194 protein-coding genes and 4 tRNA genes (2 of these 198 cut by a window edge) are annotated in these 230,686 nt (G+C 44.9%); 114 read left to right on the top strand and 84 right to left on the bottom strand.

From position 1 onward, the window contains the following. The 5 genes from OCU74_RS18050 to OCU74_RS18070 all read left to right on the top strand — a co-directional run. Positions 1 to 3,234 carry the 3' portion of a hypothetical protein gene (locus OCU74_RS18050; RefSeq protein WP_087480975.1) on the top strand. The gene continues 1,098 nt to the left of window position 1, outside the view, so the window shows 3,234 of its 4,332 coding nt (coding positions 1,099–4,332); the start codon falls outside the window, past its left edge; it ends in the stop codon at positions 3,232 to 3,234. Between the two features lie 235 nt (positions 3,235 to 3,469). Beyond that, positions 3,470 to 4,825: a hypothetical protein gene (locus tag OCU74_RS18055; protein WP_087480974.1), complete on the top strand. Its 1,356-nt coding sequence runs from the start codon at positions 3,470 to 3,472 to the stop codon at positions 4,823 to 4,825. Further along, positions 4,825 to 5,205 carry a type III secretion system chaperone family protein gene (locus OCU74_RS18060; RefSeq protein WP_087480973.1) on the top strand — a complete coding sequence of 127 codons (381 nt, stop codon included), beginning with the start codon at positions 4,825 to 4,827 and terminating at the stop codon, positions 5,203 to 5,205. The genes OCU74_RS18055 and OCU74_RS18060 overlap by 1 nt, the downstream gene beginning before the upstream one ends. Before the next feature lie 154 nt (positions 5,206 to 5,359). Then, the gene (locus OCU74_RS18065) at positions 5,360 to 7,627 is read left to right on the top strand and encodes an NEL-type E3 ubiquitin ligase domain-containing protein (RefSeq protein ID WP_087480972.1); all 2,268 of its coding nucleotides are present in this window, start codon (positions 5,360 to 5,362) and stop codon (positions 7,625 to 7,627) included. A gap of 3 nt (positions 7,628 to 7,630) precedes the next feature. Beyond that, positions 7,631 to 8,113: a CesT family type III secretion system chaperone gene (locus tag OCU74_RS18070; RefSeq protein ID WP_087480971.1), complete on the top strand. Its 483-nt coding sequence runs from the start codon at positions 7,631 to 7,633 to the stop codon at positions 8,111 to 8,113. A gap of 4 nt (positions 8,114 to 8,117) precedes the next feature. On the opposite strand, the gene OCU74_RS18075 is transcribed toward OCU74_RS18070, so the two are convergent. After that, entirely contained in the window at positions 8,118 to 9,047 is a 930-nt protein-coding gene (locus OCU74_RS18075; protein WP_087480970.1) for a LysR family transcriptional regulator, read from the bottom strand. Positions 9,048 to 9,240: 193 nt separating this feature from the next. Between OCU74_RS18075 and OCU74_RS18080 the strand changes: the two genes are divergently transcribed. Next, entirely contained in the window at positions 9,241 to 10,074 is an 834-nt protein-coding gene (locus OCU74_RS18080) for a prephenate dehydratase (RefSeq protein WP_087480969.1), read from the top strand. A 108-nt stretch (positions 10,075 to 10,182) separates the two neighbouring features. On the opposite strand, the gene OCU74_RS18085 is transcribed toward OCU74_RS18080, so the two are convergent. Beyond that, positions 10,183 to 10,662, bottom strand: a complete 480-nt coding sequence (locus OCU74_RS18085) for an aminoacyl-tRNA deacylase (RefSeq protein ID WP_087480968.1) — start codon at positions 10,660 to 10,662, stop codon at positions 10,183 to 10,185. A 127-nt stretch (positions 10,663 to 10,789) separates the two neighbouring features. Then, positions 10,790 to 12,583 carry a sigma-54-dependent Fis family transcriptional regulator gene (locus tag OCU74_RS18090; RefSeq protein WP_087480967.1) on the bottom strand — a complete coding sequence of 598 codons (1,794 nt, stop codon included), beginning with the start codon at positions 12,581 to 12,583 and terminating at the stop codon, positions 10,790 to 10,792. Positions 12,584 to 12,857: 274 nt separating this feature from the next. Here OCU74_RS18090 and exaC point away from each other — a divergent pair, with 274 nt between their 5' ends. Then, positions 12,858 to 14,378: an acetaldehyde dehydrogenase ExaC gene (gene exaC, locus OCU74_RS18095; protein ID WP_087480966.1), complete on the top strand. Its 1,521-nt coding sequence runs from the start codon at positions 12,858 to 12,860 to the stop codon at positions 14,376 to 14,378. Between the two features lie 162 nt (positions 14,379 to 14,540). On the opposite strand, the gene OCU74_RS18100 is transcribed toward exaC, so the two are convergent. From OCU74_RS18100 to OCU74_RS18110, 3 genes are all read right to left on the bottom strand, one after another. Further along, positions 14,541 to 14,975 (bottom strand): hypothetical protein, encoded by a 435-nt coding sequence (locus OCU74_RS18100; RefSeq protein ID WP_087480965.1) that lies wholly within the window; start codon positions 14,973 to 14,975, stop codon positions 14,541 to 14,543. A 222-nt stretch (positions 14,976 to 15,197) separates the two neighbouring features. After that, positions 15,198 to 15,617: a nuclear transport factor 2 family protein gene (locus tag OCU74_RS18105; protein WP_087480964.1), complete on the bottom strand. Its 420-nt coding sequence runs from the start codon at positions 15,615 to 15,617 to the stop codon at positions 15,198 to 15,200. 171 nt (positions 15,618 to 15,788) lie between these two features. Next, the gene (locus tag OCU74_RS18110) at positions 15,789 to 16,781 is read right to left on the bottom strand and encodes an arabinan endo-1,5-alpha-L-arabinosidase (protein WP_087480963.1); all 993 of its coding nucleotides are present in this window, start codon (positions 16,779 to 16,781) and stop codon (positions 15,789 to 15,791) included. 565 nt (positions 16,782 to 17,346) lie between these two features. Between OCU74_RS18110 and OCU74_RS18115 the strand changes: the two genes are divergently transcribed. Together OCU74_RS18115 and OCU74_RS18120 are read left to right on the top strand one after the other, a co-directional pair. Beyond that, positions 17,347 to 18,519, top strand: coding sequence for a carbohydrate-binding protein (locus tag OCU74_RS18115; RefSeq protein WP_087480962.1), 1,173 nt, complete (start codon positions 17,347 to 17,349; stop codon positions 18,517 to 18,519). A gap of 87 nt (positions 18,520 to 18,606) precedes the next feature. Then, on the top strand, positions 18,607 to 20,796 hold the full coding sequence (locus tag OCU74_RS18120) for a family 43 glycosylhydrolase (RefSeq protein ID WP_159457413.1): 2,190 nt from the start codon (positions 18,607 to 18,609) through the stop codon (positions 20,794 to 20,796). A 59-nt stretch (positions 20,797 to 20,855) separates the two neighbouring features. On the opposite strand, the gene OCU74_RS18125 is transcribed toward OCU74_RS18120, so the two are convergent. Continuing rightward, positions 20,856 to 22,211 carry a class-II fumarase/aspartase family protein gene (locus OCU74_RS18125; protein ID WP_087480960.1) on the bottom strand — a complete coding sequence of 452 codons (1,356 nt, stop codon included), beginning with the start codon at positions 22,209 to 22,211 and terminating at the stop codon, positions 20,856 to 20,858. 185 nt (positions 22,212 to 22,396) lie between these two features. Here OCU74_RS18125 and dcuC point away from each other — a divergent pair, with 185 nt between their 5' ends. The 3 genes from dcuC to OCU74_RS18140 all read left to right on the top strand — a co-directional run bounded on the left by dcuC (position 22,397) and on the right by OCU74_RS18140 (position 26,178). Beyond that, positions 22,397 to 23,884 carry a C4-dicarboxylate transporter DcuC gene (gene dcuC / locus OCU74_RS18130; protein WP_087480959.1) on the top strand — a complete coding sequence of 496 codons (1,488 nt, stop codon included), beginning with the start codon at positions 22,397 to 22,399 and terminating at the stop codon, positions 23,882 to 23,884. Between the two features lie 204 nt (positions 23,885 to 24,088). After that, entirely contained in the window at positions 24,089 to 25,027 is a 939-nt protein-coding gene (locus OCU74_RS18135; protein ID WP_087480958.1) for a LysR family transcriptional regulator, read from the top strand. A gap of 155 nt (positions 25,028 to 25,182) precedes the next feature. After that, positions 25,183 to 26,178 (top strand): tetratricopeptide repeat protein, encoded by a 996-nt coding sequence (locus tag OCU74_RS18140; protein WP_087480957.1) that lies wholly within the window; start codon positions 25,183 to 25,185, stop codon positions 26,176 to 26,178. Between the two features lie 54 nt (positions 26,179 to 26,232). Here the strand turns inward: OCU74_RS18140 and OCU74_RS18145 are convergent, their stop codons facing one another. Continuing rightward, on the bottom strand, positions 26,233 to 26,985 hold the full coding sequence (locus OCU74_RS18145) for an SDR family oxidoreductase (protein ID WP_087480956.1): 753 nt from the start codon (positions 26,983 to 26,985) through the stop codon (positions 26,233 to 26,235). A 77-nt stretch (positions 26,986 to 27,062) separates the two neighbouring features. Between OCU74_RS18145 and OCU74_RS18150 the strand changes: the two genes are divergently transcribed. The 3 genes from OCU74_RS18150 (at position 27,063) to OCU74_RS18160 (ending at position 29,769) form a co-directional block, all read left to right on the top strand. Further along, positions 27,063 to 27,455, top strand: coding sequence for a winged helix-turn-helix transcriptional regulator (locus OCU74_RS18150; protein WP_087480955.1), 393 nt, complete (start codon positions 27,063 to 27,065; stop codon positions 27,453 to 27,455). Positions 27,456 to 27,881: 426 nt separating this feature from the next. Then, positions 27,882 to 28,853: an alpha/beta hydrolase gene (locus tag OCU74_RS18155; protein ID WP_087480954.1), complete on the top strand. Its 972-nt coding sequence runs from the start codon at positions 27,882 to 27,884 to the stop codon at positions 28,851 to 28,853. 298 nt (positions 28,854 to 29,151) lie between these two features. Next, positions 29,152 to 29,769, top strand: a complete 618-nt coding sequence (locus tag OCU74_RS18160; protein ID WP_087480953.1) for a YagU family protein — start codon at positions 29,152 to 29,154, stop codon at positions 29,767 to 29,769. A 99-nt stretch (positions 29,770 to 29,868) separates the two neighbouring features. Here the strand turns inward: OCU74_RS18160 and gcvP are convergent, their stop codons facing one another. Next, complete coding sequence (gcvP, locus tag OCU74_RS18165) at positions 29,869 to 32,733, bottom strand: aminomethyl-transferring glycine dehydrogenase (protein WP_087480952.1); 2,865 nt, start codon at positions 32,731 to 32,733, stop codon at positions 29,869 to 29,871. Positions 32,734 to 32,828: 95 nt separating this feature from the next. Next, complete coding sequence (gcvH, locus tag OCU74_RS18170) at positions 32,829 to 33,206, bottom strand: glycine cleavage system protein GcvH (protein ID WP_087480951.1); 378 nt, start codon at positions 33,204 to 33,206, stop codon at positions 32,829 to 32,831. Positions 33,207 to 33,667: 461 nt separating this feature from the next. Between gcvH and OCU74_RS18175 the strand changes: the two genes are divergently transcribed. The 3 genes from OCU74_RS18175 to OCU74_RS18185 all read left to right on the top strand — a co-directional run bounded on the left by OCU74_RS18175 (position 33,668) and on the right by OCU74_RS18185 (position 36,656). Beyond that, positions 33,668 to 34,291, top strand: a complete 624-nt coding sequence (locus OCU74_RS18175; RefSeq protein ID WP_087480950.1) for a helix-turn-helix domain-containing protein — start codon at positions 33,668 to 33,670, stop codon at positions 34,289 to 34,291. Between the two features lie 104 nt (positions 34,292 to 34,395). Continuing rightward, a complete protein-coding gene (gcvT, locus tag OCU74_RS18180; protein ID WP_087480949.1) occupies positions 34,396 to 35,529 on the top strand; it encodes a glycine cleavage system aminomethyltransferase GcvT in 1,134 nt (377 codons plus the stop codon). Positions 35,530 to 35,630: 101 nt separating this feature from the next. Further along, positions 35,631 to 36,656 (top strand): S1 family peptidase, encoded by a 1,026-nt coding sequence (locus tag OCU74_RS18185; RefSeq protein WP_087480948.1) that lies wholly within the window; start codon positions 35,631 to 35,633, stop codon positions 36,654 to 36,656. Positions 36,657 to 36,660: 4 nt separating this feature from the next. On the opposite strand, the gene OCU74_RS18190 is transcribed toward OCU74_RS18185, so the two are convergent. Both OCU74_RS18190 and OCU74_RS18195 read right to left on the bottom strand, forming a co-directional pair. Next, positions 36,661 to 38,394: a sensor domain-containing protein gene (locus OCU74_RS18190; protein ID WP_087480947.1), complete on the bottom strand. Its 1,734-nt coding sequence runs from the start codon at positions 38,392 to 38,394 to the stop codon at positions 36,661 to 36,663. A gap of 204 nt (positions 38,395 to 38,598) precedes the next feature. Beyond that, on the bottom strand, positions 38,599 to 39,072 hold the full coding sequence (locus OCU74_RS18195) for a CreA family protein (RefSeq protein ID WP_087481185.1): 474 nt from the start codon (positions 39,070 to 39,072) through the stop codon (positions 38,599 to 38,601). 235 nt (positions 39,073 to 39,307) lie between these two features. On the opposite strand from OCU74_RS18195, the gene OCU74_RS18200 reads away from it, so the two are divergent. Together OCU74_RS18200 and OCU74_RS18205 are read left to right on the top strand one after the other, a co-directional pair. Next, a complete protein-coding gene (locus tag OCU74_RS18200) occupies positions 39,308 to 39,814 on the top strand; it encodes a hypothetical protein (RefSeq protein ID WP_087480946.1) in 507 nt (168 codons plus the stop codon). A gap of 314 nt (positions 39,815 to 40,128) precedes the next feature. Then, the gene (locus OCU74_RS18205) at positions 40,129 to 41,334 is read left to right on the top strand and encodes an acetate/propionate family kinase (protein ID WP_087480945.1); all 1,206 of its coding nucleotides are present in this window, start codon (positions 40,129 to 40,131) and stop codon (positions 41,332 to 41,334) included. Between the two features lie 157 nt (positions 41,335 to 41,491). Here the strand turns inward: OCU74_RS18205 and OCU74_RS18210 are convergent, their stop codons facing one another. Then, positions 41,492 to 42,208 (bottom strand): hypothetical protein, encoded by a 717-nt coding sequence (locus OCU74_RS18210; protein ID WP_087480944.1) that lies wholly within the window; start codon positions 42,206 to 42,208, stop codon positions 41,492 to 41,494. Between the two features lie 477 nt (positions 42,209 to 42,685). Between OCU74_RS18210 and OCU74_RS18215 the strand changes: the two genes are divergently transcribed. The 3 genes from OCU74_RS18215 (at position 42,686) to OCU74_RS18225 (ending at position 44,495) form a co-directional block, all read left to right on the top strand. Next, positions 42,686 to 43,264, top strand: a complete 579-nt coding sequence (locus OCU74_RS18215) for a hypothetical protein (protein ID WP_087480943.1) — start codon at positions 42,686 to 42,688, stop codon at positions 43,262 to 43,264. 54 nt (positions 43,265 to 43,318) lie between these two features. After that, the gene (cutA, locus tag OCU74_RS18220; protein WP_087480942.1) at positions 43,319 to 43,657 is read left to right on the top strand and encodes a divalent-cation tolerance protein CutA; all 339 of its coding nucleotides are present in this window, start codon (positions 43,319 to 43,321) and stop codon (positions 43,655 to 43,657) included. 205 nt (positions 43,658 to 43,862) lie between these two features. Beyond that, the gene (locus tag OCU74_RS18225; protein WP_087480941.1) at positions 43,863 to 44,495 is read left to right on the top strand and encodes a DNA-J related domain-containing protein; all 633 of its coding nucleotides are present in this window, start codon (positions 43,863 to 43,865) and stop codon (positions 44,493 to 44,495) included. 155 nt (positions 44,496 to 44,650) lie between these two features. On the opposite strand, the gene OCU74_RS18230 is transcribed toward OCU74_RS18225, so the two are convergent. From OCU74_RS18230 to tesA, 3 genes are all read right to left on the bottom strand, one after another. Then, entirely contained in the window at positions 44,651 to 46,546 is a 1,896-nt protein-coding gene (locus tag OCU74_RS18230) for a sensor domain-containing phosphodiesterase (protein ID WP_087480940.1), read from the bottom strand. A 122-nt stretch (positions 46,547 to 46,668) separates the two neighbouring features. Further along, positions 46,669 to 47,877: an enoyl-ACP reductase FabV gene (gene fabV, locus OCU74_RS18235; protein ID WP_087480939.1), complete on the bottom strand. Its 1,209-nt coding sequence runs from the start codon at positions 47,875 to 47,877 to the stop codon at positions 46,669 to 46,671. A 144-nt stretch (positions 47,878 to 48,021) separates the two neighbouring features. After that, the gene (tesA, locus tag OCU74_RS18240; RefSeq protein WP_087480938.1) at positions 48,022 to 48,633 is read right to left on the bottom strand and encodes a multifunctional acyl-CoA thioesterase I/protease I/lysophospholipase L1; all 612 of its coding nucleotides are present in this window, start codon (positions 48,631 to 48,633) and stop codon (positions 48,022 to 48,024) included. On the opposite strand from tesA, the gene OCU74_RS18245 reads away from it, so the two are divergent. The 4 genes from OCU74_RS18245 to galE all read left to right on the top strand — a co-directional run bounded on the left by OCU74_RS18245 (position 48,632) and on the right by galE (position 54,663). Then, positions 48,632 to 49,315: an ABC transporter ATP-binding protein gene (locus OCU74_RS18245; protein WP_087480937.1), complete on the top strand. Its 684-nt coding sequence runs from the start codon at positions 48,632 to 48,634 to the stop codon at positions 49,313 to 49,315. The genes tesA and OCU74_RS18245 overlap by 2 nt on opposite strands. After that, entirely contained in the window at positions 49,312 to 51,765 is a 2,454-nt protein-coding gene (locus OCU74_RS18250) for an ABC transporter permease (RefSeq protein ID WP_087480936.1), read from the top strand. Before OCU74_RS18245 ends, OCU74_RS18250 begins: the two co-directional genes overlap by 4 nt. 284 nt (positions 51,766 to 52,049) lie before the next feature. After that, entirely contained in the window at positions 52,050 to 53,513 is a 1,464-nt protein-coding gene (locus tag OCU74_RS18255) for an FAD-dependent oxidoreductase (protein ID WP_087480935.1), read from the top strand. 133 nt (positions 53,514 to 53,646) lie between these two features. Beyond that, positions 53,647 to 54,663: a UDP-glucose 4-epimerase GalE gene (galE, locus tag OCU74_RS18260; protein ID WP_087480934.1), complete on the top strand. Its 1,017-nt coding sequence runs from the start codon at positions 53,647 to 53,649 to the stop codon at positions 54,661 to 54,663. A 17-nt stretch (positions 54,664 to 54,680) separates the two neighbouring features. Here galE and OCU74_RS18265 read toward each other — a convergent pair whose 3' ends face one another. The 3 genes from OCU74_RS18265 to OCU74_RS18275 form a co-directional block, all read right to left on the bottom strand. Continuing rightward, the gene (locus OCU74_RS18265; protein ID WP_087480933.1) at positions 54,681 to 55,448 is read right to left on the bottom strand and encodes a TetR/AcrR family transcriptional regulator; all 768 of its coding nucleotides are present in this window, start codon (positions 55,446 to 55,448) and stop codon (positions 54,681 to 54,683) included. Positions 55,449 to 55,566: 118 nt separating this feature from the next. Continuing rightward, positions 55,567 to 55,923, bottom strand: coding sequence for a c-type cytochrome (locus tag OCU74_RS18270; RefSeq protein WP_143693188.1), 357 nt, complete (start codon positions 55,921 to 55,923; stop codon positions 55,567 to 55,569). Positions 55,924 to 55,975: 52 nt separating this feature from the next. Beyond that, a complete protein-coding gene (locus OCU74_RS18275) occupies positions 55,976 to 56,494 on the bottom strand; it encodes an NUDIX hydrolase (RefSeq protein ID WP_087480932.1) in 519 nt (172 codons plus the stop codon). Between the two features lie 402 nt (positions 56,495 to 56,896). Between OCU74_RS18275 and OCU74_RS18280 the strand changes: the two genes are divergently transcribed. Together OCU74_RS18280 and viaA are read left to right on the top strand one after the other, a co-directional pair. Beyond that, a complete protein-coding gene (locus tag OCU74_RS18280) occupies positions 56,897 to 58,564 on the top strand; it encodes an ATPase RavA domain-containing protein (protein ID WP_087480931.1) in 1,668 nt (555 codons plus the stop codon). A gap of 11 nt (positions 58,565 to 58,575) precedes the next feature. After that, entirely contained in the window at positions 58,576 to 60,021 is a 1,446-nt protein-coding gene (gene viaA / locus OCU74_RS18285) for an ATPase RavA stimulator ViaA (protein ID WP_087480930.1), read from the top strand. A 117-nt stretch (positions 60,022 to 60,138) separates the two neighbouring features. Here the strand turns inward: viaA and OCU74_RS18290 are convergent, their stop codons facing one another. Further along, positions 60,139 to 60,903 carry a MipA/OmpV family protein gene (locus OCU74_RS18290; protein WP_087480929.1) on the bottom strand — a complete coding sequence of 255 codons (765 nt, stop codon included), beginning with the start codon at positions 60,901 to 60,903 and terminating at the stop codon, positions 60,139 to 60,141. Between the two features lie 420 nt (positions 60,904 to 61,323). Between OCU74_RS18290 and OCU74_RS18295 the strand changes: the two genes are divergently transcribed. Then, a complete protein-coding gene (locus tag OCU74_RS18295; RefSeq protein WP_159457412.1) occupies positions 61,324 to 62,160 on the top strand; it encodes an AraC family transcriptional regulator in 837 nt (278 codons plus the stop codon). Positions 62,161 to 62,248: 88 nt separating this feature from the next. Here the strand turns inward: OCU74_RS18295 and OCU74_RS18300 are convergent, their stop codons facing one another. Beyond that, entirely contained in the window at positions 62,249 to 62,836 is a 588-nt protein-coding gene (locus OCU74_RS18300; RefSeq protein ID WP_087480927.1) for an acetate uptake transporter, read from the bottom strand. A gap of 296 nt (positions 62,837 to 63,132) precedes the next feature. After that, positions 63,133 to 63,972, bottom strand: coding sequence for a glutathione-dependent disulfide-bond oxidoreductase (yghU, locus tag OCU74_RS18305; RefSeq protein ID WP_087481183.1), 840 nt, complete (start codon positions 63,970 to 63,972; stop codon positions 63,133 to 63,135). Between the two features lie 387 nt (positions 63,973 to 64,359). Between yghU and OCU74_RS18310 the strand changes: the two genes are divergently transcribed. Continuing rightward, positions 64,360 to 64,446: transfer RNA gene (locus OCU74_RS18310), tRNA-Leu, on the top strand. 18 nt (positions 64,447 to 64,464) lie between these two features. Beyond that, positions 64,465 to 64,538: transfer RNA gene (locus OCU74_RS18315), tRNA-Cys, on the top strand. A 138-nt stretch (positions 64,539 to 64,676) separates the two neighbouring features. Here the strand turns inward: OCU74_RS18315 and OCU74_RS18320 are convergent. Beyond that, entirely contained in the window at positions 64,677 to 65,303 is a 627-nt protein-coding gene (locus OCU74_RS18320; RefSeq protein WP_087480926.1) for a DsbA family protein, read from the bottom strand. 182 nt (positions 65,304 to 65,485) lie between these two features. After that, a complete protein-coding gene (locus tag OCU74_RS18325; protein ID WP_087480925.1) occupies positions 65,486 to 66,274 on the bottom strand; it encodes a lipase family protein in 789 nt (262 codons plus the stop codon). A 130-nt stretch (positions 66,275 to 66,404) separates the two neighbouring features. Between OCU74_RS18325 and OCU74_RS18330 the strand changes: the two genes are divergently transcribed. From OCU74_RS18330 to OCU74_RS18345, 4 genes are all read left to right on the top strand, one after another. Next, positions 66,405 to 66,914 carry a hypothetical protein gene (locus tag OCU74_RS18330; protein ID WP_087480924.1) on the top strand — a complete coding sequence of 170 codons (510 nt, stop codon included), beginning with the start codon at positions 66,405 to 66,407 and terminating at the stop codon, positions 66,912 to 66,914. A 157-nt stretch (positions 66,915 to 67,071) separates the two neighbouring features. Further along, positions 67,072 to 68,442 carry a cobyrinate a,c-diamide synthase gene (locus OCU74_RS18335; RefSeq protein ID WP_087480923.1) on the top strand — a complete coding sequence of 457 codons (1,371 nt, stop codon included), beginning with the start codon at positions 67,072 to 67,074 and terminating at the stop codon, positions 68,440 to 68,442. Next, positions 68,439 to 69,395, top strand: a complete 957-nt coding sequence (cbiB, locus tag OCU74_RS18340; RefSeq protein ID WP_087480922.1) for an adenosylcobinamide-phosphate synthase CbiB — start codon at positions 68,439 to 68,441, stop codon at positions 69,393 to 69,395. The genes OCU74_RS18335 and cbiB overlap by 4 nt, the downstream gene beginning before the upstream one ends. 53 nt (positions 69,396 to 69,448) lie before the next feature. After that, positions 69,449 to 69,853 (top strand): NUDIX hydrolase, encoded by a 405-nt coding sequence (locus OCU74_RS18345; protein WP_200807726.1) that lies wholly within the window; start codon positions 69,449 to 69,451, stop codon positions 69,851 to 69,853. Positions 69,854 to 69,943: 90 nt separating this feature from the next. Here OCU74_RS18345 and OCU74_RS18350 read toward each other — a convergent pair whose 3' ends face one another. After that, positions 69,944 to 70,417, bottom strand: coding sequence for a peroxiredoxin (locus tag OCU74_RS18350; RefSeq protein WP_087480921.1), 474 nt, complete (start codon positions 70,415 to 70,417; stop codon positions 69,944 to 69,946). A 205-nt stretch (positions 70,418 to 70,622) separates the two neighbouring features. Continuing rightward, on the bottom strand, positions 70,623 to 70,940 hold the full coding sequence (locus OCU74_RS18355) for a DUF496 family protein (RefSeq protein ID WP_087480920.1): 318 nt from the start codon (positions 70,938 to 70,940) through the stop codon (positions 70,623 to 70,625). 463 nt (positions 70,941 to 71,403) lie between these two features. Between OCU74_RS18355 and OCU74_RS18360 the strand changes: the two genes are divergently transcribed. From OCU74_RS18360 to OCU74_RS18380, 5 genes are all read left to right on the top strand, one after another. Further along, a complete protein-coding gene (locus OCU74_RS18360) occupies positions 71,404 to 72,051 on the top strand; it encodes a YceH family protein (protein WP_087480918.1) in 648 nt (215 codons plus the stop codon). A 9-nt stretch (positions 72,052 to 72,060) separates the two neighbouring features. After that, the gene (locus OCU74_RS18365) at positions 72,061 to 72,351 is read left to right on the top strand and encodes a GIY-YIG nuclease family protein (RefSeq protein WP_087480917.1); all 291 of its coding nucleotides are present in this window, start codon (positions 72,061 to 72,063) and stop codon (positions 72,349 to 72,351) included. 64 nt (positions 72,352 to 72,415) lie between these two features. Then, complete coding sequence (gene traF, locus OCU74_RS18370; RefSeq protein WP_390623666.1) at positions 72,416 to 73,582, top strand: conjugal transfer protein TraF; 1,167 nt, start codon at positions 72,416 to 72,418, stop codon at positions 73,580 to 73,582. A 75-nt stretch (positions 73,583 to 73,657) separates the two neighbouring features. Beyond that, positions 73,658 to 74,740, top strand: coding sequence for an autoinducer 2-binding periplasmic protein LuxP (locus tag OCU74_RS18375; protein ID WP_087480916.1), 1,083 nt, complete (start codon positions 73,658 to 73,660; stop codon positions 74,738 to 74,740). Between the two features lie 23 nt (positions 74,741 to 74,763). Then, entirely contained in the window at positions 74,764 to 77,352 is a 2,589-nt protein-coding gene (locus tag OCU74_RS18380) for a LuxQ periplasmic sensor domain-containing protein (protein ID WP_087480915.1), read from the top strand. A 45-nt stretch (positions 77,353 to 77,397) separates the two neighbouring features. On the opposite strand, the gene OCU74_RS18385 is transcribed toward OCU74_RS18380, so the two are convergent. Next, positions 77,398 to 77,922: a hypothetical protein gene (locus OCU74_RS18385; RefSeq protein WP_087480914.1), complete on the bottom strand. Its 525-nt coding sequence runs from the start codon at positions 77,920 to 77,922 to the stop codon at positions 77,398 to 77,400. A gap of 179 nt (positions 77,923 to 78,101) precedes the next feature. Between OCU74_RS18385 and OCU74_RS18390 the strand changes: the two genes are divergently transcribed. After that, positions 78,102 to 79,586 carry a cobyric acid synthase gene (locus OCU74_RS18390; RefSeq protein ID WP_087480913.1) on the top strand — a complete coding sequence of 495 codons (1,485 nt, stop codon included), beginning with the start codon at positions 78,102 to 78,104 and terminating at the stop codon, positions 79,584 to 79,586. A 16-nt stretch (positions 79,587 to 79,602) separates the two neighbouring features. Here OCU74_RS18390 and OCU74_RS18395 read toward each other — a convergent pair whose 3' ends face one another. From OCU74_RS18395 to yccS, 3 genes are all read right to left on the bottom strand, one after another. Beyond that, positions 79,603 to 79,938, bottom strand: a complete 336-nt coding sequence (locus OCU74_RS18395) for a hypothetical protein (RefSeq protein ID WP_087480912.1) — start codon at positions 79,936 to 79,938, stop codon at positions 79,603 to 79,605. Between the two features lie 66 nt (positions 79,939 to 80,004). Beyond that, complete coding sequence (locus OCU74_RS18400; RefSeq protein ID WP_143693186.1) at positions 80,005 to 80,217, bottom strand: hypothetical protein; 213 nt, start codon at positions 80,215 to 80,217, stop codon at positions 80,005 to 80,007. Between the two features lie 232 nt (positions 80,218 to 80,449). Then, positions 80,450 to 82,624, bottom strand: a complete 2,175-nt coding sequence (gene yccS, locus OCU74_RS18405) for a YccS family putative transporter (RefSeq protein WP_087480911.1) — start codon at positions 82,622 to 82,624, stop codon at positions 80,450 to 80,452. Positions 82,625 to 83,015: 391 nt separating this feature from the next. Here yccS and helD point away from each other — a divergent pair, with 391 nt between their 5' ends. Next, a complete protein-coding gene (gene helD, locus OCU74_RS18410) occupies positions 83,016 to 85,088 on the top strand; it encodes a DNA helicase IV (protein WP_087480910.1) in 2,073 nt (690 codons plus the stop codon). A gap of 31 nt (positions 85,089 to 85,119) precedes the next feature. Here helD and OCU74_RS18415 read toward each other — a convergent pair whose 3' ends face one another. Both OCU74_RS18415 and glgC read right to left on the bottom strand, forming a co-directional pair. Beyond that, positions 85,120 to 85,578 carry a methylglyoxal synthase gene (locus OCU74_RS18415; protein WP_087480909.1) on the bottom strand — a complete coding sequence of 153 codons (459 nt, stop codon included), beginning with the start codon at positions 85,576 to 85,578 and terminating at the stop codon, positions 85,120 to 85,122. 400 nt (positions 85,579 to 85,978) lie between these two features. Then, a complete protein-coding gene (gene glgC / locus OCU74_RS18420) occupies positions 85,979 to 87,199 on the bottom strand; it encodes a glucose-1-phosphate adenylyltransferase (RefSeq protein WP_087480908.1) in 1,221 nt (406 codons plus the stop codon). Between the two features lie 377 nt (positions 87,200 to 87,576). Between glgC and OCU74_RS18425 the strand changes: the two genes are divergently transcribed. The 6 genes from OCU74_RS18425 to ylqF all read left to right on the top strand — a co-directional run bounded on the left by OCU74_RS18425 (position 87,577) and on the right by ylqF (position 94,229). Further along, positions 87,577 to 88,245: an SH3 domain-containing protein gene (locus OCU74_RS18425; RefSeq protein ID WP_234993576.1), complete on the top strand. Its 669-nt coding sequence runs from the start codon at positions 87,577 to 87,579 to the stop codon at positions 88,243 to 88,245. A gap of 510 nt (positions 88,246 to 88,755) precedes the next feature. Further along, on the top strand, positions 88,756 to 89,496 hold the full coding sequence (locus tag OCU74_RS18430) for an SDR family oxidoreductase (RefSeq protein ID WP_087480907.1): 741 nt from the start codon (positions 88,756 to 88,758) through the stop codon (positions 89,494 to 89,496). A 14-nt stretch (positions 89,497 to 89,510) separates the two neighbouring features. Continuing rightward, the gene (locus OCU74_RS18435; protein ID WP_087481178.1) at positions 89,511 to 90,719 is read left to right on the top strand and encodes an acetyl-CoA C-acetyltransferase; all 1,209 of its coding nucleotides are present in this window, start codon (positions 89,511 to 89,513) and stop codon (positions 90,717 to 90,719) included. A 41-nt stretch (positions 90,720 to 90,760) separates the two neighbouring features. Then, positions 90,761 to 91,108, top strand: a complete 348-nt coding sequence (locus OCU74_RS18440) for a phasin family protein (protein WP_087480906.1) — start codon at positions 90,761 to 90,763, stop codon at positions 91,106 to 91,108. A 57-nt stretch (positions 91,109 to 91,165) separates the two neighbouring features. Continuing rightward, a complete protein-coding gene (gene phaC, locus OCU74_RS18445; RefSeq protein WP_087480905.1) occupies positions 91,166 to 93,010 on the top strand; it encodes a class I poly(R)-hydroxyalkanoic acid synthase in 1,845 nt (614 codons plus the stop codon). 274 nt (positions 93,011 to 93,284) lie between these two features. Beyond that, positions 93,285 to 94,229, top strand: a complete 945-nt coding sequence (gene ylqF, locus OCU74_RS18450; protein WP_087481177.1) for a ribosome biogenesis GTPase YlqF — start codon at positions 93,285 to 93,287, stop codon at positions 94,227 to 94,229. A gap of 80 nt (positions 94,230 to 94,309) precedes the next feature. On the opposite strand, the gene OCU74_RS18455 is transcribed toward ylqF, so the two are convergent. Continuing rightward, positions 94,310 to 95,290: a CobW family GTP-binding protein gene (locus tag OCU74_RS18455; protein ID WP_087480904.1), complete on the bottom strand. Its 981-nt coding sequence runs from the start codon at positions 95,288 to 95,290 to the stop codon at positions 94,310 to 94,312. Between the two features lie 545 nt (positions 95,291 to 95,835). On the opposite strand from OCU74_RS18455, the gene clcA reads away from it, so the two are divergent. Next, positions 95,836 to 97,245 (top strand): H(+)/Cl(-) exchange transporter ClcA, encoded by a 1,410-nt coding sequence (gene clcA / locus OCU74_RS18460; RefSeq protein WP_087480903.1) that lies wholly within the window; start codon positions 95,836 to 95,838, stop codon positions 97,243 to 97,245. 66 nt (positions 97,246 to 97,311) lie between these two features. Here clcA and OCU74_RS18465 read toward each other — a convergent pair whose 3' ends face one another. Continuing rightward, entirely contained in the window at positions 97,312 to 98,130 is an 819-nt protein-coding gene (locus OCU74_RS18465) for a phosphate ABC transporter substrate-binding protein (RefSeq protein WP_087480902.1), read from the bottom strand. 244 nt (positions 98,131 to 98,374) lie between these two features. Here OCU74_RS18465 and OCU74_RS18470 point away from each other — a divergent pair, with 244 nt between their 5' ends. After that, entirely contained in the window at positions 98,375 to 98,719 is a 345-nt protein-coding gene (locus OCU74_RS18470) for a DUF3024 domain-containing protein (RefSeq protein WP_087480901.1), read from the top strand. Between the two features lie 159 nt (positions 98,720 to 98,878). Here the strand turns inward: OCU74_RS18470 and rnb are convergent, their stop codons facing one another. Then, complete coding sequence (rnb, locus tag OCU74_RS18475) at positions 98,879 to 100,876, bottom strand: exoribonuclease II (protein WP_087480900.1); 1,998 nt, start codon at positions 100,874 to 100,876, stop codon at positions 98,879 to 98,881. A gap of 622 nt (positions 100,877 to 101,498) precedes the next feature. On the opposite strand from rnb, the gene OCU74_RS18480 reads away from it, so the two are divergent. Further along, positions 101,499 to 103,349, top strand: a complete 1,851-nt coding sequence (locus tag OCU74_RS18480) for a DEAD/DEAH box helicase (protein WP_087480899.1) — start codon at positions 101,499 to 101,501, stop codon at positions 103,347 to 103,349. Between the two features lie 53 nt (positions 103,350 to 103,402). Here the strand turns inward: OCU74_RS18480 and OCU74_RS18485 are convergent, their stop codons facing one another. Then, complete coding sequence (locus OCU74_RS18485; protein WP_143693184.1) at positions 103,403 to 103,918, bottom strand: hypothetical protein; 516 nt, start codon at positions 103,916 to 103,918, stop codon at positions 103,403 to 103,405. Positions 103,919 to 104,283: 365 nt separating this feature from the next. Here OCU74_RS18485 and OCU74_RS18490 point away from each other — a divergent pair, with 365 nt between their 5' ends. After that, positions 104,284 to 104,997 carry a helix-turn-helix domain-containing protein gene (locus OCU74_RS18490; RefSeq protein WP_087480897.1) on the top strand — a complete coding sequence of 238 codons (714 nt, stop codon included), beginning with the start codon at positions 104,284 to 104,286 and terminating at the stop codon, positions 104,995 to 104,997. 100 nt (positions 104,998 to 105,097) lie between these two features. After that, the gene (locus tag OCU74_RS18495; protein WP_087480896.1) at positions 105,098 to 106,024 is read left to right on the top strand and encodes a DMT family transporter; all 927 of its coding nucleotides are present in this window, start codon (positions 105,098 to 105,100) and stop codon (positions 106,022 to 106,024) included. Between the two features lie 34 nt (positions 106,025 to 106,058). Here OCU74_RS18495 and dbpA read toward each other — a convergent pair whose 3' ends face one another. From dbpA to OCU74_RS18525, 5 genes are all read right to left on the bottom strand, one after another. Continuing rightward, positions 106,059 to 107,444: an ATP-dependent RNA helicase DbpA gene (gene dbpA / locus OCU74_RS18500; RefSeq protein ID WP_087480895.1), complete on the bottom strand. Its 1,386-nt coding sequence runs from the start codon at positions 107,442 to 107,444 to the stop codon at positions 106,059 to 106,061. 71 nt (positions 107,445 to 107,515) lie between these two features. Next, the gene (locus OCU74_RS18505) at positions 107,516 to 108,706 is read right to left on the bottom strand and encodes a DEAD/DEAH box helicase (protein WP_087480894.1); all 1,191 of its coding nucleotides are present in this window, start codon (positions 108,704 to 108,706) and stop codon (positions 107,516 to 107,518) included. A gap of 464 nt (positions 108,707 to 109,170) precedes the next feature. Next, a complete protein-coding gene (locus OCU74_RS18515; protein ID WP_143693182.1) occupies positions 109,171 to 109,713 on the bottom strand; it encodes a hypothetical protein in 543 nt (180 codons plus the stop codon). Further along, complete coding sequence (locus OCU74_RS18520) at positions 109,710 to 110,657, bottom strand: hypothetical protein (RefSeq protein ID WP_087480892.1); 948 nt, start codon at positions 110,655 to 110,657, stop codon at positions 109,710 to 109,712. Before OCU74_RS18520 ends, OCU74_RS18515 begins: the two co-directional genes overlap by 4 nt. A gap of 5 nt (positions 110,658 to 110,662) precedes the next feature. Beyond that, positions 110,663 to 111,169, bottom strand: coding sequence for a type VI secretion system PAAR protein (locus tag OCU74_RS18525; RefSeq protein WP_087480891.1), 507 nt, complete (start codon positions 111,167 to 111,169; stop codon positions 110,663 to 110,665). A 372-nt stretch (positions 111,170 to 111,541) separates the two neighbouring features. On the opposite strand from OCU74_RS18525, the gene OCU74_RS18530 reads away from it, so the two are divergent. Genes OCU74_RS18530 through OCU74_RS18540 form a run of 3 tightly spaced genes read left to right on the top strand, consistent with a single transcriptional unit; the run spans position 111,542 to position 113,645 of the window. After that, a complete protein-coding gene (locus OCU74_RS18530) occupies positions 111,542 to 112,174 on the top strand; it encodes an NAD(P)H-dependent oxidoreductase (protein WP_087480890.1) in 633 nt (210 codons plus the stop codon). Between the two features lie 5 nt (positions 112,175 to 112,179). Beyond that, positions 112,180 to 113,022: an arylamine N-acetyltransferase family protein gene (locus OCU74_RS18535; RefSeq protein WP_087480889.1), complete on the top strand. Its 843-nt coding sequence runs from the start codon at positions 112,180 to 112,182 to the stop codon at positions 113,020 to 113,022. Positions 113,023 to 113,054: 32 nt separating this feature from the next. Beyond that, the gene (locus tag OCU74_RS18540) at positions 113,055 to 113,645 is read left to right on the top strand and encodes a Crp/Fnr family transcriptional regulator (protein ID WP_087480888.1); all 591 of its coding nucleotides are present in this window, start codon (positions 113,055 to 113,057) and stop codon (positions 113,643 to 113,645) included. A 120-nt stretch (positions 113,646 to 113,765) separates the two neighbouring features. On the opposite strand, the gene OCU74_RS18545 is transcribed toward OCU74_RS18540, so the two are convergent. Beyond that, complete coding sequence (locus tag OCU74_RS18545) at positions 113,766 to 114,545, bottom strand: DNA/RNA non-specific endonuclease (RefSeq protein ID WP_087480887.1); 780 nt, start codon at positions 114,543 to 114,545, stop codon at positions 113,766 to 113,768. A gap of 208 nt (positions 114,546 to 114,753) precedes the next feature. Further along, entirely contained in the window at positions 114,754 to 115,881 is a 1,128-nt protein-coding gene (gene amrS / locus OCU74_RS18550; RefSeq protein ID WP_234993575.1) for an AmmeMemoRadiSam system radical SAM enzyme, read from the bottom strand. Between the two features lie 32 nt (positions 115,882 to 115,913). Between amrS and amrB the strand changes: the two genes are divergently transcribed. After that, a complete protein-coding gene (gene amrB, locus OCU74_RS18555; RefSeq protein ID WP_087480885.1) occupies positions 115,914 to 116,699 on the top strand; it encodes an AmmeMemoRadiSam system protein B in 786 nt (261 codons plus the stop codon). Continuing rightward, on the top strand, positions 116,671 to 117,255 hold the full coding sequence (gene amrA, locus OCU74_RS18560) for an AmmeMemoRadiSam system protein A (RefSeq protein WP_087480884.1): 585 nt from the start codon (positions 116,671 to 116,673) through the stop codon (positions 117,253 to 117,255). Before amrB ends, amrA begins: the two co-directional genes overlap by 29 nt. 17 nt (positions 117,256 to 117,272) lie before the next feature. Here amrA and OCU74_RS18565 read toward each other — a convergent pair whose 3' ends face one another. Both OCU74_RS18565 and OCU74_RS18570 read right to left on the bottom strand, forming a co-directional pair. Continuing rightward, complete coding sequence (locus OCU74_RS18565; RefSeq protein WP_087480883.1) at positions 117,273 to 117,464, bottom strand: hypothetical protein; 192 nt, start codon at positions 117,462 to 117,464, stop codon at positions 117,273 to 117,275. A gap of 33 nt (positions 117,465 to 117,497) precedes the next feature. Beyond that, entirely contained in the window at positions 117,498 to 120,986 is a 3,489-nt protein-coding gene (locus OCU74_RS18570; protein WP_087480882.1) for an acyl-[ACP]--phospholipid O-acyltransferase, read from the bottom strand. Between the two features lie 786 nt (positions 120,987 to 121,772). On the opposite strand from OCU74_RS18570, the gene OCU74_RS18575 reads away from it, so the two are divergent. Further along, a complete protein-coding gene (locus tag OCU74_RS18575; RefSeq protein ID WP_087481176.1) occupies positions 121,773 to 124,088 on the top strand; it encodes an FdhF/YdeP family oxidoreductase in 2,316 nt (771 codons plus the stop codon). A gap of 58 nt (positions 124,089 to 124,146) precedes the next feature. Here OCU74_RS18575 and OCU74_RS18580 read toward each other — a convergent pair whose 3' ends face one another. From OCU74_RS18580 to OCU74_RS18590, 3 genes are all read right to left on the bottom strand, one after another. After that, positions 124,147 to 126,027 (bottom strand): FAD-dependent oxidoreductase, encoded by a 1,881-nt coding sequence (locus OCU74_RS18580; RefSeq protein WP_087481175.1) that lies wholly within the window; start codon positions 126,025 to 126,027, stop codon positions 124,147 to 124,149. Between the two features lie 411 nt (positions 126,028 to 126,438). Beyond that, on the bottom strand, positions 126,439 to 127,578 hold the full coding sequence (locus OCU74_RS18585) for an ABC transporter substrate-binding protein (RefSeq protein ID WP_087480881.1): 1,140 nt from the start codon (positions 127,576 to 127,578) through the stop codon (positions 126,439 to 126,441). 563 nt (positions 127,579 to 128,141) lie between these two features. Beyond that, a complete protein-coding gene (locus tag OCU74_RS18590; protein ID WP_087480880.1) occupies positions 128,142 to 129,044 on the bottom strand; it encodes a LysR family transcriptional regulator in 903 nt (300 codons plus the stop codon). A gap of 382 nt (positions 129,045 to 129,426) precedes the next feature. On the opposite strand from OCU74_RS18590, the gene OCU74_RS18595 reads away from it, so the two are divergent. Further along, positions 129,427 to 131,319, top strand: coding sequence for an L-tyrosine/L-tryptophan isonitrile synthase family protein (locus OCU74_RS18595; RefSeq protein ID WP_087480879.1), 1,893 nt, complete (start codon positions 129,427 to 129,429; stop codon positions 131,317 to 131,319). Positions 131,320 to 131,445: 126 nt separating this feature from the next. Here the strand turns inward: OCU74_RS18595 and OCU74_RS18600 are convergent, their stop codons facing one another. Next, a complete protein-coding gene (locus OCU74_RS18600) occupies positions 131,446 to 131,976 on the bottom strand; it encodes a DUF3750 domain-containing protein (protein ID WP_087480878.1) in 531 nt (176 codons plus the stop codon). Positions 131,977 to 132,497: 521 nt separating this feature from the next. On the opposite strand from OCU74_RS18600, the gene OCU74_RS18605 reads away from it, so the two are divergent. Next, complete coding sequence (locus tag OCU74_RS18605; RefSeq protein WP_087480877.1) at positions 132,498 to 134,234, top strand: tannase/feruloyl esterase family alpha/beta hydrolase; 1,737 nt, start codon at positions 132,498 to 132,500, stop codon at positions 134,232 to 134,234. A gap of 144 nt (positions 134,235 to 134,378) precedes the next feature. Here the strand turns inward: OCU74_RS18605 and ahpF are convergent, their stop codons facing one another. Next, on the bottom strand, positions 134,379 to 135,947 hold the full coding sequence (gene ahpF / locus OCU74_RS18610) for an alkyl hydroperoxide reductase subunit F (RefSeq protein ID WP_087480876.1): 1,569 nt from the start codon (positions 135,945 to 135,947) through the stop codon (positions 134,379 to 134,381). Between the two features lie 122 nt (positions 135,948 to 136,069). Next, entirely contained in the window at positions 136,070 to 136,627 is a 558-nt protein-coding gene (gene ahpC / locus OCU74_RS18615; protein ID WP_087480875.1) for an alkyl hydroperoxide reductase subunit C, read from the bottom strand. A 370-nt stretch (positions 136,628 to 136,997) separates the two neighbouring features. Here ahpC and OCU74_RS18620 point away from each other — a divergent pair, with 370 nt between their 5' ends. Together OCU74_RS18620 and fdhA are read left to right on the top strand one after the other, a co-directional pair. Continuing rightward, positions 136,998 to 137,681 (top strand): SDR family oxidoreductase, encoded by a 684-nt coding sequence (locus tag OCU74_RS18620; protein WP_087480874.1) that lies wholly within the window; start codon positions 136,998 to 137,000, stop codon positions 137,679 to 137,681. Positions 137,682 to 137,991: 310 nt separating this feature from the next. Then, positions 137,992 to 139,191 carry a formaldehyde dehydrogenase, glutathione-independent gene (gene fdhA / locus OCU74_RS18625; RefSeq protein WP_087480873.1) on the top strand — a complete coding sequence of 400 codons (1,200 nt, stop codon included), beginning with the start codon at positions 137,992 to 137,994 and terminating at the stop codon, positions 139,189 to 139,191. A gap of 265 nt (positions 139,192 to 139,456) precedes the next feature. Here fdhA and OCU74_RS18630 read toward each other — a convergent pair whose 3' ends face one another. The 3 genes from OCU74_RS18630 to OCU74_RS18640 form a co-directional block, all read right to left on the bottom strand. Further along, positions 139,457 to 141,295 carry a hypothetical protein gene (locus OCU74_RS18630; RefSeq protein WP_087480872.1) on the bottom strand — a complete coding sequence of 613 codons (1,839 nt, stop codon included), beginning with the start codon at positions 141,293 to 141,295 and terminating at the stop codon, positions 139,457 to 139,459. A 337-nt stretch (positions 141,296 to 141,632) separates the two neighbouring features. Continuing rightward, a complete protein-coding gene (locus OCU74_RS18635; RefSeq protein WP_087480871.1) occupies positions 141,633 to 143,333 on the bottom strand; it encodes an FAD-dependent oxidoreductase in 1,701 nt (566 codons plus the stop codon). Between the two features lie 34 nt (positions 143,334 to 143,367). Beyond that, the gene (locus tag OCU74_RS18640; protein ID WP_087480870.1) at positions 143,368 to 143,553 is read right to left on the bottom strand and encodes a YgaP family membrane protein; all 186 of its coding nucleotides are present in this window, start codon (positions 143,551 to 143,553) and stop codon (positions 143,368 to 143,370) included. Between the two features lie 146 nt (positions 143,554 to 143,699). Between OCU74_RS18640 and OCU74_RS18645 the strand changes: the two genes are divergently transcribed. From OCU74_RS18645 to OCU74_RS18680, 8 genes are all read left to right on the top strand, one after another. After that, positions 143,700 to 144,026 (top strand): ArsR/SmtB family transcription factor, encoded by a 327-nt coding sequence (locus OCU74_RS18645; protein WP_087480869.1) that lies wholly within the window; start codon positions 143,700 to 143,702, stop codon positions 144,024 to 144,026. A gap of 35 nt (positions 144,027 to 144,061) precedes the next feature. Next, a complete protein-coding gene (locus OCU74_RS18650) occupies positions 144,062 to 144,478 on the top strand; it encodes a YeeE/YedE family protein (RefSeq protein ID WP_087480868.1) in 417 nt (138 codons plus the stop codon). Positions 144,479 to 144,494: 16 nt separating this feature from the next. Next, complete coding sequence (locus tag OCU74_RS18655; protein WP_087480867.1) at positions 144,495 to 144,953, top strand: YeeE/YedE family protein; 459 nt, start codon at positions 144,495 to 144,497, stop codon at positions 144,951 to 144,953. A gap of 89 nt (positions 144,954 to 145,042) precedes the next feature. Further along, positions 145,043 to 146,050 carry an efflux RND transporter periplasmic adaptor subunit gene (locus OCU74_RS18660; protein WP_087480866.1) on the top strand — a complete coding sequence of 336 codons (1,008 nt, stop codon included), beginning with the start codon at positions 145,043 to 145,045 and terminating at the stop codon, positions 146,048 to 146,050. 13 nt (positions 146,051 to 146,063) lie between these two features. Continuing rightward, a complete protein-coding gene (locus tag OCU74_RS18665; RefSeq protein WP_087480865.1) occupies positions 146,064 to 149,213 on the top strand; it encodes an efflux RND transporter permease subunit in 3,150 nt (1,049 codons plus the stop codon). Between the two features lie 447 nt (positions 149,214 to 149,660). Then, the gene (nrdD, locus tag OCU74_RS18670; protein WP_087480864.1) at positions 149,661 to 151,781 is read left to right on the top strand and encodes an anaerobic ribonucleoside-triphosphate reductase; all 2,121 of its coding nucleotides are present in this window, start codon (positions 149,661 to 149,663) and stop codon (positions 151,779 to 151,781) included. 28 nt (positions 151,782 to 151,809) lie between these two features. Continuing rightward, positions 151,810 to 152,283, top strand: coding sequence for an anaerobic ribonucleoside-triphosphate reductase-activating protein (gene nrdG, locus OCU74_RS18675; protein ID WP_087480863.1), 474 nt, complete (start codon positions 151,810 to 151,812; stop codon positions 152,281 to 152,283). 107 nt (positions 152,284 to 152,390) lie between these two features. Then, positions 152,391 to 152,759 carry an SH3 domain-containing protein gene (locus tag OCU74_RS18680; protein WP_143693180.1) on the top strand — a complete coding sequence of 123 codons (369 nt, stop codon included), beginning with the start codon at positions 152,391 to 152,393 and terminating at the stop codon, positions 152,757 to 152,759. 97 nt (positions 152,760 to 152,856) lie between these two features. On the opposite strand, the gene OCU74_RS18685 is transcribed toward OCU74_RS18680, so the two are convergent. From OCU74_RS18685 to OCU74_RS18700, 4 genes are all read right to left on the bottom strand, one after another. Next, complete coding sequence (locus OCU74_RS18685; RefSeq protein ID WP_087480861.1) at positions 152,857 to 154,254, bottom strand: efflux transporter outer membrane subunit; 1,398 nt, start codon at positions 154,252 to 154,254, stop codon at positions 152,857 to 152,859. 3 nt (positions 154,255 to 154,257) lie between these two features. Beyond that, entirely contained in the window at positions 154,258 to 156,198 is a 1,941-nt protein-coding gene (locus OCU74_RS18690; RefSeq protein WP_087480860.1) for a MacB family efflux pump subunit, read from the bottom strand. Between the two features lie 3 nt (positions 156,199 to 156,201). Next, the gene (locus OCU74_RS18695; protein ID WP_087481174.1) at positions 156,202 to 157,383 is read right to left on the bottom strand and encodes an efflux RND transporter periplasmic adaptor subunit; all 1,182 of its coding nucleotides are present in this window, start codon (positions 157,381 to 157,383) and stop codon (positions 156,202 to 156,204) included. Positions 157,384 to 157,716: 333 nt separating this feature from the next. After that, positions 157,717 to 158,673, bottom strand: coding sequence for a transposase (locus OCU74_RS18700; protein WP_087480859.1), 957 nt, complete (start codon positions 158,671 to 158,673; stop codon positions 157,717 to 157,719). Positions 158,674 to 158,875: 202 nt separating this feature from the next. On the opposite strand from OCU74_RS18700, the gene OCU74_RS18705 reads away from it, so the two are divergent. Beyond that, positions 158,876 to 159,397, top strand: a complete 522-nt coding sequence (locus tag OCU74_RS18705; RefSeq protein WP_234993574.1) for a GNAT family N-acetyltransferase — start codon at positions 158,876 to 158,878, stop codon at positions 159,395 to 159,397. A gap of 58 nt (positions 159,398 to 159,455) precedes the next feature. On the opposite strand, the gene OCU74_RS18710 is transcribed toward OCU74_RS18705, so the two are convergent. Both OCU74_RS18710 and OCU74_RS18715 read right to left on the bottom strand, forming a co-directional pair. Then, positions 159,456 to 160,769, bottom strand: coding sequence for a hypothetical protein (locus OCU74_RS18710; RefSeq protein WP_087480857.1), 1,314 nt, complete (start codon positions 160,767 to 160,769; stop codon positions 159,456 to 159,458). Positions 160,770 to 161,041: 272 nt separating this feature from the next. Further along, complete coding sequence (locus OCU74_RS18715) at positions 161,042 to 161,647, bottom strand: DUF2057 family protein (protein WP_234993573.1); 606 nt, start codon at positions 161,645 to 161,647, stop codon at positions 161,042 to 161,044. Positions 161,648 to 161,970: 323 nt separating this feature from the next. Between OCU74_RS18715 and OCU74_RS18720 the strand changes: the two genes are divergently transcribed. Beyond that, positions 161,971 to 162,435 carry a hypothetical protein gene (locus OCU74_RS18720; RefSeq protein WP_087480855.1) on the top strand — a complete coding sequence of 155 codons (465 nt, stop codon included), beginning with the start codon at positions 161,971 to 161,973 and terminating at the stop codon, positions 162,433 to 162,435. A gap of 66 nt (positions 162,436 to 162,501) precedes the next feature. Here OCU74_RS18720 and guaD read toward each other — a convergent pair whose 3' ends face one another. The 10 genes from guaD to OCU74_RS18770 all read right to left on the bottom strand — a co-directional run bounded on the left by guaD (position 162,502) and on the right by OCU74_RS18770 (position 174,623). Next, complete coding sequence (gene guaD / locus OCU74_RS18725) at positions 162,502 to 163,803, bottom strand: guanine deaminase (protein WP_200807724.1); 1,302 nt, start codon at positions 163,801 to 163,803, stop codon at positions 162,502 to 162,504. Beyond that, positions 163,803 to 164,126: a hydroxyisourate hydrolase gene (gene uraH, locus OCU74_RS18730; RefSeq protein ID WP_087480853.1), complete on the bottom strand. Its 324-nt coding sequence runs from the start codon at positions 164,124 to 164,126 to the stop codon at positions 163,803 to 163,805. The genes guaD and uraH overlap by 1 nt, the downstream gene beginning before the upstream one ends. Further along, on the bottom strand, positions 164,123 to 164,614 hold the full coding sequence (locus OCU74_RS18735) for a 2-oxo-4-hydroxy-4-carboxy-5-ureidoimidazoline decarboxylase (RefSeq protein ID WP_087480852.1): 492 nt from the start codon (positions 164,612 to 164,614) through the stop codon (positions 164,123 to 164,125). The genes uraH and OCU74_RS18735 overlap by 4 nt, the downstream gene beginning before the upstream one ends. A 10-nt stretch (positions 164,615 to 164,624) precedes the next feature. Beyond that, on the bottom strand, positions 164,625 to 165,563 hold the full coding sequence (gene xdhC, locus OCU74_RS18740) for a xanthine dehydrogenase accessory protein XdhC (protein ID WP_087480851.1): 939 nt from the start codon (positions 165,561 to 165,563) through the stop codon (positions 164,625 to 164,627). Further along, the gene (gene xdhB, locus OCU74_RS18745) at positions 165,563 to 168,061 is read right to left on the bottom strand and encodes a xanthine dehydrogenase molybdopterin binding subunit (RefSeq protein ID WP_087480850.1); all 2,499 of its coding nucleotides are present in this window, start codon (positions 168,059 to 168,061) and stop codon (positions 165,563 to 165,565) included. Before xdhB ends, xdhC begins: the two co-directional genes overlap by 1 nt. After that, positions 168,054 to 169,496 (bottom strand): xanthine dehydrogenase small subunit, encoded by a 1,443-nt coding sequence (gene xdhA / locus OCU74_RS18750; protein ID WP_087480849.1) that lies wholly within the window; start codon positions 169,494 to 169,496, stop codon positions 168,054 to 168,056. Before xdhA ends, xdhB begins: the two co-directional genes overlap by 8 nt. Before the next feature lie 99 nt (positions 169,497 to 169,595). Then, a complete protein-coding gene (locus OCU74_RS18755; protein WP_087480848.1) occupies positions 169,596 to 170,672 on the bottom strand; it encodes a BMP family ABC transporter substrate-binding protein in 1,077 nt (358 codons plus the stop codon). Between the two features lie 324 nt (positions 170,673 to 170,996). Next, positions 170,997 to 171,929 (bottom strand): ABC transporter permease, encoded by a 933-nt coding sequence (locus tag OCU74_RS18760; RefSeq protein ID WP_087480847.1) that lies wholly within the window; start codon positions 171,927 to 171,929, stop codon positions 170,997 to 170,999. Beyond that, positions 171,929 to 173,098 carry an ABC transporter permease gene (locus tag OCU74_RS18765; RefSeq protein WP_087480846.1) on the bottom strand — a complete coding sequence of 390 codons (1,170 nt, stop codon included), beginning with the start codon at positions 173,096 to 173,098 and terminating at the stop codon, positions 171,929 to 171,931. Before OCU74_RS18765 ends, OCU74_RS18760 begins: the two co-directional genes overlap by 1 nt. Further along, positions 173,091 to 174,623, bottom strand: coding sequence for an ABC transporter ATP-binding protein (locus tag OCU74_RS18770; protein WP_087480845.1), 1,533 nt, complete (start codon positions 174,621 to 174,623; stop codon positions 173,091 to 173,093). Before OCU74_RS18770 ends, OCU74_RS18765 begins: the two co-directional genes overlap by 8 nt. 501 nt (positions 174,624 to 175,124) lie before the next feature. On the opposite strand from OCU74_RS18770, the gene OCU74_RS18775 reads away from it, so the two are divergent. Beyond that, positions 175,125 to 175,772, top strand: coding sequence for a TetR/AcrR family transcriptional regulator (locus OCU74_RS18775; RefSeq protein ID WP_087481173.1), 648 nt, complete (start codon positions 175,125 to 175,127; stop codon positions 175,770 to 175,772). Positions 175,773 to 175,824: 52 nt separating this feature from the next. Here OCU74_RS18775 and OCU74_RS18780 read toward each other — a convergent pair whose 3' ends face one another. Continuing rightward, on the bottom strand, positions 175,825 to 176,433 hold the full coding sequence (locus OCU74_RS18780) for a TetR/AcrR family transcriptional regulator (protein WP_087480844.1): 609 nt from the start codon (positions 176,431 to 176,433) through the stop codon (positions 175,825 to 175,827). 127 nt (positions 176,434 to 176,560) lie between these two features. Between OCU74_RS18780 and OCU74_RS18785 the strand changes: the two genes are divergently transcribed. The 7 genes from OCU74_RS18785 (at position 176,561) to modC (ending at position 185,859) form a co-directional block, all read left to right on the top strand. Further along, positions 176,561 to 177,997, top strand: a complete 1,437-nt coding sequence (locus tag OCU74_RS18785) for an efflux transporter outer membrane subunit (RefSeq protein WP_087480843.1) — start codon at positions 176,561 to 176,563, stop codon at positions 177,995 to 177,997. A gap of 31 nt (positions 177,998 to 178,028) precedes the next feature. Next, positions 178,029 to 179,216 (top strand): HlyD family secretion protein, encoded by a 1,188-nt coding sequence (locus OCU74_RS18790; RefSeq protein WP_087480842.1) that lies wholly within the window; start codon positions 178,029 to 178,031, stop codon positions 179,214 to 179,216. 12 nt (positions 179,217 to 179,228) lie between these two features. Further along, positions 179,229 to 180,767 (top strand): DHA2 family efflux MFS transporter permease subunit, encoded by a 1,539-nt coding sequence (locus OCU74_RS18795; RefSeq protein WP_087480841.1) that lies wholly within the window; start codon positions 179,229 to 179,231, stop codon positions 180,765 to 180,767. A 288-nt stretch (positions 180,768 to 181,055) separates the two neighbouring features. Next, on the top strand, positions 181,056 to 182,750 hold the full coding sequence (locus OCU74_RS18800) for a methyl-accepting chemotaxis protein (protein WP_087480840.1): 1,695 nt from the start codon (positions 181,056 to 181,058) through the stop codon (positions 182,748 to 182,750). Between the two features lie 604 nt (positions 182,751 to 183,354). Beyond that, positions 183,355 to 184,086, top strand: coding sequence for a molybdate ABC transporter substrate-binding protein (modA, locus tag OCU74_RS18805; RefSeq protein ID WP_087480839.1), 732 nt, complete (start codon positions 183,355 to 183,357; stop codon positions 184,084 to 184,086). A gap of 14 nt (positions 184,087 to 184,100) precedes the next feature. Beyond that, a complete protein-coding gene (gene modB, locus OCU74_RS18810) occupies positions 184,101 to 184,775 on the top strand; it encodes a molybdate ABC transporter permease subunit (RefSeq protein ID WP_087480838.1) in 675 nt (224 codons plus the stop codon). A 4-nt stretch (positions 184,776 to 184,779) separates the two neighbouring features. Then, entirely contained in the window at positions 184,780 to 185,859 is a 1,080-nt protein-coding gene (gene modC, locus OCU74_RS18815) for a molybdenum ABC transporter ATP-binding protein (RefSeq protein ID WP_087480837.1), read from the top strand. Positions 185,860 to 185,943: 84 nt separating this feature from the next. Here modC and OCU74_RS18820 read toward each other — a convergent pair whose 3' ends face one another. Then, complete coding sequence (locus OCU74_RS18820) at positions 185,944 to 186,135, bottom strand: hypothetical protein (protein ID WP_087480836.1); 192 nt, start codon at positions 186,133 to 186,135, stop codon at positions 185,944 to 185,946. Positions 186,136 to 186,395: 260 nt separating this feature from the next. On the opposite strand from OCU74_RS18820, the gene OCU74_RS18825 reads away from it, so the two are divergent. After that, positions 186,396 to 186,470, top strand: a tRNA-Gly gene (locus tag OCU74_RS18825). Positions 186,471 to 186,703: 233 nt separating this feature from the next. On the opposite strand, the gene OCU74_RS18830 is transcribed toward OCU74_RS18825, so the two are convergent. The 6 genes from OCU74_RS18830 to melR all read right to left on the bottom strand — a co-directional run bounded on the left by OCU74_RS18830 (position 186,704) and on the right by melR (position 192,201). Beyond that, complete coding sequence (locus tag OCU74_RS18830) at positions 186,704 to 187,690, bottom strand: LacI family DNA-binding transcriptional regulator (RefSeq protein ID WP_087480835.1); 987 nt, start codon at positions 187,688 to 187,690, stop codon at positions 186,704 to 186,706. Between the two features lie 65 nt (positions 187,691 to 187,755). After that, on the bottom strand, positions 187,756 to 188,055 hold the full coding sequence (locus tag OCU74_RS18835; RefSeq protein WP_087480834.1) for a PTS lactose/cellobiose transporter subunit IIA: 300 nt from the start codon (positions 188,053 to 188,055) through the stop codon (positions 187,756 to 187,758). Positions 188,056 to 188,160: 105 nt separating this feature from the next. Continuing rightward, on the bottom strand, positions 188,161 to 189,507 hold the full coding sequence (locus tag OCU74_RS18840) for a PTS sugar transporter subunit IIC (RefSeq protein WP_087480833.1): 1,347 nt from the start codon (positions 189,505 to 189,507) through the stop codon (positions 188,161 to 188,163). A gap of 8 nt (positions 189,508 to 189,515) precedes the next feature. Continuing rightward, positions 189,516 to 189,821: a PTS sugar transporter subunit IIB gene (locus tag OCU74_RS18845; protein WP_087480832.1), complete on the bottom strand. Its 306-nt coding sequence runs from the start codon at positions 189,819 to 189,821 to the stop codon at positions 189,516 to 189,518. A 21-nt stretch (positions 189,822 to 189,842) separates the two neighbouring features. Then, on the bottom strand, positions 189,843 to 191,006 hold the full coding sequence (locus OCU74_RS18850) for a mandelate racemase/muconate lactonizing enzyme family protein (protein ID WP_087480831.1): 1,164 nt from the start codon (positions 191,004 to 191,006) through the stop codon (positions 189,843 to 189,845). A 280-nt stretch (positions 191,007 to 191,286) separates the two neighbouring features. Next, complete coding sequence (gene melR / locus OCU74_RS18855; RefSeq protein WP_087480830.1) at positions 191,287 to 192,201, bottom strand: transcriptional regulator MelR; 915 nt, start codon at positions 192,199 to 192,201, stop codon at positions 191,287 to 191,289. Between the two features lie 290 nt (positions 192,202 to 192,491). Between melR and OCU74_RS18860 the strand changes: the two genes are divergently transcribed. The 10 genes from OCU74_RS18860 (at position 192,492) to OCU74_RS18905 (ending at position 206,151) form a co-directional block, all read left to right on the top strand. Then, on the top strand, positions 192,492 to 194,540 hold the full coding sequence (locus OCU74_RS18860; RefSeq protein WP_087480829.1) for an ABC transporter substrate-binding protein: 2,049 nt from the start codon (positions 192,492 to 192,494) through the stop codon (positions 194,538 to 194,540). Positions 194,541 to 194,588: 48 nt separating this feature from the next. After that, complete coding sequence (locus OCU74_RS18865; protein ID WP_087480828.1) at positions 194,589 to 195,587, top strand: ABC transporter permease; 999 nt, start codon at positions 194,589 to 194,591, stop codon at positions 195,585 to 195,587. 8 nt (positions 195,588 to 195,595) lie between these two features. Next, complete coding sequence (locus OCU74_RS18870) at positions 195,596 to 196,678, top strand: ABC transporter permease (RefSeq protein WP_087480827.1); 1,083 nt, start codon at positions 195,596 to 195,598, stop codon at positions 196,676 to 196,678. Between the two features lie 15 nt (positions 196,679 to 196,693). Next, on the top strand, positions 196,694 to 198,349 hold the full coding sequence (locus tag OCU74_RS18875; protein WP_087480826.1) for an ABC transporter ATP-binding protein: 1,656 nt from the start codon (positions 196,694 to 196,696) through the stop codon (positions 198,347 to 198,349). 287 nt (positions 198,350 to 198,636) lie between these two features. Beyond that, positions 198,637 to 200,754, top strand: a complete 2,118-nt coding sequence (locus OCU74_RS18880; protein WP_087480825.1) for an alpha-galactosidase — start codon at positions 198,637 to 198,639, stop codon at positions 200,752 to 200,754. A gap of 608 nt (positions 200,755 to 201,362) precedes the next feature. Next, positions 201,363 to 202,508, top strand: coding sequence for an acyl-CoA dehydrogenase family protein (locus OCU74_RS18885; protein ID WP_087480824.1), 1,146 nt, complete (start codon positions 201,363 to 201,365; stop codon positions 202,506 to 202,508). Positions 202,509 to 202,548: 40 nt separating this feature from the next. Continuing rightward, positions 202,549 to 203,298, top strand: a complete 750-nt coding sequence (locus OCU74_RS18890) for an electron transfer flavoprotein subunit beta/FixA family protein (RefSeq protein ID WP_087480823.1) — start codon at positions 202,549 to 202,551, stop codon at positions 203,296 to 203,298. Next, a complete protein-coding gene (locus tag OCU74_RS18895) occupies positions 203,298 to 204,227 on the top strand; it encodes an electron transfer flavoprotein subunit alpha/FixB family protein (RefSeq protein ID WP_087480822.1) in 930 nt (309 codons plus the stop codon). Before OCU74_RS18890 ends, OCU74_RS18895 begins: the two co-directional genes overlap by 1 nt. 50 nt (positions 204,228 to 204,277) lie before the next feature. After that, a complete protein-coding gene (locus OCU74_RS18900) occupies positions 204,278 to 205,921 on the top strand; it encodes an electron transfer flavoprotein-ubiquinone oxidoreductase (protein WP_087480821.1) in 1,644 nt (547 codons plus the stop codon). A 155-nt stretch (positions 205,922 to 206,076) separates the two neighbouring features. Next, positions 206,077 to 206,151, top strand: a tRNA-Gly gene (locus OCU74_RS18905). Between the two features lie 115 nt (positions 206,152 to 206,266). Here OCU74_RS18905 and OCU74_RS18910 read toward each other — a convergent pair. Beyond that, positions 206,267 to 207,517: a GGDEF domain-containing protein gene (locus tag OCU74_RS18910; protein ID WP_087480820.1), complete on the bottom strand. Its 1,251-nt coding sequence runs from the start codon at positions 207,515 to 207,517 to the stop codon at positions 206,267 to 206,269. Between the two features lie 326 nt (positions 207,518 to 207,843). On the opposite strand from OCU74_RS18910, the gene OCU74_RS18915 reads away from it, so the two are divergent. The 10 genes from OCU74_RS18915 (at position 207,844) to OCU74_RS18960 (ending at position 217,838) form a co-directional block, all read left to right on the top strand. Then, complete coding sequence (locus OCU74_RS18915; RefSeq protein WP_087480819.1) at positions 207,844 to 208,230, top strand: late competence development ComFB family protein; 387 nt, start codon at positions 207,844 to 207,846, stop codon at positions 208,228 to 208,230. After that, positions 208,231 to 208,515, top strand: a complete 285-nt coding sequence (locus tag OCU74_RS18920) for an HlyU family transcriptional regulator (RefSeq protein ID WP_087480818.1) — start codon at positions 208,231 to 208,233, stop codon at positions 208,513 to 208,515. A 276-nt stretch (positions 208,516 to 208,791) separates the two neighbouring features. Next, on the top strand, positions 208,792 to 210,327 hold the full coding sequence (locus OCU74_RS18925) for a Re/Si-specific NAD(P)(+) transhydrogenase subunit alpha (protein WP_087480817.1): 1,536 nt from the start codon (positions 208,792 to 208,794) through the stop codon (positions 210,325 to 210,327). Between the two features lie 13 nt (positions 210,328 to 210,340). Further along, entirely contained in the window at positions 210,341 to 211,720 is a 1,380-nt protein-coding gene (pntB, locus tag OCU74_RS18930; RefSeq protein ID WP_087480816.1) for a Re/Si-specific NAD(P)(+) transhydrogenase subunit beta, read from the top strand. A 160-nt stretch (positions 211,721 to 211,880) separates the two neighbouring features. Beyond that, the gene (vxrA, locus tag OCU74_RS18935) at positions 211,881 to 213,329 is read left to right on the top strand and encodes a sensor histidine kinase VxrA (RefSeq protein WP_087480815.1); all 1,449 of its coding nucleotides are present in this window, start codon (positions 211,881 to 211,883) and stop codon (positions 213,327 to 213,329) included. Continuing rightward, positions 213,304 to 213,960, top strand: a complete 657-nt coding sequence (vxrB, locus tag OCU74_RS18940) for a response regulator transcription factor VxrB (RefSeq protein ID WP_087480814.1) — start codon at positions 213,304 to 213,306, stop codon at positions 213,958 to 213,960. The genes vxrA and vxrB overlap by 26 nt, the downstream gene beginning before the upstream one ends. Next, positions 213,960 to 214,841, top strand: a complete 882-nt coding sequence (locus OCU74_RS18945) for a DUF2861 family protein (protein WP_087480813.1) — start codon at positions 213,960 to 213,962, stop codon at positions 214,839 to 214,841. Before vxrB ends, OCU74_RS18945 begins: the two co-directional genes overlap by 1 nt. A 60-nt stretch (positions 214,842 to 214,901) precedes the next feature. Continuing rightward, on the top strand, positions 214,902 to 216,059 hold the full coding sequence (locus tag OCU74_RS18950; protein ID WP_087480812.1) for a conjugal transfer protein TraF: 1,158 nt from the start codon (positions 214,902 to 214,904) through the stop codon (positions 216,057 to 216,059). Between the two features lie 547 nt (positions 216,060 to 216,606). Further along, a complete protein-coding gene (locus tag OCU74_RS18955) occupies positions 216,607 to 216,927 on the top strand; it encodes a hypothetical protein (protein ID WP_087480811.1) in 321 nt (106 codons plus the stop codon). Positions 216,928 to 217,274: 347 nt separating this feature from the next. After that, positions 217,275 to 217,838 carry a hypothetical protein gene (locus OCU74_RS18960; protein WP_087480810.1) on the top strand — a complete coding sequence of 188 codons (564 nt, stop codon included), beginning with the start codon at positions 217,275 to 217,277 and terminating at the stop codon, positions 217,836 to 217,838. Positions 217,839 to 218,995: 1,157 nt separating this feature from the next. Here OCU74_RS18960 and OCU74_RS18965 read toward each other — a convergent pair. The 3 genes from OCU74_RS18965 to OCU74_RS18975 are packed head-to-tail and all read right to left on the bottom strand — an operon-like array spanning position 218,996 to position 220,592. Beyond that, the gene (locus tag OCU74_RS18965; protein WP_087480808.1) at positions 218,996 to 219,658 is read right to left on the bottom strand and encodes a hypothetical protein; all 663 of its coding nucleotides are present in this window, start codon (positions 219,656 to 219,658) and stop codon (positions 218,996 to 218,998) included. Positions 219,659 to 219,716: 58 nt separating this feature from the next. Next, positions 219,717 to 220,034, bottom strand: coding sequence for a hypothetical protein (locus tag OCU74_RS18970; protein ID WP_234993571.1), 318 nt, complete (start codon positions 220,032 to 220,034; stop codon positions 219,717 to 219,719). A gap of 12 nt (positions 220,035 to 220,046) precedes the next feature. After that, positions 220,047 to 220,592, bottom strand: a complete 546-nt coding sequence (locus OCU74_RS18975) for a helix-turn-helix transcriptional regulator (protein WP_087480807.1) — start codon at positions 220,590 to 220,592, stop codon at positions 220,047 to 220,049. A 123-nt stretch (positions 220,593 to 220,715) separates the two neighbouring features. Here OCU74_RS18975 and OCU74_RS18980 point away from each other — a divergent pair, with 123 nt between their 5' ends. From OCU74_RS18980 to OCU74_RS19025, 10 genes are all read left to right on the top strand, one after another. Continuing rightward, entirely contained in the window at positions 220,716 to 222,293 is a 1,578-nt protein-coding gene (locus tag OCU74_RS18980) for a phage/plasmid replication protein, II/X family (protein ID WP_087480806.1), read from the top strand. A gap of 10 nt (positions 222,294 to 222,303) precedes the next feature. Further along, positions 222,304 to 222,609, top strand: coding sequence for a hypothetical protein (locus OCU74_RS18985; RefSeq protein ID WP_087480805.1), 306 nt, complete (start codon positions 222,304 to 222,306; stop codon positions 222,607 to 222,609). Between the two features lie 6 nt (positions 222,610 to 222,615). Continuing rightward, on the top strand, positions 222,616 to 222,849 hold the full coding sequence (locus OCU74_RS18990) for a hypothetical protein (protein WP_087480804.1): 234 nt from the start codon (positions 222,616 to 222,618) through the stop codon (positions 222,847 to 222,849). An 8-nt stretch (positions 222,850 to 222,857) separates the two neighbouring features. Then, on the top strand, positions 222,858 to 223,088 hold the full coding sequence (locus OCU74_RS18995) for a hypothetical protein (RefSeq protein ID WP_087480803.1): 231 nt from the start codon (positions 222,858 to 222,860) through the stop codon (positions 223,086 to 223,088). A 134-nt stretch (positions 223,089 to 223,222) separates the two neighbouring features. Further along, positions 223,223 to 224,701 carry a hypothetical protein gene (locus OCU74_RS19000; RefSeq protein WP_087480802.1) on the top strand — a complete coding sequence of 493 codons (1,479 nt, stop codon included), beginning with the start codon at positions 223,223 to 223,225 and terminating at the stop codon, positions 224,699 to 224,701. 4 nt (positions 224,702 to 224,705) lie between these two features. Further along, positions 224,706 to 225,023 (top strand): DUF2523 family protein, encoded by a 318-nt coding sequence (locus tag OCU74_RS19005; RefSeq protein ID WP_087480801.1) that lies wholly within the window; start codon positions 224,706 to 224,708, stop codon positions 225,021 to 225,023. An 8-nt stretch (positions 225,024 to 225,031) separates the two neighbouring features. Further along, on the top strand, positions 225,032 to 226,156 hold the full coding sequence (locus OCU74_RS19010; protein ID WP_087480800.1) for a zonular occludens toxin domain-containing protein: 1,125 nt from the start codon (positions 225,032 to 225,034) through the stop codon (positions 226,154 to 226,156). 318 nt (positions 226,157 to 226,474) lie between these two features. Continuing rightward, positions 226,475 to 226,828 (top strand): hypothetical protein, encoded by a 354-nt coding sequence (locus tag OCU74_RS19015; protein WP_087480799.1) that lies wholly within the window; start codon positions 226,475 to 226,477, stop codon positions 226,826 to 226,828. Between the two features lie 49 nt (positions 226,829 to 226,877). Further along, positions 226,878 to 228,173, top strand: a complete 1,296-nt coding sequence (locus OCU74_RS19020) for an S-type pyocin domain-containing protein (protein WP_087480798.1) — start codon at positions 226,878 to 226,880, stop codon at positions 228,171 to 228,173. Beyond that, positions 228,170 to 228,427 (top strand): bacteriocin immunity protein, encoded by a 258-nt coding sequence (locus OCU74_RS19025; RefSeq protein WP_200807712.1) that lies wholly within the window; start codon positions 228,170 to 228,172, stop codon positions 228,425 to 228,427. Before OCU74_RS19020 ends, OCU74_RS19025 begins: the two co-directional genes overlap by 4 nt. A gap of 29 nt (positions 228,428 to 228,456) precedes the next feature. On the opposite strand, the gene OCU74_RS19030 is transcribed toward OCU74_RS19025, so the two are convergent. Together OCU74_RS19030 and OCU74_RS19035 are read right to left on the bottom strand one after the other, a co-directional pair. Continuing rightward, positions 228,457 to 228,774, bottom strand: coding sequence for a hypothetical protein (locus tag OCU74_RS19030; RefSeq protein WP_234993571.1), 318 nt, complete (start codon positions 228,772 to 228,774; stop codon positions 228,457 to 228,459). Positions 228,775 to 228,786: 12 nt separating this feature from the next. Beyond that, positions 228,787 to 229,332: a helix-turn-helix transcriptional regulator gene (locus OCU74_RS19035; RefSeq protein ID WP_087480807.1), complete on the bottom strand. Its 546-nt coding sequence runs from the start codon at positions 229,330 to 229,332 to the stop codon at positions 228,787 to 228,789. 123 nt (positions 229,333 to 229,455) lie between these two features. Here OCU74_RS19035 and OCU74_RS19040 point away from each other — a divergent pair, with 123 nt between their 5' ends. Then, positions 229,456 to 230,686, top strand: the 5' portion of a protein-coding gene (locus OCU74_RS19040; RefSeq protein WP_087480806.1) for a phage/plasmid replication protein, II/X family. 347 nt of this gene lie beyond the right edge of the window; 1,231 of the gene's 1,578 nt are visible here — the first part of the coding sequence; its start codon is at positions 229,456 to 229,458; its stop codon lies beyond the right edge, outside the window.

Raw genomic sequence — 230,686 nt, forward strand, 5'->3', positions numbered from 1 at the left:
GGTGGTTCGGTCTGGCATGGCACTCCTGAAGAGACGCATGAGCATACGGAAAATAGTCAGACTGGCGGTGAACTGAAATGGCAGAAATTACCGGCAGCTTCACAACGTCTGACCCGGCTCGATACATTACCGGACGGTTCGGTCGCCGGGAAAGATCTGGATGGTGGGCTGCACCGTTTTGAGGGAACTGCCGGCTGGCAGAAAGTATCGATGGCTGAGGTTAATCAGCCGACGTTCGAGCGTTTACACGGCGCACTGCCAAAACAGGGGAAAGGAGAACTGATTACTTTCCTTGGCGGGGTTGCAACAATTCGTGAAGCATCCTCCAATCCGCTGAAACATCCGATAGATGCGCTGGGCAGAGTTGCGAAAGGGATTGCGACAACCTACCGGGATCTGAAGCATTTTGACTACAGCAAGCAGCAACAGAATCCGGTGGTCAGATATGATGCTCAGGTTGAATCGTTCTGGAAACTGCTCTCTCCGGAGAATATGCCGACTTTTGATCTTCAGGCTCTGGGCTCACAGGACAATGTTCAGGACTTTCTGCACAAAGTGGACAATGAGCTCGGGCATGAGATTCAGCAGCATACCAAAGCGGTGCTGGATCACCTTGAATCTGAACTGGAAGACCCGAAACAGAAGCAAGCATTCAGCCGTCCGAAAGGCGCATCTCAGGAAGATAATGTGCTTAGCCGCCTGAAAAATGCCCGGGAGATGGTCTATGGTGAACAGGATGAGCTGGTACAGAAACTGGATCAGATGATCTCAAAGGGTACTTTCGTTCCGATGGATTCGGCCCGCTACCGGGGAGTGATGGCGAGTCTGGTTACGGATCATGCGATTCTGGTCGATCTGCCGCATAAGACACTCAACAAAGGTGAATCTCTGGAAACTGCCCTGATCGATGCGAAAGAGCTTCGTCAGCAGGCATTACCGAATCTGGTGGCGAAATCAGGGATTGAGAATACTGATCCGATGGGCCATGCCGCGAAAGGGTTTGATGCGATGCAGGCCATTCTTCGCCAGGAAAACGATATGCTGCCGAGGATGATGAAGAAATATGCACCGGCAATGGGCTGGAAGCAGGATCGTAATCCAACCATGGCTGAAGCTTCGGAACTTTTCGGGCGTCTGGCGCATACCATGAAGCCCGGAGACAGTATTAGTCTGGGAAAATCCACTGATAATGGTTTTAACACCGAAAACTTCCGGGTGGTTGTGTCCGGTGCTTTTGCCAAGCTGACTGCCGGGATTCTCGCCGCCTGGGTTGTGCCGATTCTTGATGTCGGTAAAACCAAAGGGGTCGGCCTGAATATCACTAAGACTGAAGATGGTCTGAAGTTTGAGATGAATCGTTCTGATGGTGCCTATGGACAGGTTGGTGCACGAACTGGTGTCGGGTTTGTCCATACACCTGAAATTATCCCGAAAGAACACGGCGGAACCTGGCTGTTCAACGGCTGGGAGATTGCGGCTAAAGGGAAGAAAACCGACACGGTTAATGACAGCATTGCTTTTACCATTAAGGATGACGGAAAAGGTAATCTGAACCGGGTTCTGGGAGATGTAATCTCCGGGCAGGCGGATCTCTTTGATCTGATGCGTCAGTCGGAAGAGGTGAACTCTGCTCATGGTCAGGGTAGAAACTGGAATCTGGGCATCGGTAATGTTCTGGTTGGAGCCGGCGGAACAGAACAACCGGGTTGGGGCGCACTGAATGCGCCTAAAATTCCGGGGACAGTCGGTAAAGTTCTTGGTGCGGTTGTACCTGAGCTGGCACTGGATTTTGGCAGTAAGTCATCGGAAACCACATCGACCAGCAGCTCCGGGCAGAAAACAGTGAATACGACGCATCAGGGATTCGGGTTGCAGGGTGTCCGTGGAAACCTGATTGGTGTCGGGGTGCTGGAAAGTGATTATCTGAAAGTGCCGCTCCCCGGCGACATGATGCTTGGTAGTGACGAAGGAAGTCCGGGACTGACCGGAAGAATGGGGATTCCCAGCTTTTTACCGGGAGCGATTCTGGGGAAAAGTTTCGACCGACTGGCACCGACCAGTAAATCAGTAACTGTGACGACGACCAGTGCGGGAGAACCGGAAAATATCGAGGTCAGTCTGTCAATTAACCGTACCAGTAAGTTGCTGAAAAAACTGGATAAGGACGGAACATTACAACAGCAGATTCCGGGTCTGAAACCCGCCATGGATCAATTGATGGCCCAGCAGGGCAAATCGGGTCTGAATTTCAACCGGCCGGTCTCGGTAAGTATGGAACTGAAACCGGAAGTCCGTGCCAGAATTGAGGCTGAAACACCTCAGGGGGGAAAAGAGCGTCTTGAGGCGTTGAAAAGTGCTGCCAAAGACCTGCATAACTTCCGTCTTAAAGGCATGGATGTTTCTCATGGCAACGAAGCGAAGAAAGCCAGTTCTCTGGTCATTCCGGCCAGAACCCGGGCAGTGAGTGCTTCTATGAGTGCGACTACACCATTTGCCAATGTGCAGATGATCTATGATCGGGACAGTATTGTCGCACATGGTGAATCACTGATTCAGTCGATCGGTTCTTACGATGACGGTGCATGGGGAACGTCAGCCCGTAAGTCTCGCCTGACGCGGCTGGTCAGCCAGCTCGACAACATGGTCGATGCACTCGGGAAAGAACCGCAAGTCTGGGAACGTGGGGACAGTCTGAAACAGGACTATCAGAGTGAGCGCAATCAGTTGAAAGACACATTTACCCAGAAAGTCCGGACGTTGATGACAGATACAACAACACCGGAGCAGGTTAAATCGGTCATTGATGACTTCCGGGAGCTTTCGGTGCAACTGGATGGTTTAAAAGCACGTTATGGTATTGAATCTCATCAGAGTCCGGGAGTGAAAACCAGCGGCCCGCTATTTGATAAACCCGATGTCGGTAAACTCAATCATCTGGATCAGGGATTACAGCCGAAAGATGACATGCTCTGGACCAAAGCGATCACGGTGATTGATGAACTGGCAGCGATGGACCTGTCTTCAGTCAAAGCGAAGAAACTGGGCAAGAAAACTTCAGTAGCTCAGGACAAAGTGGATCAGGTGAAACGCTATGTGAATGCTGTTGCTGACGCTAAGCCTGACTTCAAACAGGATCTGTTTGCCCGGCTAGATCTGCTGGCGGCAAGACCAACCAGCCGGGCTTTACTGGCTGACGTCAAACGAATGCTGGTGAAGATGAATACGCCAGAGTAAGTCCTGAATCAGACGGGCAATTTCGCCCGTCTGACCTTACGATTGTTTGTGTCCGGTTATCTTATTGAAATATTTTTGTTATATCGGAACCAAGCGCTTTGATAACTCACTCAAAAAGAGATATCTAAGTTACATGACTTTTGACGTGATTTGGGTATCGGGATTATCTCCTTGCTCTGTGAGATATAAATCGTCAGACAAGGATGAAAATGAAAGCATCAGTCCGGAGATAAAAATGGATACGGTGAATCACGCCCACGCCTTTAGCTTTAAAAATTTTACCGAGTTTCAGCATGAAGCATCGCATCTGAATACCAATGCATTATTACGTCAGGGGCACATGAATATCGGTGGTACACGATATAATGTCTCTCTCGTTGATGACAAAATATCCGTTGCGAAGGATCCTCAGGTACAGTCCAAAATGAAGCGTTTCTTCAATGGTGCTTCAGGCTTTTTCAAACAACACCTTGGTGACAGCTCATCATCGAACCGTAGTGGCCGGATTGCCGATTCGCTGAACTACCGGCGTTCGGTAGAAATGAAAAGCGCGCAGTTTTCACCGTCCTCTTCACAGCACTCATCTTCACAGTACTCATCCCGTCCGGGCTCCGGAGCGTCGAGTCCGTCTTCGTCCGGGTATTTTTCCGCCGGGGCTTCTTCATTCGGTTCGGCCTCATCGGGGCGGGTGACACCAGAAAGTAGTCCGTCCCGGCCTGCTCATTCACAGGCACAATCCAGACCTCAGGTGAACAGTGGGTATCAGACAAGCAGTGGCTCCCAGACAAATAGCGGGCAGAAGCTGAATTTTGATGACTTCATGCGGATGGAAGAAGATCGGGCCGAACAGGCAAATGAATATCCCAGTGAAGCTTTGGCCCGGGCTGACTACGAACGTTATCGTCGTCAGAATCAGCCGGCTTCAGCTCAACAGACAAAGCCCGGGCCGACACAGGGATTTTCCCGCCCGGACAGCCCGACACATGATCTCAATCATTTCATGAAAGCAGAAGAAGCGCGTGCGGACTATTACGGAGAAGTTCCTAACCGGGCCGATGCAGAAGCCGTTTATCAACAGCAGGCTTCGCACCGACCTTCATCCGGCTCCGGCCATGGAATACTTCGCCCCGGCATGGGAGACCGTCCGATGAAAACCCGGCCGGAAACTACCGGTGGCAGAGAAGAACTGCAACGTGCCGATTATTACGGGCATTCGGCCAGTCTGAGTAAGTGGGATCGAATCATGATGGAAGCTGAGTCTTCTTCCGGTACTAGCGGGCTTTCGCGTCATCAGTCAGCACCGTCCGTTTTGCAGACAGAAACGGCAGCACCACATAAGCCGGGACGCCGGGAACAGATCTATAACTCGATTCAGGGAAACATTGAACGTTTACCGCGGCATGAGCAGAAGATCCCTAAAGAAACGCTGAATGTGTTTGCGCAAATGCAGCCGAATCTGACTCATAAAAGTCAGCGTGAAGTCCTGACTCATATCAGCGATGCAATGAAATTACCGACCGCTCAGCGTAACGAGCAACTGAAAAATCTACAGCAAGTGTTACAGGATTCTCTTACAGGAGGACGTCGATAATGGATCCTTTTATTCAGACTCTGTTTTTGGATGTATTCAAAAAAATGGAAATAGATGTGCCGGCAGGAATGACGGAGTTTCGTCTGGTCGTTGATGAAGAGCATCCGATTTTTCTGCGTTATGACGCACGAACTGAGCGAATTATGATTCTTGGTATGCTGGATATTGATGAGCGTACAGATAAAACGACGCTTTACCGACGGCTGCTGAATGCCGGACTGAATCCACTTTTAGGTCAGGAGCCGGGAGTTGGTATTGATGAAAAATCGGGATGCTGTTTTTCCTATCTGACCTTATCGCGGCAGGCAGTCAATGCGGAACTGGTCTGTCATGAGATTGGCCGACTGGTCGAATGGGGGAAACGAATCCTCGTCGCGTAAACTATGCATACAATCGTGGTCTTTGCTCAGATATCAGCTTTACTTCCTGAGTAAAGATCTATGAATTTATCATCCTCATTCCCGTGTATGCAGTCATCATCTATCTCTGTGGAATGGGGGATCACTGATTTATCCGGACCATAAAATTACGCTTATGCCTATCTCTCATTCCACAACTCATGCTTCCGGGCATATTCCTGATTCTCCCCGAAGTATTGCCAGTGACGACTCCTTTTACTCTGCTGATGAGCATCTGTCTGCTGAAGGTGAATGGAATCGGCCTGATCCCGAATTAGCCCGGTTAGCCGAAACAACAGGACAGAATCATGTCTCCCGGACACAACTGACCCATTATGCTGCTCAGGTTGATATTCCACAGTCACATGAACCGACAGAAATCCCCCGCTTGCAGGGACAGACATTTCCTTTACAGCGACAGACATTTCCTTTACAGAGACAGACAGTACAAAACGGAGACGGAACGACAAACCATCCGGCTGCTTTAGAAACCTCATTGCAGGAATGGATGCATTCATCCGATCATGGGGATTGGGCGGGAAGAGAAGCGATCAGTCATCATATCCGGCGTTATCACCACCAGCCGACGGAAAACAGAGAACTGTCTCTGGCACATATTGACAGTGGTGGTTCATTACCGGAAGTGTTTCATCTGCTGCCTCCGATTGCCGGAATACGTATGTCAAACTGTGAATTACAGACGGTTCCCGAAACACTGATGGCTCAGGAAGATATGGAACGTCTGTCGGTTGCTGCTAATGATCTGACGGAACTACCGTCTTCCATCGATCGGCTGCGCTCTCTGAATGTGTTGATTGCCGAGGAAAACAGGCTCAACCGGTTGCCGGATGAACTTGGTTCTCTGAATCAGTTACAGCGGTTATATCTGGCAAATAATTTCCTGACAACTGTTCCTGATTCGATGAGCATGATGGAGAGTCTGGAAACACTGGAACTGAACGGGAACCGGCTCGAATCTCTTCCTGAGGGAATGTTCGGACGGATGCACCAACTGACAATGCTTGATCTTTCGGACAATAGCTTATCGGAAATCCCGGAAAGTATCTGGCGGTTGCCGCCCGGATGTCATGTCGACCTGAGCGGTAATCCATTATCGCAACATGCATTGCAGGAACTGGAAAACCGGGGATTACAACCGTTATTTGTGATGCCGGAGCATTCTGCATCACAGGAAACACTGGCTCAGGCATTGCAGCGGCAGATGCCGGCGCTGGATACCGACGCGCTACAACGCTGGAATACGCTGGCAGAGAGTGATCCGCAGACTCAGGGTTTTCAGCAATGGCTGGATCGGCTACCGGAGACGGCTGAGTTCCGTAGTGATGGTGCCCGGGATGTGTTGATGCAGCGTATTTTCCGTTTACTGGATGCGATGACGGAAGATCCGAATCTGCGTGAAATCTGTTGTCAGTGTGCCGATGATGCGATTGCGACTTGTGAAGACCGGGTCATTCTCGGTTTAAATGATATGGAACTGGCTCATCTCAACCATCGTGCCAAAACGGAAAACTGGGATAGTGCCCGACTGCTGCACTATGGCAAAGGCATGATGAAGATGGAAATGCTCAATGATATTGCCCGGGAAACCAATGCGATGCATACGGCTATTCCATATCTCACACAGCTTGAACGTCTGGCTGGTGATTTCAGTGAAGCCAGTGATCGTACATACCGGCCGCCACCCATGGATATTTATTATCCGGTAATGATCGAAGCCAGAGCCGAACGAGCCCTGAGAACGATCGAGCAGATCGTGAAATCGGTCGATGAAGATTATGATGCCGGTCCGTTACCCGGATTATCGGATCCGATTCCCGGACCAGTCGAGCTGGTCGCCGGAATCCGGCTCCGTACTGCACGGGCAGAGCAGGCGATTGAACACTTTTTCCAGTTGGGCCGTTCCGATTCTGATTCGGATACAGAAGAGATGGAATATACCGCTGTTGATGAGCGTGACCCGGTAACTGATGAGGCTGTGGAAGTAAATCTGGCTTATCAGCTGGTATTAAAAGATCGGCTGGATTTACCGGTTGAAACGCAACAGATGCGTTATGCTGCGTGTGCCGACCTTTCTCCGCAAGATATTGATCTGGCAGAAGAGCAGATTAATGAACAGATGGAAGATACTTCCCGGCAGCAACTGTATCTGAGTCAGTGGGAACCGATGCAGGCTTATCTGCAACGGGAACATCATGACGAGTGGCAACAGCTCAATGATGATTTTTCCGGGCAAATGGAGGCGCTGTTTAATGACGGTCCGGCTCCGGGAGAAAAAGAAGGTGAATGGAAAGTGCGTCTGGAGCAGGTCAGTTCCGGACGGGAAAGTGCAATTGCGGCATTTTATCAGCGTCATACGGCAACATTACTGGGGATGAGTGAATAGATCATGTTACATCATCAGCAGATACGCAGCATGATTGAACGTCAGCTGTCTCATCCCGGCCTGTTTGATTCAAGCGGTAAAGCCTGTTATCAGAACCCGGATGGTCACGGCTGTTTTTTGTGGATTCCTGAAGGAGAGCCGGTTATTTATATTTATGGCTGTCTGCTTGATATCGAACCCAGAGTTGACGGACAGTTGCTGGCTCATGCATTAGCACTCAATCTTGAACGGGAAATGAGTGGTTCAGGGGCGATTGCGCTGAATACGCAGACTCACCAACTGGTTTTCCGGATGACTTATCCGGTGCAGAGGGATACGAATATCACACCGCTGATCACGCAGTTTCTGAACCGGCTGGTACAACTACGTCAGGAATTGCAACAAGGCAGAGGCGGGCGTGGAAAACCTTCTTCCGGCAGAGAGCGACAGACTGTTCCGGTATTTTTACAATCCGGCTCTTTGGCATGGTTGCACCAGACTGACTGATGGTTCATGAGCCGAATCGCAGCGTATCAGTCAGTTGCCGGGTAATTTCATCAATAAATACCCGGAGGCGGGCAGGCATATAGTTGGTCTGGGCATACTGCATCACAATCGCGCCGTGATAACTGCTTTTGATCGTCCAGTCCGGTAATAAGCGGACAATCTCACCGTTTGCCAGTGCTTCCCGTACTACAAAATCATGAAAAATACCGATTCCCAGCCCATGTTTGACACCATTAAGCCGCATTTGGGAATGGTTGACGGCATAGCGTCCGGTGACGCTTATCGTATGTGTTTCCCGTTCATGCATAAACGTCCAGATATTGTCTTTATTGTGCTCGGCAAGGTAGAGGCAGTCGTGGTGTTTCAGCTCAACCGGGTGGCAGGGTTTGCCACGTTCAGCCAGATAAGCCGGGCTGGCACACAAAACCAGATTGGTTTTACCAATCTCTTTCATCACCAGATTTTCATCCGGTTTATCGGTTAAACGAATTGCAATATCGATATTGTTTTTAAACAGATCGATGTGTCCGTCCACAGAGCGCAGACGGAGCTGAATATCCGGATACTGTTTGAGAAAAGGAACCACCAGTGGTTGCAGCACTGAATTCAGAAATGCTTCCGGAGCGGCGACAGTTAGCGTACCGGAAGGGTGGATATGTTCTGAGGTTGAGAGATCGACGGCTTGCTGGGCTGCTTTCATCATCACCAGACACTGGTCATAAATCTGCTGACCAGACGGCGTAATCACCAGTTTTCGTGTCGTTCTTTCCAGCAGTTTGACATGCAGGGACTGCTCCAGTCTGGTGACCAGTTTACTCAGTGCTGACGGCGTTACGCCCAGTTTACCGGCCGCAGCAGTAAAGCTGCCTTCGTTCACAATCAGAATAAAGGTGGCCAGATCCGGCAGTAAGCTGATTAGTTGTGTCTGAAGCATCGAAATTGGTTATCTCATCAAAAAGTTTCTGCGCCTATCATACCGGAGATAAAACAATATACCTAAATGACTTCAGGATGCGGCTTCTTACGATTGATCTGGCAGCAGCGCGACGTGATCGGTTATAAGTCGGTGAGCCTTTTATGCTAGACTGCCGTTTGCTTATTAACATGTAGATAAATTCGGGATGGTCATGAAAAAAATCGCGACACTGGGGCCGGCGGGAACATTTTCAGAAACGGCGACTCTTCAATATATCGCCGTACAGCAGGAGCAATACGCTCTGGAATATTTCCCGTCGATCGAACGGGCGCTTGATGCTGTCGGTACACTTTGTGATATTGGTGTGTTGCCGATTGAAAACTTTTCGGAAGGTTTTATTCCTTCGGTACTCGATCAACTGATTCATGCGGAGTTAAAAGTCATCGGTGAGGTGATTTTACCGATTCGTTTCTCTTGCATCAGTACTGCTGAACTTTCTACAGTTGAACAACTGTTTGTTCAGTTTGTCGCCAAAGGGCAGTGCAGCCGTTTTATCGAATCTCTGGGTGATATCCGGATTGTTTTAACCGAGAGTAATACTGAATCGCTGGTGCGAGCCGGTGAAGCTTCACAGGCCAGTGCCGCCATTGTTCCGGCTGATGTCAGTCATGGTGACTTTGCAGCGGTGGTTGAAAATGTCAATGATTACGAAAACAATCAGACTCGTTTTCTGGTCTTTGCGGCACAGGACTATCCGGAGTCTTATCATCCGGAAGGTGCATATAAAACCAGCCTGATTGTTGTCGATGAGCACGATCATCCCGGTTTTCTCGGCGAGATTCTGACTTCCTTTTCCCGGCGGAAAATTAATCTGACGTCGATTATCTCAAGGCCAACCTGTACTCACTTCGGCAAGTATCATTTCTTCATCGATCTGGACGGACATATCCGTGATGATGAAGTTGCTGCTGCGCTGGCAGAAATTGGTGAGATCAGCAGAGTGAAATACCTGGGATCTTATCTGAAAGCCGGTGCCGAAGAATAATATCAGTCAAAGTAATGAAACGATCAGATAATGGCTGCGATAGGTATAATTATAAAATCAGGGCCTTACTGTCACGTAAAGCCCTGTGTGTCGTCCGCCTTGTCAGATTTAATGGAATATCCGACGGCTGAAATTACATGACTTACTGTTGCTCATCAGTTGTTCGAATGCGGTTTTATCCAGTTTCAGCAACGTTTCGTGGTCACCGGCTTCCAGATAAACATCATCCAGATCAGCAAGAGAAGTATCACAAACGACCGACATGTGGTAAGCACTTCCGACAGGAGGTATAGCGCCGTTTTCGCAGTCGCGGAATAGCTGATAGACTTCCTGTTCTTTCACCAAATGATAGCTTGCCTGTAACTCTTCATTGAGGGCTGCCAGACTGATCTTTTTGTTGGAAGGAAGTACAGCCATTAAATGCCGTCCTTCGTGATCTTCCAGAATGATCCCTTTGGCCAGGCTCATTGGAGGTACATTCGCCGTCACTGCACTGTGCAGTGAACTCTGGCTGTGGCTATGATTGAGTGTCTGATAAGGAATATGGTGCTCAGTCAGATAATGCTCTAATCGAGTTGCAATGGTCATACGAACCTCCGCATGCTACATACTCTTCTTGAGTATAGCGGAAGAGTCACCAATATACCTGAATGTTACCTGAAGGAGTCCTGCTCCGCGATCAAACCCGTTCAGACTGAACGCAGCTCGACCGTGACTAACGATTCAGAATCCCCAGCATTTTTAATTTACGGTAAATCGTATTACGGCTGATACCCAGCAGCCGGGAAGTCTGGCTAATGTTTCCCTGAGTGGCCTGATAAGTCTGTAGCAACCGGCTTTCTACCGTGGTTTTTAAATCCGGAACATGCTGTTCTTCCCGCCCGGAATTTTCTACCGGTTGCCGGTGATCGTTCTCAAGTGGCGGAGATTGTGCCATCAAAGATTTCACGACATGGCCGGGAATGTGCGCCAGCTTCAGCCGGGGCTCGTCACTGGCGAGCAGTGAAGCAACTTTGAGCATATTGTCTAGCTCACGGATATTGCCCGGCCAGGTGTAAGATTGCAGGACACTGAGGAGTTGTGGGCAGATTTGCTGCTGACTCAGGCGATATTTGTGATGGATATGTTCGATCAGCCGGGCTTTATCCAACCGTTCCCGTAGCGCCGGGAGTTCGATTAGCAGTCCGTTCAGACGGTAGTAGAGATCCTGACGGAACCGGCCGGATTCCACCTCTGCGGTTAAGTTTTTATGGGTCGCAGCAATGACCTGAATATCAACCCGCTCAGTCTGGTTTGAACCGACCGGGATGACTTCTTTTTCCTGTAAGACATGCAGTAAACGGCACTGGGCATCGAGCGGCATATCAGCGATTTCATCCAGAAACAGAATCCCCTGATTCGCCTGACGGATTTTACCCTGATAGCCTTTAGGGCTGGCTCCGGTGAACGCGCCGGCAACATAGCCGAATAGTTCTGATTCAAGCAGCTCTTTGGGAATCGCGCCACAATTGACGATGACTAACGGACGATGTTTGCGTGAGCTGTGTTGATGCAGAGCTTTGACAAACTCATTCTTACCGACGCCGGTTTCTCCCAGAATCAACAACGGAATATCTTTATCAATGAGTTTATTGGCCTGTTGCCATGCCTGTTCAATCCGGTGATCACCGAAATGGAGCTCACAGGACGCAGAAAAAGCACTGGATTTTTTTCTTGCTGGCAGAAGTGTGTGTTTTTCAAAAACCAGCTCACGGTTTTGTTCCTGAAGCAGATGATCGACTGACAGGCCAATAATACTAGGGCGTTCGAGTAACTGAAATGCGATATGGTTATGCGCCAGTATCTTGCCTGATTCGTCGGCAACCAATACGCCCTGCCAGCCACTATTGAGCAGGTCTTTTTCACAGGCAAGGTTGATTTTCACAGCACTATCGGGAATGTCGCACAGCAGATGATTTTCGACCAGCTGGACCATGTTCTGAACCAGTATCTGGGTTGAGAGATCGTGTTGCTGCTGCTCACTGGTAATATCCAGAATACCGATGAGTTCACCATGATGGCTAAAAACCGGACTGGCAGAGCAACTGATGAACTGGTGCTGATGAATATAGTGTTGTTTGCCGATAATGGTCAGCGGTCTGGATTCGATAATCGCCGTCCCAATCGCGTTGGTTCCTTTGAGCGTTTCCTGCCAGCAGGCTCCGTTGTCCAGTGCAATCTGTGTCAGACGCTCTTTAAAGCGCGGCTGTCCCCAACTTGCCAGAATTACCCCATCTTTATCGGTCAGGATCAGGCGACTGTCGCTATGGGCAAACATTTGATTGAACAGGGGAACTGCGTAGGTTTCTACCGCCTGAATCAGAGGATTGACAGACCATTTTCGTTCTTTCAGCTCAGCCCGGGACATCATGAAATGTTCGGGAAGCCGACGTTGTTTTAAACCAGCCTGACTACATCTGTCCCAGGATGATGTCAGCCAGTCTCCGGCAGGAAATTGGACATGTTGCATGGTTGTTCCACTCTTTCACATGAACAGTGTGCCATTCTGGAACACTTGAACAATCTGGAGAGAATCATCGGGTTATCCCGACCCCATTGATTAGAATTGTTATTGTTTGTTAATCATAATGTTACACCATGGTAACAACAAGGTTTTCTACTCTGGCCTGTGATTTGCGTTACACAGAAAAATAACAGGAGAAAAACAACTCCTGAACAATGCAATAAGAAACAACAGCATATACCCAAAATAAACGTGAAACACAAGCCAGAAGGAACGACATATGATTTATGCTCAACCCGGAACTGAAGGTGCAATTGTCAACTTTAAGTCACATTACGATAACTATATTGGCGGTCAGTGGGTTAAACCGGTTGGCGGAACCTACTTTGAAAATATCTCTCCGGTGAACGGAAAGCCTTACTGCCAGGTTGCACGTTCAGCAGAAGCGGATATCAACCTTGCTTTGGATGCGGCGCATGAAATTCGTGCGCAGTGGGCTGCGACTCCGGTAGCTGAACGCTCCAACATTTTACTGAAAATTGCGGACCGCATCGAAGCTCATCTTGAAGAGCTGGCGGTTGCTGAAGCGTGGGAAAACGGAAAACCGGTTCGTGAAACACTGGCGGCGGATCTGCCGCTGGTGGTGGATCATTTCCGTTATTTTGCCGGTTGTATCCGCGCTCAGGAAGGATCAGCTGCAGAGCTGGACGCCACGACGGCAAGCTATCATTTCCCGGAACCGATCGGCGTGGTGGGGCAGATCATTCCGTGGAATTTCCCGATGCTGATGGCTGCCTGGAAACTGGCGCCGGCTCTGGCGGCTGGTTGTTGTGTGGTATTAAAACCTGCAGAACAGACACCAACGTCTATACTGGTACTGATGGAGAAAATAGGCGACCTCCTTCCCCCGGGTGTCGTGAATGTAGTCAATGGATATGGCGCGGAAGCCGGACAGGCGCTGGCGGTCAGTAACCGGATTGCAAAACTGGCCTTTACCGGTTCAACTCAGGTGGGTAATCATATTCTGAAATGTGCAGCCGACAATCTGATTCCGTCCACGGTTGAACTGGGCGGGAAGTCACCGAATATCTATTTCTCCGATATTTTCGATTATGAAGATGAGTACCTGGATAAATGTGTTGAAGGCATCCTGCTGGGATTCTTCAATCAGGGCGAAGTGTGTACCTGTCCGTCCCGGGTGCTGGTGCATGAATCGGTCTACGAACGGTTTATCGCCAAGGTGGTCGAGCGGGCGAAGACCATTAAGCAGGGAAATCCGCTGGATACCGAAACTCAGGTCGGTTCACAGGTTTCACAGGAGCAGTTCGATAAGATCCTGAGCTATCTTGAGATCGGTCGTAATGAAGGTGCTGAAGTGTTGTGTGGCGGGGAAGTTTCTCAACAGAGCGGTGATATGGCGAATGGTTACTATATTCAGCCGACTATGCTGTTTGGTCACAACAAAATGCGGGTGTTTCAGGAAGAGATTTTTGGCCCTGTGATTGCGATTACCACCTTCAAAGATGAAGCTGAAGCGCTGGCGATTGCTAATGATACCGAATATGGTCTGGGTGCCGGTGTGTGGACTCGCGATACCAATCTGGCGTACCGCATGGCACGTCATATTGAAGCCGGCCGGGTGTGGGTCAACTGTTACCACGCGTATCCGGCACATGCCGCATTCGGTGGGTATAAAAAATCAGGCATTGGCCGGGAAACACACAAAATGATGCTCGGTCACTATCAGAATACGAAGAATGTACTGGTGAGTTACAGTACCAACCCGCTGGGATTCTTCTAAGTTTGGTCCTCCGCTTCACGTAAGATGTCGTGAAGCCCATTGTGCTGGAATCCATGGAAGGTTCAGCACGCTTACGCAGCGCCTCTTGATTTCAGAGGCGCTCTTTTATTCTGATAGGTTTGTTGTTTGTCAGGATTTACTAATTAATGATAGATACTGGAGTTAGAAAGGATTACCGCCATTGATAGGGATAGATACATTAAACAATCCATCATTAGGTCTGAAATAATATCCGTTGGCAACAATTTTTACTTGTCCCTGATAACCACTGGCAGTATGTGCTTCAATTGTGCCAAAACCCTCCAGAGCACTTTCCGAGTTTGGGATTGTACAAAAATGGCTTGTTGCCAGTGCGGGTAAAGTATATGCCTCTCCGAGCGCTGCCATATAATGAAGATCGGATATGTTCGCAGTATATTCTTCACCATTATAATTATATAGGTGAACCGTAACATCAGCGGGTACGGCTGAAGTATTTGAAACTGTGAAACATGAGCGGCCTATTGAATCCGTATACCAAGCGGGAATATTTGCGGTACCTGCGAAAGCCGGAAGAGCGATACAAGATAAAATACTGGAAACGATCAATTTTTTCATATTCTTCATCTCTATTTTCGTTGTTATGTTGATTAAGTGATCTGATTTTATTAGTGGAATAACGCACTGGAGTCGGTTGCTTGCAACCATTCTATTATTTCTCTTTTAAAATCAGAATCTAATCTTAATCAATATATCACTGATTGTATAGAAAGAAGATGATATCCGGGGTGAAAATATTGATGGTAACTATGACGTCTGTTCTGGTAATACTACTGGTTATTAAACTCTTACTTTACTGACCGCTGATGAAATAAGTACGTTACAACCAAGCCAGCCCCAGTAAATCCGATGCCGGGAAATTTTACCGTCCGTGACTTCCATTACTTCAAGAATGTCTATCTGTTCTCCGTCTGGTGTTTCTCTCGGATATTCCCAAATCAGAGTGTTACCGTCGGTAAAATATTTTCCGGTGCGATACCATCGAACAAGATCATTCGGGCGTCTTCTGGTGCCTTCCTGAAGAAACCGGAGTATTTCATTACGCCCGTGAAGCACGCCTGACTTTTGGTCAAGAATTGCCGGAACTAACGGACTCTCGAAAGTCGCATGATCAGCATAAAGATCAATGAGCGCTTCTACATCCCGGTTGCGGGCAAAATCGTGCCACTGTTCATAGAGATTATTTATTTCGTCTGTCATTTCTGTTCCTGTGGGTTGATGTGGGACTGAGTCCATATTAAACGATGAGTACTGGATAAAACAACAGTGTTTGGTGTGCTTATTCTGAGCAAAGGAATACACAATCATAAAAAAATGGGGACAGGCTAAGTGCGCCTGTCCCCATTGCTGTTTTGATAAACCGGAATGAGATTATTCAATCAGCTCGGTCGTGTTGGTATTAAGGTCGTCAGGATTTACGACTGGCCAGCCGTTTTCCCAGTTCACTTCCAGAATACGCAGTTTTTGTACGCCGTTATCTGCGGTTTCATAGGCGTGGAGCACCATGTAATCCTGATGATCAAAGGTGTAAACCGAATTATGGCCAAGTGCTACCCAGTCCTGATTACCTTTAATGACCAGAGAACCGCCACCATTGAGCATTGAGACGCCATTCTTATCATAATATGGCCCCTGAACATTCTGACTTCGTCCAACCATCACTTTGTAAGTACTGTTCATGCCCCGGCAGCACAAATCGAATGAGGCGAATAAATAGTAATAACCTCCTTTTTTAAAGATAAAGGCGGCTTCTATCGGGTCATCGGCAACTCCGGGACGGGAGGCAATATCAAACAACGTCTGCGGTTGAGCGGGAGTTTTCATATCCGAGTTGAGCCTGACCAGCTTCAGCCCACTCCAGAATGATCCAAAACTCATCCAGATATTGCCATTGTCATCTTCGACAATCGCTGGATCAATTGCGTTCCAGTTATCGCGGCCCGGCACTGACTGAATCACAATCCCCTGATCCTGCCAGTGATAATCCGGTGAATCGGGGTTGAGTGTGTCGTTCATGGTGACACCAATAGCTGAAGTATTTTTGCCGAATGCAGACACGGAATAATAGAGATAAAACTTGCCATTTTTCTTATAAATCTCAGGAGCCCAGATATGCCCGTTAAATTCCGGCGCGACCGATTTCGCCCATTCCGGCTCTCCGCTGAATACGCGATCGGCGTATTTCCAGTGAACTTTATCTGTGGATGAGTACATGGTAATACCCGGCCCGGTACTGAATACATAATAGATACCATTCTCACGTGCCATGACCGGGTCATGTACTTCAACTTGTGCGGCATATGTATTAGCCAGAATTCCTAAACTAAATAGTAACGACATTGATGCCTGTATGATCTTTTTCATGGTGAACCTTTTGAATCAGGAATTGGAATATCTCCACTATATGAGAAAAGTTTTATATTCGTTGAGATCCATTTCGATAAAGTGTGCTCTAAATATGAGAATAATATCAATATGTTGTCTGATGAAAAATTTATGAGGTGATATTTCAGGTTGAAGTGAAATAAACGGATACAGATTATCAATGTGGATAGGTGATTTTCTTGGAGAGGCAGAGAATACTGGTGGTATAAAGGTTATCTGAAAATGATTGGTTAAAAATGTCTGGGAAGATAAATACTGGTTAATTGAATTTGAAATAATTAGTTGTTTTTTTTGATATATCGGTTTGAATATGTAAGTTCTAATATTGTTAGTTACATATGAGAATCTATGTAATTAATAATATTAGATCATTTATTGGTTGTTTTTTGTGCTCATTCGACATGAGTAAATGTCAAAACTTGATATGAAGCCCAAATAGGGAAATGAGTCCGTTGCTATTATTTTTTTCATGATTTCAATTTTTGTCGTGATGGTGCAGTGGTAATGATCATCTTAATTTTATGACCATGTACGGGACTTAATTATGAAGAAAATAAATGCGACGTTGACCCTATTTGGCTGTGCACTGTTTTCACAGTCAGCGATGAGTGCCAATTGGCAGTTAGTCTGGCAGGACGAATTTACCAATAATATTGGCCCGGGCTGGGTATTTGAAACCGGTAATGGTAGCGGAGGATGGGGAAATAACGAATTGCAGTATTACAAGCGAGAGAATGCTGCGGTTGAAAATGGCAATCTGGTGATCACCGCTAAACGTGAAGATGTCAACGGTTTCCGATATACCTCAGCCCGGATGAAAACTCAGGGCTTAGCTTCATTTCGTTATGGGCGCGTTGAAGCGCGTATCCGTCTGCCAAATGGGAGTGGTTTGTGGCCTGCGTTCTGGATGTTGGGCAGTAACATCAGTACGGTGGGCTGGCCGCGTTGTGGCGAAATCGACATCATGGAACATGTGAATACCGAGAGCCATATTTTCGGAACAGCCCATTGGGAAGAAAACGGGCATGCCAGTTATTCCGGACCAAGTTATAACCTGGATGCGACCCAATATCATAATTATTCCATTGAATGGGATGCCAACGATATCCGCTGGTACGTGGATGGCAACATGTACCACGTAATGAGCATTGCAAATAATGCGGGCGGTACCGAAGAGTTTCATAACAATTTCTTTTTGCTGCTGAATCTGGCCGTTGGTGGTCAGTGGCCGGGATTTGACATAGATGAAAGCAAAATGCCGGCGAAGATGTATGTCGATTATGTCCGTGTTTACCGTGATGCCGATGCGCCGTCGGACGGTAGCTCATCCGGGTTTTCGCAACAGATTGAAGCCGAAGATTTCAGCAGTATGAAAGGTGTCGGCACCGGCCCGAGCAGTGATATCGGTGGTGGTAACAGTGTTGGCTGGATCGACACCGGAGACTGGATGGCATATTCAAATGTGGCAATTCCTGCTTCCGGTGATTACCGCATTGACTACCGGGTTTCGAGTTTGAATGGTGGTGGGCGCTTGTCATTAGATCACAGTGCCGGGGCAACGGTATTGGGCTATGTAGATATCGGCGCAACGGGCAGTTGGGATAAATGGACGACAGTGTCTCACACCGTACATATCGATGCCGGAACTTATAACTTTGGTATCTATGCACAACGTGGCGGTTTCAATATGAACTGGTGGCGTATCACCAAATTATAAAGATTGCTGCGCAGACCGGTGAGGATGATTCAATCCATCTTCATCATGGCGAACATACGAAATAACAATGTCATTGGAGAAACTCGAATGTTTAATTATCTGAATTTACGATGTCTGTCGAGGCGGCTCTTTGTCTGTCTGTCGCTCGGCATATTGTCAGTGGTCGGTCAGGTCAGTTTTGCCGCTTCCACAACCTTTACCAATCCTATTTATGAAAATGGCGCCGATCCGTGGCTCATGTACTACGACGGCAACTACTATTCTGTAACGACAACCTGGAGTTCTCAGCTGGCAATGCGTAAATCACCCACTTTAGCCGGGTTGAAGGATGCAACGCCAGTGAACGTATGGTCTGAAACCAACAAAGATAGCTGCTGTAACTTCTGGGCTTTTGAATTTCATCATTTAAACGGGCCGAATGGATGGCGCTGGTACGTGTTGTATACGTCAGGTCAGGATGGAAATTATGATCACCAGCATAACTCAGTGCTGGAAAGTGTCGGTGATGACCCGATGGGACCGTATCAGTATAAAGGTGCACCATTGGGCGGCACGTATAATATTGATGGCAGTTACATCACGATCAATAACCAGCTGTATTTTATGTATTCTCAATGGAATGGTGATGAACAGCGTTTGTATATTGCCCGGATGAGTAATCCCTGGACAATGAGTGGTGAGCCAAGCATTCTCAGCCGGCCACTGAAAAGCTGGGAGCGTATGGGGAATAACGTCAACGAAGGGCCTGAGCCATTAATCCATAATGGACATGTTTACGTGGTTTACTCCGCGAGCTTTTGTGCAACATCAAGTTATAAGCTGGCATTGCTGGAGCTGACAGGCAGCAATCCGTTAGATCCGAATGCATGGACAAAAAGCAATCAGCCTCTGTTTGAATCGGCAAATGGTGTTTATGGTCCGGGACATAACGGTTTCTTTAAATCCCCTGATGGGACTGAAGACTGGCTGGTTTATCATGGTAATGCCCATGAAAATGACGGATGTAGCACTCTGCGTTCAATGCGTGCGCAGCCTTTTACCTGGAATGCAGATGGTACGCCGAACTTTGGACGTCCGGTTGCAGCCGGCCAGCAAGTGAAAGTTCCTTCCGGAGAAAACGGCCCGTTAACGGTTACACCGCAAGCACCGATGATGAATCTAAACCATTACACCGGTTCGGCAGCGAACGGCAGTTTAAGGCTTGAAAGCAGTACGCCGGTTATTCTGGATCAACTGGTAAATGGTAATGTTCGTTTTGCCAATGAAAGTGGCCGGTTCTTAAGTGATGCAGTCTGCCATGGTTCACAAGGATTCCTGCCCTGGGAAAATCAGGACTGTCAGCGTTGGTCATTCAGTTCGGCATCCGATGGACTGCTGGCTATTACGAACCGGGCATCCAATCAGACCTATCGTGACCGCTGGGGCTTGTCGCCGGTCAATGAAGTGGCGATTGTCAGTGCTCAGAGTGGTCGGGTATTGACTGCGACCAGCACATCAACCGAACAACGAGAATGGAGCGGTGCTGCAAGCCAGAAATGGCGTTTGCAACCACAACAGGACGGTTCTGTTACGATACGTGCGGCGAGTCAGTCTGCCTGCCTGAACGTCAGTGGCAACAATACAGTGTTTGGTAACTGTTCAGGTGACGACAGTCACTGGTATCTGCGTCCAAGAACCGAAGGCGGATATCGTCTGGTTGCGAAAGGCAATAATATGGTGATGGATGTGACCAACTGTGCATTGAACGATGGCGCGTCGGTTGGTGTATACAATGATCTGGATAATATCTGTCAACGTTTCTATCTGCGCAACACCGGTGATTCATCAGGAGTCATCAATAGCACAATCAATGGAACCTATCGTATTACGCCATTACACAGTGATAAGTCGCTGGACATTACGAATTGTGCAACAGCAGACGGCACAAATGTACGTCAGTGGAGCTGGCTGAATAACGACTGTCAGAAGTTTGCGATTACCAATGTCGATGGCATCTGGCATCGTATTTCACCACTGAATGCACCGAATCAGGCACTGGATGTATATAACGGTTACCGTACCAGTAATGCCAATATTGCGATTTATCCTTATCGTAGTGCCGCGAATCAACAGTTCCGTTTCCAGGCAGCAGGTTCAGGTAAATGGCGTATTATCAACCGCAATAGTGGCTTGTGTCTGAATGTTGTGGATTCATCCTCGGATGACGGGGCCAATGTCGTGCAATATCGTTGTACACCCGGAGCCCAGAATCAGATGTTCCGCTTAAGTCGTGAGTGATATCACTTTTTGATCATGATCCCCATTCGAATGAATGGGGATTTTTGCGTCAGATGATTCTATTGGTTCAACGTTACGTTTCTTTTCAGTTCATCATCAACACACTCTGGTGCTTCGCCCAGATACGATACCGGGTTCATCAGGTTTTCCATATCCAGCTTGTCGCTCAGACCACATTTATGGAGTTCTTCCATGATGCATTCAGAATAATTCAAAGAGTGCTCTACCGAGTTCATGGCCGCTTCGTATAAAACATGGTGTGCTTCTGCCCGGCCAATCGTGTTGGCCAGCTCCATCATCACTGCCTCTGACAGAATGAGTCCACCGGTCATGTTCAGATTTTTCATCATATTGTCGGGATATACACATAACCCGGCGATAAGTTTCTCCATTCCTTCAGATATAGAAAGAGCCGTGATTGCTATTTCAGGAATTGCCGCATCAAAAATATTACTGGCTGCTGCGTCACCTTCGTTCATACGAACCATCGATAAGTTGCACAAAGACATACGGCTTTGTAATAACTGGGACATGCCGACTAAGTTTTGTGCATGCTGAGGGTTTCTTTTCTGCGACATGGTTGAGCTGCCGACTTTTCCACGGTGGAAGCTTTCTTCTATCTCTGCAACTTCGGTGCGTTGCAGGAAAATGACTTCCTGAGCTATTTTCTCGATGGTCGATGCGAGCAGGCCAAATTGAGTAATATATGCACTTAATGAATCGCATGAAGAACGAACCGGTAATTCATTCGATTTCAGTTTTAAAATTTCAGCCATATTCTGCTGAACTAACCGTCCTTGTCCGGACATTGCAGAGAATGTACCTACTGCGCCTCCCATGCTGGCAATAAAGGCATCTTCTGATGCATGTTCCAGTCTTTGATACTGACGTCGGATTTCTGCTCTCCAGCCGGCGACTTTAAAGCCGAAAGTAATCGGCAAAGCATGTTGTCCGTGGCTTCGGCCGGGTTGTGGCATCAACTTGGTTTTTTCTGCCAGCAACGACATCTCATGCATGACATTCGCTAAGCTGCTTAATAGTAAGTGGTGCGTTTCGCGTAGTTGCAGTACGAGAGCAGTATCAAAGATATTTTGGGTTGTCGCCCCCCAGTGGATATAGCCCGCAGCGTCACCACATAGAGCCTCAAACTGTCTGAGAACAGGAACAAAAGGGTGCATTGTCGATTTGATATCTGCGGATATTTTTTCCATGTCCAGCAGATTGGCATTTGCTTTTTCAGTAATGATTTCTGCTGCTTCTACCGGAATCATCCCCAGTTTGCTTTGTGCCTGTGCCAGAGCCGCTTCAACATCCAGCCATGCCTGTAACGTACTTAAATCCGACCAGATTTCTTTACCTTTTGAACTAAACCAGTGACCTGTAATACATGATTCAAACATACCAATGTGTGCCATTAGCAATACTCCATTTTGGTTATATGATGCATAACGTTTAGGTTAATCTTAATGTAAGCACTATTCATGTCGATAATGTTACCTAATAAATAAGACTTTTATCACAATATAATTATAACTCTAATGTTATTTTGAATATAACCATAGTGTAATGTTTATAATTCTATAACCACGTGGAGTAAAAAATGGAAAACAGCTTGCAAGTACCTACAAAACTGAACAAAACTTCGCTCATGGCTTGGATTGCTATGATCTTTGTCGTCATACCCGGTATATATTTTGTTGCCGGAATTCAGGCATTTATTCTGGCAGTCTCGCTTTTAGCTTTAACTTTGGTTGGAGTAGGAATCGTAAAAAAGTTCTACGCTCAGGCAATTGTTTTAGTCGTCGGCTGCGCTTTGCTTATCGCAGCCTCATATATTCACCCTGATCTGGCTATAACGGCAAAATCGACAGGTTCAAGATTTCTTGATGTTTTTGTTGAAATTAAAAGTGTATTTAGTCACAGCATGGCTGGATTAGGTTTAACTATTATGGTGATCGCTGGTTTTTCCCGCTATATGACAGACATTGGTGCTGCGGGTAAATTGGTTGAAATTAGCGTAAAGCCAATCGGAAAAATCAAGTCTAAATATATTCTTCTCGGCTCGTGCTATATTTTTATGCAACTTTTAGCATTGTTTATATCAAGCCCTTCCGGCCTGGCACTATTAATGATGGCGACCCTGTATCCGATCTTAAGATCATTAGGATGTAGTAAAGCATCTGTTGCTGCCGTTATTGCTTCTGGTGTGTGCATTGATTATGGGCCATCAGCAACAGGTAGTGTGCAGATTGCGAAGCTGACAGACTATGATTTATTTTCTTTCTTTATCACGAAGCAAATTCCGATCGTTTGGATTCTGTTTATTTTCATCGGTGTTATGCATATGATTATGCAGGCATATTGGGATAGAAAAGAAGGTGTTGATACAGAAGATGAGGAAGGTTTTGAAGTTTCAAATGATAGCACCAATATTCCCAAATATTATGCAATTTTACCTGTTATTCCAATGATTCTACTGTTTACATTCTCCAGTTTTTCCAGCCAGTGGCTACCTGAATCATTACACTTCCGTATTGATGTTGTCTCCGCAATGTTAATGTCATTCTTTATTGCATTTATTATCGACTCTGTCAGAACTTTAGATCTTCACGCAGCTTCAAATAAGATTGCTGGTTTATTTGATCAAATGGGACAATCTTTTACCACTGTTGTATCAATTTTAGTTTGTGCCCAGGTATTAGCTGCGGGCATGATTAAAGTTGGATTTATTGACTCTTTATTCAGTTTTATTCCAAGTGGTTCAGATACACAGGCACTCCTTGTTGTTGTATTCAGCGGGTTAATTTTCTTTAGTTCGGTTGTATTAGGGACGGGTTCCACTTTTAATGCTTTTGCTCCTGTTGCAGCAGAGGTTGCAAAAGGTGGTGGTTTATCAGTTTTCAAGCTATTAATCCCGATGCACTTTTCTGCAAGTTTAGGGCGTAGCTTTTCACCCATAGCCGGGGTGACAATTGCGGTAGCTGGCTTGGTTGGTTTGACACCGTTAGAGATTATCAAGCGAAATGCCGTGCAACTTGGTAGTGCGTATATCCTGATGCTTATACTGTCTAATTTTTTGATTAGTTAGTGATTTGTCTTTAATTTACGGCATTGTCGTCAAATCGACGAACAGATGTTCAGTTAAACCGTCGCTTTGCGGCGGTTATTTTTAGCTGTCTTAACCCAGTTTCAAGATGAGTGTGAATACTCTTTTTCGTTAGATTTCTGGTATGGTTTTCTATAAAATAGCAAGTATATCAGGGCTATATATTTTTCACCCTTGGAGGAATAGATGAGAGATGAACTGCCGCTATCGGGAAGTTGGGCAACGTTGCGTGAATTAGAAATTATTAAAACGATTATTGAAGTCAAAACCGTAACATCCGCAGCAGAAATATTAGGCGTATCTCAACCCGCAATTAGCCGGGCTCTCACACAAATCGAAACCAAGAGCGGTGTGAAATTTTTTAACAGAAAATCGGGTAAATTAATCCCAACCTCTAATGCTATTGCTCTCTATGATGAAATATTGGTGATCTATAATTCTTTTTCAAAATTAAACAACTTAAAATGGGAAAAGAAGAAAAATCATTTAAAAATTGTGACCACACCGACGCTGGCCTATAACTTTTTAATTCCATTAACAAGTAATTTTAAAAAAGAGCACCCGGAATTATCAATTAAACTTGATATTGTCACAAGTTCTCAGTTGCTTACTCAATTAAATGAAAGAAATGCAGATGTAGCTCTTGGTGATTCATCTTTAGAAAATACCGCTATGAAATATGACACATACCCATTAAGAAAAATTAAAATGGTATGTGCAATGAATGCATTTGATCCTCTTGTTAGTAAAGATGTTGTCACATCCGATGATTTGAAAAACAGAGATATTATTACATTCACGAACAGAAATATTGCCCGTTCAAAGCTAGATCATATATTTAAAACAAGTGAAATAGATAATAATGTAATTATTGAGGTGCCGGACTCGTTGTCTGCTTTAGGATTTGTCAGAGAAAATATTGGAATCAGTATCTTACCTTCTTTCCCTGCAAGTATTATCAATGAGCATCAGGTTATTTTACGTGATTTTTCACCAGAGATATATAATTCAATCAGTTTCTTTGTGCTTTCTGACACAATTAATGTGAATACCAGTAATTTTATTGAATATATTTATAACCATCAGCCCGGCAAAGACCGCTTTTCTTATCCTATCACTCAATAATATACCCAGAGACTTCAAGATGCTGCTGTTGCGGGAGCATCTGATGTTCAGGTTATGCAGATTTTAAATGAACGACTTCGGGATCGATTGCTTCCGGTTTGAAGGACTTCAGTCAAACGACTATTCTTGGATCAGACATATTCTTGGATCAGAGAATGACCGGCTTCAACCGTGACGAAATAACAATGATGCGTGGCTATGAATTAGGTCTGGAACTATATAAAGCGAATCACTATTCGAAAGCGTTTGCACTGTTTCAACCGCTGGCTAAAGATGGGGATGTTTTTTCTCAGGCGATACTGGCTCATATGTACAACAATGGTGAAGGTGTGAGCCAGAGCAATGAGACTGCGTCATACTGGTACCAGAAAGCCGCTGAAAACGGGCATGTGATATCACAGTATAACCTAGGTAATCAGTTCAGAGATGGCCGGGGTGTAAAACAGAATTATCATACCGCAATGGAATGGTATCAGAAGGCCGCAGAGCAGGGGTTGCCGGAAGCTCAGGCCGACATAGGCCGTCTCTATTATTTTGGTCATGGTATTCCCAGAGACTATGAAAAAGCATTCTACTGGAATAAAAAAGCAGCAGAGCGGGGACTGGCGGAAGCTCAGTCTAATATTGGCGTTATGTATAGCAATGGGCAGGGCGTTGAGAAGGATCTGTTGCTGGCATTCCAGTGGTTTCTGAAAGCGGCGGAACAAGGTTCTCCGATGGCAATGAATCAAATCGGGACAATGTATCTTGAAGGCCAAGGGACGGAGAAAAATCGGCAACAAGCCTTTCGGTGGTTGATGAAAGCTGCTGGATCAGGCATGGCACAAGCACAGTATCATGTCGGTGTCTGCTATCTGGAAGGTAAAGTTGTATCCAGAGATCTCCGGGAAGCATTCTCATGGCTGCAAAAGTCTGCCTATCAGGGAGATGGGTTGGCTCAGTATAGTCTCGGACTTATGTATGTTAATGGCATGGCCGTTCCCTCCGACAAAGTAGAAGGTTATGCCTGGTGGGTGTTGGCGGCTGAATCCTCAGAGAAAGCCAGAATCAACGCGGCAAATCTTGCGCTGAATCTATCTTTTTTTGATCGGGCAAAAGCGAAATTCAGAGTAAAAGAATTACAGAAATTTATCGGCAGCAAAGTAAATTAAAGCGGGAATGGACGGGTTCAGCCAGAATGACTGAACCCGGAAATAAGCGATGCTCTATAAGCTGCTGAGACCGCCATCGATTAATAACTCGGTCCCTAACATGTAAGATGATTCATCCGAAGCCATGAACACGGCGGCTTTTGCCAGTTCAAGTGGTGTGCCGATTCGTTGCAGGGGAACCAGAGATTTGACATATTCTACGAATTCCTGTTGCTGCTCTTCCGACAAACCGAATTTGTCGAATGCATCGGTTTGAGTCGGGCCGGGACTCAGCGTATTAACGCGGATGCCGCGATGCTTCAGTTCTGCTGATAGTGTCCGGCTCAGTGAAACCAGACCTGCTTTGCTTGCTGCATAAATACTGCTCTGAGGGACGCCAATACTTGCTGATGAGCTACCGCATAAGATGATCGATGCCGAGTCTGACAGGAGAGGAAGCAGAGATTGGATCAGGAAAAATGGTCCTTTTATATTGGTGTCCATCACCTGATTAAAGTCGTCTTCATCCCAGTCTTCTATTGGCTGGTGGGTGACATTGCCTGCATTGATATAAACGACATCCAGTTTTGGCAGTTCAGCGATGAGCCGGGCGGCTAAATCCCTTTGCTGACTGACATCTGAGGCATCATTTTTGATCAGAATGGCTGAATGACCTAACACTTCTCTTGCCTTGGCTAATCCTTCGTCACGCCGTCCCGTCACAATCACGTTTGCTCCTTCAAGCTGGAATTGTCTGGCTGTTTCCAGACCAATACCTGCCGTACCACCGGTAATCAGGGCATATTTGTTAAGAAGTCTTTGTGTCATGGGTTTTCCTTCACTTGTCATTTGTGGGTGAAGTGTCATTATTAGCAGATTAGTATGATTAAGAAAGTAGGTACCAAATGGATACTAAGGAAAAAAATAAAATTAAAAACGTCACGTTTAATCCTCGTTGTCCGGTTATTGACTTTGTCAGTATCATCTCCGGTAAGTGGGCAATTCCGATTCTTTACCGGTTAATTGTTACCGATGATGTGATTCGTTTCGGCGCTTTGCAACGGGCAGTCGGCGCGATTACCCAGAAAGAATTGACCAAACAGCTACGGTCATTTGAAGCGTTGGGAATTGTTACGAGGACTGTGTATCCGGAAATGCCGCCACGGGTTGAATACCAGATTACAGAATTAGGGAAGACATTAAAGCCAACTCTTGATTCTCTGGCCGGATGGATGGAGGAACACCGGGAGGAGCTTCTGGAAAACTTCCATCATCAGGCACAACCTGAAGATAAATAGCATGGTTATATACTGAACCGGATAAAGTGTATGACTTGGATTGAGCTGCCGAAACCATATCTGGACAATTGATACGCTGTAGTATGTCATAGACAAATATGAAAATTAGCACCTATTTGTGTTGTTTTTATCATGAATGATTGGATAGCAATAGTATGATTTTATTCATCATTTAAGGGGTTCTCCAAACGAAGCTTCTGACTGTCATGTGTGAAGTTTTAGCTAGGGCAACCGGTTTTACTCAGATTGAATTATTGTCGGAGAAGCTGATATTTTCCACAAATTGTGGAAGAACAGGCAAGAATTGAGGAGAATTCTGATAACTCATCTACATAATTACTGACATAATACACACACTGAAAAGAGCTTATGAGATTCTGAGTAATCTTGATATTCCAATTTCCACCTACTGCCCCGGAGGCGATTATGCAACTGACTCAAGAATGGGACAAAACATTTGCCCAAAGCGACAAAGTCGATCATCAGAAAGTGACTTTCAAAAACCGCTACGGCATTACTCTTGCCGCTGATCTGTATTTACCTAAAGGTGCTGACCAGCAAAAATTACCTGCACTGGCAATCAGTGGCCCATACGGTGCAGTGAAGGAACAGGCTTCTGGTCTGTATGCTCAAATCATGGCAGAACGTGGTTATGTCGCCGTGGCATTTGACCCTTCTTATACAGGTGAAAGCAGCGGAACACCACGCAATGTTTCTTCTCCGGATATCAACACTGAAGATTTCAGTGCTGCCGTCGATTATCTTGGTCTGCTTGATTATGTTGACCGCAGCAGAATCGGTGTGATCGGTATCTGTGGATTTGGTGGCATGAGCCTGAATGCTGCTGCTATCGACAAACGCATCAAAGCGGTTGTGACAACCAGTATGTATGATATGTCACGCGTGATGTCTAAAGGCTATTTCGATTCGATGACTGCTGAAGAACGCAGTGCCGGATTAGAACAGATGAACCAGCAACGTTGGGTAGATGCCGCAAACGGTGAGCCAACAATGGCACCTCCTGGTTTGCCTGATCCAAGCCAGCTGACCGGTGAAGAGCCTCAGTTTGTAAAAGATTATGTCGATTATTATCGTACACCACGTGGATTCCACCCACGTTCACTGAACTCTAACGGTTCCTGGACGGTGACAAATCCGCTGTCATTTATGAATATGCCGCTAATGACTTACATCGCAGAAATCGCACCACGTCCGGTTCTGTTGATTGCTGGTGAAAATGCACATTCACGTTACTTTACTGAAGATGCTTATAAAGCAGCGGGTGAACCAAAAGAAATGATGATCCTTGACGGTCTGGCTCACGTTGATCTGTATGATCAGGTTGATAAGATTCCGTTTGATAAGATTGATGCTTTCTTTGGTGAAAACCTGAAATAAAATAGTGTCTGCCCATCTGGAGTGTCCGGATGGGCTGTCTGTTTTTAGTCATCAAATAGCGATGGTTATGCCTTATAAAGTATCTGTCGCAGACTCAAGGTTCCGGAAGGAATCAAAATTTTGTCCGGCCTGATTGAACCCCCGCAATACATGGCCGGCATTCTGAATTCTCTTTTATCACGGCCCGTCATATTTCTATCCTGCTGGGAATGATTTGCACTCTAGCCTTTATTGGTGTTATAACACTTTCGAATTTTATTTTGTAAGTGTTTGTTTTATCAATAATTTAGGTGTTGTTATGCGTATTTTTCAACAGTCGGATCCGGCGCGTCGTCGTTATGGTTTAGCTGCATTGATTGGTCTCATTGCCGGTATTGTTTCAGCGTTTGTAAAGTGGGGTGCAGAACATCCGTTACCACCACGAAGTCCTGATGATATTTTTAGTGCGGCCTGTGTGCCGGAAACGCTGATTCGTGCTGCCGAACAGATTGATTGTTCACGTAATTTTTTAAATCCGCCTTATGTGTTTCTGCGTGACTGGCTGGGAATGGCGGACCCGAACAGTGCGGTTTATACCTTTGCCGGGCATGTATTCAACTGGGTTGGGGTGACACATATCATTTTCTCAATTGTTTTTGCGGTCGGTTACTGTGTGGTGACTGAGCGTTTCCCAATCTTCAAGCTGTGGCAAGGGTTATTGGCCGGAGCATTGGCGCAGCTATTCGTGCATATGATTTCTTTCCCGCTGATGGGACTGACGCCTCCGCTTTTTGACTTGCCCTGGTATGAGCACGTTTCTGAAATTGTCGGGCATTTAATCTGGTTCTGGTCGATTGAAATTATTCGCCGGGATTTGCGTAACCGTATAACGCATGAACCTGATCCTGAAGTATCAATAGCGGCACGAACATCTTAATGGTGAGCCATTTGTCATCATAAAAAGGCGAACCATTTGGTTCGCCTTGTTGCTTTTATAAATCAGTAGGATCGATAGTTATTTGTTAACTAAGCGCCATCACCCTTCATAATCACTGACCGGCGGACAGCTACAGACCAGATTTCTGTCTCCGTAGACATTATCAACCCGGTTGACAGTCGGCCAGTATTTGGCTGTTTTGGATTGTGGTGTCGGGAAACAGGCGAGTTCTCTGCTGTATGGATGCGTCCATGTATCAGAGGCCAAATCTGCCTGAGTGTGTGGCGCGTTGATCAGCGGGTTATCCTCAAGTGGCCAGATACCGGAAACCACCTGGGTGATTTCCTGACGGATGGCGATCATTGCATCACAGAAGCGATCCAATTCAGCTAAATCTTCTGATTCAGTCGGTTCGACCATCAATGTTCCTGCGACAGGGAATGACATGGTCGGTGCATGGAAACCGTAATCCATCAGACGTTTGGCAATATCTTCTTCGGAAATGCCGGATTCTTCTTTCAGCGGACGGATATCAATAATACATTCGTGAGCAACCCGGCCATTTTTGCCCCGGTACAGGATCGGATAATGAGCGCGGAGTCTTTCCATTACATAGTTTGCATTGAGAATGGCTAGCTGGGTTGCTTTGGTGAGTCCTTCTGCACCCATCATTGCAATATAAGCCCAGGAGATGGGCAGGATGGATGCACTGCCCAGATCTGCTGCTGCGACGGCAAAGTCACTGCCTTCAACGCCGGATTCGATGTGACCGGGTAAAAATGGCGCAAGGTGTGATTTGACACCAATCGGACCAACGCCCGGACCGCCGCCGCCATGAGGAATACAGAATGTTTTGTGCAGGTTCAGGTGAGAAACATCCGAACCGATGAATCCGGGACTGGTAAGCCCGACCTGAGCATTCATGTTTGCACCATCCAGATAAACCTGTCCGCCGACCGAATGGATCAGATCACAAACTTCACGAACGTGGTCTTCGTAGACACCGTGTGTTGACGGGTAAGTGATCATCATGCAGGAGATTTCTTGCTGATGCTGTTCTACTTTGGCTTTCAGGTCGGCCAGATCAATATTACCTTCCTGATCACAGGCAACGACGACGACATCCAGAGAAACCATCGCAGCAGATGCCGGGTTAGTACCATGAGCGGAACTTGGGATCAGGCAGATATGGCGATGGCCTTCACCACGACTCTGATGATAGCGCTGGATGGCAATAAGCCCGGCATATTCACCTGATGCGCCGGAGTTTGGTTGTAGCGAAAAGGCATCATATCCGGTAATGGCACACAGTTTGGCTTTGAAATCTTCTGCCAGTTCAGTATATCCGGCAGTCTGTTCTTTCGGGGCAAAAGGGTGGATATTGCTGAATTCGGGCCAGGTGATCGGAATCATCTCTGAGGCCGCGTTCAGTTTCATGGTACAGCTGCCCAACGGGATCATGCCATGAGTCAGGGAGAAATCCTTATTTTCCAGCTTCTTCAGATAACGTATCATCTGGGTTTCACTGTGATGATTATGAAAAACCGGATGAGTCAGATAAGCGGATTCTCGCCGGCAGGATTCGGGGATAGCTGCATATTCGTTTGGTTCAATATCTGCGGAGATATTTTCTGGATCGGCCTGAATGCCGAATACCGCGAACAGAGCCTGAATATCGTGCAGTGTACTGGTTTCATCAAAGCTGATACCGAGTGCCTGTTCATAGCGGCGTAGATTCAGTCCGGCTTTTTGTGCCTGGTGATAAAGTGCTTCAGTCTGACTGCCGGTTTCAATCGTGAGTGTGTCGAAAAATGTCTGATGACGTAGTTCGTAACCCTGTAATATCAGTCCGGCTGCCATGATCGCCGTTAAATGATGAGTTCGGCGTGCAATGGTTCTTAAGCCTTCCGGACCGTGGTATATCGCATAGAAAACGGCCATATTGGCCAGCAGTGCCTGGGCGGTACAGATATTCGATGTCGCTTTTTCACGACGGATGTGTTGCTCTCTGGTTTGCATCGCCATGCGCAGTGCCGGTTGTCCTTTTGCATCAACCGATACACCAATGATCCTGCCCGGCATGGTTCGCTTGTGTTTATCCCGGGTTGCCATAAATGCTGCATGCGGACCACCGTATCCCATTGGGACACCAAAGCGCTGGGCAGAACCGATCACGATATCTGCACCCATTTCTCCGGCAGGTTTTAAGAGTGTGCTGGCGAGCAGATCGGTTGCGACAGTGACCAGTATTTTATTCTGGTGAGCGGCATCGATAATTGCGCTCAGGTCGTCAACTTTACCGCTGGTGCCCGGGTATTGCAGCAAAGCTCCGAACACATCTTGCTGTGCCAGTTCTTCAACCGGAAGAACGACCACCTCAAAATTCATAAATGCGGCCCGGGTTTTGACGACCTCGATGGTTTGCGGATGGACATGATCGGCAACGAAGAAGCGCTGACTTTTACTTTTACCGGCTCTTTTGCATAAGGCCATGGCTTCAGCAGCAGCAGTCGCTTCATCTAAAAGTGAAGCATTAGCAATGTCCATTCCGGTTAAGTCAATAATCATCTGCTGAAAATTCAGCAGCGCTTCCAGACGACCCTGAGAGATTTCTGGTTGGTAAGGAGTATATGCGGTATACCAGCCCGGATTCTCCAGAACATTACGCAAAACCACACTTGGCGTAGTTGTGTTGTAGTAGCCCTGACCAATGAAGCTTCGTGCCACCTGATTTTTGTTGGCGATTTGCTTCAGGGTTGCGAGCATCTCTGACTCGCCCATTGCCGGGGATAACGGAAGTGAGTTCTCCAGACGGATGTTTTCCGGAACGGTTTCTTTGATCAAAGCTTCCAGACTTTCGGCGCCAACAGTTGCCAGCATTGTCGCTTGTTCCTGCGGACGCGGGCCGTTGTGCCGTGTTGCGAATTCTGTTTGAGAAGAGAGGTTGCGCAGTAGTTGAGTCATAATTCCTTACCGTGACTACAAAGGGAATCGGTTGATACAAGCTGAATCAGAAAGTAAAAAGCTGCGGGCATGAAGATGCGGGCAGCTTTTCCATATTAGTCGTCCAGCGTATTGAGATATTCTTCTTCGTCTTTCAGATCTTCCAGTTCAGCGGGATCTGTCATCCGGATTTTTGCAATCCAGCCACCTTCATAAGGTTCTTCGTTGATCAGTTCCGGACGATCACTGAGTTCTTCATTGACTTCAACGATAATCCCACTGACCGGCGCGTAGATATCAGAAGCCGCTTTGACGGATTCGACCAGTGAAAAGTTATCTCCGGCGTCAACATCACTATCAACATCCGGGAGTTCAACGTATACGACATCACCTAACATCTCTTGTGCATGTTCTGAAATGCCGACGGTTACAGTCCCGTCTCCGTGATTGAGAACCCATTCGTGACTATCAGTAAACTTCAGTGTGTTATCCATGAATTAATCTCCAAAAAATATATTGTAACTAGTGATCAGAGTGTCACCGGACTCACAATTGTATTCCTGAGGGTCTGTAAAAAATCAGCGAATTACTACAAAACATCATGAAAGACAAAAATCTGCCTCAGTTGTTATTCATCCTGAATCATCGGTTAACCGACTCTTCCCATAGCGTAGCTAATTTAGATGATGTTACTAAGTCATCTTTGTAAAAATCCGGATTATATGCAGCTAACATACCTGCTGAGAGAACGCTAAGCAATAAAAATTTCTTATAGGAAACTAATTTTCCTGATAGTATGATGTCCAACATCCTCAACGATGCAGTTTAGTAAGCATCATTAGATGCTGAGACATGATTGCGATATGAGGTATCGCTATCCAAAGGCAAAATATATTGATTGAAATAATGATGTTACGAAGACGGACATCATTGGAGTTTACCGAGGGGAGATACCATGGGGAAAGGTACGCCGGATGATAATCCTGCTCTGATTATAACGCAGGAAGCTCAGGAGAATAATACCGATCCACTTCGGCTGGGGCAGCGTATCAAGGATATTCGTCTTGATCTTGGTCTGACATTAGAAGAAGCCAGCCAGAAAACCGGTTTGGCGAGATCCACCCTGAGTAAAATTGAAAATGAACAGATATCCCCGACTTTCCAAGCGATGCAAAAATTAGCGCATGGTCTGGAAATTGGTATGCCACAATTGTTTGAACCGCCCAAGAAAATGGTCGCGACAGGCCGTAGAGATGTGACTCTGGCTGGACAGGGAAAACCCCATCCGACATCGACCTATGAACATGAGTTATTGGCAACCCAGCTGTCGGGTAAAAAAATGACGCCGTTTAAAACCCGGGTACGGGCAAGACAGTTTGAGGAGTACGGTGACTGGGTTCGCCATGACGGGGAAGAGTTTTTACTGGTTTTGGAAGGTGAAGTGATGCTGTATACCGAATTTTACGAACCTATTACCCTGAATACCGGAGATAGCGTCTATTATGATGCCAACATGGGACATATATTAGTCTCTGTCAGTGATTCTGATGCTCTGATTTTATGGGTTACTGCGAAATAACGAATCAGAGTTTTTTAATCGGTTTATTATAGGAAACATATTCCTCAAAAAAGAAACTGGTTGGCTTTGTTGGGCAACCGGACAAAATGAAAAGGGAGAATTGCATGTCATCTGAACAAGAGAACCAGTTGCTATTAAAAACGCCGCTTTATACCTTACATCAGGAATCCGGGGCTAAGATGGTTCCGTTTGCCGGTTATGAAATGCCGGTTCAGTACGCTTTAGGTGTGAAAAAAGAGCATTTGCATACCCGTGAAGCTGTCGGGTTGTTTGATGTTTCCCACATGGGACAACTCTGTCTGAAAGGTGAAGGCGCCGCACTGGCACTGGAGTCTCTGGTTCCTGTTGATGTCGCTGATCTTCCGGTTGGTAAACAGCGCTATGGATTTTTTACCAATGAAAGCGGAGGCATTCTTGACGATTTGATGATCGCCAATTTAGGTGATTGTCTGTTTGTAGTAATCAATGCCGCCTGTAAACAAAAAGATATTGCCCATCTGAAGCAGCATTTACCTGCACATCTTGTTTTGGAAGAGTTACAGGAGCAGGCACTTCTGGCGCTTCAGGGGCCATTGGCTGCTTCAGTGTTAGCGCAACTGGCACCGGAAGTCGCAGAAATGCATTTCATGGATATTCGTCGGGTACAGCTTCTGGATATCGAATGTATTGTCAGCAGAAGTGGTTATACCGGTGAAGATGGCTATGAAATTTCTGTGCCGGTCGATCAGGCTCAGAAGCTGGCACAGCATCTGCTCACATTTGATGAAGTTGCTCTTATTGGCCTTGGTGCGCGGGATTCTCTCCGGTTGGAATGTGGTTTGTGTCTTTACGGACATGATCTGGATGAAACAACGACACCGGTTGAAGCAAGCCTGCTTTGGGTCATCAGCCCGGTTCGCCGTAGTGGCGGTGCGAGAGCCGGAGGGTTTCCGGGTTCGGCAGTGATTCTGGAGCAGATTGAGAATCAGTCAGTACAGCGCAAGCGAGTGGGGCTCGTCGGACAGACAAAAGCACCGGTGCGGGAAGGAACAGAATTATTTGATGAGCAGGGCCGGCAAATCGGGGTTGTGACCAGTGGCACATCGGGGCCAACTGCCGGGCAGCCGGTTTCGATGGGATATATTACCAAAGATTATGCAACCCCCGGAGCTGAAGTTTATGCAGAAGTTCGTGGGAAAATGTTGCCGATGACGGTAGCTAAAATGCCTTTCGTCCCCCAGCGTTATTATCGGGGCTAATCATTTATCTGTTGATTAATCAGGGAAATACAGAAAGTATTTCCCTTTTCATGTCGGGTGGTTATGATAGATTATCTTTTTGCTAATAATGAAATTTTCTGATGTTTTCTAAGTGGATATTTGTAGTTCTGCTTTCTTTATCTTGTCTTTCTTCACCGGCTTTCTCTGGTGGTGTTTCTGCTTATATTGTTAATGGTACGGAAACGTCTGTAACGACTTACCCGGATTTTGTCAGCCTGTTTTATGACCGCACCGAGTATGATCGTATCTATGGCACGCATAGTTTTTGTGGTGGAACTATGCTTAACAGCCAGTATGTCTTGACCGCAGCCCACTGTATTTTTAGTGGTGGCAGTATTAATGAAGAATACATGCTGTTTATGACGGTTGGGCAAATCGATAATGAAACCGACTGGATTTATAAGATTACGCCAGTTAGGCCTGCAGAGTTTTACTATGACAATTCATTCAGTGATTCGGAAAGTGACTTATGGCAAAACGATATTGCGATCATCAAACTGGAAAGTACACTGAATACCGGCGGGACAGTCAATCGACTAGGCAGTGAATCTTATCATAGCAATAGTAATAGCTTTATTGCGATTGGGCATGGGAATACGGCAGTTAATACAACTACCTATAAGCTGCTACAAACATCGATGAGTTATGTTGATCAGTCAACCTGTGCCTCGGTATATGGTGGTTTACATAATAGTCAGATCTGTTTTTCCGGAGGTTCTGCAGCGACAATGAATAATGGTGTCTGCTCGGGAGATTCGGGTGGTCCGATCTACTGGGATAACGGCGGAACTTTGTATCAGGTCGGCATTACCAGTTTTGGGCCGACAACCTGTGGTGCCGGTTCGATTACCGGTGTTTTCACTGAGCTTACGGATTATAATACGTGGATCACTAATGTTCTGAATGGTAGTGTTTCTCCGAATTATATCGCTACTGATGCGAAACGTCAGGCGTATTACGAGACGAATATTTTATCTTCACCTACTGATAGTTCCAGTGTACCAAGCGGTGGTGGCGGTGGTTCCATGGGCGGTGGTTTGCTCTTACTGTTCTCGGGGGTTTTAGGATATCGGCTTAAGCGTCGTTTGGTTATGCCCCGGATCTGAGTGATTATACGGTTACATGGTTGTCTGCGCCCATCATATGTGATGGGTTGTAGTACATCGCATTGGCAATCGATAATGGTTTTGAAAACCAATAGCCTTGTAGGTGAGATGCTCCCATTGACTGGAATCGCCGTAACATCTCGCTGTTTTCAATCCCTTCAATTACAACACTGATCTGTTCTTTCCTGCATAGTTCGATTAAGAACTTTAAAAACTGATGCGAGTTGTTGTTCTGCATCGTTTTCATTGAGAAAAGTCTATCAATTTTGATCTGATCGAAAGGCAGGTCAAAAAAGCTATTGATAGAGCTGAAGCCAGCGCCGAAATCATCCAGAGAAAGTAAAAAACCCAGTTCGTCGAGTCGGTTGATTTGCTGAAGTGCATATTTATGCTCATCAAGAATGACCGTTTCCGTTAACTCAAGAATAATCGAAGCAGGCTTGAGCCCGGATTCTAAGGTGATTCTCAGCATCTCATCAGGGAAATTACTGTTCAGTAACTGTAATACGGATACATTGACATTAATCCGGACGGATGCCCGGTTTTTACAGTTATAATGGCTGAGGAACTGGCAGGCTTTTTCAAACACCTGATAACCTAGTTCGACAATGAGGCCTTTGTTTTCAGCAACCGGGATAAATTCATCGGGATAAATATCCCCATAATTTCTGGAATGCCATCTGACCAGAGCTTCAAAACTGGAGACTTTTCCGGTTGTAGTATCAATAATTGGCTGGAATTTCACCGAGAGGCTTTTGGTTTTTAACGCATCTTTCAGGCCGCTTTCGATATAGAAATAGCGGTCAACTTTCTTCTGGGTGTTTCCTTCATAGACTTCAATTTGTGATTGGCTCTTTTCACTGGCAAATGCACACGTTCGAAAAGCGATACTCAGAATTTCTTCACTTTCAAACTGGTGGCTGCAGTCGGGATAGATACCAATACTCATTGTATTGGCAAACAGAGTACTCTGTTTTGTCATGTATGTCCGGTAGCGGAGGACAAATTGAGTACACAGCATTTTAAGCAGAGAATGTGAAACAGAGCCTTTGAGCAGTACGACATAGGTGTCCAGACTGACCCGGTAAAGGACTGCATTCTCAGGAGAAAAGACTTTGGCTGCCGATTTCACACATGTAATGACATTCTGTAATAGATCAGAACCGTATTCCACAAGATATGATTGCAGCTCATTGATTTGAATATAGATAACAGAGAAATGGCTTTCCGGTGACTGTGTCAGCAGGTCCAGGTCCAGTAGTAGTTTTCTCAGATTGAATAAGGAGGAACTATCATCGTAGAAAGCGGCTTCCTTGAGATAAGTTTCCATCATTTTTTTGTCTGATATATCCCGGTGGCTTCCCACCATATATGTTTTACCATCTTCCCGCAGGCAGACCGCACTTCCTTCAACCCACAGATATTCACCGTCGACTTTTTTCACTCGGTATTGAGTTGTCATGCGCTGTTCGGGGGTATCAATATGAGTTGCGACCCGACTGGTGAGTAACTCCTGATCGAGGGGATGAACGAGTGCATACCATGTAGAAACATGAACAGTAGGAGTCTGAATACCAAACTGGGTATAAAAGTTGGGATTATAGAATGTCAGGTTCCCTTCAGCATCCATATGAAAGATGCCCTCATTGAACACATCAAAAATATGGACGAGGCGTGTCTTATATTCGTCATCGGGCGGCTGAATTTCTGAAACCGCTTCTCCCAAGTCTTTCTGCATGAAATTGAAAGCTCCTTGCAGCCAGTTTGTATTTTCATCTATGCGAAACTCCAGAACGTCATAGTATCCGCACAACTAATTGAAATGAAAATACAAATGGTCAGCCTATCCTACCAGAATGAGTGAAAATCTTGAGGTTCATTCCAATTTTTTTACTCTGATTGAATCGTATTGCAAAATTATTGCCTAGTGCTACCGGTTGAATTAACGAGCTGGCTCTGAAGGTACCTGATATGCTTTGGTTCCCCACAGTGGTACCGTGGATATACTATGCTTGAAACTACCGGATGTCTCTTTTGTCGAGTAAGAGACATAGATTAACGTTTGGGTTGTTGGATCAAATATTCTGCGCATTTTCATGGTCTTAAAGAAAATACTTTTGGATTTTTTAAAGATGACATCCCCTGAGTCGGAATTGTCTATTTTTGCGATCATTTCCGGTGTGATTTCCCCGGTTTGCCGACAGGCAATTGATGAGTCAGACGGATCCGATAAGCTGAGATCGGCTTCAATACTGGCAATATGACAAGTCACTCCGGTCACAATGGGATCGACGAGCACATTAATTTTGATATCTTTAGTGGTAAAAACACCTAAACTGACGTCACCGACTTCACTGTTATCACAGGCTGTGAGTCCCAGAGAAAGAATTGATGCGATAAGTACATTCCGGATCATCGTTTTTGATTTCCAGCTGTGAATTGAGTTTCCCATCATATCAAGATAATTCCGGATTCCCAAATAAAGTGAAGAGTATGAAAGGATTACGATGAATTTTTATGCACTGAGTCATTTGATTTCACAGATGATACGGCTGCTTATTCAGATGAGCCGGAATGCTGCCCATTTCCCCAGTATTCAAGTAAGATGACGTTTTCCCGGGATACGGATTGATAGGATTTAGCCGTAATTTATGAATATTGCACAAATTAAGAACCAATGGTTATCGGAACAGGTTGAGGTTGAATTTCCGACACCTCAGAGCCTTGTCGGACGGAAACTATATCTAGACTCAGTGAAAGAATGCACTTATCAGGAAATCGAAGAATGTGAATTTTCCGGGGTAAGGCCGCAGGATGTCTTTCGGGTCGACTTTCACCGTTTAACGGTGATGTTTGCTCAGCTTCAGGCCCGGCAATACGCCGATTCAGATGCTAAAGAAGCCATCATTGAATTTTTTACCCAGATTATCTATTCACCGCCTTGCGAACTATATCTTGGCTTTGAAAACGGAGAGCCGGTGGCTGCTGGTATTCTGACCCGTACAGAACAAGCGGTTTTGGTTTCCGATCTGTTTGTTCTGGAATCGAATTCAATCTATCGCTCTGCTCTGGATTTTGCGTATCACATCTTAAAACAGTCTCGGATTGATGAATTGGGTATTGGCTGTTGGGCAGAGCTGACATCAGTGAATATCTGACACTAGTAAATACCTGATACCAGTAAGTCTCAATGCCTGGATAAATTCAGAGAAGTAATAAATCATTTTTAATGCATAGATATGTATATGAATATTGCGAATCCGATTAAAACTCAGACCACTGTTCATATTAATAGATATATTTTTAACTCAAAAATAAACGATTCATTGTTCTTGATCATGAAAAAATAAATTAAGAATAACCCAAAACTAAAATAAAGTTGAATCATTCAAAAAATATTGAATAATGGGTCTATTGCATTGTTAGGAGAAGCATTTGCTTCAATATTCATTTGAATACAGGATAAAGCCTTATGTCGAGCTCGTATGTGTTGGTCGTTAATTCAGGTAGTTCATCCCTTAAATTTGCTGTGATTGATTCTCAAAGCGGTGAAGCCATTGTCAGTGGATTAGGAGAGTGTTTCGGGTTACCTGAAGCTGTTATCAGCTGGAAGTATCAGGGTGAAAAAACTGAGGAGACGATCGATTATCCTGATAATCATCATCAACATGCAGTGGACCGGATTGTCGAACTCATTGATTCACTTGGGTTAAATGAACAGATTATCGCTATCGGGCACCGGGTTGTTCACGGTGGAGAAAAATTCACTTCAACGGTGCAAATCAATGATCAGGTCATTGCTGAAATTGAACAACTTGCGGAACTTGCTCCTTTACACAATCCCGCCCATGTCAAAGGAATCCGCGCAGCAGTAAAAGCTTTTCCGACTCTTCCTCAATTTGCTGTGTTTGATACAGCCTTCCACCAAACAATGCCGAAGAAAGCCTATAGTGGTGCAATCCCCGGTGAGCTCTACGACAAATATGCCATTCGGAGATATGGTTTTCATGGAACCAGCCACTTTTATGTCAGCCGTGAAGCGGCCAAAATGCTGGGCAAAGATGTGAATGAAACTAATGTGATTTCTGTTCACCTGGGGAATGGTGCATCGGTTTGTGCGATTCGTGATGGTCAGAGCGTTGATACTTCAATGGGATTCACACCTCAGGCCGGATTGATGATGGGAACGCGTTCCGGGGATATTGATCCGGGTATCATTGAGTTTCTGTTGAAAAAGGGCTGGACGAAAGAACAGGTTTTTGAAACTTTGTACAAAAAGTCAGGTTTTCTTGGTGTATCCGGGCTGACTTCTGACGCTCGTGGCGTGCTGGAAGCCATGGAGCAGGGACATGAAGGTGCTAAACTGGCATTCGAAGTCTTTACTTATCGGGTTGCAAAATATATTGCTTCTTACATGATTCCACTTCAACGTGTTGACGGTATTATTTTTACGGGTGGAATTGGGGAAAATTCACTGCCAATTCGCCACGAAATTCTGAATTACCTGCAGGTATTTGGCTTTGTTGAAGATCAAGCTGCCAATGAAGCGGCCCGCTTCGGACAATCTGGTGTTATTGCCCGTTCTGAAATGTTAAATGCTGTTGCAATGGTTATTCCGACCAATGAAGAGCTGGTTATTGTACGCCAGTCACTTGAGGTTTTGAATCGAGCGCAATAATTACAAATATTATCTGCCAGTTTTTGTGTGAGTCACTTGTTTTTCCAAAGAGCAGGTGACTGAAACGGGTTCGACTTCGGATAACAAAGTCGAACCCGTTAGTTTGTCCACTCACCTTATCGCCTTTCGGTCTTACATTTCCGCTTATTTGCCTGCCTTAGCGGAAAAGTATCTCTTCAATGGAAAAACCATCCCGCAGAAACACTCTGAGGTGTTCTTTTGATTCTTTAAGGTTTTTGTTATAGCTATTCACCATTTGCAGGAGATGAGTAATTGCCTGAGCATCATCGAAATCAACACGAATAGAATCAATATTATGGGTGTATTTTGCTAAAAGAGAAGGGGAATAAATTAAGTTGGGATCGTCACTCTGTTCAATCATCGCTTGTCTTACACTTTCATAGAGTGACTCAAGATCGGATGAATCAACAAATGCAATAGGTTTTTTGACCTGAATATACGGCTTACCGCTTTCTTCTTTGAGCTGAACGAAATCTGACAGGTACTTTAGTAAGTTAAATTTTGTGTAGTATAGCATTTGGCAAGACTTCGCTAAGACAGGATCGATAAGCTCCAGTCCGTCTTTCAGTTCATAACTGATATCAACAAACATATTGGTAGCCAGTTCAGCATGGTATGAGTTGTTGTTGATCGCATAGATAATTGATTCCGGATCACCGGTGTTTTCAAACTCCTTCAGTATATTCTCGAAATAGGTGGTGACTTCGTCGAGCGCCTGAATGCAATAATAGAGTTTTGTTAAAGCACGACATGCCTTCTTTCGTTCGTCTGCAGGGAGTCCGTCAATTTTGTCAACAGACTTGTAAACGATAAATGAAACTAGTTTTCCTATAATACCTTCAGCTGTAAGCATATCTCTGTAATCCTGCAAGTCATAATACTGATGAGCTAGTGTATTTAATCATGTTCTATATGAACTTAATATCACACTTTATAAAACTTAACCAATTGAACGTTCAGGTAAAATATCGCTTTTCAAATATAAAAAGTTAAAAATACGGAAAAAGCGCATCAGCTTGTTTTCCGTGTCTGTGTTACATTGATAACTATATAAACAGCATAGTATAAAGTTGAAAATCATGGGTAGAGTGAATATGAATTTCTTTGAATTTATACAGGATTGGTGAAGAAGTGCTCAATCTGTTTTCAGAGCTTGCAGTCTGTGCAAACAGTTTGGTTCCCGAATTACTGTATGGAGATGGTGTTAATACGGATAATTACCCTGAACCGGGAACTGATTGAAAACTTGTTATATGCACCTGTATTGCTATGATGTTGATATATGTCGGCATTCTAGCCGCTTTTTACCCTAATGATAGAAGGTTGAGTGATGAAAGTAATTCTTTTCTCCCTGTTTGCTGTGATGCTTTATGGGTGTGCTGAGACAACGCATTCGCCAGCCAGTCCGGAATTGGCAGGTGATATGGTGAACGACATGTATCAATGTTCCGGCTCGGCCCGCCTCCCGGATAAGATTGCAGATAACTTTCAGGCTGTCAGTGACCCGAAACTTTTGGCAGAGACGTTAGGTGCTCCGGAGCAGGGGAAATTGTGTCAGGGAGCGGTTTATCAGAGCAAATCAGGAACACATGTGACACTTTTCCGGGCCTGGAATAGTACTAATCCAGGCAGTAAGTTTGGGAAATGGTGGGCATGGCAGAAGCCGGCCGGACCAATAGCAAAATACCGGGCAGATTATGAGATCTGTTATCAATGGTCTCCGCTGGATGTCATGGTGCGTTGCACTTTAAAACCAGAGACGAAAATTGTGGTCGGAAATGGACAAAGTGCCAGATGTTCAGAGTACCTGACTTATCCGACATCTGGTGCGCAGCAGATATTCTTACCTGATGCTGAGTCATCGTTGACCGATTGCCAGACTTTCACCGGAGTTATGCAATGGCAGTGATCGTCGGCTTTTACGCTATAATCAGGTCAGGTTGGCAGCTCAGAGGATGAGTCAATGACTGAAACACCATTTTGTATGGTCCTGACTACGACCAATAGTCAGGAAAATTGTGATGCGATCATCTCACGCTTATTGTCTGCACAGTTGGTGGCGTGCATTCAGACATTGCCAGTCAGTAGTCATTATCGCTGGGAAGGAAAAATTTGCTCCGATCAGGAGATACTCCTGCTGATGAAAACCCAGAGCCGTCATTATCAGGCTGTTGAACTGGCGATCCGGGAAGTCCATTGCTATGAAATTCCACAGATTATTCAGGTTCCGGTGACTGATGGATTTCAGGCTTACTTACATTGGATCGAAACGGTAACACTGCACCCTGAAGAACGGGGATGAGAGATGTTCCCGGAAAGCTGCGGTAGTAGTGTTGTGCAGTAAATCGTGTTGGTAATATTTGTGATTATTTTGCAGCAATGGCAATAAAGTCACAGAAAGAAGACCAGGTGTTTATATTGGTATAGGAAAATATGAGATAACAGGATAGTCTGTATTGACTATCCTTAGATATAAGCCAGTGAGAATTGTCTCAAGGAGTGCAGTGATGTCAGGAAGTCAGGGTTTACGAACGGTATTCCATGCACAAATGGAAAACCCGCTGATTTGGCCTATTTTAGAAGTTCTGAAGCAGGAATGTTCGGGATGGAAAGTTCATACTCTCTCGGCCCGGCTGAGTGAATTAGGTTATGTACCTGAACTGGATCCGTTACCAGGTAAGGATATTTTTAAAAGAAATTTCCTGATTATGAATGCACTTTATCAGTTGCAGGAAATGCTTTACCCCGAACGCTGGCTTCAGGTTGAAGCAATGGATATCGAGTTACGCTGGGTTCATAGTCAGGTGGCTTACTTCATTGATCAGGCAGATCCGCTACGATTGTATTATACCGATTGGAGTAACTATGAAGCGACCGAAGGTGAGGTGAAGCGGCTGCTGAATGAGTTCTGGACCCGTTACCGGAAATATATGGGGCAGGATGATAATGTTACGGATATGGATCGTGCCAGAGCATTACGGTTATTTGAACTGCCAGTCGATGCCAGTAACACAGAAATCCGTAAAACCTGGCGTAAGCTGGCCCTGCGATGGCATCCGGACCGGGATAATGGTGATACCGAGCAATTCCGGACCTTGTGTGAAGCATGGCATATTCTGCGTCAAACCGCGGTGGAATAAAAACACAAGGCAGATTTTTTAATTCATATTTCATATAGTAATCAGGCCAGCTTCCAAACGCGGGAGCTGGCCTGATTGCTTTATTCTTCGACTGGGTTTGTGGACAGAGTCAGTGAGCTGGTTCTCAGAAAATGTTTTCTGTGACTTCATCCGGCTTAATTAACCTGACGTAACTCCGGGTGTGACTGGCGGTGCAGGTTGGTTTCAAAAACATCAGCGGGCATCGGACGTCCGTACAGAAAACCCTGTCCGTAGTTACATCCTTCGGCAATGATGAACTGCTCCTGTGCTTCAGTCTCCACACCTTCAATAATGACTTGTAATTTCAGCTTTTTGGCAACCTGAATAATGGAACGGACAATCTCTTTGTCATCTTCACTTTCTTCAAGTGAATGCACAAAGCTTTTATCAATTTTGATACAATCGAAAGGAAATTTTTTCAGATAGCTGAACGAGGCATATCCGGTTCCAAAGTCATCCAGTGACAAAGTAATCCCGAGTTCGTGGAGGATCTGAAGAATATTTCCGGCCACTTTTTCATCGGTGATCAGGCCACTTTCCGTCACTTCTATTTCCAGATGATGGGCCGGAAGCTGATAGTCCTGTAAGAATTGTTTGATTTGATCAACGAAGCGGATGTCTCGTAGTTGCTTGGCTGAAATGTTCACCGCCATTTTGAAATCGGCCATATATCGGGTCCATTGGCTGGCTCTTTCGATGGCTGTTTTCAGGACAAAATTTCCGACTTCAAAAATAAGTCCGTTTTTTTCAGCCAGATGAATCAGTGTTTCACTGGATATTTCTCCTAACACCGGATGACGCCAGCGAAGTAATGCTTCGGCGCCTGTCCAGAGTCGGGTCGTTGGGCAGACTTTGGGTTGAAAATAGAGCATCAGATCGCCGTTTCTCACAGCGTGCAGCAGATAGTTTTCCAGTTGATGGAGGCGTAGCTGAGACTGAGCAAGAGCTTCGGAATGATAGTAATACAAATGTCCGGAGTCTTTGCATGACAGCATAGCAGCAGAAGCCTGCTCAAGCAGCTCGGTGACAGTGGTCTTTTCGCCGGAAATGGCTATTCCAATATAGGAATGTAAGTGGATTGACTGATGATGAATACTAAAGACGGCTTTACTCATTAACACCAGTTTTTCACACAACATATCGACGTCGTGTTTCAGGTTTTTGGACTGAACAACCAGCGCCAGATCGGTGGAGTTGGGACGTGCAGTCAGAATATCAATGCTTTCATCTTCCAGAGGTTCAAGCTGATCATGATACCGTCTCAGGACATTTTCCCATTCCTGATAACCAAAGCGGGTTTGCAGGTGGCGGGCATTGCTAAAACCGATGTGGATCACAGCAAATTTCTCCCCACTGGCAGCACAGACTGCCAAACGGGTTTTGAGTTCTGATTCAAGTGCGAAACGGTTTAGAAAACCGGTTCCCGGGTCATGAAGTTTGTGGTATTGCAACTGGCGTTCGACGATTTTTCGGCGGTCAATCTCCTGATGCAGTGTTTGGGTCAGATTGACATAATCAACGGTATTATGGGACAGCGTATTTTCAATATAATGGTTTAGCCGGTTGATCTCTGATTGCTGGGTTAATATTTTCAAATGAGATTCTATTGCCGACTGGAGGTTCTCCAGTAACTGGAATTCCAACTCGTGAAAATGATGTATTTGGGTGTCGGCGAGTACCAGCATGCCGAATGGTATTTCATTCGGGAAATAAAGCGGCAGGCCGGCATAAGATTTGACAGTATCTGGCAGATAAGCCGAGAGTGTTGGTTCTTCCTCTGTGTCAGAAACCCAAAGGGGCTGACCGGAACCCAGAACTATCTCATGTAGTTTGCATGCGCACAGGTCGTCAGGATTCAGTGTTTCCGGAGATTTGGGATGATGGCATATCATCTCATTCATACCTTCCCGGCAACGTAGAAGTAATACGCTCGGTGAAGCGAGAATACCGGCTGCGAGATTCACAATGTTTTGCCAGCTGTCCAGAATTTGTTCCGGAATGATCAGGTGGTTCGTGTGATTGTTTGGCATGTTGTGATATTCCTGAGCTCAGGCTGTTTAATAAAAGTCAGCACACTCTTATAATCTAGCAAAAAAAAGCTTTGGGCACACCCAAAGCTATAAAAATATCAACAATGACCACAATTTTGCAGCTATTCTTTGGCTGCGTATTTGATAAAGGGAAGGAGATCGACAGGAGCATTGTCATCAATACCCGTCCAGTGAAATCCATTCAGTTGCATGAATGTCTCTTTGAATGTCTGATAAGCATCGAATCGGGAAAAATTATCCGCGTTCATTTCTGCCAGCAATTGCTGTGTTTTTTTCTGCACTTCCGGAGATAACTCTTGTTCATCCAAGCGGATCAGCCTTTCTCCATCAACAGGGACAATTTCCGGACCATATAATTTTTCGGTAAAGAGCCGTTGCATCTGCCGGTTACAATCTTCGTGGATTTCCTGAGATTGCATGACCTGATTCAGAGCAATCAGATAAGGGCTCAGACCGGGAATAAATATACTGGCCCGGGTTAGCAGAGCCTGGCAGACTGCGGCATAAGCGCCGCCGCTGTAATTCGCCAGCTTCAGGTTCAGAGAATGACTGGTCTGGTGTAAATCGACTTTTGCCCGGCCAAGTGTACCATCCAGATACATGGGGTGAGTAAGTTCCGAACCAATATAGGAAAATGCGACTGACTGGCAGCCTTCGGCAATCGATTCTGAATTAATCAGAGCATCGATCCATGCTTCCCAGTCTTCTCCTCCCATCACTTTCAGTGTTGATTCGATCTCTTCTTCTGAAGCGGGTTCAAGTAAGACATCCTGCCATTGGTCATTTCCCAAATCGATCAAGGCGCTGTGTATCGACTGTCCAATCGGTTTGATGGCTGAATACCAGAATGTGTCACCGTTTTCTGTTTTTCTTCGCTTCCCGGACGCAACACTATAAACGATCAGGTCGACTTCACCTTCGAAGTAAGTTTCGATTGCTTCGATTACTGATTCTTTGGTTTGGCGGGAAAAAACATCGCCCTGAATATTAATCGCTGTCCGGCCTTCTCGCTGGGCATACTGCTTGAAGTAATAGTTATTATAAAATCCGGCACCACCCGATTTATTTTTACGAGGTAGTGTATCCAGAGAAACACCGATCGTATCAGCGCCGGCTCCGCCAAATGTGAGAGCTATCCGGGCGGCAAGACCCAGTCCGGAAGATGCTCCCAGGATCAGGACGCGTTTGGGGCCATGTTGAATCGGTCGGGCTGCTTTAGCATATTGAATCTGCTGTAAAATCGATTGCTCGCAACCGTAAGGATGTGCGCTATGTGCAACAACACCATTAATTTCTGGGGTTATGTGCATGTCGGTTACCTTATCATGGATGAAATCTCAGGACGTGCTGATTCTTGAGAACAACACTTTTGGCTACGTTAGCGTAAAATTGCCGAATGTTTATTGAGCTAGGGCAGTAAAAACCGAAGTAGAAATCATTTCTGCTCAAGTGAGTTATGATGGTGTCGGTTCAAGCAAGGGTGTTAATTGCTGAGCTATCCATGCCGCGATCCATGATTGTGCATGCTCATTTGGATGTAATCCGTCAGATTTCATCCATTCAGGGCGGAGAATTACCTGCTCCAGAAAGAAGGGAATCAAAGGAATCTGTTTTTGCTCCGAAAGTTTTGAATATATAGTGGAGAAAGCCTTGCTATATCGTTGTCCATAGTTGGGGGGAATCCGGATTTGCATCAAAATCGGCCGGGCACCGGACTGAGCAATCAGATCGATGATTCGGGCCAGATTGCGTTCAGGGATTTGTGGCGAGAAACCACGTAGGCCATCATTGGCTCCGAGTTCGATGAGTACATAGTCCGGAGTGTGTTGCTGTAAAAGTTTGGGTAATCGCGCCAGCCCGTTACCTGTAGTATCGCCTGAGATGCTGGCATTGATGACCGTCATCGGGTGATTGTATTTTTGCAGAGCCTGAGGAAGTAAACTCGGCCACGCCTGATTGGCGGACATCTGATAGCCGGCACTCAGGCTATCACCCAGAATTAATAACCGGGCACTTTGGGCCTGTAATGAGAAAGTCAGTACCAGTAGAAAGGATAGCCATCGCATGACGAATACACCTGTTATTTCTGCAAAATCTCTGAGTAAAACAGTGTCTACGAATCAGCAGGATTTGACAATTGTTAAAGAGGTCCATTTTGATATTTATCCGGCAGAGAGTGTGGCAATTGTCGGAACCTCCGGAGCAGGGAAATCGACGCTGATGGCATTGTTGTCCGGGTTGGATATTGCATCGTCTGGTGATGTAGAGCTTTTCGGACGGTCACTAAATACGCTGGATGATGAACAACGGGCGGCTATCCGTAGTGAGTCGGTCGGTTTTGTTTTTCAGAGTTTCTTATTGATTCCCAGTCTGTCAGCGCTGGAAAATGTGACCTTACCCTGTCTGTTGCGGGGAGAGAAAGAAGATCGTGTACGGGCGGAGCTCTTGTTGAAATCTGTGGGGCTGGCGGATCGACTGCACCATACTCCGGCCCAGCTTTCCGGAGGTGAACAGCAGCGGGTTGCGATAGCAAGAGCCTTCATGATGCAGCCTAAAATTCTGTTTGCCGACGAGCCGACCGGGAATCTGGATCAGAAAACTGCCGCAACTGTGATTGAATTGTTGTTCCGGCTGAATGAGGAATCCGGGACAACACTGGTTTTGGTGACTCATGACCCTCATCTGGCACAGCGGTGTCATCGCAGGTTTCAGATGAGTGAAGGGCAAATTGAGGAACTCGGGGCATGAATGCATCGTATTCTGTGAACCGTTCACTGGTGCGGTGGTGCTGGAAAGAGATCCGGCAGGGGCAGTTATGGTTGGTTGTGATGGCTTTCATACTGATTATTGCCAGTGTATTTGCATTAACTGCTATTGCTCAGCGTATGGAGCAGGTGATTGTTAAGCAGGGTAAAGATGCTTTAATGGCAGATGCCGTGTTTGTCAGTGCTAATACTGTTCCTGAGGCATTGATAATGAAAGCCCGGAAGCTTGGTGCTGAGACATCGTTGATGACACGTTTTTCCAGCATGCTTTTCAGCGAAACCGGGATGAAACTGGTTTTTGTTAAAGCAGTCGATGAGGCATTCCCTCTAAGAGGGAAACTACGATTATCCGATGGTCATTCAGTCCGGTCTCATGTTGCTCCGGGGGAAGTCTGGCTGGCTCCGCAATTGTTTTCTGACCTGGATATTCATATCGGGGATCAGGTAAGTATCGGTGATATGGAGCAAATTGTTTCCGGGAGAATAGAAGAAGAACCGGGATTCAGTTTCAATCCATTCCGGCAAATGCCGACGGTATTGATACATCAGGCCCAAATTGCAGAAACCGGTGCTTTACAGGTTGGAAGCCGGGTTGAATACCAACTGTTTCTCAACGCACATGATGCGTCTATCCAACGGCTAAAACAGCAGGTTAAGCTGACACCAAGTGATGAATGGCGGGATATCAGACAGCGCTCCAGAACACAGGATATTTTCGATAAGTCAGAGCAATATCTTTCCTTAGTTGTCATTATTGTTGTGCTGATGGCGACGATGACTTTGTTGCTGACATGTCAACATTATGTTTCTTCACGCCGGCAGACGGTCGCAATGCTGAAAAGTCTTGGCGCATCAAAGCGCTGGGTCCGGCACTGGCTGATGATTCAGGTTGCGATGTTGCTTGTTATTGCGCTGCTGTTTGGCCTACCTTTGGGATATGTTCTGGAACGGTTATTACGATTACCTTTAGCCGGACTCTTGCCATCCCCTTTGCCTGAGCTTGGTATAATGCCGTTTGGTGTTGCGTTGCTGAGTTGCCTGCTGGTTGCGCTTCCCGGACTGGGAATTCCACTTTATCGGCTGGTTTATACCGAGGCTGCTTCCAGCCTCCAGAATTATACGCAGCTAAAACAGAAACGCTTTTATCTGTGGGGATTATGGTTTTTCCCCCTTGCGGGTGCAGCTGTGTTCTGGGGAGACCAGTTGATGGTCTGGCTGGTCTTAGGCGGTATTATGATTCTCTCGGCTATTCTGGCAGGGATTGGGCTACTTTTGTTTCGCTGGTTACGGATATTGCCGTTAAGTCCTGCTTTCAGACTTGCTTTGAAGCGAGTGACCCGCACACCCTGGATGACAGGGATGCAGCTTAGTGCTCTGGCCTTATCTCTGATGCTTTTTGCGGTTTTATGGCTGGTCAGAAACGACTTACTGGCCGACTGGTCCAGTGTGTTTCCGGAGGATGCTCCGGATGTATTTGCACTGAACATTGCAACCAGTGATAAAGATGATTATATACAGAAGCTGGAGCAGCTTCATATAGTGCACTCGCCCATTTTCCCGATTATTCGTGGGCGTCTTTCAATGATTAATGGCTCCGATGCAATTACATATGCCGGTGGCAGAGAAGCAAGTAATGTGTTGCGCCGGGAAGTGAATTTTACCTGGGCAGAACATCTGCCAGTATATAATCAGGTCCTTGCGGGGCAATGGCAGCCTGTCAATGGTGTTTCTGTTGCGGAAAGTGTTGCCCGTGAGCTGGGGCTTAAGATCGGCGATGAATTAACCTTTGTTGTCAATAGTCAATCTGTGACAGCCCGGGTGAACTCAATCCGCCAGATCGAGTGGCGGGAAATGAAGCCTAATTTCTACTTTATACTAACACCGGATCGCATGTCCCGGCTTCCGGCAACCTGGATGGTAAGTTTCCGCCTGGGGGCTGATGCATCGTATCAACTGGCGGAATTGGCACATGCTTATCCGACGGTGAGTCTGCTTGATTTACGTCAGATGACCCGAAAAATTCAGGCACTGCTGTCTCAGATTATCGGGGCTGTTTCTATTCTGGCGTTGATGGGGGTGATCGCTGGCCTGCTGCTGATTTATACCTTACTCAGACTGAGTCTGACACAGCGGCAGGAGGAAATGAAACTATACCGGACGCTGGGAATGAGCCGACGTCGGCTGACGTTGACGGTTCTGGCTGAATTTGGCCTGATTGCTATTGTTGCCGGAGGAATTTCAGGACTGGGAGCCGATGCTTTGGTTGCGGCGATTATCCATTATGCTTTTGAACTCGCCCCCCGGCCACATCCTGTACTATGGGTAATTCAACCGCTATTTGCATTGATGATGGTGATGCTGGTTGTTGGGCGACTGGTTCGTCGATTGACACATTCCCGACAACAATTAATAAATGAGTTGAATATCCAGTAGTCGGAGCAGTTATCCACAAAATCAGTGGATAAAGTTTGGGATAAGTAAACCGGAATTATCAACAGACGGAGTCATCAGACCTGTACATTCAATATGTTATAGATAGTTTTGACTTGTTTAAGTGACGATATCTGCGATATATAGAGTTTCCGTCAAGTATTTTTTTTGAAAATTTTATTCTTACAGGCGGACTGATGATGCAAGGAAAACCCTATCAAAAATGTGATTTAAATTACGTTTTTATGCATATAGAATGTGGACAGTTCAGAAAAGATTGAGTAGCAATGCAGAATAATTCATCGGATTGTCAAAAGCCGCGGATTGCAATTATTGGCGGTGGTGTTGCAGGGGCGACGGCTGCAGTTCACTTAGGAGAACTGGGGTTAAACGTTGTTTTGATGGAGCGAGGCCCAAGTCTGGTTAATGGCCCGCCAATATGTCACCTCCATGCCGGAGGAAATTTATACCGGGAAATCTCGCAGCAGCAGTGTCTGGAATTGTTGCGTCAGTCAATTGAGACAATCCGTCTGTATCAACATACCGTAAACAAAAGACCAACAGTGATTGCAACCCCCATCGATGAATTAGGTCACCCGGAGGTTTTGCTTCCTCGTTTGCAAATCATCCAACAGGCTTATCGGCAACTGGTTCTGGAAGATGCCCGGAACGAAGTGTTAGGAGCTCCGGATGAGTACTACCGGCTCTACCAACGGGATGATCTGGAACGGTTACGTCAGCACACACAACCGGAATTCCCGAGTGATACTGATGAGTGGTTGATTCCTTTTGCAAAACATGTGGATTTTGAGCGGATTCAATATCCTGTCATTGCTGTTCAGGAATATGGCTGGAGTGTGTTCAGACTTGCTGCAACAGCCATGTTAACTCTTAAGCAATTGCCTCACTGTCAACTTTTGACAAACAGCACACTGGTTGATGCCAAACAACATGATGGGCAGTGGCATCTGACATACCATGATGAACGTGCGCAGTCACATACTCTGGTTGCTGATTATCTGGTGAATGCCTGTGGATATGAAACCGGTAAGCTGGATGATCTCACCCACAATCCTTGCAGGAGAATGGTTGAGTTTAAAGCCGCCTATATTGCCCGGTGGTCTGATGAAAACAGCCTCTGGCCGGAAGTTATTTTTCATGGCCCGCGAGGTACACCACAGGGCATGGCTCAACTGACTCCTTATGCTGATGGTGTTTTTCAGTTACACGGGATGACCAAAGATATCACTCTGTTTCAGAATGGGCTGACAGGCAGTTCTGCTCATTCGTCACAACCGCTGCTACCGGATTCTTTACAGAAAAAACTGACTAAGGGCTGGTCTGAGGCTGCGGTTGAGGAACGAACCCGCAGGGCGATTGATCATGTCGGCCGTTTTATACCTGATTACAGTCATGCTCTGCCAGCTGGTAAACCATTGTTTGGTGCCCAGCAAATTCCGGGGCAGGACGAAACTCTGCGGGCTGCTGACGTATCATTCAGCGGCAGTCATTATGCACGTATTGAAATTGTAAAAGGTTCTTCTGCACTAGAAGCTGCGAGAAAATTGGTAGCATACTGGCGGCTTGCTCAGGATTCTTCTTTGAAGTCGATTGAACAGCAACACCCGGTTAGCCTCTCTTTGAGTGGCTCGATGATAGAGCAAGTTGCAATTGATTTGGCACAGGCCCGGGGGTATCCCATTGAGCTTGCAAAAGTTGTTGGTTGTCAGATACCATCTCTTTCATTTTAGTTTATTCCGAATCAATAGAATAATTCTTATGAATCGGACAGATGTCGCAGGAATTTCAAGCTAGAATGACTTTACGCTTACTTTGATTCAGTAAAATGAATTAATGTTTATGTCATATGAGAGAGGCTAGGTAATGAACGTATTGATCACCGGAGGTATGGGCTATATCGGTAGTCATACCTGTGTTCAGATGATTGAAGCAGGAATGACTCCTGTTATTCTTGACAACTTTTACAATAGTAAACCTGCAGTTTTAGAACGTATTGAAAAGATTTCCGGGAATCGACCGCAGTTCATTCGGGGTGATATCCGGGACCGGAATCTTTTAATTGAAATTATGAATGAACATCAAATCGATGCAGTCATCCATTTTGCCGGTTTAAAAGCGGTCGGTGAATCTGTACAAAAGCCACTTGAGTATTATGAGAATAATGTGAGTGGTACGTTGATGCTGGTTGATGCGATGCGAATTGCTAATGTCAAAACACTGATCTTCAGTTCATCTGCAACCGTTTATGGCGATCCAGCATCCGTTCCTATTTTAGAAACTTTTCCAACGCAGGCGACCAATCCATACGGCAGAAGTAAACTGATAGTTGAAGAGTGTCTGAGTGATTTTCAGCATGCCAATCCGGACTGGAGCATTACCCTGCTCCGTTATTTTAATCCGGTTGGTTCTCATCCTTCAGGTGAAATTGGAGAGGATCCTCAGGGAATTCCCAATAATCTGATGCCATTTGTTTCGCAGGTTGCAGTTGGCAGACGAGAGTGCCTCTCTGTGTTTGGTCATGATTATCCGACAAAAGATGGCACAGGTGTCCGGGATTATATCCATGTCATGGATTTAGCTGATGGGCATATTGCAGCACTGCAAAAAGTGGGTACGAAAAGTGGATTACATGTGTATAACCTTGGTACCGGGGTCGGTTATAGCGTGCTGGATATGGTGCATGCATTTGAAAAAGCATGTGGTAAAACAATTCCTTATCAGTTAGTTGAGCGTCGTCCGGGAGACATTGCAGCTTGTTGGGCTGAACCTTCGAAAGCAGCTCAGGAATTGGGATGGCGTGCAACACGTTCATTAGACGATATGGTTCAGGATAGCTGGCGCTGGCAGTCTCAAAATCCTGACGGATATCCGGATATGTAGTTCGAGTGATCTTCTGGTCAGTTATCTGTCTTTTCGAGAGCAGATGACTGGCCTGAATTCTGATTAATGCCAGTAATAATTTCCTGTCCACCCAGCCGGAGCACTAAATCTTCGAGTCGTTGTGGCTGTAAACGTGATGACTCAGGGATCTGAAATTTTGCTGCCATCATCTCATTGCACATCTGCCAGTGTTTCAACAGGCACTCATCTTCTGTAGTACATTCCTGTGACCAGGTTTCATTAAGAAAAGGGCGTAGGGATGCAGCACTGTGAGCAAACATAATCATCTGCCATTTAATCTCCCAAATCTTGATAGCATTTTCAGGAAAGCGCTGATTGTAATCTTCGGTGAGATGAAGGATGAGTTTTTCAACTTTGCCTGACTTATCAATAAAATAATCAAATCGGCCACCTTCCTGACGCACAACATCAGCCATTAACTGAATCGGTTGCTTGTGGAGTAGTGTGAATGCCAGGACACGAACGGTAAACTGATAGAGCATTTCATTTACGGGCATATCTTTAGACAAGTGCGCCAGTATGGTCTGACAATATTTATCAATGTATTGATGAACATTATCGCTGATGCCGTACCAGATCTGTTCTTTACTTCCAAAATGATGGCGGATAAGACTATGTGAGATCCCCGCTTTTTCACTAATGGTTCGAAGGGAAACCCGTGCATAACCAAATTCACAGAACAGGGCGGTTGCTACCCGTAAAATATGCTGACGAGTCTGTTCTGCATCCTGAGCGCTTCTGCGCCCTTGTCTTTTTGTCGTCATTTGATATTGCTATTTTCTGGTATTGGGAATCTTCAAAGTGTAGCCAAGTTTTGCTTTCACTTTTTTATGATATCCGAATTTGTATCTTCAGGAAGAACTCTCTCTGTCATCGAATGATTTAAGGCAACTGAGTATAAAATGCGGCAATATCCCGAAGATCTTTATCATTCATCCGTTGTAGCTGTGCTGCCATCAGATCTGCTGTCGGTCCTGTCCGGGAGTGATTCTGGTATGCTTTCATGGCTTGAAACAGATACTGCGGATCTTGTCCGGCAAGGTTGGGATAGTTTTGTATATGACGTCCTTTTTGAGGGGCATGGCAAAACTGGCAACTATATGACTTCTGCTTACCGGCTGGTGCATCTCCGGTTTCAATGGCAAAGGCTGAGTTGGTAAAGAAAAGGTACACTACAAACAGACTAATGAAAAACAGATTTTGTACCGGATGTAAAAGAAATGGAATTGTATGTTTCATACTTTCAATGCCGTTCAGAATTCGTAACATGTGTTCATCGTCGATGATACGACTAATCAAGGTATCCGCAAAGCTTGGCTTTACTCAGACAGGCAATTGTTTTTGTATCCGTAATTTCACCATCAATAATCTTTTGCTCCAGAGCCTGAATCGGCAGACTGAATACTTCAATTACCTCATCGTCATCACACTGAAAATCTTGTGTGACAGAGAGATCTTTGGCAACAAACAGGTGTTGGATTTCATCGCAGAAGCCAGCGAGTGGAGTGACCTGACCAAGCTCAATCCACTGCTTTGCAAGGTAGCCAGCTTCTTCTCCAAGCTCTCGTTGAGCACATTCCAGAGGCGTCTCCGGATGCTCAAGCGTTCCGGCTGGCAACTCAAGCAACCATTTCCGAATCGACGGACGGAACTGGCGTAGTACGACAATTTCTCCCTGTTGATTGATGGGCAGTATAACTGCAGCTCCCGGATGGATAATCGTTGTGTGGGTAATTGGACGGTTTGTCGGGAGCATGACTTCTTCTTCAACAAGAGAAATCTGTTTCCATTGATGTATCGTTTTGCTCATACGATCCTTTAACTTATCCGGTTGTTGGCTTCTCCGGAGTGGTGTGTCACATCCGGGCAAAAGCACGGTGTGTACAACAGACTGGTCATGCCTCCCGGACTTTACGGGGAGGTGTACGATTAAAATTTCTTAAATTTTCATCGGTAACGATACCTGTATCACATTCAAAAATAAAGAATTCTTTATCTGACAGAAACACTTTAGACCGTTAGTGACATAAGTCTCATATTTGGAAACATAGGTTTCAACCAATCGTTCGAATTGTGAATCTGTTATAAAAACAGGAGAACAAATTCGCTTTTGTGTAACATTTGATTAACAGAAGTGAAAACTTATAATAAACTGAAACTGTATATAAGAAAACGATAATACAGTGCATTTCGAATCTGGTGAGTCAATTTAATGATAAGTTCAATTCCTGCAAGTCACGCGCAGAAGGCTTTGCTGTCCGAGAGAATTAACAACTTAGCCAATGCGTTGGCAGATGGTGTTTATGAAAGAGAGCATACAATTAAGATTTGCCTGCTTGCCGCACTTGCCGGCGAAAGTGTCTTTCTGTTAGGTCCTCCCGGAATCGCAAAAAGCCTGATTGCAAAACGTCTGATTCAAGCCTTTGACCAAAGCTCTTATTTTGAATATCTCATGACACGTTTTTCCACGCCTGAAGAAGTATTTGGGCCGTTAAGTATTCAAGAGTTAAAAGATAATGGGCGTTATTTACGATTAACAAAAGGTTATTTACCAACAGCTCAGGTTGTTTTTCTCGATGAAATCTGGAAAGCCGGTCCCGCGATTCTGAACACGCTACTGACTGTTGTGAATGAAAAAACGTTCAATAACGGTAGCGATATTGAACGGGTTCCAATGCGTCTGCTGGTTTCTGCGTCTAATGAGTTGCCAGATCAGGATAGTGGTCTGGAAGCTCTGTTTGACCGGATCCTGGTGCGGATTTTTGTGAATCGGATTCAGAACAAACAGAATTTTAAATCCATGCTGACAGTCGGAACGCCTCAGGAAGCGCACGTCCCAGATGGGCTGGCGATTACTGATCAGGAATATCACGACTGGCAGCAAGCATTGGACAAGTTAGCTCTGGAGAATGATGTTTTTGAGAAACTCTATCAGCTCAAGTCAATGCTTGATTTGGCAGCGGAAAACAGTACATCGACAACATTTGATGAAATGTATGTTTCGGATCGCCGTTGGAAAAAAGCAATCAAACTTCTGAAAGCCAGTGCATTTTTCAATGGTCGGGACGCAATTAATCCACTTGATTTACTTCTGCTTCAGGATTGTTTGTGGAACAGTCCTGCTTCACTGGCCATTGTAAAAGAAGTGATTCGTGAATTTGCACTGAAGTATGCGTTTGACCAGCAGGATGTCGAGCATCAGATCGATATCTGCCAGGAAACTTTAAGGGACATTCAGCAGGAACTGGAGGCAAGATATACCATGCCTCTTGCAGTAGAAAAGTCTTCCGGACTGATTAAGAAGCAGGTGTATGGTCATGACCTGACAGCTGCAAAGACTTTTCAGTCAGGTAACCGGAAAGATCTGCTGAAATTGGTATTGCTACAAAGTAATACGACGGTCACTGACGTCGAAAATACCGATAAATACTGTCATTGGGTTTACGTCCCTAAAGCTGAGTTTGAAAAAGTCATTCGTGAAGGTGGCGGAGAGGTATTTGGCTACGTCAACCAGAATTCCACTCTATGTGCTCTTCAGTTTGATGTTGATTCAGATGAACTACTGGTTATTAAAGATATCGCCAATCGTTCAGTTCTTGTGTCTGCAGTAACTGAACAGAATCAAAATGAACATCATTTATTTCAGGTATGGCAAGAGCGAATCGAACAGGTTCGCCAACAACTGGAGCAGGCCGGTTTTCAGTTACGCCAGCTTCACCGGCAGTTTCATGATGCCTTACCGCACAATTTTATCGAACCTGAACTCCCGGTTGCGATGGAAAATTCATTACAACAATTACAACAACAGTTGGAAACTTCTGTCGCTGAGTGTGAAGCAGCAGCTCAGCGAATGAACCATTTCACGCAGTACTTTGCTTAGAGGAGGTATCTATGCTGGGAGCTGATGGACTGAATCTTGCGATGATGATTGCTGACTCCGGATTAATCGATACGGCAGTCAATGAGCTGATGGCTAAGACTCAACTGATGTTAATTGCTGAAAACCGGGGTATGAAAACTTCAGTCAAAAATCATCTGTTGAAATGGAGGGGGCAGGTTAAGAAAAGAATGACCAATGTCTGTGAAACAGAACGGTTTCAGCAGGAGCTGACGTTGTATCAGGAAGTGATCCATTGGGATGAAGATACATTCTTTCAGAAAATCCCCGAAGTCCTGAAAAAGCTGGAATGGCATTCTGCATTTTATACAACAGCGCGTCAGCTTTGTGAGCAGAAAAAGAATCTCAGAAATCCCATGTTTCCCCATTATTTTTGTGACCAGTGGTATAACAGTTTATCCAATGCCTTAAAACAGGCTCAGGTCATGGAGCTGGAGGTGAACAAAGATAAATTACTGGACGACCTTTACCAGCGTATTGAAACACTACATTCTATGGATGAAATGACGGATTCTGAAGATGAACAGAGCATCCGTCGTTTATGGAATATGGCTGGCGCCAAACTGGGACGAGTTGATCTGACAGTCATGAAAAAGCATGCTGAATTTCTTAAAAAGCATAAGGAAATTCAGAAGATTGCAGAAAGTCTCGGCCGAATGGCCAGTGAGGTCGATGATCCTGATCTTCAGCAGGCAAGTGCAGAAACGCTTCAACTGGTGGAAGAAAAATCAGATGAAGCAACGGATGACATTGTTGGTGTTCACCAAAACGATGATCTGAACAAAATGTTGCCAAATGAGACACTGTTCCTGGCTCACCCAGAGCTGGAAGTTATCTTCTATAAGCATTTGGTTGATAAGCGATTGTTGAATTACCGCATGCAGGGAAAGGCCCGGACATTATCAAAAGTTGCAACCACAAAGTCAGCAAATTCACAGGTGAATATTGAAAAAGGTCCGTTTGTTGTTTGCATTGATGCTTCTGGTTCAATGAACGGTTTCCCTGAGCAGTGCGCCAAAGCGATTGCTTATGCCCTGATGCAGATAGCGTTGGCTGAAAACCGGGATTGTTATGTGGTGATTTTTTCCACTCAAGTGATTACTTATCAGTTGACGAAACAAGATGGGTTAAGAGAGGTCTGTGATTTCCTGAGTTATACTTTTAAAGGAGGAACAGATCTGGAACTGGCGCTGTCTAATGCAATTAAGATGATGCATAGTGATACTTATAAAAATGCAGATCTGGTTGTGATTTCTGATTTTATGGCACCCAAACCGTCCCGGGAAATGAATGACGAGATTGAATCGCTCAAAGCCAGACATAACCGCTTTCATGCAATAAGCCTTTCTCGATACGGTAACCCTCAGGTGATGGAAATTTTCAACCACTGTTGGAGTTATTATCCTGGAATCATCGGACGTTTGATGAAGATCCGTTAGTCTGTTTTTGCGTCGTGATCGGGAATATTAAGACGGGAGCAATGACAAAGTCGTTGCTCCCGTCTGTAGTTATACAATATCAGAATAGTTATACAATATCAGAATAGCTATACGATATCAGAATTGATAAGAAATACCGGCTGTGGTCTGAATCGTATGATTAGAATCGACCATTGGGCTGTCTTTAATTTCAGTTGGCAATATCTGATAGCGGCTGGAAACAAATGCGCCCAATCTATCGGAAACATTATATTTTAGTGTTAATCCAAAATAAGGTGTAACTGCACTTCCAGGGGTGTATTCCGCTAAACCGCTGAGTGCAGATTCTCTTGCAGTAATACCGTAGTAATGTTGGTTTAACTTACTATTGGTATATTTTAATCCGGTAGCCGGAACAACAACCAGTTTTTGAGTAAAGGGAATTGGGTAATCGTATTGTGCTGAAGCCAGCATACCACCACTTGTTTCATCCAGAATATCTCCGGCAACGGAGGTTGTGAAATTGCCGAGAGGCGATCGGAATGTATATGAAATCCCGCCCATGGCAGTACTGCTTCTTTTATCAAGCAGCTTCATCTGACTGTCATTGGCATCACTCGGATCGAACTCCTGAGCATAGTAGGACACTGCAGCCTGTAACACGTTATATTGATCCTGATACAGGTAAGCCCCGGCAGTAAGACTGTGAATGAAAAAGACATCGCTGTCGTAATTAATAACCGGTATCGGAAGGGTACTCTCATCATAATTTTTATAGGTCGATGTTGCATATGAAGCACCGAGACCTAATGAAAGACCGTTTTCTGCTGCATGTCCCGGTAGAGTAATAAAGAACGATGCAGGGATGAGACATAGGATTTGTTTTAAATGTAAGTTTGACATAAAGCTCCTGGTCACCTAATCAAAGTGGTTTTTATTTATTTTGTCTATGTAACGCGCTTAACTTATGTGTATGTTCTATTATTTTACAGATGAATTTGGGTAAAGCTTCGTATTTATAAAAATTACGGATTTCAAAGATACCATAGTGTGCTTCACGGTTCAAAGTGAAGGTGATAATATCAAATATATCAAAAATAAATAAAAAATGGTCAGCTCATCATGATAAATACAATATCGAATCATGTGCTCAATGGGCGAGTTAATTTCTTGAATAATCATGGAGTTAATACTCGCTATCTTCTAAATAAGTGTTGCTTCTCGGATGATGAGTTATCTGCGATCGACGGCCGAATTTCATGGCGAAAATATCAGAACTTTTTAAATGAATCTTTTGTTTTCAGTGAAACATTAGAGCCGGAAATGCTACTGGAAGGAATTCGTTCAGGATTTGATGTAGGATTCTATCATTATTTTCCGGATTTATTTGGGATATGTCTGAATGAAGAAACACCGTTGGCGGCGTTAAAAAGATATTGCCAGTATAGTATTTTAATTTCCGATATCTATAAAATAGAAGTTATTGAAGATCACCATCATCTTAGGATCGAGTATTCTAATCCTCTATTATTAAAATATGATGACTACTCGGCATTAGGTTTTTTTGCGATATTATACGATATTGTTACCTTTTACACACAGGATGTACATATTAAGGCATGTGTTTCAACACCAGAAAACAAGTTATATCGTGAATTTAATGATTATTTTCATACGATGATTCAGTATGGGAAACCCTGTAACTTCATTGAGTTTGATATTGAAAATCTGAAAATCAGAAATAAGTTATTTAATGCGAAGCTGAATCGGATTCAGAAGAGTAAACTGGACTGGATGTGTGAGCAGCTACCAGCCAATATTCCGTTTGCAACTTATGTGGAAAGAGGGATTGAGAAGATAATCCTTTCAGAAAAGTATAGTTCTGACAGTGAGTTACTGGCTACTCTTTGCTCGCATATTAATATGAGTCGCTGGACATTAAACCGGAAACTTCAATTGGAAGGAATCTCTTACCGGGACGTGCTGAAGAAAGTAAAACTGAATGTTGCATGCCGACTATTAACAAATACGAATAAATCTGTTCAGGAAATTAGTGAAATGACCTGCTTTTCCAGTCAGACGAATTTCTCCCGTTTCTTTAAAAACCATCGTCAGCTATCTCCGACCAGTTACCGGAATTTTTTCTTACAGGATTATTAGGGCTGCATTTTGGTATGCAGATAAACAATCAGCCCGTCTGAGCAGGCTGATTGTACGTGTTAAAATAACCACTAGTGATAAAAATAGATTAGGCGATGACAGCTTGTGTGGTGTTCTTGCGTTTTTCACCAACTGGTAAAACGACACGGCCATATTCATTATTCAGAACTTGTGCCATAGCAAAGTAGATGGCGCTGGCACCACAGAAAATACCTTCAAAACCTGCGATGACGCCAATCGTTGCATTTCCGGTGAAATCATGAATTGCCAGCAGCGCAAACAGAATCGTCAAAGAACCAAAAACAACTTGCTTGGCAAGCGGGTAGCACAGTGAACCGATGAACATAAATCCGGTAAAAATTCCCCACAATGTCAGATAACATCCCATGAAGTGAGCTGAACTGGCTGGCAGTCCCATATGCGGCATTACGATTAACCCGACCAGAGTTAACCAGAACAAACCGTAAGATGTGAAAGCGGTTGTTCCGAATGTGTCACCCCGTTTAAAGCACATGATTCCAACAATGACCTGGCTGAGGCCACCATAAAAGATTCCCATTGCCAGAATCATCGAATCAAGAGGGAAAAATCCCGCATTGTGGATATTGAGTAACACTGTGGTCATACCAAATCCCATCAGGCCAAGAGGGGCCGGGTTGGCTAATTTCGTCGACATGAATACTTACCTTTACATATTAATGAGGGAATTTGCTGACGGAGTCTGTTTTTCCGGCAGCATAAAAACGACGCGGATTCTAATGCTTCATTAAGGAAAAGCCAATACATTTATATAAGGTGAGCGATGAGGAGCCGGCTGGTGTCTGACTGGTGATGATTTGAGTTGAGAAATTACGCAGATGCCGGATGGATTTCGTCAAAATAGTACTTTGGAAAGATATAGAATGTGTGGCGGTAATCGTGCCGGAGCCGAATTCGTTACAGCTCCGGAAGGAAGTGTCAGGATTTAACCGATTAATTGAAATCATCCCGGCTATGGCGTTCAGGAAGTTGTTCTTCTGGTTCGCCCCAGTGGCGATTGACCATCCGGCCTCTGATTACCGCTGGTCTCTGACTAATGGATTCAGCCCAACGAACAACATGGGTATAAGATTTCACATCCAGGAATTCTGCGGCATCATACAATCCACCTAAAACGAGTGTTCCATACCACGGCCATATTGCCATATCCGCAATGGTGTATTGATCACCACAGAGATAAGTATGGGTAGCGAGATGTTGGTTCAGTACATCAAGCTGGCGTTTTGATTCCATCGCATAGCGATCAATCGGATATTCAAATTTCTCCGGTGCATAAGCGTAAAAATGACCAAATCCACCACCGAGAAACGGTGCACTCCCTACCTGCCAGAATAGCCAGGACAAACACTCGGCCCGAAGTGCTCCTTCTGGGATGAACTCTCCGAATTTCTCAGCCAGATACAAAAGGATTGCTCCGGATTCAAAAATACGGATTGGTGCTTCGCCAGAGTAGTCAACCAATGCCGGAATTTTGGAATTCGGATTCACCCCGACAAAACCGGAACCAAACTGGTCACCTTCGCTGATATCGATCAGATAAGCATCATATTCTGCGGCTGAAATTCCTTTTTCCAGTAACTCTTCAAGCAGAACCGTTACTTTGACGCCATTGGGCGTTGCCATTGAATAGAGCTGCAAAGGATGCTGCCCGACGGGAAGATCTTGTTCAAATCTTGCTCCGGCAGTCGGACGGTTAATACCGGCAAACTTACCACCGTTCTCGTGCTCCCATTGCCAGACCTGAGGAGGAATATAGGTATCAGATTTACTCATCATCGGTGCCTTGTTGTGATTGAGGTACTTGTCATGATAATCGGATGAATGTAGAAGGGAAATAAGTTTATGAGAAATCAGATAGATTCAAAAATCATGTGACATGACATAAAGATATGAAGAAAAAATCAGCTCAGACTATCTGCGGGTATGCAGCATTGAAACCACAACAGGGTACTCATTGAGACAGAAGAGAACCCGGATAATATCTCTGATGTACGGTTTTTGTTCTTATTGTGTGCCATCTGTACTACTTCGCACGTTTATTAGCCATTTAGTTGATAATCCGGAAATTTTTGTTGACCTTGAATTTTTATCCGATAAAGTATGCCTCGTTCTCACGGCACAGGCCGTTGAGAGATGGTGTTACCATCGCTGAATAGCGTTGCCCTGGTGGTGGAATTGGTAGACACAAGGGATTTAAAATCCCTCGGCGTTCGCGCTGTGCCGGTTCAAGTCCGGCCCGGGGCACCATCGTAACATGAATCATCTGGCGCGTTGGCAGAGTGGCTATGCAGCGGATTGCAAATCCGTGGACCTCGGTTCGACTCCGGGACGCGCCTCCATATTCTGATAAAAAAAGACGCTTTTGCGTCTTTTTTTGTATCTGTCCTTTCTCTCCAGACAAAATATCAAATTTTCCCCAAGAAGCTCGCGGGGTGGGACATACTGCTGATAGAGCAGATATCCCACCAAAGGGGGAATTATGCCGCGAGAACTTTTTCCCAGAATGCTGACCAGCGCTCCGGACTGCCATAATACTGACTGATAATGACGGTTTGCCACTGGCCGTTTTTTTCAATAACCATTGACGGGAAACCACCGAGACCAAACCGTTGCATCAACTGGCGTGTCATCTGAATTTCTGAGTCGACATCATTCTGTGCTGCTGCCATTGCCTGTTCCCACTGCTCAGGAGAAAAACCAAGCTGTCTGGCTATCTCTGCCAGTGTTTCTGGCTGATATACCGGTAAACCGGACTGATAATGTGCCCGTTGAATCTGTTTGAGCATCTTCAGGCCACATTGTGCCAGACGTTCTGCCGCAATAATGGCCTGAGCTGTGATGTAAGAATCCAGAACCAGTGCATCATTGCTGGCAACTTTCTTCACATATGTATCACCAAAAGGTTGACCAGTTTGTGTTTCGATATGTTTGTCAGCTTCAAGGATATGTTGACGAAAATCAGGACTGATAGGTGTTTTCTGGATCATACCACCCGGATGAAGTTGCAGGTGAACCTCTTCCATGTGATCAAACTGAGCGATGAGTTCGCTCGCACCATAACACCATCCGCACATCGGGTCGAAAATGTAGTGAACGTTGACCATTATATCTTTCTCTTAACAAGCTGAACAATTGATATGGTACAGTTTAGTTGTTGTGTTTGTCCGGATATATAGTCAATTAGTGACATCATTGTTGCTTATTCCGGACATATGAGCTTGTCACTAAGCTGTAATTCTTTGTCAGTTCAGCTTTATAGAGAAACCATTTCTGGTCGATCATACGGCTAACGTTCGTCAAAAAAATCTTTATTGCGAATATACTTACTCATCAGATGATAGGAAAACGGGCGGATCAACCAACTGAGCAATGAGCGACCAAACCTGAGAAAGGTGGGTGTATTTTCATAGATTCGGCCATTATAAAGCCACAGCAGTTTGCCGACATGCCAGTAAAGGAACGGAAATGGTGGTAAAAAGGTTACAATATCGATATCACAGCAGATACGATATGTCTTATGAGCGAGGGTATAATTCTGGTAAAAGCCCCAGCTTCCGACCGCCGGTTGACCGAAGGTCACAACCCGTTTGATACTTTTCGGTGTCCTGCGTTCCAGATAATCAGCCACGACACAAGCCAGAGCACCCCCGGATGAATGTCCGGTCAGCGCAACCCGCTTTCCCTGCTGAATTAGAGGTAATAAAGTTGTTTCCAGCCGCACCAGTACACTGACACCGAGTTTATCCTCATTCCGGCTTGGCTGGCTTTCCTGCTGGAGTAAATAGTGCAGGCCGGCATGGATAGAATAGGGAAGTCCCAAAGGACGGCAATTTTTCATCCACACTGCCAGATTCAGAATCCAGTCACTCACAGAGTGAGAGCCTTTAAAGACAACCACCACTTCATCCTGTTTTTTGCTCCAGAGTACCCGAATCATAATTTTACCGTTTCTATCCCGGATAATTCGCTGTCCATTGGGATCGAAACCATAACGTGTATGCCTGAAGACTCGCGGATAGGCGAGTTTACAGAGTACGGCATAACGTTCGTACTGATATCGTTTGAGTGGTTTCAAGCAGGTGACTATATATGACTGAGACTATCTTGGCATTGTCGGAGATAAATATGAAATTTTGATGAAGGAACCTCGGGTTACAGCATGCCACTCATACGTCATCTTTGTTGACTCTGTTTAGGAATATGTCATGCCCAACTGGATCTCGTCCCTGATGCACGGGAATATTTCCCCTTTTCATCATGCCTCATCTTCTGCTGACCCGGCCTCGCATGCAGGGAAACCGGGAATTAGTGCCAAAGTAAATTCGGCTTCCCGGAATCAGATTGATCAGATTGAGGGTAAAATGGCTCAGATTACCGATCTGAAACAGCAGCTTTCGCTATTGATGACCAAGCGGAGTCTGCATTCACCCGATAGAATGATTCAAATGTTGTCGTCTCAGGCACATGAGCTGCACACCAAAACGCATTATCAGACGGAAAATATAGATACAATTCTGAAGCAGATGAAAAAAGGCAAGCTGGATACGCATAAAGCCGGTCCTCACCATGAGCTGGAGCAAAAGCTGGATATATTGCTACATGACTGGGAATCGTTAAAAGACGAATATAAAAGTTATTCCGGTAGTAATCATCCCGCTGCGCCTTCTCAGACTCAGCCGGGTCAGCTCAGTCCATTGCGACACTTTTTTGAATAGCTGCAATGGCTCAGCCTCAGCTCTGCTTTGTGGTGTTTTGTCCTTTTTATGGGAAAAGATTTGTGGGAAAAGGCAGAAAATATATAACTTTCTGATGATAAGGTCTGGGCACTTCTGCTATGGTTCTGTTTTCATTAAAAATCAGAGCTAAACCAACATGAATGCATTCTTAATTGGCGGAACCAGTAGCGGAAGCGGCAAGACAACCCTGACTTTAGGTTTACTTCGGGCATTTTGTCGCAGAGGTGCTTCCGTGCAGCCGTTCAAAGTTGGTCCGGACTATATTGATACTGCATGGCACTCCAGAGTTTCGGGAACAATATCCAGAAATCTGGATGAATTTATGTTACCGAAAGAAACGCTATTCAATACCTTTTATCAACGTGTTTCACAGGTTGATGTTGCGATTATCGAAGGTGTCATGGGGTTATATGACGGTTATGGCACGGATCCGCATTATTGCAGTAGTGCCGGGATGGCCAGACAACTGTCTTGCCCGGTGATTCTGGTTATTGACGGAAAGGCAGTATCAACATCCGCAGCAGCGACAGTTCTGGGATTTCAGCAGTTTGATCCGACCCTGAATATTGCCGGAGTCATTCTGAATCAGGTGAACTCGGACAGCCATTTTGAACTGTTAAAAGAGGCTATTGAACGTTATACCCATATTCCGGTTATCGGACGTCTGCCCAAGATCAAAGAGATTGAGTTACCCTCCCGGCATCTGGGGCTGGTTACCGCCCATGAACAGGCCGCTTATGATGAAACCTGGGACCAGTTAGCCGACCAGATCGAGCAACACATTGATTTGGATTTATTGCTTCAGGTGTCGGTGCTGCCGCCGGTCCCGAAAGTTAGTGACACTTTGTCTGTGGCGCTTGAAGGACAGGGCAAAGGGCTGACTCTTGCGCTGGCTTATGATGAAGCATTTAATTTTTACTATCAGGATAATCTTGATCTGCTTGAAGCCAGTGGTCTTCGTATTGTTCGTTTTAGTCCTCTGCAGGATCGGGTTCTTCCGGACGCTGATCTGATCTATATCGGTGGTGGATTCCCTGAATTATATGCAGAGCAACTCTCAGCCAATCAGCCAATGCTGGATGCATTGAAGCAGGCTCATGAACAGGGTGTTGCTATCTATGCTGAGTGTGGCGGTTTGATGTATTTAGGAGAAAGTCTGACCGATCAATCAGGGCAGCAGTACCGGATGAGTGGTATCTTTCAGGGGCATAGCAGCATGACAAAATCGCTGAAGAGATTCGGCTATTGTCAGGTTTCAGCGGATCAGGATGTATTGATTGCCGGTAAAGGTGATGTGATTCGGGGGCACGAGTTTCACTATTCAGAATTTACCACTGCACTTGAACCGGTTTTTACCTGCACAAAAGAGCGGGATGGCGTAATTTTACAGCGCTGGCAGGGAGGATATCAGGTCGGTAACACCCTTGCGAGTTATCTGCATGTTCACTTCGGACAGAATCCTGCATTGCTACTGAACTGGCTACAGCGTGGACAGAATCGCGGATGAGTCTGTTTATATATTGCTGTGCCTTTGTTCTTGATCTGATACTCGGAGATCCGCCGCACTGGCCTCATCCGATTCGATGGATTGGGACGGCTATCTCCCGGACGGAAAAAGTCATTCGCCGACTGAGTCGTGATGAGCGCTGGCTTTATACCGGTGGTGCTGTGCTATGGATTGTGATTGTAGCAATGAGCTGGGGAGTAACCTGGCTGATTGTGGAAACAGCCAGTACTGTTCACCTCTGGCTGGGGGAAATAATCACCTTGTGGCTGGCTTATACGATATTTGCCGGTCGTTGTCTGGCTGATTGTGCCAACGTGGTATATCAGGCTCAGGGGCTGGGGAATATTGAAGAAAGCCGTTTACAGTTATCTTATATTGTCGGGCGGGATACCCGGAGTCTTGATGATACTCAGATCTCCCGGGCTGTCGTTGAAACTGTCGCAGAGAATGCCGTTGATGGTGTCATTGCACCGATGTTCTATCTGTTTCTTGGAGGTGTTCCACTGGCGATGGCATATAAGGCTATCAATACGTTGGATTCGATGGTCGGCTATAAAAATGAAAAATACCGGGCACTGGGTTATGTTTCTGCCAGGATGGATGACTTAGCCAACTGGTTACCGGCCCGTCTGAGCTGGGTGCTCTTCTCTCTGGCGGCCCTATTGTTACGTTATGACGCGAAGTCTGCTTTAACCATCGGCTGGCGGGATCGTTATCAACATAAAAGTCCCAACTGTGCGTGGCCGGAAGCCTCTGTGGCCGGAGCTCTGGGGATACAACTGGGAGGGCCGAATGATTATTTTGGTCAACGGGTGGAAAAGCCCTGGATTGGTGACAATAAACGTCCGCTTGAACGGGATGATATCCAGCGCACGATCCGGCTGATGTATCTTGCGTCGATACTGGCACTATTTGTTTACTCCGGTGTATGCTTAATGATAGGTATATGCTGAACCATGGTTGTGTGCCAGTGCATATCGATTTATCCGGAAAGAGGAACATGATGATGCAAGTTCATGAATGTGTATCTTTTTTATTGGTAGAAGATGAGCAGGTACTACTGGAAAAACGTTCGAAGTTTAAAGAGTGCGATCCTGAGATTATCGCTATTCCTGGTGGTCATATTGAACAGGGTGAGTCTCAGCAGGAAGCTCTGTTGCGCGAGATTCAGGAAGAACTGGGAGTGATCCCGAAAAGCTATAGCTATTTGTGTTCTCTTTATCATCCGACGACTGAACTACAACTGCTGCATTATTATGTCGTAAGCAAGTGGGATGGGGATATCTCATCTTTTGAGGCTGATGAAGTCTTTTGGTGTGAATTATCGGAAGCTCAGGTCGATACACTGGCAGACAAAGTTGCTATGTCTGAATACCATCGTTTAAAAGGTAACCCGGCACTACAATTCTGACAGGTATGCTGATCAGTCACTTTCTTTACCTATCTCCTGAGTAGATAAAAAAACGGAAACCAAGGTTTCCGTTTTGGTGTCGGTAATTGCTTACAGGCTGGCGAGGATAGTTTCAGCTTTGCTGACTTCAAATGATTTCGGTTCTTCAATGTTTAATTGAGTGACAACACCGTCGTCAATGATCATTGCATAACGCTGAGAGCGGATGCCGCCGAATTTATCGGTATCCATTTCCAGTCCAAGTGCTTTGGTGAAACTTGCATCACCGTCAGCCAGCATCATTATTTCCGAAGCATTCTGGGCTTCACCCCATGCTTTCATCACAAATGCATCGTTCACCGAAACACACGCGATGATATCGATTCCTTTTGCTTTTAACTGATCGGCCAGAACAACATAGCCGGGCAGGTGAGCTTCAGAACAGGTTGGCGTAAATGCGCCGGGAACGGCAAATAAAACCGCTTTTTTACCGGCAAAGAGTTCGCTGATCTGGTGATTTACCATACCATCTTTTGTGAGCTGACTTAACGTTGCGGCAGGGAGTTTCTGACCTTGTTCGATCATTATGCATTCCTTTTTATTTAGATGAGAACCTCAATGAGTCTAGCCTGAAATCGAATGAATAAAAACATAAAAATATTAGGGAATTAGTAGCCGGAGAGAAAACAAACGTACAGGAGTTACGCCAAAGAGCGGCAATGGAATCATCTGGTGGAGTGGTGGTAGAAAATAAAACCCACATCAATGTGGGCTTTATGATATTCAGGTGTTATTTTTTACCCTGAGTCTGAAGCTTGTCCTGCTCGGTTAAATCTTTAATCCGACGGCTCATTTCCCGACGTTCTTTTGAGATTTCAGCACTCTTGATGATATGGTCATCAACCCGGTCTTCGTAGTCTGATTTCATGTTTTTCACAATGGCGACAAACTCGTCATGTGTCATGTCGGGTTTGATGTAATCCAGCAGGTTCTCAAGCAAGTCAACCCGTTTACGGTTGTCACGAACCTTCTTCTCATTATCAATTAATTCCCGTTTTAGTTTATTTTTACGGCGTGCTAGCGAGACAATTTCAAATACGCTGCTCATCGGTTTCTTTCCTATTGTTTTATCAAATGGGTATATCAGGAATTAAATCATATCCCTCGTCTCCGGAACAGCCCTGAGATCAATCAAAAGTCGGTTTATCCTCTGAATTCTGCCCGAGTGGGTTCCACATAGGTCTCATCGGGCGTTCCCTGTTTAACATGATTTATTTTCTTGGTCAGTCACTATATGATAATGACATTCCTATTATCACTCATCAAAAGACATGTCATTATCAGAGATTATTGTTCCACAAATTTCTGTGGTACCAACTGAAGATCAGCGTCAGGATAAGCTTAGAAAAGCATATATCGCATCGAGAAAAGCGTGTAGTCTCACGGATATAGAACTAAATCGGTCACGGGTACTTGTGATTGATGAACATGGTCGTGTTGTTAAATGTGCTTTTGCTGTTGAACATTGAATTGTACCGGATCCGGTAGAAGATAGATTTGAGGAAAGTGTGATGAAGTATGAACTCAGTGAGCATGAAGCTCGGATTATCGGAAGTTTAATTGAAAAATCGGTTACAACACCGGATTACTATCCGCTGAGTCTCAATAGTCTGATGACTGCCTGTAATCAGAAAAGTAACCGGGAGCCGGTGATGAACCTGTCCGAATCTCAGGTTCTTGAAGTGGTTGAAAATTTGATCTCCCGGCGGTTGGTCAGTGATGAAAGTGGTTTCAACAGCCGAACCAGTAAATATCAACACCGTTTTTGCAATACAGAGTTTGGTGATTTGCAACTGACAGAACAGGAACTCGGGATCATTTGCTGTCTGATGTTGCGTGGTCCGCAAACTCCGGGGGAATTGCGGACCAGAACCAATCGCCTGTGTACTCTGCAGGATGTAAAGGCCGCGGAGAATGTGCTGGAAGTGTTGATTGAAAAAGAATTGGTTGCCAAACTGCCACGTGAGCCCGGTAAACGGGAGATCCGCTACCGGCAGACATTTACGTCTTACGAAGCGAGTGAATATACTGAAGATTCAGTAGTTGGTATGTCAGCACAACCGGATCGACTCGAAGCTCTGGAACAGGAAGTTGAAGAGTTAAAACAAGAAGTACAGTTACTGAAAGCACAGTTGGATGAATTACGTTCTTCCCTTTGACGGTATCAAATGACCTTCGAACATCAGGCTGAGTGGTGGATCTATTTTGTCAGAACACCACAGAATGCACTCTATTGTGGTATTACGACAGATATAACACGACGCTTCCGGCAACATCAGTGTGGGCAGGGAGCTAAAGCGCTACGGGGAAAGTCTCCGCTACAGCTTGTCTGGAGTCATCCGGTCGGGACTCATCGGGAAGCTTTGCAGATGGAAGCCCGGGTGAAACGTCTTTCTAAAGTCCGGAAAGAAAAAATAGTGATCAAAAATTTATTACCGTCGCAAATTTTTGATCACTAAAGTGAATAACCGTCAGGAACGTTCATTTTGTACTAATCTTAGTCTTGATCACTTATGAGATAAGATGGGTATAAAAATGAAGAATGATCGATTTATTACAGTGGTATGTTGTTCTTTGATGATGTCTCCTGTTTATGCCGCTTCATGGGCTCCGGATGCCAGAGGTAACGCGATGGGAAATACGGGGGTAACAACCGCAGATTTCCTGCTGGCCCCTTTTTATAATCCTGCATTAACAGCTGTCTATCGTAATGAAGATGATTTCGGGCTTTTGCTTCCGTCTGTTAATTTAAACGTCCGGGATGAAGACGATACGGTCTCTCTGACTGACGATCTGCAAGACACAATCTCTCAGTTTGAAGCAGCAGGTGTTGGCAGTGTTGACAGCACGACAATTGCAAAACTGGATCACTATCTGGATGAACTTTCTGATAATCAGTCTCTGGGTGCATCGGGAGGACTCGGTGCGGCTGTCGCTATACCTCTTCAGACAGTCTCGTTAAATATTTATACCCGTGGATTTGTTGAGCTGATTGCTGATCCGAATATTGCTGCCAGCACGGGCAGCTCTGCATCTGCAGTTCAGAGTCGTTATCAGTCATCCAGTGTCGATCTGATCGCTTTTGGATATACCGAGTTTGGTGTTGCTCTTGCCCGAAAATACGAAATTCAGCAGCAGTTGTTCTCTTTCGGAATCACTCCCAAATATCAATGGATGAGAACATATAAACAGGTTGTATCGGTTAAGGATTTTGATCTGGATGACTATGATAAAAGCGAAGTCAAAGATGACGCATTCAATCTGGATCTTGGCGCTGTCTGGCTAAAAGATGCGTATCGGGTTGGTGTCAGTATTAAAGATTTGTTTAGTCAGTCTGTGGAAACCTATGATGGTTTGAACAGCTACAAGCTGGATACTCAGGTCACGGTGTCTGCCGGTTATGTCGGGGAATTTTTAAGCGCCGCCGTGGATGTGGACATGACGAAGCAGGAGCGTTTTACCGGTAAAAATGATGACACACAATTTATCCGGTTCGGCATTGAGGGAAATGCATGGGGATGGGGGCAGCTCAGAGCCGGGTATGAAATCGATATGAAAAATACATTGGATGACTCCGTTACCGTAGGTATCGGACTTAGTCCTGGAGATGTCGTCAGTATTGATATTGCCGGAAGCTATGCTGGTGAAAATCAATTTGGCGGTTCAGCAAATCTTGCTTTTACCTTTTAAGTTAACTGTACAGAGGGAGATGTTACTGCTCCCTCTGCTAGTTTACCTGAAACATATTTAATCACTGAGAGAATTATGATGAGATTTTCCGGACTTATTCTGACAGCATGCTTTCTGATTTATCACTCGACAGCCTATGCACTGAGTGGTTATTGGCATTACAACGAATTTCTTGAAGAGCACCCGAATCAGAAATTATTGACTCAATCTCTGGCGAATGCGGTTCGTTTAGCTCCGAAATCGCTACAGGTTTCGCAGGATCACCCGGTCAAAATATCGGTTATTTATCCGGGACAGCAAGTGTCTGACTACTGGCGTCGCAATATCAAAGCTTTTGAGCTGCGTTTGAATGAACTTGGGGTTAAATACGAAATTCATCAGGTTTTTACCCGGCCTAATCTGGATGCCCGTCAACAAAGTTTGTCGTTAATGGAAGCTTTAAAAAGTAAACCTGATTATTTAATTTTTACTCTGGATACAACCAGACACAGAAAATTCATTGAACACGTATTAAGAGGTGCGGAGACCAAACTGATTCTGCAGAATATCACGACACCAGTGAAAGACTGGGCTCATCGGCAGCCGTGGATGTATATTGGTTTTGATCATGAAATCGGTACTGGTCTGCTGGCTGACTATTTTAAGAAAATACTGAAGCCTCATTCTCCCTATTCTGTACTTTATTTTTCTCAGGGTTATGTGAGTGAAGCAAGAGGAGATACTTTTATTCAGTCGATGGATAAGTATCAGTTGGTATCATCGTTTTATACACAGGCAAATCAGGAAAGTGCTTATAAGATCACCCTTGAGAATATCAGAGAACATCCGGAGATTAAGTTGTTATATACCTGCTCGACAGATGTCGCTCTGGGCGCAGTCAAAGCATTGAAAGAGTTGGGAAGAGAGGATATTCAGATCAATGGCTGGGGTGGTGGTTCTGCTGAGCTGGATGCTTTGCAGAAACATGATTTGGATGTGACAGTTATGCGAATGAATGATGATACGGGCGTTGCAATGGCTGAAGCGGTTAAGTGGGATCTTGAAGGCAAAGAAGTACCAACGGTTTATTCCGGGGACTTTGAAGTCGTTTCCAGTCAGGATAATGCGGCTAAAATTGAAACGCTGAAAAAGCGTGCATTCCGATACTCTGATCGATAATGATATAGAAAGAGATTATCGCCATGAACGTCAGGCCGAGCTCCATCAGACAAAAACAGAAGATAGCGACCTATTTCACCCGGGCTATAACTATCATTATTGGAATTTTGACATTTGGTGTGTTGTTTCAGAGTTACCAAATCAGTAGCCAGTTGATTACTCAGGAAGTTCAGCGGACTGCAAGCCAGACCTCGGGACTGGTTCAGGGAACAGTTGATTTTCGTCTCTCTTTGCTCAAAATCCATCAGGATGGCAGCGCTACCAATGCTGATTTATTACATGCGGTAAACTTAGGAAAGGCACAATATATTGATCAGTACTTTCGCTCAGTCGATCAGCTTGATCCAGATAATACGCCGGATGTTCGTTTTATTTCCGGGCTGAATCATATCCTGTGGGATGACGGTAATGCCCAGTTTTATGGGGTCGTTTCGAATGAACTGGAATCAGTATCTCATCGTATTTCTGTGAATAATTCATGGATGATGGTGAAAATTCCGTCTTTACTGGACACTGTCTATGCACTGGCAAGGCGAACCCCTTTGGTGAGTAATCAGAGCGGTGAGCTGATTGGTTATTTCTATGTATTGTTTGTTATCAACAATAACTACAATCTTATTGAACATATTCGCGCTCGTAGTAATTCCCAGAACTTAGTATTAGCCATTGGATCAAATGTACTTTCGTCAACATTAAATGGAGAAGAGTCGTATTCAGTACAGGATGTACTCTTCTATCCTGAGCATTCTGATCAGCTTGAATCTTATACTGTAAATAAAACAGAGCTGCATGTTGATGAAAATCTGACACAACTGGTAGTTTATGCCGTTCAGGACAATCAGAATGTCTTTAAACTAAAACGTAATTTTTACTATGGCGTTGTTTTTATCCTGATTGCTACGATTTTATTGTCTCTCATTTTGTGGCGCTGGTTGCACAAAAGGATCCGTTCTGAAATTGAAAAACTGGTGCAGTTTACTCATTCGATTGCTGATCGGGGCGTTGAACATGTTTTTCATGGCTCAAAGATTGAAGAGTTTGATCTGTTTGGCCGGGCTCTTGAGCATACCTTCAAGCGATTGTCAGAACAGGAAAAGCAGTTTGAGAATTTGTTCAACTTCTCTATTTCTCCTACTATTTTGTGGGGAGCCGATGGACGTTTATTACGGATGAATCCAGCGGCGGTTAAGCAATTTTCAAAGGAAAATCAGGTATCAACTTTTTATGAACTGAAAGAGTTGTTATTACCAAATATTAAAAAAGCATCCAGCGGAGAAACATTGAATGAAGTTGCCACGGAGCTGGAAGGACGAATTTTTCGCTGGACGATTTCCCCAATTGTGGCTGAAAGCCGGATTGAGTCAGTTCTGACTCAGGGACAGGATGTAACAACGATTGCTGAAGCGGAGAAACAGAGTAATCTTGCCAGAAGCGAAGCAGAGAGAGCTGCTGGTGCCAGAGCTGATTTTCTGGCCCGGATGAGTCATGAGGTCAGAACACCGCTGAATGGTATTCTGGGGGTTGCACAGTTATTGAAAGAAAGTGCTGTAGATGAGAAACAGCGTGAACAGGTTGGGGTGCTTAGTCTATGCAGCGAACATCTGCTTGCGGTTCTGAATGATATTCTTGATTTTTCTAAGATTGAGCAGAACAAATTTCAGATGAATCCGGTCCATTTCCACCTGATAGAGACTGTCCGGGTTATTGAACGGATTTATCGCCCGTTATGTCAGGAGAAATCAGTTGAACTGGATGTCATGACCAATATTAAAGATGATATTGTGGTTGTAATTGACCAAATTCGTCTGAATCAAATTATATTTAACCTGCTGAATAATGCTGTCAAATTTACCCGTGAAGGCGAAATTTGTGTGTTGCTGAATCTGAATACGACAGAAGAGGGGACACAATTTCAGGTCTCTGTATCTGATACCGGCATTGGTATCGAACATGACGATCTTCTGTTGATTTTCGAGCCTTTTATTCAGGGAGAAACAACATCCAGTCGTGAGTATGGTGGTAGTGGTTTGGGATTATCCATCGTTAAAAATCTGGTGGAGTTGATGGGTGGAAAAGTGTCGGCAACGTCTCAGGTTGGAAAAGGCAGCTGTTTTGAATTCACGATTCCGATAGAGATCGAGCAGCAGCGTTCCAAACATGAGCATGAGTATGTTGAACATGGGCGTTCAGCAGTGCTGTTTGAACAGTCTCCTCATGCGCTATTAGTGGAAGATAATAAAACTAACGCTTATATTGCCAAGGCATTTTGTGATCGTTTTGGCCTTCGTGTTACATGGGTTGAAGATGGGAAAGTCGCTGTTGAGACAGTTAAAAAAACCGGCTTTGATTTAATTTTAATGGATAACCAGTTACCAGGTATGGATGGCATTGAAGTCACAGATTTTATCAAGCATCAACTGAAACTGGATACACCCGTGTATGCGTGTACGGCGGATGATACTGAAGAGACGAAGAATGCCTTTCTACAGGCCGGTGCGGAATATATACTGGTGAAGCCGATTCGTGAGGAGAATTTACACCAAGCTCTGGCTCATTTCAGAGATCACCACTGGGATCCATCCGACACAAAGGTTCTTCAGTCACAACAATAACATGATAGCGATGCCGGTTCCTACGGACAGGAAACCGGCAAGTTCTTAGTATTCGTAACGAACGCCGAGAATGGTTCGGGGACCCCAAATCCCGTTGTTTTCGAATCCCATATTTAAAGAAAGTTGATCCGATGAATGGAAACGTGCTCCGAAGCCGATGACTGAATGATCATCAAGTTTTCCCAGTTTGCCATAAACCTCTAATTGTTCTCCAATCCAGAGCCGGCCTCCAATATTAAGTTCCACTAAGGTGTCGGAATCACCACCCTGATCATCTGTGCGTTTGATTTGATGCAGCAATATTGCTCCGAAAGCATCGGCGAACTGTGTTAAAGGCCCATTGAAACCAATGCCTCCTGCGATGTCCCAGTCATCTTCCATTTGCGTGTCGATATGCCCGAGAACGTGAAAGTTATCAGTGACATTCATGCTGAGTTCTGAACCGACAGACTCTGGGCCTCCACCGACCCGGACTTCCAGATAGTTGTAATTGAAATTTGCAGCTTGCGCCAATGGCGCAAAAATAAATGCGAGACCAGTAATGGTCAGACTTAAAGCCTGTTTTAGCATAAAACGTCCTATCGGTTCGATTCCCTTTCTACATAGAGAAGTATAATATATTGATTTTTAATTTAAACGATTAGTACAGATATTCAAGTGTTACCTATCAGGTGGTAACTATTCTTTGACTGAATCCAAACTCCTGATAGTCATGCTGGTTTATATATATATGTGTGGAGCGCTCGGTTATGAAATCTTCATTGAAAGCACTGATGGTTCAGGGAACCACATCTGATGCAGGAAAAAGTGTCCTCGTTGCCGGGTTGTGCCGGGTACTTCATCGACGGGGGATTCGGGTTGCTCCTTTTAAACCACAGAATATGGCATTGAATAGTGCAGTGACGGCTGATGGTGGAGAAATTGGCCGGGCACAGGCTGTTCAGGCGTTTGCTGCCGGTATTGAACCGTCAGTTCATATGAATCCTGTTCTGCTTAAGCCCAATTCTGATACCGGAGCTCAAATCATTCTGCAGGGAAAAGCGGTCACCAATATGGAAGCAGATTGTTACCACGATTATAAAAAGACAGCATTTCACGTTGTGATGGACTCATTTCAGCATCTGAGTGAAACATACGACAGTATTATGATTGAGGGTGCAGGTAGCCCGGCAGAAATTAATCTGCGGGAAAATGATATCGCGAACATGGGCTTTGCTGAAGCTGCTGACACGCCTGTAATTATTGTTGCTGATATTGACCGTGGTGGAGTCTTTGCTCATCTCTACGGAACGCTGGCACTGCTTTCTGAGTCAGAACAGGCGCGGGTGATCGGTTTTGTGATTAATCGTTTCCGGGGAGATATTCGCATACTTCAGCCCGGTCTCGACTGGCTGGAGGAAAAAACGCAGAAACCAGTAATTGGTGTGTTGCCTTATTTGCATGGACTGGACATTGAGGCCGAAGATGCTATTACAGCAACGGAAGTTCGCGATGGGGACGAGAAGCTTAAAGTCGTTGTACCGGTATTGTCACGTATCAGTAATCATACGGACTTTGATGTGTTGCGTCATCACCCTGAAATTTCGTTCCGCTATGTCAAAAAAGGGGAGAAGCTGACCAACGCCGATCTCATTATTCTTCCCGGAAGCAAGTCTACCCGGGCTGATCTCGAGTTTTTACGGGCACAAGGCTGGGATAAGGACATCATGCGACATTTGCGCTATGGCGGTAAAGTCATGGGTATTTGTGGCGGTTATCAAATGCTCGGACAAACTGTTCGCGATCCACTAGGTGTGGAAGGTGTGCCGGGTGTCAGTCTGGGGTTAGGTTTGCTGGATATCGATACAGAACTGCAGACTCAAAAACATCTGACCAATGTCAACGGAACGATGAGTCTGACCGATGATGTTGTAGTAAAAGGCTATGAGATCCATGCCGGAGACTCTTATCGATGTGACGGGAGCACTGATAAGGCGTTGATTCGGTTGCAGGATGGCCGGGAAGATGGCTTGGTAAACGCGTCGAATCAGGTTCTCGGCACTTATCTGCATGGCATCTTTGATCAGACAGAAGCGATGCAATGCCTGTGTCGCTGGGCTGGTAGTGAAGAAATCCAGACACTGGATCATGTGCGGATTAAAGAAGAAGCTTTAGATCGGGTTGCTGACGCGATTGAAGAACACCTTGATTTGACCTTGTTGTGGCCAGAGTTATCTGAAGATATTGCAGTATGAGTTATGAGTAAAAAGCTCAGGCCTGAATATTCAGTAGGGAACCGATCATATCCTGATCTCTTTGAATCACATTGGCTCCGATACGATTGTATTGGGTTGCCTGATTAAGTTTCAGTAAGGCATCGACTTGAGTTTGATCCGGTTTTTTTTCGGCAACATCTTTTGGTTGCTGTGGTGTATTATTTTGCTGAGCCTGAGGAGCAAGTGAAGGATCAATGGCACGTTGGCTTTCCTGCATTTGCTGTTCGGGACGGTCGTATGCCGCACGGTTTATCTCACGACTCGCCTCGTCACTCATTTGAGTAACGTGATTGATCATTTGATAACCGGACTGAAGTGCAGATACAGACATAAAAACTCCTTTGGTCGTGTTCATATTATAGCCAAAATACGACTCAGGTACATCCTTTCTTCAAATTTAAAACAGACTGGCAATGGCATCCAGCTCTTCGTGAGTCAACAGCGGTGAATTTCCAGGAGAGAGATTCTCATCGATTTCCCCCTGAAGACTACGCAATTGCGATGGCGTCAGCAATTTGAGCTGGGCTTTCAGTGATTCAAACTGGCGGTTTGATAATCTGGGTTCTGACATTGAGAAATGACGGTCGTTGTGACTGTGCTGTGTTTGCATATCGGTATTCTCCGTTTTTCTGTACGACCAGGATTAAGATACTTTTGTGTTATACAACTGACTAACTAATGCATGTCTTACTCAACAGACGGAAACATTGTAATGATTCTTAGTGTTTCTTTTGTCCATAAAATGTCAGGCAGTGGAAAGGGAAATGTGTAAAAACTGTTAATTATTGATGAGGTGAGAGTTATCCTTCTGTCACTGTCAGGGGATAACTCCAATACAGATCTTACGAAGTTGGGGGTATTTGCGGTTCACTCCGGGCGACAAATTTACTGGCGAGGGAATGCAATTCAGGAAGAATCCGATGGATCAGGTGGAGTTGTTGCAGAACCAGACGTACGGAGCCTTTGTCCTCTTCCCGCCATTCTGCCAGTTGTTTTTCCAGCCCGGTACTTTCTATATGGCTGGTGTCACAGCAATTGTGGTGATGTTCCAGTTGCTCATGCAGCAGTTGAAAATGCTGGTGAATAACACGGTGTCCGTCAAGAACCAGCCGGTGGATTGATTCATCGTCCAGTCGGGTCCGGTGTGCTCCGATTGCCGAGATATAACTGAGCAGGGCATGGTTCAGAGTCAGAAAGCGGAAACTTTCTTCTTCCGCTTTTCGGTACTTACCCGGTTCGGACAGCATGTTATTGATTGCTGTTGTCAGTGCGGCATCCTGATCATGGGCATCCCGTCTGGCAATTCTGTAACTGAGACTGTCTTTCTTGCCGATGCGGTATTGGACAATAATCTGGTCCAGATAATTTTTATTACTCCGGATTGCTTCAGCCATCACTTTGTGAAGCCTTTTGGCGTGCCAGTCGGGCAAAATAAAAGAGACTGCCAGCACCGCCAGTCCACAGCCGATCAGTGTGTCCATAAGACGTGGCAGTACAACCGCGTATCCCGCTCCCATCTGATTGAAACAAAACAGGACTAAGACGGTAATAAATCCGGTCGCGTAGCCGTAATTATTATTGCGGAATGCGAAAAACATTACCCCGGAAATCACAATCATAGTTGTCTGGCTTGCTTGTGACGGGAATAAGGTGAGTAGTAAAACACCGATAAACAGCCCCGAGATAGTTCCGATAACCCGTAATGTGATTCTTTGCCGGGTTGCTGAGAAATTGGGCTGGCAGACAAATAGTGTTGTCAGAAGTATCCAGTATCCCAGTTCCAGATTAAAACTCTGCAAAATGGCATATCCGGTTGTCAGTGCGACAGACATTCTGATTGCATGGCGAAATAATAGTGAATCCCGGCTAAAGTTACTCCATATGCGTTGCCACATGCTTTTCAGCCCATGAGGATTGGTGTCGGAAAGTTGGTTCTCATCGAACTGATGGCTTTCAGGCTGACCAATATTGTTCAACTGCTTTTCGATTGTCGAAAGATTGTTAAACAGATAATTGAGTTGTGCAAATAGTGGTTTCCATTCCGGACGGGAGTGTTCACTCAGATAGTGCATGGATAAGTGAAGTTCATCCAGAGCCAGTGCCGATGTATTCGGGTGCTGATATTCACAATTCTCTTTGATACAGCGGGCGACTTCCCTACATGCCTTTGCCTGTGTTTCCAGCAAATGTTTGAAGCGAAAAAGGATATCACTGCGGTCAAAATGCTCTGCGAGTTCCTGATACCGGTAATGGGTTGAGCTAATCCGTTCATGAATATCCTGAGCTAAAAAGTAAGTATTCAGGAAATTGTGACTGGTTGTGTGAATCTGGCCTTTCTTACTGTAAGACAGCAATGTCGCTTTACAGTGGTTCAGAGCGGTAACAATCTGAGCATTGAAGTTAGCTTCACGAATACGGTGTGGCTGGATCTGAACATGAGATACGGGATAAAACAGTTCGCTTTTCAGGTCAAAGTAATCTGCGATATTCAGAAAGACTAAGGCAAGGTTGTGCTGAACCGGACGGTTTGGAAATAAAACCAGCCAGATTACGGAGACCAGATAATACCAGAGTGCGCCTGCAAGCAGTAACGTCGGCTGAAACCAGAAATCGGGGCTCTGCCGGGCACCAATCATGGTGTAGACTGCTATCAGCAATGACCCGAATGCAATACTGGCATAGCGGGAACTGATAGCACCAAGCATAATAAAGCCAAAAGTTGACAGTGACAGACCGATTGCGAACAGGAGCGGATAATCAAACAGAATTTCAATCGAGAACGTTGCAATAGCAAAGCAGATAAGGGCAAGGCCGATAGTCTTGAGCCTTCCGGTGATACTATCATCCTGTTCAGTCAGTGCTGCGGCAATAATTCCCAGAATCAGCGGAGTAACCCAGATCGACAGCTGATAATGCCAGGTTGGGATGACTACACCCAACAGTGCGATCAGAATTAAGACAGAATAATGGAACGTTTTATTCGCCCAATAACCACGAATCTGACTGAGAAATTTCACTGGATTTCAACCATTTCATTCATGTTGTATCACTTTAGCGAATGATACCAGAACTCTTCTGAGATATGTTGATCTTTTGCATGTCCAGGTGACCTGAGCCGCAGCTCCGGTTGATTCAATTTTTTGCATTGAGAGGCTGAGGAAAATAACGAGCTGTTGACGTATGGTTGTATCAAAGTGTGATATTTGTTCCTTCTTTCAATGAAAGTGAAAAAAATAGTGTCGGGAACTGATCCTCAGAGTCATTGAGATAACTTATCATTTTATATATAAATATACCCAAGTAGCTTCAAGACATTCCCGCAGGGGCGTCTTGAGATAATACATTCAGGTATCCTTAAGCGTATGGACTGAATCTGTACGTTGTACTTCAGGTGAATGAGCATAGCCGATGCAGCTGAAAGCCAGCAATACTGCAAAATATTTTATCAATGATGAGTTTTACCACGTTGCGATTGATGGTGAGAAACTTATTGTGCGTTCAACCGTTGCAGAGGAAAGAATTCCATTCGCTATATGGGATGGTTCAATTCGGGTACGCCGGGGGATTTTATGGGGAGAACTTGAGTTCTTTGCTCACATTCATGATGGACAGCGTTACAGTTGGCTGATTCGGGGATTACCCTGGCCGCAGTGCCGGACATTTGCAGAAAAGGCTATTGCTGCCTATCGTCAGTGGCATCAACTTCAATGTGTTAAGCTCTCAACGTATTTACCATCCTGGCAGCAGGCTTTAATCCGTTTACAGAACGAATCCGCTTTTCTGCCACATTCAGAAGTCAGGGAATGGCACCAGCAGGTCAGCCGGGATCTGACTGAACTGGGGATGACACTGGACGAGATTGAACAACGTGTGCCCGGAGTCATCGCAGATACAGCTGCATGGTATCATCAACCCTCGCTGATGTTGTCACAGCGTAATGAGACCTGGATTACGTCTGAACGCGAGCGCTGGACTACACTGTTCAATACTCTGGAATCCTCTCCTCTGAATGTATCACAGCAGTCTGCTGTGTTATTGAATGATAATTACAATCTGGTATTAGCCGGAGCCGGTTCAGGAAAAACCAGTGTACTTTCTGCCCGGGTTGCTTATTTGATCGAAAGTGGTCTGTCTGAGGCCGGACAGATTCTGCTCCTTTCTTTCGGTAAAGATGCTGCGCTCGAAATGGAGCAACGGCTCAGAGAACGGGTTGGTCCGGCGGCTGATCAGGTGACGGTAAGTACTTTTCATCAGCTCGGACTAAGAATTATCCATGAAGTCGAAGGGCAGGATGTTCAGCTTTCTCCGATTGTCAGTGAAACAAAGCAAAAAGAAGCCTGGATGACCGATTGGCTGAAAAAGCACTGGATGACACCGACAAACTTTAAACGCTGGCAAAAGCACTTAAACCAATGGCCGATTGCCTATATCAAAGGTGATGAAGAGTTGGGTAGTCATGTGGAAAATCCCAAACTGATTTCCTGGCTGACCCGGCAGGTAGAACAGTTGTCGCTGCTGAGTTTAAGTAAAAAAGAGATTCAGCAAAAAATTGTCGAGCGGGAAGATTATCCTCGTCTGAATAGTGAGCTTGCTTTGTGCTGGCCATGTTATCAGGCCTGGAATGAGATGCTGAAAGAGCAGGGACAGTTGGATTTCAATCTGATGATCAGTCAGGCGACCACTTATGTCAGAAAGAAAAAATATCAGTCTCGCTGGGCTTTCGTTATGGTGGACGAGTATCAGGATATTTCTCCACCACGTCTGGCATTGCTGGAAGCGCTCTGTAAGCAGCATGAGCCGCGAGGCAATCTTTTTGCCGTCGGTGATGACTGGCAATCAATCTATCAGTTTGCCGGTTCGGACGTGGATCTGACTACCGGCTTTCAGCAGCGTTTTCCTGAGTCGACGGTGACACATCTCGATACTACATACCGATTTAACAATCGTCTGGGAGAAGTTGCCAATACGTTTGTGCAAGTGAATCCACAACAGATACCGAAGTCACTCAATAGTCTCAAGGTACAGAAAAGTAATGCTGTGGCTTTACTTCCTCAGTCACGACTCGAAAAGATTATTGAGCAGTTAAACCGTAAGAATGCCGCAAAAGATCAAGTCAAATCACTCTTAATTCTCGGAAGAAATCACTATCATAAACCTGAGTTACTGGAAGCATGGCAGAAACAGTACCGTCAGCTTGATATCCGGTTTATGACGTGTCATGCCAGCAAAGGTAAAGAAGCCGATTTTGTGATTATTGTTCATGTGGATGAAGGGCAGTTTCCGGCCAAAACGAAAACTGTCCATTTAGATGATGTATTGACACTATCGGATGAAACTTTCCCCCACGCAGAAGAACGCCGCCTGTTTTACGTTGCGATGACCCGGGCAAGAGAAAAAGTGTGGGTTGCCTACAATGCTGGCGGTGGCTCAAGCTTTGTCAAAGAACTTCTGGAAGGGCCGTACTCCGTCTCTAAATTGTAAGGCTGCCAATTTTTATTCAAGTGTGAATTTATTACTCTTTTCGGGCATTAAGATAGGCCTGATAGTCGGGGATTTCGATATCGGTACTCTGGGCAATTAACGCTGACGAGAAGATGAAGTCGGCGCTGGCGCGATTCAGAGCCATCGGGATGTTCCAGACACTGGCAATACGCAGCAATGCTTTTACATCCGGATCATGCGGAACAGCATTGAGTGGATCCCAGAAAAAGACTAAAGCATCAATTTTACACTCGGAAATTAAAGCGCCAATCTGTTGATCTCCTCCCATCGGACCGCTAATCATCGGGATAATCTCAAGGCCGGTTTCTTTACTTAAAAGGTGTCCGGTTGTTCCGGTTGCGTAGAGAATGTGGTTTGCCAGTTTCTCCCGGTTTTGTTTTGTCCAGGAAAGCAGGTCATCTTTACGGTGATCGTGGGCCACCAGCGCGATATGTTTTTTTTCCGGCAATGTGCGTTGAATCGTCTGCATTGATTGTGCTCCTGGATAAGAATAAATGATGTGGATTAATAATCCTTGAACCGGATGACTTTGGGTGAAACTACACCTTGAAGTCATCCGCGCATCCCATTTTATATACGAAATAATCTATACAAATCAATTGTATTTATTGAGAAGTGAGTTTAAAAGTTCTGAAGCCGGAGAAAAACAGAGTAAAACCAACGCATTGAAAAAGAGGAATTTTACCGGCGCTTTTTTTACTGTTTTTTCTTATGGAGAATCATTTCATACTGATGCGTGTTGGCCTGAGGTATCTCAGAAGGTCAATACCCCCTACTGTTTCCTTTTTAGAGAGTTCACTCCTGAACATTTAACCGTATTTCTGGTGAAATACGGTTTTTTTACATGGATATCGATAAAGTCGCAGATATCAATCCGTAAAACTGTAGCTTTCCGGAACAACAACAATTCCTTTCTCTGAAATATGGAATCGTTTTCGATCTTTTACCGGATCCACACCAATCTGAGTATGAGGTGGAATGTGTACATGTTTATCGATAATGCAGTTAACCAACTGACATCCTTCTCCCACTTCGACATCATCGAACAGAATACTATCGACGATTGTGGCACTGTCATTGATTCTGACATTTGAAGAAATGATCGAGTGCTGTACTGAACCTCCGGAGTTGATCACACCATTTGCAATCATGGAATTGATGAAAATCCCCTCGTTGCCAGTTGCTGATGAAACGGTTCGTGCCGGAGGGAACTGGGGTTCATAAGTTCGGATTCCCCAGTTTTTCTGGTAAATATTCATAGGTGGAATGGGCTCCAGCAAGTCCATATTGGCTTCATAGTACGAGTCGATTGTTCCCACATCCCGCCAGTAGCAGTCTTTGGCTACGCGTCCTTTGTCACCATAGAAATTATAGGCAAATACGGAATTGGTCTTGATCAGTTCAGGAATAACATCTTTGCCAAAGTCATGGCTTGAGTGCTCTCGTTCGGAATCATCAACCAGTGCTTCCTGAAGTACATCCATATTAAAGATATAGACGCCCATTGAGACGAGACTCCGCTCCGGATTTGCCGGCATTGATGGCGGATCCTGAGGCTTTTCAATAAAATCGGTGATTCTGAAATCAGAATCTGTGTGAAGGACTCCAAATTCACTGGCCTCGCTTCTGGGAACATCCATGCAGGCAATGGTTAATTTTGCCTGATTGGCAATATGCTCTTCCAGCATCGCCGCATAATCCATCTTATAAATATGATCGCCGGACAGAACAACAACATACTTCGCATCACTTCGCGAAAGAAGCCATAAGTTGTGGAAAATGGCGTCGGCAGTACCTTCATACCATTTGCCTCCCTTCCTCATCTGTGGGGGAACGGCAGTAATATATTCCCCTAATTCCGGGTTGAATATCGACCATCCGTCCCGAAGATGTTTCTGAAGAGAGTGAGATTTGTACTGAGTTAAAACCAGAATCCGTCTTAAACCGGAATGCAGGCAGTTGGTCAGGGTAAAATCGATAATTCGATATTTTCCACCGAAGGGGACAGCAGGTTTTGCCCGGTGGTCGGTGAGCGGAGAAAGACGAGAGCCGATTCCGCCAGCGAGCACAACCGTGAGTGTTTCTTGCATCTTTATTATCTCCCTATATATGTGCAATTCACTTCAAGTGTAGTGTGCAGTACAAGTTTTAAGCCAACACGCTAAGTGCTTATATGCTCAACGATTCACAATCAGATATTGTTTTGGCTGATACAGATTGGTGCGCTAATTATTTATAAATGATCCATTTTGGTGCGATATGTGAAAGGTGCTGTATCGCTTTTTCCGGTGAACTTTTTATACTTTCAGGCATAAGATGCGGATTTTCACATATCTTTCGGTCATTCATTCCAGAAAATAACCACAGAAATGGCATTCTACTTCAAGGTATAGAACAAACTACTCAGGTTATCGTTAAGTGAATCACTCTATTGCCGATAACAAACCGATAGAGAGGCGTAGATAGTATGAAAAAATTATTGATGATTCTGATTTTATTGTTGGGTATTGGCGGGGCTGGCGTCGGTTACTATCTGTTCTACATGAAACCGGCAGAAGATGCGACGAAGCAGGATTCTGAAAAAGGGAAGAATAAGCCAGTGTTGGCAGATCCTTCAGGTGGGACATCTCAGGGAGTTACTGCAGTTAAAGTTAATACCCACTTTTATGTGAATGAGCATAAGTTAGCAGTCAGGAATGCGCCTGATCCGGAATCTTTTCCTGTTCGGTACTTATATAAAGGTGACCCTGTCACCGTTTTGGAGCAAAAGCAGGGATGGGGAAGAATTTCTGGGTATTTTGTCTATCAGCAGGGTGATCCAGAGATTGCTGAATGGGTTGCAATGGACAGCCTGAGTGAACAGCTTCCTGTCATCTCTAAAGAAGAAAGAGAAGAGATTCTGATGAGTTATATTGATGAATCAGACGATTTGCTCACATACAAGGATAAATTTTTAAAAATTACCGGTCAGTTAATTGATGAAAAAATGTGTTCCCCGGAAGATTTTGATGAATTGAAAGGCTGGGTTCGTTCAATTCGTTATCAGGAACGTCATGTTTATTTTATTTATTGTGGTGGTATTAAATCGGTCGATAAGATTTATTTTGATGTTGATAGTGGTGAGATTTTTTATTAGTAAATAAAGTTATTAGTAAATAAAGTTTATTAGTAAATAAAATGTTAAATGCACAATTGATAATTATTATGATGTTTATGTGAAGGTATGATTAATATTTATGATGATAGATGAATTTGAATTCATCCTTATTTTTATTTATTTTCTCTTTCATTTTATTTATTTTCTTCCTGTCTAACCCATTGATTATGCTATCTATGCATAAAAAAGCACGAAAAATCCCCTCAAAAAACCTATTAAAAATCAATCATATATGTCTAAGTATTTTTGTTATTAAATAAAAACAATCAATTGTGTGACGCTCATCAACTTTAATGAATTTATTCCCACATTTATTTGAAAAGTAGAAACCTTATATTAGCTTAAATAATGAAGAAAATAATCTTATTTGATTTCAAAGGCTTTGGAACTGTTACATTATTTTAACATTCGTTGGTTGGTGTCCATTCCCCATTTGACACCTTTCATTATAAAACATATTGAATTTATTATTTTAGAATGGAGTCTTGAATGAAAAGAATCGCTTTGATTACCGGCTCAAAAGGCGGTATTGGTTCTGCTATTTCTAGTCAGCTCGTCGCGGAAGGATTCCGTGTAGTCGCAACATATTATACCGGGGCATATCAATGTGCTGTCGATTGGTTTAACGAAAAGGGATTTACTGAAGATCAGGTTCGTTTACTTGAACTGGACGTGACTGATACTGAGCAGTGCGCAGAAAGATTAGGTTTACTCCTGGAAGAAGAAGGAAGTGTTGATGTTGTCATTAATAATGCCGGTATCACACGTGATGGCGTGTTCAAAAAAATGACCGCTAAAAACTGGAAAGATGTGATTGATACAAATCTGAACAGTGTATTTAACGTAACTCAGCCATTATTTGGCGCCATGTGCGAAAAAGGATATGGCCGGGTGATTAATGTTTCGTCAGTGAATGGCCTGAAAGGCCAGTTCGGACAGACCAACTATTCTGCTGCTAAAGCTGGCATGATTGGCTTCAGCAAAGCTTTAGCCGCTGAAGGTGCCCGCTTTGGTGTGACAGTGAATGTGATTGCCCCTGGATACACAGCCACCCCAATGGTGGAAGAGATGAAACCTGAAGTCCTCGAATCCATCGTAGGACAAGTTCCTATGAAACGCCTTGCCAAACCCGAAGAGATAGCCCAGACAGTCAGCTTCTTAGTGAGCGATGGCGCCGCCTATATTACTGGTGCCACACTATCTGTTAACGGCGGACTATACATGAGCTAATCGGGGTATCAATGATGGAAAAAGTATTTATTGTTGCGGCAAAGCGGACGCCTGTCGGCTCATTTGGTGGCAGTCTGAAAGGTGTTGACGCTGGTCATCTGGGTGCAAAAGCAATTCAGGGAGTGTTAACAGCAGCTTCCCTTTCTCCCAAAAACGTTGATGAAGTGATTGTCGGTAATGTGGTTGGTGCCGGTCAGGGTATGAGTGTTGGCCGTCAGGCTTCTATTTTCGCCGGGATTCCCGAAACGACTCCGGCATACAGCATTAACATGGTTTGTGGCAGCGGTATGAAAGCTGTGATGGAAGGCGTCAGCCATATCCGTAGCGGTGATGCACGGGTTGTTGTCGCTGCCGGTGTTGAAGTTATGTCTCAAATTCCGTTTGCTTTGCCGGGCGGTGTTCGCGACGGCAATAAAATGGGCGATATGACTCTGGTTGATTTGCTGGTTCACGATGGACTAACCGATGTATTTAATCAGTACCACATGGGATGTACCGCAGAAAATATAGCCAAAGAATACGATATCTCTCGGGAGGAGCAAGACCAGTTTTCTCTTGCCAGTCAACAAAAAGCAGTTGCAGCGATTGAAGCCGGAAAATTTGTTGATGAAATCATCCCCGTTGATGTGAAAGTCAAACGAGACACGGTTGTATTTGATACGGATGAGCATCCTAAGGCCACTACTTCACTTGAACTCTTATCCCGCTTACGTCCGGCATTTGTCAAAGACGGAACGGTGACTGCCGGTAATGCATCCGGCCTGAATGACGGTGCAAGTGCAATTATTGTTGCGTCTGAAAGTGCCGTGAAAGAGTACGGTTTAACTCCGATTGTTGAAATCGTCAGTTATGCACAGGCTGGTGTTGATCCGAAAGTTATGGGGTTAGGTCCGGTTCCCGCAGTGACAAAAGCATTGAAACGGGCGGAGAAAAAATTAGATGAAATGGATCTGCTGGAATTGAATGAAGCATTCGCAGCTCAGGCATTAGGTGTTGTGAAAGGTTTATCGAGAGAGCATGCAGTTCCTGAAGAAGCAATTCTTCAAAAAGCGAATGTAAACGGTGGAGCGATCGCGCTTGGTCATCCACTTGGTGCATCAGGAAACCGCATATTGGTTACGCTTATCCATGAATTGAAACGGAGAGGTGGAGAATATGGGGTGGCGTCACTATGTATTGGCGGAGGAATGGGAACCGCCGTCATTGTGAAGGCCGTTGGCTAAATTAAAAGGAAGATTTTTGACCCACAATTGGAGATGAAGATATGTATACGGACTTCTTTAAATCATTTACTGATCAAACAGAAAAAACATTAGAACCATATTTCAAATTTAACAAATTGCTGACTAAAAACGTTGAAGTGTTAACTGAGCTTCAGTTGAACTCAATGAAAACGTACAGCGATATCGGACTTGCTCAGATGAAAGCAGCAAGTGATGTGAAAGACGTTGCGACACTGACGGCTTTCAACACTCAGCAGATGAGTACACTATCTAAGCTGTCACAACAAATGGTTGACGATAGCAATAAGCTTCAGGCAATTGCCAAAGAGTTTAAAGATGATGTTGAGAAACTAACTTCAGAAAACCTTTCAACAGTCACTCCTGCGTAACTCCGTGTCTTTTGGCCGCCTTTGCGGGCGGCTTTTTTCTGAACTAGGGAGTAGGTTATGATTCAACACTTCTTCTCGGACTACCTGATGAAACTTCAGGAAACCAATAGTAAATGGTGGACTGATTTTGAAACTCAGCAGGAGGTCTTTCGTTCGCCCTTGAATAAAGCGATGCAGGAAGTGAATTTTGAGGATACTGCAAAACTTTTTGAACGGGCTGCCCACCAACCGGCTGCACTACTCAATCTTCAGATGGAGTGGTGGCAGAATCAGTTGGAAATTTGGCAAAATATTGCCCTTGCCGGAAATAAGGAACAGCTGATTGAAGCTGAGCATGGAGATAAACGCTTTGCGGATGAGTCATGGAAGAATGACGCAATGTACAGCTTTATCATGCAGTCCTATTTATTATTTGGCAAAACATACCTTGAAACAATCGATGCAATTGAAGGCTTGGATGACAAAGTAAAAGATCGTTTGCGCTTTTTTTCCCGTCAGACGATCAATGCTATGTCGCCCAGCAATTTTATTGCAACAAACCCAGAGTTGTTGAAGCTGACACTCGAATCTAACGGAAAGAATCTGGTCGATGGAATGGAAGCACTCAAAGAGGATGTTGCCTCCAGTGCCGATATTTTAAAAGTACGTATGACCAATAATAACGCATTCCGGGTTGGTCAGAATGTCGCAACAACAGCGGGTAAAGTGGTCTTCAGAAATGAGTTGTTTGAACTGATTCAGTACACACCGCTGACTGAACAGGTTTACAGCACGCCATTACTAATTGTTCCACCATTTATCAACAAGTACTACATTCTCGATCTCCGGGAAAAGAACTCGATGGTTCGATGGTTACTGGAACAGGGCCACAGCGTCTTTATGATGTCCTGGCGAAATCCGGGGGCAGAACAGGCCGCAGTAGGTTATGAAGACTATGTACTTGATGGTGTCGTGAAAGCTGTTTCCGTACTGGAAGACATTACCGGGCAGGAACAAATTAATGCAGCCGGTTATTGTATCGGTGGTACTTTGCTGGCGACAACGATTGCTTATTATGCTGCGAAACGAATGAAAAAACGGATTAAATCCGCATCTTTCTTCACAACCTTGCTGGATTTCTCTCAGCCGGGCGAAGTTGGTGCTTATATTAATGATCCGGTGATTCGTGCCATTGAGATGCAAAACCTGGCTCGTGGTTATATGGATGGCCGTTCACTGAGTGTGACGTTCAGCTTACTACGGGAAAATAGCCTCTACTGGAATTATTATGTAGATAACTATTTGAAAGGTTCAAGTCCGGTCGATTTTGATCTGTTGTACTGGAATAGTGATAGTACCAACGTCACTGCCGCCTGCCACAACTTCTTACTCAGAGAACTTTATCTGGAGAACAAGCTGATTCAGGACAAAGGAGTGAAAGTTGGTGGCGTCTGGATTGATCTGAATAAAATTAAGATTCCGAGCTATTTTATTTCAACCAAAGATGATCATATTGCTTTGTGGCAGGGCACCTATAACGGAGCAATGAATACCGGCGGTAATAAGACGTTTGTGCTGGGTGAATCCGGTCATATTGCCGGTATTATCAATCATCCGGATAAAAAGAAATACGGTTACTGGCTGAATGATGCGCTGGACGAAAATGCCGATGAATGGCTGGCGAACGCCCACCGGAAAGAAGGTTCCTGGTGGACTCACTGGAATGAATGGCTGCTTGGTTTCTGTGCAAAAGAGAAAATTGAACCGTTGGCTTTCGGTAGTGATAACTATCCTGTACTGGACGAAGCTCCGGGAGAATATGTCCGACAAGTGCTGCCGGTTCCCCCCGCAGCAAATGATTCATCCGTAGATAATGACCTATCCGTAGATGTTGCAGAAGATCTTCAATCTGCAGAAGAATAGCCTATCGAAAAGATAGCTATACCTCTTGTGCCGCCCCCACCTTTAGGCGGCACTTTTTTATGTCCCCAAGCCTCAGCTTATCAATAACAATAAAATTTCTGTTATCCGGGATAATAACGTGGATAAAGAACAGTCCCCCATTTTGTTGAGAGCATGCTAGAATTGCATCATTTTATCAAATTAGTCCGTTTGTGATTGAGTAGTGCCGCTGGACTCCGGCAAGATGTAATATTCAGTGAAAGACATGCGGATGTCTGTGAAAGGTTTGTTTCAAATGGTTAACAACACAATCCAATGGTTTCCGGGGCATATGCATAAAGCTCGCAAGGAGATCGAGGAAGTTATTCCACAAATTGATGTCATTATCGAGGTTCTGGATGCCCGAATCCCGTTTAGCAGCGAGAATCCAATGATTGCTGAACTTCGGGGCGATAAACCTTGCGTTAAAGTTTTAAACAAACGGGATTTAGCTGATCCCGTAGTAACGGCTCTCTGGATTGAACATCTTGAACAGGAAAAGGGAGTAAAAGCTCTGGCCATTACGACCCAGCATCCTCAGGAAGTCAGTCAGATTATGGAGTTGTGCCGTAAACTGGCGCCGCATCGTGAAGAGATAGGAAAAAACATCCGAACGATGATCATGGGGATTCCGAATGTCGGTAAATCGACGATTATCAATACGCTGGCCGGGCGGAGTATTGCTCAGACAGGAAACCAGCCGGCAGTGACACGTCGTCAGCAACGGATCAATTTGCAGAACGGGATCGTTTTGTCGGACACGCCGGGGATTCTGTGGCCGAAGGTTGAGAATCCTCACTCTGGTTTTCGTCTTGCAGCGACGGGAGCAGTCAAAGATACGGCTATGGAATATGATGAAGTGGCTTTTTATACCGTTGAATATCTGGCTCAGGCATACCCGGAGTTACTGAAAGCCCGCTATCAGATTGAAGAAGATCCGCAATCGGATCTGGAGTGGATGGAAGCTATCGGACGTAAGCGCGGAGCCTTACGGGCCGGAGGTAGAATTGACTTGCACAAAGCTTCAGAAATTCTGCTGCATGAACTGCGGGCGGGAACGATCGGAGCAATTACACTGGAGCGGCCGGAAATGATTCACCAGGAACTGATCGATGCTGAGTTGGAAGCAACCAGAAAAGCTGAAGAAAAAGCTAAGAATAAAGAGGAACGCCGTAAACGCTATCTACGCAATAAACGTTAATCCGGTAAGGTTCAACTCTATGAAAAAATGACAGCGGAAGGCTGTCATTTCTCTTCTTCAGTTCAATTGGTTTACTAGTCTCAGGAGATCTGAGCCAGTTTCAACAGAATCTGTTCCAGTTCATCCCAGGGCATTAACTGCGAATCAATGACTTCCATTCGTGACTCAAATCCGTCCAGTGATATTTCATGAACGGAAACAACCCGGTGATTGACATTAAATGAAAAACACCCGCGTTCAGTATTCATCACCGCTTTGACTCGTTCTGCCGTGAGTTCGCTGAATAATGAGAACAAGGCGTCAAAAGGAAAACAGATTTCAGCTCCGAAAATCCAACCACAACTATAGTAACCATCTCCCTGATTCTCTTTTCTCAGATAAGCATCCCCAGGCGCTAACTGAAATGTCGGCTCATCACCACCATGATGATGGAATGAATGCCCGCTTTCATTGTGTGACTCTTCCCGCCGGGGCAGATCAAGAACTTCCGGAGGAATATCTCCGAACCGGGTCAGTTTATGGAAAATTTTGGCCGGTTGCTGGTCTGTAATCCAGTCATTGAACATATCAATATCGGTGACGTGACATTGGTCGACTTTGTTACCGATAACCACATCGGCGCAGGTCAGTTGATCATTAAAATTCTGATGCGTCGTATATTTACTGTTGCTGAGGTTGCGGGGATCAACCAGTGCAATGGTTGCTTTTAAATCAAGGTAAGGCTGGTATTGTTCCGAAGTCAGAATCGATACAATCTCACGAGGATGTCCCAGCCCGGTTGGCTCGATGAGCAGGCGATCCGGCTTTTGCCGCAACAAGGCTGTTATCCCGACAGACATCGGTACTCCGGCAGTACAGCACATACAGCCTCCGGGAACTTCTTTCACCAAAGCATTTTGTTGGGATAAGACTGTACCATCGATACCGATTTCCCCAAACTCGTTGACCAGCACCGCCCAGTTTTGATCGGCAGGTTTGTTTTTAAGCAGATTCAGAATCGCAGTTGTTTTTCCTGTGCCAAGAAATCCGGTAATGATATTTGCAGGAATACGTTGAGCCATGACTTCAACTCCAAATTTGAAAGAGCTTTCAGTATACAGAGATTGCTTCGGCGGATAAAATGTATCGGCGGATCAAATGTAAAAGGCGCACTTACGAAAGCGCGCCTTAATTTCCCGCGACTCATATCGTGAGCTTGCGATCTGGTTTGAAACTAACCAGCTAATGGCGGGAATGGTCTTAGGATTGTTATTCCTTCATCCAAATTGTATGTAAGGCTGAATCTTTCCTCCGGTTGAGATCATTTCACTTGCCTCACACTTTGATTATGGATCGATATGCCTGTATTTCAAGTGTGATGTGCATTTGTTGTACAGTTTTTTTATGTGGTTCACAGATTTGTTTTCTGCATATAATGGCGTATATCATCAGGTGACTTCAAAGAGCGTATTTTAAGATTGGAACAGCATCTGGGTGATTATTGGTTGATTGTAAGAATGTAAATATGAAATTCAACATTGCAATATTGCAGCTATAGAAGATGATAAGGATGCGTATAATTCACGCTCGTTGACACTGATATTTTTGTTTGTGAGGCCCAATTTCAATGACATCTAAAGAGAGATTCAAACCTTCCCTTTTAGCAAAAGTTCCTAAAGATGCAATTAATCAGTTTCTCTCAAAAGATAAGACTCCGGTCTCTGTTCTGTTTCTTTCCATTCTGGTCGGAATTCTGTCCGGCCTGGTTGGTACTTATTTTGAACTGGGGATCCATTTCGTATCTGAAACCCGGACCGACTGGCTCATCAGCGAAATAGGTAACATGCTACCGCTATGGTTAGCTGCTTTTCTCATTAGTGCGAGTCTGGCTTTCATTGGCTACTTTCTGGTTCACCGTTTCGCCCCGGAAGCTGCCGGTTCAGGAATTCCTGAAATCGAAGGTGCAATGGATGGCATGCGGCGCGTTCGCTGGTGGCGGGTGCTGCCGGTGAAGTTTTTCGGTGGGTTAGGCGCTTTGGGATCCGGAATGGTTCTGGGGCGGGAAGGGCCAACCGTACAAATGGGCGGAGCTATCGGGCGAATGATCTCAAGTGTGTTCCGGGTTAAAGATGATGATGCCCGGCACTCTTTGCTGGCTGCCGGTGCTGCCGGTGGATTGTCAGCTGCATTTAATGCACCGCTTGCCGGGATTATGTTTGTCGTTGAAGAGATGCGGCCACAGTTTCGTTATACTCTGATTTCGATTAAAGCTGTAATTATCTCATCAGTGTTTGCCAATATTGTCTTCCGGATGATCAACGGCCAGTCAGCCGTGATTACCATGCCTCAGTATCAGGCTCCGGAAATCGAGTCATTGTGGCTATTTTTACTGCTGGGCATTCTGTTTGGTATTTTTGGGGTATTTTTCAACCGGTTAGTCACCTTTTTTCAGGATATCTTTGTCAAAATTCATCGTAATGATCGAAAACGCTACCTGTTAGTTGGTTCGTTTCTCGGCGGCTGTTTTGGAATACTGTTGCTGTATCTTCCTGATTTGACTGGCGGAGGTATCTCACTTATTCCGGTGATTACCAATGGCGGTTACACGGCTAGTCTGCTGATTATGCTGTTTCTGGGGCGAATTTTAACCACGATGCTCTGCTTTGGTTCTGGTGCTCCCGGTGGTATTTTTGCACCGATGCTGGCTTTAGGGACTCTGTTTGGTTATGCGTTCGGTGTGATTTCACACAGCTTTCTGCCTGAACTGGCATTTGATCCGGGGATGTTTGCGATTGCTGGTATGGGAGCACTGTTTGCTGCAACGGTCAGGGCACCGATAACCGGCATTTTACTGGTGATTGAAATGACCAATAACTACTATCTGATTTTACCGTTGATCATTACAGTACTTGGGGCAGTTATTTTTGCTCAGTTGTTGGGTGGTGAGCCATTATACAGCCAGTTACTACACCGGACGCTGAAAAACGAAAAACTGCGTCAGCAGGATTTACCACCACAGGAACAACCCGCGGTTTAATTGATTTGCAAACAACATAAAAAGGACTGGCTGGCCAGTCCTTTTTTAGTCTTATTCCGTACAGATTTACTTAATGGATGGAATGTATCCATAACTCAGAACCAGTTCCCGAACCCGGTCAGACTGAAGGTATCTGACAAAATCTTTGGTTTCCGGACTCGCTTTATCAGAATAATGGACGACCAGAAATGGCCGGGAAAGCTGATATGAACCGTCAGAAATTGTTTCACTGGAAGCCATTACGCCTTCGAAGGGAACGGCTTTAATCGATTGATCGACGGAGCCTGTAGAAATAAAACCAATCGCACGCGTATTATGGTTGACCAGCGTTTTGACCATGCTGTTACTGTTGACGACCAGATTACTGGCATTGATGTCGGAAACCAGACGATTATTGACGACTCTGGTTAATCCTAACAGGCTTTCAAAACTGAATCGGGTTCCCGAAGATGCTTCTCGTGTGACAACGGCAATTCTCTGATCATTTCCACCAAGTTCTTTCCAGTTGGTAATCTGACCTTTATAGATTTTGTATAGTTGTTCTCTGGTCAGGTTTTTCACCGGATTGGCCAGATTTACCACAATTGCCAGTCCATCGTACGCCAGAAGTTGGATATGCAGATTCTCTTCCAGTTCTCCTTCAGTCAGATAACGGGAACTCATTGCAATATCAGCAACACCTTTTTTTAGTAAGGTTATTCCTGCGGTTGAGCCCACACCCTGAACGGCAACATAGCTTTTCGGATGTGTCTTATTATAGTCTTCCGCCAGAATATCCATAATTCGCGCAACCGATGTTGACCCTGACACATTGATTTCTTTGGCAGCAACCTGTGAAGACATTACCAATGTACTGAGAAATAGGCCGATAACAACCCGCAACATAATCCACTCCAAGTCATATAAGAAAGCTCAGATATTATGAGATTTTGATGACACTTTTGTGACTGCTCTATAGAAAGAGAAGAAAGACAAATCTCCTTTGTCAAGATAATGGTTATTCGTATTTGTGTATCGTCCTAAAAGAGGGAATGGTTTATACTCAATACATTGCGAGATCAATGCAACAGAATAAAAACTATGGGATGGTTGCTTATCTCAGTTTATTCAGAGGCTTATTGAGGTATAGATGACGGTCGTTAACCTATTACAACGTCAGATCGAACACCGGGCAGAACTTTTGTGTCAAAACCGCAACCAAGGGTTGCCGGTTGGCATCGGTAAGTCATGCTTTGAGCCGATTATCAATGGTGTAACATTTCTTAAGCACCATTATAAGCTTGACTCCAGCCATTTTGACTACTCGACACCAGTTGCAAAGATCCAATGGGATCAGGAATCGAGATTGTGGACGCTCTACGTCCCGGATGGTAAGAATGCATGGATACCTTATCCTTTTCTAGGAAAGAGTGAGGATTTGACGGCATTAACCCGTGAAGTTGAAAAAGACCCCAAATCATTGTTCTGGTCTTAGTTCGTCGGTTTTTTGAATGTGCCAGTAAGTGGCTGTGTTCGGAAAAAAGGGTATTCATCTGAATACCCTTTTTTATATGCGAGGTAATTGATTCACGCAGCTATCTCAGATAAAACCACCACAGCATAGGCTTATAACGGTGGTGGTCGAATTCTGGATTTATGCTGTTTTTTGTGTATCGACCTGAGTCAATTCAGCAAAAACTTCAGTCGGCTTTGCAATAATGTTCCGGTTTTCCTGATTGACTTCATTAAGTGTTACTTCAAGCGTGTCGCCCAGTTTGTACACCAGTGCTTTATCAATGTAAATGTAGCCATGATCAGCGTGGCATTCGATCCGTTCTTTATTATCCATAATTAATGGTGCCGGAATAAATGCAGACGCGCCGTTTTCAAGTAATCTGACCCGCATTCCTGCACGGTTAATATCAAATATTTCAGCATGATAGCGAGTCTGCTTCTGAGGCTCATCGGCCAGAGTGCGAGCATAAAGCCAGTCACTGACACTTCTTTCTGCAATCTTATGATGTTTTCGATGGACTGCCAGCTCTTCACCCACCAATTCATCCGGTAATTGTACAGGTGGTTTACCCATAATATAGGATTTGAGTAAGCGGTGATTGATCATATCACCATACTTACGAATCGGTGAAGTCCATGTTGCGTAGACATCCAGACCCATAGCAAAGTGCGGGGCTGGCTGATTACTGATTTCACTATAGCTCTGGAATTTGCGGATACGGTTATCCAGATAGCTGGTATCCTGAGTTGAGAGCCAGCGACGTAGTGCAGCAAAACCTTCCAGTGTTTTCACGGTTTCTGCATCATGATCATTCATTCCATGTTCGGCAATGAGTGAAATCACGTCGGCAATCCGTTCAGATTTGAAACCGTCATGGACATTAAATACTCCGGTGCCAAACTGTTGCTGAAGCACTTTACCGGCACAGACATTTGCTGTCACCATGGCTTCTTCGACCAGACGGTTGGCGCTCCGGCGCGTATCGGCATGAATCGCAATTACGTCGTTGTCTTCACTCAGTTCGAAGCGATAATCTGGTCTGTCCGGGAAGACGACTGCATGAGTTTCCCGCCATGAAATCCGGGCTAGGGAGAAGTCATAAAGATCCCGAACTACCTGAGCAATCGTGTCTGAAGGTGTCCAGTTTGCTGATTCACCCTGTTCGAGCCAGTCTGATACATGATCGTAAACCAGACGTGCATGAGATTTTATTTGTGCAGAGAAAAAACGGATATCATCCTGAAGGGTTCCGTCCTGAGCGACAGTTACCGTACAGCAGAGTGCGGGACGAATCTCATCTTCCCGCAGTGAGCACAGGTTGTCGGCCAGATCTCTGGGGAGCATTGGAATATTACGGCCTGGCAGATATATGGTAAAGCCACGTTCGCGGGCAACCTTATCCATCTGATCATCCGGCGTAATATAAGCTGTCGGGTCAGCAATAGCGATGGTCAGTTCGAAATCACCGGATTCAGTCCGTCTGGCGAACAGCGCGTCATCCATATCCTGAGTGGACTCACCGTCAATGGTTACAAACGGAACATCGGTTAAATCAACCCGTTCCAGTGCAGGATCATCTTTCTGTTCCCAGTTTTCGATTCCTGCCGGTTCCTGATTCGGTAAATCGTTTTCTGCCAGAGTAACCCACCAAGGTGCGATTTTATCATCAGCATCAGTAATTTTATGCGTTATTTCAACAAAAAAGCTGTTATCACCTTTTAATGGATGACGGGTAAGCTGGGCAACGACCCAATCGTTTTCTGCAATGGTATTTGGATCCAGCCCCTTTCTGACTTTTGCTTTCAGTGGCTGTTTTTTCAATTGCGGATGGTCCGGTGCTACATTCAGCTTACCTTTATGCAGCTTAACACGACCGATAAAACGAGAAAGGGCTGGTTCGAGCAGTTCTTGTGGCTCTGCAACTTCACGCTCGTTTTCGGTGCGAATGATGGCAACCACTTTATCGCCGTGCATTGATTTTTTCATGTATGGCGGCGGGATAAAGACACTGTTTTTACTGTCGATTTCTAAAAAGCCGAAACCTTTATCAGTCGCTTTAATCGTCCCTTCTTTCTTAGGCAGATTCTCCTGAATCTGTTGTTTTAGCTGGGCAAGTAATGGGTTGTCTTGAAACATCAGATACTATTTTAACCTTTCATTTAAGCTCTGGAGAGACCGACTCTCCTCGATTCTGGCCAAGATTTTCTTCCGCTAAACGGTGTCGAATATCGGCGAAATTTCCATAAATATAGTAATACGCCACATGGTACTAGGTAATTAGGGGAAAGTATATGATTCCATAGTCGTGTTGACCTGTAGCAACAGGGGATAAACGTTGGGATCATCCGGACGTAAATGTATGGAAATATCACATGCTCGCTGAACAGAGGCAGCTTTATGCAGTCAAAAGAGACCAACATGAACGAACATGCATATATTGAGAGGTGAATTCCATCTTTCTGTGGGGAAAACTGGAGATAAAATTTCAGAGAGCTATTATTCAGTAAGCATTGTAAATGCATTGATTGGCGGATAAAAAGAGTGACTTTTGTCAGCATCGAGAAAAATATGTGATGAATTTCAATTTTTTCTGGCTTTTTTTATGCTTTTAGGGAATAATCCGCCTCCTTTGTTATGTCCCTGGTCGCTTTAAAGCGGACTTAAGTCAATACCGCACGGAAAGGAATCTATCCTTGACTGGATTAGAAATGGTAAAGCGCATGGGGCCTTGTTATTCATCTAAATTAGTGGAAACCCCATGCAAGAAAATGTAATTCAATTCAATGAATTAGCTCTTAGAGACGAAATCCTTACTGCCCTGAACAACATGGGTTTTGTCTCTCCTACACCCATTCAGGCTGCTGCTATCCCATTTTTGCTGGAAGGTCGTGATGCTTTAGGTAAAGCACAGACTGGTACAGGAAAAACTGCTGCTTTTTCTCTGCCTTTGCTTAACAAACTGATTATGGATCAGCGTAAGCCTCAGGCTATCGTGATGGCACCGACCCGTGAACTGGCAATTCAGGTTGCAGCAGAAATTAAAAATCTGGGTCAGCAGATCGCTGGCCTGAAAGTTTTAGAAATTTATGGCGGTGCGTCAATCGTTGATCAGATGCGCGCTCTGAGATCCGGTGCTCATATCGTTGTGGGTACTCCTGGACGGGTAAAAGATTTGATTACCCGTGATCGTCTTCACCTGGACGAGTGCCATACATTTATTCTCGATGAAGCTGATGAAATGCTGAAAATGGGCTTCGTCGATGATGTAACCTGGATTATGGAACAGGCACCGGAAAGTGCTCAGCGTGTCCTGTTCTCGGCAACGATGCCGCCAATGGTGAAAACTATTGTTGACCGCTTCCTGCGTGATCCTGCCCGGGTTGACGTCGCCGGTGCAAACCAGACTGTTGCTAAAGTTGAGCAACAATTCTGGGTCGTAAAAGGCGTAGAAAAAGATGAAGCTATGGTGCGTATGCTTGAAACAGAGGAAACCGATGCTTCGATTGTTTTCGTTCGTACCCGTCAGGATACCGAACGTCTGGCTGACTGGCTTTCTTCCCGTGGATTTCGAGCAACTGCGTTGCATGGTGATATTCCTCAGTCTTTACGGGAAAGAACAGTTGAGCACATCAAAAAAGGTGTGACTGACATTCTGGTTGCAACTGACGTTGTGGCTCGTGGACTGGATGTGCCGCGTATCACTCACGTGTTCAACTATGACATTCCATTTGATGTTGAATCCTATATCCACCGCATTGGCCGTACCGGTCGTGCTGGGCGTCAGGGTAAAGCGATTCTGCTGGTTCGGACCAACCAGATTCGGATGCTGCGCACCATTGAGCGGGTAACTCGTTCTTCTATGGAAGAAATTCAGTTGCCACACCGTGATCAGGTTGCACAGGCTCGTCTGGTAAAACTGAGTCAGGAACTGGAAACTGAAAAAGAACACAAAGCACTGGAGAAATTTTCCGAGCTGGTTGAGCAACTCAGAGACTCTCTGGATATCGACACCACGACACTGGCTGCTATGTTACTGAAACGTCAGCAGGGTAAACGTCCACTGTTTTATATCGGCGAAGATCCAATGGTTGCTGAGATCGAACGCGAGAAACTGCGCCGTCGTGAACGCCGTGAAGGTGGTGGTAGCCGCCGTGGTTATGGTCAGGAAAATCAGGACTGGGATACTTACCAGTTGCAGGTTGGCCGTGAGCAGGGCGTACAGGTGAAAGATATTGTCGGTGCTTTGGCGAACGAGCTGGGCTTAGGCAAAAACTCGATTGGTGCAATTAAACTTGCACAGGGCCATACTTTTGTCCAACTGCCAAAAAGCATGTCTTCTGATGTTACCCGTAAGCTGCGTAAATTACGGATTCGCCAGAAAGATGTTGGTGCTGTTGTGTGTGATTTCAACGACTTCCGTGAATCTCGTGGTGGAAGTCGTCGTGATGGTGCTCGCCCAAACCGTGAAGGTGGTCGTGGAGAAGGTCGCGGTTCCCGTGAGAATGGTCGTCGTGAAGGCGAACGCCGCTTTGATCGTAACCGTGGAGGTGATCATCGTGGTTCTCACCGTGGTGAACGTGGTCACAGCAGACGCCGTGCAGACGCATAATTAATTTTTCGTTCTATCCGGACAGAAAGGGAAGCGCTGAGCGCTTCCCTTTTTTATTCCTGCTTTGGTGTCAAAACTAAACAGATTCCGGTTTCCTGATAGCTCTCACTGCCAAAACTGGCTTGTCTGATGTTTTGATTTAATTGGCCAAAACTTTGGGCATCTTTTCCTGTCGCCGGATCCATGTACGTCTGATCCGGTCTCATCATGACCCAGTGAAGACCGCCACTGGCGGTTTGCAGAACTTTTAATACTCTCTGATTCTCATGAGGATGGGGAAGAGCGGTTTGATTAACCGTAACTCCTTGGCGCTCACAGGCTTCTCTGGCCGCCGGGTAGAGGTGCATCAATTTATCTGAGTATTCATTAGGTAAGAAATACAGTGCTGAATTCAATCCTTGCTGATCCGCAGCCTGAATAATATGGTGAGGCAGAGAGTAACCGGCTTTGGTTAAATCATCATTTGGTCCTGAGCCTGACGTGATCCGGTAGAGCTTTTGTTCACACTGTAGTGATGTCTTAAGATCTTTCCCTGTTTTTAACTCTATTGCACTACATAGTAAGCTCACGGCACCACATGAGTTCGTGTGAAGTTGTTTCATCCTGGTTTTGTTGAGATGGCTTGACTGAGTTTTTGAGATAGCATTTTGCGTTTGGGATTCAGTGCTGAGTGCTTCATTATTCAAATCAGGAAATCGACTTTCGTTCAGGCGACCGATCATGTGACCTCTATTATATTAATGGATATACATCTTAATGGGTGTAGATAGTGAGTGGCTATTTATCACTTTTGGTTCAGGGCGAGATATTACGTTCTGGATATCATTTGCTGAATGAAAAATATCGGGGATAATTTTTGTGTCAGTGAATTACAGTTGGTTTCAGCCAATCAGGTATACTATTTCATTCAATCCTCTGGTGTATCGAAAACTACATGCTAAAAATAAACACATTGTCCATTCGGTCTTATAGCCGTCAGACCAAACAACATTGCCACAGTTTTCATCAGCTTGTACTGCCTGTTAAAGGGGTGATCAACATGGAGGTTGCGACATTTAAAGGCAAAGTGATGCCAGGCGAATGTGTCGCTGTCAAAGCAGGAGAAGTTCATTACTTTGCTGCGGAAACTGAAGCAAAGTTTGTTGTAGCTGATCTTGAGAGACTTCCTGAACCAATCATGACCTCGGGTACTGTAGTTTTTTCTATTACATCACCACTATTGCGTTATTTAAGTTTCATTGAAGAGCAGCTTAAATATCAGGTCAATACAGATATTGAAAAGTTAATGTATGACACTTTCTATGCTCTGATGTGTGCGCAGCAGGTATTAAAGCAATTCGATCATAGGATCAGAAATGCGATGGAATATATTGATGCTCATCTTTCTCAGCCTCTTTCCAATACACAATTGGCTACAATTGCTTATTTGAGCCCGACCCAATTCAAGAAGGTCTTCAAACAACAGACCAATCTCACGGTAACTCAATACATTACCAAATTACGTATGGAAAAAGCACAGGCTCTACTGCTGCATACCGATTACCCGATACAGATCGTTGCTGAAACTGTCGGATATACGAATCTGACGGCATTCAGCCGACGTTTTTCACAATATGTCGGTTTACCACCATCCAAATATGCGCGCTAATTACGTCTTTCAGGTTAATAAAACCGTCCGATCAGCAAAATAGAAGTGTCTTCATAGAGATAGAATTATTCCTCATTCAGGGACAATTTATGGGGGATTCATGTCTTACAGAGATTCAGGTATCAGCGGTGTTTTGTGCGTTATGCTTGCCAGTGTCTTCTGGGGAACAACAGGAACAGCTGTCAGCTTTATACCTGATGTCAGCCCTCTGGCAACCGGAGCTTTTGCGACAGGAATGGGTGGATTGTTATTGCTCTGGAATGCGCGTCGTCATCTGCTCGCGGACCGTAAACAGTTTATTGCCCGGCCGGGGAGACTTATATTAGGAGCAATCTCTGTCGCAACTTATCCTCTTTCATTTTATAGCGCAGTTAAGCTTTCGGGGGTTGCGACAGGAACTTTGATCTCACTCGCCAGTGCGCCTTTTTTTACTGTTTTGCTGGAACGTCTTATCAGCAAAAAAGCAATATCTTCTCAATGGGGCATTTCATTCTTAGTCGGCGTATCCGGTATTGTGCTTTTAATACTTGGCCAGGAAAATCACATACAACAGACTGATCGGCAAAAATTTTATGTCTGGGGAATCTGTTTGGGCTTGGTTGCCGGTCTGTCATATGCTGTTTATGCATGGTTTGCGAGGCAGATGATAGAACAGGGAATTAGTTCGAAATCATCCATGGCAAGTATGTTCGGAGGTGCTGCAATACTATTGTTACCTTCATTAGTCTTTACCGGAAAGAATGCATTTTCTGATATCCAGCATGTTACTATTATGCTCTATATGGCATTCATCCCAATGTTTTTGGGATATTTATGCTTTGGCTATGCGCTGAAGCAGATTGATGCTGCTAAAGCGACACTGATTACTTTATTCGAACCGGTAGTTGCGACACTATTGGCGGTCTGGATTGTCAGAGAAACGTTCACCACAATCGGCTGGTATGGGATGACTCTGATTATTTTGTGCTTAATTTTACAAACGGTGAAATGGCCGGCAGAGCAAATACGGAGAACTGCCGGTGGATAGTGAAGTGATGTCCCCCATCGACAGGGAACAATCATTAACGCAGGATTCTGGCTCTGAATTGGCGGCCTTTGATTTTGCCATTTTCCAGTTTTTTCACCGCCTTTTTACCGACGTTTTTCTGGACAGCAACATAAGCCCGCATATCAAACAGATTAATTTTACCGACCTGTTTGCCTTCAATGCCTTGCTCGCCTGTGAGTGCGCCGAGAATATCTCCGGCACGGATTTTCTGTTTCTTCCCGCCGGAGATTTCAATCGTGACCATTTGTGGCTGAAACGCAGCCTGATTCAAGACTTCCTCTCCCGGCAGACTGACCGGATCAATCGGCATATTCATATATTCGTCGATTTGAGCCACCCGGATGCCTTCATTAGCGCTGAACAGGCTACATGCCATGCCTTTGCTGCCGGCCCGCCCGGTTCTGCCGATGCGATGGACGTGAACTTCCGGATCGCGGGACAGACGGTAGTTGATCACCATGTCGAGACTATCGACATCCAGTCCGCGTGCGGCGACATCTGTCGCGATCAGGATTGAAACACTCTTATTGGCAAACTGCACCAGCGATTGATTCCGCTCCCGCTGCTCCAGATCTCCATGCAGATCAATCACACTGAAACCATCGTGATAGAGCGCATCGGCAACATCCTGAACTTCACGTTTGGTGTTGCAGAAAATGACAGTGGATTCCGGTTGATGGGCCAGCAAGAGCTTCTTCAGCGCCAGCAGTCTCTCATCGTCATCACCGACCTGATAAAAGGCCTGATGAATGGAAGTATTGTCATGGGTTGACTCGACTTTCACCCACTCCGGCTCATGCATGATGCGCTGAGCAATGGACTGGATCTGCACCGGAAATGTTGCACTGAACAGCAGGGTTTGCCGCTGGGCCGGTACTTGTTCGATGATCGCATCTAACGCATCCTGAAAACCCATTTCCAGCATCCGGTCGGCTTCATCTAATACCAGTGTATTCAGCTCCGCCAGATCAATACGGCCTTTCTGCAAATGGTCAAGAATCCGGCCCGGCGTACCGACCAGAATATGAGCGCCGTGAGCCAGAGAACCGATTTGTGGTCCCATCGGCATACCGCCGCAGAGTGTCAGCACTTTGATGTTATGGATCGCTTTGGCCAGTGAACGGATCTCATTGGCAACCTGATCCGCCAATTCGCGGGTCGGACAAAGTACCAGAGACTGAACCCGGAAGCGTTTGACATTCAGGTTATGCAGCAGACTCAGACCAAATGCCGCCGTTTTCCCCGAGCCGGTTTTTCCCTGACCGATAATATCTTTGCCTTGCAGCAGAAAAGGCAGACTCTGTGCCTGAATCGGAGTCATGCTGGTATAACCCAGCGTGTCGAGACTTTGCAGCAGTCCCGGGGACAAGGGCAAAGAAGAAAAAGATAACTGGCTCAAAAGGGTATTCCTTATAAAAGTGATGCTGGGTGTCTGACGTTTAACGTTTTGATTGTTGTCGTTTGGGTTGATTATTGACTGGTTCGCTTATGTTTTGGTACATAATTCAGAATCGAAACCGGAACTGGTTTTTTCGGTTCGAACCCGGCGATTTCCCGGCGCTCGATTAAATGGCCGAGACGGCTTTCAATCATGCACAGGTTTTTGAAATTGTCTTTAGAAACGAAAGAGATCGCCTCCCCGGATGCATTAGCTCGTCCGGTCCGGCCGATACGATGCACATATTCATCGGCCGGGAAGGGCAGATCGTAGTTGACTACTCGTGAGAGCGAATCAATATCGATGCCTCGCGCTGCCACACCGGTTGCAACCATGTATTTGATTTGACCGGTCTTAAAATCTTCCAGTAATTTGGCCCGGATAGCCTGACTGCGGCCACTGTGAAAAGCTTCGGCCTGAATGCCCCGTTTTTCCAGTTGAGTGACCAGTTTGGCGGCACCATGTTTGGTTTCAATAAAAATCAGGGCCTGATTCCACTGATTCTCCTGAATCAGATGTGCCAGCAGGGCTGACTTTTTATCTTTATCGACGGTGATTAGCCACTGTTCGATACTGGCTTTTGAAGCCTGATTGGCCGCGATGGTAATTTCATGCGGGTTATATACCGCAGTTTTTGCCAAATCGCGCACTTTGCGGGATAAGGTTGCCGAAAACAGCAGATGCTGAATATTTTCCGGGAGCCGATCGAGAATTTTGTTCAGATCGTCGATAAAGCCCATGTCGAGCATCCGGTCTGCTTCGTCCAGTACCAGCACTTCCACTTCTTCAAAATAGACGGCTCGCTGACCATACAAATCGAGCAGACGTCCCGGCGTTGCCACCAGCACATCGACACCTTCGATCAGACGTTGTTTCTGTGGCTGTTCATCGACACCGCCATAAATCGCCAGCGAAGTCAGCGCCAGATGTTTGCCATATTGCGCGACTTTTTCTGCCACCTGAATGGCCAGCTCACGGGTTGGTACCAGAATCAGTGCCCGAATCCGTTTTTTACGCTGCGTCTGCCCCTGAGAGAGTTTGTCCAGAATCGGCAGGACAAATCCGGCAGTTTTACCGGTTCCGGTCTGTGCGGCAGCGATCAGATCCTTGCCCTGCAAAATTACCGGAATGGCCTGAGTCTGAATCGTAGTCGGCTGACGATAACCCAGTTCACTGACAGCTTGTGTCAGGGGAGCACTGAGTCCGAGTTGCGCAAATGACATATTTACCTCTGATGATTCTGGAACGGCTGGATAAGTGAAGCGCGGGATTTTACCATGAAGATTGCTTTGATGAGAGCTTTATCTGTATCTGTTGTTTGTCTTTGGTTGATTAAAGGTGGATCGGGGATTCAGATGAGCGACTCTTTGGCTTTGGGAATATGACGCACAATGTCTTTCTCTGATTTCATAGACATTTGTGTTATGTGTGCCAGGAAGGCCGCCCTGTACGCTACATCAAGGCTGATGATGAACTCTTATTACCGTTGATAATCGACCTCTGCGAAAAGCGTGGAAACAACGGCTATCGGAGGATTACTGCGCATTTAAATCGCCGATGAAACACGGCAGCTTGCCAAGTCACTCGGTACTGTTTTGCCCGTTTGATGTGTTGGGCGACTTATCAGATCGCACAAACTTTACCGAGTTCCTTTCTTTTTCTTCTCGTCTCCACTAATCAACCTAAATCATAGTGAATCCGTAATTTGTGCTGCATAACAATAGGGCTGGTCATTTTCATCCAATTTCTTGCGACTTAAGAATTGAATTGTTACCATTTTATTTAGTTGCCAAATTTTATATATCTTTTCTTGTTCACATGTGTAGGTGATTCTATTATTTTTATCAATAAATGAAAGGTCCAATATATCCATGCCATCATATTTTTCACTTTCTTCACTTTTCACCATTTTTTTATCAGCAGAAATAATTATTTTTTCTTTGTATGGACCAATGTAGATGTTTTTTTGCATCACAAATGAGTATATTTTTACTATGGAATTACGAAGGGATTCTTCAGGTAACTCTATATTAATTGCTACCTTACCTGCATAGTCATCAGCTAATGGTTTAAATGGATTTGTTGTGTTGATTTCATTTAAAATGATATTTTTGAAATCTTCTTCTGACCAACTCTGTTTATGAAATACTGCCATTCCCGACATATTTGACCCCTGTGATTGATAGGTGAAAATGAACAAGATAGTTAAAACTGCTATTATACGCTTCATGACCATGTTCCATCTGGAGTGAAAATTTTAACTCCTTTGCTTAGTCCTTTTGGTGTCGAGGCTGATGATGGCCGACATCTTCCACCATGTATTGGCCATAGTACATAATTATCTGTACCAGCTTTTCTTGCACCAAAATTCGTGATCCCATCAGAAATCCCTTTGTGAGGTAACGCCTCGTATTCATTAAATAAATTATAAACAGAGTTATCACCATTTTTTTTACGTAAACTCTTTAATTCCTGCTCGATTTTAGAGTCTAATTGGTAGTCTCGCAATACGTGTCGATAAAACGTTCGAGTTAAAAATGCATTGACTTGAACATGAAAGTATTTTGCCATTTGCATTGCTAGACTTTCATCGGGTTTTGCTTCTGCATCATTATTGAATTTAGATTTATTCAGTAGTGCAATAGAGAGTTTCATCCCAGTTCTACAAGCGAAGCTGTGTATTATGCCATTTACAGAAAATGATTTTTCACTAATGTTAGCTAAACTATGTTTAGTGATGGTTATTTTTGGGCTTCCCCCCATATTGAAATTAATTTCACCTGGAGTTCCATGTGTATAAAGATATAAATCTTGAATCTTAACTCTATCTCTATTTCTATTTAACAAAGATATCAGTTGCGCTGAGTTTTTTATGGTAACTAATTCAAATTTAAATTCCTTTTTATATGTTTCTAAAACACCTATTTCAAGGTTAGTATATCCATAAGGAACAATTGCGATAACATTATTATCTGCAGCTCTCATCCCAGATTTTATTCTATAAGTGGCTGCAGCGATAAACATCATTTGAGTCCAGAAACTTTCATCATGGATATCCGTACCAATAACTATAATATTTTCTTTTTCTGTCGGAATAGAAATCTCTTTTCTTGTTTTGTTTGATGTTGATGACAATATTGACTTACCAATATTTTTCCATTGATTCTCACTCACTATTGTTATCCTTTTATTTCGATTTCAATTTCTTCCTGAGATGAATTGGTAATTAAGTGTGTTGCTCCATTCGAATCTGTTGTTCCATATTCGTAAGAACCGTCAGCTCTAAGAATTCGATATTCTGTGTTTGCTAATGGTAAACCAGCTTCCTCGTCATATAAAACGAAGGCTTCGTCATATGATGCAGAAACAATTTCTTTAGTGGGTGAGGATGAACTGCATGTACCAACAATGACGCTCCCTGTTCCTACAACGACTCCTCCACAGTTAATGGAACTACCGTTGATTGCAATGGGTAATCCATTCACTAGTACTGTTGATACGCCTTCTGTAATTTTTCGTGGATGTGGTGGATTCATTGGTTTTGAGTGCATCGTTAATTGATCGCTAACTCGGGCTGCTGGCATTGAATCTATAAATACATCAGGAGAACCAGTGATAATCGGTGTTGGAGGGAAACCATCATGGGCTGTTCCCAAATCTCCTAGCTTTGCTGCTTTTTCTCCCAAAATTGAAATCTCCAAGTGAGTAACGATTCTGGTGTCGACTTTATGATTATATGTTCATATTTTCTTGTGTTTTTAATAAAAATATGAGACTCATTCAAAAAATAGTAATGCTGTCAGCTAAATGGTTTTGGTTATAAGTACTGAGCATTAACTCTGTGATTTGCATGGCTATTCAGCAACAATGCTTTAGTCATGTTCTGACATGATCACCGAAAAGGATACGATCCGAACAAAGATGAAAAGTATGAGAATAAGGTGTCCTCACAAGTTGGTTACTCCCAGATATATATAAACAATTAACCCAGGTTAATTACTCTTGGAAAGCGCAACAATATAGTGACCTTACATTCAAAAGGACAAAAGGTTACAACAATGAGCACAATTGCCGCATTACAATGGCGCTACTCACTCAAGAATTTTTCAAATCAGAAAGTTGATGATGACAAGATAAATAATCTACTGGAAGCTGCACGCTTGTCTGCATCGTCTTATGGTCTTCAGCCTTATCAGGTATGGGTGATTCAGGAGCGAGACTTGCTGGCAAAATTATCTGAGCAGGCTTTCGGGCAGAGTCAGGTCAGAGAGTGTTCCCATTTGTTGGTTTTTGCCAACGAGACGGTGATTAGTGATGCAACTGTTGAACGTTATTTTGCACGTCACTATCAGCAGACACAAACTCCGGTTGGCAGTCTGGATGGTTACGCAGATCATATAAAATCAGCCATGGCTGAGAAAAGTGATGATTCCCGGAGGGCATGGGCTGAACAACAAGCGTACATTGCTCTGGGTACCGTGTTGACTGAAGCGGCTGTTTTGGGTATTGATACCTGCCCTATGACCGGGTTTGATCAACAGGCGTTCAATCAGACATTAGGGTTGAGTCAATATGGTTTAAGTGCCTGTGTCATTTGTGCTATCGGGTACCGGGAGGCTGATATGCAGAGTCCGGTGAAGGTGCGTATACCTCGTGAACATTTTGTCCGGTTTGTGTCGTTGAAAGGGTAAAGAACATGACATTCGATAATTATTTGCAAAAGCTGGAATTAACACCGCCGGCACAGCCTGACATTGTATTCCTGCGTCGGTTTATGGCCCGCCATATTGAACGGTTTACGTTTAATAACATTGCTGTGTTACTGAATGAACCACTCCCGCTGGATACGGAATCTTTACTTGATAAGATCGTGCAGCGAGGTGCTGGCGGATACTGCTTTGAGCACAATAGAATTGCATATGAGTTACTCAGTTCTCTTGGTTATTCGACCCGCCTCGTACTCGGGCGAGTTTTAAATAACAACATTCGTCCGGTCCCCAGAACGCACCGTCTTACTCTTGTTGAACTTGAGGGGGAAACTTATCTGGTGGATGTCGGTTTTGGCGGATCTTGCCCAATTGGGCCGATTGCGCTGAACATTCAGGTTCCTCAACAGGCTGGTTTGGACCAGTTCTGGGTTCGTGCCATTGATAACGATGAATATGAACTGGTCCAGCATCATGTAGACGGACCTTTTATCCTGTACCGGTTTGATATGGCGCAGTACACAGAAGCGGATTGTGCAATGGGGCATTTTTATTCCCATAAGCATCCGGATGCGGTGTTTGTAAATAATCTGGTGGTGAGCCGGAAAACGCCGACAGAAGTATTGATGCTGACCAATCACCGGTTTACTCATCGTACGGAAAATCAGGATGTTGAAACAATAATTGATTCCAGCGACAGGTTATTCACTCTGCTTACACAGACATTTGGCCTTTGCATTGAACATGAAATATGTGAGTTTCTGTTTGAACGCTACGTCGCTCCCAAACTGGCAGCATCAGAGCTTCAGATCACTTCATCTGGAAGAGGTTGACGGTATGGATAAATATAGCGGGGCTACGGCGAATGGACCGACAACATCTTAAACACCAACTGGCACAATTTTTCGAACAGTATCACCCGGACATTAACTGGTCTCTGTTTACTCTGCACTTTGAGATTCATGCGCTTAAAAAAGGCGATTGTTTATTCCGTCAGGGGGAACACTCAGATCGTATGTATTTTCTGAGTAGTGGGCTAGTCCGTTATTACAGCATATCGGAAAGTGGTAAAGAATATACACAAACCTTTGCTAAAGCACCACGGGTTGTGGGTTCAACTCGCGCTATGGTATTTGAACAGCCTACGTTATTTACGATTGAAGCACTTGACGATAGTGTGGCGATTTCATTTCCCTGGAAACCATTTTATGCACAAATGAGCCAGGATCTGGCTTTTATGCAAGCCTATGCGAGGTTTCTGGAAACGATCTTTATTCATAAAGAAGTCAGAGAAAGCAGTATGGTGAAACACAGTGCAACACAACGTTATCTGGACTTTTGCCGTGATTTCCCGGAATTAAAAGGTACCTTACCCAAACAGCAGATCGCATCTTATATTGGGATCACACCCGTTGCGTTGAGTCGTATCCGGGCTCAAATAATCCGTTGTCTGTGAAATGGAATATAAATCTTTAGGTATGAGGCATAATGCCGGTTGTCTGAATATCTTCAATCAGAAAAAATAAAAGGCCCATCCGGGCCTTTTTGAACAACTGAAGGGAGATCAAAGCCAAAATTAATAACATCCCAGTTCCCGGCTTAAACCGCCGGTACTCGCTTCGACAGAATTCGCCACACTGGATGAAAGATTCGGCATGATATCGATCCCGGCTCTTGATTCTATCTCATCGATGGTCACTTCCGATGTACAGAAATTATCCCGCAATCCGGCATCCTGATACATGATGAATGCAGAGGTGTAAATCCGGTTATTACTCTGTTCGGCAACGACTTTAAAATATCCGCTGGGAATCGTGTGGGATTCATCAGCCTGCGGCAGACTTGCAAAGTAGCTCTCATACAGCGGACCGGTTACAACATACACATCGTTGCCCTGTGAGACATAATCCCGGATTGCTGTTTCCAGTTTTGCCCACGGTCCCTGATTCAGGTTTGACGCCTGCGGTGTAATGTTGGAGAGATAGTTGGTCATGCTCCAGTTGCTGGTGTTACTGAAGGCAGATAAAGGAACCTGATGGCCGCGATCCGTACCGATGACTGCGTGTGCGTCGCGGTAATCGTCAGGTTCTAAAGTATTGGATGAACTCAGGTCCGGATCGGCTGCCCATTTACGCTTTCTGGATGGGCCGCTGATAGTGTTTGGTGTGACGTGATAGGCAACCCAGTCTGCGAATTTGGTACTGCGGTTGTTTTTGAGTGTGTAAATTGGCCGGGTAATTGTCTTACCGTTGTTTACCCCGGTCGGACAACCGGAGAGACAGTTTGCAGCATAGGCGCTGCTGGTTGAAAAAATAAAACCACTGACAATCATGACATTAAGCATGTTGATTTTCATATCATATCCCTTGTGTAATGCAAACCATATTCTGTTGTTATAATTCGTTACCCTAATGTAACCGATATGATATTGATTGGTTATTCATCGGCCGTCAATTGTTAATAGCAAGGTAATCGATTGCATGAGGCATTTTTTATATAAGGTTTTGAAAACCACTTAAAAACAGTCTTTATGACAGATTGGTTTTTTAAAAAGCACGGGATATTCAGCCTTGTCTGGGATTGATGCGTACCGGGATTCTTCTGCGGTTAAAACTGTGTCCGATGGGGGCGAAGTGACCGGCGATCTGATAACCACAGTGCTGACAGATGCCGGTATCGGAAAGATGGTTTTCTCCCAGTTGATACCAGTTACGTGACAGAACTTTATGCTGACAGGCCGGGCAGTATGTGCTGTCTCCGGCTTCATCAAAAATATTACCGACATAGACATAGTTCAGGCCGTTGCTCAGGGCAATTTCTCTGGCCTGACCGATGGTTTCCGGCGAGGTGCGGGGTTTGTCCAGCATTTTGAAATCCGGATGAAAGGCACTGAAATGCAGCGGAATATCCGGGCCAAGATGGTCGTAAATCCAGTGGGTCATGGCATCGATTTCATGCGGACTGTCATTTTCTCCGGGAATGAGTAATGTGGTAATTTCGAACCAGACACGGGTTTCGTGATGCAGATAGAGCAGAGTGTCGAGTACCGGAGCCAGATGAGCGCCACAGATTTTGTGGTAGAAGCGTTCTGTAAATGCTTTCAGATCGACATTGGCTGCATCTATTTCGCTGAAAAATGCCTCTCGGGGCGCTGTATTGATATATCCGGCAGTGACAGCCACGCTGTAGATTCCTAGCTCATGGCAGGCTTGTGCTGTATCCAGCGCATATTCCATAAAAATCACAGGATCGTTATAAGTGAAAGCGACACTTTTACAGCCGTATTGCCGGGCTGTCCGGGCTATTTGTTCCGGCATAGCTATATCGGCGAGCGTATCGGTCTCTCGGGATTTACTCATCTCCCAGTTCTGGCAGAATTTACATCCCAGATTACAACCGGCAGTACCGAATGACAGCACAGAACTGCCAGGATAAAAATGGTTCAATGGTTTCTTTTCTATCGGATCAATACAAAAGCCACTGGAACGACCGTAACTGGTCAGCACGATCTCGCCATCCGCTGCTTGCCGGATAAAACAGGCACCCCGTTTACCATCACGCAGGCAACAATTACGGGGACAGACATCGCAGACAACCCGGCCATCATCAAGACGATGCCAGTATTGGGTCGGATATTTCTCCGGAGGCTGATGCATAAGACCTTCAATTGTGTCATTTGGGTATATACTCATTATAGTTTTTACATGAATAATCGTGTGAAGTTATGAATATTCGTTATCCAGCGGTTGCAGGAACTTTCTATGCCAAGTCTCCGGGAATATTGCTTGCTGAATTAGAGCAGTGGTTAGGAGAACATGAAAAGCTGCAAGAACCGATACGGGCGCTGATAGTGCCACATGCCGGGTATCGCTATTCGGGAGAGATTGCTGCCGAGGCGTTCCGTTATCTGTTTTCTCAGGCCGACCGAATTCAGCGGGTGATTCTGATTGGTCCGGCTCATCGTGTCTACGTGAATGGCTGTGCTTTACCCGCAGTCGACTGTTTTTCTACGCCATTGGGTAAAGTACCTATTGATACTGAGATGGCGGATAAGCTTTGCCGTCAGGAGCTGGTGGAGATTTCCGATCAGGCGCATCTTTTCGAACACTGCCTTGAAGTGCAGCTTCCTTTTTTACAGGTCTGTCTGGAACAGTTCACACTGGTGCCGCTTTTAATCGGACATATTGATTCGGATTCGGTTGTCCGGTTACTGGATGAAGTGTGGCAGGACGATCATACGCTGTTGGTTGTCAGCAGTGATCTGAGTCATTACCACGCTTATCAGGAGGCCCAGAAACTTGACCGTGAAACCTGTCATCTGATTGAACGGCTTGAGCCTTCACTGACTTCAGAACAGGCTTGTGGAGCGACCGGAATTAATGCATTGCTGAAACTCATGAAGCAGCGGGGTTATCGCCTGCAACGGGTCGCTCTGAAAAACTCCGGAGATACGGCCGGGGATAAACAGAGTGTGGTGGGCTATGGCAGCTTTATTGTCTCAGAATCCTAATCCGGATGAGATGGCACAGCTCTGGCAGATTGCCCGCGATGCTATCTGCGGGCTTTTTACCGATGCGGAAACATCGCCTCCGCAATTGGATCAGTATCCAGCAAGGCTGACCCGGCCGGGAGCATGTTTTGTCACACTGGAAGTGAACGGGCAGTTACAGGGATGTCTGGGTTCTCTGGTCGCTCATACGCCACTGGTCCTTGATGTTTATCAGAAGGCCCGCGCCAGTGCCTGTGAAGATCAGCGATTTGCTCCGCTGACCTCATCGCAGCTTGATGCACTGTCGATTGAAGTCTCGGTACTGAGCGAGCCGGAATTGCTTGAGGTTCGTTCGGAAGAGGCGTTATTGGCTTATCTTGCTGAACACCGCGTCGGGGTGATCTTATCGGATCAGATGCATCGGGGCGTTTTTCTGCCTCAGGTGTGGGAATCATTACCTGAACCGGCAGATTTTGTTTCTCATCTGAAGCGTAAAGCGGGATGGAGAAGTGATGACTGGCCACCGGGAATCGAAGTCCGGGTTTTTACGGTGACCAGTATACGGCGGATGCTGTAACGACATACTCAGCTGTTTTATTGTAATGCCTGCTCCATACAGGTTTCCTGTTCTATCAGCTGGGTTGCTTTTCGGCTGATCTCAAGAATCCCTTTTTGTAAAGCAGACACACCTTTATAGTCTGTCAGTAATATTGAGGATAATGCGAGGACTGCCAGATCTGCCATATCCAGAATATACTCTAACTCTTTAATTTTATTTGTTTGCATAATATTTACCTACCTGTTTGACGTTCTAAGCTTCTATCCCATTTGTGCCAGAGCCAGATTTTTTGCGGTGGAGAAGTCCAGTTTACCGCTGCCCAGTAGCGGAATGTTTGCCACCTGCATGATCTTATTGGGAAGCATCAGTGACGGCATGCCTTTCTGCATCAGAAGTTTCTTTACTTCACCCGGTTCTAAACTCTGATCAACCAGCATCACAATCTGTTCGCCTTTTTTCTCATCCGGCAAATTGATAGCTACCAGACCCGATTCCGGTTGATCAAGCAGCTCGCGGGCATATTGTTCAACCGCACCTAAGCTCACCATTTCTCCGCCCAGTTTGGCAAAACGTGAATAGCGATCCACGATAGTCAGATAACCATCATCATCCAGATGACCTTTGTCTCCGGTTTTATACCAGCGTTGCCCGTCAATTCTGACGACAACTTCGTCAGTTTTTTCCGGATCATTCAGATAACCCTGCATGATCTGTGCTCCGCCGATAAGGATCAGGCCATCTTCTCCGGCAGGTAACGGGGCGAGAGTTACCGGATCAACAATTTTAAATGTGGTGCCGGGCAGGGCCAGACCAACGGTTCCTTCGCGGGCCGCTTCCTGAATAAATCCTTCTGTGCGGACCAGATGTCCCGGCAGATTGACACTGGCGACTGGAGTGGTTTCTGTTGTGCCGTAGCCTTCGAGGACAGGCACCATAAATTTCTGCTGAAATCCGGCTTTGATTTTACTGTCCAGCTTTTCAGCTCCGGAAACCACCGCTCTCAGTGAACTGAACATCATCGGATTTACACGACGGTTCCGTTGGTACATGCCTAAGAATGTGGAGGTTGCACACATCAGCGTCGCCTCATATTTAGCCACTGCCCGGGCAATATTCAGGCTGTCAGTCGGATCCGGATGACAAATCACCGGGATTCCTTCAATCAGCGGTAACATCCCGGTCACTGTCAGACCAAATGCATGGAATAGCGGTAGTGTGGCCATAATTTTGTCGTTGTCCCGGATATTCAGGACATCGGAAACCTGACGTAAATTTGCCAGAATGTTCTTATGGCTGAGCATGACACCTTTCGGAGCGCCTTCGCTGCCTGAAGAGAACAGGATTGCAGCAGTGTCTTCCCGCTGCTGTTGCCGACACAGTAACCGGTTGATCCAACGGGCAGGCAGACATTTAACCGCCAGCAGCATCACAACTTTTGCGGCCCGGCTCAGGTTTTCTTTAAAGTCTTCCAGATAGCAGATCTGACAGCCGCTTAAAATTGTCTGACAGTCGATTCCCCGTTTTTCCAGTTTGGTGATAAAACGTCTGGACGTCACAATACTTTGAATTGCGGCATTTTCTTTTGCATTACGTAGTGCTTCCAGTGAGGCGGTATAGTTCAGGTTGACCACGGTTTTTCCGGCCATCATGGTTGCCAGATTACTCATCAGCCCGGCACTTGATGTCGGAACCAGCAATCCTAAGTTTTGCCCCGGTAGTTGCTGGATTTGGCGTTTTAGTAGCAGGCTGCCGACCAGAAACTGGCTATGTGTGACTGGTTTTCCATGGCTGTCCGCAACAGCCCACTGGCTGGGACGGGCTTTTGCCGTTGAAATCCAGGCTTCGGGTAGTGTATCCAGTGTATTAGCGTACTCATTCCAGGTTGCAACCGACATATCAAACACCTTCTGTTTAACTTGTGTTGCTGTTGAGTGAATGTCCATTGCCTGACCGAATGCGATAATAACGTCTCGTTTCATTCCGGTTTTTCTTGCTTTTGCCAGACGTTTGCTTGAGCGGGAGAAGAAGCTGCCCCACATACCGCGCAGATAGAAAGGAATAATGACACCGTTGGCCTGTTCACAGGCTCGTTCAAAGCCTTTTTTAAATTCTCCCAGTTGACCCAGATGGCTGATACGTCCTTCAGGAAACAGACAGACCAGTTCTCCCTGATTGAGCAGCGCTGTAATTTTATTCAATGCTTCACGGCTCTGACCTGGAGCGATTGGAATCACCTGGAACAGATCAAACAGCCATTTGAGATACCAGCGTTGATAGATCGTTCTGTCCATGACGAAGTGAACCCGGCGTGGTGATGCCATTTGTACAATCGCCCAGTCCAGCCAACTGATATGGTTCCCGAGCAGCAGTGTTCCCTGACCACCTTCAGGCAAGTTGTTGAATCCCAGAACTTTCAGGCGGTATTTGCGGCCAATCAGTTTGCTCATCACCGAACGTACCAGAACTTCCGGTAATAGAATGACAGCCAGCAGAGCAACCAGAGCACTTAGGCCGAACAGTCCCCAGAGAATATAGCTGACATCAAGTTTCAAAGTTGTAAAAGCAACGGTCAGTGCCAGACACAGCAGCATGCCGACATTCTGGATGAAGTTGTTTCCGGCCAGTACTTTGCCGATCTGCTCTTCTTTGGCGTGAAACTGAATCAGTGCGTTCAGCGGAACCAGCATGAAAGCACCGCCGACGCCAATGGTCAGGAAGATACAGCCGAGCAGGATGTTTGAAGAAACCTGTGGCAGAAAGAATAGTCCGGCACAGACAGTCAGAGCTCCGGCGGGAATGAGCGCCAGATTGATGTGATTGACGGAATGCTTTGATGCAAATGAAGAGCCGATCATCATCCCGATGATTGCCATTGCAATGATACTTTGAATGATGAAGGTATTTTCCATACCAAGGTGACTTTTTGCATAAGCAGGGAAGGCAGCAATCATCACCTGGCTGATGGAAAGGAACAGGGTCAGACCGATGACTGACTGCCAAATCGCTTTTTCCCGGAACAGTAAGCGGAGGTTTTGGCTGAGGGTTTTTCCCTGTACATATTCTTTCCAGGCAAATGCCGGCACTCTCGCCTGATGTTGATCGCCATATTGAGGTGTGTGTCCCTGTAAGCGTGTCTGTCCCGGTAAACGAAATGCCAGCAGACATTCGATCACCGAACCGATAACCAATAGCCAGCCTAACGGGGCTATATCCTGAAGAATAGCGTCCGGCTGAGCTGGTGTGTCAGGGGAAAGCTTCAGTTCAAACAGGGCAGAAAAAACGGCACTTCCGGCTAAAATCGCGATCATCGATACTGCCTGAACCCAGGCATTACCGCTACTGAGTCTTTCTGCTCCCACCAATTCACGGATATAACCATATTTGGCCGGAGAGTAGAGTGCACTCTGTACTGCCAGTATGAATGTCAGAGTGAAGGCAGCATGAAACCAGCCCCGATAATAACAGAGGGTGATCATTAGGGTGATCAGCACGGCAAACAGGGCACTAATCTTCATAACTCTGGTTTTTGAATAGCGATCCGAAAGAAACCCTGACGGGGTAAACAATAAGACGAAAGGTAACAGAATCAAGGCATTGACAATTGCAGTCATCAGAACTTGCTGATGATCAGACAATGTTTTAAACAGGGTATTCTGCACGACGATTTTATGACCTAAATCGACAAAAGCGTTCATGAAGGCAACCCATAGAAAGGTGATAAATCCTCTGACGGTCGTTGCATTATTCATACTTAATCTCCAATGTAATCGAACAGTGTTCAATTGATGGATTGAATGTAATTGAACGCTGTTCGATTGTAAAGAGGAATTTTTAATTATTCTTATTGGAGTTTTATGAAAACTAACGGTAAGTGATTATTTCATTAGTGAAATATATGATTTTATTTTTGGATTATTATCGGATTTTGAAGTGAAATAGCAGTGAACGTTGGTGAATATTCTGTAAATATTAGCCTACATGATAAAAACCGCTTGTGAATGATGCTTCTGGGAAAAGGGTTATTTATTGACCTTGGTCATTGCATGGGAGTATTTTGAGGCGAGTAAGTCAGAAGGTTTTTCCTTTCCAAATTCAGGCAGCTCATGTGAACACTCACAATCAGAGATGTCCGGGATGAAACTCCTGAGCGGATTCCGACGAAACTAAACTGACATCTGTCGTTTTTGTTAATTTGGGAGTCGCTTGAGCATGCTATGTTGTGCAATCAGATAAATAACCTAACATTTCCGTCAATTCTCCGCTGGCTGGCACCATTTATTTTTGGATCTGGCGTTTATATCGGCTCTGCTTTGCGAAGTAGTGACTTTATCGGAGAATAACATATTGATAAATAAAAAGTCCTGAAAATTTGATATGAAATAGGGTCACGAAAGCTGTATTACGGAAATAGGGAAAGGGAATGCCACTCCGGGGTAAACCGGAGCCTGATTGGTTTTACCTGATACTGATGCGTTCGTCAGTATCATGGGAATTGGCGGATGTCGTCTGAACATCAAGGACAAGAAGAGAAGCAAATGAGTTATAAAGAATATTCAGGTTCTGCCGGCGGATGGGGAGCTTTAAAAGCCACAACCCAGCATTTGTTCAAAAGTCAGAATGTAGCAAAAAACATATCAAACCTCCTTCGGACCAATCAGGATCACGGTTTTGACTGTCCGGGATGTGCCTGGGGCGAAAAAGGTGTTCCCGGGCGTTTTCGTTTTTGTGAAAACGGTGCCAAGGCGGTGAACTGGGAAGCAACATCCCGGCGGGTCGGCCGTGAATTTTTTGCTCAGTATTCTGTCGAGTGGCTCAATAAGCAGACAGATTATTTCCTTGAATATCAGGGACGTCTGAATGAGCCGATGAGCTATAACCCGGAAACGGATCACTACGAGCCGATCAGTTGGGAAGACGCCTATGAGATGATCGCCAGCTATCTGAATCTGCTTGATGATCCGAATCAGGCTGAGTTTTATACCTCGGGTCGGGCCAGTAATGAAGCTGCTTTCGTGTATCAGTTGTTTGCCCGTCGTTTCGGAACCAATAATTTCCCTGACTGTTCAAACATGTGCCATGAATCAACCAGTCACGCATTAGGTAAAACCATTGGTATCGGGAAAGGCACAATTTCTATTGATGATTTTGAAAAAGCCGATGCGATTTTTCTGTTCGGACAGAATCCCGGCACGAATCATCCCCGTATGCTGGAAACTCTGAGTGCTGCATTCCGGCGAGGTGCCAGAGTTGTGGCCTTTAACAATCTCAAAGAGCGTGGACTGGAACGCTTTACCAATCCTCAACACTCTTTTGAAATGCTCAGTAATGGATCGACACCAACTACCAGTGATTACTTTATGCCAAAACTGGGAGGTGATATGGCGGTGATCCGAGGCATGGTGAAAGTGCTGCTGGGGCATCATCAGGAAGCGGTCAAACGCGGAGAGTCTGTCTTTGATCTAGTGTTTATCGAACAACAGACACAGGGAATGGCGGCGTATCTCGAACAAGTTGAAGCGACGCCCTGGTCGACGATTATCCAGCAATCCGGTCTGACTCAGGATGAGATTACTCAGGCAGCTGAAATTTATCTGCGGGCAGAAAGACGGATTGTGACGTGGGCGATGGGAATTACCCAACATAAGCACTCGGTTGCAACGATTGAAGAGCTGGTTAACCTGCAACTGCTGTTCGGGCAGGTTGGTAAGCCGGGAGCCGGATTATGCCCGGTTCGCGGCCACTCGAATGTGCAGGGCGATCGGACGGTTGGGATTAACGAGAAACCACCTCAGGCGTTTCTGGATAATATTGAAAAAGTATTCGGGTTCCGCCCGCCGCAGACGCATGGTCATAATGTACATAATGCATTACAGGCGATGGCGCGTGGTGACAGCAAAGTTTTTATCGGCCTGGGTGGTAATCTGGTAGCAGCTGCTCCGGATACTGATCGGGTCGCTCAGGCAATACGTCGCTGTGATCTGACGGTTCATATTGCAACTAAGCTGAACCGCAGTCATGTGAATCCCGGTCAGGCATCATTGATACTGCCTTGTTTTGGCCGGACAGATATTGATATGCAGGCTGGTGGTGAACAGAGAGTTACCGTCGAAGACTCATTTTCTATGGTGCATGCTTCATCCGGACGAGTTGATATGAGTGGTGAGTCTATTCATTCGGAAGTGGCGATTCTGGTCGGAATAGCCAAGGCGACGCTCGGGGCTCAGAACCCGGTCGACTGGCAGTCACTGGCCGATAATTATGATCATATTCGTGATTTGATTGAAAAGACAATTCCCGGCTTTGAGAACTTCAACCAGCGTCTTGAAGTTCCCGGTGGATTCTATCTGGGGAACAGTGCCAGAGAACTGAACTGGAAAACTGCATCGGGGAAAGCACAAATAGTTACGAATGAGCTACCGGAACATGTGCTACCTTTCGACCCGCAGAGTATGACGGATAAACCGGTATTTATTCTTCAGACGATGCGTTCGCATGATCAGTACAACACCACCGTTTATGGTTATGATGACCGTTACCGGGGCATCCGGGGAGAGCGTAATGTGATCTTCCTGAATCCGAAAGATATTCAACTGCTGGGATTAAATCCGGAAGACAGAGTGGATATCGAAACGATATGGACCGATGATGTTGAGCGGAAAATTTATAATTTTAAGGTCGTGCCTTACCAAATCCCGCAGGGGAATGTTGCTGCTTATTTCCCTGAAGCTAATGCATTGATCCCACTGGAAAGTAAAGGTGACTGGAGCGATACGCCTACGTCAAAAGCTGTCGCAGTGGTGTTGATTCCGGCGCAGAATGAACCTCTGTTGATTAACGGCTCTGCATCATAATGATCACAACAGGGCAGAGGTGTATCTGCCCTGTTGTTCCGTTGGTGTGATGAATAATTTAAATAGTCTTTGTTGCGTGTGGCAGCAACGACTTGTCGACATGATATTCCGTTGCGTAGTGGCGGAGTTTACAGTCGTTTCCGTCAGGACAACCACAGCTCAGGCAACGGCGGGCTTCATTGATAGCAACCTGATCCGTGAACCCTTTTTCTACCTCTTTAAAATTGAGCCGTCGTTCTTCCAGCGTCAATTCCGGCATTCTGGCTCGCAGAATTTGCCCTAAAGCCAGTGCTATCGCGTGCTCAACCTGTTCCGGGGTTTCCCCATGAACAATTGAACGGAGTTCGTCTTTTAGTTTCTCGATATGCTCAGGCCGGATCAGATGACTTCTGGTGATATTTCTTTCCCGGAAAGATTCTGTATAGAGTGTCTCCATATCTCCTCCGAGAAAACGATCAATCCCGTATGCTGCTTTGCGCCCATCGGCAACAGCCTCAACAGCAGTTGCCGGACCCCGGCGGAAATCACCGATTGCAAAAATATTGCGGGAGCCGGAGAACATATTGTCTTCATCAACATCAATGGTTTTATAACGGTTGAGCGGGAGTTCAATATTGTCGTTATCAAGGAAACTGACATCGGTCTGCTGTGAAATCGCAGATATTACGGTGTCAAAAGATTCAGTGATGAATTCACCGGTTGGCTGCGGGCGTCTTCGCCCGGAAGCATCCGGTTCTCCCAATGCCATTTTTTCCAGTTTTACCTGGCAGACCCGGCCATTCTGATCGGCGATATTTTCGACCGGATTGGTCAGGAAATAAAATTGTACGCCTTCGTGTTCGGCTTCTTCAATCTCATAATCTTCTGCCGGCATTTCTCCCCGGGAGCGACGATAGATAATAGTTGCCTGTGCTCCCAGACGGAGTGCTGTCCGGGCACAGTCGATTGCGGTGTTTCCGCCACCGATCACCGCGACATTCTGACCAACGGTACAATGCTGTTCCAGCATATGATCTTTAAGGAAATCCACACCAAGATAACAACCGTCAAGATCGCTGCCGGGATAATCCATACCGCTGGCCTGCGACGCACCGATTGCCAGGCAGACGGCATCATAAGTTTCACTGAGCTTCGAAAGCGGGAAATCTCTTCCGAGCTTCTGATCGGTTTTGATTTGCATACCATTCTGGCACATCAGATCAATTTCCTGATCCAGAATATCTTTTGGCAGCCGGTACTCGGGAATACCATAGCGTAACCATCCACCTGCCTGTGGCATTGCTTCAAATACCGTGACATCATAACCTTCATTGGTCAGGAAATAGCCACAGCTCAGCCCACCCGGTCCGGCACCGACAACCGCAATTTTCTTATGTTTATCTGCTTTTCGGGGTGGGTTGTAAGAGTGAAACGCGGCTAAATCATGATCGGCAGCATGGCGTTTTAACTGACGGATTGCGAGTGGTTCATCCAATTGCTTGCGCTGGCACCCGGACTCACAGAAAGCCGGACAGACCCGACCGATTGACAGTGGCATCGGTAGTGTTTTCTTGATCACGGCAATGGCTTGCTGGTATTCACCCTGTGCGATCAAGGCTAAATATTGCTGAATATCGACATGAGCCGGACAGGCTGCCTGACATGGTGGTTCACTACAAATGATATTCGGTTGGGACAAGATGTTCTGCAGGTGTTTTTTTCTGCGTTCTGATAGGAGATTCGACGTGGTTATGATCATCATCCCTTCTGCCGGAGTTTCCTGACAGGCTTGAACAATACCTGAGCCATGGATTTCAACCTCACATAACTCACAATGTTGATGGATGCCGTCAGTATCACATAGTGAAGGAAGCGTAATACCACAGATTCTTGCCGCGCTGAGCAGTGTTTGATTCGGATCGACTGAATAAGCTGCTCCATCGATCGTAATGTTCACCATGATGACTCTCCATTGTTTTCCGATATTCAGATCATAAACAGTGTGATCGTCCTGACGCATGACTCATTATTTACTGATGAGTATGACGGAATAGATAAAGGTATGCTCGCATTTTGGTGTATTTTTGGGATGAGTAACGGTGATGATTTGTAATCCTAATGGACGAATTTGAATTCATTAACTCACCAGATAATCCACCAATATAATATATCTACCTGAAAGTATTCATGAAAATGGACAATAGATCACTGTTGTTCTGCTTTTTGCGTATGCTATTTCATTTCACACATGTGCACAAGCACGAATAGGCCCGATGAGATTGTGGATAACGTATGAGTGACAGGTCTGAAATTGTCATACAGCTTCCGGATTTTCCGGAAGCTGTATGTATTAGTGAGTGGTTTGAATGATTCAGGCACCCGGATAGAGACCGAGCCAGCCCGGACTTGGCTCACCCTGAACTTCACCAAAGTATAGAGAGAATGTTTGTCGCCATAGCTCAACTTCTTCCCGGTTACGCATAAAGGCCGGGAATGCTTCGAGGTTGGCATTCGGATATTCCCAGATTGGCGCTAAACCGGCTCTTGGCGCAATATCTGTACGAACCGGCCAGTTCGCATTGCCCTGGAACTCTTCTGACAGTAACCAGCTCATATATAGTTTGGCTGCTTCCATATTATTGGCATTTTTTACAATCGCAGCCCGTTGTCCCCATGCCAGGAACGGATCATTTTCTGGCAGAACCCATTTCAGATTGTCACTTGGGTCAGGAATTGGTGAGCCGGATGTTCCGATGCCGATCAGTTTCTCCCGCTGACGCACAGCAACTCCCGGAGTATGAGAGCCACGTTTGAAAGAGAGATTCTGCTCAGTCATTGCAGCCAGCCAGTCTCTGCCGTAGGTTTCGGTATAGCGTTTGAACAGGAATTCGACGGCATCATCGTCATTCGGATATGATGATGCAATGCTGCCAGTCCATTGAGCGTTAGCCAGTTCTTCCGGACTTTTAGGTGCACTGCTTCCCAGAGCTTCCTGATCAACGACAAAACTGAACGGAATCACCATCACTGCAGACCAGGCTCCGTCAGGATCTCTCAGAGTCGGATAGACATTTTCAAATCCGACAGGTTTGTAGCACTGTAGCCGATCAAAGAATTTCCACCGTTCGAAATCCTGCAATAACTGAAGCTGTATGACATCAGGTACAACCTGACCAGTTTCATGTTGTGTGTCAAAACGGACATCATGATATTTGCTGTAGTCAACGACGATAGTGAGGTCTATTTCCGGGAAACGTTGTTTGAAGGCTGCACGCATACCATCCTGTTGTCCGTCGAAATCACCGCCGGCATAAACAACAAGGCGTCCACCTTCCTGAATTGCTGCCTGATATATCTGATCAAGGGTACGAGTTTCCTCAATTGCGCTTCTGCGACGGGGAATATAAGGATAACCAAATGCTTTTGTCGCACCAAGAGCAACAGATGCACCTGCTGTTGATTTCAGGAATCGGCGTCTGCTTGACTGAAAAGAATCTTTATCTCGACTCATATTATGAACCTCTCTACCTTTCTTCTATTCTGCATAGAAATAGTTTGTTGTATGAATAGGATTATATTTTTATAAATGCGAGTATCATCAATACCAATTAATAAATTATTGGTACTGTACTCATTTAAATTATATAAGCGACAATGTTTCCTATGCTTCCAGTTAATAACTACACTACAACAATAACAAAGTGAATTGTAATGTATTGAGATAATTGTCATAGCCATCATTCGAAATGGATGAAGTGAAAATATATCAATCATTTTCAGAATACAACAAACTATTAAATTAAGTTGGATGGATTATTTAATAATAGATGTCATTATTTAGGGTGAACTTGTATATTTATATCAATAAATCATCATGAAACTGTGAATAATGATCACAGAGGCAGTAAATTATAGAAGTTTCATCGTCAAGTCATTTGGATATGATGGTCAGATTAATAGAATAAGTTTTTTATATATATTTAGACCGTACTATTACTGAGAGTAGGTCATTTCTGACAATAACAGCTATAAGATTTTGTTACTCTCTGCTTGTATAGAAGATGCTTGAACACATTAGTTTTCAATCGATTCAGTATTGATTTCCCGCATCAGATGATTGATAAACAGGCGAGTTCTCATTGGGATATTTTTTCTGGAAGGGTAGAGAATATTAATATTAGGGTTGCGCTGAGACCACTCCGGAAACAGATGAATCAGAGTTGTGTCATCTAGTTCTTTGATCAGGAAATTAGCGATAAGTCCGATACCGAGTCCTTGCTGAATCATAGAAATGACCCCTAAAGGAGAATTACTCTGATGCTTTGTATCTATTTGAATTTCCCTATGAATGTTTTCATTCTTATGGGATAGGGTCAATGTGTCGTTGTGAAGACGAGTGAGTGTGACCCAATCATGATTTCTTAAATCTTCCAGAGTATCAATAAGTTGATGTGTATCCAGATAACGTTGACTGGCATACATCCCCAGCTCGAATGGAGCCAGGATACGGCCAACCAGTGAACAGGGTTTGAGCTCTCCGATCCGAATGACTAAATCCAGATTGTGTTCAACTGGGTCTTGTAAGCCGTCTTCAAGTTGAATATCAAAATTTACATTCGGAAACTCTTCGTGAAACTTCCGGATTAAAGGTGCCAGCAAATAAGTTCCGACATCTACAGTTGTCCCGATACGAATCATTCCTGTGACGGTATTGACCATATTTTCAACAGAGTTGACCGCTGTTTCTGCAATATGTATCAGAGACTGACTGTTACGGTAGAATACTTCGCCTTCAGTTGTCAGACTGATTTTCCGGGTTGTTCGGTGTAAAAGCCGGACATTAAGATTGCTTTCCAATAATGAAATTTGTTCACTGACTTTTGATTTTGCCATCCCTAGCATTTGTCCTGCCTGAGTAAAAGAACCACATTCAACAACTTTGTTAAATATCGCAATTCGTTTTAAATTATCTAACATGACTGTTCCTCTATTATTAACAGTGCGTTCCTATTTTTACATCTAGTAAACACAGATGTCCATGCTAATAATACGGATTCATCTGTATTATTAGACTTTTTACTGCTGTCGAAGTGATAAATTAAAAATACATTTCGTAACCATTCATTAGTTACTGGTTATAAATTTTACTTTTTACCGATCATATTGTTTATTTTTAGGTTGCTGTTTATTTTGTCATTAGTAAAGTGGCCGAAAATAATTGTTAGTTTTATTTTTAAATCAATAATTATATTTGTATCTAGTGTGGGTAGGGGTAATTGTAAGTAGTCGTAAATATATGATATTCGAACAGTTGGTAGTTATTTATGTTCGCACTACTATTAATATAAGGAATAAAGTTATGCTGGATAACAAAAAAGAACGTCAGATAGAAGAAATTACATTTATATTACTTAATCAGTTAATTGCGCAATATGATGCCAATATTCATGGCTTACTGAAGTTGAAGGCTCAGGTCAAGAAGTTTGTGACCGAAGAGAAACCAGTTCAACTATTACTTCCAGCATTTCCATGTAAAACCAATAACTTAGATAAGGTGTATAGCCATACGCCAGATCTGGGTGAGTATCTGGTTTTACGGAAATTCGTGAAAGCAATTCGTGATATTCAGGCAATTTATGAGCCTGGAATTACCTTCTATATATTCTCTGATTATCATACATTTTCTGACTATATTGCCGTTGATCTTGAGCATCATTATGAGTACTCGGATCATCTGCGTAATATGGTTGAAAGAATGAACTGTAGTGATTCACTGAAAATTGTGAATTTTGAACACTTCCCTGAATTTGATGATCTGGAAGATTATGAATACTTCCGGGGATTAAAAGATAAGTTTGGTGAACCGGGCTATGAAGAGAACTTCGCAGAACTGAAGCTGAGAGACAATAAGATGAACAGTACCTATCTTGGTCTGAAAAAGTTCATGAATCAGGATCAGTGCCATGTACTTGCCGAACTGTCCACGAAAAAGCGCCGTCTGCGACTTGCTGAAATTGCAAAAGGTATGATGGTTCAGGGGCGGGCGCTGGATAATTTTCTCAATAAGAAATTTCCGGATTGTATTCGTCTGAGTATCCACCAGCATGCAATGGTCGGTAAAAAATACTCACTTTATCTGTTTGATGAGCGGGCGTTCAAAACCCCATGGCACTGCGCGATGATGTTTGATGCGGCTACTGGCCAGTTTACTGCCGATACCCGGCAAAGTCATTTTGGACGGGGTGGTGTTCTGGTCCCTGTAACATATGAGAACCGCTCCTGGTGTTACATCCGGTTGTCGGCAAAGAACCCGGAAGACGAACAGTTACTCAGTCAGGTTAAAGCTGTACTTTACCGTGAGAAATTCGGACTGATGCTGATTAGTGAAGATGCTTCTTGTCCGGTTTCAGCCATTGCCCATCAGGATTTGCAGAATCTGATCAAAGAGTTCGGTACTGTGGTGCTCAGAGGATTTAAAGCATTTGCTGAACCTAACGATCTGGAGCACTGGTATGGGCAGCGCGGGGCTCTTGTTCCGTGGAAATTTGGTTACACACATATGATTACACCTGTCGAAGGCCATCAGGGAAAACCCAGCTCTTCTGCTGACTCTCAGGAAGCTCTGCCAATGCACTGGGATCTGTTGTGTCCTCCACCTTATATGGGCATCGATCAGGAACGATATCAGTATGAGGATTTCACACCGAACGAATTTGCACTCTATTGTCACAGAAATGAACCGGTTGATGCAGAAATCCACGGGCTGAATCTCACAACTGATACTGCACTGGCTGCTCTGCGTATTCATGGCCGCGAGCGGGAACAACTGAGAAATACGGTATTACGTTATTCAACCCGGGAAAGTTACTTTGGAGGCGATAGTAAATCCTATCCTCTGCTGATGACTTGTCCGTGGACAGGACAAGATACTATTCGCTGGTGGGAAATGTGGGATGACCGGGATCACGCTGGTGCATTACAGCCTAACTATTCAGCGATCGAAAAGTCAGATGATTACGATGATATGAATGCACTGGAAGATCGCATGCTGGAGATCTGTATGGATCCGGTCGTGTGCTTCAGACATCAGTTCAGTAACGGCGATTTGGTCCTACTGAATAACCACACGACCATCCATGCCCGGACGGCGTTTGAGGGATATCGGGAAATGTGGCGGATTCAGCTTCAGCCTGATTCGGTCAACTCTCCGTGGCAGCCGCATAATCTGGTTGAACTGGAACAGGCCAGTTAATTCTGGAATTGGTGAATTTCAGCGGTTAATTTCCTGAGAATAATCAATAAGGCTGTATTAGTTGCAGCCTTATTGATTCACCTGATTTTTACGACTTGGTTTGGACAGTTGACTTCGACAAAGTGTTTAGTCGGCATAACCGCTACCTATGGCTCTGAAGGGCATTTTCAGCCCCAGTTCCGGTACCTGTAATCCGACCCAGGCCGGGAAGGTATTACTGTTTGGCCCCGGAAACAGCGTATATTCATTGGCCCACGGATAATGTTGGATTACCGAAGTAATTTGGGGAATGAGCCGGGCAGCTTTGGTTCCCTGAACGGATAGCACTTTTTCCGGTCTGGCACCATACCAGTAACGATCCGGATTTTTCGTCTGATAGTGATCCAAAGCCGGACGACCCTGATTCAGCCGCCAGCCGACCACTTCGTAAACGGTATACTCAGGTGCATTTTCCGGTTTAAGGGCAATCCAGGTATGGACGGCGAACCAACCGCGCCAGCTATACGCATCGGCAGCATAGACTTCAATCACTGCGTCTTTTTCCTGTTCCGGTTGCGGAGCGATTCCTGCCGGTTCGCGGCTGGCCGTACGCCAGTCTCCGCCACTACAACTGATAACACCGATGACAAGAAACAGAATGAAAAGGTATTTGAGCATGTTCTCAGTCTCCTAATGCAACATGTGACTTATCTGTACACAGTACTATAACCATTCAGCCAGAAAAAGACGCAATTCTGTATTTCAGTTTAATAATAATTCTGTCTTTTCCTGTCATGGTATTTTTCTTCTTCAGTAGCAGAGAGTTATGGTTTCTGGACGAGAGAAAATTTTATTCATTGATTTAATTGATATTTTTTTAAAACAATTCGTTGAGCCACTTCAAAAAATGGATATTTTTATAAAAAATAGTGAATATAAAAATAGTAACCATAAGCATTTAATAGCATAAATAGTCACATCTGGATGATCTTGAGGTGCAGGCAATGCAGAGACTTTGTTTATCTCTGTGCTGGATTGGTTTCCTGAAGTTGTCCGGATAAGTAAGAAGTCAGCCATCATAAATTCATCGATTATCCGATGAAATGTGTGAATGCTTCTCTTTCTTTAAGGTCAGGTAAGTATTCCGTGTTGATGTGCTTGATAGTTTTAAAAATATAATTTAAAGCGAAAGGATAATAATGAAATATCATCATTTTATGAAAACGTTGGTTCTGTTAGCCCCGATGTGGGTAGCAGGAGGCGCAAACGCTCAGAATATTCAAAATGCTCAGCAAGGTGTTTGGCATCATCACCATCCATCTCCGGCAGTTGGTGCTAAATTAAGCCGTGACTGTGCAAGCTTAAGCAGCTTTGAATTTCCTAATACGACTATCACCGGTGTAAGTACTGTTGCGAAAGGAGAGCTTCAGATTGCCGGTAAAGATGTCGGTGAACACTGTCTGGTTGAAGGGAAAATGTTTGAACGGGTCAGTTCAGTCGATGGCGAAACTTATGCGATCGGGTTCGAAATGCGTTTACCTAAGGACTGGAACGGGCGATTCATGTATCAGGCTAACGGTGGACTGGATGGAAATCTCATTCAGGCGGACGGCATCGAAATTAGTGGCGGCGGCCCTTTGAATCATCCACTGTATAAAGGGTTTGCAATTATCAGTTCTGATGCTGGTCATAGTAATTTTGCTTTCGGTGTTGATCCTCAGGCCCGTTTAGATTACGGATATCAGGCAGAACAGAAATTGACCCCTATGGCAAAATTACTGGTCGCAACGGCTTATGGTAAACTCCCTGATTACTCTTATTTTGCCGGTGGTTCCAACGGCGGACGCCATACGATGGTCGCGGCTTCCCGTATGCCGGAACAGTATGATGGTTTCCTTGCTCTTAGCCCGGGATTCCATTTACCGAAAGCGGCGATCGCACAACTTTATGCTGCACAGCGCTTTGCTGAAATTGCTCCGGATAAGAACGATCTGAGTACAGCATTCAATGACATGGAACGGCGCGTCGTTGCTGATGCGATTCTGGCAAAATGTGACGCTCTGGACGGACTGGCCGATGGTATGGTTTTTGACACCAAAGGTTGTGAAGCTGCTTTTGATTTGCAGCGTGATGTACCAGTTTGCGAATCCGGACGGGATGGTACATGTCTGACTCAAGAGCAGAAAGATGCTGTTGATGACATATTCTCTGGTGCAAGAACAAGCAAAGGACAGCTGATTTATTCCCCATTTGTGTACGATCCGGGATTAATGAGCTGGCTGTGGGGAGCGCAGAAATTTACCAGTACGGTCACTTTAGATCCGGTCGCGGTTGGTACAGTGTTTATGACGCCTCCTTATGAACATCCTGAAGAACTGGAAACTCCTGAAGGAGCGAGGAAATTTGCGCTTAATTTTGACATCGATAACAATGTTCACAGAATTTTTAAGACAACAGATGTCTATCGTGACAGTTCAATGTCATTTATGACACCACCTGATGAAACTAATCTCAGCCGCTTAAAATACAGTGGCGGTAAAATGATGGTGATCATTGGTGATGCCGATGCGATGTTCTCCTCGAAAGATACTGAAGTCTGGTACGACAAAGTGAGAGCAAGAAACTATGATGCTCGTAGTTTTGTCCGTTTCTTCCGTATCCCGGGAATGGGGCATACAAGAAGTGGTATTGCTGCGGATCAGTATGATTCTATCGATAAATTAGTTGAATGGGTTGAGCAGGGCATTGCTCCGGATTCTTTCATTACTCAGGCTCGTGGTGAAGGAAACCCTGGTGGCGTGAACCGGGAAATTCCTGCCGACTGGGCTGCGGACCGGACCCGTCCTATCTGTGCTTACCCGAATGTTGCTGTCTATAGTGGATTTGGTGACTCAGAAAAAGCGGACAGTTTTGTGTGTAAGGAAATTACTCACTAAGCTGAGTTTATCGAATGTCAGTGATTTCTGACGATTAAAACAACGGGCTCCATTTCAGGAGCCCGTTTTTTATGGCAAGTGTTTTTATTACTGATAGCTGTATTATGACAATAATTTTATCATGGTCAGCTTTTATCACCGGGATTAGCCTTGGTGACGAATCAGATAATCAAATGCACCGAGGCTGGCTTTTGCACCTTCACCCATGGCGATGATGATTTGCTTGTAAGGGACCGTTGTTGCATCCCCGGCAGCGAATACACCCGGCATACTGGTATCACCACGGCTGCCAATTTCGATTTCGCCTCTGGCAGACAGCGTTACATCAGAATCTTTCAGCCATTCAGTGTTCGGAACCAGACCAATCTGGACGAAAATTCCGGACAACAATACTGTTTTGATTTCATCAGTATTTCTGTCTTTATATTTCAGCCCGGTAACGCGTTTTCCGTCTCCGATGACTTCGGTTGTCTGAGCCATGGTGATGATATCGATGTTCGGTAAAGAGTTTGCTTTATCGATCAGCACCTGATCGGCACGTAATACATCAGCGAATTCAAGTACGGTGACATGTTCGACGATGCCGGCCAGATCGATTGCCGCTTCAATACCGGAGTTGCCACCACCGATGACAGCGGTTTTCTTACCTTTAAACAGTGGACCATCACAATGTGGGCAGTATGCTACACCTTTATTCCGGTATTCCTGCTCTCCGGGAACATTCATTTCTCTCCAGCGGGCTCCGGGGCTGAGAATGACACTTTTACTTTTCAGGGTTGCGCCACTTTCAAGGTTTACATGGATGTAACCATCTTCAGTGAATTCTGCGCCCATCAGCTTGTCAGCCTGCTGATCGGTAACTACATCCACATTATATTCCTTCAGGTGTTCACCCATATCCGCAGCAAGCTTCGGACCTTCCGTTCTTTTGACAGAGATAAAGTTTTCGATTGCCATCGTGTCCATCACCTGACCGCCGAGACGTTTGGCAACGATACCGGTCCGGATCCCTTTACGGGCGGCATAAACGGCTGCTGCACCACCGGCTGGACCACCGCCGACAACCAGAACATCGTAAGGATCTTTTTCATTGATGCTGGCCGCTGCTTTCTCTGCTGCGCCGTCATCTACTTTTGCCAGGATTTCAGCCAGTGACATCCGTCCCTGCCCGAACAATTCACCATTGACGAAGACACTCGGAACCGCAAGGATATCGCGCTGTTTCACTTCATCCTGGAACAGAGCTCCATCGATCATGGTGACACGAATATCAGGGTTAATCGCTGCCATCATGTTGAACGCCTGTACGACATCAGGACAATTCTGGCATGAGAGTGAAATAAAGATTTCAACATCCAGTTCTTTATGTAACTGGGCAATCTGTTCGATGGTTTCGGCTTCGATCTTCATCGGATGGCCACCGGAATGCAGCAGTGCTAAAACCAAAGATGTGAATTCATGTCCCATCGGAACTCCGGCAAAACGGAGTTGAGTGCCTTTTTGCGGATTAGTTACAGCCATGACCGGCTTACGTTCGCTGGCCGCATCGTCACGGACTACCGAGACATGATCGCTTAATGTTTCGATTTCTTCAGCCAGTGCAAGAATTTCCTGGGATGCCTTGCTTTCATCTAGGCTGACCACTAACCGGACATCTTCTTTTAAATTACTGAGGTACTGTTTTAATTGTTGTTTGATCGCTTGGTCTAGCATGTTCAATTACACCTTTTCTTTTGAAGAGAGTGACCACTCTAGATAAATTCAGGTTGGGGGGAGAGCAAACCGGGTGCGTTGGTCGTATGGTACACCCGGCAAGCTCTCAAATCAGAAAGTCGTTAGATTTTGCCGACCAGGTCCAGAGAAGGAGCCAGTGTTTCTTCGCCTTCTTTCCATTTTGCCGGACAAACTTCACCTGGGTGAGCTGCAACATACTGAGCTGCTTTTACTTTTCTCAGCAGATCTTCTGCATCACGGCCAATACCTTCAGCGGTAATTTCCATCGCCTGAATCACACCTTCAGGATCGATCAGGAATGTAGCGCGGTCTGCAAGACCCTGACCTTCACGCATTACACCGAAGTTGTTGGTGATGTTGCCGGTTTGGTCACCAACCATGTAGTACTGGATTTTGCCAATTGTGTCAGAGCTGTCATGCCATGCTTTGTGAGTGAAGTGAGTGTCAGTTGAAACTGAGAATACTTCAACACCGCGCTCCTGAAGTTCAGCATAGTGATCAGCAAGGTCACCTAGTTCGGTCGGACAAACGAATGTAAAGTCTGCTGGATAGAAGAAGAATACTGCCCATTTACCTTCTACATTCTTTTCAGTAATTTCAACAAATTGACCGTCTTTAAAAGCTGTTGCGCTAAATGGTTTGATTTTTGTGTTAATCATGATCTTTTACTTTCCTTTCAGTTATTTTGCTTTGCAATGTCTTGCCTTCGGGAAGTATATTCTCATCGCCACAACACAAAATAAAATCACTTGTAGCTATTCATTTGATAGGGAAAATCTATTCTTTATTGCGGCTGGCGATCGTTATGAATGGTTTGGCTGATGGATGCAGATCGCTATTCAGTGTCTATCTGGCGAAGACAGTTAAATCGGGAACTCATAACCCGGGGGATAATCGATACGCACCATAATAACTATCAGCATATTCGGAATCTGGATCTTATCTTTCATATCTGTTGTGTTTACATTTTGGCCCGTCACGCGTCATGATGGCATTATCTGAGGAGATAAAACAACAGGAGAGCGGTCTATGGAAACCGTTTTAATTACAGGCGCTTCGCGGGGGATCGGACTGGAACTGGCCCGACAATTTAAGAGCCGTGGATATAAAGTCATAGCGACTTACCGGGGAACACCATCCGCAGCACTGGCACGACTGGCTGACAACGAACAGGTACAGCTTGTTGAGCTGGAAGTGACCGATAATCAGGCAATCGCCAGACTGGGCGATGAGCTGAAAGGTATCTGTATCGACATTCTCATCAACAATGCAGGGATTATTGGCCCTGAGCGACAAAGAGTTGATGCAATGAACTGTCAGGGTTGGCTGGATACATTTGCGGTCAATACGATTGCACCGTTTATGGTGAGTACTACGTTACTGGCAAATCTGAAACTGGCTGAAAATCCGAGAATTATTACAATTTCCAGCAATATGGGCGCGTTGAGCGAAGATGCAACGGGAATGTATGCTTACCGGAGTTCAAAGGCGGCCGTCAATAAAGTGATGAAAGGACTGGCTCTCGAACTTCGTGGTCAGGGAATCACGGTCTGTCCGGTCGAACCGGGTTGGGTCCGGACGGATATGGGCGGCCCGAGTGCAACATTATCTGCCCACGAGTGTGCCGCTGACATTGCGGAACTGGCCCATAGCCTGACTCTCAAACAGAGCGGTAAGTTCTTTACCTGGCAGGGAAAAGAGCGGAGCTGGTGAGTTTCGAACAGTAACGGGTAGCTTCAAACAATAAAAGCGGTCGGGAATATTCTGGCCGCTTAACTTTAATCTTTTTTTAACTTCAGTCTGTTCTTAACTTCAGTCTCTGCGTAACTTCAAACTCTAGTTACTTGTTATTCCATGTTTTTCATATGGATATAAAAGTCTAATCAACTCCACAGAAAACACTTTCTTTACAATGGCGGGTCGCGACCTGACTTCATGGTGTCGTATACGAACATCTGCTGTGAATTCACGCTCGTTATCGTGGCAGGCGCAGTACAATAATAATTCACTTAAGGAGAACAGAATGTGCAATTCCAGTAATCACGGTGTTGTATATAAAGGACCAGGACAAGTCGCTGTTGAATCAATCGCTTTTCCAGAGTTGGCTCTGGGCAAAAGGAAGTGTAACCACGGCGTTATCCTGAAGGTTCTGACCACCAATATTTGTGGGAGTGACCAGCACATGGTCCGGGGACGGACAACTGCACCGGCAGGACTGGTTCTGGGTCATGAAATCACTGGTGTGATCCTTGAAAAAGGAGATGACGTTGAATTCCTGAATGTTGGTGACATCGTTTCCGTACCTTTTAACATTGCCTGTGGTCGTTGCCGCAACTGTAAATCCGGTATGACCGGCATCTGTCTGAATGTAAACCCTGCACGCCCCGGCGCTGCATACGGTTATGTAGACATGGGTGGCTGGGTCGGCGGTCAGTCAGAGTACGTCATGGTACCTTATGCTGACTTCAACCTGCTGAAGTTCCCTGATTCAGATCAGGCGATGGCGAAAATCCGTGATCTGACATTGCTGTCTGATATCTTCCCAACTGGTTTCCACGGCTGTGTTACTGCCGGTGTCGGACCTGGTTCAACTGTTTATATCGCAGGTGCAGGACCGGTTGGTCTGGCTGCTGCTGTATCTGCTCAACTGTTGGGTGCCGCGTGTGTCATCGTGGGTGACATGATCGCTGAGCGTCTTGAACAGGCACGTAGCTTCGGTTGTGAAACCATTGATCTTCGTGAAGATGGTGATATGGAAGATAAACTTGAAGTTATTCTGGGCGAACGTGAAGTTGACTGCTTTGTTGACTGTGTAGGCTTTGAAGCACACGGCTGTGGCTGTGGCGGTCATCATAAAGAAGCTCCAGCGGCAGTACTGAACTCAGCGATGCAAATCACTCGTGCCGGTGGTCAAATCGGTATTCCGGGACTGTATGTGACTGACGACCCGGGTGCAACGGATGAAGCTGCAAGAGTTGGTGCGTTGAGCATGCGTTTCGGTCTGGGCTGGGCGAAGTCTCACTCATTCCACACAGGTCAGTGTCCGGTCATGAAATACCACCGCTCTCTGATGCAGGCGATTCTGTTTGATAAAGTTGATATTGCTAAAGCAGTGAATGTTCAACTGATCACTCTGGATCAGGCTCCTCAGGGTTATGCTGACTTTGATGGCGGCGCAGCGAAGAAATTCGTTATCGATCCACACGGTAGTGTTGCCGCATAAGTTCAGGAATACTGAACGCTCCACAATGTCGTCTGAATCCTGCCAGAAATCAGACGACTGATAAAACGCGCAGGGTTGCTCAACAACCTGCGCGTTTTTGTAGGTTCAGAAAGACAAACCAGAGAATCTTTTTTTGTTTGTTGTACAGGTATCATCCTAACCACAGTATAGTTAAAGATTTCTGGAAACAACTCTAAATGGTATTGAGGTGTATGAAATCACTACTATTAGAGTTGTTGCGTTTTAGGTTGTAGATAAATAACGGCTATATCGACTTAGAAATAAGCTCGGCTTTAAGTAGACCACCTTTTGTTAGCAATTTAGGTGAAAAATTGGGATTTTTACGTTGTTTATATGCTGCCAGGATCTTTTGTAGTCCGCTTGCTTCGAGAAGAGATATGTTGATTTCGGTATCCATATCAGCAGCATCGATAAAATCTTTCGAAAACGCTGGAGCAATAATGAGAACTTGAGCAACACGATGACCGTTTGTTTCACAGCGTTTGACATAGGCTTTTACTTGTCTGGAGGTTGTAGAGTATTTTGAAAACTGCCCATTTTTGAATGACTTCGCTTCGCCAATGATAACGTCGTCATTATCTAGTGAGATAATAATATCTGCCTTATCTTTGGCTGTGTTAATGTCTTTTCGCAAGTCCTCATCAACATTCATATCCAATTGTTCAAGTATCGAACGAGTGATTTCCTCGAATTTTATACCTATATCTGCTTCCTTAATATCAATACCAGCATCGTGCAAAGCTTGTATATCTCGTGTCGCAAGTAGGTGGTAATTCTCTATTAGTCGGTCATTTGCACTAGCGAAACTATCTATGATCTGGCTCCTTGGATTACCCCTTCGGGGAAGCCCCATGTCATTTCTGATTGTCCTTATTTCATCGTTGCTATAAAGATAAAGGATATCCAATGGTGTAATGCCCAACGATTTTAATCTTTCAGGATCGAGTGTCTCTTTATTTTCAATCTCAAAGTCTGCACGAATACGATCTTCAACATTTAGATCTGCGCGTGAAAGAGAGTCCAATAGCTCTTTATATCCACTGACACTGAGTAAGTTGAACTCATTTTCTTCAGAATACTTTAAGTAATCAATTAATACGTCAATACGGTCTTGTAAACGGCTTCCAATTCTTTCAATGTCAAGATCCATATCTTCCATTAACTGTTTGATTCGTTCTTTTCTTTGATTTTGTGTTGCATTATCTGCATGGATGTCGTTAATTAGGATATTGCGTATAGAAAGACCTGAGTGAGCGATTGTTGCGATTTTTTCTTGTCTATTGATCCCACGAATTTTGTAGCCGTGGTTTTTGAGGACACTCGATAGCTCTGCATCTGACAGTGATCGTAAAATTCTCAGAACATACTTGTCATGTATCTCTTTACCAAGTACATCATGGAGAATTTCTACAATTTCATCAGCCACCATCACTTCTGAACGACGTCGGTTAATCATTATAATTCCGTTTTCTCTTAGGTATTCTAACGCACTATCTATGCCAAGTTCAGGAATGTGGTCAATCGAGTGTTCAATGGCATTTATTTCTTCTCTAGATAGGCCTAAACGTTGGGCTAGTACGTTTAAAACACTACGTTCGTCTTCAGAAATTTTGGCTGTTCTATTTAACTTGAGATCGTTATTAAATGCAGTCCGCATACAATCCCTATAGATATCAAGTCGGTTCAATCTATCAAAGTCACTAAATTCTGTTGATTCAATCTCTTCGATGAGTGAATTGCTTAACTTGTCAATCTTTGAGTATTCTTTAGCATAAAGATGTTCGATCCAAGGAATCGTTGCAATACAATTTCCATCTCTTGCAAGTATGTTTACCAGTAATGAAGACTGTGGTCCTCCAATAGAAACTTGTTCAATAACGTACTTTCTGAAATGCTTTTTTACTAGGCTAAAAAGTTCATTGATTTCGTTGCCAGATGCTGCTTTTAGTTGACCGTCAATTTTCTCTAATTGTTTTGCTAATTCAGAATCGTCTTTATTGTCTTGGCAAAGTTTGTCGATACAGTTTACGAACTTGGAGCGTTCAACTTGATTGGTATGATTCAAAACCTGATTTAACTTCATATGATGAACCTGCATATTGTATGAAGAATAGTATTTTAAATACTAACGGCACATATATGGATATGTACACAAGTTGATATAAAATTGCTGTATTCGTCACTTTGTTTTATTTGTTTTTTCAGGGGGCACCGGGTGATTATGTTTGATTCTGGTTGGATTTGTGGCTGAGAATAAACATAATCAGATTCTTTACATAACGTCTGTGTCAACAAATCAGCATTGACGGAGTATTTGTTGAAGAGGATTTGTGTTGCCTGTCGGGTTTGGAAAGGGAGGACAAACCTCCCTTGAATAATTGAAATCTAATGAAAGGACAATTTATTTACCCGCAAACTGATTATTTGTTCGCGAACATATAAGTACGATAACCGCCGAGCAGATTGCGTGCTTTATATCCATTGTTAACCAACTGACGATAGGCAACGTTACCGCGTAACCCAACCTGACAGTAAATGATGATTTCTTTGTCTTTGGGTAATTCATTCATCCGTTGGCGAAGCTGATCAACCGGAATATTGACTGCGCCTTCCAGATAACCGTTTTTCAGTTCGCCGGGGTTGCGGACATCCAGCAGGATTTGATCTTCGCTGAGGTTGTCGATTTCGTCATAGTGGATTGCAACGGCATCCCCTTTGATCAGGTTTGTTGCAACAAAAGCCGCCTGATTGATGACGTCTTTGGCACTACCATAAGGTGGCGCGTAGGTCAGTTCCAGATGCTGAAGCTGTTCAACTGTCATTCCGGCCCGTTGGGCGACAGCCATAACATCAATCCGTTTGTCGATGCCGTCTTTACCAACGGCCTGAGCCCCGAAAATCTTTCCGGATTGTGGATCGAATAGCATTTTGAAAGAGACGATTTCAGCTCCGGGATAATAACTCGCATGACTTGCAGTGTGGACATAGACTTTCTCGTATGCAATCCCGTCCCGCTGAAGCTGTTTCTCGTTTTTACCGGTCGATGCGACAGCGAGATCAAAGATCTTACAGATAGCTGTTCCCTGAGTTCCCTGATAGGTTTCGTTACGGCCCAGCATATTGTCTGCGGCCATCCGTCCCTGACGGTTGGCAGGACCAGCCAATGGAACAATTGTTGGTTTCCCGGTGACGAAATCCTGTTCTTCTACGGCATCGCCAACGGCGTAGATGGACGGATCGCTGGTTTGCATGGCAGGATTGGTCACAATACCACCCAAAGCACCGATTTGTAGTCCGGCTTCCTGAGCCAGTTTGATTTCAGGCCGGACGCCAATTGCCATAATCAGTAATTCGGTTGTGAGCTGCTCATCGTTGCTGAGTGTCAGAGTCAGCTCACCCTGAATATGCTGGTGGACTTCATCTTCACCGGAGTTTTCGCTGGCAATTGAGGTCGTCGGGGCGTACTGAACCGATTTGAGTGCTGTGCCGAGGCGTAGATCGATTCCCTGATTGCGGATTTCTGCATGAGCAAAGCCAGCCATTTCCCGGTCTACCGGAGTCATAACCTGATCAGCCATCTCCAGCAGTGTTGTCGGAATCCCAAGCCGGTGGAATGCTTCCACCATTTCCAGACCGATAAAGCCACCGCCGACAACTGTTGCGTGATCCGGGCGATTGGTTGCAATCGTTTCAAGGATTTTATCCATATCCGGAATGTTGCGCAGAGAATGAGTCAGTGGGTTATTAATCCCTTCGATCGGTGGAATAACCGGAGAAGCCCCCGGACTGAGCAGTAGAAAATCATAGCTTTCCTGATACTCGCTGCCATCGGTCAAGTTTTTGATAGTTACAGTTTTTTCCTGCCGGTCAATGTGAGTGACTTCGCTCATCACCCGGACATCAACATTAAAGCGGGCCAGAAAACTTTCCGGAGTCTGTAACAATAGCTTGCTGCGTTCAGTGATCTCACCTCCGATGTGATAAGGCAGGCCACAGTTGGCAAATGAGACAAACGGGCCACGTTCGAACATGAGGATCTGAGCTTCTTCACTGAGACGGCGTGCCCGTGCGGCGGCTGAGGCGCCACCGGCAACCCCGCCGATAATTACGATTTTTGTCATAAGTAAGCCTTTTTTAAATATTCGCTCGATTTTACTATTTTAGTCCCAGTTTTTTGAGCATGAATACAGCCGGACAGATGCCGGTAAATGCGCTCTGAATCAGATTGAGCCCGACAAATACAGTCAGCCAGACAAAATAGGGATGGACGAAATAAGTCAGGATAACAGAAAGCAGCACCATGCTGCCGGCCAGAACCCGAACACCATTCTCAATAGTCATGACACACTCCTTTTGGGTGATTTCTCCTGACTATAGATCTAATAATTAGAAAAGTCTAATTTAAATTTATCTAATATTAATATTGCTAAATAAGTATTTTCTAATATTATTAAGGTAATTCATATCTGTCTTTCGGTGGTGTGTTGATGCAAGTAAATCATGAATCTGAAAAAGCAACTGACATTGAGCGAATCAAAGCCAATGCTCAGGAGGCTGCTGATTTTCTGAAAATGATGGCACATCCGGAGCGGTTGATCGTTTTGTGTCAGTTGATCCAGGGGGAAGTCGGGGTCGGGCAGCTACAGCAGAACTCAACCCTGAGTCAGTCTGCGTTGTCCCAACATCTGAAGGTTCTGAGAAAACACCATCTTGTGGTGTGCCGTAAGTCATCGCAGCAGGTTTTTTATTCACTGGCAGATACTCGTGCAATGCAAATTATCACTAGTCTACAGGAGCTGTTTTGCGGAGAATGAATAAATTATTTTGTTTTACTTTGAGGTAAGTTGTTGTGTGGTCAAATATTCCCTGGTTGTCTTTTTTCGGAGGGCTGCTGGTTGGGCTCTCTGCATTACTTCTGCTGGTTTTCAACGGCAGGATTGCTGGGATTAGTGGTGTTCTTTCCGGAGTGATTTTACCCCGGCATCGCGAATCGTTATGGAAGATATTTTTTGCGATCGGTATGGTCGCAGGCGGTGCTGTCGCAGCCTATAGTCTGGGCTTTGCAGTTCCGCAACAGTTGAATCTCTCAGTCTGGCAACTGGCTGTTGCCGGGTTACTGGTTGGGATCGGTACCCGAATCGCCAATGGCTGCACCAGTGGTCATGGTATTTGCGGTTTAGGGCGGTTATCACCGCGCTCTGTGGTCGCTACTGGCGTTTTTATGTTGGTGGCTGTAGTGACCGTATGGGTCCGTTTCCATCTTTAAAGTACGGGAGAATCAGATGAAAAAATATATGAATTGGCTGGTTGCCGGAAGTTGTGGCTTTTTGTTCGGACTCGGCATGGTGATATCAGGCATGGTGATCCCGGATAAAGTCACCGGTTTTCTGGATATAACCGGCTCGTGGGATATCAGTCTTGCTTTTGTTATGGGTGGTGCGCTGCTGGTTTTTATGCCGGGCTACTTACTGTTGGTAAAACCAAAACAACGGCCGGTAATGGCAGATGAGTTTTTATTTTCCAGTCTCCGGAGCATTGATCTCCGGCTGATTTCGGGAGCCGTGATTTTCGGCGTCGGCTGGGGTATGGCGGGTATCTGTCCGGGTCCGGCACTGGCCAGTTTGTCTTTCGGGCATCTTGGCCTTTGGGTTTTCTTTGCATCAATGATGGTCGGGCTGGGCATTTCCAGTTGTGTGTTGTGCCGGCTGAAAGGGCATAAGGTTCAGGAACAGACGGTCTGATATGGTCATGACATCCGTCATTTGATGCTGCGGTGATTGGTTTGGGATGCAATAAGTTCAGAATGGGTTCGCCAGAGGAGGGGAATCGTATGAAAAAGCGAAATGTGTGGCGATTAGGCCTATTCAGCCTGATGTGGGTGGCTTTCTATAATCAGGCTGAAACTACGCTGACGGTGAATCGGGAGACAATTCCTGAACAGGTCACATTTGACGGCGTTGTTCAGCCGGTAAATCAGGGAACGGTTGCTGCCCAGACTTCAGGACGGGTTGTCGGCATGTATGTTGATGTCAATGATGTGGTTCAGCAGGGCGATGTACTACTTGAAATCAGTGCAACTCAGCAAACTGCTTCTTACGATGCCGCTGTTGCTCAACTGAGTCAGGCGGAAGCCCAGAACCGCGAAGCTCAGACTCAGGTGAAACGGTTTCGGCAGTTGATCACCCGGGGAGCAGTTTCTCAGGGACAACTGGACTCAGCCGAAGCACGAGCCCGGACTGCGGCTGCGGCAGTCAAAGCCGCGCATGCTGAAGTGACACGGGCGAAAGATGCATTAGGTTATACCAGCATTAAAGCGCCTTATGCCGGCATCGTGACCCAGCGTCATGTGGAGCTGGGTGAGACAGTTGCTCCCGGAATGCCGTTACTCAGTGGCTATGGTATGACACCCTTACGGGTCGAAGTGCAGGTGCCGCAGCGGTATCACAATCTGGTGAAACAGGCACAACAGTTTGCGATTCAGTCCCCGGATGGCAGTCTGGTGCAACCGACACAATATACACTGTTCCGTTATGCTGATCCGCAATCTCATACATTTACCATTCGTTTAAGACTGGCTGACGGCAGTGAAGGTGAACTGACACCGGGAATGTGGGTGAAAGCCATTTTCCATACCGGTGACCGTGATGCGCTGCTGGTGCCGAAAACTGCGGTGATCCGCCGGGGTGAATTGAGTGCGGTGTTTCGCCTGAAAGGGGAACAGCAGGCATTGAATCCGGTTCGGGTTGGTCAGGAATACGGTGAGTCCGTTGAAATCCTGTCCGGGCTGGAAGTGGGTGATCAGATCGTTGCCAATGCTTTCCCGACGGAAGCACAGTAAGAGGGACAGTGCTATGGAAAGAAAACTGGGAATTTCCGGGCGTATTGCAGCAATGTTTCAGCATTCGGCGATTACGCCGCTGCTGGCACTGGTTGGTCTGCTCATGGGTGTTTTTGCCGTGATGGTGACACCAAAAGAAGAAGAGCCACAAATCGATGTCACTTTTGCTGATATTTTTATTCCTTTTCCCGGCGCATCTCCGGCAGAAGTTGAACATTTGGTGACCAATCCTGCCGAACAGATTGTTTCGGAGATTCAGGGAATTGATAACATCTATTCTTTTTCACAGCCGGATGGGGCTTTGATTGTTGCGATCTTTAAAGTCGGTGTCTCACGAAATGATGCGGTTGTACGTACCTATAACAAGCTTTACTCCAATAAAGACTGGATGCCGGCTGGTGTCGGAGTGGGTGAGCCGGTCATTAAACCCCGGGGAATCGAAGATGTTCCGATCGTCAGCCTGACATTAAGTGATCCGGGCAATCACATGAGCCAGCAGCAACTGACAGAAGTTGCTCATGGTCTGGAAACGGAGCTGAAAAGAATTGATGGCACCCGGGATATCTATACGGTCGGCGGGCATGACATGATCGTCGATGTCCGGCTTGATCCGGCGCGTATGAATAGCTTCGGTATTACGATTGATCAGCTGAATCAGGTTTTTCAGTCCGCCAATGTTCGTTCTCCACAGTTGACTGTTACTCAGGATAATCAGGCGATCCCGGTCCGGGTCGGGCAGTTTTTACACCGGGTAGATGATGTCAGGCAACTGGTTGTCGGGTTACATAATGCTGCTCCCGTTTATCTGAGTGATATTGCCAGTGTGAGTATGGGTGGCGACACGCCGGCTCATAATGTCTGGACCAGTGATAAGTCCACCATTACTCCGGCAGTGACAATTGCGATTGCCAAGAAAGCTGGTGAAAATGCGGTAGATGTTGCCCAAAGTGTTGAAGCACGTTTACAGGTACTGGAAAATCAGTTAATCCCTGCGGATGTCAAAGTTGATGTCACCCGAAACTACGGGAATACTGCATCGGAAAAAAGCCATACGCTGATTGGGAAACTAATGTTTGCAACCTGTGCGGTTGTTATTCTGGTGCTGCTGACCATGGGATGGCGTGAAGCGATTGTCGTTGGGATCGCTGTGATGATCACCTTGATGATTACTCTGTTTGCTTCGTGGGCATGGGGTTTTACCATCAACCGGGTTTCTCTTTTTGCACTGATCTTTTCTATCGGTATTCTGGTCGATGATGCGATTGTGGTGGTGGAGAACATTCACCGGCATATGTCTTCGAAATCGGATAATTTTTCCGTCCCCTACGCGGTTGATGAGGTTGGCGGCCCGACGATTCTGGCTACATTTACTGTTATTGCTGCGCTATTGCCGATGGCATTTGTGACCGGATTAATGGGGCCGTATATGAGTCCAATTCCGATCAATGCCTCGATGGGGATGTTTATCTCACTGGCTGTTGCCTTTATTCTGACACCCTGGCTGGCGGTTAAGCTATTACGCCATAAATCTCATACTCAGGAGAAAGAACCGAGTATGGCGATTGTTCAGCGCATTATGGCTCCTTTTGTTCTGTCAGCACATCAACGGCGTAATCGCTGGTTGCTTGGCGGCGGAGTGATTGTGCTGATTCTGGGATCGGTTCTGCTGCCCGTTTATCAGGCTGTCGTTCTGAAAATGTTGCCGTTTGACAATAAATCTGAATTTCAGGTGATACTGGATATGCCAGATGATACTGCACTGGAACGGACACAGCGGGTTTTATTCGAGCTGGGAACCGTACTGAATCAGTCTCCTGAAGTGCATGACTATCAAATCTATGCCGGAACTGCGGCGCCGATGAATTTTAACGGTCTGGTCAGGCATTACTTTACCCGGTCTTCTCCTTATCAGGGCGACATTCAGGTGAACCTGCTACCGAAAGGGGAACGGGATAAAGACAGTCATCAGATTGCCGGAGAATTACGGCCGAAGCTGGTTGAGGTTGCTAAAGCATTCGGCGGTAAGGTGAAAGTTGTTGAAGTACCGCCCGGCCCGCCGGTCTGGTCACCGATTCTGGCTGAAGTCTATGGACCGACAGATACGGTACGTACCGAAGCTGCCAGACAGATTCGTCAGTTGTTTGAGGCCAGTGCGGATATTGTTGATGTGGATATTTATCTGCCGGAGCCTCACCAGCAGTGGCAGGTGAAGATTGACCGCAGTAAAGCGGCACACTATCAGGTCTCTTACGCATCAATTGTCAATACACTGGCAGCCGCAGTCGGCGGACAGCCGGTTAGTTATCTGCATACGGATTACAGCAAATATCCGGTACCGATCCAGATTCAGGCGACAGAAGGTGATAAGGCGAACCTGACTCAGTTGCTTGAGATGCGTGTAGCCGGGCAGAGCGGTCAGTCTTATCCGCTGTCTGATTTGGTTAGCATCCATAAAGTCGCAGCGGACGATTATATCATGCATAAGAATCTGGTTCCGATGGTCATGGTGGTTGGTGATATGTCAGGTCATACCGACAGTCCTCTTTACGGAATGTTTGAAATTGCGACCCGGATGAAAACACTGCCTTTCCCGGTTGAGCAGAATTATATTCATCAGCCTTCGGGTCTGAGTCAGATCTCCGTATTATGGGATGGAGAATGGAAGATTACTTATGAAACCTTCCGGGATATGGGGATTGCGTATGCAGTCGGAATGATCCTGATCTATCTGTTAGTGGTGGCACATTTCAAATCGTATCTGACGCCGCTGATTATTATGGCGCCCATTCCGCTGACCATTATCGGTGTGATGCCGGGACATGCACTGCTACAGGCACAATTCACGGCGACTTCGATGATCGGTATGATTGCGCTGGCAGGGATTATCGTACGTAATTCAATTCTGCTGGTGGATTTCATCCGTCAGGAGCATGAACAGGGAATGGCGTTTTCCGAGGCGGTGATTAACTCGGTTAAAGTGCGGGCAAAACCGATTTTGCTTACAGCACTGGCTGCGATGATTGGTTCACTGTTTATTCTGGATGATCCGATTTTTAATGGTTTGGCGATTAGTCTGATTTTCGGGGTTTTTGTATCGACGTTGCTGACACTGATTGTGATTCCGGTATTGTACTTTTCTTTTATGAAGGAAAGGCGTTTATGAGAAAACGTCATCCATAGAAAAACACTTCACTGACGGGGAAAATCACGTTCCGTAACCATCCGTTGATTTTGCCCGAACAGACAATAATTGCAGCCCTGAGAAAGGGCTGCAATTGCCCTTCCCGAACGTGTATAAATTATGAGAATAGTTGTTTATATACTAAGTTATTATGAATGAAAATGTAACGAGCCGCACAGGATCTACCATATTTCCCTTCTGTTTGTCGAAAAAAATCTCAATTTTCAGTGCTGTATTTTTATAAATGAGATCTGCTGATAAATAATCGTGCTTATCTTATCCATTAGCTGTGCTTTGTTGATCCTGATCAATACATGCATAGGGTGCTTCTCGTTAAATGCACTACAATATGTAGTGTTACTTGGCAGATATGAAACCCTATATCGTGTGTTTTACTAAAAATGGACGGAAGAGGGGTAAGGAGATAAAGTGAAACCTATCGTAATCAAACGTGATGGCTCAAGAGCGGCGTTTCATCGGGACAGAATTCAGGCTGCTGTTGAAGCCGCTGCTGAACATACTGATAAAGAACTGGCAATTTATGCCTTAAACGTTGCCCTGGCTGTCGAGTTAAAGCTCGAGGATTACAAAGAAGTTCACATTGCAGAGATTCAGACGCTGGTCGAAAACGAGCTGATGCAGGGACCATACAAATCCCTGGCGCGTTCTTATATTGAATATCGTCATGATCGTGATATTGCCCGGGAGAAACAGAGTGCTTTGACCCGTGAAATTGAAGGATTGATTAACGAAAGCAATGCCGACCTGCTGAATGAAAATGCGAACAAAGACGGTAAAGTGATTCCGACACAGCGTGATTTACTGGCCGGGATTGTCGCAAAACACTACGCAAAAACCCGCATTCTTCCCAGAGATATTGTACAGGCACACGAAGCCGGCGATATTCACTACCATGATTTGGACTACGCACCTTTCTTCCCGATGTTTAACTGTATGCTGATCGATTTGAAAGGAATGCTGACTCATGGGTTCAAAATGGGGAATGCTGAGATTGATACGCCAAAATCTATCTCGACAGCTACAGCGGTTACGGCTCAGATTATTGCACAGGTTGCCAGCCATATTTACGGTGGAACGACTATCAACCGTATTGATGAAATTCTGGAACCTTATGTACTGGCAAGCTACAACAAGCACCTTGCTATTGCCCACGAGTGGGACGTTCATGATCCAGAAGCATTTGCGACAGCCCGGACTGAAAAAGAGTGTTATGACGCTTTCCAGTCTCTGGAATATGAAGTGAACACCCTCCATACAGCTAATGGTCAGACACCATTTGTCACCTTCGGTTTTGGGCTGGGAACCAGCTGGGCATCCCGGTTGATTCAGCAATCCATTCTGAAAAACCGGATTGCAGGTTTGGGTAAAAACCATAAAACTGCTGTCTTCCCTAAACTGGTTTTTGCTATTAAAGAAGGATTAAATCATCAGGCCGGTGATCCGAATTATGATATTAAGCAACTGGCTCTTGATTGTGCAACCAAGCGGATGTATCCGGATATTCTGAACTATGACAAAGTCGTTGAAGTAACGGGTTCTTTTAAAACGCCGATGGGTTGCCGAAGTTTCCTCAGTACTTATGAAGAACAGGGCGAACTGGTGCATGATGGTCGGAATAATCTGGGTGTCGTCAGCCTGAACCTGCCCCGGATTGCATTACAGGCCAAAGGTGATCTTACCCGTTTTTATGAAATTCTTGATGATCGTCTGCTGCTGGCCCGCCGGGCTCTGGAAACCCGTATCAGCCGTCTGGAAAAAGTCCGGGCCAGAGTTGCTCCAATTCTGTATATGGAAGGTGCCTGCGGTGTCAGACTAAAAGCTGACGAGCCGATTGCTCATATCTTTAAAAACGGACGGGCATCCATTTCGTTGGGCTATATCGGGATTCATGAAACGATCAATGCATTATTTGGCGATCAGCAACACCTCTATGACAATCAAATGCTCCGCGATGAAGCGCTTAAAATTATCGGTTATCTGAAAGCAGCAACGAACCGTTGGGCAGAAGAAACCGGTTATGGTTTCAGTCTTTACGGAACACCGAGTGAAAACCTGTGTAATCGCTTCTGTAGCATTGATACCAAAGAATTTGGTGTGATTGATGGTGTGACGGATAAAGGCTATTACACCAACAGCTTCCATCTGGATGTCGAGAAAAAAGTGAATCCGTACGATAAGATCGACTTTGAAATGCCGTATCCGGCAATTTCCAGTGGTGGTTTCATCTGTTACGGCGAATTTCCGAACATGCAGCGCAATATTGAAGCGTTAGAGAATGTCTGGGATTACAGCTATAGCCGGGTGCCTTACTACGGAACTAACACACCAATTGACGAATGTTATGAGTGCGGTTATGCCGGGGAGTTTTCCTGTACCAGTAAAGGATTTGTCTGTCCGAAATGTGGCAACCATGATCCTGCAAAAGTTTCAGTGATTCGCCGGGTATGTGGTTATCTGGGCAGCCCTGACGCACGTCCGTTTAATTTCGGTAAACAGGAAGAAGTTAAACGACGGGTAAAACACCTGTAGCAGTCAGTGATTGTGGAGCGAAAATCGCATGAATTACCACAAATATCATCCGATTGATGTGGTGAACGGGCCGGGAACACGCTGTACTTTGTTTGTTTCCGGTTGTGAGCACCACTGCAAAGGATGTTATAACCAGAGTACCTGGTCGTTGCGCTCCGGTTTTCCTTATACGGAAGAACTGGAGGAGCATATTATCCGGGATTTAAATGATACGAGAATTTACCGCCGCGGCTTGTCACTGTCCGGCGGTGATCCGCTTCACCCTGAAAACGTTCCGGTGATTCTCCGCTTGGCAAAGCGTGTAAAACGGGAATGTCAGGGGAAAGATATTTGGCTATGGACCGGTTACCGGCTGGATGAACTCAATGAGGCACAACGTGAAGTGCTGGATTGGATCGATGTACTGGTTGACGGAAAGTTCGAACAGTCTCTGGCTGATCCGGCTCTGGATTGGCGGGGCAGTTCGAATCAAATTATTCATACGCTGAATCTGGATGAGTAATTATTACGCAGTGACTGTATCTTGAAGCCACTTGCGTATAGAATAATATGCACCAATGCGATATTTTTCAGTCTGGCAATACCGCAAGGATGTATATGAAAAAAACTATGAAAATAATAATGCTTTGTTGCTTGGGTTTGTCTTTCACTCTACCCGCTGAAGCCAGTAGCTGTCTTAAAGGTCAGCCGTGTGGCAATATTCAGAAAAGCGCCAACCACCAATTACAGTCATCAGCAGCTTCCCAGAAAGCTAACCGGAAAAAACTTTACCGGGGAGCAGGGAACTATCTTGTGACGGCAAAACGATTAAATGTTCGTGGCGATAACTTACTGGATGGTCGTCCGGTAGGTCAGTTGGAATACGGCGAAAACATCTATGTTTATCGTTTTTCCCATGGCTGGGCCATGATTACTTTTAAAAATGAAGTTGCTTGGGTGAGTGGTCGGTATCTGAGATATCAACAGTCCGAATTATGAACGAATAACCGGATTGATCGTTTTCTCATTCAAATTGTTTTTCTATTAAAACGGCCGGATTATTCCGGCCGTTTTGTGTTTATTGACTAAGCTAAGGCTAAGGATTTACTGTCAGTGGTGGGGCGATATCGCTACCACCTAGTGCCTGATACAATGTTGCCTGAACATTGTACTGATTGTAACGATTCTCCAGTAATGACTCCTGTGCACTTCGCTGAGTCTCCTGTGCATCCAGCCAGTCCCGGATACTGACTGCTCCATGACGATACTGACTGGCATAAATCTGTTCGGCGGCTGTTGCGGCATCATACTGTTCTTTGAGTTTGAGTCCCTGATACTGATAATGCTGCTTCGCGGAAAGGGCGTTATCAACATCCTTCATCGCGGTATAAAGTGTCTGTCGATAATTCACCACCGCTGTCTGATAATCCATCTGTGCAATTTCTCTGTTCAGATTCATTTTGTTCCATTGCAGAAAAGGCAGGACAATCTCTGCTCCCAGAGTACCAAGCGGATCGGTCAATAGATCCCGCAGTTGTGATGAAGAATCACCAACAGAACCTGTGAGTGTCAGGGTCGGAAAATATCCGGCAATTGTTGCATCACTGGTTGCCAGCGCTGACTTCAGCTCATAGAGTGCAGCTTTGACGTCTGGCCGTCTGACCAGCAAATCAGCCGGGACACCAGCGGCAACCTCTGGAATTGGTTCTTGTGGCAGCGACTGGATTTGCAGCGTACTTGGTTCTGGCGGCTGATTGAACAGAATTACCATTGAGTTCTCAGCCTCTTTCAACGACTGGAGCAGTTCACTATGGGCTGCCTCTTGTCCGGATAAACTGCGCTGGGCTTCCAGAACATCCAGTTCAGAAACGGCACCACTGTGATACTGACGCTGTGTCAAATCCAGTATCTGTTTTGCATAAGCGATACTTTTATTGCTCAACGTCACCCGGTCTTTCAGGTAGCCGACCTGCCAGTATAGTGAGGCAGTGGTTGATGCCAGACTTTGTGCCGTACTTTCCCGATCCGCAGCTCTGGCAATCGCTGTCCAGTGAGATGCATCGACGGATGAAGAGATACGTCCCCATAGATCCAGTTCATAGCTGACAGAGAGATTCGCTGAGTAGCTTTTAGTGTGATTTCCTGAATCGAGGTTCCTCGACCGGGATGCGGAAAAAGTGGATGACAGCTCGGGATATTGCTCGGTTTCACTCAATCCTGCTTCCAGACGTGCTTTCTGAAGTGTTAGTGTCGCCAGAGCCAGATCATTATTGGTGAGCAATACCTGCTGGATGAGACGATTCAGTTCCGGGTCGCCGAATTGCTTCCACCACGGATCCATTCGAACCTGTTCGTTGATCTTTTGGGTTTGCCATGTGGTTGGAATCTCAACCTGAGGAGGAGTGAATTCCGTTTGTGTCAATGTACTACAAGCCGATAGCAGCAGAGTACTGAGAGCGGTGCTAAGGAATGGTTTGAGCATGGTTGAATTCATGAGTTATTCCCTTGCAAGTGCTTCGACCGGATCCAGACGAGCTGCATTACGGGCAGGTAAAAATCCGAACAGAATGCCGATGAGCGTAGAACAGAGAAATGCGGTGACAATTGATGTGGTTGAATAAATCATCTGGAAATTCCCGCCACTGTAAGAAAAAATAACCCCGATCAGGTAAGCAAGCATAATACCGAGAACGCCACCACAAAGGCAGACAAGTACCGCTTCAATCAGAAACTGGCGCAGAATATCACTTTGTCTGGCTCCGACTGCCATCCGTACTCCAATTTCTTTCGTCCGCTCAGTAACTGAAACCAGCATAATGTTCATGACACCAATTCCACCAACGATCAGAGAGATGACGGCAATCGCTGAAATCAGCAGGGCCATTGTCGCAGTGGTTTTTTCGATATTCTGACGGATAGTATCCGTGTTGATGGTAAAGAAATCCTGAGTACCGTGACGCATTTTTAGTAAAGAGATGATAGCCTGTTCGGCTGCGCTACTTGGGGCGGAATCATTGATCCTGACCGTAAGTCGGTTCAGATGAGGCTGACCGAGCATCCGACCGGAAACTGTGGTATACGGAACCCATACTTTGAGAGAGTCATTATTGCCGAAAGCACTTTCTCTGGGCTTGGTCACGCCGATAATCCGTACCGGCAACGTATTAAGAAAGATGACCTGACCGATTGGGTTGCTGTCCGGGAAGATCTCTTGCCTGGTATTGTCATCAATGATCGCTTCCTGAGCCAGGGACTGGACACTCTGTTTGTCCCAGTATTGACCACTGTCTATTTCATAGCCTCTGACCCGGAAATATTCCGGCCCGACACCTTCAATGCTTGCCGTGACCGCCTGATTGGTATAACGAATGGTAACGCTTGTGTTAATTGATGGTGTGACACTGTCAACAAAGGGAAGGCTTTTCAGGGCTTCACCATCGCTGGCTTTCAATGTCCTGATTCGATCAGAGCGCCGATCACCAAAGCCTTTTCCCGGTAGAATATCAATGGTATTTGTCCCCATGGAACTGATATTTTTCAGAATGGCTTGTCGTGAGCCAGTTCCCAGAGCAACAACCGATACGACAGATGCAATACCGATAATAATACCAAGCATAGTCAGAAAGGTTCTGAGGCGATGGCTCGACATCGCTAGTAAAGCCATCTTGAATGCTTCAGTGTAGCGATCCCAGTTAAACCAGCGGTGACTCTGCGAAGACTTGTTCTGTTGCAGAGAGCCTTGCCGGTTGTTGTGATGTCGTTGATCACTAATGATCTCTCCATCTTTAATTTCAATGATGCGATCTGCAAACTGAGCTACATGCATGTCATGAGTCACAATGATAATCGTGTGACCATCCTGATGCAGTTCCTGTAACAGTTGCAGCATTTCATCGCCACTGTGGCTATCCAAAGCCCCGGTTGGTTCATCGGCTAATATGACGTCTCCGCCATTTATCAGAGCCCGGGCGACGCTGACTCGCTGCTGCTGACCGCCACTGAGCTGATTGGGTTTATGATCCAGACGTTCTCCCAGCCCGAGACGAGTCAGTAATTGCCGGGCCCGATCTCTGCGTATTTTTCGATCCTTACCTGCGTAGACCGAAGGCACTTCAACATTATCGACAGCTGTTAAGTCTCCCAACAAGTGATAGCGCTGAAAGATAAATCCAAAATATTCCCTGCGTAGTTGAGCTAATTCATCGCCACTCATTGACGATGTATCTTGTCCGTTAATCCGATAATTACCTTGTGATGGTTTGTCGAGACAGCCAAGAATATTCATCAGTGTCGATTTCCCCGAACCGGAGGCTCCGACAATCGCGACCATTTCTCCCCGTTCAATGGTGAGTTCGATGTCTTTCAGTACGGTCAGCGTCTGATCCCCGGCGGGAAAAGACCGGGATACGCCGGACAGATGGAGTAATGCTTCTCTCATCTTTTAAATCCCCATGGGCCGACGGAAACGACGGGAAGTATAAGTCTCACTATTTGGCAGGCTGAGAACCACTTTCTCTCCTTCCTGCAGACCGCTGAGTACTTCGGCTCTGACCTTATTGTTTATACCAATTGTTACATCGCGAAATTCAATCTGGCCTTTTACCAGCACCGGTACCTGATAACTGTTTGGAGTATCAGGACTGGGTTGTAACACCTGAGATGGGATAATCAGGGCATCATCAGACTGATTGAGAACAATGGTTACCTGTGCTGTCATGCCGATTCTCAGCACACCATCAGGATTATCTACATCGAACAAGCCATTATAATAAATTGCTTCTGAATCATCAGATGCCATATCGCTGTCATCTCCGTCCATTGATGTCGGCCCCGGTTCAATGGCTCGTAAAGTTGCTTTGTAGCGATGATTCGGTTGCCCCAGTATGGTGAAATAGACCGGCTGGCCTGGCTGGACATGAATGACATCCGCTTCGGATATTTCTGCTTTAACCGTCATTTTATTCAGGCTCGCCAGTTCAACAATGGTCGGTGTGGTTTGATTGGCATTTACTGTCTGACCGACTTCAACAGCGGTATAAACGACAGTTCCGTCCATCGGTGCTGAGATCGTCGTATAACTCAGATCGACTTTGGCGGAGTCAACATTGATTTCTGCCTGTTCAATTCCTGCACTCAGTTCATCCAGCTCTGCCTGATAGACAGCAAGGTTAGATTCGGCTAATTCATAATCTGCTTTGGAGCTGGCATTATCTGCCAACATCGCTTTCTGGCGGTCATATGCCAGCCGGGCTTGTCGGATTTGAGCTTGTTTAGCCCGGTATTGCGCCCTCAGGCTGGCAAGAGAGGCGAGAGATTCTTTCAGGCTATTTTGTTGTGTCAGACTGTCGATTTGAGCAATCAACTGTCCTTTCTTTATCTGCTCACCTAATGTTACTGGTAAGTTGACAATCTGCCCGGAGACCTGAGCGCCGACACTGACCAGTCTGGATGCCTGTAACATGCCGTTGGCAAGAACACTATTTTCAATGTGACCTCTTTTCACGGTTTGTGTTGCATAAATCGGCTGTGGTTCTGGTTGTAGCCACCAGTAGGCAACTCCGGCTGAGAGGGCAATAAGTAGAAGTACACCAAAGAACAGCAATTGTTTCGATAGTTTTTTCATAACAGGTAAGAGACCATATAGATAAACAACAAGTGTCACAAATATGTTTGAATGGTTAATCTGCCACAAGCGTTGACAACTAACAAGGACACACACTAGGGATTACATAACTTTACAACTCCATTCTTACGAGGACATACACTCTTTTATCAAAGAGTTATAAGAATATAGATATGTTTTTTACTAGTGGACAGAACTAGCTTTTCTTCGGAAGGAAAACATGAGGGGAAAGTGTATGATATTTGTGTGACTGGCTTAAAGCTGATAAGTGTTTTTATATATGTTACAAATGATTTGATATGCTTATGAGGTCATGTTCTGGCAGGAAAAAATTTATATTGAGAATCCATGCAGTCGCTGTCTATTCAAACTGTGTTTGACAACCTGAAGTCGTTTGGGGTGACCAATCCACAAACACCGCTTTCGCTCAAATTGGGTACATAGATTGAAACTCGCGGTTTGCCCCAAAGACAGCCGCACAAGAATTACGGGCTGATTTCTATCAATGTATCCCGGTTTACCTTCTCGGATCTGCCGCCCCACCCAATCGACCCACTCAATATAGTCAATCAAACGAAATGGAAGACCATCAGTCTTTTTCTGATAGGATTCACCAACAAATGGAAATAATCCCGATGATATAGGTGGATTATCCACCAGTGAGTCAAGCCGTCTCTTGAGGGCGGTATATTCTGATGTTTCCGGAGTTTCAGCAATACCTGCCCGAACCGGATTTAGGTCGGTATAGGCCATGGCCGCCAGCAACGCTCTCTCATCCAGTAATGCCTGAGACTTGAAACGGCTTTCCCAGAAATGTCCACGACATTGGTCTTCCTGATTGGCTTGTCTGGCAATACTGAAATTGAGCTCTTTCATAAACCAGCTCAGGGAATAGAGTCGCTCCCGCCAGAGATGGATGATTCTTCGACAGGCCTGAGCTTCAGATGGAGAGACCTGATTTTTCAGATACCGTTGTATCAGAGAAGGGAGCTGATGTTCTTTCTTCCAGCGTTCAATCACTTCACTGTCCGGGAGTTGTGAGGCTTTTGCCTGATTGATATGAACCACCAGATGATAATGGTTACTCATCACGGCATAGGCACAGATGTCGATGCAATAAACCTGAGCCAGGGATAGAATACGTTGTTCAACCCAGTCACGCCGGTGCGCGTAAGATTTTCCGGTCAGAGGGTCTTCACCACACAGAAATGCCCGGCGGACACAGCGTGATACACAGTGATAGTAGGTGGTGAGATGAAGAGCAACCAACTGAGCTCTGGCGATAGTCATGAAGGAAATACTGTCTGTGAATGGTGCTGGCAGTATGTCGAAGTGGAGGGTTGGGGGAAAGGGGTATATGAACACAATACGAGTCATATTGTTTTTTTCGATGTAACTTTGATGTTGATAAAGGATGACATACTGACTTTGTCTTAAGGTGTATGTCCTCGTAAAAAACGAGCGTGTGTCCTGCTAAGTAAAGTAAGGAATAATGATGAACATACAAAATCTACTAATTCGAAATGAAAAAAATTCTGACTATGAAGAGATTTCTCACATAACTGAACTGGCTTTCGAGAAGCTAGAGATCAGTAACCACACAGAACAGTTTATTGTTGAAGCTCTGCGGGAAGCTGGTGTGTTAACAGTATCATTAGTTGCTGAAATTGAAGGATGTGTTGTCGGACATATTGCATTCTCTCCGGTCACCATATCAGATGGTACTGTCGATTGGTATGGATTAGGACCAGTTTCTGTCCACCCAGACTATCAGCGTCAGGGGATTGGTAAGTCGTTGATACAGAAAGGCCTATCATATCTTGAGTCTCGTGGCGCGAAAGGTTGTTGTCTGGTTGGTCATCCGGAATATTATCGTAAATTTGGTTTTGAGAATGTCCCAGGGCTAAGTATTGAAGGTGTTCCCCCTGAAGTATTTTTTGCACTGTCATTTGATGGAAATTTTCCGAAGGGAAGTGTGATGTTTCACGAAGGGTTCGGAGCTGATGGCCGATAATCCAGTAAGGATGGCAAATCTGCCATCCTTACTAAAAAAGTAATTCAAATCAATTGCCCTATTGAGCTGGTACTGTATTTTCAGTTTCTGAACTCTCTGTATTCGTTTCAGAAGTCGCGGAAGAGTTTTGAGCTGATGTCTCTGATTTGTTTTGCTCTGGTTGAGGAGCTATTGTTGGGGATGACTGCTGTGATTTTAACAGAGCAACCAACGTTTCCAGATTTTTTACATGTTCCTGTTCTTTGGATAACTGATCCTGCAGGGATTGTTGTTTCTGATAAGCATCAGTTAGTGCGGTTTGTAGCTTCTGATTACTCTGTTGCTGTTCTGCCAGAGTCTGCATTTGCTTAGCATTTTCAGCCTGCCAGCTTTCTTGTCGTTGCTGGGCTGACTGGTGAAGTGCCTCTACGCTTGCCAGAATACGATTTGTCTGTTCTCTTAAAACTTGGTCCCGGTAGTCCGAATTATCGATCGCTTGTGAAATTGCCAACAATTTATTTTCGATCTCAAGAACAGTTGGCTCAAATTTACCATCTTCAATGCTACGCAACTGTTTCACCATATGTGTAACTTGTTCCAGATGGTCTATTTCAAACTGACCAAGCTGTGCCGCTTTTTCCATTGCCTCAAGATCCCGGGGATTGGATTGAGCTATTGTTTCTACAAGCTGGATCTGGTGACTGGCTTTAGCATAGGTGATAGGAGCTACCTCGTTAAACTCTTCCCGTTTCAGTACTGACAGTTTTTTCTGCAATGGCTGAACATATTTGAGATGCATAATTTTTACTTCAAGGCCACGGGAAGTGTTAAGAAATTCAACTTGCTTTGTCTGAGCCTTTTCCAGCTCATCTTTGGCGACATACTCGAAAAGAGTATGAAACATCTCGTTTACCCGTTTATATTCTCTTGCATCGTATTGTTTGGCATCAATTTGGTTCAGATAATCCATTTCAGCAATAGAATCGGTCAGAAAATGATCTGCCTTTTCTTTCAAAGCCTGAAGTTGATGCAACTGCTGTTCTACAGTGTTTATATACTGATTGAATTTATCTGCATATGTTTGACTTGAGAAAATCGATACGGACTCAGTCGACTTCGAAGGTTCAGTTTGAATTTCCCGATATAAATCCTGAGCTTCTTTCCAGTCATGCTGTAGCTTTTGATAATGTGTGGCTGAGTAGATTTCTAAAGATTCAGCATTAGCGAGCGTTTTGGACCACTGTTGGTAAGTCTTCTGGATATCAGTAAACAGTGCATAAGACTGAGCCTGACTGTTGGTAGGACTGTCCGATGAATTTTGATTTTGTGTACTCTGACAACCAGCAATTCCGATCAGCAGGCATAGAGCGACCGTTGATTTTATCGGTTTCATGTTGCTTATCCTTATAATGAATCTATCTACTTAGCAGTTATTTTTCACGATTTGTCTTATTGTTCTACCTTGCCATACCTCTCTATCTTATACCAGTGTTATGACAATAATCTGGTGTCTGTTATGAGTGGTCTTTGAAGTGGTTTCACGTTTACACCGTGATTGTAGTGGAAGGATGTTCCGGGGAATTTATACAGAAGGAGTGTAAAGAGTGGAAATATCACTGTCACTAACCGAATATAGAGACAGTGATATTAGTTTTAACTGGGATATTACTGCTGATTAATGAACTGCTTAAAGCGTGAGCGGGTCTGTTCATCAGCCTGATCATACCAATAATGTAACATTGTCTCTGCTGTTGTTGCCGAGGTTTTTGTTTGAGAAGATGTTACCGAACGGGCTGGTATTGTTTTAATCTGAGCCACATTTTGAGGTGCGTATTCAGGAATTGAAGCGACTTTGCCTGACTGATTGTAAATTGACATTTCTGTATAGTAATTACGACCAATCTGCATACCATCTTTTAATAACTTATCTTTGGTTACTTCAACATTCTGTCCATTCTGATTTGTCAGAGACCATTGCATGTTACCAATACGATCCTGAGCTTCCCGGGAGTTTCTGTACTTGGGAAGCTGGAAAGCAAGGCCTGTATCTTCTGCATTAAACACCGCAACAATGACATCACTTTCGACACCGATATTCTCTTTACCTTCCTGAAAAAAGGGTTCATAACGGAAAACAACTTGTTGAAGTCCATTTTCCAAATGTAGTTTTTTCTGCGAATCAAAAAAACCACCACCGGATATTTCTGCTTTACTACCGTTTGCAACAAGAATATCAACAGCTTCAGGAACATCAATTGTTACTTTTGCCATGGCTGAGCTACTTAGTAAAATCATGCTGGTGAATGATAACACCTTGGATATATTCACTATTATTATCCTTTGTAATCAAATAGTTAATTGAGATAAGGATGCATAGATATTGTCTGAATTACAAGTGACAAATTTAAGAATTTCTCTTAGGGTGCCTGTCCTCATAAGGTTATCTCTGAGATTTTAAGGAGTTAGGGTATCTGTCCTTATAACTGCTTAAAGTGTCTGTCCTTGCAACTGTCTGTAATCCTACCTTGTTCTGACACCTGCAGATAAAAATCAGTTATGATGACGCTATGATTGTGGTTTAAGCGAAAGTAGTGATGCGTTATTTTTATTTGTTATGTTGTCTTCTGTTGAGTGGTTTTTCGTTCGTTACTCAGGCTGCCGGGAATCCGGCTTTGTTACAGGGGAAGTGGGATTGTGCGGCTTCGTTAAGTCAGCCTTTATATCAGTTAACCCTGACGACTCAGGAGCAATACCTTTCATCCCAAAAGTACGTCACCAGCGGTACATTAGTTGCCAGTCTGCCGGGACAGCCTATCAAAGTGAAATATGCGGTTTCCGGTCACGGTACCTGGAAACTTGAAGGAGAGAAACTGATTCTGCAGGCAAAGCAACTGACTGTGGAGAATATAACGCATCCTGAATGGGAAGCGATGCTGAATCTGAAACAATACATTCCGAAACATGCCGGTGGGACATTAGACATTGTCCGGTTGGACCAACAACAGTTACAGTTAAAAGCTAAGAACCTACCGGATAACATTCAATGCCATCGGGGATGATAAAGTTTTCCTGCCTGAAAAGAGACTCCGGGATTATTGTGAATATCCCGGAATTTCTATGCATAGTTACTGGCGGCAATAGACTTGCTGGCCATGTACATATGTTTGATGGATTACCCGTTCATCTGCCAGCATGATCAAAGCGAATAACTTTTCTTCCAATGATTTAGCCTGTTTTATTCGCTGTTTCAGAATAGGTGTTCCGCCGAAATCCAATTCAATAAAATCAGCTTCAGTTCCGGGATTAAAGTTTCCGATCTGATGTTCCAGTTGCATTGCAGCTGCAGCCCCTTGAGTACACAGATACAGAGACTCAAAAGGATTGAGATTTTGGTGTTGCAATTGCAGAATTTTGTATGCTTCGGCCTGATTTACCAGTAGGTTCAGACTGGTTCCTCCACCGACATCACTGGCAATCGCAACTGGGATCCCATGTTCTTTGACCGAGAAGTAAGGGAACAGACCACTGCCGATGAAGAGATTTGATGTCGGGCAGAAGATAACACTGGCATGATTACTGGCCAGTGTCTTGTACTCCCGGGGTTCCAGATGAATGCCGTGACCGAACAGTGCTCTATCCCGAACCAATCCATAGCGTTCATAGACGCCCAGATAATCCGGAGCATCCGGAAACAGCGTTTTGACCCAATTGATTTCGTCTGTATTTTCACTCAGGTGTGTCTGGATAAAAGCGTCCGGGTATTCCTGAGCCAACTGTCCTGCTAACACCAGTTGTTCCGGTGTACTGGTTGGGGCAAAACGGGGAGTAATTGCATACAGTGCTCGTCCCTGATGGTGCCATTTCTCGAGCAATATCTTACTTTCACGATACCCGGAATCTGCGGTATCGCGCAGGTTATCGGGGCAGTGACGATCCATCAGTACTTTTCCGCAGATCATCCGGGCCTGATAGGTGTTTGCTGCCGTGAAGAAAGCATCGACAGACTGAGGATGAACCGTGGCAAAGACACTTGCTGTTGTCGTTCCGTGTGCGAATAACTGTTGAAGAAATTCATCAGCTTGTTGTGCTGCGTAGTGCTGTTCGACATATTTCGCTTCGGTCGGAAAGGTGTAGTCATTCAGCCACTCCAGTAACTGACGGCCATAACTGGCAATCATCTCCATCTGCGGATAATGAACATGAGTGTCGATCATCCCCGGTATCAGCAATCCGGAATGGTTCACGATTTGTTCTGGTGGAACAGGATGTGTTGTGAGAAAAAGTTCCGCATCAACCAGATCGATAATTTTCCCATGCTCCGTAATGAGAATTGCGTCTTCCAGATATTGATAATTTTGTTCAGGGCAAAGGGTGTTCTTCGGGAAGTGTAAAGTAGCTCCCCGGTGAAATTTTTTTGTCATTATGATTAACTTCCCCGATAGGTTGAATAGGCGTAAGGGGAGAGCAGTAACGGGATGTGGTAATGTCGCTGTTCTGCTACCTGAAAGTGAACTTCGATTTTCGGGAAAAATGTCTGGCCGAATGTTTGTTCACAATAAGCCGCTACATGGAAGGAAAGGGTATATGCATTTGCAGATAACCGGATGTTTTCAAAGCGAATGCGTCCATCTGCATCGGTTGTAGCGGATGCCAGTGATTCACTGCTCTGGTAAGCACTGAGCTTGACCAGAATATTAGCTGCCGGACAGCCGGAACTGGTATCGAGAATATGACAACTTAACGTACTCATTGATAATACTCCATACGAAGGTGACTGATTTTCTGCTGCTCTGTGGCAGCATTAAGTAGTTCCTGATTTCTGTTATTTCTTATTCTTACCTGTAGCTGGTGTAATATTTGTTCTGCTGATTGTTTGCTGGCACAAATAATAAAAATAAAGCCGAATTTTTCCAGATAGGCCTGATTGTAATATAAAAGGTCTTTCAGTACTCCCTCCGAAGCCTGTGTTACCTGTCCTTGTTCCTGTTCACTAAGATGTTTCCCCTGACTATATTTCTTCTGCAATGTTGCCAGATCACCGATCATCGGATGGCCTGCAAATGCTTCCAGCCAGTCTGTTTCTGAGAGCTGTGCGAATACCTCATCGGCAGTCTGACAGAAATGAGAATAATCGGTACAGGGCATACGTGTCAGCATCAACTGTTGCCAGAGAGTACTGGTACAAATCTGGGCCAGTTGTGTCTGGGTTAAATGAATAGTTTTGGTTTCAGAGCCCATGAATCTCTCTCTATTTATCTTCTATTGACCTGTGTTTGTACAACACACTGGCTTGTTGCCAGAGATATTGCTGTTTCTTTTGTGAGGAATGGGATTGAAAATCTTTGACTTCACTATGTGTTGCTGTCTTCTGTTCAAAAAGAGCGCTTAGTTGTGCTGCTATGGAAAGTGCAACTTGCATTGGCAGTTTTCCTTTAATTTCCGGATGGCCTATTGGACAAGTCAGTTGTGAGACAAGATCGGGGCTGCTCAACTGTTCTTTCAAACGATAAGTGAAACGTTGTTTTTTGCCTTCCGATCCAATGAGGCCGATATACGGAAAACATTGTTTTTCCAGTGCCAGAAGGGTTAGTTCATAATCCATACTATGGTCGTGAGTCATGATGACAAGGTGAGTCCCGGGAAGTTGCGCAGCGATCATTTCTTCTGCTGAGGTAAGGCACTGCGTCTGGATACCCTGAATACTCAACGGCTCTAACCAGACAGGACGTGAGTCAATAACTGTAATGTGACATTGTAACTGATTCAGAATGGGTGCAAGTGCCTGGCAGACATGGCCAGCGCCAAAAACCGTAACCCGGGCCTGTTGAAGGTTAAAATATTCAAACAGTACCTGAACTGCTCCGCCACAACACTGGGCAAGATCTGCGGCCATACTGTAACGTTCGATTGCAATCGTCGGTTCCTGAGCTGTTAACTGACGGCGTCTGTTCAGTTCGGCTCTGGCTGTTTGTATCACTTGCTGTTCCAGACTGCCGCCTCCCAGTGTGTCATATTGTCCCTGAGTCGTGATAACCATTTTAGAACCACTGTTTCTCGGAACCGAGCCGACTGCGGCGACAATGGTGGCAAGGCAGTAGGACATACCTTGCTGTTCAAGCAGTTGACAAGCATTCAGCCAGTGCGTGGTTGCACTGGCGGATGTCAGTATTGATTGTCCCGTTTTCATCATCTATTCCCTATGGTTTCTGCTGGCTGATTGGGTGCCTGTCCTCCTTGCTCCAGCCAGTCATATTGCTGCTGACATGCTGTGAGTATCCTTTCTCCTGTTGCTGGCGTATCCAGCTCAGGAATCATCTGGTGATCGGAAATTGCTGCAATGGCATCATAAATTGCACACCAGGTACTGATTGCGTGCATAAATGGCGGTTCACCGACAGCTTTTGAGCGATAGATACTGTGTTCCGGGTTCGGAACATCATAGAGAGTGATATTCATCTGTTTCGGATAATCGCAGATACTTGGAATTTTATAGTTCATCGGACTGTTGCTCAGCAGATGTCCATGTTCATTCCAGATTAGTTCTTCGGTTGTCAGCCAGCCTAGTCCCTGAATGTAGGCACCTTCAATCTGGCCGATATCGATCGCCGGATTCAGACTGTTTCCGACATCATGCAGAATATCGACCCGTTCAACCGTCATCTCACCGGTAAGCGTATCAATCATAACTTCGGAGCAAGAGGCACCGATAGCAAAATAGAAAAAAGGACGCCCGTTGGCTTTTGTCCGGTCATACCCGATTTTTGGGGTACTGTAATAACCTGTTGAAGAGAGAGAGACTCGGTTCAGATAAGCCTGTTGTATCAGTGTTGCCCAATCAACTTCTCCCGAATCGTAATAGAGTTTTCCATCCTTAATCTCTGGCTGGGTGGCGGAAGGTTGTGAGGACAGACGCCCGAAGTTGGATTGAGAAGATGATTGCGAGGACAGACACTCAGAGCTGTGGCTTTGAGAACAATAGTGAGCCGTGGCGAAATCAAGCAGACGTTCTTTAATAGTCATTGCTGCGTTGTGGGCGGCCATACCGTTCAGATCGGCGCCGGAAGATGCCGCTGTCGGAGAAGTATTTGGTACCTTGTCTGTCCTTGTAGAGGTCACCAGTATCCAATCCATCGGAATACCAAATGTCTGGGCAACAATTTGCTGGATCTTCGTGTGTAAACCCTGGCCCATTTCGGTACCACCGTGTGAAACCTGAACGGTTCCGTCCGTATAGATATGAATTAGTGCTCCTGCCTGATTGAGATGAGTTGCTGTAAATGAAATACCGAACTTAACCGGTGTCAGAGCCAAACCTTTTTTTAGTATTGGACTGTTCTGATTCCATTCATGAATCTGTTGACGACGTTGCCGGTAATCCGATGAGGCTTCAAGTCGGGTGAGCACTTCACGCAGCTCTTGTGTCTGTTCTACTTCCATGCCGTAAGGTGTCACGGATTTTCCCGGACGGTAGAGATTTTTCAAGCGGAGATCTAAAGGATCCTGCCTCAATGTAACTCCCAAATCCTGCATTGCTTTTTCAATGACGATCATCCCTTGTGGCCCACCAAAGCCACGGAATGCCGTATGCGAGACTGTATCGGTTTTGAGGCGGTTGCCGGTAATGCAGGCATCTCCAAGAAAGTAGGCGTTATCAGCATGAAACATCGCCCGATCGACAATGGCATCGGAGAGGTCAGCTGAATGACCACAAAGCCCGTTCACTTCAATGTCAGCAGACAAAATTTCGCCGTCATCTGTTGCTGTCAATGCATAGCGATTGAAAAAAGGGTGGCGTTTGCCGGTGGTTGACATGTCGATAGCACGGGGTAGGCGGAATTTGACGGCCTTCTTTGTGAGTATTGTTCCCAGACTGGCAAGGCAGGCCCACGGTGCTGCCTGGGTTTCTTTGCCACCGAAGCCACCACCCATACGGCGCATGTCCACAGTGACATGGTTGAACGGGATTCCCAGCACTTCCGCAATCAGGTTTTGTACTTCGGTGGGGTTCTGTGTCGAAGTCCGGACAAAAATTCCACCATCTTCCGTGAGTTCGGCAAGGCTGATCTGGCTTTCCAGATAAAAGTGTTCCTGTCCTCCTACAGCTAAATCGCCCTGAATCCTGAGTGTTCCTTCTGGTGACTGTCCCCGTAATGAAGCGTCTTCCGGTGTCTGTCCCTGTAAGGAAGTGCCCATTTGATGCGGTGGTAGCAGATGGTCGCGCTGTGAGGCTTGTTGATATGAAATGACCGGATCGGAAGTTTCTTCATACTCGATCAACGCTTTCTGTGCAGCCTGACAGGCAAGCTGATGAGTCTCTGCGATCACAAAGGCAATAGGCTGACGAAAATAGCGAATCTCACCCTGGCACAGTAACGGATCACCTTTATGAATGGTACCGATGTCATTGAGGCCGGGAATATCGTGGCAGGTAATGACCCGAACGACTCCCGGGGACTGGCGGACGTCGGACAGGTCAAGATGTGTCATCGTTCCTTTAGCAATATCACTGGTAATCAGTGCTCCATGCAGGCAGCCACGGGGCTCCGGGTAGTCGTCAACAAATAATGCTTCACCCGCGACCTGTTTGCCGGCACTTTCATGGGGAAATGGCTGGCCGACTGTCTCCAGAGTTTTCTGAGATTGCAGATGTTGTGCGGTATAGGGATGGCTTATGAGTTTACGCATGATAAGTCAGCCTCGTTTTTATCTGTTGATGTTCCGGATGCTTATATTCCAACTGCTTATATTCTAAGTAATAACGCTGAAGCAGATTCTGGACCAGACGGATCCGGTATTGTGCCGAACCCCGGATGTCGCTTAACGGATGAATCACCTGAGGAACAAGAGCCTGAACTTCCCGGATCAGAGATTGTGTCAGAGGCCGTCCGAGGAACACTGTTTCCAGCGTTGTCAAACGAACTGATTTTGCTGCAACACCCCCGGCGGCAACGATGCAGTGACTAATTTGTGCATGTTCATCAAAAGTGAGATTGATAGCGAGAACGACCGTAGCAATATCATCCTCATAACGTTTACTGACTTTGTATATGGCATGTTTTTGCTGCCTGTCCATTTTAGGCAGGTGAATAGCACTAATCCATTCGTTACCTTGTAGGCGGGTTTGACGATAACCGGTAATGTAGTCTTCTGGCGCATAAAGTTTCCGTTCGGAGCCGTTATCGATTTCAATCTGGCCTTTCAGACTGATCAGTAATGGTGCGATATCTCCGATCGGAGATGCGTGACCGAGACTTCCCCCCAAAGTTGCACGGTGACGAATGGTTATACTACCCAGACGTTCGATGATTTCATCCGTTGATGGAAAATTCTGCTGCATAAACCGATGCACCTGATACATCGGTATTGCAGCACCAATACGCCAGCCACTATCGGTTTCGGTGACAGTCAGCATATCATCAACATTTGATACATCGATCAGTAATGGCAGTGGTGCCATTCGCTGGGTGACTTCCAGAGAAAGATCTGTTCCGCCGGCAATTAATTGTGCAGATGGATAGGCCCGGCGCAGTTCGGCCAGTTGCTGACGGTTTTCAGGTGTGAAATAGTGATCTGAGTTGAGTGGGGGAACATGATTCATCCAGTGCTGAACTTCAGCCTGATACTCATCGAGTGGATCTGATGTTTTTGCCGCGGCGATTTCGTTAGCGGCTTCAATCAAAGGTCCGTATCCGGTGCAGCGGCATAGATTTCCGGCCAGGAAATCGGCTGGATTATCTGGTTTGTGTTTCTGCTTTGATAAGGCGTAGAGCGACATAACAAAGCCAGGTGTACAAAATCCACACTGACTGCCATGCCGATCGACGATTGCCTGCTGAACCGGGTGGAGTTGTTCTCGCTGTTTCAGATATTCAACCGTGATGATCTGTTTTCCGTGCAGTGCATGTAACGGAGTAATACATGCATTAATCTGACGATAACGAAGTTCATTCTGTTCATCACGGTCGACGATTACAACGGTGCAGGCACCGCAGTCACCACTGGCACAGCCTTCTTTTGTCCCTTTTAATTCTCTGTGCTCTCTGAGGTACGTCAGTAGCATCATATCGGCAGATACCGAGGGAATACTGACGACTTGGTTATTGATCATCACTTCGAGCATTGGTTTCCTTCCCTGAAAAAGCTGTCCATTTGGTCAAGTTATTTTTAATAAAAAAACTCACTCCGTTCCCGTTAAGTTTAGAACGAAGTGAGCTAAAAATTATTTTGGAATGGTTGCGTCAATTCCTTCGACGTACCAGTGCATACCGACCAGTTCTTTGTCTGAAGCCGTGCTTCCTGCCGCGACTTTCAGGTTACCCTGATTATCTTTCAACGGACCGGTAAACGGCACAATCGCACCGGATTTGATTTTTGCCTGAGTGTCCTTAATTGCAGCTTTTACATCATCTGGCAGTGACGGATTGATAGAGGTGATATGCAATACATCATCTTTCAGTCCACCCCAGTAATCTGTTGATTTCCAGGTTCCATCCATGACTTCCTGAACGGTTTTAATATAGTAAGGTGCCCAGTAATCCCGTACAGAGAACATATGTGATTTTGGTGCGAAGTGGCTCATATCTGATGATTGTCCAATGCCCATCACGCCTCTCTTTTCAGCTGCAATCAGAGGAGCCGGACTGTCAGTGTGTTGCAGCAGCACGTCGACACCTTGATCCATCAGAGCATTTGCAGCATCAGACTCTTTGCCCGGATCGTACCAGGTGTTAACCCAGACGATTTTGATTTTCACATCCGGATTTACACTTTTAGCTCCCAGATAAACCGCATTAATGTCACGGATCACTTCCGGAATAGGAAATGTTGCAATGTAGCCGATGACATTTGATTTTGTTGTCATACCGGCCGCGACACCAGAGACGTAACGACTTTCGTAAGAACGCAGGGCATATGTTCCTACGTTTTTACTTCTTTTATAGCCGGTCGCATGTTCAAAGACGACTTTTGGAAAACGCTTCGCTACTTTGAGGGTCGGGTTCATAAACCCAAAAGAAGTGGTAAAAATAATGTCGTTTCCTGCTTTTGCTAGCTGAGTGATTACGCGCTGTGCGTCAGCACCTTCAGAAACGTTTTCAACAAAAGTTGTTTTGACCTGATCACCAAAGTGAGCCTCCATTTCCTGACGGGCCTGGTCGTGCTCATAACTCCAGCCATGATCACCGATCGGACCAACATAAACGAATCCGACTTTTAGTGGTTCTTTGGCTAGTGTGGAAGCGGAAAACAACGCCGACAGCGCCAGAGCCGCGACGGATAACCACTGATTAATTTTCATGAAATACTCCGTTTCATCAGTTTATTGACTGTTATTTGGGTATAAAGATTTTGTTTTTACAAAAAGGGTTTCTACAAAAAAGTTTATAAAAAGACTGACTTGCAAAAACCTGACCAAATGGTCTGTATTTTTGAAAAATAAAATCTCAGTTATGTTCAATCATTCTCGATTATTGACTGAACACATCACAATTCTTCATGATGAGCTGAAAGTATGGCTCCATTTCAGAAAAATTGCTGTTACAGTGCTTCATCATGGTGCGACAATTGCACCATCATGAAACATCTGCATGATTATGTTGCTCTTTATTGCTACTTCACATTTTTATGAGTGTAGTTTCGGATCAAATGGTTTTCCCAGACTCATCGGTGTAGCCAGTTTTTGACGTAGTGCATCAGAGCTGATTAGAACCATGACAATGACAGTTGCCAGATAAGGGATCATGGCTAACAGGTTTGGTGAAATATCGATACCCAGCCCTTGCATCATTAAATGCATAATTGAGCTACATCCAAACAGATAAGCTCCAAGTACCAGATAGCCGATTCGCCAGGAAGCAAATACAACCAGCGCTAGTGCTATCCATCCTCGTCCGGCGGTCATGTTTTCCATCCACATGGGTGTATAAGTTAATGACATGTAAGCCCCGGCAAGCCCGGCCATTGCACCACCAAACATGGTGACGCCGTAACGTAACCGGATGACATGGATACCCAGAGCATTGGCGGCGTGCGGATTTTCTCCGACAGCCCGGATAGTCAGACCCAATCGGGTACGGTGCATCACCCACCAAGTGGCGCCGACAATAATAAAACTCAGATATACCAACAGATCATGCTGAAACAGGATTGGCCCGATAAACGGGATTTGGCTTAATCCGGGAATTGCTATTTCTTTAAATCCTTCGATGGTATTCCCAACCAACTGACTGCCGAGAAAAGCACTCAGGCCGGTACCAAAAATGGTCAGAGCCAATCCGGTGGCAACCTGATTGGTATTCAGAGTCAGCGTCAAAATAGCAAACAACACTGCCATGACTGTCCCTGCAAACATTGCAATAAGAAGTCCTAACCCGAGGCTGCCGGTGAAGTACGCGCCGGCAAATCCGGCCATGGCTCCCATCAGCATCATGCCTTCCTGACCCAGGTTCAGCACACCTGATTTCTCACAGACCAGTTCACCTAGAGCAATCAGTAGCAATGGGGTTCCCGTTTTTAAAGCAGCAATTAATATTTGCTGGATGAAAAGTATATCCATCAGGCCACTCCATTTTCATTTTTCTGGTGAGTTGATACATGATTGCTTGTCTTATCTGATATTCCGGAAGCTCCGGAGGAAAGGGCTGAAGGAGAAACAGTGGTCGGCGGTTTCTTTCTCCGGGGTTTGATTTGGTAATAAATCAGAAAATCACAAGCCAGAAGTGAGAATAGCAGAGTTCCCTGAAATAACCCGGTCACTGCGGTCGGTAGCCCTAGCTCGATCTGAGCAAGATCGCTCCCCATATACAGCGCTCCCATGAAGAAAGATGAGACAATGATGCCTACCGGATTCAGCCTGCCCAGATAAGCGACAATAATGGCGGCATAGCCGTAGCCGGGAGAGACCGATGGAATTAATTGTCCGATAGGACCGGTGACTTCAGCAGCTCCGGCGAATCCGGCTAACGCCCCGGCAAATAGCATTACTCCCCAGACGATTTTATTCTGATTGAACCCGGCGTACTGGGCTGCTGAGGTATCTTCACCAAAGACACGGATCTTGAATCCCGGTAATGTTCTGAACAGAAGTACCGCACTGATAATTGCGATAACAATGGCAGCAACAACACTGACTGATGCCCGTCCGCTGTCAGACAAGAGTGGGAGCATGACACCATCCGGGAACATTACAGATTCCGGAAAGCCAAATCCATCGGGATCGCTGAGAGGTCCGTGAACGGCCCAGAGCAGGGTATAGAGCCCGATGTAATTGAGCATAATTGTGGTCAGGATGATATTGGTGTGAAAAACACGGTTGAGAAAAGTTGGTATTGCCGACCAGCACATTCCCGCAGTGATTCCGGCGAGTAGTGTTACCAACAGCATTCCGGTTCCGGCATCTTCACTGACATGGACAGCAACGGCACTGCTGGCAACGGCGCCAATCAACAGTTGTCCTTCGGCACCGATATTCCAGATATTGGCTCGGTAGCAGAGAGCCAGACCAATAGCACACAATAGCAATGGCGTGGCTTTCACCATCAGCTCACCTAGGTTATAACTGTCGCTGAAAGGTTGTAATAAGAAGACTTCGAAAGCTTTCACGGGGCTTACATGCAGCCAGAGTAACATCAGGCTGGAGATGAACAACGTCAGTGAAATTGCAATCACTGGTGAAAACCATGCCATCATGCGTGAGCTTTCGATTCTGGGCTGGACTTTAAGCATTGGCTATCTCCTCATGCTTTAAGAAACCACCAGCAATCCATTGTCCGATCTGCTCAATATTGGTTTCATTGGTTTTGACGATCGGAGAGACGTGGCCTTCATAAATTGCTGCCAGACGATCGCTGATAACAAAGAGTTCATCAATATCTTCGGAGATCACAATAATTGCAGCTCCTGCATCTCTCAAAGCGATTAACTGACGGTGAATTGCACTGGCAGCTCCGATATCTACACCCCAGGTCGGGTGAGCACAGATCAGAATTGCCGGATGCTGATTGACTTCACGGCCAATGATGAATTTTTGCAGATTACCACCGGACAAACTCTTGGCCTGAGCCTGTTCATTACGACATTTAACCTGATTGTCCCGGATTAGTTTCCGGGCCAGAGTTTTCATTAGTTTTTGCTGAATAAAACCGAACCGGGTCAGCTCTGCGGTGTGCGTCAGTAATGTATTTTCTTCAAGGCTCATTTCCGGTACGGCACCCTGACCTAAGCGATTGGTCGGCACATAAGCCATTCCGAGGGCTCGTCTTGTACCGGCATGCAGATGTCCGACCGGCTTGCCATGGAAAAAAATACTCTCTTTAGGCGTTCGGTGATCTTCACCACTCAATGCTTCCAGCAGATCTTCCTGACCGTTCCCGGCGACACCGGCTATGCCCAGAATCTCACCACTTCGCATTTCCAGATTAACATCAGTCAAACCACAGCCGAACGGATGAGTCGGAGATAAAGTGAGGGCTTTGGTCTGTAAAAGTGTCTGTCCCCCTAACGATTTGGGGTAGCTCTCCGAGAGTTCAGCGTCACTGCCGACCATCATGCGGGCAATTGAGTTAGGGGTTTCCTGTGCGGGAATACATTCACCTGTGACTTTCCCGCCTCTGAGGATAACGGCCCGGTCACACAGCTCTGTGACTTCTTTCAGCTTATGGCTGATAAATAAGATACTGCAACCTTCGCTGGCCAGTTTCCGCAGAACACGAAATAGCCCGGAAACCTCCTGAGGAGTCAGAACTGATGTCGGTTCATCGAGAATCAACAGGCGAATATCCTGAATCAGACAGCGCAAAATTTCCAGTCGTTGACGTTCACCGATACTGAGATGGTGGACATAGCGATCAGGGTCAACCTGAAGGTCATAGCGCTGGCTTATTTCGAGCACCTTCTGTTTCAGATTATCAATTTTGTGGAGAAATTCAGGATCGAGGCCTAATTCAATATTTTCCAGAACAGTAAGGGTTTCAAACACGGAGAAATGCTGGAAAACCATACCGATCCCCATGGCCCGGGCCTGATTGGGTGAATGGATTTCAATCTCGTGGTTATCCCACATAATCGATCCCTGACTGGGATGAGTGACGCCATATATCATTTTGACAAGTGTTGATTTTCCTGCCCCATTTTCTCCTAACAAAGCGAGGATCTCACCAGTGTGGAGCTTCAGGTTGACACTGTCATTTGCCACAACCCCCGGAAAAAACTTACTGACATTCCAGAGTTCCAAGAGTGGTATTTTTGTCATATTTAATGATTTCCCTTTAAAACATCAGCTGGCGTAATGCAAAAATCTGACCAACTGTTCAAGTACTGTTGATTTTATTATCATCAGTCGGATGAATTATATACTCAAACCAGACGATCTTGCGATTTCTATTCATTTGCTGAAAGAATTGTTTTAGATAGTATGATGGTAAAAGTCTGTGAGTGAGTGTGATGGCAAGTAGTATGTGTTCTCTGATATTCAACTTAGATGTCCAACTTAGATGTCTGTCCCGGTAACAATAATAAAGAAGAAATAATAAAGTGCCTGTCCCCACAAGATGCATAAGATGAGATGCGGGATAAAAGCGTCTGTCCTCACAAGATATGAGATATAGTGTCTGTCCTTGTAATGTCCGTCCTTGTAATGTCCTAATGAAGATACGGGTTACTGTAAAAAATCAGATAAAAACTTGACATCAATGAAGTGGATAGGGAATAACGTACAGTTAAATTGATGGCTCAAAAGGGGATATATTTTCACATGAAAAAAACGCAGTCGCGTAAACCTCAGACAGGTGCTATTCGTCAGCGTAATGAAGCTCTGATTCTTCAGGCTGCTGCGGATGAGTTTGTTAAACACGGTTATAAAGGAACATCCGTTCAGGCGATTGCTGATCGGGTTCATTTACCGAAAGCTAATGTGCTCTACTACTTTCGCTCCAAGAAAGGCCTGTATCTGGCGGTGCTGGAAGATATTCTCAATCTCTGGAATCAGGGATTTTCAGATGATGCTTTAGAGCACTCACCGGAGGAAGTGATTGAACGTTACATTCGTGGGAAGATGCGTTACAGCCGGACCAATCCAAAAGAATCAAAAATATTTGCGCTGGAATTGATCAATGGGGCTCAACATATTCAGGATGCAACCCAGCTTCCGATGGTGAAGTGGACGGAAGGAAAAGCCAATATCATTCAGACCTGGATTAAGCGGGGGTTGATCCGTCCGATTGAGCCGCTGTATCTGTTATTTATGATATGGGGAACAACTCAGTTTTATGCTGATTGTGATACGGAAATTGAACTGATCAAAAAGCGTCCGTTAAATGATGAAGAATTTGAAGCTGCGACACAGTTTGTAGTTGATATGGTTTTTCTGGGGCTTGGGCTCAATACTTTGTCTTCCGATTAACGTTTTGGAAGACTGAAATAAGCATCCGGAGTGTCGCCGGATGCTCCGCTGACTAACCATTTTTTTCCGGGTAGATTTTCAGGAAGCTTTCAATTGCCCGGATAACAGCATTCTGAATCGCTTCAGTATCTGGGCGATCAATATATCCGAGCTTATAAGGTTCCCATAATTCTGCCTGTAGCAATGCTTTTAACTGCATGGCTGCCAGTGTCGTGTCACACTTAATGAATGTTCCTGCATCAATATGAGCCTGAAAAAAATTAGCGACAGCCTGAAAACCGGTTTTGGGGCCATTTTCATAGAAGAAACGTCCAATATTGGAGTGCTCCGAGGCTGTAATTGCCATCTTGTATATTGAAGCAAGATCCGTCGAAAGAATTGAGTTGAGGTAGTTGATACCAAAATCAATGAGTTGTCCTTTCAATTCTCTTTCAGCCGAAAGACTACAAAACGCATGAGTGATCTGTTTCTTCGTCGCATCTTCCATAACCGCAGAAAATATCTCTTCTTTTGAGCTGAAATAGTTGTAGAGCGTTGCTTTGGAGCCCCCAAGCTGCTTGGCGATTGCGGACATTGACGTTTGATCGAATCCGTGTGTGGTAAATAGATCTTTTGCTATTTCCAGAATGGCCTGCCGGCGTTCTTCACTCTTTACTCTCATATTTCCTCGGTATCTGACCACACAAAACTGCAACATTCTCTATTGACGAGATCCATCTGTCAAGTATATAACTGTACTGTACGGTATTGTTATGCCATGGTGAGAGAGATAAGTGAAGGCAGTAAATATGAATAAGAACAAATTATGTAAGACACTCGGAGCTGTGGCTGTTGCTGCACTTCTGAGTAGTTGTTCTGCTCCGTCTGATGAAATGCGGAATTCGGCAGCATCGCCGGAAAAGCTGGGTTATCAGCAGACATTGGCAGAAATTACGAAGATTGACTGGCCAAAGGATCAATGGTGGAAACGCTATCAGGATCATCAGTTGGATCAGCTTATCGGGGATGCTCTGGAAAATTCACCGGACATGCAGATAGCGCAGGCCAGAATCAAAAATTACCAGGGGATTGCACAGCAGGCCGGTGCGATTGAGAAAATTCAGGCGGGACTCAACGCCAATGTTAATGAGTCAAAAGCCAGCTACCACTATCAGGCGGCGAATCCTCCTGCGAACTGGAATGATTATGCATCTGCCACACTCAATTTTTCGTATGATTTTGACTTTTGGGGAAAGAATCGTTCCACAGTTGCCGCAAGCATTTCGGATTTAGCCGCTGCTGAAGCAGAACACGCTGCGGCAAAACTGACTTTGTCTACATCGATTGCACAGGCATATGCAGAGCTGGCCCGACTGTATGCAAATCAGGACACTGTCAGTGCTGCTGTGAAAGTTCGTCAGAAAACGGTGGAACTGCTGACGAAACGGTATCGCAGTGGTTTAGAGACAAAAGGAGCTGTGAGTCAGGCTGAATCTGCGGCGGCAAGTGTAGAAGCTGAATTACTTGGTGTCAGAGAGTCGATTCAGTTGCAGAAGAATGCACTAGCAGCATTGGTCGGTGCAGGACCGGATCGGTCACTGTCGATCAAACGTCCGGTTGTTGTGCTGACTGATACATTTGGATTACCCCGGGATCTTGGGGTCGGGTTGCTGGGACACCGCCCGGATATTTCTGTTGCTCGCTGGCAGGCTCAGGCCGCAGCTGAGCGAATCAGTGTTGCGAAAGCTCAGTATTACCCCGATATCAATCTGTCAGCATTTATCGGCTATCAGGCTTTCGGTCTGAATAATCTGACCCGGACCGGCAATGACGCGGGCAGTATCGGGCCTGCGATCTATTTACCCATTTTTACCGGTGGCAGGCTGGACGGGCAACTGACATCGGCTCAGGCAAATTATGAAATGGCTGTTGCCCGGTATAACGATGCTTTAACCCGGGCATTACACGATGTTGCCGATGCTGTAACCAGTACTAAAGCACTGAGTGCCCGGATTGATAAATCCCGTCAGGCTGTTGAAGCCGCCAGAGAAGCCCACCGGATCGCCAGTAACCGTTACAAAGGTGGTTTGGCGACATACCTCGATGTATTGAGTGCTGAAAATGCTTTGATTGCCAATGAACGAACACTTGTCAACCTGCAATCAAGAGCATTTTCTCTGGATTTAGCTTTGGTTCATGCACTGGGTGGCGGCTATCAGGCTAGCCGGGCATCCAGCAACATTTAAGAGAAAAGTCACGAGTAAAAAGGTTTATATCATGAGTACAAATAAAACATCTACAGAACAGCCCAATCAGGATCAGGCTGCAATGAAAAAACGAAAGAAGGGATTTGTAATTCTGGCCGCTGTGATTGTTCTGGCCGGAGCCGGATACTCGGCCTACTGGCACTTTATCGGCTCACGTTATATCAGTACGGATAATGCTTATGCTGCTGTAGAAGTTGCAGAAGTAACACCGGCAGTCGGAGGGATTGTTCAGAGAGTCAATGTGGTCGATACCCAATATGTAAATAAAGGTGATGTTCTGGTTGTTATCGACAATACCGATGCAACACTGGCTTTACAGCAGGCCGAAGCTGACTATGCGCTTGCCCGGCGCCGGGTGCAAAGTTATCTGGCCAGTGATGAAGGGCTCAAAGCTTTGGTCAACGCTCGGGCGGAAGATGAGAAAAGGGCCAAGGCACAACTGGCATCGGTGCAGGCCAGTTTTCAGCGGGCAAAAATCGATTTAGATCGTCGTGAAGCACTGGTGCGCTCCGGTTCGGTTTCCGGTGAGGAGTTGAGTAATGCGAAAACGGCCTTTACACAGGCGCAGGCTCAGTTAAATGCTGCAACTGCAGCAGTGAATCAGGCTGTTGCCAGCCGTTTATCGAGTATTGGTGAGCAAAAAGCCAACTATGCCCGGATTGATAATACGACGGTAGAAAATAACCCAGAAGTTTTACTAGCCAAAGCACGTTATGAGCAGGCACAAGTCAATGTAAAACGGACGGTGATTCGTGCGCCGATCAGTGGCGTTGTGGCAAAACGTCAGGTGCAGGTTGGCCGTCGGGTTCAGCTTGGCGCACCACTGATGAGTATTGTTCCGGTAAATCATATACATGTAGATGCCAACTTTAAAGAAGTCCAGCTGCGTCATGTTCAGGTTGGACAGTCAGTTGAGCTTACCTCAGATCTGTATGGTGATGATGTTGTTTATCATGGAGTGATTACCGGATTATCCGGTGGTACTGGTGCTGCTTTCTCTCTCATTCCAGCCCAGAATGCTACCGGAAACTGGATCAAAGTTGTACAGCGTTTACCGGTACGGATTGAACTGGATCCTCAGGAGCTGGCCGAGCATCCGCTTCAGGTCGGACTCTCAATGGAAGTTTCCGTCGATACGGATTCTAAAGTCAGTGATAAGGTTCTGGCTCAGTATCGGGCTGTTCCCACAGTTCAGTAATCAGGTGATCCTATGAGTAATTCTGTTGAACAGAAACAGCCTCAACCGTTAACCGGTTTTGCTCTGGTGATCGGGGCGCTATGTCTGGCAACGGCAAATTTTCTTGCCATTCTTGATACAACGATTGCCAATGTGTCGATTTCCAATATCGCCGGTAGTCTGGGAACTTCGACCAGTCAGGGAACTTATGTCATTACTTCTTATGCTGTTGCCGAAGCGATTTCTGTGCCTCTGACAGGTTGGCTGGCTTCACGATTTGGTGCGATCCGGGTTTTTGTGACCAGTTTCTTTCTGTTCGGGGTGTTTTCGTTTCTCTGTGGCATGGCAACCAGTATGACTGCACTGGTGACATTCAGAGCCTTACTCGGTTTCTCCGGTGGCCCGCTGATGCCATTATCTCAAACCCTGATGATTCGCATTTTTCCTAAAAACAAGGCTCATGCTGCGATTGGCATCTGGAGTATGACAACGCTGGTTGCGCCTATTCTGGGGCCAATACTGGGTGGTGTGCTGTGTGACGAATACAGCTGGCCGTATATTTTCTTCTGTAAAGTTCCTTTTGCACTTATCGCTGGATTTGCCTGCTGGAAAATCCTCAAACACTTTGAAACCAGAACTGAAAAATCCCGGATCGACATTGTCGGATTGATTATGCTGGTGGTCTGGGTTGGGGCATTACAGATCATGCTGGATGAAGGAAAAGATCATGACTGGTTTGCATCCAGCCGGATAGTCATCCTTGGTATTGTTGCGGCAATTGGGTTTGTGTCTTTTCTGATTTGGGAGCTGACGGAGAAAAAACCGGTCGTAAATCTCAGGATTTTCAGGCACCGGGGATTTTCAATGTCAATGATGACGCTCTCCTTGACTTTCGGCGCATTTTTTGCGATTTCGGTGATTACCCCGTTATGGTTGCAGCTTAATATGGGATATACCGCGACTGAGTCTGGTCTTGTGACCGCTCATATGGGGATATTTGCTGTATTCATGGCACCGGTTATTGCTGAACTATCCAGTAGGTATGATCCAAGGCGGTTTGTTTTTACCGGAGTTCTCTGGCTGGGTATATGGACCTTCTTCCGAAGCTTTGCCAGTCTTGATATGACCTCTTTTCAGGTCAGCTGGCCGCTGTTTTTTCAGGGCATCGGGATGCCGTTGTTTTTTGTTCCTTTAACTGCAATAGCTCTGGGTTGTGTCGATGAACGTGAGATGGAATCTGCTGCGGGATTGATGAATTTTATCCGGACCTTTTCAGGAGCGATAGCAACCTCTGTCGTGAATACGTCATGGGAGCGCGAAAGCCGTTATATTCATGCAGAACTTTCCGGGCTGACCGATCCTCAGGGGACAGTCACGGCAACGATGCAGGCTGGGGGAATGTCTTCAGAACAGGCGCGTAGTGCAGTAGATATGTTGGTTCAGAATCAGAGTGTGATGGTCGCAACGAATCAGCTGTTCATGGTCATTGCAGTGATATTTATGGCTGCTGCCTGCCTGATTTGGTTCGCTCCAAAACCAAAACATGCTGTCGGTCCTGCGGCTTCTCACTAGCCGATTCTCACCGCTGACTGTTATTCCCCTGTACTGGCAGAATTCCGGTATCAGGGGAAATTTCTAAGCAAGAACCACGACAATAGATATGTTTTAGTGATGTTAATGGTTGTTTCCTAATTGTTAAATATGGCTGTAAGGATATTTTGTGAACTGTTTCAAAAAAAACCTGAGCAATAGTGCGATTGCCTTATACACTTAAACTTAGTTGTGACGTTATTCACAGCGTGTGTATGAAAACGTCAGATTGACGGATATATAAATATTCACAGTTGGCCGGGTTTTATTATGCAATGGATAAAGAATCAGTCGATTACTGCAAAAATGGTCTTTCTTGTTAGCGTTATGTTAATTCTGACCATTATTCTTTCCTCCTTCGGTCTATTCAAAATGAATCGAGTCTCTGAAGAGATCAAAGGTATTGCTCATAAACATATTCCTTTGATTCAACTGATTAGTGATGTAACCGTGAAACAGTTACAAAGTTCTCTGATTGTTGAAAAAGCTTTTCGGGCCGCAGATTTTGCTGTTGACATTGACACAGAAGAAGCTAAACGTCTTCAGCAGGCTTTCAGTCGGATTGCGCATGAGTTTGATCAGGAAGTCCAGGAAGCAGAATCGAATCTGAAACTGGCACAGCAACAGAATGCCAGTGAACTATCTCCGGAAGAACAACGATTACAGCAGCATTTAAATGTTGTCGTTTCACATCATAAGCTCTATGAAAATTCAGCCGAAGAAATTCTTCAGGCAATTATCGGCCATGAAAATAGTCAGACACTATCAGATAAGGCCCGACAACTGGAAGTACAGCAAGATGCCCAGAATCAGGAGTTGGCATCACTTCTGACTGAAGTTGAAAAAATGACCGAATCCTCTCTTAATCAAACAGAGGCAGAAGAGCAGCAGGCAATCTCAGGAATGATTTTATTAGTGATGATTGCTTTATCGGCTGGCTTGCTGATTGGTCTGTTTATCAGCCGTCAGTTAGTTCATTCTCTGTCTTATGCCTGTACGGTTGCCGAGCAGATGGCGAGGGGCAATTTCGACATTGATGTTCAGGTTGATCGGAATGATGAAGTCGGTCGGCTGCTGGCTTCCATGCGCACAATGGCCGACTCTCTGGGAAATATTGTTTCATCCGTGATGAACAGCAGCCACACGATAGCTACGGCAGTGGTGGAGCTGGCGACGGTTGCCAATAACAACCGCCAGTCGGTTGAACAACAGCAGCAGAATACTGAACAGGTTGCCAGCGCCATGACAGAAATGGCTGCGACGATCACTCAGGTTGCAGCTAGTGCTGAAGGTGCTTCAGCATCCAGTCATCGGGCCGAAGTCAATATTCAGGACGGATGTCAGATGATTGAAGAAACGAACAACCTTGCGCTGAATCTGGTTGAAAGTTCTGAAAGCTCACAGGCGCTGATTGCCGATTTACAGTCCAGCACCGTGAAAATTCAGGATTTTGTTTCTGTGGTGAACGCGATTGCAGAACAGACAAATCTACTGGCGCTGAATGCTTCAATTGAGGCTGCAAGAGCGGGAGAGCAGGGAAGAGGATTCGCCGTTGTTGCTGATGAAGTGCGGGCTTTGGCCGCACGAAGTCAGGAAGCGACCCGGGAAATTGATACGTTGATCGAATCGCTGGTGCACAGTACCGGCTCGGCGGTGAGTGCTATTCAGGTGAGTAGTGATCAGGTGGGACAAACGTCAGCGTTGATTCAGGATATCAGACGGCAAATGGATCTCATTGCTCAGGCACTGACCGAATTGAGTGAAGCGAATACTCAGGTTGCGACTGCGAGTGAAGAACAGTCTGTTGCTGCGGAACAGATCAGCCGAAATATGGTGGATATCAGAGATTCAGGACAGTCTGTGTTGATGAGCACGGATGAAACAACCCGGGCCAGTGAAGATCTTTCTGCCCAGGCATCTGAGTTACGTCATTTGATGTCTCAGTTTCAGGTCAAATCCGTATGAATTACAGGAATCCTTCTTAATCCTGAACCGAAAAAATTTTGAGGTGCAGTTTATTACACACCGTACCAAACAAATAGGTCTACTGATGATATGGGTAGCCGTTGGTTTGTACTGATGTTTTTTCTTACGGGGACAGATACCTCAGGCTCATCTCTCTTACAAGGACAGGCATCCTAAATGCTTTCTTCCTGCGGGGACAGACATCAGAAGCTGTTCCTTTCTGGGCTGTTTATTTCTCTGATTAACAGGTATAGACATCTCAGGCGATCTCACATAGGTGCTTATTCCTCTAATAGAAAGTGCTTATAAGGACAGACACTTCTGCTTATAAGGACAGACACTTCAGGGAAATGATAAAACTACCATTTTAATAAAAAATTAACATATGTTTTTGTTTTAACATATGTTTTTTATATTCATCAGCAATTATTTTTGCTCATCTGATAGTGATTGCGGTACATTGCAGGGATGCTCTTTGTCACCTGTTGTCCCGATGATTCTGGCTGAAACTTCATCCTGAGGTTACTGGAGTATATTTTGATCCGGTTGATGAATATTCATCAGCTTTGGTGGCAGTCATCTATTGAGTGGGAGTCTCATTTGTATGAAAGTACGTTTTATCGTGTTGGTTAGCGGGTTATTATTGAGTTTATCTTGTTGGTCTGCAGATGCATTGTTTGCTGTTGCCAACAATTTTTATGGGCCGATGAAAGCATTGAGTCAGGATTTTGAGTCACAGTCTCCACATCATATCTCTATTTCAACCGGAGCAACCGGTCAGTTGTATGTTCAAATTACTCAGGGCGCACCGTTTGATCTGTTTTTTGCCGCAGATACTGCCCGTCCGGAAAAACTGATCAAAGATGGGCAGGCAAGCGGAGAATTTACATACGCCCGGGGAACACTGGTTTTATGGTCAGCACAACCGGATATTGCGGTAAAAGACGCTTTATTGCGGGGAGAATATTCGCATCTGGCTGTGGCGAATCCTAAGTTGGCACCATATGGCCTTGCAGCACAGCAGGCTCTGGAAAAAATGGGGCTTTACACCAAGGTTCAGGAAAAAATCGTGTTAGGTAAAGGGTTGAATCCGACATATCAGTTTGTCGTGACCGGGAATGCGGAACTGGGGTTTGTTGCAAAATCTCAGGTTTATCAGGACAATCATTATCAACCTGGTTCTTATTGGGAAGTTCCCCGCGAGGATTATGCTGAAATCCGGCAGGATGCAGTGATATTACCTGCCGGTCAGACTAATGAAGCTGCACAGGCATTTCTGGTGTATCTGAAAACAGAAAGGGCGCAGAAAATTATCCAAAGCTACGGATATATGTAAAAAAAGGGAAGCGGATGGGAATAGACAGTGTTGTGGTGCTGACAACCTTAAAATTGGCCGCAGTGGTTACGCTGAGTCTGCTAATTCTGGGGATTCCGGTAGCGTGGTGGTTATGTGTTTCTAAATTTCGTTATAAGGGAGTTATCGAAGCGGTATGTTCACTGCCGATGGTGTTGCCACCAACGGTACTGGGTTTCTATCTGCTGCTGCTGCTTTCACCGCAGGGAACGATTGGTCAGTTATTGAAATATCTCCATCTCGGTCAGTTGCCGTTCTCTTTTGCCGGGATTGCGATTGCCTGTACGATCCATTCGTTTCCTTTTGTACTTCAGCCTTTAAAGAATGCTTTTCTCGCCATTGGTAAATTACCGATTGAAGTTGCGGCAACTCTCAGAGCTTCTCCATCAGATCGTTTTTTCTCTGTCATTCTGCCCTTGGCATGGCCGGGCATTTTTTCCGCAGCTATTATGGGATTCTGCCATTCATTAGGTGAATTCGGAGTGGTACTGATGATTGGCGGCAATATTCCGGGCAAAACCAGAGTGATGTCGGTTGAGATTTATAACTATGTTGAAGCACTTGAGTTTGGTAAAGCTCATATGCTTGCCGGTAGTCTGGTTGCTTTTTCATTTATTGCTTTGCTAATGATGTATTGGCTGAATCACAAGTACCGCTATTCGGAGAGGTGAGTTTTTGAGTTCTATACACGCAAAATTTGCAATTTCCTATCCGGAGTTCTGTTTAGATGTTGATTTAACTTTGCCATCTTCCGGAATTACTGTGTTATTTGGTCCTTCCGGTTCCGGGAAGACAACCTGTCTGCGGGCGATTGCCGGGCTGGAGAGCCTTGAACAGGGCTATCTGTCGGTTGATGATGAAATCTGGCAGGATTCCGGAGCAGGGATTTTTATTCCGACCCATCGTCGTGACATCGGTTATGTTTTTCAGGAGGCCGGGTTGTTTCCCCATCTGTCGGTTCAGCAGAACCTGGAGTATGGTTACCGGCGGATTCCAACAGACAAGCGCCGGATTTCTGTTGAGAGCATTTGCCAGTTTGTCGGAATAAGCCATTTGCTGAGCCGTTCGGTTCATCAACTTTCCGGCGGAGAAAAGCAGAGAATTGCAATTGCCCGGGCATTGCTGACTTGTCCGAAGCTATTACTGATGGATGAACCGTTGTCTGCGCTGGATGTGAAACTGAAATCTGAAATCCTGCCATATCTGGAGAAAATTCATCAGGAGCTGTCTATCCCGGTCATTTATGTTACACACTCGGTCAGAGAATTAGCCAGACTTGCTGATCATGTAGTGCTGTTCCGGAGAGGTGAGGTCGTTGTGAGTGATCATGCAGATACTGTGATGTCTGATCCCCGACATCAGGATATTTTTGGTGAGGAACTGGGGAGTATTTTCGATACCAAGGTGGTTGAGCATCATGAGCACCGGATAACTCAGCTTGATAGTGACGGTGTCACAATATGGGCGCCCGGACACATTGGTGAGAAAGAACAGTTGTATCGTTGCCGGATACTGGCTTCTGATGTCAGTATTGCTCTTCATGAACCTGAACAGACAACAATGCTGAATCGTCTGCCAGCCGTCATTGTCGATATTGATCATCAGAAAGAGTATCAGGGGCAGGTTGTTGTGGTGCTGGAGCTATCCAACCGTCGTCGTCTGCTGGCAAAAATCACCATGAAGTCATCGTTTGAGCTGGGGCTGTCGCTGGGAATGTCGGTCTGGGCACAGATCAAGTCTGTTGCATTGTCCTGATTGAAACGGAATTTTATCCGATAGATATGCCCAAACGACTCTCGATCGTTTGGGCATATTTGTCAGAAGCCGGTTCTTCTGATATCACCGCCAGTCATCGTCGAAGAAGTCTTTTCCCTCCGGTGCATATGGGCCTTCGTCATCCATAGAATGTTCCACGATGCCTTGTAGACGTTCTAATTGTTGTTCCAGGCGATTTACTGTCTGGTAATCACCTTCGGAGCAAGCAACATAGATTTGTTGCTCAAGTGATTCAATACGATCCCGAATGTTCATATTGCACCTCCTGCTGTCGATGGTGTATGTCACGACGCTTGTCACTCAGTGTTATTGTAGTCAAACGATCGCAGGGGGGAAACTTTTCTGTCCGGGGCTGACTGTTTGCGGTGTCTGTCCTTGTAACTCTCATTTCTTGTGATTGTTTATTAACCGATTGATATCTATTTGCTGGTGAAGTGTGCAATCAAACGATTTTAGGGCAAAAAGGACTTTTCTTTTTTTTCAGTTGTGGCATCTTATGCGCGTCAAATCGATGCGCGGGCATCGTATAATGGCTATTACCTCAGCCTTCCAAGCTGATGATGCGGGTTCGATTCCCGCTGCCCGCTCCAAGTATCAAATTCTGCTATTTTTACCCAGTTCTTTGATTCTAAAGATAAAGTTTTCTATAGAAGCCTGAATTTCATTTCAAATTTATAAGATTTAAAAGTCACTGGTTTCCAGCGTGTCGGACTCAATTCGATTGTTAGTTTCATAACAAAGTCTGGTTACAGTGTTTCTGTTGCTCCCGGCATCCCGAACAACATCCCAAATCGGTTGTATGGAAGAGTAAAGCTTAACCGCTTTAGCGATTAAGCAGGGAATTTCCGCCAATGACTTGATGTTTTACCTCAACAGAGTGTAAATCGGGTGTCTTATTTTTTAATGCAATCAGAATTTTTTCAGCAGCCAGTTCCGCCATTTGAGCAATCGGAAACACGACATTATTAATATGGGGTACAAGGTATTCCGTCAGGTTAAAGCTATCAAAAGAGACGACAGATAAATCGTTCGGGACAGAGATGTTATTGGCCCGGATCGCTTTTAATCCTCCGGCACACATTCGTTCACCAAGATAGACAAGGGCGGTCAAGTGTGGATGTTGGCTCAGAATTTCTTCGGTGGCGGTTTCACCAAATTTCTGGCCATAATTTCCCTGACGAGAAACAACCTGTGTATCAGGCAGTGCCGCATCTTCCACAGCCTGCAAAGCACCTTCCAAGCGAACGATTGCATTGCGTCGATCATTCGGACCGGCAATAATGCCTATGTGTCTATGTCCGGCATCCAAAACCGATTTTGCGAGCACATAAGAAGAAATAAAGTGATCGAAATAGACACAACAGCAATTTTCTTCGTGGCGGTCGATAAGGACAAAGGGCCGTTGCTGCGCTTTATCGGCGATTTCTACACCACTCAGATAACGAGAATAGAGCAGTAGACCATCACAATTCAGATCTAATAATTTGTTGAGCGCTTTGCGCTCTTCCTCTATGCCCTGAGCCTCTAGCACAACGAGCATTCTGCCACTCTCATTCACGGCTTTATGAACAACGCTCATTACCGAGCCAAAAAAGCCGGATTCGTTATCCGGGATCAACATACCCACGATACCGCTGCGTTTGCTGACTAATGAACGAGCACTAAAGTTGGGGGTGTAGCTCAATTCCTTAATGGCTTTCTGTACTCGGGCCCGGGTCGTCGGTTTCACTTTCTCCGGTTCGTTCAGAACCCGGGTGACCGTAACCCGAGATACGTTAGCCAGCCGAGCTACGTCTACAATAGTTGCCATTCTCTTACCTTAAAATTAAAAAAGCAGCATAAGTATACCTATGCTGCCTGAGTAGGTTAAGCTCTTTATCGTCGATACATCTCAATCATTTCTTTTATCAAATCAACGGCTAACATTGATGTCATCAAATGATCCTGTGCGTGCACCATCACTAAGGTTACGGGGACTTTGCCTTCGCCCTCATCCAGACCAATCAGGGCGGTCTGGACTTTGTGGGCACGCTTTGCCGCTTCTTTCGATCTTAGCAAAGCCTGATCGGCCAGCTCCCAGTTATTGGCTTTTGCATGTTGTAATGCGATCATCGCCTCGCTTCTGCTTTCGCCAGCGTTGGTGATGATCTCCATAATTTCCATTTCTAAGTTCATATTTCTATCTTATGTATATAGCACACTCGTCATGTCGGGGTTGCCACCTTGTTGCCGGTAACGACAGGGCAGCAACCTCAGTAAATCTGAGTAGCAGTTTGGGGGTTAGTTGTGTTGTGTCTGACTTACTTTTGCTGATGAAGATTCTGTGTTGTTTGGCGCCTCAACAGATTCTGGTGCTTCTTCAGCCAGCAACTGTTTTTCATAGGTTTTGTAAAAAGGCATCCACAAAATGAATGAAATACAGAAGTTAATCAGCACCAGAATGACCGGACCAACAGACCATCCGGCGGCCCAGGAGGCTCCGAGCAGAGAGGGTGTTGTCCACGGTACAACGGAAATAAATTTATCGACCAGGCCGGTAGACAGAGCAAACCAGGCAACGGTTGCATTCACTAGCGGAATACCCACAAACGGAATCAGCATGATTGGGTTCATTACCAGTGGTGAACCAAAAATAACCGGTTCGTTGATGTTAAAAATCGCAGGGATCAGGCTGAGTTTACCGATCGAACGCAGGTGTGCGGAGCGGCTACGCAGATACATCAGAACCAAAGTGAAAGTTGAACCACAACCCCCGATGACGATGTAGAAACGCCAGAATGGATCAACGAAAACGTGTGGCAGAGCCTGACCTAGTTCCAGAGCGGACTGGTTTGCTGCGAGGTTAGCCAGCCAGAATGGTTGTAGCAGGTTGGTCACGATAGCGGCACCGTGGATACCACAGAACCACAACAGGTGAGAGATGGCTACGCAGATCAGGATTGCCAGTAAGGAATCGGAGGCGGAAACCAGAGGCTTAAAGACGTTCATAATCAGTTCTGGCAGGATCATCCCTGTTGCGCTTTTCAGCATCAGGGAAAGCGGGTACAGAGTGGCGATCATGATCGCGACCGGAACCAATAATTCAAAAGAACGGGCAATTTTTTCCGGAACCTGTTCTGGCAGGCGAATCGTCAGATTCTTCTTTTTCAGGAAATTCATCAGTTCAATTGAATACAATGAAGTAATGATGGCGGTGAAAATACCAGTACCGCCAAGGTATGCTGCCGGAATTCCACCGTTGGCAACCGGAGCGGCAACCAGCAGAAATGAACAGAGCGACAGCAACCCGCCCATCAAGGGATCGAGTTTGTAGTTCTGTGCTAAGTTCTGCCCGATGCCGACTGCAATGTACATGGTCATCACGCCCATGGTCATGCGGAAAGGCATCATGATGGTCTCTTTATTTTCCAGAGCGAACTGAACCCACATTTGACCAAATGCGAATGTCGTGTCTTTGGCAAAAGGAGGGAAGGCAAAAATAAGCAAAAAACTCCCAACAATCATAAATGGCATAGCGGAGATAAACCCATCCCGAACGGCCAAAACATGGTGTTGGCCACCTATTTTGCCCGCAATCGGCGCGATTTTTCGTTCGATGAATGAGATAACTGCAGAATATAAGCTCATACAACCTCCTACGCGATTAAACTCAGTGCAAATGCCAGGACTTTTTCACCATTCATGGTGCCATAGTCCATAGGATTGATAGGTTCAACTCTCTTTCCTTTTGCCTGAGCAATTTTGTTGAACTCATCGCGTTTGTAGCGAACTTGGGGACCAAGCAGACACAGGTCATAGCTGTCGATAACTTCGTTGAACTTTTCCAGAGGATAGGCTTCAATTTCCAGTTCAATATTTTGCTGTTCTGCAACAAGCCGCATTTTTTTTACCAGCATTGAGGTGCTCATGCCGGCGTTACAACAAAGAAATATTTTTTTCATCTCGGTAGACCTTTAGTTTTGTTACTTATGAAAATTGAATGAGGTAAATTTGGATAAGTAGTCTTTATTCAGCTCTACTCCCAAACCGGGTTTATTTTCGTCGATCACGAATTGTCCTTTTCGGGCATTCTGCTCTAGGGACTCGTTTAAAATGTTGTAACGTTCGTCCTGCCAGTAGGGGAACCATTCCTGGATTGGAACGTTGATGGTACAAAAGTCGAACTGAACACAGGCAGCAGTCAGCACGGGGCCGGACGCATTATGGGGTTGGACCTGAATTTGATGAGTGTCCGCGTATGAGGCGATCTTCTTCATTTCGGTAAATCCACCGGCAAGCCCCATATCTGGTTGAATCAGCTCGAAGACCCGGTTTTCAATAAATGGCGCAAAATCAAAACGGGTATACAGGCGTTCACCACCGGCAATCGGCATGTTGACCGCATGTTTGACTTCAATACTGGATTCAGCCAGCAGCGAATCGGTTGGCTCTTCATAGAAATAAGGTGAAAACTCTTCCAGACGTCGGCCCCATTTGATGGCATCTGATACACACAGGCAGCCGTGGAGGTCGAGCATAATATCCACCTCATCGCCTACGGCCTGACGAACGGCAGCAACCCGAGCAATAGCCATTTCGCCCCATTCTTTTGTGATCGGACGGCTCGGGGTGGATTTCTCACCATTGGGGGACATTTTGAATGGATCGAATTTCAACCCGGTATAGCCGTCTTCAACCACTTTTAATGCGTTGTCGGCAAAATGTTCAGGTGTATATGCATCGAAGTACCAGTGGTTTGCGTACAAGCGGATAGAATCGCGAACTTTCCCGCCTAACAGATTGAATATCGGTGTATTGAGTATTTTTCCCTTGATATCCCATAGTGCCATGTCTATTGCGCTCATCGCCCCATAGATCGCCAGAGAGCGTCCTCTTGCCCAGTAAGACTTGTCAAAAGTTGTCTGATAAATGCTTTCTGAATCGAAAGGAGATTTTCCGATGAGATAGTTGTTGGCAATTTCCTGAAAGACGGGAATGACTGACTTTGCTCCCACACCGTAGCTCATCGCGACTTCACCGATCCCGGAAACACCCTGATCTGTTTCTATTTCTATAACCAGCAGATTATGGTACGGGGCCCGATGTTTTAAATCGACGTCATAAACATTTAGTTGAACTATTTTCATATCTTTCACTCCCAAATAATCTGAGCACAATTATGTGCACGAGCACATTAATGATCAATGGTGTTTTTGAAGTAATTGTCATAAATGTGATCGTGCACATTTTTATAAAGTCCAGGAAACGGCAAAAAGGTGAGAATAAGGGAGGCGTTACTCTAAAATTACGGACGTCTTCCGGTGGTTCGGTGTGAGGATGTCTGAGCCAATAACTTTGGACACTGAGCTAAGTGAATGACAATCACTTAGCGAGGTACTTCTTTCTTTTGTTTTCTCCGGGAAATTTTTAAACTCCATGCATACTAAATTGTTGACTTTGTTCACGAAATTCCTGTGGTGTAATGCCAGTGTGGTTTTTAAATGCAGCAAAGAATGAACTGGGATATCTGAATCCACTGTTGGTCGCAATATTTTTGATCGGGTTACGGGTATTGCTGAGTAGTACTTTGGCGTGATTGATACGCATAATGATCAAATATTGTTTGATAGAAACACTGAGCATGTTTTTAAACAGACTCATGGCATATTTAGGATGAAGTCTCACATAAGCTGCTATATCTTCAACTTTGATGTCCTTGTTATGATTATTGGCAATATAATCAAGCATTAACTGAACATTTTTATAACCGGTATCATTGGCATGCCGTAATGTTATGTCACGCAGAAAGCTAAACATTTCAACCTGATAGTCATAAGAACAAAGACGGCGAAGCATTAAGAATACTTCTTCCTGAACAATGTGATTGCGAATTTCATGGTTCTCATGGTAAGACGCCATCCAGCGATGGTTTTCGGCATGACTGATGATCCCTGTATTGTGGGTAGAAATAACACCGCCATTCATCACCTGTTGCACAAATTCCTGAGGCAGCGGCCAGCTTAAGAATACATTTAAAGGGATATTGATAATTCCCATCACTGCGTCTTCACTCGTTTTATTAACCCGGTGAGGTGTGACTGCCCAAAATAATGCCAGTTGACCACCTTCTATACACACACTTGCGTTATTGAAAGAGTATTCCAGAGTGCCTTTATAGAGCACATTGACTTCGATTTGCTGGTGCCAGTGGTATTCCTTCATATGGAAGGGCTGACGTAGCTCAAAACTTAATTCTGACTCTCCATCAAGCAGCGGCCCATTGTGTTCATTCTCTGTCAGATAGTTGATGTTTTCCGACTTATCGGTGAGAACGTCATCCATATGTTCATCTCCATTTTAGTATTCAAAAGTAAGGATGTTTATTGATTCAATCGGCCTGCTGTCTCTGATTCGAGTGCACTGTAAACGATGTCATGAAGATATATTATGGTTTTTATCTGATCAAAGTCTATAGGATTCTATTTTGTAATCACACAAAATAGTCCTGAAAAGTAAGGTTTAGTGATGTGTGGTCTGAACTCGATTTGCTGACAATTCCAGAGTTAGTTAACTTGTTTGCGAAACAAGAAAAAGAACAACTTCCCTACAAAAACACAACAAGGAAATTGCAAATGAAAGTTCAAAGGCGTCTTTTGGGACTCACCATAATATGCACCTGTTTTCCTGTAATTGCCGACACTTTACCCGCAGGAGCTACAACGATTCCTGATGCGGCAGAGATTCCCAACCGGCTTGCGATTCAGTACTTTTCTCCTGATGATATTGTTGAATTTAAAAAACTTGATCACTATTCAGAGCCATCCTGGGTAACTGAAAAATATGTGAAAACGGGTAAGCTTCCGCCGGTAGCAAAGCGTCTGCCCGAAGTTCCTATGGTATTGAAAACGGCTTCAATGCCGGATGGTATTGGTGAGTACGGCGGTGTACTTCGTCAGGTGATTGGTGGACGTCCTCAGGGATGGAACTGGTCTGCTGCTCACTCTCAGGGATGGGGTGGAATTAATTATATTGTCCAGCAGTGTCTGACTCGTACCGGCCCGATGTATCAGTTAAATCCGGATGAACGGAAAGTATTACCGAATCTGGCCCAGAACTGGGAATGGTCTGATGATGGTATGTCTCTGACCATGCATCTGATTCGGGGCGCCAGGTGGTCTGATGGCGAACCGTTTACTGCGGAAGATGTCCGTTTTTATTGGGAAGACACGGTGTTAGAGCCACGGATTCCTTCTTTCTCTTCACAGAATGCACTGGGTAAAGGTGCAAAACTGGAGGTTGTTGACCCGTATACAATCCGTTGGCATTTCGATGCACCGCATCAGAATCAGGCACTTTATAATATGTCGTTTATGACTTTTTGCCCTGGCCCTGCTCATATTCTGAAACCTCTTCACCCCAAATATAATCCTCAGGCAACATACGACTCATTCAGTAATGCATTACCTGCATCACAAGTCCCGGTTGTAACAATGGGGCCGTGGGTTCCCGTTGATTATAAAGATGATCAGATTATTGTGTTACGCCGTAACCCATATTACTGGAAAGTTGATGAAGCAGGTCATCAGTTGCCCTATATGGATGAGGTGCATTACAAACTTTCCACCTGGGAAGCCCGTACACTGGAAACGATGTCCGGCAAGGCTGATTTCTCCAATATGGAAAATCCTCCTATCTATATTGAAACCCTGCGTAAATTGGCTGCGCCGGACTCTCCGACCAAAGCGATGTTCGGACCACGTAATCTTGCCTACCAGATTCAGATGAATATGAATCTGACACTGGCTGTGCGTGATGATCGTGAAGCCGCTATTCGTACACTGAACCGTGATCTAAAGTTCCGTAAAGCTATCTCTCATGCCGTGGATCGGAAAAGTCTCGGACAGGCGTTGGTTAAAGGTCCTTTTACTGCGGAATATGCCGGTGGTCTGCACCCGGAAACCGCATTCTATAATCCGAAGGATGTCGTTTATTTTCCATACAATCCGGCGTTGGCGAAGAAATATCTTGCGGAGCTGGGATTGAAAGATACCGACGGCAACGGTGTGTTGAACTTCCCTCAGAATATGGCCGGAGGCAGGGATCTTGAGATTGTATTGAATACCGGAAACAGTACTTCAGATACTGTATTTAATGAGAATCTGGTTTCGATGATGGCTGATGTCGGAATCAAACTTATACCGCGAGTGCTGGACAGTGTTCAGGGAGATTCGGCCCGGGATTCCGGTGATTTTGACTGGCGGCTCAACCGGAGTGACAAAGAGTTAATCGTGCCGATGCAGCGGATGGAGTGGCTTGCTCCAATTGCACAAAGCGGTCCGATCTGGCACCGGGGAACGGAAAACAATCCTCAGGTGTTGCAACCCTTTGAAAAACAATTGGTTGAGTTAGCTCATGCGATTGTTTTAGAACAGGATTCGGCCAGACAGACGAAGCTTATTCGTCAGATCAACCATGAGATAACCAAGAATGTTTATCACGTTGGTTTAGTTGCTTATCCGGGGGCTTTGCTGGTCAATAAACGGATCAAGAATGTACCTAATGCACCAATTATCGCTTATCAATGGGCAGAAGATGCGGTGATGCGTGAGCGTTTCTGGGTGCCTGAAGCTGCCCAGACCAAGGCGCTGAAACCACAGTTACTTCCTGAATACAACAAATAATCCGAATAAACCTATAGCGGGGGAACCCGCTTTATAGGAGGTATCAACATGATCGAATTTATTCTTAAACGTCTGCTGAGCACTATCGGTCTGTTGCTGGTGCTGAGTGCGATCACATTCGTCATCATCCAGCTCCCGGACGGAGACTATGGTGATTTGATAAAAAATCAGGCAATTTCGATGGGCGGTGCTTCGCCTGAACAGGCTGAACAGCTTGCAGAAGCGGCACGGGCCCGGTTCGGATTAAATGAACCGGTTCTGAACCAGTATGTCAACTGGCTGAGCAATATTGTGTTCCATTTCGACTTCGGTTATTCCTTTGCTTACAACAAGCCGGTGATGGAAGTTGTTGGGGAACGTCTTCCCAGAACAATTCTCATCGCTCTGGGTTGTCATATCGGAGCAACGTTACTCGGAGTTCTGGCTGGTATCTATGCGGCTACGAATCAGAATCGTCTGGGAGATCGGGTTGCGACCCTGTTTTCATTTGTCGCAATGACTGTTCCCCGTTTTGTGATGGCGATTATTATCGTTTATTTCATGATATTCGCCTGGGACATGGGTTCTATCGGGGCGATGAACTCTCCTGATTATGTCTTCCAGCCGATGTCCTGGAATAAGTTTATCGATACGCTGATTCATATCTGGCCGGTCATCTTTATTGCTGCCTTTGGTGGAATGGCATTCAATCTGCGCCTGATGCGGGGCAACCTGCTGGACGTGTTGAAAATGCAGTATATCGAAACGGCCAGAGCCAAAGGATTGCCGGAGAGACGGGTTATTTTCAAACATGCCGTTCCGAATGCATTACACAGTTTGATCTCTTATCAGGGGGTTGCGCTGCCGTATATGATCACGGGGGAAATGGAAGCGGCGATGGTCCTCGGTATTCCAACGGTCGGCCCGTTGATTATCTCGGCAATGGCCGATCAGGACACATACGTTATCGGTACGATTATGTTGTTAATTGCCGCATTGCTCATCATCGGCAATCTGATTGCTGACTTACTGCTTGCAGTTTTAGATCCCCGAATTCGTCTGTCGTAGGTGTCAATATGAAACAATCACAAAGTTATTCGAGCTTAGTCTGGGTTCGGTTTAAACGAAACAAAATGGCGCTGATGAGTCTGATTCTGTTGGCAATTCTGGGTATGACCTCTGTTTTTGCACCATTTTTTTCTCCCAATGATCCGGACCATCGTTTCAGCAGTCACATATATGATGCGCCGTCCAGTATTCACTGGATTGATCAGGATGGCACATTTCATTTCTGGCCATTTGTATATGCCAAAACGGTCGATCTTGATCCGGTGACATTTCTGCCGATAACCAAAGAAGATCACTCTCATCCGATCTATTTAGAATTTTTCAGCCAAGGCTGGGAATATTTCTTCCTTGGGATGAGTTTTGATCGCCATATTGTTGGGCTTGAAGATGGTTCTCCGATTTTCCTGCTGGGTTCAGACAATCTTGGCCGGGACTTGATTTCCCGCTGCTTCTTCGGTAGCCGGGTAACCTTGTTGTTTGCCATTGCCGTTGTTGCGCTTGTAGTGTCAATCGGAACCGTGGTCGGCATTCTGTCTGGTTATCATGGCGGACGCTTTGATTTCGTGGTTCAGCGTATTGCTGAACTTGCACTGGCGTTTCCGGCTGTGCCGCTTTACCTGGCACTGATTGCCGTGTTGCCGAAAACCGCCGATTCCACTTCGGTATTCATTATGCTGATCGTCATCCTTTCGTCATTGCAATGGGCATTCATTGCCCGGCAGGTTCGGGCTCAGGCATTATCGATGCGCAATCTGGACTATATCCGAGCTGCCAAATCGGTTGGTGCAAAAGACATGCGTATTGTCCTGCGGCACATCCTGCCGAATGTAACCAGTAATATCGTGGTTCTTGCCACGATTATGCTGCCGACGATCGTATTGACTGAAAGTTTTTTCAGCTTCTTATCCGTTGGTGTTAAAGCACCGATGTTTAGCTGGGGTTCTCTGCTGAATTCGGCAGGTCAGTTCCAGACTATTGGATCTTATCCCTGGTTACTTTACCCCGTGGGTTTCATTCTGGTGACCGTTTTAGGCTTTAACGCACTGGGTGATGGTTTGCGTGATGCGGTTGATCCGTATTCTGGCCGGTAGAAGTAAGGAATAGTTATGGATAATCAACATATATCAGAGAATCGACTGACAAGTCGTAACACAATTGCGCGTATCAGTGACCTTCATGTCGGTTTTGCTACGGAAGATGGTTTTGTTCAGGCGTTAAAAGGCGTGAGTTATAACATCAAAGCGGGTGAAATGGTTGCGCTGGTTGGTGAGAGTGGCTCAGGAAAATCGGTCTCTGCCCGATCTCTGATGGGATTACTGCCTAAATCAGCCCGTCTTGGTAAAGAGAGCCGGGTGACCTATCGCGATATAGATATTACTGCGTCGTCAGAAAGACAACTGTTGAAACTACGGGGAAATCAGATCTCGATGATTTTTCAGGAACCGATGACCTCACTGAATCCGTTGTATACACTGGGTGAACAGATCAGTGAAGCGATTCTGATCCACCAGAAAGTGTCAAAAACTGAGGCCCGTCAAAAGGCGTTGGCATTGTTTGAAGCAGTGCAGCTTCCTCATCCGGAAGAGCGTTATGATCAATATCCTCACCAGTTATCCGGAGGACAGCGACAGCGGGTCATGATCGCCATGGCACTGACGAATAATCCGGATCTGTTAATTGCCGATGAACCAACCACGGCACTCGATGTGACGGTTCAGGCGAATATCCTGCGTTTGATTAAGGAGCTTCAGTTACAAAAAGGAATGAGCGTTTTACTCATTACTCATGATCTGACGATTGTTCGCCAGTTTGCTGATTACATTTATGTAATGAAACATGGCGAGGTGGTCGAGCATGGTACGACTGAACATATATTTACTGCGGCAGAGTACCCTTATACACAAATGCTGATTGATTCTGAGCCTAAAGGTCTGGCAAAAGCAATACCGGAAAAATCTCCCGTGGTCCTGCAAGCCGACAAGATGCGGGTTGAATTTGAATTAGGGAAGAAAAGCTTCTTCGGCCGTCAACCACCAAAGCGGCTGGTGGCTGTTGATGATATTTCTGTAGTGCTCAGAAAAGGTGAGACGCTGGGAATTGTCGGAGAAAGCGGTTCAGGCAAAACGACGCTGGCGATGGCTATTTTTAAACTGCTGTCGGATGGACAGGTGTCGGGAGAGATTACATACGACGGTCAGCACCTGAATCATATCTCCGATAAACAGCTGCGGCAGTTGCGTAAGGAAATTCAGGTAGTGTTTCAGGATCCGTTTTCTTCACTGAATCCGCGTTTGTCTGTGAAGCAGATACTGGAGGAAGGCTTAACGGTTAATCAACTCTGCATGGAACCGTCAGAACGCCGGATAAGGCTTGAAAAAGCATTACTGGATGCCGGATTACCGGCGAATATTCTGAACCGTTATCCCCATGAATTTTCCGGAGGACAACGACAGAGAATCGCGATTGCCCGTGCCCTGATTCTGGAACCCAAAGTGATTTTACTTGATGAGCCGACTTCTGCACTTGACCTGACGATACAGAACCAAATTGTACAGCTACTGAAGCAGCTACAGGAAAAGCGGGGGATTTCATATCTGTTTATCAGTCACGATCTCCGGGTTGTGAAATCACTTTGTCACCGTGTTCTGGTGATGAGGCACGGAGAAGCGATTGAAGAAGGACCAACACTTGATATTCTGGAAAATTCGACAGTTCAATACACACAAAAATTAATTAAAGCTGCATTTGAAGTAGCGGCTTGATTTAAATTTTATGATGAAGTTATCAAAGCTGAATCATGTGTATTGGCAATGGAATAATTTACTGTTGTGAGAAATTAATTGACTTATTTGTCATAAATAAACGTGAACAATGAAAACTGTTTTTGAATGGTTATCATTAGGGGTCAGGAAATAAAAGTTAAATAGGATGTTCATCTATCCTTCATACTTTTAATCAATTCAATCCGAAGTAATCAGTATTTTATTATTCGGCGATTTCTCATTCCTGATGAAATTAATATGTGACTTTGAACTAAAGAGTAAATGCTATGCAAGAGCGAAAGCTGATTGAATTAACAGGAAAGCAGACTCAATTAATCATTGAAGTAGGAGAGTTTGCAGAGATACTGCATTGGGGAAATAAAGTTAGCGGGGATTTAGACCGCTGTCGTTCAGCCTTATACCGACCCGTTCCTCAGGGGCGTTTAGACAAAGATGTTTCTGTGACGTTGTCACCTGAGTTGGGGCGGGGACTATTCAGCAGCCCGGGTCTTGAGGGACATCGTAACGGGCAGGACTGGGCACCGGTATTTGTTCTGAAAAATATTGAACAAAGTGATCATAAACTCAGCCTTGAGAGTGAAGACCCGCAGGCAGGGCTTTGCCTGAGTACGGAAATCCAGCTGGATGAGTACGATGTTGTAAAAACCCGTCATACCGTAACCAATACGAAATCCGGTCAGTATCAGATCAACCGTTTTGCCAATACATTACCATTGCCGGCGAAAGCCAAAGAATTAATGACATTCTACGGGCGTTGGGTAAAAGAGTTTCAGACGCAGCGCCAGCCATTGCTTCACGGCGGTTATCAGCAGGAAAACCGCCGTGGCCGTACATCTCACGAGCACTATCCGGCTCTGGTTGCCGGTTCTCAGAATTTCAGTGAGATCGTTGGGGATGTATGGGGATTTCACTTTGCATGGAGTGGAAATCACCGGCTTCGTGCTGATGTCAAAGCGGATGGACGCCGTTATATGCAGGCTGAAGTGATTTACTTGCCGGGAGAAGTTGTTTTAGAGGAAGGTGAAAGTCTGACAACGCCGTGGCTTTATGCAAGTTATAGTGATCGTGGTCTGAATGGTATGAGTCAACAGTTCCATGCACATGTCCGTAATTCAGTGATTTCTCCTGATTTTACGTCAAAGGTCCGTCCGGTCCATCTGAATACCTGGGAAGGGATCTATTTCGACCATGACCCCGAGTACATTATGTCCATGGCAACTCAGGCTGCCGAGCTGGGAGTTGAGCGTTTTATCATTGATGATGGCTGGTTTAAAGCCCGGGATGATGATACCGCAGCGTTGGGTGACTGGTTTCTGGATGAAACAAAATACCCCAATGGACTGGAACCGGTGATCGCGCATGTCAATCGTTTGGGAATGGAATTTGGTCTTTGGTTTGAGCCGGAAATGATCAATAAAGATTCCGATCTTTACCGGGCTCATCCGGATTGGTTATTGGCTGTTGATGGTTATGAACAACCGACAGGAAGAAATCAATATGTCATTGATCTACAAAATAATGATGCGTTTGATTACCTATATGAAAGACTGTCGCATTTCTTAGGTCAGTACAATATTGCTTATATAAAATGGGATATGAATCGTGAAATTGTTCAGCCCGGGCACGAAGGCAGAGCTTCGGGTGTACGCCAGACAGAACGGTTTTATGACCTGGTTGATAAACTCCGTACGCAGTTTCCTCATGTCAGTATCGAGTCCTGTGCTTCCGGCGGTGGGCGAATTGATTATGAAATTCTCAAGCGTACGGATCGGTTCTGGCCATCAGACAATAATGATGCACTGGAAAGGCAGCATATTCAGCGGGGAATGAGCTACTTTTTCCCACCGGAGGTGATGGGCAGCCATATTGGTTCGGGGCACTGTCACTGTTCCCGCCGGCGTCACAGTATTGAGTTCCGTGGTCTGACTGCGTTGTTTGGACATATGGGAATCGAACTCGATCCGGTGAAAGAAGATGTGACGGAGAAAGAAAATTTTGCACGTTATGTCGCATTGCATAAATCAATACGGCCGCTACTTCATTCCGGAACAAACTGGCGGATTCCGACTGATGATGAAGCCCATCAGGTTCAGGCTGTCGTGTCTGAAGATCAGTCAGAAGCTGTCGTGTTAGTTGCACAACTCGCAATGCCAACCAACTCACTGAGCGGGCATTTAAGAATTCCCGGTCTGAATGATCAGGCAACATACCGGGTCTCTGTGTTGGATAAGCCATCGTTTTACGAGAAGATTGTCAATACTCAGCCATCATGGACAGCATCGGGTTGTGAAGTGTCAGGTTCCTGGTGCCGGGAAGTTGGCATTGTTCTGCCGGTACTCGATCCGGAAACAGCAATGCTGATTAAGTTGGAACGTATTAATTAACAGATAATCTCTCTGAATTTAACCGCTCAGATATTTTGATGAGCGGTTAATCTTATTTTTTTGGTTTAATATGTTTTGCGATGTATGTCATCTTTCCTTCATGAAAAATTCATGTAATTATCTTTTTCAAATTATTTGAAACAAAATCATTAATAAATTGTCATATATTTTTGATGTTGATTAACTTCCCGTTTTTTAAAGTCAATATCTGCCATTGTACGTTCAGTGCTATTGATAAAATTCTATTGAATAAGCAGCTAAATGTGTGTTGTATGCTGAATATATGACAGGTATGACTAGCCATATAGAAAAATGTATGTTTATGATATTTACCGTATTGATAATTTAATTTTAGACACCTCCTGATATTTAATAATAAAGTGCAGACCTGATTCGAACATATCGACAGATAAAGACAGGCAGGAAATTTTTATAATTAGACAAATAATGGATTCAATGTCATTCGTCAGCTCCTGATGAAATAAGAAATATTCTTATATGCAGAAATACATTTAGATTGCACAAGTATAAATTTGTGGTACTGCACTTATTTTCATGGATGTGGTTCATATGGTTTTGGAAATTTATTCCTAATTAAAGGTGTAAGTATGAACTTTGAACTAACAAAGCAACAGATTGAGCTATACGATACGGCATTTCGTTTTGCCTCAGATGTCTTAGAACCGGGGGCTGGTGAGCGTATAGCAGCACACTCTTTTGATCGCGGCTTATGGGAAGAAGCAGCAAAGTTTGGTTATGCAAGCTTGTCTATCCCTGAAGAAGATGGTGGAAGTGGGCTGTCAACGCTGGAGACCATGCTTATGGTTGAAGCGTTAGGAAAAGGTTGTAGTGACTTAGGGCTGGCATTTTCTCTTTCTGCCCATCTATTTGCCTGTGTTGTGCCATTCTGTAGTTTTGCAAGTCAGACTCTCAAGCAAACCTACTTGCCGGGATTGATTGATGGAACAAACATGATGGCGAATGCTGCAACCGAACCGGAAGCAGGCTCTGATATTTATGGGATGAAATCAACGGCTGAACGGGTTCCCGATGGTTATCGTCTGAATGGGAAAAAATGTTTCATTACCAACGCACCAATTGCCGATTATTTCCTTGTCTACGCTAAAACGAACCCGGGAATGGGTTTTCTGGGAATCAGTGCATTTCTGGTACCGAAAGATGCTGATGGGCTGACGATTGGCAGCCATCATGAGAAAGATTGTCTGAGTACCTGCTTGTGGTCCGAAGTGTATCTGCAGGATGTTTTCGTTTCTGAGTCTCACCGTATAGGAGCGGAAGGTGCGGGTGGGGCAATGTTCTATGATTCCATGATTTGGGAAAAAGGATGCCTGTTTGCATATTATGTTGGTGCAATGGATCGCATGCTTGAAAAAGTGATTCTCCATGCCCGAGAGCGGCAGCAATTTGGCCGGGCAATTGCACAGAATCAATCGGTATCCAACCGGATTGTCGATATGAAGATTCGCTTAGATACTTCCCGTCTTCTCTTATACCGTGCCGGTTGGCTTTATGATCAGGGCAAGGACAGCGAACTGGAAATTGCAATGAGTAAACTCGTCATTTCCGAGTCGGCAGTTCAGTCCGGTTTGGACGCGATCCAAACATTTGGTGGCTCGGCAATAGAAAAAGAGATGGGAGTGATGCAGTTACTTCTTGATGCTGTACCTTCAAGAATCTTTTCCGGATCGAATGACATTCAGAGAGGCATTATTGCAAGAAAGTTAGGGCTCTGAGCGAACGGATAACTGTACAGAATCGAATAAGGCTAGGTATATGAAAGCATTAGTAGCAATAAAACGAGTCGCGGATCCGGCTTTGGCGGTCCGTGTGCAATCTGACCAGAGTTGTGTCGATTTATCTGATGCGAAGATGGTATTGAATCCTTATTGTGAAATAGCTTTGGAAGAAGCAATACAGCATAAGGAAGCCGGAGTGATATCAGAAATCGTTGCTGTTTCAGTCGGCGTTCTGGCATGTCAAGAACAGCTCAGAACTGCACTGGCTCTGGGAGCGGATCGTGCGATCCATGTAGAAGCTGAAGATCATCTGGATCCGCTGATTATCGCGAAACTACTGGCGAAGGTTGTTGAAAAGGAACAGCCAGCACTGATATTTGCCGGTAAGCAGTCGGTTGATAATGATAATAATCAGACAGGACAGATGTTGGCAGGTTTACTGGGGATCTCTCAGGGAACATTTGCTTCAGATATTGAAATTGATTCTGAATCTGTTCTTGTCACCCGGGAAATCGACCATGGTCAGCAGGTCGTTCGCCTGACATTGCCGACAGTCCTCACTGCCGATTTACCACTGAACAAACCCCGCCATGCCTCTTTGCCTAATGTGATGAAAGCCAGAAGAAAGCCGATCGAAGCTATTTCAGCAGAGAGTTTAGGTGTTGTGATGCAGCGTCGAACCCGTTTGATCCATGTTGAATCTCTGAATGGTCAGAGAGCCGGTATCAAGGTTGATAGCGTTGAAGAGTTAGTGAATAAACTGAAAAACGAGGCGAGGGTAATCTGATGGCTATTTTGGTTATTGCTGAACATGATCATCTCAAATTAGGGGAGGTTACATTCAATGCAATCGGAGCAGGAAAGCAGATTGGTGAAGATATTCATCTGCTGATCGTTGGTAGTCATTGCGATTTAGTCGTTGAACAGGCTACTCACCTGACCGGAATTTCAACTGTTCTGGTCGCAGATGCGGATATATATGCTGATGTACTGGCTGAGAATATTGCTAATCTGCTTGCTAATATTGCGAAGGATTATACCCATGTTGTCGCTGCTGCAACTGCGTTTTCAAAGAACTTTTTACCCCGGGCGGCAGCGTTGCTGGATGTTTCATTTATTTCCGAAGTCATTGATATCGAGAGTCATGATACTTTCTGTAAACCCATTTATTCGGGAAGTGCGATTGCCACAATACAATCTGCCGATCCGATTAAAATGATGACAATACGTTCAACCGCTTTTTCTGCATTTTCCGAAACGGGTGGCTCTGCTGCTGTGGTTCCTGTGCCCGTCATAGAAGACATGCGCCTCTCTCAGGTGATCAGTCATCGGACTGTTGAGTCTTCTCGTCCTGAACTGTCGTCAGCACGTATTGTGATCGGCGGTGGAAGAGGGCTTGGAAACGAAACTAATTTCACCTTGCTGGAAACATTGGGGGATAAACTTGGAGCGGCAATCGGAGGAACGCGAGCGGCTGTCGATGCAGGATTCACCGGGAATGATCTTCAGATTGGGCAGACTGGAAAAGTAATTGCGCCTGATTTATATATTGCCGTGGGTATTTCCGGAGCTATTCAGCACACATCCGGTGTTAAGGACGCCAAAACCATTGTGGCCATCAATCATGATGCAGATGCACCAATATTTAAATCTTCTGACTATGTTCTTGTTGCAGACTGTATGGATGTTCTTCCTGAACTCATCGAAAAATTGTAAATCACATTGGCAATGTGGTGATTTGTTTTACATCGTGTGTGGAGAAATCAATGCGGGAAGCCCTGGATTTTGATGTTGTGATCGTTGGCGGCGGACCATCCGGTCTGTCAGCCGCCTGTCGTCTGATGCAACTGGCACAAGCAGGACATCAGGAATTGAGCGTTTGTCTGATTGAAAAAGGCGCTGAAATTGGCGCACATGCTTTGTCTGGCGCAATTATGGAAAGTCGGGCTTTGGATGAGCTTTTCCCGGATTGGCAGCAAAGGAGTGCACCTCTTTCAACTCAGGTTGATCAGGAAACTCTCTTTTATCTTCGCAATCAACAAAGTGCCTGGCAGATTCCCAATATATTTGTTCCTCAGAGTATGCATCATCAGGGAAATTATCTGGTCAGGCAGGGAAAACTTTGTCAGTGGCTGGCCGCTCAGGCCGAGCAGCTTGGCGTAGAAATTTTTACGGGCTTCACTGCATACGATCTGCTGGTTAATGAGAACAATGAAGTTTGTGGTGTGATTACCGGTGATATGGGACTGAATGTGCGGGGAGAACCGAAATCTGACCATATGCCGGGAATTGAATTGCGTGGTAAATACACGTTATTCGCCGAAGGAAGCCGGGGACATCTTGGAAAACAACTCATTGAACGATATCAGCTGGATCGGGATGCCGATGCCCAACATTTCAGTCTGGGACTGAAAGAAATTTGGCAAGTCAAGCCCGAACATCATCAGTTAGGCAAGGTGATTCATCACTTTGGCTGGCCATTGGGGGACAATGCTCACGGTGGCAGTTTTATGTATTTTATCGATGATTATCAGGTTGCCATCGGACTTGTCGTTGATTTGAATTATGCGAATGCACATCTTAGTCCATTCGAAGAATTTCAGCGGATGAAGCATCATCCGGAGATTGCCCGGTATCTCAGTGGTGGACAACGGTTATCATATGGTGCCAGAACCTTGACCAAAGGTGGCTATAGTTCGCTCCCTAAGATGACGTTTCCCGGAGGAATCTTGATTGGATGTGAGGCCGGAGTCCTTAACAGCGCCAAACTGAAAGGCATTCATACTGCCATGAAATCAGGTATGCTGGCTGCAGAAACACTCTATCCTGAACTCTCACAGGAAACTCACGGATTGGATCTGACATCATATTCAGAACAATTACAGCAATCCTGGCTTTATGAAGAGCTGTATGCAGCAAGAAATAGTAGTGCAGCCATCCATAAATTCGGCCCTTTAGGTGGTGGTCTGTTTAATTTTGTCGAACAGAACATCTTTCGTGGCAAATTACCCGGTCGAATCCGGGATAATCAGGCTGACCACGCACAAATGGTACCACTCAGCCAATGTCAGCCGATTAACTACCCCAAACCGGATGATGAGCTTAGCTTCGATAAAGCATCCTCAGTTTATATTGCTAATGTTTCCCATGAACATGACCAGCCATGTCACCTTAGACTGCATAACCCGGATATTCCATTGGCAGAAAACTTTGCCGTATATGGTGAACCGGCACAGAGATATTGTCCTGCCGGTGTTTATAACATTGTTGAAGAGAATCGTGAGAAACGGTTTGCTATTGATGCTCAGAATTGCCTTCATTGTAAGGCATGTGACATTAAAGATCCGGCTCAGAACATTACCTGGACACCGCCTGAAGGTGGAGGTGGACCAGTATATAAAAATATGTAACTGATTGATTATTGCTTTGGTTGGGCAGAAAAGTTGGTCGTACGTTAACCATTTGAAATTAATTTGATTATGAAGTGTGCAATCAAATCATTTTTTTGCAAATAGGCCTTTTCTTTTTTTCAGGTTGTGGCATATTAGTGGCGTCAAATCGATGCGCGGGCATCGTATAATGGCTATTACCTCAGCCTTCCAAGCTGATGATGCGGGTTCGATTCCCGCTGCCCGCTCCAAATTATTATTTCTTCCCTCTGAAATACTTATCTTCATTATTCACTACTTTATCGTTCAGTTTCCAAAGAGAATTAGTATTCAGTTTTAGTCGACTGGTGTTATGTTATTTGTCGCCTATTTATCAACGACATTCATAGCCGACACTCTGTTTCGTCCGGTTTTCTTTGCTTTGTAAAGTGCCTGATCAGCATATTTGATGACTTCCTGAGGATCACGGCTGGATTGACTATCACTGACTCCGATGCTGACAGTGATATTAACGGTACTATTTGCCTGATTTTTCTGACGTTTCATACGACCAAGCTTATCATTCTTGGGGCGTTTGTCAGTGTTTCGGAGGTGCATGTCGTAATCCTGAATATCCTGACGTAAGGCTTCAAGATAGTCGAATGCTTCTTCTGTCGTTTTACCTTTAAAGAGAACAGTAAATTCCTCACCGCCATAGCGATAGACTTTAGCTCTTCCTTTCACCTGACGTAGCCTGCTGGCAACAAGTTTTAAGACATCATCTCCAGTATCATGGCCATAGTTATCATTAAATTGCTTGAAATGATCGACGTCGATCATTGCGATAGTAAAACGGCGCCCCAGATGTTTCATTGCATTATCGAGTGCGGCTCTACCGGGAATATTGGTTAATCGATCATTAAATGCGAGCTCATGTCCGGCGGCGATGACATACAACACCAGAAAAATACCTGAGATAGAAAATAGTATGCTGGAGATGTGAGGGATGTGAAAAAAAACGAAGACATCGGATGTAAGCAGTATAGATGTATAAACGACGGCATCGAGTTTGCGGTTTTTTCTCAGCAGCAGAAGCATAGTGATACCGCTCAGAACGATCAGGTAAAGAAACAGAATGAAAGGTAATCGCGATATCTGCGGAACAGATGATAGCAACTGCGTGAAAATATCAGGAAAGTTTCCCTGATTAAAATGATCGAGAATCAGCAACGACCAGAGAAAGAACATTCCCTGGGCAAGCAGATAATATAAGAAATCTTTGGTGACCAGGCCGGAATCACGAAATACATAGCTCATGACACAACTGATCGGAAAGAGCAGAGCCAGCAAAGACAGCTCCAGTAATGTTGAACCGGACGTTAATGGTGTTTGTAAACGAAATTGTATGACTGCATAGGCGAGTAACTGAGCCACTGCCAGCATACCCATTCGGCTCTGTTTAAATATTTGTGCGATCATTAATGAAGTGAAAAACAATACATAGGGCAGATTGACCAATACACTTGAATTTGATAGCGAAGTGATCATTTCATGACCAATACCAATATGGATAGCCATGATAAGTAAAACAGGGAGCAGAGAACGGAACCAGGAAGGACTGACCGACATTGAAGGCATAGATGATTGATTCGTCAAACAATTGGTTGAACTTTACGTGATTTTTCGCCAGAAATACACAGTTTTATTGATTTTCCTGCGCTTTTATTGAATTTTTTGTTAAAAATAAGTGATTGGATGCACTTGCAATCCGGATAACATCGTCCCTAAAAATTCAAAAGATGAAGGGGATCGAGCTCTCCTGATTGATGACATTGTCATATCCGTGAACAAAAATGTGTCAGACAGGTTATCTGAAGCTATGGTTATGATATACCCTGAATTCTGTCTGCTATTTTTTGGGGAATTGAATCTATTCTGGTCCTGATAATCGATGGAGAATAAAGATGCATATCAGTGTTGATGTCCATAATTATATGGAAAATTTAGTCGGTCAGATCCTGAGTTCAGATGATTTTAAGGAGCGATACGATCATGAACAATTGGCGGATCTTGCCTGTTTAGCGTTGAGTCAGCTTCGTCCCGTATATATTCGCCATGATATCGATTTCTTATCGGCTCTTCCGGAAGAACGGTTGGTGAAGTTAAAACAGTTTGCAAAAGATGCGGTTGAAGCCGGAGAAACGATGATTCAGAATGATCGCCGTCGGAATCCGGAGTATCGGGAAATTCCAATTGTTGTTGCAACAGCACGTTATGATGATGATTTAGAGTTGGAATGGTATGAGAGTCCGATTCTTGGTCATCATACGGATCATCAGAAGGAGAAATAAGTGGGATTTTTATCTCGGCTGTTCGGTCAGCGCAGCCAGCATCAGGAAGCTTCGTCTAGTGCCGAACCTGTCTATTACAAAGATTTTGCTATTTTCCCCGAGTCTATTGCGGAAAACGGTCAGTTTCGGGTTGCCGGACGAATTACCCGGGAAATCAATGGTGAAATGAGAGAACATCGCTTCATTCGATCAGATGTGTTGATGAGTCGCAGCAGTGCTGATGAGTTAATGGTTACTAAAGCAAAAATGTTTATTGATCAGATGGGCGAAAAGATCTTCAGTTGAGTTCTGTTCAAGTTGATTAAAATCATGATGAAAGAAACCACAAGCCGATAAGCTTGTGGTTTCTTTTTTTGCGATGATTAATTTTTACCATGATATTCAATTCACTAATCATTCTCGTTAGTATGGTGAATGGTTCATGGAAGATGTTGGACCAAAGCAGTTAGCACAACGTGTTATAAAGAAAAATCGGTTGTGCTTTATTGCAATTTGCTTGAGTTTAAGCAAGCCGTTAGATAAAAAAAGAATATTAACTGTGCCAATCATAAGGGAATAGCTATGCAAATTGGTGTGCCTAAAGAACGACTTGCGGGTGAAACGCGAGTTGCAGCTTCGCCAACTTCGGTGGGGCAGCTGTTAAAGCTGGGGTTCGACGTTCTTGTTGAAGCTCATGCCGGTGAGAACGCTAGTTTTGAAAACCAAAGTTTCGAAGCAGCAGGAGCCCGGATTGTATCAAATGAAGAAGTATGGAATGCCGATATTATCTTAAAAGTTAATGCGCCAACTTCTGAAGAAATTGAGCTTATTAAAGAAGGGACAACTCTGATCAGTTTTATCTGGCCAGCCCAGAATCCTGAATTACTGGAAACCCTGTCCAGCAAGAAAATCAATGTCCTTGCAATGGATTCTGTACCGAGGATTTCTCGGGCTCAGTCACTTGATGCTTTATCATCAATGGCAAATATCGCCGGTTACCGGGCGGTTGTTGAAGCAGCGCATGAATTCGGACGTTTCTTTACCGGGCAGATTACAGCAGCTGGTAAGGTTCCACCGGCGAAAGTATTTGTTGCCGGAGCTGGTGTTGCCGGATTGGCAGCAATTGGTGCAGCCGGAAGTTTAGGTGCGATTGTCCGGGCTTTTGATGTGCGTCCTGAAGTTAAAGAACAGGTACAATCCATGGGTGCGGAGTTCCTTTCTGTTGATTTTCAGGAGACTTCCGGATCCGGTGATGGTTATGCTAAAGAGATGTCTGACGATTTCAATCGTAAAGCAGCAGAGCTTTATGCAGAGCAGGCACAGGATGTCGATATTATTATCACAACAGCGTTAATTCCCGGTAGACCAGCTCCCAAGCTCATCACCAAAGAGATGGTTGACAGCATGAAAGCGGGGAGTGTGATTGTTGATCTGGCTGCTGCGAATGGCGGCAACTGTGAATATACCGTTGCCGATCAGGTAATTACGACTGACAATGGTGTAAAAATTATCGGTTACACGGATATGGTTGGACGTCTGCCAACTCAGTCTTCTCAGCTGTATGCAACCAACCTGGTGAATTTGCTGAAGTTATTATGCAAAGAAAAAGATGGTGAGATTCTCATTGACTTTGATGATGTCGTCCAGCGTGGTGTGACTGTTATTAAAGAAGGTGAAGTTACCTGGCCAGCACCCCCGATTCAGGTTTCGGCACAACCTCAGGCTAAATCTGAGCCAGTGAAACCAGTGCAGAAAGAGGAAGCAAAGCCTGTATCACCAGTGAAAAAAGCATTCGGTCTGGCCGTTGGTGTTGGTGCATTTGCCTGGGTTGCTTCTGTTGCGCCTGCGGCTTTTTTAAGTCACTTTACAGTTTTTGTATTAGCCTGTGTGGTTGGTTATTACGTGGTTTGGAATGTAACTCATGCATTGCATACACCTTTAATGTCAGTAACTAACGCGATTTCAGGGATTATTGTTATCGGGGCTTTATTGCAAATTGGCCAGGGAAATAGTTTTGTGACGTTTTTGTCGTTTGTGGCCGTATTGATCGCTAGTATCAATATATTTGGCGGCTTCACTGTCACGAAACGTATGCTTGAAATGTTCCGTAGAGGCTAACAAGGAGTAACGAATGTCTGCAGGATTGGTACAAGCGGCGTATATCGTTGCTGCTTTATTTTTTGTGATGAGTCTGGCTGGCTTATCCAAACAAGAGTCGGCTAAAGTCGGGAATTACTACGGTATTACCGGAATGGCAATTGCCTTGTTGGCGACTATTTTTGCACCTGATACATCTGGTTTCGCCTGGATTATTATTGCGATGGCAATTGGTGGCACGATTGGTATGCACCTTGCCAAGAAAGTTGAAATGACGCAAATGCCTCAGTTGGTTGCTATTCTCCATAGTTTTGTGGGGATGGCTGCTGTACTTGTAGGATTCAACAGCTTCATTGAAGCGCCGGAAACAGCGACACATGCGGAGCATGTGATCCATCTGGTTGAAGTTTTCTTAGGTGTTTTCATCGGTGCGGTAACATTTACCGGTTCGATTGTTGCGTTTGGAAAACTACACGGAGTGATCAAATCTTCACCATTGAATATTCCGCATAAGCATAAGTGGAATCTGGCAGCAGTAATTGTTTCTGCGTTATTGCTGATCTACTTCGTGAATGTTGACGGTAGTTATTTTGCGCTGATTGTGATGACTCTGATTGCTTTTGTGTTTGGCTATCATCTGGTTGCTTCTATTGGCGGTGCCGATATGCCGGTTGTTGTTTCTATGCTGAACTCATATTCAGGATGGGCCGCCGCCGCCGCGGGTTTTATGTTGGCAAACGATCTGCTGATTGTTACTGGTGCACTCGTCGGTTCTTCCGGTGCAATTCTTTCTTACATCATGTGTAAAGCGATGAATCGCTCTTTTATCAGTGTGATTGCTGGTGGATTTGGTCAGGAAGTGGTGATCAGTGATACCGAGGAGGGAGGGGAACACCGTGAGATCATGGCTGAGGATGTTGCTGAGTTACTGAAAAACTCGAAATCAGTGGTGATCACTCCAGGATATGGTATGGCGGTTGCTCAGGCTCAGTATCCCGTTTCTGAAATTACAGAAAAGCTGAGAGCTCATGGCGTAGAAGTCCGGTTTGGTATCCATCCGGTGGCCGGACGTTTACCGGGTCATATGAATGTTCTGTTAGCGGAAGCGAAAGTACCGTATGAAATTGTTCTTGAAATGGATGAAATCAACGAGGATTTCAGTGAAACAGATACGGTGCTTGTTATTGGCGCGAACGATACGGTCAACCCCGCAGCATTAGAGGATCCTAACAGTCCGATTGCCGGTATGCCGGTTTTGGAAGTATGGAATGCGAAAGATGTGATCGTGTTTAAACGCTCGATGAATACCGGGTATGCAGGTGTGCAGAATCCACTATTCTTTAAAGAGAATACGCATATGCTGTTCGGTGATGCAAAAGCTTCGTGCCTGCACATTCTGGAACACCTGGAATGATGCTTTAAGTGATAGCTTATGATTCAAGCCGGCGATAATGCTGGCTTTTTTTATTTTCGGGACACATTATTGACACCAACATAACACGTAGGTAACTATTTTTGTCATAATGCTAACCAGATCATGAAACTTGTCTGAGAATATAGAGTCACATAAAAAGATGATATTAAAACGATTCATGTTGTTATTCGTGTCTATAATACCATATGCATATGCGGACTCTTTACCGACAAGAATCGATCACTTTATTTCCCTGTTCCGCTACGACGAAGCGTTAGTTTCCTATGATTTACGTAAAATAGAAGCAGAATATGCAACAAGATTGATTACGCCGGAGTCTATGTTGCCTCAGACATTTCAATATCCTTTAAAAGATATTCAACAGCTTTATGCTCTGGCAAATCAGTGTACCGGAAACTTACCCTTGAGCCCTTTAACAACTGAACCTCTGGTTTTTACCCGGGCGATGTGTAAGGGAACAAAGCTCCCGCTTCGCTGGTTTGCCAGAAGTTCTCTGATTCATCCGGGTGGGGGAACATATGCGGCCCGTTATGTGAAGAAATATCCTGAGTTTTTTGATGAACTCAAAGTTTATATGCATATTCAGGAGCGTCCTGAAGCGCCGCAAGATAGTTTATTAGGACGTCTGCAACGTATGGACAGTGAGTCGGTGACCTCTTTAATTTCAGGTGACTCGATGTTCAGTGAGCAAAATGAGCTCTGGTTAAGAAAAGGCGATCAATATTATGTTTTTCCGGAGAGTATCTGGAAAAACAATGCTGAGGAAGCCGGGTTGGTGTTTACCTATGTCAATACGGATGACTCGACCTGCTTTGTTCAGCGAGGTAATTTATGTTGGGCTGAGGAAGATCAATCGGATATTTTACGTTATATCCTGGTTGGTCTCGTCGTTGTCAACGTTTTGCTGGTGATTAGCTGGTTTGTCTATCGCTGGAATTCAAAACGGCTTGAACTGAGAAGCCGTATGTTGATCTTACAGATCTTGACACATGAATTGCGGACACCAATAGCTAGTTTGTCTCTGACTGTTGAAGGATTTCGGCGAGAGTTTGAACGACTTCCGGAAACTGTTTACGATGAGTTCAGGCGATTATGTGAGGATTCTCGTCGTCTAAGACAATTGGCAGAAGCCAGTAAAGATTATTTACAGTCGGATACAAAGCCATTGGCTGTCGATTGGGTGCCATCGGTTGCCGAGTGGTTACAGTTTAAAATAGAGGAAGAATTTGAGTCACCCATTCATTTTTCAATCAATCAGGATATTGCTGCAAAATTAAATGTCTATTGGTTGGGAACTTGTATTGATAATTTGCTAAGAAATGCAATTAAATATGGTGTTGCTCCAGTGCAGCTGGATGTGACGACTTCAAGTCATATGGTTACGTTTAAAGTAATCGATCAAGGCATGCTGACTCAGGGAGATTGGCGTCAGTTGCGTAAACCCTTCGTCAGTAAAAGTGGTTTAGGACTTGGTTTAACAATTGTAGAATCTATGGTTGGGAGAATGGGAGGCAAGATGTCTCTGGTCGGGCCACCAACAACATTTATTTTGGAGATACCCTGTGAAACAGACGTTGCTTCTTGTTGAAGATGATAAAAACTTGGCTGATGGCTTACTGGTAAGTCTGGAACAAGCCGGATATAACTGTTTGCATGCAGAGAGAATATCGGAAGTTAAACAATATTGGGATCAGGCTGATTTAGTGATTTTAGACAGACAGCTTCCTGACGGTGATTCGGTTGAACATTTGGCCGACTGGAAAAATATTAAAGACGTACCTGTCATACTGCTAACGGCATTAGTGACGGTCAAAGATAAAGTGGCAGGACTTGATTCCGGAGCAAATGATTATTTAACCAAACCATTTGCAGAAGCGGAACTGTTTGCCAGAATCAGAGCGCAGTTACGTTCTCCTGACGGTCAGCAGGATGATACCAAAGTTGTCACGACAGAATTAACAATTGATAAAGCGACCCGGGAAGTTCACTACAAGGGCGAATTAATTACTTTGACGCGAACTGAGTTTGATTTGCTCTTGTTCCTGGCTAGTAACTTAGGCAGGGTCTTTACCCGGGATGAGTTATTGGATCATGTATGGGGCTACAATCATTTCCCAACGACCAGAACTGTAGATACACATGTTCTTCAGTTAAGACAGAAACTCCCCGGATTGGAAATAGAGACGTTGCGGGGTGTCGGCTATAAAATGAAAGCCTGATGAAGAAAAAAAGCCTCTTCTTGCTGGGAGTACTGTTATGTACTCCCGGTTATCATGTTTATGCCGACTGGTTTGAACAAAATACGCCGTTAACTCAGGCTCATGAACATTTACTCGAAAATGATTTACCTAAAATGTTCAGTTCTTTGGTTGAAGTATGGCAGAGCCCCAATGGAAATCACCTCAGAAATCATCTGAATGATCTGTTGTTGCAATCGCTGAATGCTGATTGTGGGAAGAGTCTGGATCGTACGCCTTTTCCTGACTGGATTAAATCATTAGCTGTCCGGCGGGTTGAAATTCAAAGTCCGGGGCGTGATGCATTTCAGCTCTTAGTTGATTTAGTGACAACGTCACAAATAAAAGAAGTCTCATTTACACGCTGGATAGACCATTCTATCTCCCTTGACAGCTCTTTCTCTCAGATTAATCGTGACGTTGTCACTGATGATGAACGTACTTATGTTAAACGATATAATTTGAATAACCGTCTTCCGATGGGGCTTTATCGTTTAATTGTTTCCAGAAAAAACGGTGAGTCATGGAGTTCTTGGGTGATCTTAGATAACCCTAAGACTTATCACACCATTCACTGGCGTTCAAAGGAACAATGGAATGTAGAAAAAACAGCAATTCCTAATCCTTACTGCCCGTTACCTAAGATGAGAGTTTCCGTATACAGCTACGATGATGGTAAATACTCGGAAGTTTGGAAGCAAACCTATGAGTCCAATTATCCCACTCAGTTACCGGCAAATACATTAGAGCCGGATCGGTATGTGCTGGCCGTATCGATGAATCATCAGCGATGGCAGGGACCAATTACTATTGAGCAATCTCAAGTAATCAGTAAAACATATGATGTTTCACTAGAGGAATAGCTAAAGATATATAACAATCTGTCGTTATAAACATTAAATTTCATTCGGTTTATAGCGCATATGGATATAAAACTAAAATACCTGATTCCTTCACTACTTGTCGTTTCATCCGGGAGTATGGCTGCTTCCTACGCTGTTGAAGCCCGGGGAGATGCGATGGGAGGAACAGGGGTTGTTTCAGCCAATTACCTTACTGCTCCTTTCTATAATCCTGCCATTGTTGCGATCTATCGTAGAAATGATGATGCGGGGATGATACTTCCCAGTTTTGGCCTGACCTATAATGATCCTGATGACATTTCTAATACAATTGATGACATTAGTGATTTAGTTAAGCAGGTTGAAGGCGGAGATCTTTCAAGAGTCGGAGAACTTCAGAGCCAGTTAGATGCTTTAGATGGTGGCGAATTGAAAGCTGACATTGGTGGCGCTGTAGCGATAGGAATTCCCAATCAGTATATTGCGATGAACCTGTTTGGAAAAGCTTATGCTGAAACCTACATTACACCATCGATCTCAACCGGTGGAGCAACAACGCTTGATAATGCTCAGAATAGTACAATTGATGCTGTTTCTGTAGCTGTCACGGAAGTTGGCCTTTCTTTGGCAAAATATCAGACATTCCTGGGGCAACACATTGCGATGGGGATATCTCCGAAGCTACAACGGGTTTATACATATGTATATGAGGCCAGCCTGCAGAATTATGATCTCAGCGATATTGATGCAAACAGTACCGGTGAAACAATCTTTAATATAGATGCTGGTTTTCTGTGGTTCTATGGCCCGCTCAGAGTTGGCTTTGCTGCAACGAATTTAGTTTCCCGGGATATTACGACAAAGCAGGTTGCTTCTAGTATTGCCGGTAAAGCAGACCTTCAGTATGACTATCAATTAAGACCTCTATACACTGTTGGCGTCGGCTTGATTGGAGATTATGCATCCATCAGTGTTGACTATGATCTGAATGAAGAAGAACGTTACACTGGTTTCAATGATAATACGCAGATGCTCCGTGTCGGAGGAGAGATTGATATTCTGCGCCAACTTAAACTTCGGGCCGGCTACAAGAAAAATCTTGCTTATAGTAACTCAGACGGAACCTATACAGCAGGGATTGGACTTTCTCTCCTTGGCTTATTTGAGCTTGATGCTGCAGTGAGTTATACCAATACACATGCGAAAGGCGCTTATGTGAACTTTCTATCGACATACTAATCTTGCTTTAAATTTCTGCTGATTCTCATTTTCCAAGCCTCCTCTGAAAAGAGGGGGCTTTTTTCTTTCTCATAATTCTAATGCTTCTTATATCTGTATGACTACAGATAGTAATTACTCACTTAGTGAAGTTAATTTTCAATGGAAAATAACTTGATCCTTTTTCTGATAATGTAGGTATATCGGTGGTAATTTAAAAATATTCATTATTTATCAGATAGTTGAGAAAGAATAATATGTTGCCCATGTGGTGAATACAACAAGGTATCATGTCTTTATTATTTGAAGGATCTTAATGGATCTGTGGTTAGTGAATACTTCTGCTGTGTGATGCTGTCACACTAAAGTAATGCTATAATGCACTATAACTAATAGCTGTTAAATAAAGAGACACGATATCTCAGTATGAAACCCTCAAATCCACTGAATCATTACCTATATATCTATACGAGAAGAGCATTCTCACATTTCTGTATCCTGTTGCTGTCGGATACAAACATATGGGCTAAGTTTCAATTGAGTGATTCTGAGTTCAGGTAAATAGCATATGAAGATTTTTATCGTGGTATTTATATTGAGTGTCTGTGCTGGTAGCGTCTTTGCTAAAGGGATCTTATCTGATGCAGAAATAAGACAACAAATTATACGTGATTCAATCCGGCAGTATTCGGGCAATTGTGCCTGTCCATACAATAGAGCTTCAAATGGTTATAAATGTGGTAAAAGGAGCGCGTGGAGCCGTGCCGGTGGTTATTCTCCGATATGTTATGCCAGTGAGATCTCCGATGGTGATGTTAAAGAATGGAGAGCAGCACATAGTCAGCAGAAGTCTGGTGGAAAACAGCAAAATGCCATTCAGGATAAATAACGATATACTGGGTCGGCAATAGTTTGAAATACCAAGTATTGCTAAACAGTTTTAAGGCTCAAAGTGGACATTACTAAATAGTTCTAACAAAACAAGTGCGCATTATGTCACCCGTCATTATGTTGAGGGTTTGCCTTCAGGCCTGAGCGCGGCAAAGGGTGGGCGAGAGAGGTCATGATTCCGCGCCGAAGGCGGCTTGTCCGTCTGGCAGCGCGTGAAGGGGGCGAAAGAGAATCGCTTTGCAAGTGAAGCCCGTAACATAATGTCGAATAATGCGCATTTTACTTAATTTTCAAAAAAGTAGAATTTATAATGCTTGCCTCATTAGTTGCATATGGTAAGTATTAATGTATAAAAAACAATTTATTGACGCCTTTAACATCACTAAATCTTTAGGTTTTGAGACAGATTCTATTGATCTAAACGGGGCACTTCTTGACCAAAATACTCGAGCTAAGATTTATTCAACTATCCAAAATCAACTTGGTAAATTCAGTCCCGAAGAAGTATCTCAACAGTGCTTTGGGGCTACATACATCTTGAAGAATGAGTTAGAACAACTTTTAGATAAAAAGTTTTATTACACCTTGGGCTATATTGATTTAGAAGGAAAGTCAGTTTTCTATACTGACTTTGATGTTCTTAAAGGTTATATGGGACAACAGAATAAAACGTTTAGCCAGCCTATAAATCTTCATGCTTGGTTAACTACTACGGGTGGTGAAATTATTGACGCTACTTTGATGACTACTCTTAGTGTCGTTCGCAAGCAACCTGAGTTATTGGGCGGTGTAATTGCTTCCGTCAATGAATCACTTACTGATTTGAGTTACCATCCACAAATCATTGGCGAAGAATATCTTAAAGATTGTGGTTTCATGGTTGATTTCGAATTCTGGGAATTTTCGTAATCCAATTTTTTCATTCGTCGGTGCAGAATCTGACCCGGGATTATCCGGAATAAAGCGGAATAAACCGGAATCTTTGCCCTCGTTTTTTGGGCTATAAGCATTTAGCTTATAGTCCGAAGAATGAGGAGACAAGCCCCGGTGAAATCATTGCATCCCCTGCATGCAAAGGGCGCGTCAGTGGCATGCAACATGCCAGGCATTCGTCATTCCCAATCTTTCACAATCCCGATTTACAATATTCCCTTGACCAGATCGGCAATATTCCTAATCTTCGGCTTGGTTCGAAATCTGACCCAAAGCGGATTGGATTGGATGCAGAATGGAGTGGTTTTGTATGGGGTGGTTTGCTGGCCGAACCGGAAGAAAATTGCAGATCTGCAATTTTTTAGTCTACTGATCCTCCCAAGCCAGAAAATGGATCTTTTCTATTCGTCGTCCAGTTACTGGGTTAGGCTTTGACTTAAAAGGGTTTAATAGTAAGAAATAAAATCTTGCGATCCCTATTGTTTCATCTTTCATTTCATACTCTATCTGACCATACCGGAAGACCATTTACATTTCACATACCCCTTAAATGCTGATTATAGGAGCGAGGAAGTCCCACGAGTGGGACTGACTTTCACATGTGAAAGTTTTCAGCGCTGCAAAAATTTCGGTATGCCGAATTTTAAGTATTCTCAGATTTTTCAGTCTATCGGAAGCATTTTTCCCGAGGTTATCCGCACATGATTTGATTCCCTATGGTCATTTTCTATGGATAAAGCTCTCTTTATAGGAGATAGAAGTTCTAAAAACTCCGGCATTAGCTGAAATAGACTGTCTTAACGGCCTGTTCGGGCATAGGTATTCCTATTGGATACACCATCAAAATATTTCTGCTGATTTCCACCCTAATTCGGTTTTTCGAGCCCTTTCTCTTGAGTTTTTTAATTAAAGGAGATTCTTATATGAAGTTTGAACAAATGTTTATACGAATAATACTAGCTATTCGCTTATTTGAATTAGTCTTGAAATGGCTTGACTATTGGAATAGTTAAGTGAAAAAGGGCACCTGTATAGGTGCCCAATATAAAGACCTGTGCAAAATTGCAGTAACAACTTAATTCGGAATTGCTTGGAGACTTTTGTATCGGACTTTAAGCTAATATGGACTTTTATCAAACACCTAGTTTGGGTATGGGGACTATGGTTTTAAATAAAGAACTGTAAGGTAATGTAGCCCATTCGTAATTTTTAACTAACCATCCGACAAGGAGTAAAAGGGCTATAAATAGTGCTGTCCCCATACTTTTTATGAAGAGATGGCGCAATTTTTCACCCCAGTCATATTTGGCCTTGATTCTGTTTTCTTCTGCAATAGCATGCAGTCTGGATGCTAATTGTTTATTATCAAGTTCCAATTCAGCTTCTTTGAACGCAAGCTTTCTTTCGTGTTCAGAGTTTAATCGCTCAAACTCATCAAATGTTGCTATAAATTTGCGTAGGGCATCATCTAGATCGTCTTGAAGTTTATTGTATCCGTCAGGATCTCTTTTGTAATCAAAGACCGCATCATGGGTTCGTTTTCTTAGGTCTTTCAGAAATTCGATGTCTAAACCATCTAGTGACTTATTCAAATCATTGATTAGACGTGTTCTACGAAGCATTGAGTTCTGGTCAAAACTGGCTGTTGCTTTAATTTGATCCATAATAGGGTTGTGGGCGAGCTTGGCTACTTGTGCCACTACAGAATTTTTATAGGGATTTTCTGGCTGCTCAGCTAGAAGGCTTTCCATCTTCGGCAAAGATATGCCAGATGGGTGCTTTTCATCTTTATTCATTTGACCTTCCGTTGGTGAAGAGTTAAAAAGCCGCATGCTTTAATAGCGGCTTATGGTTTCATTTTGATTGGTAAGCTTCTTTCATCTCTTTCATTACGAAGACAATTGCTGTGGCTTGTTTTTCATCGAATCCGGCATTGACTAGTCTGTTAATGTTGTGACGAATTTTTTCATATTCTATCTTTACTTCTTGATCTGACAGGGACTTTTCTTTTAATGCCTCTAACGGGGATAGTTTTCTTAATGTCCAGGATCCGTCGTCGTTGTCTATCCATTGGATGACATCACTTTCTTCCCATTGTAATTCTTTTTGGATTTCATCAGGAATGAGGAAGTAGGACTCTCCATCTTCGTTTTTTTCTATTGTAACTTTCATGATAGACCTTGGTTACTTGGATTGTTCTTTTGACTTAATGATTTTTATTGTCTGAAGAGCTTCGCTTCCACTTAAACCAAATTCGTTCATCAGGGTGAATGCCGCTTCTTTTTCACTTTCGGTATCGTTAACTATTTGTTCTACTTTTTTCACTATTCTGTTGGTTTTTACAGCGTTTTCGCCAAACAGATCTCTTATTTTACCTTCTTCTTGTAGTGTTTCTTCGGCCTCTTGAGATATCTGTTTCATTCTACTCTTCATTAAGAGGGCTTCGGATAGTTTTACTAATATCTCTTTTTCTTCGTCTCCCATTTGTCCGATGCTTGACATTAAGTATTGCTCGGCTTTGTCCTGACATTCGTAAGGTTCAGAAATTAGTTCATTGACCGTAACACATAGATAGGATGCCAGTTGCTTTAATGTAGATACTTTGGGTTCACTTCGCCCTGTTTCGTACTCAATGAGAGTTCTTTTCGATACCCTGATTGCTTTAGCGACATCTTCTTGTGTGAGTTCCATTTTTATTCGTGCTTGCTTGAGTTTTTCTGCAAATGACATCTCATTTGTCCCTATAAAGACATTTATTCTCACATTATATATGCAGTTTTTATCACCACACCCTTGAGGTGATGAAAAGATTACTTTATCATTGAGGAAAAATGCACTTGACAGGTTTTTGGAATGTACGATTTTTTGGAAATCACGGTACCATTCAAGAGTGAGTTTGTGACTCAATCTCTTGGCTGTGGCTATGTGAATTACGAAAAGTTGTCTTCTTTATCCGGCCTGAAAGTTGGGGCAGGTGATATTGAATTTGGAGTTACGGGAAATAAGGATCTCCGGGATCTTTATATCCCTTGGCAAAAAATTCCTTCAAGTTATACCGATATTGCCTGTAAAGTTTTTGATGCGAACCCTGCCTGTAATTGTGAATGGGGATATCTTCGTTTTAAAGCATCGCCCGCCAAAATTATGCAGGGTCATAACGTTTATGGCTCTGACAATCTGCGTAATTGCGTTGAACATCTGATGTTTGCTTTTCTTAAAGCAACCCCGGACCTATTTGACTCACTTGAATGGGGATTAGCTGAACTTTCACGTATCGATGCTACTTATTCGATTCAGTTTGAGAGTCGGGATGTTTTGGCACAGGCGGTGAACGGTCTTCGAAACGTTTCCAATCGCTATCTTCGTCCATCGAACCGCTACATTAACAAAACTTTGGGTGATGACTGTGATGCCAGTGTCTACTGGAGCGCTGCAACGGGCGAAAATCCGGATACAGGACGGACTAAGACACTGCTGTTTTATGTTAAGGATGCAGAAATTAAGCATCAGTTAAGTCAGTTGCAATCTCGCGCAAAGAAAGAACGAACTCATCATTACGACCATATTATTGCTGAACTCTCATCTCACGAACTACAAGATTTTGTTGCTAATCGGGGACGTTTTGAAGGGCGGGGGAAGAAGCGTTATATCCAGCGTGTCTGCGGCTCTTCTAATGTTTGGGCGGTTATTCGTTATGCTGAACAGTTTGAACAAATTAATGGCTACTCATTTTGTGAATACCTGTTTAAAGATCTTTTTGGGGATCTCTTTCTGGCTCTTGAGGGCAATGAGATAGAGGTATTTGACGATCACAAAGTAAAACATGCTTTATATGATATGTATCAGAGCATTACTCCAAAAGGCAACATTTCCTACGCAAAGGCAGATCGTATATTCAGATTTTATATGTCTCTCTGCGACCGTGGTTACCACAACATCAAACGGCATACATCAAAGGCAACTCTATCGCGCAATATGAAAGAACTCTGCGCTATTGGCCTGTCCAAAGCCGATCTTCAGAACCTGCATAACGGTGAGCGCATGAAGTTATCTAAAGTCATCCATTTTGATTTTGACAATCAAAGGCCGGCGAACTACGTCGAACCCAAATCACCATTTGCCGATGGTTCATCAAATTATCTTGCTGAAATATTTGGGGTCTCTTATCGCTTATCCCATGACATGGGACTTACGGATAATCCGTCCGACTTTCTTCATGACACACTCAGATTACCGGATGATTTCGATTTTGAACCACTCTTGGATCTTAATGAGATCCCTATCAGCCCACGTGAATCTATGACTCTCGTTATTTGGCCGGATGGCGAAATAGCACTGACACGACACAGGCAGAAGAAATTTAAGCCTAACATCATTACCGGCCTGATCAACCCAGAACCGTCTCGTTACTATCAGGCTTATCTACATTGAGGTGAATTACATGCAAGTCTTTTTCATTAGTGCAACACATCGCTTTGGTACATCGTTTAAAAAGAGCCCTCAGGGAGTTCAGTATGACATCTGCAATCTGGCCTATGGCGATCCTGTCGAACCGGTAAGTCAACCGAATATGACCTTTTACGGTCATGGTGCTCAGGTCAGAGAAATTGGTCTGGCGAAAACGGCTATGTCGAGTTTTGAGACAGTGAAAGTCGGACAGCTTATTGAACTCATTTTTACTCCGAATCCGGAAAATCCCCGGATGAATATTGTGTCCGGCTGGAAACCGGTGAAGCAGGAAGGTTAATCCGGTATGGCTTTATGTGTAGAGCAAGGAGAACAGGGATATTTGTACATCTCCGGCTCTGCCATCAACGAATGTTCATCGTTGGTTGTTTTGACCGTCGATGAATATAAAGCAAATACAGTTCAGCTAAATCCTTCAGAAATTTCTAGTCTGTTCTTCTTTGCTTTTGGTCTTGTCCTCGTCTCTTACAAAATATCCTGGGTCGTGGGCGTTATGAAAAATCTCATTGGTAAAATATAGGTGGATTTATGTTCATTCAAAAAATTAAAACTTTCTTGATGGCTTCTTTTGCTATGGCCATTACCGCGCCTGCATTTGCGGAGGATCCTGCAACTTCAAATCCCGTTCAGCAATTGATGGACTCCATTGATATTTCAGGAGTCAGTGCGATCGTTGTTTCCTTTGGCGTGCTTATTCTTGGTGTGAAGTTTGGTGAGAAAGGGATCGTCTTTGCAAAACGTATGATTGGTAAAATCTGATGTATGTTGCGGTTGCCTCCATTCAGTTTTATTGCGTCATTCTGTTTCTGGGGGGACTTTGTGGAATTGCCTGCGTTATAGGCTTCAGGGGGTAACATACCCCTTTTTTACTTGTTAAACAGAGGACTAATTACATGATATTGAAAAAGTTCTTCGTTTACTTTTTTATATTGAATATAGTCATTCTCCCTTTGAAAAAGGCCAATGCGGTTGTTCCTTTAGTTGTGGGTATTGGATATGCGGTTGATGTAGCTGCTCCTATTGCGATTCGCTATCTTGCATCTGATATTGCTATTAGTGCCGTTGCCAAAGCTGTACAGGTTTCCAACGCTTACTATTCAGCGACAGCCACAGCTTCTAACGCAAAGTTTCTGAAATATTTTAAGGGGAAGGCTGCATTAGGAGTTGCTGCATTTGTTGGGGTTCTTGATGCACTTGGTTTATACCTGTCAAATGATAGCTTTTATTCCAAAGATGAGAGTTCTCAGGATCCCGGGGCAGCCCAACAAGGGTATTTCTGGAGCTCTCCGGATGGCCAACGTTCATCTGGTAGTGAAGTTGCTGATATTCGTATTTCAGACCTTAAAGAATCTCATCCAGATAATAATTACATCTATAGAATAGAATCCAGTTCTGACAACTCTATTCGTTATTATTTCTATCGGGTTGATACTGATACTCAAGGGAATGTTTCTGAAATTTATACCAGTGCCCGAACAGTATCTCGTCATGAATGTTCTTCGTCAAATGGGGTTGGTGTATCCAGTTGTTCTTCTGATTTTGATCCTAATTTTGGTTTAAAAGTCGAAGATTCTGATGTGCAGACTTCAGTTCTTGATTATTTATCTTCTCTTGATGAGTCTAAACAGTTGGAATTTTTTGCTGATCCTGATGGTGTTCTAGATTCAGCTTTGGTTGAAGATCTGACGGTTGACGATGCTCCTCCAATGCTTGATGGTGAGAGTCCTATTCCCAATATTGGCGATCAGTCATGGTCTGATGCCCATATGATTACAACGGGTGTCGCTCAGTCTTCAGATTCCTCTGCTGCAAATTATGTCCCTCAGGATGATTGGGATAATGCCTATTATCTGGCAAATACTGTTGCTAATGGGAATGACTATATTACCGGATTGAATTCTGGTGCAGTTTCTATTCCTGATACAACAGGGACGACGCCTAATACCACAACTGGTGAGGGCAGTGTGAAAGTTGATCTTTCCAGTATTGAATCTCGTATTGATACAACGAATTCCCTGAATCAGTCCATTCTTGAGGAATTTCAGAAGATCAATTCAACAACAACTCAGACTAAAAAGTCATTTGATGAGAGCAACCGTTATTCGTTCTGGACTCCTATTTATCCTAATGGATTTGAAGGTGTGTTGAATGCTTTCATTGAAAAAATGAAACAGACTGATGCTTATCAGTTTCTGAGTGGATTTACTTTGAATCTTTCATCTGGAGTCTATCCGGTGACTGAATTTTGCTTTACTGAACTTGGTTTTGGCTGCTTCGAGTTGAAGCTGGATGCGAATGTCTGGCTGGCAATTAAGTCGATGGTGATCCTTTTTTCTCTGGTAATGGCAAGACGTATTGTGTTTGGAGGTTAATCCTATGCTTAACTGGTTTGTGAACCGTTGGAATGACCTGATAGATATTATTTTCAGTGTCTTCCTTGATGTCTGGAATTTTTTAGTCGATATCTTCTGTTTTCTCTTTGAAACCATTTTTAATGTGGTCATTTCTTTGGTCTCTGGCCTCGGTACAGCGTTGTCTTCTGTTTCCGTTCCCCAGTATTTGACTTTTCTTCCTGAGTCGATGCTGAACGTCATGTCTATTGTCGGAATTAACGAAGCATCTGTCATTATTGTGACCGCATTGATTATCCGGTTTACGTTACAGCTCATTCCTTTTATCCGGCTCGGCTCTTGAGGTGAATTATGGCTATTACCTTAGTTAAAGGAACTCCCGGTAGTGGTAAATCCTACGAAACTGTTGTCCATCATATTCTTCCTGTTCTGAAAGATGGCCGGAAGGTAGTGACGAATATCCCGTTGAATATTGAAAGTTTCTGTATGATTTTAGGGGAGTCGGTCAGAGAACTGATAGAAGTTCATCCTTTTGATTTCAGTGATAGCACTCCGGCACTTGCTCATCCGGATGATTATATCCAGTACCAGGACTGGCGAAATGACAAGGGGCAGGGTGTCTTGTTTGTTCTTGATGAATGTCATTATCTGTTTCCCCTTCAGGGGCGCGGTAAAGTGATGACTGATCTCGCAGATGCCCAGGTTCGTTTTTTTTCGGGTCATCGTCATTATGGTTTTGATTTCATTTTTCTGACTCAGAGTGACCGGAAGATCAACAAACTTATTCGGGAAGATATCGAGATTTGTATTGAAGTCAGGAAAGTTAGAGCTGTAGGAGAAAAATCTTATCGTCGCTCTGTCTACTACTATGGTGATTCCAAGAAAAATGGGCTGATTGATCAGGGACTGCGGAAATATGAAGATCAATATTTTGTACTGTATAAATCTCATACAAAGACAGAACAGGTGGTTCAGGAAGCTGGGATTAAAGATGTGAAAAAATGGCATCAAAGCTGGTTCATTCGGTTTGGTATCGCTTTGACTGCATTTGGTGTCTTTTATGTTGGTAAGACACTGACTGGAATGTTTTCATCACATGATGTTCCTACTGTGGCTACCAGTGAAAAAGCGAAGGCTTCTCCCAGATTAATATCCAGTCCTAAACCACAATTCACCGGCCTACCGTTTGGTGATTTTGATATTTATATTGAAGGACATTCCGAATACACCTACCGGGATAAAAAAGATGTCTTCCATATCAGGAAACAGGTTTACTTCTCTGCCCGTAACAAAGCTAACTTTGAGTTGAACCTTAGACTGGAAGACTTCTATCTTGCCGGATATCAGGTTTCAGTTTATGGCCCCTGTATGGTCAGGCTGACATACGGAGATTCAAGCAAGCTTGTTTACTGCCACGGTAAACAACCAAGACCGGAATCCTCTTCAGACCCGGTTCAGAATATAGCATCATTGTAGGCAAGATGAATTCAGAAAAGGGGCCCCACGTCCCGTGGGGTTATTGTTTCTGAATTCATTTGCCGTTCTATGGAAAAATGTCTGAAGAGAACTGAAGCTCGATTTTTACTGCTATATGCTTGCATGTAGAGTAAAAATGAGCAGACAAGCGTAGCGCGTCAGCCTGATGGACAATGATGTTGCAGTACTGCAACTATCAAGCAGTTTGTCGTTCAACTTAGTTCTGTACATTAAGCATTATTTTGCATATAAAAGTTGCCTAAAAATTTATAGAACTGAAATCACACTGATTTATTTCATTATCTAAAGAGGTTTTTTGTGAGTAACAGAGACAAGAAATTATTAAAACGTAAGAGGAAAGCTCAGAAAAACAATAAAGCTAAAAATAAAAATGGTGGGCTATTTTTTACACCTAAAGGAATTCAGATAATGGAAACTCTTTCGTCTGTTGAAGACATGGATTGTTTCGATATACCTGTTCCAGAAGTTGGCGCATACAAAGATGATTTGGATCACTACTTTCGAATTTTATCTGTATCCGAAAGAGATCCTGAGGGGAATTTTATCGTGAGTTACTGCGATATTGTAGATGGTGTTGATATGCCTTCAGAAAATTTAAGTGCTAATGACTGGATAGAGCTTTCAGTGCTTTGTAGCCCAAAGTTATTGTAAAAAATAAAAATTATTTACTTAATTCTTAGTCAGTAGGCAGGTCTCATTTATGTCATCGAAAGACGGTAAGATTGTTTGGTGGGTTAAAGCAACAAAGGTCGCAGCAGAACCTAAAATTATCCACTGGACACCTAAAACAATCCCGAATCCGGATAGCCCGGAACCCGCAGAGAAAGCCCAATCGCTCACGCTCAAAGAACGTCTTGAAAAACAGCGGCTGGAGAATATCAAGGCGAATGATAAAGCATTTGAAGAAGTGCAGCACAATCAGCAACTCAAACGCTTTGCTAAATCGCTATCAATCCCTTCAGGTACTTGTGACATCGGTACACAACGAGAGCCGTTGTCTTCGATTGGTCAGTATGCCGCTTATACGGCATCGCTTAACAATGGTATAGCAGAAGCGGGCAGTGTATCCCGTGTTGCAGGCCAGGCGCTGGCTGAAATTGAAGGAATGGCTGTCCGGCTGATTGGTCTGGCTCCAGCCGCTGCGACTGTGGTGTTAGGTGTATTAATCCCCAATCAACTGGCAGACGGCACTTTGTATAAGGAATCAGAAATCCGACACAAATCAAAGGTGAAAACAAATATTCGTTTAGGGGCGGATGATAACGGCCAGCTCTATGGCTACCATGTCAACGGTACAGACATCCCAAGGCGTAGTGTTCGTCAGCAAGGTGATAAATTCGTTGTGGATTTAGAGCCGGGGATCACGATTGAGTGGGTGCCGGCTAGCGGAGATTTTGGCGGTAAACCGATCCTTGTTAATCCGATCCCGGACATGGAAAAGCTGGATGTCTGGGTGCATCCACAGGTCGATCAGGGTAAAGAGTTTGAAAAAACTTACATTACCCCGATTGAGGATACCGACCTAAAAGATTACATTCTGACATTCCCGGCAGATACCGGACTACCTCCGTTATATGTGGTTTATAAAGAAAGCCCCCGGAATGAATCGGGTGTTGTGACCGGGAACGGTGAAGATGTAACTGGCTTATGGCTGGAAGCAGCCGGAAAAGAGTTAGGTTCTCCGGTGCCATCACAAATTGCGGATAATCTCAGAGGTCGAGAGTTCAGTAGTTTTGACAGCTTCCGGAAAGCGTTCTGGCTGGCTATAAGTGAAGATGAAAATCTAATGTCGCAGTTTAATCGAAATAACCAAAAGAAAATTAGAGCAGGAAAAGCGCCGTTTGCTCCACAGGATCAGAAGTATGGTGAAACAATGAGATTTGAGATTCACCACATAGAAGAAATACAACATGGCGGTGCCGTCTATGATGTTGATAATATGAGAGTCGTTACCCCTAAGAATCATAAGAGAATCCATTATGGAGATAAGCAATGATGCAGTTTAAGAACAATCTCTCTGAGTATACGGAACAAGAATTTACTCAGTTTGTTGAACTTATTTGTGATAATGAATTGTCTGAATCGGAAGAAGATAAACTGGTTAGTCACTTTTCAAAGATAGTTGATCACCCAGATGGTACAGATTTAATCTTTTGGCCTAAGGATGGTCAGGATGATTCTCCAAAAGGCATTGTTGCTGAGGTTAAACGATGGCGAACGTCACAGGGTTTGCCATGCTTTAAGGACTGATTCAGTCTTTTTAATAGCGGCTTATGGTTTCATTTTGATTGGTAAGCTTCTTTCATCTCTTTCATTACGAAGACAATTGCTGTGGCTTGTTTTTCATCGAATCCGGCATTGACTAGTCTGTTAATGTTGTGACGAATTTTTTCATATTCTATCTTTACTTCTTGATCTGACAGGGACTTTTCTTTTAATGCCTCTAACGGGGATAGTTTTCTTAATGTCCAGGATCCGTCGTCGTTGTCTATCCATTGGATGACATCACTTTCTTCCCATTGTAATTCTTTTTGGATTTCATCAGGAATGAGGAAGTAGGACTCTCCATCTTCGTTTTTTTCTATTGTAACTTTCATGATAGACCTTGGTTACTTGGATTGTTCTTTTGACTTAATGATTTTTATTGTCTGAAGAGCTTCGCTTCCACTTAAACCAAATTCGTTCATCAGGGTGAATGCCGCTTCTTTTTCACTTTCGGTATCGTTAACTATTTGTTCTACTTTTTTCACTATTCTGTTGGTTTTTACAGCGTTTTCGCCAAACAGATCTCTTATTTTACCTTCTTCTTGTAGTGTTTCTTCGGCCTCTTGAGATATCTGTTTCATTCTACTCTTCATTAAGAGGGCTTCGGATAGTTTTACTAATATCTCTTTTTCTTCGTCTCCCATTTGTCCGATGCTTGACATTAAGTATTGCTCGGCTTTGTCCTGACATTCGTAAGGTTCAGAAATTAGTTCATTGACCGTAACACATAGATAGGATGCCAGTTGCTTTAATGTAGATACTTTGGGTTCACTTCGCCCTGTTTCGTACTCAATGAGAGTTCTTTTCGATACCCTGATTGCTTTAGCGACATCTTCTTGTGTGAGTTCCATTTTTATTCGTGCTTGCTTGAGTTTTTCTGCAAATGACATCTCATTTGTCCCTATAAAGACATTTATTCTCACATTATATATGCAGTTTTTATCACCACACCCTTGAGGTGATGAAAAGATTACTTTATCATTGAGGAAAAATGCACTTGACAGGTTTTTGGAATGTACGATTTTTTGGAAATCACGGTACCATTCAAGAGTGAGTTTGTGACTCAATCTCTTGGCTGTGGCTATGTGAATTACGAAAAGTTGTCTTCTTTATCCGGCCTGAAAGTTGGGGCAGGTGATATTGAATTTGGAGTTACGGGAAATAAGGATCTCCGGGATCTTTATATCCCTTGGCAAAAAATTCCTTCAAGTTATACCGATATTGCCTGTAAAGTTTTTGATGCGAACCCTGCCTGTAATTGTGAATGGGGATATCTTCGTTTTAAAGCATCGCCCGCCAAAATTATGCAGGGTCATAACGTTTATGGCTCTGACAATCTGCGTAATTGCGTTGAACATCTGATGTTTGCTTTTCTTAAAGCAACCCCGGACCTATTTGACTCACTTGAATGGGGATTAGCTGAACTTTCACGTATCGATGCTACTTATTCGATTCAGTTTGAGAGTCGGGATGTTTTGGCACAGGCGGTGAACGGTCTTCGAAACGTTTCCAATCGCTATCTTCGTCCATCGAACCGCTACATTAACAAAACTTTGGGTGATGACTGTGATGCCAGTGTCTACTGGAGCGCTGCAACGGGCGAAAATCCGGATACAGGACGGACTAAGACACTGCTGTTTTATGTTAAGGATGCAGAAATTAAGCATCAGTTAAGTCAGTTGCAATCTCGCGCAAAGAAAGAACGAACTCATCATTACGACCATATTATTGCTGAACTCTCATCTCACGAACTACAAGATTTTGTTGCTAATCGGGGACGTTTTGAAGGGCGGGGGAAGAAGCGTTATATCCAGCGTGTCTGCGGCTCTTCTAATGTTTGGGCGGTTATTCGTTATGCTGAACAGTTTGAACAAATTAATGGCTACTCATTTTGTGAATACCTGTTTAAAGATCTTTTTGGGGATCTCTTTCTGGCTCTTGAGGGCAATGAGATAGAGGTATTTGACGATCACAAAGTAAAACATGCTTTATATGATATGTATCAGAGCATTACTCCAAAAGGCAACATTTCCTACGCAAAGGCAGATCGTATATTCAGATTTTATATGTCTCTCTGCGACCGTGGTTACCACAACATCAAACGGCATACATCAAAGGCAACTCTATCGCGCAATATGAAAGAACTCTGCGCTATTGGCCTGTCCAAAGCCGATCTTCAGAACCTGCATAACGGTGAGCGCATGAAGTTATCTAAAGTCATCCATTTTGATTTTGACAATCAAA

The sequence above is a fragment of the Vibrio mangrovi genome, assembly GCF_024346955.1.
Classification (GTDB): Bacteria; Pseudomonadota; Gammaproteobacteria; order Enterobacterales; family Vibrionaceae; genus Vibrio; species Vibrio mangrovi.

Excerpts from the sequence above, each read along its gene's own strand:
- OCU74_RS18055 (WP_087480974.1), top strand. The coding sequence starts at position 3,470 with ATGGATACGGTGAATCACGCCCACGCCTTTAGCTTTAAAAATTTTACC.
- OCU74_RS18060 (WP_087480973.1), top strand. The coding sequence starts at position 4,825 with ATGGATCCTTTTATTCAGACTCTGTTTTTGGATGTATTCAAAAAAATG.
- OCU74_RS18065 (WP_087480972.1), top strand. The coding sequence starts at position 5,360 with ATGCCTATCTCTCATTCCACAACTCATGCTTCCGGGCATATTCCTGAT.
- OCU74_RS18070 (WP_087480971.1), top strand. The coding sequence starts at position 7,631 with ATGTTACATCATCAGCAGATACGCAGCATGATTGAACGTCAGCTGTCT.
- OCU74_RS18075 (WP_087480970.1), bottom strand. The coding sequence starts at position 9,047 with ATGCTTCAGACACAACTAATCAGCTTACTGCCGGATCTGGCCACCTTT.
- OCU74_RS18080 (WP_087480969.1), top strand. The coding sequence starts at position 9,241 with ATGAAAAAAATCGCGACACTGGGGCCGGCGGGAACATTTTCAGAAACG.
- OCU74_RS18085 (WP_087480968.1), bottom strand. The coding sequence starts at position 10,662 with ATGACCATTGCAACTCGATTAGAGCATTATCTGACTGAGCACCATATT.
- OCU74_RS18090 (WP_087480967.1), bottom strand. The coding sequence starts at position 12,583 with ATGCAACATGTCCAATTTCCTGCCGGAGACTGGCTGACATCATCCTGG.
- exaC (WP_087480966.1), top strand. The coding sequence starts at position 12,858 with ATGATTTATGCTCAACCCGGAACTGAAGGTGCAATTGTCAACTTTAAG.
- OCU74_RS18100 (WP_087480965.1), bottom strand. The coding sequence starts at position 14,975 with ATGAAAAAATTGATCGTTTCCAGTATTTTATCTTGTATCGCTCTTCCG.
- OCU74_RS18105 (WP_087480964.1), bottom strand. The coding sequence starts at position 15,617 with ATGACAGACGAAATAAATAATCTCTATGAACAGTGGCACGATTTTGCC.
- OCU74_RS18110 (WP_087480963.1), bottom strand. The coding sequence starts at position 16,781 with ATGAAAAAGATCATACAGGCATCAATGTCGTTACTATTTAGTTTAGGA.
- OCU74_RS18115 (WP_087480962.1), top strand. The coding sequence starts at position 17,347 with ATGAAGAAAATAAATGCGACGTTGACCCTATTTGGCTGTGCACTGTTT.
- OCU74_RS18120 (WP_159457413.1), top strand. The coding sequence starts at position 18,607 with ATGTTTAATTATCTGAATTTACGATGTCTGTCGAGGCGGCTCTTTGTC.
- OCU74_RS18125 (WP_087480960.1), bottom strand. The coding sequence starts at position 22,211 with ATGGCACACATTGGTATGTTTGAATCATGTATTACAGGTCACTGGTTT.
- dcuC (WP_087480959.1), top strand. The coding sequence starts at position 22,397 with ATGGAAAACAGCTTGCAAGTACCTACAAAACTGAACAAAACTTCGCTC.
- OCU74_RS18135 (WP_087480958.1), top strand. The coding sequence starts at position 24,089 with ATGAGAGATGAACTGCCGCTATCGGGAAGTTGGGCAACGTTGCGTGAA.
- OCU74_RS18140 (WP_087480957.1), top strand. The coding sequence starts at position 25,183 with ATGACCGGCTTCAACCGTGACGAAATAACAATGATGCGTGGCTATGAA.
- OCU74_RS18145 (WP_087480956.1), bottom strand. The coding sequence starts at position 26,985 with ATGACACAAAGACTTCTTAACAAATATGCCCTGATTACCGGTGGTACG.
- OCU74_RS18150 (WP_087480955.1), top strand. The coding sequence starts at position 27,063 with ATGGATACTAAGGAAAAAAATAAAATTAAAAACGTCACGTTTAATCCT.
- OCU74_RS18155 (WP_087480954.1), top strand. The coding sequence starts at position 27,882 with ATGCAACTGACTCAAGAATGGGACAAAACATTTGCCCAAAGCGACAAA.
- OCU74_RS18160 (WP_087480953.1), top strand. The coding sequence starts at position 29,152 with ATGCGTATTTTTCAACAGTCGGATCCGGCGCGTCGTCGTTATGGTTTA.
- gcvP (WP_087480952.1), bottom strand. The coding sequence starts at position 32,733 with ATGACTCAACTACTGCGCAACCTCTCTTCTCAAACAGAATTCGCAACA.
- gcvH (WP_087480951.1), bottom strand. The coding sequence starts at position 33,206 with ATGGATAACACACTGAAGTTTACTGATAGTCACGAATGGGTTCTCAAT.
- OCU74_RS18175 (WP_087480950.1), top strand. The coding sequence starts at position 33,668 with ATGGGGAAAGGTACGCCGGATGATAATCCTGCTCTGATTATAACGCAG.
- gcvT (WP_087480949.1), top strand. The coding sequence starts at position 34,396 with ATGTCATCTGAACAAGAGAACCAGTTGCTATTAAAAACGCCGCTTTAT.
- OCU74_RS18185 (WP_087480948.1), top strand. The coding sequence starts at position 35,631 with ATGTTTTCTAAGTGGATATTTGTAGTTCTGCTTTCTTTATCTTGTCTT.
- OCU74_RS18190 (WP_087480947.1), bottom strand. The coding sequence starts at position 38,394 with ATGCAGAAAGACTTGGGAGAAGCGGTTTCAGAAATTCAGCCGCCCGAT.
- OCU74_RS18195 (WP_087481185.1), bottom strand. The coding sequence starts at position 39,072 with ATGATCCGGAATGTACTTATCGCATCAATTCTTTCTCTGGGACTCACA.
- OCU74_RS18200 (WP_087480946.1), top strand. The coding sequence starts at position 39,308 with ATGAATATTGCACAAATTAAGAACCAATGGTTATCGGAACAGGTTGAG.
- OCU74_RS18205 (WP_087480945.1), top strand. The coding sequence starts at position 40,129 with ATGTCGAGCTCGTATGTGTTGGTCGTTAATTCAGGTAGTTCATCCCTT.
- OCU74_RS18210 (WP_087480944.1), bottom strand. The coding sequence starts at position 42,208 with ATGCTTACAGCTGAAGGTATTATAGGAAAACTAGTTTCATTTATCGTT.
- OCU74_RS18215 (WP_087480943.1), top strand. The coding sequence starts at position 42,686 with ATGAAAGTAATTCTTTTCTCCCTGTTTGCTGTGATGCTTTATGGGTGT.
- cutA (WP_087480942.1), top strand. The coding sequence starts at position 43,319 with ATGACTGAAACACCATTTTGTATGGTCCTGACTACGACCAATAGTCAG.
- OCU74_RS18225 (WP_087480941.1), top strand. The coding sequence starts at position 43,863 with ATGTCAGGAAGTCAGGGTTTACGAACGGTATTCCATGCACAAATGGAA.
- OCU74_RS18230 (WP_087480940.1), bottom strand. The coding sequence starts at position 46,546 with ATGCCAAACAATCACACGAACCACCTGATCATTCCGGAACAAATTCTG.
- fabV (WP_087480939.1), bottom strand. The coding sequence starts at position 47,877 with ATGCACATAACCCCAGAAATTAATGGTGTTGTTGCACATAGCGCACAT.
- OCU74_RS18245 (WP_087480937.1), top strand. The coding sequence starts at position 48,632 with ATGACGAATACACCTGTTATTTCTGCAAAATCTCTGAGTAAAACAGTG.
- tesA (WP_087480938.1), bottom strand. The coding sequence starts at position 48,633 with ATGCGATGGCTATCCTTTCTACTGGTACTGACTTTCTCATTACAGGCC.
- OCU74_RS18250 (WP_087480936.1), top strand. The coding sequence starts at position 49,312 with ATGAATGCATCGTATTCTGTGAACCGTTCACTGGTGCGGTGGTGCTGG.
- OCU74_RS18255 (WP_087480935.1), top strand. The coding sequence starts at position 52,050 with ATGCAGAATAATTCATCGGATTGTCAAAAGCCGCGGATTGCAATTATT.
- galE (WP_087480934.1), top strand. The coding sequence starts at position 53,647 with ATGAACGTATTGATCACCGGAGGTATGGGCTATATCGGTAGTCATACC.
- OCU74_RS18265 (WP_087480933.1), bottom strand. The coding sequence starts at position 55,448 with ATGACGACAAAAAGACAAGGGCGCAGAAGCGCTCAGGATGCAGAACAG.
- OCU74_RS18270 (WP_143693188.1), bottom strand. The coding sequence starts at position 55,923 with ATGAAACATACAATTCCATTTCTTTTACATCCGGTACAAAATCTGTTT.
- OCU74_RS18275 (WP_087480932.1), bottom strand. The coding sequence starts at position 56,494 with ATGAGCAAAACGATACATCAATGGAAACAGATTTCTCTTGTTGAAGAA.
- OCU74_RS18280 (WP_087480931.1), top strand. The coding sequence starts at position 56,897 with ATGATAAGTTCAATTCCTGCAAGTCACGCGCAGAAGGCTTTGCTGTCC.
- viaA (WP_087480930.1), top strand. The coding sequence starts at position 58,576 with ATGCTGGGAGCTGATGGACTGAATCTTGCGATGATGATTGCTGACTCC.
- OCU74_RS18290 (WP_087480929.1), bottom strand. The coding sequence starts at position 60,903 with ATGTCAAACTTACATTTAAAACAAATCCTATGTCTCATCCCTGCATCG.
- OCU74_RS18295 (WP_159457412.1), top strand. The coding sequence starts at position 61,324 with ATGCTACTGGAAGGAATTCGTTCAGGATTTGATGTAGGATTCTATCAT.
- OCU74_RS18300 (WP_087480927.1), bottom strand. The coding sequence starts at position 62,836 with ATGTCGACGAAATTAGCCAACCCGGCCCCTCTTGGCCTGATGGGATTT.
- yghU (WP_087481183.1), bottom strand. The coding sequence starts at position 63,972 with ATGAGTAAATCTGATACCTATATTCCTCCTCAGGTCTGGCAATGGGAG.
- OCU74_RS18320 (WP_087480926.1), bottom strand. The coding sequence starts at position 65,303 with ATGGTCAACGTTCACTACATTTTCGACCCGATGTGCGGATGGTGTTAT.
- OCU74_RS18330 (WP_087480924.1), top strand. The coding sequence starts at position 66,405 with ATGCCCAACTGGATCTCGTCCCTGATGCACGGGAATATTTCCCCTTTT.
- OCU74_RS18335 (WP_087480923.1), top strand. The coding sequence starts at position 67,072 with ATGAATGCATTCTTAATTGGCGGAACCAGTAGCGGAAGCGGCAAGACA.
- cbiB (WP_087480922.1), top strand. The coding sequence starts at position 68,439 with ATGAGTCTGTTTATATATTGCTGTGCCTTTGTTCTTGATCTGATACTC.
- OCU74_RS18345 (WP_200807726.1), top strand. The coding sequence starts at position 69,449 with ATGCAAGTTCATGAATGTGTATCTTTTTTATTGGTAGAAGATGAGCAG.
- OCU74_RS18350 (WP_087480921.1), bottom strand. The coding sequence starts at position 70,417 with ATGATCGAACAAGGTCAGAAACTCCCTGCCGCAACGTTAAGTCAGCTC.
- OCU74_RS18355 (WP_087480920.1), bottom strand. The coding sequence starts at position 70,940 with ATGAGCAGCGTATTTGAAATTGTCTCGCTAGCACGCCGTAAAAATAAA.
- OCU74_RS18360 (WP_087480918.1), top strand. The coding sequence starts at position 71,404 with ATGAAGTATGAACTCAGTGAGCATGAAGCTCGGATTATCGGAAGTTTA.
- OCU74_RS18365 (WP_087480917.1), top strand. The coding sequence starts at position 72,061 with ATGACCTTCGAACATCAGGCTGAGTGGTGGATCTATTTTGTCAGAACA.
- traF (WP_390623666.1), top strand. The coding sequence starts at position 72,416 with ATGGGTATAAAAATGAAGAATGATCGATTTATTACAGTGGTATGTTGT.
- OCU74_RS18375 (WP_087480916.1), top strand. The coding sequence starts at position 73,658 with ATGATGAGATTTTCCGGACTTATTCTGACAGCATGCTTTCTGATTTAT.
- OCU74_RS18380 (WP_087480915.1), top strand. The coding sequence starts at position 74,764 with ATGAACGTCAGGCCGAGCTCCATCAGACAAAAACAGAAGATAGCGACC.
- OCU74_RS18385 (WP_087480914.1), bottom strand. The coding sequence starts at position 77,922 with ATGCTAAAACAGGCTTTAAGTCTGACCATTACTGGTCTCGCATTTATT.
- OCU74_RS18390 (WP_087480913.1), top strand. The coding sequence starts at position 78,102 with ATGAAATCTTCATTGAAAGCACTGATGGTTCAGGGAACCACATCTGAT.
- OCU74_RS18395 (WP_087480912.1), bottom strand. The coding sequence starts at position 79,938 with ATGTCTGTATCTGCACTTCAGTCCGGTTATCAAATGATCAATCACGTT.
- OCU74_RS18400 (WP_143693186.1), bottom strand. The coding sequence starts at position 80,217 with ATGCAAACACAGCACAGTCACAACGACCGTCATTTCTCAATGTCAGAA.
- helD (WP_087480910.1), top strand. The coding sequence starts at position 83,016 with ATGCAGCTGAAAGCCAGCAATACTGCAAAATATTTTATCAATGATGAG.
- OCU74_RS18415 (WP_087480909.1), bottom strand. The coding sequence starts at position 85,578 with ATGCAGACGATTCAACGCACATTGCCGGAAAAAAAACATATCGCGCTG.
- glgC (WP_087480908.1), bottom strand. The coding sequence starts at position 87,199 with ATGCAAGAAACACTCACGGTTGTGCTCGCTGGCGGAATCGGCTCTCGT.
- OCU74_RS18425 (WP_234993576.1), top strand. The coding sequence starts at position 87,577 with ATGAAAAAATTATTGATGATTCTGATTTTATTGTTGGGTATTGGCGGG.
- OCU74_RS18430 (WP_087480907.1), top strand. The coding sequence starts at position 88,756 with ATGAAAAGAATCGCTTTGATTACCGGCTCAAAAGGCGGTATTGGTTCT.
- OCU74_RS18435 (WP_087481178.1), top strand. The coding sequence starts at position 89,511 with ATGGAAAAAGTATTTATTGTTGCGGCAAAGCGGACGCCTGTCGGCTCA.
- OCU74_RS18440 (WP_087480906.1), top strand. The coding sequence starts at position 90,761 with ATGTATACGGACTTCTTTAAATCATTTACTGATCAAACAGAAAAAACA.
- phaC (WP_087480905.1), top strand. The coding sequence starts at position 91,166 with ATGATTCAACACTTCTTCTCGGACTACCTGATGAAACTTCAGGAAACC.
- ylqF (WP_087481177.1), top strand. The coding sequence starts at position 93,285 with ATGGTTAACAACACAATCCAATGGTTTCCGGGGCATATGCATAAAGCT.
- OCU74_RS18455 (WP_087480904.1), bottom strand. The coding sequence starts at position 95,290 with ATGGCTCAACGTATTCCTGCAAATATCATTACCGGATTTCTTGGCACA.
- clcA (WP_087480903.1), top strand. The coding sequence starts at position 95,836 with ATGACATCTAAAGAGAGATTCAAACCTTCCCTTTTAGCAAAAGTTCCT.
- OCU74_RS18465 (WP_087480902.1), bottom strand. The coding sequence starts at position 98,130 with ATGTTGCGGGTTGTTATCGGCCTATTTCTCAGTACATTGGTAATGTCT.
- OCU74_RS18470 (WP_087480901.1), top strand. The coding sequence starts at position 98,375 with ATGACGGTCGTTAACCTATTACAACGTCAGATCGAACACCGGGCAGAA.
- rnb (WP_087480900.1), bottom strand. The coding sequence starts at position 100,876 with ATGTTTCAAGACAACCCATTACTTGCCCAGCTAAAACAACAGATTCAG.
- OCU74_RS18480 (WP_087480899.1), top strand. The coding sequence starts at position 101,499 with ATGCAAGAAAATGTAATTCAATTCAATGAATTAGCTCTTAGAGACGAA.
- OCU74_RS18490 (WP_087480897.1), top strand. The coding sequence starts at position 104,284 with ATGCTAAAAATAAACACATTGTCCATTCGGTCTTATAGCCGTCAGACC.
- OCU74_RS18495 (WP_087480896.1), top strand. The coding sequence starts at position 105,098 with ATGTCTTACAGAGATTCAGGTATCAGCGGTGTTTTGTGCGTTATGCTT.
- OCU74_RS18505 (WP_087480894.1), bottom strand. The coding sequence starts at position 108,706 with ATGTCATTTGCGCAACTCGGACTCAGTGCTCCCCTGACACAAGCTGTC.
- OCU74_RS18515 (WP_143693182.1), bottom strand. The coding sequence starts at position 109,713 with ATGAAGCGTATAATAGCAGTTTTAACTATCTTGTTCATTTTCACCTAT.
- OCU74_RS18530 (WP_087480890.1), top strand. The coding sequence starts at position 111,542 with ATGAGCACAATTGCCGCATTACAATGGCGCTACTCACTCAAGAATTTT.
- OCU74_RS18535 (WP_087480889.1), top strand. The coding sequence starts at position 112,180 with ATGACATTCGATAATTATTTGCAAAAGCTGGAATTAACACCGCCGGCA.
- OCU74_RS18540 (WP_087480888.1), top strand. The coding sequence starts at position 113,055 with ATGGACCGACAACATCTTAAACACCAACTGGCACAATTTTTCGAACAG.
- OCU74_RS18545 (WP_087480887.1), bottom strand. The coding sequence starts at position 114,545 with ATGAAAATCAACATGCTTAATGTCATGATTGTCAGTGGTTTTATTTTT.
- amrS (WP_234993575.1), bottom strand. The coding sequence starts at position 115,881 with ATGAGTATATACCCAAATGACACAATTGAAGGTCTTATGCATCAGCCT.
- amrB (WP_087480885.1), top strand. The coding sequence starts at position 115,914 with ATGAATATTCGTTATCCAGCGGTTGCAGGAACTTTCTATGCCAAGTCT.
- amrA (WP_087480884.1), top strand. The coding sequence starts at position 116,671 with ATGGCAGCTTTATTGTCTCAGAATCCTAATCCGGATGAGATGGCACAG.
- OCU74_RS18565 (WP_087480883.1), bottom strand. The coding sequence starts at position 117,464 with ATGCAAACAAATAAAATTAAAGAGTTAGAGTATATTCTGGATATGGCA.
- OCU74_RS18570 (WP_087480882.1), bottom strand. The coding sequence starts at position 120,986 with ATGAATAATGCAACGACCGTCAGAGGATTTATCACCTTTCTATGGGTT.
- OCU74_RS18575 (WP_087481176.1), top strand. The coding sequence starts at position 121,773 with ATGAGTTATAAAGAATATTCAGGTTCTGCCGGCGGATGGGGAGCTTTA.
- OCU74_RS18580 (WP_087481175.1), bottom strand. The coding sequence starts at position 126,027 with ATGGTGAACATTACGATCGATGGAGCAGCTTATTCAGTCGATCCGAAT.
- OCU74_RS18585 (WP_087480881.1), bottom strand. The coding sequence starts at position 127,578 with ATGAGTCGAGATAAAGATTCTTTTCAGTCAAGCAGACGCCGATTCCTG.
- OCU74_RS18590 (WP_087480880.1), bottom strand. The coding sequence starts at position 129,044 with ATGTTAGATAATTTAAAACGAATTGCGATATTTAACAAAGTTGTTGAA.
- OCU74_RS18595 (WP_087480879.1), top strand. The coding sequence starts at position 129,427 with ATGCTGGATAACAAAAAAGAACGTCAGATAGAAGAAATTACATTTATA.
- OCU74_RS18600 (WP_087480878.1), bottom strand. The coding sequence starts at position 131,976 with ATGCTCAAATACCTTTTCATTCTGTTTCTTGTCATCGGTGTTATCAGT.
- OCU74_RS18605 (WP_087480877.1), top strand. The coding sequence starts at position 132,498 with ATGAAATATCATCATTTTATGAAAACGTTGGTTCTGTTAGCCCCGATG.
- ahpF (WP_087480876.1), bottom strand. The coding sequence starts at position 135,947 with ATGCTAGACCAAGCGATCAAACAACAATTAAAACAGTACCTCAGTAAT.
- ahpC (WP_087480875.1), bottom strand. The coding sequence starts at position 136,627 with ATGATTAACACAAAAATCAAACCATTTAGCGCAACAGCTTTTAAAGAC.
- OCU74_RS18620 (WP_087480874.1), top strand. The coding sequence starts at position 136,998 with ATGGAAACCGTTTTAATTACAGGCGCTTCGCGGGGGATCGGACTGGAA.
- fdhA (WP_087480873.1), top strand. The coding sequence starts at position 137,992 with ATGTGCAATTCCAGTAATCACGGTGTTGTATATAAAGGACCAGGACAA.
- OCU74_RS18630 (WP_087480872.1), bottom strand. The coding sequence starts at position 141,295 with ATGAAGTTAAATCAGGTTTTGAATCATACCAATCAAGTTGAACGCTCC.
- OCU74_RS18635 (WP_087480871.1), bottom strand. The coding sequence starts at position 143,333 with ATGACAAAAATCGTAATTATCGGCGGGGTTGCCGGTGGCGCCTCAGCC.
- OCU74_RS18640 (WP_087480870.1), bottom strand. The coding sequence starts at position 143,553 with ATGACTATTGAGAATGGTGTTCGGGTTCTGGCCGGCAGCATGGTGCTG.
- OCU74_RS18645 (WP_087480869.1), top strand. The coding sequence starts at position 143,700 with ATGCAAGTAAATCATGAATCTGAAAAAGCAACTGACATTGAGCGAATC.
- OCU74_RS18655 (WP_087480867.1), top strand. The coding sequence starts at position 144,495 with ATGAAAAAATATATGAATTGGCTGGTTGCCGGAAGTTGTGGCTTTTTG.
- OCU74_RS18660 (WP_087480866.1), top strand. The coding sequence starts at position 145,043 with ATGAAAAAGCGAAATGTGTGGCGATTAGGCCTATTCAGCCTGATGTGG.
- OCU74_RS18665 (WP_087480865.1), top strand. The coding sequence starts at position 146,064 with ATGGAAAGAAAACTGGGAATTTCCGGGCGTATTGCAGCAATGTTTCAG.
- nrdG (WP_087480863.1), top strand. The coding sequence starts at position 151,810 with ATGAATTACCACAAATATCATCCGATTGATGTGGTGAACGGGCCGGGA.
- OCU74_RS18680 (WP_143693180.1), top strand. The coding sequence starts at position 152,391 with ATGAAAATAATAATGCTTTGTTGCTTGGGTTTGTCTTTCACTCTACCC.
- OCU74_RS18685 (WP_087480861.1), bottom strand. The coding sequence starts at position 154,254 with ATGAATTCAACCATGCTCAAACCATTCCTTAGCACCGCTCTCAGTACT.
- OCU74_RS18690 (WP_087480860.1), bottom strand. The coding sequence starts at position 156,198 with ATGAGAGAAGCATTACTCCATCTGTCCGGCGTATCCCGGTCTTTTCCC.
- OCU74_RS18695 (WP_087481174.1), bottom strand. The coding sequence starts at position 157,383 with ATGAAAAAACTATCGAAACAATTGCTGTTCTTTGGTGTACTTCTACTT.
- OCU74_RS18700 (WP_087480859.1), bottom strand. The coding sequence starts at position 158,673 with ATGACTATCGCCAGAGCTCAGTTGGTTGCTCTTCATCTCACCACCTAC.
- OCU74_RS18705 (WP_234993574.1), top strand. The coding sequence starts at position 158,876 with ATGATGAACATACAAAATCTACTAATTCGAAATGAAAAAAATTCTGAC.
- OCU74_RS18710 (WP_087480857.1), bottom strand. The coding sequence starts at position 160,769 with ATGAAACCGATAAAATCAACGGTCGCTCTATGCCTGCTGATCGGAATT.
- OCU74_RS18715 (WP_234993573.1), bottom strand. The coding sequence starts at position 161,647 with ATGGCAAAAGTAACAATTGATGTTCCTGAAGCTGTTGATATTCTTGTT.
- OCU74_RS18720 (WP_087480855.1), top strand. The coding sequence starts at position 161,971 with ATGCGTTATTTTTATTTGTTATGTTGTCTTCTGTTGAGTGGTTTTTCG.
- uraH (WP_087480853.1), bottom strand. The coding sequence starts at position 164,126 with ATGAGTACGTTAAGTTGTCATATTCTCGATACCAGTTCCGGCTGTCCG.
- OCU74_RS18735 (WP_087480852.1), bottom strand. The coding sequence starts at position 164,614 with ATGGGCTCTGAAACCAAAACTATTCATTTAACCCAGACACAACTGGCC.
- xdhC (WP_087480851.1), bottom strand. The coding sequence starts at position 165,563 with ATGAAAACGGGACAATCAATACTGACATCCGCCAGTGCAACCACGCAC.
- xdhB (WP_087480850.1), bottom strand. The coding sequence starts at position 168,061 with ATGCGTAAACTCATAAGCCATCCCTATACCGCACAACATCTGCAATCT.
- xdhA (WP_087480849.1), bottom strand. The coding sequence starts at position 169,496 with ATGCTCGAAGTGATGATCAATAACCAAGTCGTCAGTATTCCCTCGGTA.
- OCU74_RS18755 (WP_087480848.1), bottom strand. The coding sequence starts at position 170,672 with ATGAAAATTAATCAGTGGTTATCCGTCGCGGCTCTGGCGCTGTCGGCG.
- OCU74_RS18760 (WP_087480847.1), bottom strand. The coding sequence starts at position 171,929 with ATGGATATACTTTTCATCCAGCAAATATTAATTGCTGCTTTAAAAACG.
- OCU74_RS18765 (WP_087480846.1), bottom strand. The coding sequence starts at position 173,098 with ATGCTTAAAGTCCAGCCCAGAATCGAAAGCTCACGCATGATGGCATGG.
- OCU74_RS18770 (WP_087480845.1), bottom strand. The coding sequence starts at position 174,623 with ATGACAAAAATACCACTCTTGGAACTCTGGAATGTCAGTAAGTTTTTT.
- OCU74_RS18775 (WP_087481173.1), top strand. The coding sequence starts at position 175,125 with ATGAAAAAAACGCAGTCGCGTAAACCTCAGACAGGTGCTATTCGTCAG.
- OCU74_RS18780 (WP_087480844.1), bottom strand. The coding sequence starts at position 176,433 with ATGAGAGTAAAGAGTGAAGAACGCCGGCAGGCCATTCTGGAAATAGCA.
- OCU74_RS18785 (WP_087480843.1), top strand. The coding sequence starts at position 176,561 with ATGAATAAGAACAAATTATGTAAGACACTCGGAGCTGTGGCTGTTGCT.
- OCU74_RS18790 (WP_087480842.1), top strand. The coding sequence starts at position 178,029 with ATGAGTACAAATAAAACATCTACAGAACAGCCCAATCAGGATCAGGCT.
- OCU74_RS18795 (WP_087480841.1), top strand. The coding sequence starts at position 179,229 with ATGAGTAATTCTGTTGAACAGAAACAGCCTCAACCGTTAACCGGTTTT.
- OCU74_RS18800 (WP_087480840.1), top strand. The coding sequence starts at position 181,056 with ATGCAATGGATAAAGAATCAGTCGATTACTGCAAAAATGGTCTTTCTT.
- modA (WP_087480839.1), top strand. The coding sequence starts at position 183,355 with ATGAAAGTACGTTTTATCGTGTTGGTTAGCGGGTTATTATTGAGTTTA.
- modB (WP_087480838.1), top strand. The coding sequence starts at position 184,101 with ATGGGAATAGACAGTGTTGTGGTGCTGACAACCTTAAAATTGGCCGCA.
- OCU74_RS18820 (WP_087480836.1), bottom strand. The coding sequence starts at position 186,135 with ATGAACATTCGGGATCGTATTGAATCACTTGAGCAACAAATCTATGTT.
- OCU74_RS18830 (WP_087480835.1), bottom strand. The coding sequence starts at position 187,690 with ATGGCAACTATTGTAGACGTAGCTCGGCTGGCTAACGTATCTCGGGTT.
- OCU74_RS18835 (WP_087480834.1), bottom strand. The coding sequence starts at position 188,055 with ATGAACTTAGAAATGGAAATTATGGAGATCATCACCAACGCTGGCGAA.
- OCU74_RS18840 (WP_087480833.1), bottom strand. The coding sequence starts at position 189,507 with ATGAGCTTATATTCTGCAGTTATCTCATTCATCGAACGAAAAATCGCG.
- OCU74_RS18845 (WP_087480832.1), bottom strand. The coding sequence starts at position 189,821 with ATGAAAAAAATATTTCTTTGTTGTAACGCCGGCATGAGCACCTCAATG.
- OCU74_RS18850 (WP_087480831.1), bottom strand. The coding sequence starts at position 191,006 with ATGAAAATAGTTCAACTAAATGTTTATGACGTCGATTTAAAACATCGG.
- melR (WP_087480830.1), bottom strand. The coding sequence starts at position 192,201 with ATGGATGACGTTCTCACCGATAAGTCGGAAAACATCAACTATCTGACA.
- OCU74_RS18860 (WP_087480829.1), top strand. The coding sequence starts at position 192,492 with ATGAAAGTTCAAAGGCGTCTTTTGGGACTCACCATAATATGCACCTGT.
- OCU74_RS18865 (WP_087480828.1), top strand. The coding sequence starts at position 194,589 with ATGATCGAATTTATTCTTAAACGTCTGCTGAGCACTATCGGTCTGTTG.
- OCU74_RS18870 (WP_087480827.1), top strand. The coding sequence starts at position 195,596 with ATGAAACAATCACAAAGTTATTCGAGCTTAGTCTGGGTTCGGTTTAAA.
- OCU74_RS18875 (WP_087480826.1), top strand. The coding sequence starts at position 196,694 with ATGGATAATCAACATATATCAGAGAATCGACTGACAAGTCGTAACACA.
- OCU74_RS18880 (WP_087480825.1), top strand. The coding sequence starts at position 198,637 with ATGCAAGAGCGAAAGCTGATTGAATTAACAGGAAAGCAGACTCAATTA.
- OCU74_RS18885 (WP_087480824.1), top strand. The coding sequence starts at position 201,363 with ATGAACTTTGAACTAACAAAGCAACAGATTGAGCTATACGATACGGCA.
- OCU74_RS18890 (WP_087480823.1), top strand. The coding sequence starts at position 202,549 with ATGAAAGCATTAGTAGCAATAAAACGAGTCGCGGATCCGGCTTTGGCG.
- OCU74_RS18895 (WP_087480822.1), top strand. The coding sequence starts at position 203,298 with ATGGCTATTTTGGTTATTGCTGAACATGATCATCTCAAATTAGGGGAG.
- OCU74_RS18900 (WP_087480821.1), top strand. The coding sequence starts at position 204,278 with ATGCGGGAAGCCCTGGATTTTGATGTTGTGATCGTTGGCGGCGGACCA.
- OCU74_RS18910 (WP_087480820.1), bottom strand. The coding sequence starts at position 207,517 with ATGCCTTCAATGTCGGTCAGTCCTTCCTGGTTCCGTTCTCTGCTCCCT.
- OCU74_RS18915 (WP_087480819.1), top strand. The coding sequence starts at position 207,844 with ATGCATATCAGTGTTGATGTCCATAATTATATGGAAAATTTAGTCGGT.
- OCU74_RS18925 (WP_087480817.1), top strand. The coding sequence starts at position 208,792 with ATGCAAATTGGTGTGCCTAAAGAACGACTTGCGGGTGAAACGCGAGTT.
- pntB (WP_087480816.1), top strand. The coding sequence starts at position 210,341 with ATGTCTGCAGGATTGGTACAAGCGGCGTATATCGTTGCTGCTTTATTT.
- vxrA (WP_087480815.1), top strand. The coding sequence starts at position 211,881 with ATGATATTAAAACGATTCATGTTGTTATTCGTGTCTATAATACCATAT.
- OCU74_RS18945 (WP_087480813.1), top strand. The coding sequence starts at position 213,960 with ATGAAGAAAAAAAGCCTCTTCTTGCTGGGAGTACTGTTATGTACTCCC.
- OCU74_RS18950 (WP_087480812.1), top strand. The coding sequence starts at position 214,902 with ATGGATATAAAACTAAAATACCTGATTCCTTCACTACTTGTCGTTTCA.
- OCU74_RS18955 (WP_087480811.1), top strand. The coding sequence starts at position 216,607 with ATGAAGATTTTTATCGTGGTATTTATATTGAGTGTCTGTGCTGGTAGC.
- OCU74_RS18960 (WP_087480810.1), top strand. The coding sequence starts at position 217,275 with ATGTATAAAAAACAATTTATTGACGCCTTTAACATCACTAAATCTTTA.
- OCU74_RS18965 (WP_087480808.1), bottom strand. The coding sequence starts at position 219,658 with ATGAATAAAGATGAAAAGCACCCATCTGGCATATCTTTGCCGAAGATG.
- OCU74_RS18970 (WP_234993571.1), bottom strand. The coding sequence starts at position 220,034 with ATGAAAGTTACAATAGAAAAAAACGAAGATGGAGAGTCCTACTTCCTC.
- OCU74_RS18975 (WP_087480807.1), bottom strand. The coding sequence starts at position 220,592 with ATGTCATTTGCAGAAAAACTCAAGCAAGCACGAATAAAAATGGAACTC.
- OCU74_RS18980 (WP_087480806.1), top strand. The coding sequence starts at position 220,716 with ATGTACGATTTTTTGGAAATCACGGTACCATTCAAGAGTGAGTTTGTG.
- OCU74_RS18985 (WP_087480805.1), top strand. The coding sequence starts at position 222,304 with ATGCAAGTCTTTTTCATTAGTGCAACACATCGCTTTGGTACATCGTTT.
- OCU74_RS18990 (WP_087480804.1), top strand. The coding sequence starts at position 222,616 with ATGGCTTTATGTGTAGAGCAAGGAGAACAGGGATATTTGTACATCTCC.
- OCU74_RS18995 (WP_087480803.1), top strand. The coding sequence starts at position 222,858 with ATGTTCATTCAAAAAATTAAAACTTTCTTGATGGCTTCTTTTGCTATG.
- OCU74_RS19000 (WP_087480802.1), top strand. The coding sequence starts at position 223,223 with ATGATATTGAAAAAGTTCTTCGTTTACTTTTTTATATTGAATATAGTC.
- OCU74_RS19005 (WP_087480801.1), top strand. The coding sequence starts at position 224,706 with ATGCTTAACTGGTTTGTGAACCGTTGGAATGACCTGATAGATATTATT.
- OCU74_RS19010 (WP_087480800.1), top strand. The coding sequence starts at position 225,032 with ATGGCTATTACCTTAGTTAAAGGAACTCCCGGTAGTGGTAAATCCTAC.
- OCU74_RS19020 (WP_087480798.1), top strand. The coding sequence starts at position 226,878 with ATGTCATCGAAAGACGGTAAGATTGTTTGGTGGGTTAAAGCAACAAAG.
- OCU74_RS19025 (WP_200807712.1), top strand. The coding sequence starts at position 228,170 with ATGATGCAGTTTAAGAACAATCTCTCTGAGTATACGGAACAAGAATTT.
- OCU74_RS19030 (WP_234993571.1), bottom strand. The coding sequence starts at position 228,774 with ATGAAAGTTACAATAGAAAAAAACGAAGATGGAGAGTCCTACTTCCTC.
- OCU74_RS19035 (WP_087480807.1), bottom strand. The coding sequence starts at position 229,332 with ATGTCATTTGCAGAAAAACTCAAGCAAGCACGAATAAAAATGGAACTC.